The organism is Methylophilus flavus, from assembly GCF_042678905.1.
Classification (GTDB): Bacteria; Pseudomonadota; Gammaproteobacteria; order Burkholderiales; family Methylophilaceae; genus Methylophilus; species Methylophilus flavus.
In genome coordinates this window covers 1203742-1433170 of sequence record NZ_JBHTLN010000001.1, presented here as the reverse complement: position 1 = coordinate 1433170, position 229429 = coordinate 1203742, and the positions used below count along the sequence as shown (strand labels likewise).

The window sequence follows — 229429 nt, the reverse complement described above, 5'->3', positions numbered from 1 at the left end:
TTGTAGAAACCAGTCAGGCGCGATTTGTGCTGACAGTGTTTGAAAAAAATGATTTTGATGAGCTGCCTTATTTTGTGCATTTGCTGGCACATCTCTCGCGGCATGGGGTGTTGTGTCCGAGACCGATTGCCGATAGCAATGGCGTGGCCCTGCACCGCATACATGGCAAACCGGCATTAATGGTCAGCTGCCTGAAAGGGAGTGATGTCGATCAGCCAAATCTGGTGCAGATTGAAGCAGTGGCGCTGACACTGGCACGCATGCATTTTGCCGGGCTGGACTTTAATGATCAGTCGCACAACCAGCGCGGGCAAGGCTGGCGGGCGATGACGGCCCAGCAAGTCATGCCCAAGCTGACAGCTGTGCAGCAGCATTTGTTGAAGGAAGAACTGGAGTTCCAGCATAGCCTGGATTTATACGATGTGCCGCATGGTGTCATTCATGGCGATTTGTTCCGCGACAATGTGCTGTTTGATGGCGATGCCCTGGGCGGCTTTATTGATTTTTACTATGCCTGCCACGATGTGCTGGCCTATGATGTCGCGATTGCGGTCAATGAGTGGTGCGTAGACACCAATGGCGCCTTTGTCGATGAAAAACTGGCGGTGTTTATGAACGCCTATCAGTCGGTACGCGCGTTTACGCCCGCCGAGAAAACGCATTGGCCGGCTTTGTTACGCCGCGCCGCCTTGCGTTTCTGGTTATCGCGCCTGTATGATTTTCACTATCCGGTCGCTGGTGAACTCACTCATGCCAAGGATCCGGCGCATTTTGAGCGGGTGCTGCTGAACCGTAAAGCGTTAACTTAAAAAAGATTAAAAAGGGAAAATCATGACAGAAACCGGAACCCAACAGGGCCTGCGCTGGGTGCGTGAAAGTCTGGCCTTGTTTAAAACGCAGCCGCATGTCTGGATGCTATGGTCACTGGCTTATATTGTCATCTTCATGGTACTGCCCTCATTGCCATTGCTAGGTTTTCTCGGTCTGCTGTCAGTCGTGATATGGCCAGTCTGCATGGCCTTTGTCGTCATGCTGTATCGCCAGGTGGACCTGCAAGGGGAAATGGCACCACGGATTGTCTGGCAACAATTGCAAACGCATTTTAAAACACTGGTGCTGCTTGGTTTGAGTTGTCTAATATATGCCGTGCTGGCGACCTACCTGCTGAGTAGTGAACTGGCTACATTGGTGGCGCATGCGCCAACCAAAGCCGGGATGAGTGAATCCCAAATGACACTGTTTCTGGAAAATACCCTGTCATTTATTGTCAAAGTGCTGCTGCTGCTGTTACCGCTGTTTATTGCGACCTGGTTTTCACCGATGTTAATCGCCTTAAACGGCTATGATTTACCGAAAGCCATTAAATCCAGCATTGCAGGTATGCTGAAATACATACTGCCTATGGTTGTCTCCTGGCTGGTGATGACACTGGGCATGCTGGTGGTGATGCTGGGATTGGGCCTGGTAATTGGTATTTTAGGCGCCTTGATTCCAATGTTGGCGCAATTGCTGATGCCATTGCTGGTGTTCGCCGCTTTGCTGGTGATCAATGCCTTGATGTTTGCATTCCAATATATCAGCTACAAGGATGTGTTCAGGGCTGCGCCAGTCGTGCATGCATAATGCTAACGTTTCGAATGACTTAATAAAAAACGCCTGTTTAGCAGGCGTTTTTTATTTGCTGAAGACTTATTGTCGTATGGCTTGCATGTCTTTAGTAAGGAGCATGAATACCTACATTAAAGAGTAGACCTAGCAAAAACATTAAATCTTTTCCAACTTGGCATATTCAAGCATCAGGGTTTTTAATCCTGCACTGCCAAAGTTGACTTTCACTGCCAGGTCGCTGGCATTGCCTTCATAACTGACGATGACACCTTCGCCAAATTTGCCATGACGCACGCCCTGGCCGATTTTGAATGGGTAGCTGGATTGTGTGCTTTTTGCAGGCGTATATTGGCCGCCGGTGGCGTAGGTCTTGGCAGCAGGTTTGCTGTTAAGCCGTTTGGTTAAGTCTTCGGGGATCTCATCAATAAACCGCGAGGCGATGCCGTAACGCACCTGCCCGTGCAGCATGCGGCTTTGCGCGTAGCTTAAGTACAAGCGCTGGCGGGCACGCGTCACCGCGACATACATCAGGCGGCGTTCTTCTTCCAGTCCGCCATTTTCATAGGCTGCTTGCTCGTGGGGAAACAAACCTTCTTCTACCCCGCCGATGAACACGCTATGAAACTCTAGGCCTTTAGCGGCATGTACCGTCATCAATTGCAGGGCTTCGTGGCCTACATCTGCCTGGTGGTCACCGGCCTCCAGGCTCGCATGGTTGAGAAACTGGGTCATCAGGTCAGCATCTTCTTCCATGTTATGGTGATTGCCTAAATCCTGTTTGCTGAAGGCAACGGCTGCCGTCACTAGTTCCTGCAAGTTTTCTACACGGTCTTCGCCTTCTTTATCATTCTGGTAATGGGCCATTAATCCGCTCAGGTTGATGACCATTTCTGCCACCTCACCCAAAGTGATGCCGTAGGTCTGGTCTATCATATGGCGGATCAGCCCGACAAAACCTTCCAGGCCTTTGCTGCCCAGCATGCCTTCGCCAACTTTGTTGGTGGCTGCCTGCCATAAACTGCAGTCATTCTGGCGTGCGCCTTCCTGTAGCTGCTCCAGGCCGCGTGCACCTATGCCTCGCGGCGGGAAGTTGATAATACGTAATAAAGCCGTATCGTCGTTGGCATTGGCGATCAAGCGGATATAAGCAAGTGCATGTTTAACTTCGGCACGTTCAAAAAAACGCAAGCCGCCATAGACGCGGTAGGGAATGTTGGCCGAGAACAGTGAGTGTTCCAGAATACGGGACTGCGCATTACTGCGATATAGCAGGGCGATATCGCTGAGTGGCACGCCTTCGTTTTGCAGCATATTCACTTCATCAACAATGAATTGGGATTCGTCGGTGTCGTTATAGGCCTCATAAATACGGATAGGCTCGCCTTTGCCTGCCGATGTCCATAAGTTTTTGCCCAGACGATTGGTGTTGTTGGTAATAATGGCGTTGGCCGCATCCAGGATATTGCTGTGCGAACGGTAGTTTTCTTCCAGTTTGACAATATTCTCTACTTTGAAGTCGCGCTGAAAATCCGACATATTGCCGACCCGCGCGCCACGGAAAGCATAAATACTCTGGTCATCGTCACCCACTGCAAAAATACTGTTGTGTGCACCGCCCAGCAGTTTTAGCCATAAATATTGCAGGCGGTTGGTATCCTGGAACTCGTCCACCAGGATATATTGAAAGCGCTGCTGGTAATGTGCGCGTATATGCGGTTCTCTTTGCAATAACTCATAGCAGCGCAGTAGCAGTTCGGCAAAATCGGCGACGCCATCGCGGTTGCATTGCTGGTCATAGGCGGCGTAAATCTCGCGCAGTTTCTGGCTGTGGCCATCGTAGGCATCTACGGCATCTGCGCGTAAACCTTCTTCCTTACAGCCGTTGATATAACCCATGGCCTGTTTTGGCGGATATTTCTCGTCATCGACATTCATGACTTTCATCACGCGTTTGATGGCCGAAAGCTGATCCGCTGTATCCAGTATCTGAAAGGTGCTCGGCAAACCGGCTTCACGATAATGCGCACGCAACATGCGGTTACACAAGCCATGGAATGTGCCAGCCCACATGCCGCGCGTGTTAATCGGTAGCATGCTGGTCAAGCGCGTCAACATTTCCTTGGCGGCCTTATTGGTAAACGTTACCGCCATGAGGCCCATGGGCGAAGTCTGCGAGGTCTGGATCAGCCAGGCGATACGGGTAGTCAGCACCCTGGTTTTGCCACTGCCTGCACCGGCCAGGATCAGGGCCGAGATATGCGGCAGGGTGACCGCTTGCAGTTGTTTGTCGTTCAGGCCCTGTAATAAATCGATTTCAGATTGCATGGCATTATTATCGCATGATGTGGCATTTGAGCAGTCACTCAGGCGATATCAAATCAGTATTCATGAGTATAAATAAATCGGCTGGAACTTTTTGAATTTGCCCCCACTCATACAAATACGATGATGATGAATCATCTTTCCGCTTCTTTCCTCCCTGAGCGGAAGCCTTTACGATGAGGCCTGTTGCCCCGATTTACCCCTTAATCGGGGCTTTTTTTGTCCGCTTCAAACGCCACCGCTAAAGTCAATCTGTCGCCATGCCTCATATAAAAGGATAGCAGCAGAGTTGGATAAGTTTAAGCTTCTGCTATGCGGCAGCATGGGTAGCCTTACCCTATGCGCTGGTGTGAATTGTGCACGAATGTCTTCAGGCAGCCCGCGCGACTCTGGCCCAAACACAAACACATCCTCGTCTTGAAAAGTTAAGTCTGTATGCCTGGTGCTACCTTTGGTGGTGATGGCAAACATGCGTTTTTCCTGCAAGGCTTGCTGGCACGCGGCCCAGTTTTCATACACTTTTAATTCGGCATATTCATGGTAATCAAGTCCCGCACGTTTCAGATGTTTGTCAGATAGTTCAAACCCCAAAGGTTTGACGAGATGCAGGCTGGCACCCGCATTGGCACATAAACGTATGATATTTCCCGTATTAGGCGGAATTTCTGGTTCAAAAAGCACGATATGAAACATTTTTAGGGGTTTGTTTACAAATGTAAGATTAGAATGTTGGTGATATGATAGACGAGAAAGTCTATTACGATAAATAATTACAAAGCCATGGCAAGACCCGAAAAAATTAGACTAGGTGAAATTCTAGTCAGACAAAATTACATGACCCAAGCTGAGCTTGATCAAGCGCTGGAAGAACAGCGTAAGACTGGCCGCCGTCTGGGTCGCGTCATTGCCGATAAAGGTTTTGCCAGTGAACGGCAAATTGCCGAGGCAGTGGCGCATCAGCTGAATATCCCATTCCTTGATCTGGGTCAGTACGAACTCGACGTCAAGCAAGTGCAAAAACTGCCGGAAGTACAATCCAGACGATTCCGTGCCATTTTGCTGGAAGAGCGCGTCGATAGCTTCCTCATCGCCATGGTCGATCCTTCAGATGTATACGCCTACGATGAACTGGTGCGATTACTGAAGCGCGATATTGAAATTGTCGTCGTGCAGGAAAGTCTGCTGATGCAGACGATTGATCGTTCTTATAGACAAACTGAACAGATCTCGTCACTGGCACTGGAACTGCAAGAGGATTTGGCAGCCAGCAATGTCGACCTCGCCAGCCTGATGGGCGTGGACTTGGGTATTGACGATGCGCCGGTAGTCAAACTGCTACAGACCATTTTTGAAGATGCGGTGCAGGTACGTGCCTCTGACGTACATATCGAGCCACAAGAAAATAAACTGCTGATCCGTTTCCGCATTGATGGCGTGATGCACTTCCAGACACAGGCGGATATGAAAATCGTTTCCGCGCTGATCATGCGTTTAAAAATCATGGCCGGCCTGGATATTTCCGAGAAACGCCTGCCACAGGATGGTCGTTTTGGCTTTACCGTCAAAGGCCGCGCGGTAGATATGCGTATTTCTACCATGCCTACTCAATATGGTGAAACCGTGGTGATGCGCTTGCTGATCCAGAATACGGCGCATTTCCAGCTGGATAAATTAGGCATGCCACCGGACTTGCTGGTACGTTTCCGCAAAATGATCAACCGGCCTAGCGGCATGGTGCTCGTCACCGGGCCAACCGGTAGCGGTAAAACAACCACACTTTACTCTGCATTGAGCGAACTCAACACGCCTGAGACCAAAGTGATTACCGTTGAAGACCCGGTGGAATATCGCTTGCCTGGCATTATCCAGACCCAGGTCAGTGAAAAAATCGAACTCGACTTTCCCAAATTATTACGGGCTATTTTGCGTCAGGACCCGGATATCGTCCTGGTCGGCGAAATGCGGGATGAGGAAACTGCACAAACCGGTTTGCGCGCCTCCATGACTGGCCACCTGGTGTTATCCACGCTACATACCAATGATGCCTCCACTGCCCCGGTTCGCTTGATCGATATGGGTGTGCCGCGCTTTATGGTAGCAATGTCCTTGATTGGGGTGATGGCGCAACGTTTGGTACGCCTGGTTTGTCCACACTGTGCGGTAGATCATGCCCCGACTGAGAATGAAACTGTCTGGTTACGTCAGGTGCTACCTTCAGAACAAATTCCCGCTTTTTTCAAACTTGGGAAAGGCTGTCAGCATTGTAACCGCACAGGTTATCTGGGCCGGGTTGGCTTATATGAGTTGCTTGAGATGACCAATGACCTTGCTTTGGCAGCCAACATGCCAGATACCAATATCTTTATTACCAAAGCGCGCGAAAATCTTAAAGGAAAAACCTTACGCGACCAGTCATTGCAGCTGGCTTTACAGGGTAAAACGACACTCGATGAAATCATGCGTGTAGATAACCAGTTTGAAGGGTAAAGCGGATGCCAGTATTTGATTACAAAGGACGTAGTGAAGATGGTTTGATGGTCTCCGGTACGCAGGAAGCCTCAGATCTTGACGCATTAGGCTCAGCACTCATGTTGTCAAAAATCACGCCTATTGAAATCAAGCAAAGAGCGGCGGTTGCCGTTGCTTTCAACCTGTTCGAAGAAAAGGTTACCAGCCTGGATGTGATGTTATTCAGTCGCCAGATGTTTACTTTGCTCAAAGCCGGTATCCCGATTATGCGTGCACTCACGGGTATCCAAAGCTCGGTGGGCAATCAAAAACTGGCCCGTGTGGTGGGTCAGTTGCGCGCAAGTCTGGATGCTGGACGAGAACTGTCAATGGCGATGACTGAGCACCCTAAAGTGTTTGATAACTTTTATATCAGCATGATTCGTGTAGGTGAAACCACCGGTAATCTTGATAACATTTTCGCCAGGTTAGCGGAGCACATTGAATTCGAGCGTTTTATGCGCGGGCAAATCAAGTCAGCCTTACGCTACCCGATGTTTGTGATGACTGCGATGGCTATCGCGATTGTCGTGATTAATATCATGGTGATTCCGCAATTTGAAAAAGTCTTCGCCAGCATGCATGCCGATCTGCCTTTTATTACTAAAATACTGATTGCATTCTCCAGCTTTATGCGCAATTACTGGTTTGTATTGATTGCGATGCTAGTAGGGGCTGGCTGGACGTTTAAATCTTATATCAGTACGGCTGCCGGACGCTCGAATTGGGATCGCATTAAAATGCGCATCCCAATTGCAGGAAAGATTATTTTTAAAGGCACCATGGCCAGGTTTGCGCGAAGTTTTGCGCTATCGACGCGTAGTGGATTGCCTATTCTCTCTGCATTAAGACTGGTATCTCAAACCGTAGAAAATGATTACATTTCTGTCAAAATTCTCAGTATGTCTTCCGGAATAGAGCGAGGTGAAACAATTCTCAGGACTGCAACGCAAACTGGCGTCTTTAATCCCCTGGTGCTGCAAATGATTGCGGTAGGTGAGGAATCTGGTTCTTTAGATAATTTGATGCAAGAAATTGCAGATATGTATCAAGCAGACGTGGAATATGACGTTAAAACGCTAGGTGCTCAGATTGAACCGATTATGATTATGTTTTTAGGCGCGCTAGTGTTGGTTTTGGCATTAGGCGTTTTCTTGCCAATATGGGATATGAGTTCTGTAATGCTTAAAGGTGGCTAATTGATAAGAATGACCAATTTTTTTGATTCTTATTGGTAAAAGTAATTAGCCGATGAAAGGCTATTATTAAATTTGGATTTAGTAGTGTTATGGATTTGATGTTTAAAGCTGATTGTAGGTATGGACCAAAATTGTCTGGCATACTTTTTGCTGACATAAAATTAACGCAGTTTGAACCTGTCACTGTGATAATAAAGGCAGGGAATTTTGATTAGGAGTCTTGGTAATGAAAAAACAGGCTGGCTTTACATTGGTTGAATTGGTAGTGGTAATTGCTGTATTGGGTATTCTGGCAGCAACTGCATTACCACGATTTGTTAACGTACAGGCAAATGCACGTGCGGCAAGTATGAATGGGTTGGCAGCTTCAGTTCGCTCTGCCGGTAATATGGCACGTGCTGCGTGGATAGCAGCGGGTCAGCAAGGTGCTCAAGTGCCTATGGACGGTGTAAACGTTGATATTGTTGCTGGCGTTGGTTACCCTACGTCGGCAGCGGGCGGCATTCAAGCGGCGCTGCAAAACTTTGATGGAAATAGTTATGCGGTGGCATATGCTGCGCCTGTAGCTACATTCAATGCGGTAGGTTTCGCTAACTGCTCCTTTACTTATAACGCGAATACAGGAGTGGTCAACACGGCTAACTTACAACCTGCTGTGGTTGCGGCAAATTGTAACTAATTACCATGTATGAGGCATTCATCAGGGTTTACTCTAGTTGAACTGGTGGTCGTGATTGCCTTAATGGCAATCATGGTAGGAGTAGCCTCACCTCGATTTGCAAGCGGTGATATTTTTGAAACCCGCGGAGACGCGGGTTTGCTTTCATCTACTCTGCGCTATGCACAAAAAACTGCGGTTGCTCAACGACGGCAAGTATTTGCAATCACTGATACCGTTGCGCAGCCGAGTACCGTTAGATTATGTTTTACGAATGATCCTAATTGTCCCCTTGCAGTTCTCAATCCTGAAACAGGAGTGGCATATGTGATGACATTTTCCAGAAATGTCAGAGTCACGCCACCCAATAATTTTTTAGGGTTTGAAGCTTCAGGGCAGGCTTTACCAAATGACGCAGCAACCTACACTGTAACCAACAGAAAAAATGCAGTACAAGCGGTTGCGATAAATATTGAGGCTAACACTGGTTATATTCGCTGACCATTAGCTTATCAGTTGCGGTTTCATATGATCAAAAAAAACAATCAAACACACAAAACAACTATTCACAGCCGAAAGTCCAATCGCGGATTTTCGTTGGTGGAGTTGGTTGTTTTTATAGTGATTGTAACGACAGCAATAGCTGGTGTGATTGGAGCATTAGCCTGGATGAGTGGTCACTCTGCAGACCCTCTTGCGCGTAAGCAAGCCATTGCGATTGCTGAGTCCCTGATGCAGGAAATCCAGCAGATGCCTTTCACATTTTGTGACCCTGATGACCCAAATGCTGCTTCTGCTGTAGGTTATGCTGACTGTGCTACTTCACAAAACGGCATTGGTCCGCGACCAGCGGGTGAAAGCCGTTACAATCCAATAAATCCTTTCGATAATGTAGCAGACTATGGCGGTTTTACCATGCCTGGCGGTGGCTGTGCGAGCATTTGCCGTATTGGTAGTAATGTCTCGATTCCTGGTTTGGCTGCTTATAACGCTGCGGTGGCAATCGCTCAAGTCGGTGGCACGGCGCCTTTTGCCGGATTGCCTGCAGATGCTGTGTTGAGCATTGTGGTGACTGTTAATGGCCCTGCTAATACCCGTATCAGTCTGACTGGTTTCAAGGTTCGTTATGCGCCGAGGGTTTAAAAAATCCGAGGTATCAATGAATGGCTTTACGCTGGTAGAGCTGGTCGTTGTCATTACAGTTACAGCCATTATCGGTGGCATTTCCTCGACCTTTATCAGACATTCGGTAATGGCTTATGTCAACTCTGAGGCCTATTACGAATTAGCCGACCGCGCAGATTTTTCATTGCGCCGGATGTCGCGCGATATCAGAAATGCCTTACCAAATAGTGTTTGGGTTTCAGCCGCTGGCGATTATGTGGAGTTCGTACCCATCAAGGCCGGTGGCCGCTACCAACAAGATGATTTCGGGTCTAACAGTTTGAGAGTGCTGGGAGACACAGTGACCGTGGCTGCTACTGACCAGCTGGTCATTTATAACCTCGGTATACAAGGTGCTGACGTTTACAATGGAGATACTATTCGTAATTTTGCAGCTCCAGGTAACAATCTGAATCAACTGCAGTTTGTCGGCCCTACCTTCCCATTACCTTCTCCCGCCAGCCGTTTTTACATTGTTAACGGTGCAGTTGCCTATGTCTGTGATCTTGCAAATCAGCGTTTGCTGATGGTGACCAATATTGCGATTCCTTCGGCACATCCGGCTAACTTTAACGGAGCGAATGCCAATGTTGTCGTAGGCAATGTTACTTCATGCAGCTTTACCTACACCGAAGGCGTGATGCAGCACACCGGCGTGATAACGGCACAATTGGAACTCACAAAAAATGGCGGAGTGGCAAGGCTATTGAATCTGATTAATGTGGTGAATTCGCCATGAAATGCATCGTTTATCGCACAAAAGGTTTTATGTTGCCTATGGCAATATTTCTACTGGTCATACTGGCAGCATTGGTAGGCTATGCTATGCGCTTGGCGTTGCTTGCCAATATGGGGACGATTCAGGATGTACAAGGTTCGCAGGCTTATTTGGCAGCAAGGGCAGGGACGGAATGGGCAGCATATCATGTATTAACACCCGCCAACATGGCGAATTGTCCGCCGGCACCAGCACCATTTACTGTCAATGGCTTTAATATCGTGCTCAATTGTACCCATACTGATTGGACGGACAAAGGCACAACGCAGGATATTCGTATATACAATATTGTATCGACAGCTTCTGTAGGAGTGGCAGGGTCCCAGGATTACATTGAACGAAGAATTACCGTCACACTCAGCAGGTGCAGATACAACAATCCTGCTGGTGAAGAATGTAACTAAAAGGAATACGTAGTGTACGGATTCATTAAAAAAATATTTTTTTATAGTGCTATAGGGCTGGTTTGCTCGAGTAATCTTTATGCGGCCACAGTACGTTTGAATTCTGGTGGTGGACTTAATGCAGGCGATGGTTTGCATACTTATATCGAAGATACCACCCAAATTCAAGTTCGTAGGCTGAACAACACCGGGCAGTTGTATAACCCTAACGCTATACCGAGCAATACACAGCTGGATAATGGTATTTACCTGAGAGCTAATGGTGGATTGATCGGACCTGATCACTTCGGTTTTCCAAGTACCTTAACTCCTACAGCATATATTAACCGCACGGTTTCTACACCTGCTCCAGCTACAATCTCGCAAGGTGTAACACAAAGCACTACCTCACAATTTAGTGCGCCACGATTCAGTACCCTCGTTGCAGGCCCCAGTGTCACTGTAAACTGGAAGTACACTTATCCTCTTGATTACATCACGGCAGAAGTGACTTTGGTCATTCCATTAGGGTACCCCATCAGCAGTTCAAATCCCGTGCGCTATTATCATGCAGTAGATACCTACCTCGGTGGAGACGATAGGGGTTGTGGCGTACGTTATACAGATACTAACGGCAGGCAGATTGTGGGTACTTACCCCTTGTCAGGCGGTACAAATGCGCCATGCCCATCGAGCAGCAGTTTGCCTGCAAATCTGGATGTGGTTGAATCTTTTCGTGAACGAAACCAAAGCTTTGATCATTATTGTGTAGGCGCATGGGATTCGTTTTGGAGCAGCAGCAATAATGCTTGTGCTATCGCAAAAACAAATTCATTAAGCGACACAATATCAACAACAAAGATCGATACAGGGATAGCGATTGAATATGATTTTATCTTGCCGGGTACCTACACCTTTAGTTATGACTTCGTAGTTGGGTCAACTTTCGTACCAAATTACGACCATTTGGAAATTCGCCATTCAGGCACTGGTACATTATGTCCTGTAGATATCCAAGTGCTAGCATGTCTTTCCTCGACAGTGCCATGTCCAAGCAATCAGCTAGTGTCTACAGGTCTTTTGACTGGGGATTTAACAGTTTCCCCAACCACACCTGCGGTAACAGCTAACCCAGATTCAACGTTCAACCTTGGTAGTAATGCTTCCATCGATACCGTAACAATAACAGGTAGTGCGGCTGCAACTTACACACTCGGTGCCAGTGGTTTAACCAAGGCGCCCTTGAGTGGCGTCAAATGTTGGAACACAGCTACCAACTCACAGAGTTGTAGTTTTACATTTACTAATACGCCTTGTGTGGACAAATTTGAATGCATGGAAAATAGTCTTACCTACAATAACTTGACTACAACTCCAGCAGCTCGTAACCCTCTTTATACGAAACTGCTTGGGAATGACTTTGATATTGATATCGTAGCCGTATTGGCTAATGGGACGCAATCTACAGGCTATAACGCCGCGTTAGGACTCATTGTGGATTTGGTGGTGGAAGATATCAACACTAAAACTTGTGGAGTGAATCAGACTGATATCGTAGCAACCAAAATAGTGCCTTTTGTTGCATCAGATAATGGTCGGAAAAAAGTAACCTTTGCAGCTACAGATGCCTTGCTTGGGGCCTATCCAAAAGTATCTAATCCAATATTAAGATGTAGAGTTCGGGATATAACTTTAAACAAAACAGGTTGTTCGAGTGATAATTTTGCAGTCCGTCCGCCTGCATTAAGTATTACTTCTAACAATGCGAGTCAAACTCAGCAAAGTTTGACACCCTCTCCAACATCTGTGCCTGTTTTTAGGGCCTCCAGAGACCCATTTAACCTAACTGCGACAAGTGGGGAGTCTGGATATAATGGAACTCCAAAAATCAAGTTAAGGGATCCACTTATCACTCCTCCTTACTTAACCCCCTATACGCCATTGTTGGCACATCCTGGTGCGCCTTCAGTCGGAGTGGTCTCAGGATTATTCACTCCTGCAGTCTCAGGCTCTAGCTCTGGGAGTGCATTCACGTATAGCGAGGTTGGTCATTTCAAATTTAGGCCATACGATGTTTATGACGATACTTTTACATCAGTAGATAATGCAAAAGGGGATTGTGAAAATTCAGCGCTTGCTTTCGACAATAATGGTTCAGGCACGCCAAAAAAATACGGGTGCAGATTTGGCAATACAGGTGAAAGTTATTATTTTGGGCGTTTTACCCCAGATCACTTTACCTTAATCCCCGGCACTCCTACAACTTTGGGTTGCAATGGTTTTGTATATTATGGACAAGATCCTGGGGTCGTTACAACTTTTCGCATGAATGCAGAGAATGCAGCTACAACTCCAACAATAACGCAGAACTATACGGGTGATTATGCCCGTTTCAATTTGGCTGTTTGGAACAACTATCAATTCACTGCGACGCCTCTTAACGGGGCAACATTGGGCCCCAGTCAGATAACAAACCCGCCTCCAGCGAGCGGCACTTGGGCAAATGGAGTTGCAAATGTTACGGCTCGTCATAGGTTGAGTCGCCCTGCAGCTGCTATTGGTCCGCAATCAGTGACAATTTCAGCTAGACCTCAAGAAGTTGATGGCATTGTAACAATCACATCAGATCAAACTGCGTTGACTGGGGGAGTCCAATATCGCTTTGGCCGAATCGCGATTACTCCAGCACATGGATCTGAACTGCTGCCACTGCAAGTACAGATTGAGTCGCAATTCTGGAATGGGACAACGTTTATCAGAAGCACTGGTGATAGTTGTACTAGCATAGACCCTCGAACGGTGGTAATGAGAAACTATCAAGGTAACCTAAATGCTTGTGAAACAAGGTTAACCGGCGGTCCACTCATGAACAATGGGGTGCTCAATATGTCTCTATCTGCGCCAGGTATTGGTGGAGATGGCAGACCAAATACTGGAAGTGTTGATCTTGAAGTGAATCTTGCAGCAGCTACCGCAGGTGAGAGGACCTGTAACAACGCAGTTGAAGCTAATGCTATCAACGGAGCTATTCCCTGGTTCGGAGTGCCAGACCCGACAGGCCGAGCCTCCTTCGGCATCTACAAAGCCCCCATCATCTACATGCGTGAAAACTACTAGCCCACTCAAAACCACCTGAACAGGTGGTTTTATTATTTTAATCAGTGGATTGAAGTGTCAAAGCAGGCACTAAAGTTGCTACCTGTTATAGAAAGCTCGTCAACTGACAGTTTTTGTAATGAATACCACATGTCGAGGCCTTTCATTACCAAGCATGTAATGTCAGCGTCAAAATTGTGGTCAATCAATAAGCAATGCTTTATGATTAACTTTAAAATGTTTGTCTTATGCTTTGATTTTAAATAATAATTTTCTTATTCATATTAATGGATGTATATGAGTTGGTTTAAACGACAAAAGAACAAGCAACAAGTGGGGGTGAGCTTCACTGATATGCATGTTAGCACCGTGGCATTAGTGCCAGGGCTGGATGGCGCTAAACCAACCGTTTCGCTCGCTGCGATTCAACAGATTCCATTGCAGGCGACTTCCACTTTGCGGCATTTTGTGACAAAAAATGACCTGAAGGCTATGCCGTGTAATGTCATGCTGAATGTGGACCAATACAATGTATTGCAAATTGAAAAGCCCACCATGCCTGAATCCGAGATCAAGCAGGCATTGCGCTGGAAAGTAAAAGATCTGCTGGACTATTCAGTGGAACAGGCCGTGGTAGACGGTGTGGATGTGCCTGTCGACCCTGCTTATGCCAACCGCCAGCCAGCCATGCTGGCGATCTGTGCCAGAAAAGCGACTGTGACCCAGATTGGTAACCAGATTGTGGAAGCCGGTTTCAATCTGAAATCTATTGATGTGCATGCGTTAGTGCAGCGTAATATCGCCAAATTGCTGGAAACCGAAGACCGTGCCCTGGTCATGCTGACTATGCTTACCAGAGGTTGCCTGCTGACATTTACCGCCAGAGGTGAGTTGTACCATGCGCGCCTGATCGAGTTGGACAAAGACTTTCTGAATGACAGAAGCGAGTTATACCAAAGCAACTTTGATAAACTTGTGCTGGAGCTGCAACGCTCACTGGATAGCTTTGACCGCCAGTTTCCTTATCTAAGCCTTAACCGCCTGGTGGTTTCACCGGTCGCTAACCGTGATTACCTGGTCAGCGGGCTGAGCACCAGCCTGTATGTGCCGGTCAATGTATTCAATCTGGAAGATATCGTCAATTTGCCGCCTAACCAGGATTTTGCCAGCCTGGAGAAGCAGGCCATGTTACTACCTGCATTGGGCGCGGCTTTGCGTCAGGAGGCTGCAGCATGAGTCAGCAGGTCAACCTGTTTGAAAGCGGGCTGGTAAAGTCCAAAGACTGGTTTACGTTATCTTTCGTAGTCGGGATATACGTCCTGGCTGCCATTGTAATGGTTTATCTCTACACCGGGATTGAATCTGAAAATGCACAGTTGCTGGCACAGCGTAACCAAACTGTGTCTCAGTACGAAGGTATGCAAAAAAAGGTAGATGAGTTTGCCAAAAAAGCTGTGCCTGTGGATAACAGCAAGCTGGAAGCTGAGCTCAAAAACCTGAATAGCCGGTTTGACATGCAATCTCAGATGCTGGCCATTTTCCAGCAATCCATCTCCGAAAATGCTTATCACCTGATCGATTACATGCGTGGGTTAGCCTCGCAGCAGCTATCGGGCGTGTGGTTGACTGGTTTTAAAATTGAGCCAGCTGCACAGCATGTATCACTGTCTGGCCAGGCATTGCAAACTGAAGATATCCCGCTATATCTGGATTTGTTGTCAGCGCAGCGTGTGTTTGAAGGCACCCAGTTTTCCGGGTTGCAGTTCAAACAGGTCGAATTGCAAAAGCAGCTTGCGCCACAAGCGCCTACAGTTGCCACTACAGCTCCCGTGTCGGCCGCTGTTGTAGAACCTGCACCAACGGCTTCAGGAAAAGGTACTGGTGCCGCTACTGCTACAAATGCTGTTGTACCCCCATCTTCAACGCCGGCACCAGCAAGTACAACCGTGCCTGAAGAAGCCACCAAACTGAAAGTCTATGCATTTGATGTCAAGGGCCAGGACCTTCGCGATAAAAGCAAACCCGTCAGTGCCGTGAGCTGGGATGACTTTGTCAGTCAGACCGGGCAGCAGCCAGCCGCGAAACCACAAGCTAAGCAGCCATAGGAAAGTGCAATTCTGATGCGATTTGAACAGTTAAACACACTGAATAGTAAATGGCTGGCGCTCTCTAAACGCGAGCGCTGGATGATTTTTGGCGCAGGCCTGTTTGCTGTGGTCGGTTTACTGGATACGTTTCTGCTGGAGCCAAAACGTGCGCAGTTAGCCAGCACGCAACAAGAGATTCTTAAGATACAGAATGACACGGCAACATTGACCGAGCAGATGACGACCATTGCCAGCCAGGCTGCACCACAGCCTGAAAGCAATGCGTTCAAGCGCGATATTGATGATGTCAATGCAAAAATTGCCAGCCAGTCCTCAGACCTGGTGAAAATTTCTGCCTACATGGTACCGCCACAGGAAATGGTGCTGTTACTGAAGAAACTATTGCACAAGCATACCGATGTGCAGGTGATTGAAATGCAATCACTGCCTGTGGTCGACTTTATTGAAAAGCAAAGAAAACTGATACAGGAACAAAAAACACCTGCCGGCAATAATCCGCAGGATACGACGGCTGAAGATAACTGGAAGAACGTCCCGCACGTTTACCAGCATGCGGTGAAAGTCAGGCTGAAAGGCAAATACTTTTCCCTGATGGATTATGCGCAATCGCTGAAAGCCATTGGCCAGAGAGTGGCATGGGAAAACGCGGAGCTGAAAGCCGAATATCCTGAAAGTGAACTGACCGTTCAGGTATATACCCTGAGTGGCGAGAATGCATGGTTGGGGATCTAGCATGCGCATATTAGTAAAAGCAGTGTGGATGTTAATGCTCGTGCAGGGCGCAGCGTATGCGGAGGTGGTTGATCCTACCAAACCACCGCCTTCAGTGATGGAATATTTGCCGAATGCAGAAAAACAGGTAGAAAAGCCATGGGAGCTGACCGCTTTGCAACACAACGGCAAAAGCGGATTTGCAGTGGTCAATGGCCAAATGGTGCAAGTGGGTGAGACTTACAGCGGTTTTAAACTGGCTTCGGTAAAAAACCAGCAGGCAGTATTTATCAGTAAAACAGGTGAGAAAAAAGTAATTGGACTGGGGCTGAGCAGCTATATCGTACCAACCCAGCCGCCGGCAAAAATAAAAGCTAAAACAGCTAAAAAGACTAAAAAAGCAAAGAAATAAGTAATAAGTATCTGCTTGTTGAAATGTTCAACATCCAGGTTAAAAACACATTGAGAGACTGCTATGAAAACTTTTGTGAATACGTTGGGTGTGGTGATCATTGGTGCCGGACTGGCAGGGTGCAACAGCAATCCATTTGCGCCAAGCAATGCATCAATCAACCCTAAAATCCAGAGTGAGCTGAGCAAATCAGCAGCCTTGGCAAAGGCACAAGTCGCGCCGCTATCTAAAGAGGTGAGCGATGAACTGTTTGAGCCGTTGCGTATTGAGCCGCCAAAATCATTGGCCAAGCGTGCTGAGCCAAGATTTGACCTGGTCGTGAATAAAGCGCCCGCTACCCAAGTATTGATGGGTATTGTTTCCGGCAGTCCTTACAGCATTGCTCTGAGCCCAGATCTCAAAGGTGATATCTCAATTAACTTGAGAGACGTAACGCTATTTGAAGCGTTGAATGCCTTGCGTGATTTGTACGGCTACGAATATAAAATGACCGGCAAACAGATTTTTGTTGAACCGCAAAATATCCAGACACGGGTGTTCCAGGTGAACTACATCAGTGGCGCACGTAAAGGTACTTCAGCTACTAAAGTAACTTCAGGCACTGTGAGCAATTCAAGTGGTGGCGGAGGCCAGGCTGCTGCAGCTTCCGGTGGTACTGCTGTTGGTGCACCAGCGGCCTCCGGTGGTGGCGCTGCCAATCTCCAGGTGTATGCATCTGATGTCAGCATGGGTACCAATAATGATTTCTGGGGCGAAATGGCAAACTCGCTGAACAGCATGATTGGTGAAGAAGGTGGCCGTAAGGTGGTGATCAACTCACAGTCAGGCTTGATCATGATTAAAGCCATGCCCAAGGAAATTCGCCAGGTCGAGAAATTCCTGAGCCTGATGCAGGTTACGGTAGATCGCCAGGTTATTCTGGAAGCAAAAATCCTCAAGGTGCAATTGAATAAAGATTCACAACAAGGGATCAACTGGTCGGCAGCGAGATTTATGCGTGGTCGAGATGTGACCGTCGGTAATGTCAGCGGTAACAGCACCGTCAACGGTAACACAGGCAATATCACGGATGGCAATGTCACCACTTCACCAGCAGCGAATCCGGGTTTCCTGGATAATAATTCTGCTATCGGACTGGGTGGTTCGGTATTTGCACTTGCCGTGCAGGGTAAAGGCTTCTCTGCTTTGCTTACTTTCCTGGAAACACAGGGTAATGTAGAGGTGCTTTCGAGCCCACGTATTGCCACCATTAATAATCAGAAAGCGGTATTAAAGGTCGGTAATGATGCGTTCTTTGTAACTAACGTCAGAACCAATGTGACCACCACTACTGGCGGTGCGATCGTGACCCCGGATATCCAGTTGCAACCGTATTTCTCCGGTATTTCGCTGGATGTGACACCGCAAATCGATAAGAACGACAATATCATCCTGCACGTACACCCGTTCGTCAGCGATGTGACGCAGGTTAACAGGACCGTGACATTGTCCAGTGCAAACGGCGGTGTTTATACTATCCCGACCGCTTCTTCCAACATTAACGAAACTGACAGTATCGTACGCACCAGGGATGGTAATGTGATCGCAATTGGCGGCTTGATGTCCGAGTCTATCGATAACACTCGTACCAAAGTGCCGGGTCTGGGCGATATCAAGTATCTGGGCAACCTGTTCCGCCAGAAGAGTGAAATCACCCGTAAAACGGAATTGGTTATCCTGTTGAAATCCACGGTAGTACGTGGTGGAGATAACTGGGCTGAAGATATGCTTGAAACTCAGGGCCGAATTGATAAACTGAAGGGTGAGAGCTTCTAGGAGCGGGTTATGTACCTGCAACACTTTGGTTTAAAAGAGTATCCATTCACTATCACCCCGGATACCAGCTTTTATTACGCGACACGTAGTCTGCAAGAGGCGCTGAACACGCTGCTGATTGCCATTCAGTCCGGGGAAGGGTTTGTTAAAATCACAGGCGAAGTCGGCACGGGCAAGACGCTGTTGTGCCGCCGCCTGCTTAAAGCGCTGGAATCCACCTGCAAAGTCGCCTTTATCCCTAACCCTTATCTTGACCCGCATGCTTTGCTAATGACCCTGGCGACCGAGTTTGGTGTCGCTTTCAAGCCGGATTTTACCCACCATGACATGATAGATGCCTTGCATCGCAAGCTGCTCACCTATGCCGAAGAAGGCAAACATGTGATTGTCTGCCTGGATGAAGTGCAAGCCATGCCTTTGGAAACCCTGGAAGCGTTGCGCCTGCTCAGTAACCTGGAAACCGAAAAACGCAAATTGATCCAGGTGGTCATTTTCGGACAGCCTGAGCTGGAAGAACGTATCAATCATCCCTCCATCCGACAGTTGCGCCAGCGCATCAGTTTCGAATACCAGTTAAAGGGCCTGCAATGGTCAGAGTTGAGTTTTTACCTCAATCATCGCATGCATGTGGCCGGATACCAGGGTGGCATGATTTTTACATCTGCCAGCATGCATCTGCTTTATCGCTATGCCAATGGCATCCCCAGGTTGCTGAATATTCTGGCGCATAAATCCCTGCTCTCTGCCTATGGCCGTGGTCAGCAAGGCGTGTCTGCCGAAGACGTGAAAGCGGCGATCCTAGATACACAGGCTAGTGTAAAGGCACAGCACCGCTGGTGGAGCCATGGTTTCAAATGGTGGTTGACCCTACATACAGCGCTGGCTGGTTTTGGCCGCTAGCGGGCAGTGAGGAAAAGTTTTGAGTTTAATTAATCAGGTATTGAAGGATGTTGAAGCACGCCAGGGCGGGACAACCACCGATGGCTGGGGCGGGCAACAGATCAAGCCAGTTTTGGCACATTCAAGCACCAGTTCGGGTCGCTGGATCAAACGACTTATTCTGGTGTTGGTAGTTGTGGGCCTGGGCATATGGGGTTTTCTGCACCGGGCTGAGTTGATATCGGTTTACCGGTCTACGCTAGGTGACCTCACAGAAAATAAAGCTACCAAGCATCAATCTGCATCACCGGCCAAGCCAACGCCTGTACCAGTGGTCAGTACACCAGCCGCTACCATCGCTGCCGAGAATCAAACCGTTGATGCCCAGCCACAGTTAACCAAATCCTTGTTCAGTGAGTGGCGGGCAGAGCTCTCTGACTCTGTGACCAAACCGGCGATCCGTCAAAAAATCACACCTACGCCTGGCAACACTAACCGTGCCCCTGCAAAGAGTGAATCAGCGCCACAGGTGGAAGGCGAGTTTTCTATCAAGCCAGCCGACAGTGGTGCTGTGGTATCCGTGATTGAACCGCCTTTGGAATCCAGCGCCACTGGTAAAAAGGCTAGTCAAGAAACAGCATCCTCCGAATCTAATGGCACCGTGAATAAACATGTACGCCCCGAACAGGAAGCGAATGTGCTGATTCAAAAAGCGGTAGACCATGAGCAGAAGGGGCGCCTCAGTGAAGCGCTGGCAACCCTGCGCCAGGCCCTGGCTACTTATCCGCAATCAGAAGATGCGCGCCAGCTGCTGGCCGCTTACCTGTTTGAAACCAAGCAGGATGCAGAAGCCGTGACTGTGTTGCAGGCGGGCATTAAACGTTTTCCTGAGCAAGCCGGATTATCCAGATCGCTGGGGAAATGGCAGCTGGCACATAACCAGCCAGAAGCAGTGTTGCTCACGCTAAAACCTAATGCGAATGCGTTTGCACGCGATGCAGAAGTACAATGGATGCAGGCAATCGCCTATCAGCAATTGAATCAGCACCAGGCTGCTTTGCCATACTTTGAGCGGGCACTTACCTTACGTCCCGGGCAGGTGCAATGGATTGTGGCTTATGCCATTTCATTGCAGGCCAGCGGCCAAAACGCACAGGCCTTGCAACAATTACAGACGGCACAAGGTTTGCCTTTAAGTGATCGTTTGGCGGATTTTGTCGGCCAGCGTATCCGTCAGCTTGGCGGCGCTCCACAATCGCGGGATGAGTAGTCATTAGTCTACTTTCATCGCCAATTACCTAAATTACCTTTAATCCTCAGTACTTTTCAAAGTACGCGCAACCACCAGCGCCGTGATCTGGCCGGCACCGGCATGCTTGAGCACTTTTGCCAGTGCATGCATGCTGGCACCGGTTGTCATCACATCATCCACAACCAGCACATGTTTTCCCTGCCACTGTGTTTGTGACGCGAAGGCGCCGCGCAGGTTACGTGTCCTGGTTTTCATATCCATCCCTGCTTGTGATGGCGTGTCCAGAGTACGTGAGCACCCTGTCATTTCTAATGGAATCTGCAAGGCTGTCTGCAAGTGCCTGGCCAGCTCCAGTGCGTGATTGAATCCGCGTTGCCGAACGCGATAAGGATGCATGGGCATAGCCACCATCACCTCCGGTTTGTCTGCCTGCAATAAGGGATTTATGGTAGGCAGCATGGATTGCGCCAGTAATTTGCCTAGTGGCAATTGTTGATGATATTTAAATTGCTGTAACAGGCGGTCCAGCGGATAGGCGTAGCGAAACGGGGCGAGTGTGTGGTCGAAGGCAGGCGGATGTTGCAGGCAGATACCACAGTAGGCACCGGTAGAGGTTGGCAGTGCGCATTGTGGACAGCGCGCGGACACATACCAGGGCAGCGAAGGCACACAGGCATCGCACAGTGGCGCGTGAGTCAATTGCAGCTGTTTTTGAGCCGGTGCAGCACATAGCGGACACGGCAAGCTGGCACTTAACCAATGCTGTAACCAGGGCAGTGGATTAAAGTGATTAAAATTTAATCTGTTGTAAAATTTTTTCACGCGAGTAGGTAAACAACCTATAATTCAGCCCATTGAACACTCATCTTTTATACTTCTGCGATCATTATGGAACAACAAACTTCTTCTAGCGCTTGCAATAGCGAACTGCAAACTTCCATCATTAATATCGATGGCCTGAGAGCCTCCAGTGCCTGCGAGCATCCTACCGTTGAACGCTGGTCGGTGGACGATATCGTGGCATTGTTTGAATTACCTTTTAATGACTTGTTGCATCGGGCACAACTCGTGCATAGAGAGCATCATGAGCCGAATGCCGTGCAAGTGAGTACCTTGCTGTCGATTAAAACCGGCGGTTGTTCCGAAGATTGCGGCTATTGCCCGCAAGCTGCGCGTTACCACACCGAAGTGGAAAACGAACCTTTAATGAAGCTTGATGACGTGCTGGCCGCGGCCAAAGCAGCCAAAGACAGCGGCGCCAGCCGTTTCTGTATGGGGGCTGCCTGGCGCGGGCCTAAGCAGCGTGACCTCGACCCCGTGTTGAAAATGATTGCTGAAGTGAAAGCGATGGGCCTGGAAACTTGCGCTACTTTGGGCATGCTGAAAGACGGCCAGGCTGAGCAATTAAAAGAAGCCGGGCTGGATTATTACAACCATAACCTGGACACAGCGCCTGAATATTACGGTGATGTGATCAGCACCCGCACTTACCAGGACCGTCTGGATACGCTGGACCGCGTGCGCAGCGTAGATATCAATGTCTGCTGCGGTGGGATTATCGGCATGGGCGAGAGCCGTGCCCAACGCGCTGGCCTGCTGGCGCAACTCGCGAATATGGAGCAACCACCTGAAAGTGTGCCGATTAACTTGCTGACCCAGGTGGAAGGCACGCCTATGCATGGGACCGAAGCGCTGGATCCGCTGGAGTTCGTGCGAACGATTGCGGCGGCACGCGTCACCATGCCTGACAGTTTTGTGCGTTTGTCTGCCGGTCGTCAAAGCATGGGCGATGCGGTGCAGGCGCTATGCTTCCTCGCCGGTGCCAACAGTATTTTCTATGGTGAAAAGTTGCTGACTACCGGTAACCCTGAAGCAGATGCTGATAACGCACTATTCGCCAAGCTTGGCCTGAAAAAAATCTAATTGGCCGCGTATGCTGGATTTTCTACACGCTGACCTGGAAAAGCGTAAAACACTAGGCCTGACGCGGCAACGCCGCTTACTGGATTCGCCACAAGCGGAGCATATCACTGCCAACGGCCAGCGGTTTCTGTCCTTTTGCAGTAATGATTACCTGGGGCTTGCTAACGACCCTGCGCTGGTGGCCGCACTGCAACAGGCGGCAGCTGAAGCGGGCGTCGGAAGCGGTGCTTCCAACCTGATCACCGGCCATCACCGTTACCATGATCAACTGGAACATGCGCTGGCAGCATTGGTGCGTCAACCTGCGGCGTTGCTGTTTTCAACCGGCTACATGGCCAATATTGGTGTCATCAGCGCCCTGATGGGGCGCGACGATGCGGTATTTTCCGACAAGCTTAACCATGCCTGCCTGAACGATGGCGCTTTTTTGTCGCGCGCCAGTCACCACCGCTTTCCCCATAACGACGTAGCCGCACTGGAAAAATTGCTGCAAGCTTCAACTGCCCGGCATAAACTGGTGACTGCCGATGCCGTGTTCAGCATGGACGGCGATATCGCCCCCCTGGCTGCCTACCTCGAGCTTTGCGAACGCTATGATGCTTACCTGTACGTCGATGATGCGCATGGCTTCGGCGTGCTGGGCCCGCAAGGTCGTGGCACTTTGCAGCATCTTGGTTTAAAGTCGCCGCGCCTGATCATGATGGGTACCCTGGGTAAGGCCGCTGGTGTTGCCGGGGCATTTGTCGCCGGTGAACAGGTGGTGATCGATTACCTGATCCAGCATGCCAACAGCTATATTTACACCACACCGGCACCGCCACCGCTATCGGCAGCGTTACTGGCATCGGTACATGAAATTGAGCATGGTGACGCCCGCAGGCAGCAGTTGTTTGCCATGATAGATTTACTTAAAAGTGAGCTGTCACTTACACGCTGGCATTTGCTGCCGTCAGAAACTGCGATACAGCCACTGATTGTGGGTGACAACTTTGAAGCTCTGGAACTGAGCCAAAACCTGCAGGCAAGCGGCATTCTGGTACCTGCCATACGCCCGCCGACTGTACCAGTGAATACATCGCGATTACGTATTTCCTTGTCTGCTACGCATCGCGAACAAGATGTACGCGCTTTGATTGCAGCAATACAGGCCGCCGAGCGCGAGATTCCAGCCAGGAAGCAGGCATGAGTTGCTTTATCGAGATCATGGGTCAAGGCAAGCCGCTGGTGCTGCTGCACGGCTGGGGCATGAACAGCGCCGTCTGGGAACGCATCACCAAACGCCTGTCTGCTAACTACCGCTTATTCCTGGTGGATTTGCCCGGCATGGGGCAAAGCCGCCCAGTCACTCCATACCATTTATATAGCCTGGCTGAAACAGTCGCTGAAGAGATTCCTGGTGTTTCTACCATTTTGGGCTGGTCATTGGGTGGTTTGATCGCGCAGCAAATTGCATTGAACCAGCCGGACCGCGTAGAAAAATTAATCCTGGTGGGCAACAACCCTTGTTTTGTCAGCAAGCCGGATTGGCCGCACGGCATAGAAGCCAGGCATTTCCAGCAATTCAATGAGCGATTTGAAAAGGATTTTCAAACCACGTTACTGAATTTCCTGACGCTGCAATGCATGCATGCCAAAGATGCACGCAGTACCGTACGCCAGTTACGGATTGCATTTGCTGCCAAGCCGACGCCTACGCAGGAAAGTCTGAATCTGGCGTTGGATATCTTGTTACAAACCGACTTGCGTGAAGAAATCAGCCGCCTGTATCAACCCACCCTCATCATACACGGTGACCGTGACACGCTGGCGCCGGTCAGTGCTGCCCATTGGCTGGCCATGCACTTGCAACGGGCAAAATTGCGTGTGATCGCAGGTGCGGCGCATGCCCCGTTTCTTTCCCATGCGGATGCTTTCTGCGAAGCGGTAGAGACCTTTATGGCGGATGAGTTTGCCGTGCGCGCTACCACGGAGAGCTAAATGCAGGATGAATATTCAATAGACAAGTCGCGCATGCGGCAGTCGTTTCATCGTGCCGCAAAACGGTATGATGCCGCCGCCATTTTGCAGCGACAGGTGCGTGAAGAGATGCTCAGTCGTCTGGATGTGGTTAAGCTGAAACCTGGTGTGATTCTGGATGCAGGTTGCGGTACCGGACATGGCTTGAATGCCTTACTCCAACATTATAAATCCGCACAAGGCATCGCACTGGATATAGCCGAGGGCATGCTGTCTCGCAGCCGCACATTATTTCCCTGGTTCCGGTTCTGGCAGTCCAAACCGCGTTTTGTTTGTGCTGATATTGAGTCTATCCCGTTGGCAACCGGCAGTGTGGATATGGTGTGGTCCAATCTGGCTATGCAATGGTGTAATGATCTGGATGCCGCATTGCAGGAGTTTCGCCGTGTGCTGCGCCCTGATGGCTTGCTGATGTTTGCCACCCTGGGGCCGGATACCTTGAAAGAATTGCGCTCCGCTTCGGGTGCCGACCATACGCATGTCAGCCGCTTTATCGATATGCATGATATTGGCGATGCCATGACCCGCGCCGGGTTCAATGCCCCGGTGCTGGACGTGATGCATTACACCCTGACTTACGACACTGTGGAGTCGGTGATGCGCGACCTGAAAGCCATAGGAGCGCACAATGCCACCGCTGGACGTCCCAAAGGCCTGACTGGCAAAGGTTTTTTGCAAAAATTACGCCAGGGTTATGAGGTCTTTCGCCAGCAGGGAAAACTGCCTGCGACTTATGAAGTCGTATTCGTGCACGCCTGGACCAGTAGCCAGCCTTATACAGCGCCCGGCAGCAGCCCTATCCAGTTAATGCCGCGCAAGGCAGGCGTAGCAGTGTAGATATGGTCACAGTAGATATTGTCACGACCAGCTTGCCTCGTCATTTCTTTGTCACCGGAACGGATACCGGCGTCGGCAAGACCACGGTGACTGTGCGCCTGATGCAGCAATTCGCCGCGCAGGGACTGAAAGTAGCTGGCATGAAGCCGGTCGCTTCCGGCTGCGAGTGGATAGATGGCCGCTGGCAGAACGAAGATGTCATGCAGCTGACGGCTGCATCCAATGTACTGGCACCGGCTGAGCTGATAAACCCTTATTGTTTTCAACCGGCCATCGCACCGCACCTGGCGGCAGCTGAGGCTGGCGTTGAAATCCGGCTGGAAGTGATCAAATCGGCTTTTGACGTGTTGACCGGGCTAGTCGATGTGGTGATTGTCGAGGGCGCTGGTGGTTTACTTGTGCCGCTGAATGCAAGCCACACTATCGCAGACCTTGCGCAGACATTGCAATTGCCGACACTACTTGTGGTAGGCATGCGGTTGGGCTGTATCAATCATGCCTTGCTCACTGCCCAGGTATTAGAGCAAAGACAAATTCCTTTTTGTGGCTGGGTGGCAAACCAGGTTGATCCGCAAATGGCGATGCAGGACCAGAACCTGCAAACATTGAGTGATTGGTTAAAGCAGCCACCCCTGTTGGAACTGCCTTACCATGGATAAATAACGCGAAGGATATTAGCGCGAATGCATAAATCACCCCTGAGTCAGATTGGATTGCATGCCCCCGTGCCACCGGTCACCCGGGCGCTGATTATCCTGAATCTGCTGGTGTTCGCCATCATGTTAGGCAGCGGTGCCGGCTTCTGGCATTCCCCCAACAACGTGCAATTGACCTGGGGTGCCAACTTTGCACCAGCGACTGCCGATGGGCAGTGGTGGCGGCTGGGCTCTGCCATGTTCCTGCATTTCGGTGCATTGCATCTGGGAATGAATATGCTGGCACTATGGGATGGCGGCAAGCTGGTGGAACGCATGTTTGGACCTCTGCGTTTTTTGGGAATTTACCTGGTCAGTGGTATTGCCGGTAACCTGTTGTCACTGGTGATCCAGGGCAATCAAGCGGTTTCCGGCGGAGCGTCAGGTGCGATTTTTGGTATCTATGGTGCGTTGCTGGTGTATGTCTGGTATGACAGGCACAGGATGCAACAAGTCGAATTCCGCTGGCTGTTCTGGGGAGCAGTAGCCTTTTCTGCGCTGACTATCATCATGGGCTTTATTATTCCTGGCATCGATAATTCAGCGCATATCGGCGGCTTTCTGACCGGTATCGTCAGCGCTTTGCTATGCCTGCCTGCAAGTGCAACATATCATCCCCATCTGCAAAAATGGCGCTGGTTCAGTGGCATCTGCTGGATGGTCGCGATCGCGTTATTGCTGACGCATTTGCCCGAACCCAAATACCGCTGGCATGAGGAGCTGGCGATCCGCAAGCAGGTGCAAAAGTTTACGCTGATAGACCAGAAGGCCAATCGCAAATGGAATGCGATTATGCTCGAAGGGCGCGAGGGCGCCGTCAGTTTTGATGAGATGGCAACCCAGATCGATGAAGAGGTAGCCAACACCTACGAAGAAAGTTTTGAAAAGTTGTCCTCGTTGCCGGATGATCCTAACCTGCCATCCGCAGCCTTGCTGGAACAAGCCAAGGCTTATGCCTTGAAACGCAGTGAGGACAGCAAAGCGGCTGCAGATAAATTACGTAATATCCCCTTTACGCCTGGTCGCGCAGCGCAATGACCCAGCGCAAATGACCGGTAACTTGGGTTAATCAATGCTTCAGGTATTACAAGTCGGTGGCATCGCGCTGCTGCTGATATTTGCTCTGCTGTTTCGGGCTATGAAATTTGGCATGCAGGCGGTCAGCACGCTGGAATGCCTGGTTCCAGAATTCGTCACTTTGTGGCAGGTAATTCACCTTGAATGACTGCCAGTCCTCACGCGTAAAGCCAAAGTCCATGCAAGAGAAAATCAGTCCGGCAATGTCTTTGCGCACTTCTATGCCGTTTGGTGAAACGCCTTGTAATACGCGGTGCAAGTCCAGCAAGTAAAATTCGGTGTCAGCTGTTAGAGATGTAGATTTCTGCAAGGCGATATGGCAAAGATAAAAGTCACGGTGACACAAGCCTGCCGCATGAAACTTCTTCGCCAGTTTCGCTACCGCAATCAACATTGCCTGGCGCGTTGCAGCAGAGGCCGGTTGTGATCGCCAGCTTTTGCAAATATCTTCCAGAGAATGAATATCGCCTAAATCTTCAGTCAGCAGAAATGAACGCTGGCTGGCCGCACAATGACCTTGTACACCGTAAGCCGCGATAGGCGTCGTCGCGATTCCTATTTTTTCCAGCGCCTGGATGGCGCGCACTTCCGTCATTGCACCTATGATGGGGCGCTTAAAGCTTAGCCAGTTTTTAACAATTTCGCGCCAGCCGGTGGCTTCGTGCTGCTTGATAAAATAAGACTGACCGGCAATGGTGATACGCATGGTTTTACGGTTGGCCGCCGCACGTACGGTGTAGCCCTGTAGTGCCATAAAACCATCAAAAGTATATTCCTGTAATGCCTGTGCGTGTTGAGGCGACAGCCAAAGATGGGTATCTGGGGATACGGGCACAGGACTAATTTGCTGCGTTGGTTGAGCCAATGTTCTTTTCCGAAGCTAACTTTGTGAGTATCTTTGCTTCAGCCTTTCCTGGGTTGTTTTGCATTAATTGCTTGGCACAAGCCAGCCCGGCCTCACTGAATGTTGTACGTTCAGAGGACAGTGCTGTGGAAAGCGCCTGATCAAGTGCGGATTGTGTAAATGGACTGCCAAGTACGATGCCTGCACCTGCATTTTTTATATATGGGGCATAACCGCACACATTTGTAGTGACCACCGGCAATCTGCAAGCCATAGCTTCCAGCAAAACATGGCCAGCCAGTTCCCGTCTGGCCGGATGCACCATCCAGTCACACGCTTGCATCAGCTGTGGAATATTATCGCGCCCGCCCAGCACTTGTATCTGGCTGCTTAAATCATGTGCCTCGATATGTTTCTGCAACCAGCGTGGATTGTCCTGGCCTATGATCAGCATACGGACATTTTTTCTCACACTTTCCGGCAAACTGGCAATGGCCGTGACTGCGCGGTCAGCCCCCTTGGTTTTAAAGCCGGAACCTACCAGTAGCAATGCAGTATGTTCAGGCAGAATGCCAAATGTTTCTGCCAGCCATTGCTTTCTTTGTGCGCGGTCAAACGCCGGGAAACGTTGCGGATCCAGGATAGGCGGAATCAGGTGGAAGCGCTGGCCAGGTGTATGGTACCAATGCTGGAACGTGGCCTGTTCCTGCTGTGTCAGTGTGAAAATATGCGTGCTGCTGGCAGGTGAGAAAATCGATGCTTCAGCTTGCTGGAACCAGCGGTAGCGGCTGGTCAGTCTATACCACCACGGCCGCTCTTCATGCGCTTTGGCAATAAAGCACGAGTCGGCAGCGAAATAGACATCGACAGGTTGCATGCGGTTAAAGCCTACCACCAGGTCAAAGTGCTCGGCGTGTACAGCTTGCTGCATGGCCGTGATCAGGCGGGCATGCCGGGTATGGTTAAGCCAACCGCTGCTTGGACATATTTTCACCTGCATATCAGCGGGTTGGGGGCCTTGCCATTCACCCGTGAATATAGTCACCTGATGACCCAACGCAACGCAGTCTCTGGCGATACGCAACATATCGCGCTGTACACCGCCATAAGGGAAATATTTGAATATCAGAAAAGCAAACTTCATGGCCGAGATTGTATGCGAAAATAGCGGCCATGAAACGGATTCTGATGGTCAAAACCACTTCTATGGGCGATGTGATTCACGCCCTGCCAGCAGTGCAGGATATTTTGCAGCATTATCCTGATGCTCAAATCGATTGGCTGGTCGAAGAAAGTTTTGCGGATATTCCTCGCCTACACCCGCATGTGCATCAGGTATTCACTGTCGCAGTTCGCCGCTGGCGCAAACAAGTATTGCAATGTAGTACATGGCATGAAATCAGGGCGATTAAGCGGGCATTGGCAGCACAAGCTTACGACGCGGTGATCGATGTGCAAGGACTGGTGAAAAGTGCCTGGATCGCCAATTGGGCGCGTGGCCCGCATCATGGCTATGATGCTCAATCGATACGTGAGCCGCTGGCCAGTCGCTTTTATCAGCATCGCTATGCGATCTCGTACCAGCAACATGCGGTGACGCGTATCCGCACGCTAGTGGCGCTCAGTTTGGGCTATACGGCACCACAGGATTTGCCGGATTATGGTTTAGGCACGACACACTCTGCAGCTGGTTCAACAACGCTCACATTACCGCCGAAATCGTGGATCGCTTTGCATGCCACCAGCCGCGATAGTAAATTGTGGCCGGAGAGTCACTGGATTGCCCTGGGCCAGCATTACGCTGAGTTGGGTTTAACGATGTGCCTGCCATGGGCTTCGGCGGCTGAAAAAGATCGCGCGGGCCAGATCGCCTTAATGGTGCCACAAGCATTGGTGCTGCCGAAACTGAGCTTGCAGCAATTGGCAACGGTGCTGCCGGGAGCGCAATTTGCTGTCGGGGTGGATACCGGTCTTTCGCATCTGGCAGCAGCGCTGGATGTACCGGTAGTCGCTTTGTATACAGATACTGATCCAGGTTTGACGGGTGTGGCTGGTGGACGCAAAGCGGCAGCTATCAATCTGGGCGGTAAACAGCAAGTGCCCGATATTGCAGCCGTCATCGCGGCAGTGACTACTGTGACCACTGCCAATCCGGTATAACTCAGGCAGATCTCATCTGCCATCCTCCCATTTTTGCTAAATCGCACATTTGCCCTTGAAATCAGTAGGGTCATCCCCATGTGTGTGAAATCGTCAAATGAAAAGTCTTGAATTCATAGGGGAGTAACATGCAAGAACCGCAAACATCCGTAGACACGGCGGCTAATGAGCAAGCTGTCAACGAAGTTAATCCAGAGCAATCTGTTGAGAATCACGACGCACGCATTGCTGCGCTAGAAGTTGCGCTCGAAGAGGCCAAAGCGCAAGTGTTGTATGTGAAAGCAGAAGGCGAAAATGTGCGTCGCCGCGCGCTGGATGATATTGATAAAGCGCGCAAATTCGCGCTGGAGAAATTCAGTGGCGAGCTTCTGGCAGTTAAAGATAGCCTGGATGCCGCGCTGGCAGTCGAAAATGCAGATGTCACCAGTTACAAAAACGGCGTCGAACTCACTGCCAAGCAACTGCTGGGCGTGTTTGAGAAGTTCAATATTGCCGAAATCAATCCATTGGGTGAAAAATTTGATCCTAACAAGCATCAGGCGATCAGTATGGTGCCGGCTGAAGGCGAACCTAATACGGTATTAAGTGTGCTGCAAAAAGGCTATGCGTTGAATGAGCGTGTATTGCGCCCAGCGCTGGTTACTGTGATCCAGCCAAAATAATCTATACAACCACATTGCAAACAGGGACTTGAAATCTGTTCAGGCATCCCAATTATCAAAACATGGTTTTGAATAAACAATGAATGTGATTAACAAAATTTAAGGAAGCGAATATGGGAAAAATTATTGGTATTGATTTGGGGACCACCAACTCGTGTGTTGCCGTGATGGAAGGTGGCAAGCCACGTGTGATTGAAAACGCTGAAGGTGCGCGTACTACGCCATCCATTATTGCGTATCAGGAAGATGGCGAAATTCTGGTCGGTGCACCAGCCAAACGCCAGGCGGTGACTAACCCGAAAAATACTTTATTTGCAGTAAAGCGCCTGATTGGCCGTCGCTTTGACGAAAAAGAAGTGCAAAAAGATATCGATCTGATGCCTTACACCATTAGTAAAGCGGATAACGGCGATGCATGGGTAGAAGTGCGCGACAAGAAACAGGCGCCTCCTCAGATTTCTGCTGAAGTGTTGCGCAAAATGAAGAAAACCGCCGAAGATTACCTGGGCGAAGAAGTGACTGAAGCAGTGATTACTGTGCCGGCTTACTTTAACGATAGCCAGCGTCAGGCAACCAAGGATGCGGGCCGTATCGCCGGTCTGGATGTTAAACGTATCATTAATGAACCAACCGCTGCTGCATTGGCATTTGGCCTGGACAAGCAGGAAGGTGACCGCAAGATCGCAGTATACGACCTGGGTGGTGGTACGTTCGACGTGTCTATCATTGAAATTACTGAAATCGATGGCGAACACCAGTTTGAAGTGTTGTCTACCAACGGTGACACGTTTCTAGGTGGTGAAGACTTCGATAACCGCATCATTGACTTTTTGGCAGATGAGTTCAAAAAGGAAAACGGCCTGGATTTGCGCAATGACTTGCTGGCCAAACAACGCCTGAAAGAAGCTGCTGAAAAAGCCAAAATTGAGTTATCCGGGGCACAGCAAACGGAAGTGAACCTGCCTTACATTACGGCAGATGCAACTGGTCCTAAGCACTTGGTTGTGAAAATTACCCGTGCCAAGCTGGAATCACTGGTGGAAGAGTTGATCGAGCGCACGATTGCGCCTTGTAAAACTGCATTGAAGGATGCGGGTGTGTCTCCTTCTGATATTTCTGATGTGATCCTTGTCGGTGGTCAGAGCCGCATGCCAAAAGTGCAAGAACAAGTGAAAGAGATTTTTGGCAAAGAACCACGTAAAGACGTAAACCCGGATGAAGCGGTAGCGGTTGGTGCGGCTATCCAGGGTGGCGTGTTGAAAGGCGACGTTAAAGACGTATTGCTGTTAGATGTATCTCCATTGTCTCTGGGTATCGAGACTTTGGGTAGCGTGATGACCAAGCTGATCAAGAAAAACACCACGATTCCTACCAAGGCTTCACAAGTGTTCTCGACAGCGGAAGACAACCAGAATGCAGTGACGATCCATGTGTTGCAAGGTGAGCGTGAAATGGCTGCTGGCAACAAGAGCCTGGGTCAGTTCAACTTGAGCGATATTCCACCGTCACCACGTGGCATGCCGCAAATTGAAGTGACGTTTGATATCGATGCTAACGGTATTCTGCACGTGTCTGCTAAAGACAAAGCCACCGGCAAAGAGAACAAAATCACCATCAAGGCCAACTCTGGTTTGTCTGAAGAAGAAATTCAGCGCATGGAAGAAGATGCTGCTAAATATGCTGACGAAGACAAAAAACTGCGTGAACTGGTCGACGCCCGTAACCAGGCAGACAGCGTCTTGCACAGCGTGAAGAAATCTTTGGCTGAACATGGCGACAAGATTGATGCCGATGAAAAAGCCAAGATCGAAGAGGGCATTAAAGACCTGGAAGCAGTAGCCAAGGATAGTGATGACAAAGATGTTATTGAGGCGAAAACCAATGCCTTGATGGAAGTTTCACAAAAGCTGGGCGAGAAAGTTTACGCTGAGCAACAAGCGCAGGCCAATACCGAAGGCGCACAACCACAGGATGAAAAAACGGTGGAAGGCGATGTGGTAGATGCCGAGTTTGAAGAAGTGAAAAAAGACTAACGCTAAAGGGCGAGTGGCAACACTCGCCCTTCTTTATGAAGTCGGCAAACACACTTCGCTAACGCGAGTGTGTTTGTTTATATGGCGCAAGCGCATTAAAACGGAATAACTATGGCAGCCGCAAAAAAAGATTACTACGAAGTATTGGGTGTAAACCGCGATGCTGGTGACGAGGAGATTAAAAAATCCTTTAAGAAACTGGCAATGAAGTTTCACCCTGATCGCAACCCGGATAACCCGAAAGCTGAAGAAAGCTTTAAGGAAGCCAAAGAAGCTTATGAAATCCTGAGCGACGAGCAAAAACGTGCCGCTTATGATCAGTATGGTCATGCCGGTGTAGACCAGAGCATGGGTGGTGGCGGATTCAGCGGCTTTAACTCCGGTAATTTCAGCGATGCGTTCGGCGATATTTTCGGAGATATCTTTGGTGGTGGAGGCGGTGGCCGTAACCAGCGTTCCAATGTCTATCGTGGTGCAGATCTACGCTATAACCTCGAGATTTCACTGGAAGAAGCAGCGAAGGGGACTGAAACAAAAATCCGTATTCCTGTGCAGACCAATTGTGAAACCTGTCATGGTTCGGGTGCGCGTCCGGGTACTTCACCGGTGACTTGTACCACCTGTAATGGTCATGGCCAGGTGCGTATGCAGCAGGGGTTCTTCTCTGTGCAGCAAACCTGCCCGAAATGTCACGGTAGCGGCAAAATGGTAAAAGAACCATGCCCTACCTGTCACGGTGGTGGACGCGTCAAGCAGAACAAAACGCTGAACGTCAAAATTCCGGCCGGTGTTGACGAGGGTGATCGCATCCGTTTGAGCGGCGAAGGTGAAGCCGGCGTTAATGGTGGGCCAACCGGTGATTTATACGTGGTTGTCCATTTGAAAGAGCACGCGATCTTCCAGCGCGAAGGTGCGAACCTGCACTGCGAAATGCCTATCAGTTTTAGCACCGCAGCATTGGGGGGCGAAATTGAAGTGCCTACGCTGGATGGCGCTGCCAAGATGAAGATTCCTTCAGAAACACAAACAGGCAGCGTGTTCCGTTTGCGTGGCAAAGGCATCAAGCCGTTGCGTTCCAGTGAGCATGGTGATTTGATGGTACATGTAGTGGTAGAAACCCCGGTACGGCTGACCGAAAAACAGAAAGAGCTGTTGCGTGAGTTTGAAAGCAGCACCCAGGCAGATGCCGGTAAGCACAGCCCGAAAAACAAAAGCTGGGTAGATAAAGCGCGCGATTTCTTCAGCTGATGTTTAGTACTAATAATATCTAAATAGACAGGCATGTCGGAAAGTTACTTGCTGCCATGCCTGTCTTCAAGCCATTCGTATTCGTGGACAGGAAAAGCTGCTGGAATGTATTGGTTACAATTTAATAACAATTAAATTTCGACTTTTACAATTCAGTTACAGCTCGGTCAAATAATTGCAATAACTCTCTCCTAAACTAGAGCCATCTTTAAGCGAAACACAAAACGTTTTGTTTAATGGCTAGCTTGGTTGATTTGTCCTTAGTTTGATTTATCAGCGACTAGCATTGATTTCCTCCTGATCCAAACCCCCTTTTAACCCGCCTTAGCGGGTTTCTTTTTGTCCACTACTTTCATATGCAGTCAAGTCAACTGGCATCGGGGTAGTCTATGGCAACAACATCGTTTATGATGACTAGCAATTCATTTACAGCATCTGGTTTATTAAACCGATTCTGCACTTACTCATCATGTTGAAAATAGCCATCTTTAATCATAAAGCCGACGTAGGTTCAACCACCACAACGCTCAATCTTGCCGCCGCCTGGCAACGCCAACGTCGCCAGGTATTGTTGCTTGATATGGACCCGCAGGCACGACTGACCGAGACTTACAAGCATATAGGCCTCGATATGCAAAAACACCTGTTCAGGTTTTATCAGTCCGCCACGCCTTTGGCAGATTTAATCCAGCCTTTACGCAATGGCTTGCAGCTGATCCCGGCGAATAAAGAATTGATGAACCTCGATTCGCAGTTTGGTCGCGGACCTGCCACATTAAAGCGATTGAGCGAAGGCTTGGCGCAATTGAATAAAACACATGCTGAATACACAGCATTCATGGATTGTTTCTCAGGCATTGGTGTGATTTCACTGAGTGCCGTGTTTGCCAGCGATCTGGTGCTGGTACCTGTGTCGACGGATTATTTATCCATTCATTCTGCCGTAAAGGTAGAAAAGGCGCTGAATGCGCTGGAGCCCGTATTGAAGCGTCGGGTGCAGCGACGGTATGTGCTCACGCGCGCCGATAAACGCAAGGAAATGACCGCAGAAGTAGAACAGGAGATGCGCAGGCTGTTTGGTCAGGAAGTACTGGTGACCAGAATATCGGAACATGCGGCCCTCGCCGAATGCGGGCGCATGGGGCAACATGTTTTTGAGTATGATGCTAACAGTCCGGGTGCGCGTGATTATTTGGCGCTTTATTTCGAGTTGCAGGATGTGATCAAACAATTACCGCGAGCAACGCCTTTAGCGGCCTGATGATTGTTCGCGGTGGCGACTGCCTAACCATTGGCGCCGCCAGAACATCAGCAGCATCACTGATGCAATGCCCAGCATAATCAGTATTGCCCACCAGAAACCATACGGGTCATGCGTCCATGGCATCTCTTCGAAATTCATGCCAAAGATCCCGGCAATCAGCGTTGCTGGCATAAACAGCATGGCGACCACCGTCAATGCCCGTACTTCCAGATTCACTCGCTGGCTGATGGTAGTCATATAAATATCCATCAGGCCGCTCAGCATGTCGCGGATCGCTTCCAGTGATTCGGTGAAGTGCGCGGTATGGTCATATAAGTCACGCAGGTAGGGTAAAGTCTGCGGGCTGAAAAAGCCATGTTCATTGCGGATCAGACTGTTCAGGACCTCACGCAACGGCCATACCGCACGCCGCAACTGGATGGTGACATGCTTGAGTCGGTGAATATTCTGTAAATCATCCGGGCTGGGTTGATCGAGCAGGTGTGTTTCCAGACGTTCGGCATCTTCATTGATGGCTTCCAGTACCTGGAAATAACGTTCCATCAAACTGTCCAGCAAGGCATAGCATAAGTAATCCGGTCCACTCTGGCGCAGCAATGCCTGGCCTTGCCGCAAACGTTCACGCACAGGTTCAAAACTGCCGGAAGGGCGCTCCTGAAAGCTAAGTAACCACTCCCGCCCCAAAGCAATGCTGATTTGCTCAGAACTCACACTCATGGTGTCAGTATCGTAGTAAAACAGGCGCGTTTCCAGAAACAGGTAATCCGGGTAGGTATCCAGCTTGGGCCGTTGTTCGGTATTGAGAATATCATCCAGCACCAGCGGATGCAGTTTGAAACGGCGGGCGACTGCCTGTAATAAAGCAATATCCAGCACACCATGGACGTTGATCCAGGAAGTATGGTCTGCCGGCGCCTGCCATTCCACGATGTCGTGCATGGTCAGCTGCCTGGATTCTATGTCGTTGACGTTGTAGCTGATGCTATGGATACAGGCTGGCGCCGTTTCACTGGCCGTATCAGTTTCAGATGCAGAGACCGGGCTGGAAGTCCCCAGTAAACTGTGCTTGCGGTGAGTGTGTTTGCGTTTCGCCATGGTTGTCCGAATAAACAGTGCGGGTCCAGCATAAGCGTTCGTTGTGCGGAAATCAAGTCAAGGGCAGGGCACTTAGGCGGAGGCAGGCGGTAAGCCAGTCTATGATAAAATAGACAAAATTATTCAATGAGAGAATCGCATGTCTGGCAACACCATTGGAACGCTGTTCACCTTAACCTCATTTGGCGAGTCGCATGGGCCAGCCATTGGCGGAGTGGTTGATGGGTGCCCGCCAGGACTGGAATTGTCAGCTGCCGATTTGCAGGTTGACCTTGATAGACGTAAGCCAGGTACCTCACGCCATGTGACCCAGCGCGCCGAAGCGGATGAAGTTGAAATACTTTCCGGCGTGTTTGAAGGCAAAACCACTGGTGCGCCGATTGGTTTGCTGATCCGCAATACCGACCAGCGCTCTCAAGACTACAGCAAGATCATGAATACGTTTCGCCCTGGGCATGCGGATTACACCTACACACAAAAATACGGCATTCGCGATTACCGTGGCGGTGGCCGCTCCAGTGCGCGTGAAACGGCGGTGCGTGTAGCCGCTGGCGCTATTGCCAAAAAATGGCTGCAACAAAAATTCGGTGTACAGATTCGTGGTTATTTGAGCCAGCTGGGTGAAATTGAAGTACCGTTTGTCAGCTGGGATGCCCTTTCTCAAGAGGGTAACCCATTCTTTTCACCTAACATACAAATCCTGCCGCAACTGGAAGCCTATATGGACCAGATCCGCAGTGAGCGCGATTCGGTGGGCGCAAGAATCACAGTCGTTGCGCAACAGATCCCGATAGGCTTGGGCGAGCCGATTTTTGACCGGCTGGATGCAGATATTGCGCATGCGATGATGAGCATCAATGCGGTCAAAGGCATAGAAATAGGCGCAGGGTTCAAGTCTATTGCCCAGCGTGGCAGTGAACATTCTGATGAACTGACGCCAGATGGTTTCGCCTCCAATCATGCCGGAGGCGTATTGGGTGGTATTTCCAGCGGCCAGGATATCGTGGTGAATGTGGCCTTTAAACCAACTTCCAGCATCCCGCAGGAGCGCCGTTCGATCAGTCACGCGGGTGAACCGGTGATGATGCAAACAACTGGCAGACATGACCCCTGTGTGGGCATCCGGGCGACGCCGATTGTAGAAGCCATGTTGGCGCTGGTGCTGATGGATCATGCTCTGCGGCATCGTGGGCAGAATGCTGATGTGCACTCAACAGTCCCCACAGTATAAATCAACAAAGATGAGCAAACCTTCAACTTTCTAACCGGCTGACGGCTGCCAAGCTGATCGGGGTTATTCTTTAAACGCGAGTATTTAATGAGTCACGCTTTACACTTTAATCTCTCGCGTTTTTATTTCATCTATTACTTTTTCGTCGGCGCTTTTGTGCCCTATTGGGGCTTATACCTCAGTTCAGAATCTTTTTCACCGGCCGATATTGGCATACTCATGTCTTTGTTCCAGGTCAGCCGCATCATCGCGCCTAATTTGTGGGGCTGGCTGGCTGACCACACCAGGCAAAGAGTGCGTTGGATCAGGACCACTGCATTTTTAGGGTTGTTTGGTTTCGCAGCAATTTTCTGGGCGCATGATTTCATGACCATGTTTGTGGTCATGGCAGCCTTAAGTATGTTTACCAGCTCTACTTTGCCACTATCCGAGTCTCTGTTACTAGCGCATCTGGCAAGCACCAACGGCCATTACAGTAAAATCCGCCTATGGGGGTCCTGGGGCTTCATCGTGGCGTCTATTCTACTGGGTTATTTAACCGACTGGTTTGGCATTAAAAGCCTGCTCTGGTTTATCCTGCTTGTGCAGTGCGTGTTGTTCGGATTAACCTGGAAACTCCCTGAAGCACATGTACCGCCTCATGCTAATGACAGTTTTTCTGTATGGAAAATTCTTAAGCAACCTGCGGTTATTTCCCTTCTGGTTGGCTGTGCCATGATGGTGACCGCGCATGGCTTGATGTATAACTTCTACTCCATTTACCTGGCAGAACACGGTTACAGTAAAGGCATGATAGGCTGGTTGTGGGCGTTAGGCGTGATTTGCGAAATTGGCATATTTATCAAAATGCCGTGGATTATGTCCCGCTTTAAACTGAAAACAATTCTAGTCGCCAGCCTGTTGATAGGCGTTGTACGTTTTTCCATGATGGGTTTGGTGCCGGATCATTTGGGATTATTGTTGCTGGCGCAAACCATGCACGCATTCACCTTTGGCAGCTTTCATGCGGCTGCGGTGGAGATTGTCACGCAATATTTCAATGGACGCCATCAGGCCAAAGGCCAGGCCATCTATAACAGTGTCGCGTATGGCATAGGCGGTGCGCTGGGTGGCTTACTAGGCGGGTTTTCACTGCAGTACTTAGGCGGGCAGCTCACTTTTACGCTAGCTGCCTTGTTTCCTTTACTAGGTGCAGCGATTGTCATGTTTGGACTGCATTTATCGCAACCCTATGCCCGCAGCGGCATGTTCAGCCATTAACAAAATGCAGATGCGAAAACAGCCCGCATGCGGGCTGTTTTTGTTTCGCTAAAAAAATTAATTGATACGTTTGTCACGCTCAATCAATGCATAAGCACTATGGTTGTGGATGCTCTCAAAATTCTCTGATTCCACCACGTATTTCACAATGCGTTTTTCTTCATTCAATTGTGCTGCGACATCACGCACCATATCTTCGACAAATTTGGGATTGTCGTAAGCACGCTCGGTCACAAACTTCTCATCCGGGCGCTTGAGCAAGCCATATAACTGGCAAGAAGCCTGGTCTTCAATCAGGGTAATCAGGTCTTCCAGCCACATAAATTCATTCAGCAGGGCAGTGACGGTGACATGCGAACGCTGGTTATGCGCACCGTAGTTTGAGATCTGCTTGCTGCAAGGACACAAGCTGGTGACTGGCACCATGACCTGCACCGTGATTTCAAACTGGCCATTCTTGATTTCGCCGATAAAGGTCACTTCGTAATCCAGCAGGCTTTTCACACCGGAAACAGGCGCGGCCTTGTTAATGAAGTACGGGAAACGCATTTCCACATAACCTGATTCAGCTTCCAGGCGCTCAACCATTTGACGCAATATCGTTTCAAACGAATCGATGGAGATGGCGCTTTCATTGGTGTTGAGTATCTCCACAAAGCGCGACATATGCGTGCCTTTGAAGTTGTGCGGCAAATGCACATACATATCAAACACAGCCACGGTATGCTGTTCGCCGCCGGTTTTATCTTTGACAATGACCGGGTGACGGATAGACTTGATACCGACTTTGTTAATATCCAGCCGGCGCACGTCTGGAGTGTTTTGTACGTCTTCAATCACTGCGGGGATTACGGGTTGATTCATCAGGGTTCCAAAGCGGGAGTGCCCGCAATTTGATAAATGGTTGAATATACTACTCAGCTATTAATTTCTCAATAGCCGCACAAATACCGGATTTGTCTAGACCACATTCGGCCAGCATAGTTTCATGGGAGCCATGTTCGATAAAATGGTCAGGTAGCCCTAAACACAATACAGGTTTCACAATCTGGTGTGCCTGCATGCATTCAAGCACTGCAGCACCAGCGCCACCCATGATCGCGTTTTCCTCTATAGTCACTATATAGTCATGACTGCGGGATATTTCAAGTACCATGGCTACGTCTAGTGGTTTGATAAAGCGCATGTTTACAACCGTGGCATCGAGTGACTCTGCCGCTTGTAATGCTGGCTGCACCATACTACCGAAAGCGAGAATGGCAATTTTCTTGCCCTGGCGAACCAGTTGCGATTTACCAATTTCCAGAGATTCCAGTGCTGGCGATACTGTTGCGCCAGTGCCACTGCCGCGCGGGTAACGCACAGCCGCCAAGCCTTTGTGCTGGTGGCCGGTGGTAAGCATCTGGCGGCATTCGTTTTCATCGCTAGGCGCCATAATCACAATGTTGGGGATACAGCGCAAAAAGCTCAGATCGAAACTTCCCGCATGCGTAGGGCCATCTGCACCCACTAATCCTGCGCGGTCAATCGCCAGCAGCACATCCAGGTCTTGCAGGGCGATATCGTGTATCAATTGGTCGTAGGCGCGCTGCAGGAAGGTCGAGTAAATGGCAACCACCGGTTTCAAACCATCACAAGCCATCCCGGCGGCAAAAGTCAGCGCGTGCTGCTCGGCAATGCCCACGTCAAAGTAGCGTTGTGGATAGGCTTCAGCAAAGCGATTAAGCCCGGAGCCATCACACATGGCCGGTGTAATCCCAACCAGCAGAGGATCTTCTGCCGCCATGTCCACCAGCCAGTCGCCAAATATCTGGGTATAGGTAGGGCGCTCGCTGAGCGTCAGGCAATGGCCATTTTGCGGGTCAAATTTGCTGACCCCGTGGTATTTGTTCGGGTTATCTTCTGCCGGGCTATACCCTTTGCCTTTTTGTGTCACCACATGCAGGAACTGCGGGCCCTGCAACTGGCGGATATTACTCAGTGTATCTACCAGCGTATCAATGTCATGGCCATCAATCGGACCAATGTAGTTAAACCCGAATTCTTCAAACAGGGTGCCGGGGGTGACCATGCCTTTGGCATGCTCTTCGGCGCGGCGGGCGAATTCCTTGACCGGCGGGATGATATCCAGCACTTTTTTGCCGCTGCGGCGCACGCTGTCATATAGCTTGCCAGACATCAGGCGCGCCAGGTAGTTGTTGAGCGCACCGACATTGTTGGAGATGCTCATGTCGTTATCATTGAGGATCACCAGCAAGTTGGTATCCATATCACCGGCATTGTTCAAGGCTTCAAACGCCATGCCGGCGGTCATTGCGCCATCACCAATGATCGCCACACTGCGGCGACTGCTGCCTGTCGCTTTGGCGGCCACTGCCATACCTAATGCGGCAGAAATAGATGTACTGGAATGGCCTGTACCAAAAGTGTCGTATGCGCTTTCATCCCTTTTGGGAAATCCGGCGATGCCTCCTGCCTTGCGCAAAGAAGCCATAGCTTCGCGGCGCCCGGTCAGGATCTTGTGCGGGTAGGTTTGATGGCCCACATCCCACACCAGGCGGTCATCAGGTGTTTGATACACATAATGCAATGCAATGGTCAGCTCTACCACGCCGAGGTTAGAGGCTAAATGCCCCCCAGTTTGCGAAACGCTTTGAATCAGGAATGCACGCAACTCGGCAGCAAGCGCTTTTAATTGCGCCCGGTCCAGCGTGCGCAAATCAGTGGGTGATGCAATGCGGGACAGCAGGGAAGTCATGGTCAGAATGGGCGCTCACAAATAAATCTGGCAATGCCTCGCAGCGAGTCAGCCTGTGTGTCAAACCCGGCAAGTGACTGCAAAGTTTGTTCATAAAGTGTTGTCACCAGGGCTTTTGCCTCATCAATCCCTAACAGGCTCACATAGGTGGATTTTTCCTGCAAGGCATCTTTTCCGGCCGTTTTCCCCAGAGTTTGTGTATCTGCGGTGGCATCCAGAATATCGTCTACCACCTGAAATGCCAGACCCATGTTCTGGCTATATTGATTGAGCAGGTTTATGTGTATCTCTTCAGTACTGTCAGCAGCATACGCCCCAAGCAATGTCGCTGCGCGAATCAGTGCCCCGGTTTTGTACTGGTGCATGTTTTCCAATGCCTCACGCGAGAGCAATTTACCTGTACTTTGCAAGTCAATATCCTGCCCCCCACACATACCACGTGAACCGGTAGCTTGCGCTAGCACTTGCACTTGCTTTAACGCTTGCGGGGCATTCGTATCAGCGATGCATTGAAACGCCAGCGATTGCAGCGCATCGCCTACTAATAGGGCTGTGGCATCACCATATTGCTTATGGCAACTGGGTTTTCCACGACGTAAATTATCGTCATCCATACACGGCATATCGTCGTGTACCAGCGAAAAAGCATGTATGAGCTCCACCGAAACGGCGGCTGCATCCGCCGAACTGGCTGGCGCACCCAATAGCTCAGCAGAGGCGTAGCTCAATAATGCACGTACGCGCTTGCCGCCACCTAGCACAGCATAGCGCATAGCAGCATGCAATCTTTCCGGCTGGATATCCACTACAGGCAATGTATCGTCCAGCGCCGCTTCCACGCGCTGCTGGTGAATGGCTGCCCAAGGCTCAAATGTAAATGAAGAAATACTCATGACGGTAAGTGAGGGTTGTGGCGAATCACTCAATGTCGAAAGGCGTTAATTGCTGTTGCTGATTTAGGATCAATACAGTTTGCTCAGCTTCTTGCAGCGATGCCTGACAGGCGTGCAACAATTGCATGCCATCGGCATATGCGGTAAGCGCCGCTTCCAGAGGCAACTCTCCAGACTCCATGTTTCTGACAATCGTCTCCAACGCGGCTATGCGCTGTGCAAAAGTTTGCGTATCACTTGCCGCATCGGGAGATTTTTTTGGAACACTCATGAAGGTCAACCTGTTAAAACGCCTGACATTTTAACAAAAGTCTTCCGGTTGCGGGATTATTCTCGGAAGGTTGGAAGCAGATCAGGCAGGTAACACGCGTAACAGGAAGTTGCGGATATCATCTATCTCCTGTTCGCATACGCTATGCGGCATGTCGTATTCGTGCCATTCCACCGGATATCCAGCGTCTTCCAGCACTTCTCGCGAGGATTGCGCGGTGGATAATGCGATGACATTATCAAACCGGCCATGCGCCATCCAGATAGGCATGTGTTGATTTACAGGGTGCTGCTCACTGGAAAGTTTACTTTTCAAAGGCAGGTAAGTGGAGAGTGCGAGGATGCCAGCTAAAGGCTGGCTGAACCGTGTAGCAGTATGCAGCGCAATCGCGCCACCTTGCGAAAACCCGGCCAGTAGAATTCGATCAGATGAAATCCCTGTAGAGATTTCGCTCTCAATCAGCGTGTTAATCAGGCCCTGCATTTTTTTGATGCCAGCCTCGTCCTGGGGGCTATCCGTTTCAAGGCCAAAGATGTCATACCAAGCACGCATCTCGTAACCATTGTTCAGGCTTACTGGTCGGTAGGGTGCATGCGGCAGGATAAATTTAATGTGCGGCAGGTTGAGCATCTGTACCACAGGCTTAAAGTCATGACCGTCAGCGCCCAGTCCATGCATCCAGATCACGGTGGCTGTCGAGTCTTTAGTGTTGAGCGTGATGTTTTCCAGCATGTTGGGCAGTATAAATGAAACTTTCATTATATCAGCTGGTAGTCTGGACCTCTCTACTAAGGAGGTTAGAGATTAAAGTGTAGCGACAGTCCTGGTGCACAATACCTCTGCACTTAGGTCGCAATTAATATTGGCGGTGCCGGGTGCTTTCGCTAAAGCGGAAAAAGTAGTTGCGGTCGTGACTGCGGCGCCATTGTTTATTTCACTGCAGGCGCGTGCTATGGGTGCCGGAATATCGGCGGATGGTTTATTAAGCTGAATGTCTGTGCTCACTCTTCTTGCGTAAGCGTCTGCCTCAGCCAGACATGCATTGTCTGCCGCGGCTTGCGTGTAATTTTGATAGGCGGGAATTGCGATAGCGGCAAGGATACCTATGATGGCAACAACGATAGTTAATTCAATTAGCGTGAAGCCATGATGTATACGCATTCTTGCACCCTTATAATGTAAAAGAGTTGATTTTAGCCTTGGGTTTTTAGCTGGCAATTAAATAAAAGCCCTGCAAGTGCAGGGCTTTTATTGATTTATTACGTATTAAGGTGCGGCAGCCAGAGTACAAGTGCCACCAGTAGCCAGGTTGCATGTAACTAGACGATCGCCTGGGTTTCTTGGTGTAGCAGTAATAGGACCCAATGTAGCCAAGGTCATGCCAGCAGCACTTTGTATAGTACCGTTACATGCTCCAACTCCAGCAGCTGGAGGTGCGGCAATAGGAGTTCTGCCTGTTGTGATATCTGTTAACGCTCTCTTGGCATAAGCGCTTGATTCAGATAAGCAAGCGTTATTTGCGGCATCACGTGTGTAATCCTGATATGCTGGAATCGCTACAGAAGCCAAAATACCGATAATGGCTACAACGATCATCAATTCAATCAGGGTGAAACCTTGTTGTACGTGTTTTTTCATCATGTTTCCTTCAGTCAAAGTTTAAAGTGAACAACTTACAGTTCAGCCACTGCTTTTCTAACAGTGTTCGGTAAGCTATAAGCAATAGGTGTGCCACAGGAAAAAAATAGACCATAACTTATTGAAAAAAAAGAATTAAACACGTTTTACCCTTTATTTCTATAAATTGATACTGAATTGTTAAAGGTAGGCAAGTTGAATAATAGGTGACGAAAAATGACAGGATTTGTCAGTTATGCAGAATATGAGTGATTTTTTTTGTCAGAATATTCATTCTGTGTAGCGCAAACCGCATAAGCAAAAAAGGGATTGTGTGGTACACAATCCCTTTATTTGTGACAGTGTCAGACTTTTGGCCTGGACTGCATTTGCAAAAACTTCAATACTACGACGTAAGACTTACCAGAATTTCCACCAGGGTTTACTGTTGCCTTGCGAACTTTTTCCAGAACCCTGGCTAATTACTTTCCCGATTCGGCTACCTTTTTCAGGCTTTCCAGACCTGGATCAAAATACTCGTTGATGGCTTTAGTTGCTGCATCATCGTTTTGCTCTGGTTTAGGGATGTTTGAAGAGTCAGCACGTGTGTAGCTGCCTTTGACGGTCACTACAGTTTCGCTGCCTTTGGCAGTGACAGAAACAGTTGGATAAAAGTTTGACAGTTGCAGTGTGCTTTTATCCAGGACGTACTCATATTTCAGACGCATGCCAGCATCGTCGATGGAGCGCAGTTTTTCGTACATGGTGCCGCCATTTTTCAGTTTGACGGTACGGTAAGTGGTGTCATCACCGTTTTCGTCTTTCTTCTGTTCTACTTTTGTAGACTCAACGCCGGAGTGCCAGGCTTGTACGTTGCCGAAGTCTTTCAGCAAGGCCCACACTTTTGCCGGTGGCGCCTTGATGGTGACAGTTTTTTCAAAACGTAATGCCGCGGCACCGTGCGCAGCTGCCGTCAATGGAATCAATGGCAATAAAGAAACGGCAATGATGCCAAATATTTTTTTCATTTCAATCTCCTGATATTTACAGATGTTTTAAAGCTTAAAAGTAATCAGTCTTCTGAGTTTTAAAATAACCCGTGACTTTACCTAAAAAAATGACTCTTTGCGACTAGTTCATGGGCAATCCTGTGAAAAAACTAAAAAAGTGGGAGGCGGAACATATTCAGTTATCTTGCTTCCAGAATAAATTGCCCAAACGACCTGCATAGTTTTGGACTTGCAATGGTATTTGTCACTGTATTGGTCTTGGCATCAATCACCGACACAGTGTCAGAGCCCCAGTTGGCAACGATGACTTGTTGGTTTGTTTTGTCATACGCAATGCCTTCGGGAAACTCGCCAACGGCTATGGTGTTGATAGTGTTGCCATTGGCAATATCAATCACAGACACGCTTTCTGCATGGTTGTTGCTGACATACGCCCATCGCCCATCGGGGCTGATAGCTACTCCATAAGGATGCTGCCCCGTTTTCATAGCGCTGGTTTGTAGCGAATCTACATTGAGCAGCGTCAGTGTATTGCTGACCACATTCACCACAAATACTGTCTTGCCATCAGGACTTAAAGTGAGGGCAAACGGATGGATGCCTACCTTTACCTGCGCAATCGTTTGTAGTGTACGCGTGTCAACCACTGTCACATCATCGCTATCCCGATTGGCGATAAACAGCTTCTTGTTATCTGCACTCACCGCCATGCCGGAAGGGGTTTTGCCTGCTTTGAAGGCTTTGTGTTTTTCCGGATGGGCTGTGTCAATGGCAATCACTTGCGCGCCACCCCAGTCCGCGACATATAGCGTTTTCTCGTCACGGCTCAAGGTAATGCCGACTGCCTGGATATTCACCGGTATTTCTTTTATCACTTGCTGGGTGCGGCTGTTGATGATGGAAACGGTTTGGCTGTTGGCGTTGCTGATATAGACACGCTGTTGTTTGCTGGCAATTGCCACGCCTACAGGCGCTTTGCCGACTTCAATAGTGTGGGTAACTTTTCTGTTCTCAATATCGAGTACGGAGACTGAATCGCTGCCTTGATTGGTAATGTATGCAATATTGCCTGCAGCTGTATCGAAACTGAACAGCAATGTAAGTAATATGCCCAGGCTGATATGCCGTGAATTCGGTTTGCGTCTATGCATTGGTTTTTGGTCGATAGATATATTTGAAGCAAGATACATGGCTGGAAAACGCATTGATTCGAATCGGGTTGACAGCGGAGTTTGCAGAAAATTTTAGTTATAAGCAACAAATATGACCTAAATTTGTAAATGTTTGAAAATTAAGGCTTTTTAATCCCTTTTTGCAGGGTGGGAAAAACTCCCGACGCATGAATTACCCTACAATGAGTATGGAAATTACTTGTTATTTAAATAGAGGAGCTTTGACATGAAAAAAACATTTTCTTTAGGTAGTAAATTGATATTGGCCATATCATTCCTGATGGCAGCAAATTCTGCTAGTGCATTAACTACAGGTACAGTGTTAGGTAGTGATTTTGTAAATGGGCAATCGAATTACAGCACATCTTTCTCAGATGGTACTTCTGCCACTTTTGTGGGTAGCAGAACTTTCCAGAAAAAGACACAGGATGGTATGACCGGTGTAGGCATTTCTGGTGGCAGAACAGCTGGCGAGATTGATATCGATGAAAAACTGACCGGCACTTTTTCTAAAGAAGTCATCTTTTCAACCCTGACAATCGGCTTGCTGTTTGATGGTCCTGAGTACAATGATGTGAAAGAGGTCGCAAAATTCCTGGTGAATTTTGCCGACGGTGGCAGTGATACGTTTTATTTGACGGCAACTGGCAAACATACAGCGAGCTGGACAGGTGAGGGTTCTGTACTATCTCTTGGTAGTGGCGCAGTGGATGGCGGCACCGGCGCATGGCAATTGAGTAATCCTTTTGGCTTCCGCTCCGTCGATAGCATAGTATTCAGTGCGTCACCTGGTGTTGCCAAACATTCTTGCCATAACTGCACCAACCAGTCAGACTTCACTTTTGTAAGTGCGACCGTAATCCCGGTGCCTGAAGCGCAGACTTCAGCCATGCTATTTACAGGTTTGCTTTTGATGGGTGCTTTGTCATTGCGCCGTAGATTCTAATTAGCAATCCAGGCATTAAAAAGCTCACCGTTGGTGGGCTTTTTTATTACCTGCCAGCCATTTCATCCACGCCACCATGGATGTCCTTTCATTAAACTGTAAAGTGTGAAAAAATTGCAGTAAATATTCAAGGCAGTTTTTATGTTAGATCGTGATGGATACCGTCCTAATGTGGGGATTATTTTATGTAATACCCACAATCAGGTGTTTTGGGGCAAACGTATCAAAGAGCATGCATGGCAGTTTCCTCAAGGAGGCATCAAATATGGTGAAACTCCCGAGCAGGCCATGTATCGCGAGTTGATGGAAGAAGTCGGCCTTAAACCTGACCATGTCAAAATCCTGGGGCGCACCCGTGACTGGTTACGCTATGAAGTGCCGACCAGCTGGATCAAGCGTGAGTGGCGTGGCAGCTACAAAGGCCAGAAGCAAATCTGGTTCCTGTTGCGATTGATAGGGCGGGATTCGGATGTGTCATTGCGCGCGACCGAGCATCCTGAATTTGATGCCTGGCGCTGGAGTGAGTATTGGGTACCACTTTCTGATGTGATCGAGTTCAAGCGCGAGGTTTACCAGCAGGCGTTGAATGAGCTATCCACTTTTTTGCGCCATCCCGCCAAGCGTTATGGCGGCAAGCCCCGCAAACCCTTGAGCACGCCATTGCCCACCGTAGGCAATGACTAATTCCCCCAAAGGTACTTTAAACCGCTTCTGTCAAATCGCGGGGCAATATCCATTCTGGCCGGATCCGGTGACAGGTATACCCTTGCGGATAACGTAACAAATAGTCCTGGTGCTCTGGTTCGGCTACCCAAAAGTCACTGGCAGGTGTCACTTCGGTGACCACTTTGCCTGGCCAGATGCCTGAGCTATTCATCTCATTTATTAATTGTTCAGCCACTTCCTTCTGGCTGGCATCCAGGTAAAAAATGGCAGAGCGATATGAAGGGCCGAGGTCATTCCCCTGACGGTTTGGAGTGGTCGGGTCATGAATTTTGAAAAAGAAAACCAGTAACTGCCTTAAGCTTATACGTTCGGCATCAAATACGATTTCCATCGCCTCGGCATGATCACCATGATTGCGGTAAGTCGCATTCGGTACATCTCCGCCGGAATAGCCAACCCGCGTACTTTCAATGCCGGGGAGCTGGTGAATAAGATCCTGCATTCCCCAGAAACAACCACCCGCAAGAATTATTTTGTCTGACATGCTAAAACTCTCTATCTGAATTGGTCTGAAAAACTCGAAAAGTTTTACCGGGCATATTTTATTAAGTTGTCGCTTATCAAATCAACCACTTACAATCTGTCCAGTATATGTGGTTTAGGTTAAAATGCTGAGTTTTAGTTCTAATGTATTCTCTGGGAGGAGTATGGCTGTCAAGTTGGGGATTAACGGGTTTGGACGTATTGGCCGTATGGTGCTGCGTGCAGCCGTTCAAGAAGCCGAGTTCAGTGATATTGAAGTGGTCGCCATCAATAGTTCATATGACATCGAATACATGATGTATATGCTGAAGTACGATTCTGTACATGGCCGCTTTCAGGGGACAGTAGAAGCCGATAACGGTGATTTGCTTGTGAATGGCAAACGCATCCACCTGACTGCCGAGCGTGATCCCAGCAATATTGACTGGACTAAAGGTGGCGCTGAAGTCATCGTTGAATCCACGGGTGCTTTTTTAACACAGGACTCCTGCCAGCCTCACCTTGGTCGTGGTGCTAAAAAAGTCGTGCAGTCTGCGCCGGGTAAAGATGACACACCCATGTTTGTTTATGGTGTGAACCATCAGGAATATGCTGGTGAAGCCATTATCTCGGCTGCTTCCTGTACCACCAATGGTTTGGCACCATTAGCCAAAGTCCTGCATGACAATTTTGGTGTGAAACGCGGCCTGATGACTACAATTCACGCAGCGACGGCTTCACAATTGACGGTCGATGGCACTTCCAAAAAAGACTGGCGCGGTGGTCGCAGCGTGTTTGAAAACATTATTCCTTCAAGCACAGGCGCTGCCAAAGCGGTGGGTAAAGTGATTCCTTCCCTGAATAAGAAGTTGACGGGGATGTCGATGCGTGTGCCTTCTGCGGATGTGTCTGTGGTTGATCTCACCGTGGAGCTGAGTAAGGAAACGACTTATGAGGCGATCTGTGAGGCCATGAAGCAGGCATCCACCGGTGCATTAAAAGGTGTGCTGGATTACACTTCTGATAAAGTGGTGTCTACAGATTTCCGTAGCAGCCCTGCCGCGAGTGTGTTTGATGCCGATGCCGGGCTGATGCTGGATCCGACCTTTGTCAAAGTGATTGGCTGGTACGATAACGAATACGGTTATACCTGCAATCTGTTGCGTCTGGTGCAGCATATTGCTTAATGACAGACGGGGCTTGATTGCCCCGTTTTTTACATTCCATTCTGATTTCTTTTTAAGCGGTATATCGCTCGGAGTACGTGTATGAAATTCATCAAAATGACCGATCTGGACTTGCGTGGCAAGCGTGTATTTATCCGTGCCGATTTGAATGTGCCGGTGAAAGATGGTGTCGTCACCAGTGATGCCCGTATCGTCGCCAGCATGCCTACCATTGAGTTTGCCTTGAAAGCCGGTGCAAAAGTCATGGTGACTTCACACCTTGGCCGTCCAGAAGAGGGTGTCTATTCAGAAGAAAATTCGTTAAAACCGGTGGCGGATGTGATGAGCAAGCTATTGGGGCAACCGGTGCGCCTGGTGAAAAACTGGCTGGCACCGAATGCGCCTGCCGATAGCCTGGGCACGGATGAAGGCCAGTTGATCTTACTGGAAAACTGTCGCTTCAATGTCGGCGAAAAAAAGAACAAAGACGAACTTGCCAAGAAATATGCTGCGTTATGCGATGTATTTGTCATGGATGCGTTTGGTACTGCTCACCGCGCTGAAGCCTCGACTCACGGCATTGCCAAATTTGCACCGGTCGCCTGTGCCGGTATTTTGCTGACAGAGGAGCTGGATGCATTGAGCAAGGCATTGCTGGCACCAGCAAGACCATTCGTGGCGATCGTCGGTGGCTCCAAGGTGTCTACCAAGTTGACCGTGTTGGAAAGCCTGTCGGATAAAGTAGACCAGCTGGTGGTTGGTGGCGGTATCGCCAATACCTTCCTGAAAGCCGATGGTCATGAAGTAGGTAAATCCTTGTATGAAAATGACCTGGTGGATACCGCGCGCAGCCTGATGGAAAAGATGGCTGAACGTGGTGCCTGTGTGCCGATTGCCAAAGATGTGGTGGTAGGCAAACAGTTCGATGCTAACGAGCCTGCGATCAAGAAATTAGCTGAAGACGTCGATGCAGATGACATGATTTTTGATATCGGGGAAAAATCAGCTGCCGAGCTGGTGGATATCATTATGAAAGCAGGCACCGTGGTATGGAATGGCCCGGTCGGCGTATTTGAGTTCGACCAGTTTGGCGATGGCACCAAGACCATTGCCAAAGCGATTGCCGAAACCAAGGCATTCACGCTGGCCGGTGGCGGCGACACGATTGCTGCCATCCAGAAATATGATATCTACGACAAGGTATCTTATATCTCTACCGCTGGCGGTGCTTTCCTGGAGTTTCTGGAAGGCAAGACCTTGCCGGCAGTGGCTATCCTCGAAGAGCGCGCTACGAATTAGCCGCACTTAGTTTTTAGGCGAACTTGATTGCCATGTTGTTAAAGCCCGTTTGGGTTTTAACAACGCAACTATCTAGAAAGTAAGCGGCACAGTTAAGCGGTGGTGCTTGTCGTAAACTTCCACCCGGTTCCTGCCCTGTTTTTTGGCTACGTAAAGGGCCTTGTCCGCCTGTTCAATAAGCAGGTCACCATCCTCACTGAAATTCAATGACTGGTTGCGCGCATGCTGTTCTTTGAGCGTATGTGAATGCTGCGCACCCAGCGAAGCGATACCAATACTGATAGTCATCAGCCTATGCCCGGCAAAGCGGATATCAAGCTCCATGACTTTCTGCCGTATACGTTCGGCGATCTTAGTTGCTTCCTGCTGCGTGGTCTGTCCCAGGATCAGCACGAACTCCTCGCCGCCATAGCGTGCAGCCATGTCACCAGGGCGGTTGCTGTAACGTTTTAATATCCCGGCTAGTTTGCGCAAACATTCATCCCCGGCAGCATGCCCCATGCTATCGTTCAGCTGTTTAAAATGGTCAGCATCTATCATCATTGCGCTCAGGCTGGATTGGTGACGGATAGCACGTGACCATTCATCGCGCATGAATTGCTCCAGCCGGCGGCGGTTGGCCAGGCCGGTCAGCGGATCGGTATGGGTAAGGGCAGAAATACGGTCTTCTACCTGTTTGTGGTGCGTGATATTGGTCAGCGAAAGCAGGAACAGCTTGCCATCAGCCAGGGAACTTTGCATGGGTTGCAGGCTCAATGTAAGCCAGGTGGGCTGTTTTGTCGGTGTGTGACACAGATAGTCCATACTAAAGTGACCTAATGTGCCACTTAATACTTTTTCTATGCCGGACAACAATGGCGGCAGGTTGGTATCTTCATTCGCCCGGCAAATATCCAGGTAGGCAATCCCGAACCAGTCGGTGTTGATATCCAGACCGTAGAACAAGCCGAATGCACGCCAGGCCTGATTGACGTAAATGATACTGCTGGTCTCATCAATCACTGCGATTTGCAGTGGCATTGTGTCCAGGATGCCGTTCAGTAATTGTTCTGCAATATCCACAAAATATCCAACAAGGTTGCTGAAATTTACAACGGGAAGTGCTTGTCACTCCCTATTCTATTGAAGCGCATACCGCCTGTCTAACGTTCGGTATGTAAATTAGCATTAAAATTGCTTGTATGATAACTATCCAACAGTGAAAGAGAGCGACATGGCTATTCGATTAGGCATTAACGGATTTGGCAGGATAGGCCGCATGGTGCTGCGCGCCGCATTAAATCAGGCTGAGTTCGAAGAACTGGAGATCGTTGCCATCAATGGTATCGAAGAACCTGAGCATATGTTGTATATGCTTAAGTATGATTCTGTGCACGGTCGGTTGGCCTATGATGCACACTTAGAGGGCGATTTCCTGGTGGTGGATGGTAAAAGGATACGTTTGAGCGCCCATACCAATCCGGCAGATATCGACTGGAAATCCAACCATGTGGATGTGGTGATCGAGTGTACCGGCGTATTCCTGACGCAGGAATCCTGCGCTGCGCATATCGCAGGCGGTGCGCGTATTGTGGTGCAGTCTGCACCGGGTAAAGATGACACACCTATGTATGTCTATGGTGTCAATCACCATGATTACCATGGTGAAAGCATTGTCTCTGCTGCTTCCTGCACTACTAACGGCCTGGCGCCTATCGTCAAAGTATTGAATGATCATTTTGGCGTCAAGCGCGGCCTGATGACTACCATTCATGCCGCGACTGCTACCCAGAAAACTGTGGATGGTACTTCCAAAAAAGACTGGCGTGGTGGACGCGGCGTGTTTGAAAACATTATTCCTTCCAGCACCGGAGCGGCTAAGGCAGTCGGCAAAGTCATTCCTGAGTTGAATAAAAAACTGACCGGCATGGCAATGCGTATCCCATCGGCAGATGTTTCGGTAGTGGACCTGACGGTAGAGTTAGTGCAAGAAACCTCATATGAAGAGATTTGCGCTGTGATGAAGTATGCCTCCGAACACCATTTAAAAGGTGTGCTGGGGTATACCGAAGAGCAGGTGGTTTCCAGTGATTTCCGTGGTTTTCCAGCAGCGAGTGTGTTTGATGCCAGCGCCGGTATCATGCTGGATTCTACCTTTGTCAAACTGATAGGCTGGTATGACAATGAGTATGGCTATACCTGCAACCTGTTGCGCCTGTCGCAATATGTTGCACATGCCAAATCGGCCATCACCCAGCAGACTGAACAGGAAGCAGTGGCTGCTTAAATAGACTTTAAGTCCATTGGTGACTGCTAAATTGTTCGCCCGCAACAGGGTAGCGCATTTATAATATTGCTTTTGACTTTGCGGTAGATACTATGCGTGCACCTTTGCTGGAAACCTCGATTAAAAGCCTGAAAAGATTGCATCAGGGCAAGGTGCGCGATATTTATGATATCAACGCTGATACCATGTTGCTGGTGAGTACGGATCGCTTGAGCGCATTTGATGTGATTCTTCCCACAGGCATCCCGCACAAAGGCGCCATGCTGACGCAAATGGCCAATTTCTGGTTTGAGCAACTGGCCGATGTAGTGCCTAACCACCTTACCGGCATTGCGCCGGAATCTGTGGTTGCCTCAGATGAGGTTGAGCAAGTCAAATGCCGTGCAGTGGTCGTTAAAAAACTGAAGGCATTGCCACTGGAAGCGATTGTGCGTGGTTACCTGGTTGGCAGTGGCTGGAAAGAATACCAGGCCAAAGGTACGGTTTGTGATATCCCCTTACCTTCCGGACTGCAACTGGCACAACAATTACCTGCTCCTTTATTTACTCCTTCCAGCAAAGCCGCAGTCGGTGAGCACGATGAAAATATCAGCATTGCCCAGGTTGAAGCGCTGATCGGTAAAGACCTGACGGCCCGCGTTGAAAAAGCAGCGATTGCGCTTTATACCCAGGCGGCCGAGTACGCATTAAGTAAAGGCATTATTATTGCCGATACCAAATTCGAATTTGGCGTCGATGCAGAAGGCGTTTTGCATGTGATGGATGAAGTGCTGACTCCCGACTCCTCCCGCTTCTGGCCGGCAGACCAGTACAAAGTAGGTGCTAACCCGCCGAGTTATGACAAACAATATGTACGTGACTGGCTGGAAACCTGCGACTGGAATAAAACCGCACCTGGCCCGGCATTGCCTGCGGATGTCGCACAACGTACTTCTGATAAATACATGGAAGCTTTTGCAAAATTAACCGGGCGTACTTTGCAGGTTGATTAGCGCAAATAGGGTGCAGGTTAATCGTTAAAAAATAATATGGGTTTTCGCGCACAATTAGCCGCATTGGCCGGCAGGTTCAAGCAGGAAGTCGCGTTTTACCGTGCGCTGCAAAAGCATCCGCAAACACCAAGATTGGCAAAAATATTATTGTGGCTTGCACTAGGTTATCTGGTACTGCCATTTGACCTGATCCCGGATTTTATTCCTGTGATTGGCCAACTGGATGAACTGGTGATTATTCCTTTATTGCTCTACTTGGCGCTTAAAGTCATCCCGGTTAACTTGCGGCAGGCATGCCGTGATGAGGTTGAATCTGCCGATAATCAAAAATAATGCGGTTTGTAAACAATGCTTTATATTAATCGCCTATAATGGCGGCTTTTCGTGAAATAGGTTTGAAAAGATGTCTTTGAATTTGGTAGCAAGCGGCAAAGACTTGCCGAACGATTTTAACGTCATTATTGAAATTCCAGCCAATGGCGATCCAGTCAAATATGAAGTAGACAAAGAAAGTGGTGCCCTGTTCGTGGACCGCTTTATGGGTACTTCCATGCAATATCCATGTAATTATGGCTATATTCCGCACACCTTGGGTGATGACGGAGACCCGGTTGATGTGCTGGTGATTACGCCAGTACCATTGTTGCCAGGCGTAGTGGTACGTTGCCGTCCTTTGGGTATGCTGAAAATGACTGATGAAGCCGGTGGTGATGCCAAAGTGCTGGCAGTGCCTATTGAAAAAGTATGCGGTTTGTACGCTTACCAAAGAACATTAAGTGATGTTTCGCCTTGGCGCCTGGACATGATTGCACATTTCTTTGAGCACTACAAAGATCTGGACAAGGGCAAATGGGTGAAGATCGAAGGCTGGGCTGGTATCGAAGAGGCGCATGCAGAGATCATTGGCGGTGTAGAGCGTTACAACGCACTGGAAGTGAAACCAGCGTTTTAATTGCTATCCGCAGTACTCATTAAAAAAAGTCGGCCTAAAGCCGACTTTTTTGTTTTGTAGATTTAAAAGCGTTAATGCAGTAACGGCACAATCAATAATGCCACGATATTAATAATTTTAATCAAAGGGTTCACGGCTGGGCCGGCGGTGTCTTTATAAGGGTCACCCACAGTGTCTCCAGTTACAGCCGCTTTATGCGCATCCGACCCTTTACCGCCATGATGTCCGTCTTCAATATACTTTTTGGCATTATCCCAGGCGCCACCGCCGGTACACATGGAAATAGCCACAAACAATCCTGTGACTATTGTACCCATCAGCAAGCCACCTAAAGCCACCGGGCCGAGGAACAAACCGACCAGTATTGGCGCTGCGACCGGCAATAATGAAGGAATCATCATTTCCTTGATTGCCGCAGTGGTCAACAGATCAACCGCTTTGCCGTATTCCGGTTTGGCAGTGCCTTCCATGATGCCTTTGATTTCACGGAACTGGCGGCGCACTTCTTCCACCACGCTGCCCGCGGCACGACCGACCGCTTCCATCGCCATCGCCGCAAACAGGAAAGGGATCAGGCCGCCAATAAACAAACCAATAATGACCTTGGGATCGCTTAAATCAAAACTGGCTGTAATTCCGGCGGCTTCAAGTTTATGTGTGTAATCGGCAAACAGGACCAGCGAAGCCAGCCCTGCAGAGCCAATCGCGTAGCCTTTGGTCACCGCTTTGGTGGTGTTGCCAACCGCATCCAATGGGTCAGTCACATCGCGCACGCTGCTGGGTAATTCCGCCATTTCGGCAATGCCGCCTGCGTTATCTGTAATCGGGCCATAGGCATCCAGCGCAACGACGATACCAGCCATGCTCAGCATAGACATGGCGGCAATGGCGATGCCATACAGGCCTGCCAGCTCAAATGAAACATAAATGGCCGCACACACAGAAAGTACCGGCAGCGCGGTTGATTTCATCGCCACGCCTATGCCAGCAATGATATTGGTGGCATGGCCGGTGGTAGAGGCTTGTGCCACGTGCTTGACCGGGGCGTAATCGGTACCAGTATAGTATTCAGTGATCCATACCAGCGCGGCGGTGAGTACCAGTCCGACGGCACACGCACCAAACAAAGCTTCGCTGGAAACCGTCACTTCACCGTGTGTATAGCCTTGCGGAAATGCATATTGGGTAACGAAATAAAACGCAATCAGCGAGAGTACACCGGCAACAGCCAACCCTTTGTAAAGCGCGGGCATCACGTTTTTCATGCCAGGAGAGGCTTTGACAAAGAAACAGCCAATAATCGAGGCAACGATAGACACGGCCCCCAGCAGCAGCGGGTAAAGCACGCCATTGGCACCGGCTTCAGCCGCCATCAGGCCACCTAACACCATGGTGGCAATCAGGGTCACCGCATAAGTCTCGAATAAATCGGCGGCCATCCCTGCACAGTCACCCACGTTGTCGCCCACATTGTCGGCAATCACCGCCGGGTTGCGCGGGTCATCTTCAGGAATGCCTGCCTCAACCTTGCCTACCAGGTCAGCACCTACGTCGGCACCTTTGGTGAAAATGCCACCACCTAAACGCGCGAAAATTGAAATCAGCGATGAGCCAAATGCCAGGCCGATCAAGGGATTTAAGTCGGTAGCCTGTTCAGCACCAAGAAAAATATAGAAGCCGGTAACACCTAGTAACCCCAGCCCAACTACCAGCATGCCAGTAATGGCGCCGCCCTTGAAGGCGACATCCAGTGCGGCACCAATGCCATTGGTAGCAGCTTGCGCGGTACGTACATTGGCTTTCACAGATACATTCATGCCTATGAATCCGCAGGCTCCAGATAGCACTGCGCCCACGACAAAGCCAATGGCGGTGTAAAGACCGAGAAAAATTCCGATAAGAATAGCTAGGATGATGCCAACCAGGGCAATGGTTTTGTATTGCCTGGCCAGATAGGCGGCCGCGCCTTGTTGAATTGCACCCGCAATTTCTTGCATGCGGGCGTTGCCTGCAGGTAATCCCGAAATCCACTTACTCATTACTACGCCATAAAGTACCGCCAAAACTGCTGCGCCTATGGCCAACATTAATGCGACTGACATGTGTTCTCCTGTTCCTGGTGAAACTGCGTTGAACGTAATGACTACTTAAGACCTGTTACTTAAGTTATAAAATAAAGTGTGAATGCTTGTGATCGATTCCTCGGTATAGATGTTTAGTTGTAAATAAAGTGTAACAGGGTGGTGCATTATTGCACTATTTAAAGAATGCGCACAAGTGAAGTGCATGGAGTACGGCACTCACTGTTGGATGTGCCTGCATGGCCTGCATTTAGAAAGCCTTTTTTAATGAGGAAGCGGGTAGTTATGAATCGCGCTGGCGGTAAATGAAGTGGCGTAAAGCCGCTTCAAGTGCCGGATTTTCAATCTGGTCGGCACATGCTTCAAGTGTATTCAAGGCTTGATCAGAAGGGGATTTGATGCGTTTTTGCTTGGCTGGTGCCCGAGATTTTACTTGCACTTTGACTCTTATTGCGCTAAGGTTTAACCCTTTGATTTTTTGGGAATTTTGGCAAAAATCCCTAATTCTTTGTATTAATCCGGTTTCTAATAACCGGATTTTGCTGGCGACGGCGCCTGATTGCGCACCAATAGTGAGTATGCCGTCTTCTACTGCCAGCACCTGGGAAAGTTTGGAAAGTTCCGGGGCAACCGCACACCATAACTGCTGTAATTGCTGACGATCAAAAGCCTCGTCCAATAAAGGCTTGAGTTCGTGATGGTGATTGAAAATCCGATTGATTTTTAACATGCCTGAGTTTTTCTGAAGTGCGTGTTTAAAATTCGTGGTTGTTCGCAGAGTGCTTGAATATTGTACTACACCGGCTATTCTCACAGGCTATTCCTGTGGGCAATCGGTTAAAAGCGAGAGTTCGTGGCATGATTAATATCATTATTGTTTCAGAAAAAATGGCCAAGCCTAAAACGCTGGGTATCTTCGAGAGCCTGGGCATGGTCTTGGCGCTGATACTGGTGCCTGTGGTGCTGACCTTATTGTTTATCACCCCGCAACAGGTCATCAAGACCCAGGGTGTGAAAGCGATCTTGCCTCCGCATTTAAGAGGCGCCATGCTTTCCACACAAAGTCACCTGGATGCATACGCCAAGCAAATCGGCGAGTTACAGGCACGTATCCTGCGCCTGGATGCACAGAATCAACGTTTATCCAAACTGGCAGGCATCAAGTCCAGTGCTGAACCTATCAATGAGCGCACGTCTGTCAATGAAGTCATCGGCCAGGGCGGGCCATTGGTGAAGGATGCACCCCTCACCGAAGAAGACCTCAGAACCACCATAGAGCAAATGTCGGCCGATCTGGATTTCCGCGATGAATATCAGGGCAAGATTGAGGCTAAGTTATTGTTAAAAAGCGTGCTCAGCGAAATGTTGCCAAATAGTAGCCCGGTTGATGCCGCTTATAGCTCATCCAGTTATGGCTGGCGGATTGATCCTATGAGCGGGCATCGCGCTTTTCATGAAGGGTTGGATTTCCCGGCTGCATCCGGTACGCCAGTCTACGCGGCCGCTGACGGCATTGTCAGTACCGCGGCGCAAACCTCTGATTACGGCAATTTATTGAAGATTGATCATGGTTCTGGCCTGGAAACACGCTATGCGCATAACTCCAGATTGCTGGTCAAAGCCGGTGAGCGTGTCATCAAGGGCCAGAAGGTAGCGCTGATCGGTAGCACCGGCCGTTCTACCGGGCCACATCTGCATTACGAGATTCGCCTGAATGGCAATCCGCTAGACCCTCGCGAATATCTCAGGAACCATTCCTGACCGAATTCCATGGCTGACATGCAATAATCAAGACAATTCGCCTCTATATCTTATACAATCCTAGTTTATTTCTTATAACCCCGCTCCGGCGGATATCGGTGTGACTCATGTTAGCCTCGTTGTTTAAAAAATTCTTTGGTAGCCGTAATGACCGCCTGGTCAAGCAATACCAGCAAACCGTAAAACAAATCAATGACCTGGAACCAGATTTCCAGGCACTAAGCGATGATCAGTTACGGGCAAAGACCGAAGAGTTTAAACAACGCTACGCGCAGGGCGAGACACTGGAAAAGTTATTGCCGGAAGCGTTTGCCGTGGTGCGCGAGGGCAGCAAGCGTGCCTTAGGAATGCGCCACTTCGATGTGCAGCTGATTGGCGGCATGGTGCTCAACGCCGGCAAAATCGCCGAGATGCGTACCGGTGAAGGTAAAACGCTGGTAGCCACATTGCCAACTTACCTCAACGCGCTGACCGGCAAAGGTGTGCATGTGGTGACGGTCAATGATTACCTGGCCAAGCGTGATGCCGAGTGGATGGGCAAGCTATATAACTTCCTCGGCTTAACTGTAGGTATCAATTTGTCGCAAATGCAGCATGATGCCAAGCAACAGGCTTACGCTTCGGACATTACTTACGGTACCAATAACGAGTTCGGTTTTGATTACCTGCGCGACAACATGGTGTTCAGCAAGGAAGAGCGCGTACAGCGCCCTTTGCATTATGCGCTGGTGGATGAAGTAGACTCCATCTTGATCGATGAAGCACGTACGCCGCTGATTATTTCTGGCCAGGCTGAACATAGTGTTGATCTCTATGGTGCAATCAATGAAGTCGCCAAGCAGCTTGTACGTCAAAAAGAAGAAGAGGGCGAAGGCGATTTCTGGGTAGATGAAAAAGCTCAAAGCGTCACCATGAGTGAAGCCGGCCATGAGCATGCCGAGCAATTGCTGGAACAAGCCAGCATGTTGCCCGCTGGTTCCAGTCTGTATGAACCTGCCAATATTACGCTGGTGCATCATCTGTATGCTTCATTGCGTGCGCAAAACCTCTATCACCGCGACCAGCACTATGTTGTGCGCAATGATGAAATCGTGATCGTTGATGAGTTCTCTGGCCGTATGATGCCAGGCCGTCGTTGGTCAGATGGCTTGCATCAGGCAGTGGAAGCCAAAGAAGGCGTGTCTATCCAGAAAGAAAACCAGACCCTGGCATCGATCACTTTCCAGAATTACTTCCGAATGTACCAGAAGCTGAGTGGCATGACCGGTACCGCTGATACTGAAGCCTACGAGTTTAACCAGATCTATGCGCTGGAAACCGTGGTGATTCCTACCCACAGACCGGTGCAACGCTCGGATGCAATGGACAAAGTCTACCGCACGGGCATGGAAAAATATAAAGCGGTCATTGAAGATATCAAGCAATGCCAGGCGAAAGGCCAGCCGGTTCTGGTCGGTACCACTTCGATTGAAAACTCCGAGCTGATCTCGCAATTACTGACTCAAGCCAAACTTGAGCATCAAGTGCTAAACGCTAAACAACATGAGCGCGAAGCGACCATTGTGGCTGAAGCAGGTCGCCCTGGCATGATTACCATTGCCACCAATATGGCGGGTCGTGGTACCGATATTGTACTGGGCGGTAATTCTGAAGGCGAAATTCACGCCATCCATAACGATGCCAGTTTAACTGATGCTGACAAAGAAGCTAAAGTCGCACAGCTGAAATCTGAATGGCAGCAACGTCATGACGCAGTGCTGGCGGCTGGAGGTTTGCACATTATTGGTACCGAACGGCATGAATCACGCCGAGTTGATAACCAGTTGCGCGGCCGTTCGGGCCGTCAGGGCGATCCAGGCTCAAGCCGTTTCTACTTGTCTCTTGAAGATCAGCTACTGCGTATTTTCTCCGGCGAGCGTGTAGCGGCGATTATGACACGTCTTAATATGCCCGAAGGCGAAGCAATTGAGCATGCCATGGTGACGCGTGCGATTGAAAATGCGCAGCGCAAAGTGGAAGGCCGTAACTTTGATATCCGCAAGCAATTGCTGGAATACGATGATGTGTCTAATGACCAGCGTAAAGTGATTTACGAGCAGCGTAACGAATTGCTGGAATCTGTCGATGTTGGTCAAACGATTCGTGCCATGCGTGAAGATGTGGTCAACAGCCTGTTCAATACGCATATTCCCCCTGGCAGTGTAGAAGAGCAGTGGGACGTGCCTGCGCTGGAAGTAGCCTTGCGTGAAGATGCCAACCTGATCCTGCCCGTGGGCGAGTGGCTGGAGGGTAATCCTGATCTGCATGCCGAAACCCTGCGTGAGCGCATTGTTGAAGCGGCGAATGAAAGTTATGCAGGTAAAGAAGCCCTGGCTGGCAACGATAACATGCGCAATTTTGAGCGTGCGGTCATGCTGCAAAGCCTGGACAACCATTGGCGTGAACACTTGGCAGCACTCGACCATTTGCGTCAGGGGATCCATCTACGCTCTTATGCGCAGAAAAACCCCAAGCAGGAATATAAGCGTGAAGCTTTCGAGCTGTTTGAGTCGTTGCTGAATACTGTCAAGACTGAAGTGACCAAAATTACCATGCAGGTGCAAATCCGCTCACGCGAAGAGCTTGAAGCCGAAGAGCGTCGCGCTGAAGAGGCATTGCGTGCGACTGATGTAGGCAATGTGCAATATCAGCATACCGACTATGACAATGCCTTGAGCAATACCGGCAAGGCAGAAGCAGACAAGCAGCCATTAAACTTGCCGGAAGGCGTTCGCGTTGGACGTAATGACCCTTGCCCATGTGGTTCCGGCAAGCGTTTCAAGAATTGCCACGGTGCATTAAGCTAAATGCACCGAATAAAGAGTGCATTGAGTTAATGCGCTGAGTGAAGTGCTGTGGGCTAATGTACTAATGTTAAGGATATATTGAGTTAATCGTGCGAAAGGGTTGCCATGTCTGATCAGACCATCATTCCATCGCCTTGTATAGGCGTTTGCAGTATGGATGAAAGTAGCGGTTTCTGTGAGGGTTGCTATCGTACCCTGGAGGAAATTCAGCAGTGGTGGGATATGGACAACGCGGCCAAATCTGAGGTGATCAGAAAAGCGTCAGCACGCGAGGCAGCAGTATTCGGCGATTAATGCCGGTACATTCATATCAGTCCACAAACTAAAAGCCGGCAATGCCGGCTTTTAGTTTAATACGCATGGTAATTACAAGTCTGCCATGGGATGACCACCCATAGATGATGTTTTACTATCCAGCTTGGACACCACCAGCTCTAGTGAGGCCTTAAGATTCTTGAGAGCATCTATTTCCATGGTTGCCAAAACCTGAGGCAAAATCCCGTCTACCGGTTGCGGGGCTCTGGCCAGGGTAGCGTGTCCTGCAGGGGTTACCAGCAAACCAACCTTACGCTGATCTTCGGTCAACCGTTGTTTCTTGACCAATTGTTTCTTGACCAGTTTTTCAACTAGCAAGCTACACGTAGATTGGTGAATGGACAGGTTTTCTGCCAATCTAGAAACGCCAAGTTCGGGATGGGTGGCGATTTCGTTTAACAGCCAAAGCTGAGAACCGGAAATTCCGCAAGTCGATTCAATCTCTCTGAAATGTTGTCTGACTGCTCCAAAAATAATACGGAACTGTTTAAGTGCTTCTTTAGCAAGTGAATTCTGCATAATCAATAATTTTTAGATACTTTGATTGCATTCTATCATTTTTCTGAAACAAGGCTTTAGAGGTCAGCGCATTGTTGTGAAAAAAAGTTTTGAAAAAAAGTTGTTGGGTAATTATTCATACGGTAAGTAAATTCATAAGAATTGACTCATGAAATTCATTAAAGTTCTATTAAGTCCATAGCCAACGCCGCAATCTGAGGGGGTGGTTGTAATCAACCAGCTGGTTTTTTGATGAAATAACACATCGTAAAGTGTTGTAAAAAAGCGAATACATTGATGATTAACTATCGTTTTGAACGAAAGCAAGCTGCAAATATAGGGTATATAGCGTTTGTAAACCAAAATCAAAGACAGTTTGCAATGGTGAATCCGGCAATATTTCCTGGGCCAGCCGTGTTAAATGATAGTTTACGGGGCGTTGTTCTGAGTTTATGCGTTGCAGCAAATCATAAGTGACTGCATTAAGTTCGATAAACGTAATGTCAAAATCGGCTTTTCTGAATACCAGTAAATAAGCAGGAGATGCAGCCAGTTTGACATGCTTTTTTGATAGCTGATGCACTGGATAGTCGTACTGCAACAACATGTGCGCCGGGGCTAACTGTAAAAAAGATTCAGCCAAATCGCTTGCCTGATGGACTGCTGCGCCTGGCGACGTTAATCTTTCTTTATCCGGCAGCTTTGCCACATAGAGTTCTACCCATTCATAATGAGCCAGCTGAGCGGTAAAAGACGGCAAGTCTTGCTTAGCTAGATCCAGTGTTTGCACATAGTCGACGAAAGCGCTTGGAATATCCGCGAACAACGGGCTGGCAAAGTGATGACTGTTAAAGCAACACCTGGTTAGTTGACTTAAACGTCGTTTACCCAGTATTGAAAGTAATACCGGGAAGCAGGCACTGACACTGGTGAAGAAGTTGTTAAAAACGATTTCCCGGTAGATACCCAGGCGCTCGGTGTTTATTCCTGACTGCTGCACCTGTTGTTCAGGATCACGTAGATAGGCATTAAACGCCGCCTGATATTGCTGAAAAAGTAGTGGTGGTTTCATCAGGCTACCCGACTTACGCTCGACGAGTGCGCTTGAGTGACTTCTTGCTGAATGAGGTGGATATGGTCAACTTCCTGCATCACTTCCGTTAAGGGCGGAATGTTCGTGTCGCGTTCCAGTAATGTAGGGAATACGCCGAATCTTCGATAGGCATAAGCCAGTAATTGCCACACCGGGTCGATGACGGACGCTCCGTGTGTGTCTACCAACAGGTCAGCCTTTACCTGCAAATGCCCGGCGATATGGCTGTAGACAATGCGTCCGGCAGGCATCTGATCTATAAAAGAATAGGCATCAAACCCGAAATTGACACTGTTTACATAGACATTATTAATATCCAGGTGCAGATTGCAGTCTGCTTCAGCAAGCACGGCATTGATAAAGCTGCTTTCATCCATCTCCGAGATCGGCGCTGCCACATAGAAAGAAGCATTCTCGACGGCAATTCTTTGACCCAGGATATCCTGGGTTTGCCGGATCCGTTGCGCCACGTACTGCACCGCTTCTTCAGTAAAAGGAATAGGCAGCAGATCGTAAATATAGCCATTAGCTGTGTCGCTGCAATAGCTTAAATGTTCGGTATACAGGGGGATTTCAAAGTCAGACAGAAACTGCTTAACCTGGCGTAAAAAACTGACATTGAGAGGGTCAGGCCCACCCAGTGACAAGCACAAGCCATGGCAGGCGATCGGATAACGCTCGGCAAACCAGCGCAGGTCGGCGGCATATTTGCCACCCATGCCTATCCAGTTCTCAGGCGCAATCTCTACAAACTGCAAGTTTGCAAGTAGTGATTTGCCCTCATGCTGTTTGAAAGGCGGAATCAGTTCTCTTTTGAGCCCTAACCCAACCCCGCGAATATCAGACAAATGTGCCATGCGTGATCGGCGCTAGCTTTATTTGCTGGCGTGACAGGCGCCTTCTTTCATTTTCTCGGCTGAGCAGCTGCCTTCTTTAGACTTGTCAGCGCTGGCGTCTTCCTTAGCCTTGTCATGATGATGGTTGCCCTCCTTCATTTTTTCCGCAGAACAATGACCTTCTTTGGCTTTTTTCTTGTCTGCGCTGCACTTGCCATTCGCACATTTTCCTTCTTTGGCTTTGTCGGCATCGGCCACCTGGTAGCCCTGGCCCAGAGTTTTTAGTTCAAATGGATTATCCACCGCATGCGCGGCAGCGGCGGCTACTGATAAAGCGACAGCACTGGAAATGGCAGCAATTTTATTGGTCGTCATCTTGGTTTCCTTTATACAGAGATCTAAAAAAATGGACCTGGCAATGATAGTCCAATGCTAACAGGTGTTGAGGGATTTATAAAACTGATGCGGGGTATAAATCACAACTCAAGTTGAGGGAGCAATGCCAGCGCGCTGCTCTATCAACTGCAGGTAATGCGCGGCATCCAGCCCGGTCTGGTTGCGTTGCGCCAGCCAGATAGTTTCTGCCAGGCACTCCAGCAAGGCATGTTGCGCTTCATGCTCACCTTGATAATGTGTACAAAGTTTGCCATAGGCTTGCGTGATGCCGGTTGGCTGGTTAATGCTGATCTGTTCCTGGATAGACAGGTGCAAACTCATATGTAGAAACGGATTGGTTTCGCCCATCTCGGGGTAATAGGCCTGTTGCAGGTGCTGATCAGGCGCATCGAGGATGGCCTGGTATTCCGGGTGCAAATGCATAATGCCGACTGCCATTTTCTCAAGATCGGTCAACACTTTCTGTTGCTGGAACTTGGCCCAGGCGTCAAAGAAAAACTGACGTACTTCATCACGACTCGGGTTGAATAAGGCCATGGTTAACTTTCTGCCGATGGTAATACCGGATGTATCTGTTTATCACGATATTCGCACAAGTCTACAATGCAGCAGCTACCGCATTTGGGACTGCGTGCAGTGCAGGTGTATCGGCCATGCAGAATAAGCAAGTGATGGGCGTCCTGTAAAAATTGTCTGGGTGTCGTGCTTAAAAATCGCTGTTCAACTTCAAGTACCGTTTTGCCAGTCGCCAGTCTGGTGCGATTGCCGACGCGAAACAAATGCGTATCAACCGCTATCGTCGGCTGACCAAAGGCCGTATTCAGAATCACATTGGCGGTTTTTCGCCCTACACCGGCCAGGGCCTCAAGTGCTTCACGCTTGTCCGGTACTTGACCCTCGTGCAGGGTGATTAGTTGCATGCAGCATTTCAGTACATTCTGCGCTTTGGCGTGATAAAGCCCTATGGTTTTGATATAGCTTTCCAGGCCCTCAATGCCCAAATCCACCATTGCCTGCGGTGTGTTGGCAGCTTTAAACAGCTTGCGGGTGGCGATATTGACGCCTTTGTCTGTCGCCTGGGCTGACAGAATGACGGCAATCAGTAATTCAAACGTGGTGGTGTATTCGAGTTCTGTGGCCGGGTCGGGAATGGCGATGGCCAGTCTTTCAAAAATGGCGAGTCTTTTCTGGGCATTCATAATGGCAATATGTGCAGGCGCATGCAATCTAACAAACTATTAATCCGGTTTTGGAGACACAGCGCCTGTTTTTTGGGCTTTCACGCGCGCCATGGCCGCCGCAATCGCCGCTTTTTTTATGGCATCGGTGCCGGAATCAATGGACGACTTAACGCCCTGTTTGCGTTGGCTGCCGGTTTCTATGCGTGCCTGTTTTTCGCGCTCCATCCGCCTCTGTCTGTGTTGATGACGCTGACGCGCAAGATTGGCAGCTGACTTCGCATGGTCAATCTGCATCAGCGCATCATCAGGCAGCAGGGGTTGCATGATGATGCAATCCACCGGGCAGGGTGCCAGGCATAATTCACACCCGGTACATTCCTGGCTGATCACCGTATGCATCTGCTTGGATGCGCCCAGAATCGCATCCACCGGGCAGGCCTTGATGCATAGTGTGCAACCTATACAGCGTTGCTCATCTATCATGGCAATCGCTTTGGGCTTGCTGATGCCATGGTCGGTATTCAGTGGCAGGTATGGCAGATTCAACAGCTTTGCCAGTGTGCGTATGCCGGTTTCACCCCCGGGCGGGCACTGGTTTATTTTTGCATTACCCTGAGCGATGGCAACTGCATAAGGTTTACAGCCATGGTAGCCACATTGCTGGCATTGTGTTTGCGGCAGTACTTCGTCAATACGTTCAACCAAGTCAGTATGCGCAACCAGGCGATCATCGGCAATGCCAGGTTGATTTTGGCCGGTAGCGTCTGTCATCGTAGCAATCACATCATGGCTAAAAGGTTGCATGAAGTCACACGCAGGCTGCGTTTCTCACCGTCAATTTGTCAATATGGCTATTATAGCCGAATCTATATCCCATCATTGTGGATAGAACTTTTGATGTAGTGCTAAACGAGTCCAATATTGCCTGCATTTCTGGCTGGGTGGCCGTCAGGCAAATTTATCCCCCGCGGTTGTTATGCGTGCGTAAGGAAGCGCGCTTCTTTGGCGTTCAGCCGCATAATCAGTTAAAATAATCGCTTTATTATCGAATGGCAGAAGTATGTTAACGGGTAGTTTGGTGGCAATCGTTACTCCCATGTTTGAAGATGGTCGTTTGGATCTGGACGCGCTCAAGAAATTGATCGATTTTCATATCGACGCCGGGACAGACGGCATCGTGATTGTCGGTACCACCGGCGAATCACCTACTGTTGATGTGGATGAGCATTGTACGCTGATCAAGACCACGGTTGAGCATGTCGCTAAACGTGTGCCGGTGATTGCCGGTACCGGGGCAAACTCCACTTCTGAAGCCATAGAGCTGACTGCAAAAGCCAAGGCCGTGGGTGCCGATGCCTGTTTGCTGGTTGTACCCTATTACAACAAGCCATCACAAGAGGGTTTGTACCAGCATTTTAAAGCCGTGGCTGAGGCCGTCGATATTCCACAAATTCTTTATAATGTGCCTGGTCGTACCGGATGTGACCTCAGTAATGACACAGTCCTGAGACTGGCTGCAGTCCCTAATATTGTAGGGATTAAAGATGCGACCGGCGGTATTGAGCGCGGCACAGATTTGCTACTGCGAGTACCCGCTGATTTTGCGGTTTACAGCGGGGATGATGGCAGTGCATTGGCGCTGATGCTGCTCGGCGGTAAAGGCGTGATTTCGGTGACTGCCAATGTCGCGCCGCGCCTGATGCATGAAATGTGTGTCTCTGCACTCAATGGCGATGTGGCCAGTGCACGTGCGGCGAATGCCAAATTGTTTGCGTTGCATCAGAAGTTATTTGTAGAGGCTAATCCTATCCCGGTGAAATGGGTATTACAACAAATGGGATTGATTGCTACTGGCATCCGTTTGCCACTGGTCAATCTGTCGACCCAATATCATGAAGTGCTGCGTCACGCCATGAAACAGGCGGAAATCACATCTTAATTGAGGGAAATGAATTAAATGAGTCATATGTTTTTACAGCGTACGTTGCTGATAGGTCTGGTTGTCGTGTTGGCTGGCTGCGATTCGATACCCTTTTTGAACAATAGCTCTGACTACAAGGGTGCTGGCCGTTCCAAGTCTTTGGAGGTACCACCTGACCTGAGTTCTGTACGTTCCAGCAGTACCTATAATGTGCCGGGCGCAACCAACTACTCTACCTATAGCCAGAATCAGGAAGCGCAGGAACAGAATGGTCCGGCGCCGGTGCTGACGGATATGAAGAACGTGCGGATGGTCAAAGCGGGCTCGCAGCGCTGGCTGGTGGTGAATGCCCCGCCGGAAAAAATCTGGCCTATCGTGCGCGATTTCTGGCTGGATCAAGGCTTTGCGGTCAAAGTCGAGAATCCTGAAGTTGGCGTGATTGAAACCGAATGGTTGCAGTCGGATGCCATCAAGCCTAAAGAAGATAATCGTGGCTATGGTGACAAGTTTGATGCCTGGCTGGATAAATTGTCCGGCTTTGCCGATAGACGTAAATTCCGCACCCGGCTTGAGCGTGGTGAAAAAGATGGCACCACTGAGATTTACATGACGCATCGTACTGTCGCGGGCGCGCCGGATGATGGTAAAAATTATGTGAACACGCAGCTTGGTAAAATTGATACCGGTTACCGTGCAGATGCAGCTGAAAAGAAAAATACGGCTGGCCAGGAGTTTGATGCCGATCTGGATGCAGAGTTGCTGCGCCGCATGATGGTGAAGCTGGGCCTGGATGAGCAGAAAGCCGATCAGGTCATGACGCAGGTAGCGTCTGATAAACGTGCGGATGTGGTTAAAGAAGCTGATCAAAGTGTGACGCTCAAACTGAATGAGCCATTTGATCGCGCCTGGCGCCGCGTCGGGCTAGCCTTGGATCGTATTGGTTTCGTGACCGAAGATAAAAACCGTTCTGAAGGTATTTATTATGTACGGTATGCCGATACTGATGCTGAAGATCCTATCAAGCAGAAAAAAGGCTTACTGGAACGCCTGAAGTTCTGGGGCAGTGATGAGGATGAGAAATCCGCAGCGCCTTCAGAGGTAAAACAAGGCGATAAAACCAAATTCTGGAAAGGCACTTCAGAAGGCGACAAAGCCAGCAAGCAGTACCATATCCAGGTGCTGGAAAATGCGGATGATACGACAGATGTGTATGTCTTGACTGCTGAAAACAAACGTAATACGTCCACGACGGCGAATCGTATTGTTTCCCTGCTGTATGAACAACTCAAGTAATTGAGGCCCGAATGCGCTTTGCATCGTTAGGCAGTGGCAGCGCAGGCAATGCGACTGTGGTGGAAGCCGGGGAAACCCGGCTTTTGCTTGACTGCGGTTTTAGTGTGAAAGAGACAGTGCTGCGCTTAAACAGGCTGGGCCTGCAACCGGAGCAGCTGTCAGGTATTTTGATCACGCATGAGCATGATGACCATGCGCGTGGCGCCTTCAAGCTTGCGGCACGCTACCAGGTGCCGGTGTGGCTAACGCACGGCACTTACACCATGTGCCAGCGTTATCTGCCGACGCAGCCTGTGAGCGTGCATATTATCGACGCCCATACCACGTTTGCTTTGCAGGATATTGAAGTGATTCCCTATCCTGTGCCGCACGACGCGAGAGAGCCTGCTCAGTTTGTGTTCAGTGATGGCATGCGGAAGTTTGGCGTATTGACGGATGTCGGCAGCGTGACGCCGCATATCGTGGCCATGCTGCAAGGTTGCGATGGGTTGTTACTCGAATGCAATCATGATCTGGATATGTTGCGCACCGGGCCTTATGCCTATTCGCTCAAAAAGCGTGTCGGTGGCTGGCTGGGGCATCTGGATAACCAGAGCAGTGCCAAGCTGCTAGCGCAACTTGATAACAGCAAGTTGAAACATCTGGTGGCTGCACATCTGAGTGAGAAAAATAATACGCCTGCGTTGGCACAGCAGGCGTTGAGTGAAGTGTTGCAGTGTGCAACTGACTGGGTGCAAATCGCCAGTCAGCACGAGGGGCTGGACTGGCGAGTTTTATAATTACCTGGTACTAGGCAGTAGTTCTCAACTGGTTTAATCCAGCACATGGATCTGTTCAGATAACCTTATCATACGTTCCACCGGCGTCACCCAGACAATACCGTCGCCGATATTGCCGGTGTGTCCTACCTCGACGATGGTTTGCAAAATGCCTTCTACCAACTCATCCGGGACCACCATATACAAATACACTTTTGGACTATAATCCGTCAGTTCTTCCCGCACGCCTACGCTCGGTTTTTGCAAGTGATGGCCGCAGCCTTCGACCTTGTTCACCGACATGCCCGGGAAGCCTTTGATATTACGCAGTGCCGAGCGGATTTTTGCCAGTCTGGCCGGTTGTATAACTGCTTTAATTTCTTTCATGACAATATCCTTTCGAGTGCTGAACCACGGGGCGGCATTATGCCTCGATTTTGCTTTCTTCAAACTTACGATACAGCGTAGGTACCACAATCAGGGTGAGCAGGGTAGATGTAATCAGCCCCCCAATCACCACAATCGCCAGCGGGCGTTGTACCTCGGCACCCGGGCCGGTTGCAAACAGGAAAGGCACCAGGCCCAGCATGGCAACCGTGGCTGTCATCATCACCGGCCGGAAGCGCTGGGCGCAGCCTTGCAGAATCGCGTCCAGCTGGCTTTTGCCTTCATCACGCAGGGTGCGGATATAGGATACCAATACCACGGCATTCAGCACGGCAATCCCCCAGAGGGCAATAAAGCCAACCGAAGCAGGCACTGACAGATATTCACCCGTAATGAACAGCGCAATCACGCCACCGATCGAGGCGAACGGTAACACCAGGATAATCATGGTGGCAAAGCGCATCGACTGGAACAGCAAAAACAGCAGGAAGAAAATGGCCGCAATCGTCACCGGAATAATAATCATCAGGTGGCCCATCGCACGTTCCATGTTCTGGAACTGGCCGCCGTATTCCAAATAATAGCCATCCGGTAATTGCAGTTTCTGGTCCAGCACCTGTTGCATCTCGGCGACAAAACCACCCAGGTCACGGTCTTTGACGTTCACGCCAATCACGATCCGGCGTTTGGCCAATTCACGGCTGATCTGTGCCGGGCCATCCTTGATTTCAATATCTGCCAGATCATCTAACGCAACACGTGAGCCATTAGGCGAGGTCAGCATGATATTGCGTATGGCCTCTTCATCATTACGGAAAGATTCCGGGTAACGTACTGCGGCAGAGAAGCGACGTTGCCCTTCAAAAATCTCGGTCGCGATTTTACCGCCAATGGCGGTTTCAATCACATCATGCACATCAGCAGCATTAATGCCGTGGCGGGCAATCGCCTGACGATCAATGGTGATGTTCAGGTATTGCTGCCCGGATACTTTTTCCACCTTGATTTCAGTCGCGCCTTTCACAGTGCCGGCAATCCTGGCGATCTCATCTGCTTTTTGTTTCAGCATATCCAGATCTTCACCGAAGATTTTTACCGCCACATCCGCGCGCACGCCGGTCAACAATTCATCGACACGATCGGAAATAGGCTGTGCCATGATGATTTGCACACCAGGAATATACTTCTCCAGTACCTCGCGCATTTTTTCCGCAATGTCATCCTGCGTCCAGCCTGCTGGCCATTCGTCACGCGGTTTCAGGCTGATGATAGGTGTGGACTCATTCTGTGCCTGCGCATCCGCCGGGCTTTCGCCGCGACCCAGGCCAGAGATGGCGGATTTAACGCCTGGCACCTGTTCCATGATCAGCTTCATGCCCTTGTTTTCCATCTTGATCGATTCTTCAAGTGAGATATTAGGCACGCGGTTGATACCCGGAACAATGGATCCTTCCTTCATTTCCGGGATAAACGATGTACCCAGCAATGGAAACAGCGCAATCGTTCCGACAAACAGCAGGCAGGAAGCGATGATGGTTTTTTTCTCATTGTTGAGCACCCAGTTCAGGGATTTCAGGTAGGGGCGTTTGATCACCTGGATAAACTTGGTATCTTCTCCACTACCGCCTTTCAGCAGGTAAGAACACAAGGCGGGTGTCATGGTCAGCGATAACACCAGCGACACAAACAGGGCGATGGCAATGGTATACGCCAGTGGCGCAAACATTTTGCCTTCCATGCCTTCCAGGGTCATCAATGGTAAAAATACCAGGATGATAATACCTACCCCGAATAGTACCGGGGTGGCGACTTCAGTTGCAGCCTCCAGCACGACGCGGATTTTGCTCTCGTCTTTGCGATGACCCAGGTGGTGAAAGGCATTTTCTACCACCACCACAGAGCCATCTACCATCAGGCCAATCGCGATAGCCAGCCCGCCCAGCGACATCAGGTTGGCAGAAATGCCGTAGTGATTCATGACCATAAAGGTGATTAAAGGTGTCAGTACTAAAGTCCCCACCACAATCACGCTGGAGCGTATATCGCCAAGGAACAGGAACAACACCACTACCACCAGGATAATGCCTTCGATCAGCACTTTGGTAACAGTGTGCAGCGCGGCATCGACCAGCTCGCTACGGTCATAGTAAGGTACGATTTGCAGGCCATGTGGCAGCATCCCTTTGCTGTTGATTTCTTCCACACGTGCCTTGATACGGCTGACCACTTCTTTGGCGTTACCGCCACGCATCATGATCACGATGCCACCAACGGATTCCGTATCGCCGTTTTTAAGCACGACCCCGACCCGTACTTCATGGCCTATGGTGACCTCGGCGACATCGCGGATATAGACCGGAATGCCGTTATCTTCCTTGAGCACCATATTGCGGATATCGTCCAGGTTTTGCACCAGGCCCACGCCGCGAATCAGATACTGCTCAGCATGGTGTTGCAGAATACCGCCGCCGCTATTGGCGTTGTTGCGCGCCAGCGCGTCATACACATCTTTAAGCTTGATAGAGAAGTGCGTCATGCGGTCAGGATTGACCAGCACCTGGTATTGCTTGACGTATCCACCTTGCGAGTTGATTTCTGCAACGCCAGGAATGCCGCGAAGCAATGGGCGTACTACCCAGTCCTGAATCGCGCGACGCTCGGTCAGATCTGCCTGCGTTAATGGTTTTTTGCCGTCATCCGGTTTATCCAGCGTGAACTGGTACACCTCCCCTAGACCGGTGGATACCGGCCCCAGGATAGGCATCACGCCATCAGGCATACGTTCCATGACTTCCATCAGCCGTTCCATCACCAACTGGCGTGCAAAATACACATCGGTGCTATCGGTAAATACCAGCGTGATCAGTGACAAGGCATTTTTATTGACCGAGCGCATTTCCACCAGACCAGGCAAGCCGGTCATGGCAATTTCCAGCGGGACGGTGATAAAACGTTCTACTTCTTCAGGGGATTTTCCGGTGGCCTGGGTCGCAATCAGTACCTGGACATTGGTCACGTCAGGGAAGGCGTCCACTGACAGATTTTTTACTGCAAACAGGCCAGCAAATACCAGTGCAACGGCAAGTACCAATACAATCAGGCGCTGCTTGAGCGCCCCTCGAATCATTGATTCAATCATGCTTTTACTCCATTTCCTTGCGCTTGCGTTCGTTGTTTACATGAAAAGCGCCGTCCAGCACGATTTGATCACCAGGTTGCAAGCCTTGTAATACCTCTTTTTTGCCGTCATAAGTACGGCCCAGGGTCACAGGTAATAACTTGTATTGTTTGGATTTCAGCGTTTGCGCGAACACATGGTCGGCATTGTTCTCACGCACCACCGCTGTAGAGGGGATCGCAATGACAGTCTCGGGTCTGGCTTCCAGCAAAATGGTAATCAGCATGTCAGGTTTCAGCAGCATTTTATCGTTGCTGATATTGGCACGCGCCATCACTGTACGCGTAGCCGGATTGACGATATCACCGACAAATGCCAGTGTGCCGGTCAGCTCTGCATCATCCAGTGCCGGCACTTCAATATTCAGCGATTGACCTTCCCGGATATGCGCAATTTGCTGCTCAGGAATTTCCGCCACTGCCCATACATGCGACAGGTCAGCAATCACAAACAGTTCTTCTGCCGGGGCAACGACTTGTCCTAACCTGGCCTTGCGCGCAATGACAGTACCGGTGATTTTCGAGTTCACCTGGCTGGTAGACATGCCACTGTTTTGTAAACCCAGCCTCGAGATATTGTCAGGCGCCATACCCAGTACCAGTAATTGGTCGCGGGCAGCATTCACCTCGGCATTTGCCGCATGCAGTTCGCCTTCGCGGCGTTGCAGTTCCGCCTGGCTGATCACATCCGCTTCTAGTAATTGCTTGGCGCGGTCAACCGCTTTGGTCTGTAACTGTACTTGCTGGCTGGCTTTAATGTAACTCAGTTGATATTGCGCGAGCTCTGTACTCTTGATGGTAGCCAGGCGCTGTCCGGCTTTGACTTCATCCCCCAGGTTGACATCCAGTGTGCTGATGCGACCAGTGATAGATGCGCCGGCTCGGGACTCATATTGCTCATCCACCTGGATACGTCCGGGTATGCGCAGGGTATCGACAAACTGTATCTCGGTGACAGCACCGGTTTTGATATTGGCTTCCAGTTCTGGAGTGAGTGACACCAGGTTAGGATCTACCACTGCTTTGGTTTCTGCGGCTGGTGCCGGTTTTTCTGAGCACGCGGTGGACATCACCGCCAGTGCCGCAGTGAACAAAGTTGAAATTAAAATACGAGACATGACCATTCCCTTATGGTTGGACCAAATCAGAACCGATGAAACGTTCGATTTGCAATACACTGAAAAAATAATCGAATTTGGCAACCAGATAGTCACGTCTGACATCACGATTGACGCGTTGCGCATCCAGATATTCCAGGATGCCGCGTTCTCCGAATTTATAGGCGGCTTCTGCACGGCTGAGCGTGGCTTCCGATTGCTGCAATAAACCATTTTCAAACACTTTTAGCTGGTTGCTGGCAATGACATTGCGTTGGTAGGCACTGTCAATTTCCTTGCGTAGCACTTGCTTTTGCAATTTGATGTTGGCGTCTGCTTCATCGATGCCGGCAGCAGCCTGCGCGATCTGGCCTTCACGCCGGTTCCACACCGGCAATGGCACCACGACACCTACCCTGAACGTATTCAGGTCAGGATCCTGGGTGAAGTCAGACTTCAATGTCAGGCCAGGGAAGCGCAAGTCCTTCTCCAGTTTTAACCTTGCTTCTGCACTATCCTTGGCGGTGAGCAATTGCTGTAAATAAGGGTTGTTTTCTGCAGACTGGCGTAAGGTTGCGATGTCTGGCAAGGTGGAAATGACGGGCGGTTGGGGTTTGATATCAAAGTCATCCGGCATATTCCCTATCATGCCGCGTAAAATGGCTTTGGCTTCATCAATGCGTGTTTGTGCGCTGGCATAATCGCGTTCAGCTACCAGTAATTCGGTATCTGCTTTGATTAGTTCGTATCTGGCCGCTTCGCCGACATCTACTTTGCGTTTAATCTTGGTTTGAATCTCCCGCAGTACGTTCAGGTTGGCACCAAACATTTCCAGGACTTGCTGGCGAAGCTGCACTGTTAGATATGCCTGCTTGATCAGATTGCGCAGATCAAAGCTGGTGGTTTGTATGCCTTTTTCGGCATAGGTCAGTTGCTGTTCAGCCAGTTCCCGCCGCGAAGCACGCGTGCCAGGGAATTCCAGCGGTTGCGAAAGGGTGACACCATAGTTTCTTTCGCTGGCGCCAGGTGTTGGTACACCACGGTATCTGGCCGGGCCTGCCATGACTTCCAGATCAGGGTTGGAAAAAGATCTGGCAACGGTGATGCCTGCAGCAGCAGCTTCAATCTGCGCTTTGCTGACCGACATCGTCGGGTTTTCGGCAATGGCTTTATCCAGCAATGTTTTCAGGTCAAACGTAGGTTCGGCAAACGCTATCGGCGATATCAGGCAAGACAACCACAAGAGTCTGTGCGCTTTTCGCCAGCGGATATGACTTAACATAACAATCCTTCTCAGATGACCTTGTCTATCATGACATAGTCACCTTAATTAATAATTAAAATTACACTCTGACGACAGGCCGAAAGAGGGAGGGTATTGCTAAGCGAGTTGCGGCGGCCGGTCTAGCCAGAAGGGGAAAATAATGTGATATGCAGGTAAATGGTGCTCGGGCGTGTGATAGCTGGCCCGTTTTAAGGGATAGCTGAAAGCTGGCAAAGTGATTTTATCGACATCGACTTCAGGGACTTCAAGCATGTCGACAAATCCGATCACTTCTACAAAATCTGCAGACATGGAGTCATCAATCGCATTGGAGAGAATCACCCCTAAGTTACCGGTTTGTAGCAGCGTCGTTGTGGCTGCCGGTTCAGCAGCAGTTGTCTGCAGTGCAAACACTAAACACAACAAATGTAGTAAATAAAAAATTTTTTGCATGGACAAAATCAAAACCGGGTGTAATTGCATGTGACAACTGGATATGAGCAATTACCGTACCAGCGATGAATGTGTGTGTAACCTATTGATTTAAATACTTTAATGGAGTTAATTGTAAATTTGGATTTCGTATGGCCCGCGTAATGCACCTTTAAAGTGCAAAACCACAGCAACATTATAGTTCATGTCGCTGTGGTCGCATAGTTTGAATCAGCCTAATCCGGTTTAAGCCGAAATGGTCTCTTCTTTGAAGTTCAGCTTGATCTGGTCATTCTCATCAATATCGATGTGAACCTGACCACCCTCATTCAGGCGACCGAACAATAACTCGTCGGCCAGTGCCTTGCGGATAGTATCCTGAATCAGGCGTGCCATTGGTCGCGCACCCATCAATGGGTCAAAGCCTTTTCTACCCAGGTAAGCCTTGAGCTCATCACTGAATGTCACATCGACTTTTTTCTCGTGCAACTGATCTTCAAGCTGCATGAGGAATTTGTCGACTACGCGCAGGATAATCTCCTGGTTCAGTGCACCGAAGGACACTGTCGCATCCAGACGGTTACGGAACTCAGGGCTGAACAGGCGCTTCAGGTCTGCAGCCTCGTCAGTCACGTCTTTACTGTTGGTAAAGCCGATGCTGGCTTTGGACAGGTTTTCAGCACCTGCGTTGGTGGTCATAATGATGGTCACATTGCGGAAATCTGCTTTGCGGCCATTATTATCAGTCAACGTACCATGATCCATCACTTGCAGCAGGATATTGAAAATATCCGGATGCGCTTTTTCAATTTCGTCTAGCAGCAATACGCAATATGGCTGTTTGGTCACGGCTTCAGTCAACAAACCACCCTGGTCAAAGCCCACATAGCCTGGAGGCGCACCAATCAGGCGTGACACTGCATGACGTTCCATATACTCGGACATATCGAAGCGCAGCAATTCTATGCCTAAGACATAAGCCAGTTGTTTCGCAACTTCTGTTTTACCTACACCTGTAGGGCCGGCAAACAAAAAGCTACCAATTGGTTTATTACCATTACCCAGGCCGCTACGCGCCATTTTCACGGCGGAAGCCAATACATCAATCGCTTTATCCTGGCCAAATACCACTGCTTTCAAATCGCGTTCTAGCGTTTTCAATGCATTGCGGTCGTCGGTAGAAATATTTTTAGGCGGAATACGCGCAATCTTGGCAATGATCTCTTCAATCTCTTTGTTGCCAATGATTTTCTTCTGTTTGCTTTTCGGCAGAATTCGTTGCGCAGCACCAGCCTCATCAATCACGTCAATCGCTTTGTCCGGCAAATGACGGTCATTAATATATTTCGCAGATAACTCAGCAGCCACAGTCAATGCGCTGGCACTGTATTTCACGCTGTGATGCTCCTCAAACCTGGTTTTCAGGCCTTTAAGAATCTCAATGGTTTCAGCTACGCTAGGCTCAGCCACATCAATTTTCTGGAAACGGCGTGACAGGGCGTGATCTTTCTCAAAAATACCACGGTATTCCTGGTAAGTGGTTGCGCCTATGCATTTGAGTGAGCCATTGGATAACGCCGGTTTCAGCAGGTTGCTGGCATCCAACGTGCCGCCACTGGCTGAGCCTGCGCCGATCAGGGTATGGATCTCATCAATAAACAGGATCGCTTCAGGCTTCTCTGCCAGCTGTTTCATGACAGCCTTGAGGCGTTGCTCAAAGTCGCCACGATATTTGGTACCGGCCAGCAATGCACCCATGTCTAAAGAATAAACTGTGGCATCTTTCAGGACTTCAGGTATCTCGTGATTCACAATGCGTGAGGCCAGGCCTTCAGCGATTGCAGTTTTACCCACGCCCGCTTCGCCCACTAACAGCGGGTTATTTTTGCGGCGGCGGCATAATGTTTGGATGACGCGTTCCAGTTCCAGGCTACGGCCGATCAACGGATCAATTTTTCCGGCCACGACTTGCGCATTCAGGTTAAGGGTAAAGCTTTCCAGCGCACCTGTAGAAACACTTTCACCTTCGGTTTCCTGTTCGGTATTGCTGGCTTTAGGCTCGCTTTCCTGGATCTTGGCTACGCCATGCGAAATGAAATTCACGACATCCAGGCGGGTCACGCCTTGCTGATGCAGGAAAAACACCGCATGTGAATCTTTTTCACCGTAAATGGCGACCAGCACGTTAGCACCAGTCACTTCTTTTTTACCGGAGGATTGTACGTGCAGCATGGCACGCTGGATCACGCGCTGGAAACCTAGCGTCGGTTGTGTGTCAACCTCGTCAGTACCAGCAACGGTGGGAGTGTGTTCTTCAATATATTGGGTAAGCTCGCCGCGCAGCGTATCGAATTTGGCTCCGCAAGCGCGTAACACTTCTGCGGCAGTCGGGTTATCCAACATAGCCAGTAACAGATGCTCAACTGTAATCAATTCGTGACGCTTTTGTCTCGCGTCCATAAAAGCCATGTGCAGGCTAACTTCAAGTTCTTGAGCAATCATGATGACTTTCCTTAATCCACTACACTACAAAAATACACTAGGAAAAACGCTATGTTCACAGATGCTATTAATGTACACCCGCGCGTCTGTGTCTGGTTATTAATATCGTGCCTAAATGCAAAAATTTCAATGGTACGTTCGAGCTATTCAGTCATATTTGCGACATATTTATCTGCAATGCTGATTGATTGTGCAATCAGTGACTTTTTTAAGCAGACTCGACTACTGATGCTAACACTGTTCGGGCTAATCTGAAGCTTGGGAATGTCATGCTATTCCCTCGATATTCTCCTGATGCAGGTTTGCTGCTTAAGCAGCTTCAATCACACATTGCAACGGGTGCTGTGCTTCCTGCGCGGACTCAAGCACCTGATGCATTTTTGTTTCAGCGATGTCTTGCGGGTAGACGCCACACACGCCGGCGCCCTCAGTATGTACTTTGAGCATGATTTGTGTGGCTTGTTCACGAGACTTATAAAAAAAGCGTTCAATCACGGCGACAACGAACTCCATAGGGGTGTAGTCGTCGTTCAATAACAACACTTTATATAGCTCTGGAGGTTTTGGTTTGGCAATCTGTGGATCCAGTGCCAAATCGCCATCACGCTTGGGTCGTACCATAATTTTGCATACCTGATCTTAAGTTTATTTTGCGCTTTGTATGAAAAAATTCAAGTGCCAGATGGGGTGGAAATTAAAGATAAATTTTGACCAGCTTGACGATGCGATCCTGTGCATCCACGATTTCCAGTCTGTGCTCACCCAGCTTGAAGCTGGTGTCAGGATCCGGAATATCTTCAAAATGCTCAAGAATCAACCCATTCAAGGTACGTGGACCGTCAATCGGCAGGGAGAGTTTCAATTTTCGGTTAATGTCGCGTAACTGGCTGCTGCCGTCTACCAGCCAGCTGCCATCTTCATTTTGCTGGAAATCCTTGGTGCGCTCAGGCGATTGGGTGGTGAATTCGCCCACTACTTCTTCCAGAATATCTTCCAGCGTTAACAGGCCGCGGAACTCGCCATACTCGTCCACCACCAAGGCAATGCGCTCATGATGTTTCTGGAATTGTTGCAGCTGGGTATACAGAGGCGTCCCTGAAGGAATGTAATAGGGCGGGCTCATCGCCGCCTGCAATAAGCCTTTGGTCGGGATTTTACCAATATGGAAATCACGTAATAAAGGCAATACTTTACGGACGTGGACAATGCCGACTATATCTTCATGGTCACCTTGCCTGACTGGCAATCTTGAATGGCGGCTATTGGCCAGCTGCTCCATGATCTGGTCTATCGGATGATCAAGGTCGACAAACTCTACCTGGGTATGCGCAGTCATGACGTGGTCGACGATGATGTCTTCCAGGTCAAGCAGGTTGAGCAGGATGGTGCGGTTTTGCGAGGGGATATATTGACCGGCATCGCTGACGATACTGCGTAATTCCTCTGTGGTCACCGATTGTGCCTGGTCAAAATTCACGCGCACACCTAAGAGCTTAACAAAGGCTTTGACGAACAGATTGACGAACCAGACGACCGGATTAAATAACCAGATCAGAGGGTAAAGTAAGTAACTGGTCGCATAGGCAAGTTTTTCCGCATGTGCGGCAGCAATGACTTTAGGTGAAATCTCGCTGAATACCAGGATGGCAAAGGTAATCGCCAGTGAACCCCACATCAGTACATAGTCGCCTTCGCCAAACAGCCGCTCAGAGATGATCACTTCCAGTGTGGAGGAGCCTACGATACAAAAGGTGTTGCCCAGCAAGATTGCGCCCAGGGTTTTGTCTGTTTGAGCAATCAGGCGGCTGGCGAGTTTGGCACCGCGATGGCCTTCTTTCGCCATGTGTCGCATGCGGTAACGGTTGAGCGACATCAGGCTGGTCTCGGCGACGGAGAAAAACGCCGTGAGTGACAGTAGCAGAAGTAATAAGCCTATCTGCCAGCTTAAGGGAATATTGTCCAAGGGAGTGGGGCTAAAAACAAGAAGCCACTAGTGTACCCACCAGTGGCTAAAAATCCAAGGGAAACGCGTACTAAGTGGCTACACGGCCGAATTGCTGTGTTGCGCGGTTTTTTAGTCACGGCATAACCTAAAGGTTAGCCTGCGCTGAAACTTCGCTCTCGAAATCCTCATGTACTACATGTACATTCCGGTTTCTGCGTTCCGGGTGCCTTGCACTTCAACCGCTCGCTCACTTATTAAGTGTTTCCGTGAGTTATGTGCGCTTAAGGTGCCAGTGCCGCTTCGTCTTCTCTCGGTTTCTTCTCTGAGTCGCCAATCAGGTTGGCACGGCTCACACCCAGCCACATGGCGATCGGGCAGGCGACCAGCACGGAAGAGTAAATACCAAACAAAATACCAATGGTCAGCGCCAGTGAAAAGTTATGCAGGGTTTCACCACCGAAAAACAGCATGGAGCAGACCATGGTTTGCGTCATCAAGTGGGTGATGATAGTGCGTGACATGGTGCGGGTAATCGCGTTATCAATCACTTGCACGGCAGATGCTTTACGCATTTTCTTGAAGTTTTCGCGTACGCGGTCAAATACCACGACTGATTCGTTTACTGAATAACCAAGCACCGCCAGGATCGCCGCCAGTACTGTGAGGTTGAACTCCCACTGGAAGAACGCAAAGAAGCCAAGGATAATGATGACGTCATGCATGTTGGCGATGATGGCGGCCACCGCAAAACGCCATTCGAAACGCAGTGCCAGGTAACCCATAATGCCCGCGCATACCAGCAGCAAGGCCAAGGCGCCATTTTCGTAAAGCTCTTCACCGACTTGTGAACCTACAGATTCCACGCGGCGGATTTCCGCGCCACTGTCCGCATTTTTCAATGAGCTGGAAATCTTTTCTGACAATTGCGCAATCGATAGTTCTTTTTTCACCGGCAGGCGGATCAGCACATCCTGGCTGGAGCCAAAGTTCTGCACTGTGACATCTTTCAGACCGGTTTGATCAATCACTTCCCGGATTTTAGCGATATTAGCCGTGGTCGGATAATGCACTTCCATCACCGTGCCGCCAGTAAAATCGACACCGTAATGCAGGCCTCTATGCATCAGGAAGAAGATCGCCAATATAAAGGTGATCAGCGAGATCGAAGTGGTCAGACGCCCGTAACTCATGAACGGGATATCTTTTTTAATTCTGAATAATTCCATAATCTGTTCTCAAATAGGTTGTGACAGCAATCGTTCGGGCCGGCTCGGTTAACCGATCGGCAGACGCTCAATCTTGCGGCGATAACCGTACAAGAGGTTGACGATCGCACGTGATACCAGCACAGCGCTAAACATCGAAGTCATAATGCCCAGTACGTGTACCACTGCAAAGCCTTTGATCGGGCCGGTACCAAACATAAACAGCGCCAGGCCTGCAATCAGCGTGGTCACGTTAGAGTCAAGAATGGTGTCGAACGCGCGGTCGTAACCAGCGTGAATGCTGGCTTGCGGCGTATTGCCATTGCGCAACTCTTCACGGATACGTTCGTTGATCAGCACATTGGCATCAATCGCCATCCCTAATGCCAGCGCAATCGCGGCCAGGCCAGGCAAGGTCAGCGTCGCTTGCAGCATGGAGAGGATCGCCACCAGCAACAGCAGGTTAACACCAAGTGCCATGACGGAAACGCCACCAAACACCATGTAGTAGATGATCATCATCACGGCAATCGCGGCAAAACCCCACAAGGTAGAGTGCACGCCACGCTTGATATTTTCTTCACCCATGCTAGGGCCAACGGTACGTTCTTCAATGATTTCCATAGGCGCGGCCAAAGCACCGGCACGCAGCAGCAATGAAATGTCAGTCGCTTCCTGTGCATTCGCCATGCCGGAAATCTGCACGCGGCCGCCGCCGATTTCTTCATTGATCACCGGCGCGGTCACCACTTCGGTGCTGCCTTTTTCAATCAGCAAAATCGCCATGCGCTTGCCGACATTTTCGCGGGTCACATTTTTGAAGATGCCTGCGCCACGGCCATCAAGTGTCACGTTGACGACAGAAGAACCATTCTGGCCATTCACGCCAGGGCCTGCATCAGTGATACGGTCACCAGTTAGTACTACGCTTTTCTTGACCAGTACCGGACGGCCGTCACGGTCAAAATACAGTTCGTCACCAAACGGCACCTGGCCGCTTTGCGCTTTCTGCAAAGTCGTCATATCGGCTTTTTCTTCATCCACCATGCGAATTTCCAGTGTCGCCGTGCGACCCAGGATTTCCTTGGCTTTAGCAGTATCCTGCACACCAGGCAGTTGCACCACAATACGGTCTACGCCTTGCTGTTGCACGATAGGCTCGGCCACGCCCAGCTCATTGATCCGGTTATGCAGTGTTTGCAGGTTTTGCTTGAGTGCAAACTCCTGGATACGTTTTTGCGCCATGGCACTCATGCTGGCCGTCAGGCTAAATTCTTTATCACCGCCAGAAACCTTGTAGGTCAGGTCAGAGAAGTCTTTCGCCAGTACGTTGCGCGCTTTGGTCGCTTCCGCTTCAGACTCAAACTTCACAACCACTACCTGGCTTTGACGCTCGATCCCGTAATAATTGATCTTTTCCTTGCGCAAAGACATGCGGAAATCGCCGACAGTACTTTCAGCCGCTTTATCCAGCGCTGCCTTCATATCCACTTGCAGCAGGAAGTGCACACCGCCGCGCAGATCCAGGCCCAGGTACATAGGCTTGGCACCTATACTTTGCAGCCAGTTCGGCGTTTGCGGCACCAGGTTAAGTGCAACGGTGTAATCCTTGCCCAGCGTTGACACCAGCTTGTCTTTTGCCAGCAGCTGAGTATCGGTATTGGCCAGACGTACCTTCACACCGCTGACGTCTAGAAACATGCCATCAAAAGGGATTTTTGCCTGCGTTAAAGTGTTTTCCACTTTCTGCAACAGGCTCTCGTCTACTTTGAGCGAGCTTTTAGCCGGGCTGATCTGTACTGCTGGCGATTCCCCAAAAAAGTTGGGGATCGTGTACAGCAGGCCGATGACGATGACTGTGCCAATCAGCACGTATTTCCATAATGGATAACGGTTCATAAAAAACTCTTATACGGAATAAAGGACTGGAAAAAGGTCACTTGTAATTAAATTGACTTGATTGTGCCAGGCGGCAGCAACGTTTGTACGGTATGTTTTTGTACATTGACCACAGTATTGGCGGCGATTTCAATGCTGATAAAGCTTTCACCGACTTTGGTTACCTTGCCGACGATACCGCCGGTGGTTGCCACTTCATCACCTGCTTTAAGCGTTTCCAGCATGGATTTATGTTGTTTTGCCTGTTTGACTTGCGGACGGATCAGCATGAAATAGAACAACACGAAAATCACAATCATGGGCACAAAGCTCATGATGTCGCTGGTTGTTGCAGTGGCTGCATAGGCATTACTAATCAACATATTTTTTTCTTCCTGAATCAATCTACGAAATAACTCGCGATTTTAGCACAGGCGGGAGAAGAATATGCGTGAGGCTGAGCCAGGGGAGGGTATGCTGATAAAAAGGATTCTTTAGGCAGGGTTTCTCAGATTATGCTCTGCGCACTGCGTAACAGTGCTGTTATGTGCAATGATGCGCGCTACAGAAATCCGTCATTTCTGCGTTGGCCGGAATCCAGGCAAGGTTGATGCTTAGCTTGGTAACTTCCGAAGAGCAAGTCTTGCACTGGCTCTAATCCTTACAGGTTTATAAATATTTCTTCAGATATTAACCATTCCTTTTCGCTTTCTCAGCGAGTTCCTTTTCTTTGCTTGCCCAAAGAATAAGTAACCAAAAGAAAAGGCACCCTAGCTTCCGCTTATTTCCTGCGTTGCTCATCAAAATAAGCGGTCGCGAAACTCATCCTAGCGGCCTGCACACTACGCAGGCCACCGCGGGATTCAGACAGTCGCTCCTTTGTTTCTTATTTTGCCTGCGCTACTCGGTGCGTCAGATAGGGGCCCGTGAAAACAACACGCTTTCAGTTACGTGAGACTCGCCACATTCATTCCCGCTCAACAATTGAAATTAAACAAAGCTAAAAGCATTTAAAGACAAAACAATGTACTTAGTTGTTGGGTTTATTCTAGAGAGTTGAAAAGGTCACTTAGCGCCCTCTGCCAATTGCGCCCGACAACTGTTACATCGTGGTGGTTTTAAACGGGCCCCTATCTGACGCGCCGAGTAGCGCAGTCAGCGTGGGAGGAGTCGGCCAGCGTCTGTTTGAGTTCCGCAACAAGCCACGTTATGTGTGGCTTGTCAGGGCGAGTTTCGTTGGACGCCCACGCTGACGAGCAACGGAGGAAGAAAGCGGAAGCTAGGGGTCTTGTTCTTTGCCTTCTTTCTTATGGACAAGCAAAAGAAGGTCGCCTAGAGGCGAAACAGAAGCTATTTAAATTAATCAACTATTGAAGAGTCATTACAGTTAACGCTTTTCTGCTCGTTTCCTCGCAAATTCAGTTTTAAACGTTTCAAACCTGTTTTCTTCAATCGCCGCCCGCATCCCCTGCATCAAAAATTGATAATAATGCAGGTTATGAATCGTGTTTAACCGCGCACCCAGAATCTCGCCAATCCGGTACAAATGATGCAAATAGCTGCGGCTAAAGTGACGGCAGGTATAGCATTCACACTCATCATCCAGCGGACGTGTATCTGTTTTATGGGTAGCATTCTTGATTTTGACATCGCCATATTGCGTGAACAGCCAACCGTTACGCGCATTCCTAGTAGGCATGACGCAATCAAACATATCGATGCCATAGCTGACGGCATCCACCAGGTCTTCCGGCGTACCGACACCCATCAGGTAGCGTGGTTTGTCTTTTGGCATTTGCGGCGCGGTATGCGCCAGAATGCGCAGCATGTCTTCTTTGGGTTCGCCGACTGACAGGCCACCAATTGCATAGCCATCAAAGCCAATCTTTTCCAGTCCCTGGCGCGAAACATCGCGCAGGTCTTCAAACATGCCGCCCTGGATAATGCCGAACAAGGCATTTTTCTGAGTGCTGCTAGCCGCATCATCTCTGGCTTCAATTCTTTGAACGCCTTGTTGGACCAGCTGCCGGACTTCCTCCTCGCCGCCCTGTAACGCCATCGCTTGCGGGATGGTCTGATTTTGGTAAACATTAAACGCATCGCGGCTGCGTTGCGCCCAGCGCAGGCTGAGTTCCATGGACTGTCTGGCCTCATGGTGGGTGGCCGGGTAGGGCGTACATTCGTCGAAAATCATAACGATGTCGCTATTGAGTACGCGCTGGATGCGCATGGATTCTTCTGGAGTCAGAAAGCAGCTGTCGCCATTAATGGGTGATTTGAATTTGACACCTGCTTCACTGATTTTGCGTAAATCTCCGAGGCTCCACACCTGGAAGCCGCCGGAGTCGGTGAGTATCGGTTTGTCCCAGCCCATGAATTTATGCAGGCCATCGTGTGCCGCAACCACCTCTAGACCGGGACGCAGCCACAGGTGAAAGGTATTGCCGAGCACGATGTGGGCCTGGATATCGTTCAGTTCCAAAGGCGACATGGCTTTAACTGTGCCGTAGGTGCCCACTGGCATAAACGCAGGGGTTTGTACTTCGCCATGGGGTAAGTGGACGGTGGCGCGTCTGGCGAGGCCATCGGTATTGTGTAGGGAAAACTGCATGAAATGGCGATAAGTAGCTGAAATAAACGCGCATTTTATCACAGCAACATAATGCGTCCGGTGCGTATGTCCGGGCTTTTGCATTGCCCGGCTTTGCTTGCATTTTTTGTGATTGCCCGCAACAATGCACATATTCCTTTATAAAGCTCTTGTATGGCTGAACCACAGACCCGCCTGTCACGACGTGAAGAACATACCAGTTTGCGTCAGCGTGGCATTTATTTGCTACCTAACCTGTTCACTTCTGCTTCCCTGTTTGGTGGCTTCTACGCCATTGTGCAGGCCATGAACCAGCATTTTGAGCAATCAGCGATTGCAATTTTTATCGCCATGGTGCTGGATGGGCTGGACGGCCGCGTGGCGCGTATGACCAATACCCAGAGTGCATTCGGCGCTGAATATGATAGCCTGGCGGATATGGTGTCGTTCGGCGTGGCGCCTGCGCTGATCGTGTATGTTTGGGCCTTGCAGCCGATGAATAAACTGGGCTGGATTGCGGCCTTTATCTATTGTGCCTGTGCGGCCTTGCGCCTGGCGCGCTTCAATACCAAGATCGATGACCCGTTCCAGGACAAGCGCTATTTCCAGGGCTTACCCAGCCCGGCGGCAGCGGCCTTGCTGGCAGGTTTTGTCTGGGTGTCTTACGAATACAATATAGATGGCCGCGAAATCTTCTTCGGTGCGGTGCAGGTAAAATGGATCGCCTGGTGCCTGACAGTATTTGCCGCCGGTTCTATGGTGTCTGACCTTAAATTCTACAGCGGCAAGGATATCAACCTGCGTCATTCGGTGCCTTTCGTGGCGATTTTGGCAGTGGTGCTGGCGTTCGTGCTGATTTCTTACAGTCCTCCGGAAGTACTGTTCAGCGTGGTATTTGTGTATACCTTGTCTGGATATTACTTGTGGACGCGTGACAGAATGGCTGCAAAAAACAAAACTTAAGCCATACAAAACACTGAAACGCGCCAACCTGGCGCGTTTTTTATTGGGGCGGGAATCCTGCGCCACTGTTATAGTCAATTATGGGCCAAGCAGGTAAAATTCCGGCTACCAGGTTAGGATAAATTCATGGAACAAATTATTATTTTCGATACCACGCTGCGTGACGGGGAACAAAGCCCGGGTGCAGCAATGACCAAAGAAGAAAAAATCCGCATTGCGCGCCAGCTGGAAAAGCTGGGTGTAGATGTGATTGAGGCAGGGTTTGCTGCGGCCAGCCCAGGTGATTTTGATGCGATATCCGAAATCGCCAAAGTGATTAAAACTTCCACCGTGTGTTCATTGGCACGCGCCAGTGAAAATGATGTGCGCAGGGCCGGTGAAGCCATTAAACACGCGGCCAAGGGTCGTATCCATACTTTTATTGCCACCAGCAAAATCCATATGGTCAATAAACTGCGCATGACCGAAGACCAGGTGGTCGAGCGGGCCGTGCAGGCAGTGAAATGGGCGTTGGAATATACCGAAGACGTTGAGTTTTCTGCCGAAGATGCCGTGCGGTCCGAAATTGATTTCCTGGTGCGCGTGTTTGAAGCAGTGATTGATGCCGGTGCCAGAACCATCAACGTGCCGGACACCGTTGGCTACAGTATTCCTTCGGTGTGGGGTGAACGCATGGCCGAGTTGATCAAGCGTGTCAAAGGCGCTGACAAGGTTGTCTGGTCTACCCATTGTCACAATGATTTAGGCATGGCAGTGGCGAACTCGCTATCTGCGGTGATGAACGGTGCACGCCAGGTGGAATGTACGATTAATGGTCTGGGTGAGCGTGCCGGTAACGCCAGCCTGGAAGAGATCGTGATGGCGATTAAAACCCGCAGCGATATTTTTAATCTGACCACACGTATCGATACCACGCAAATCGTGCCTGCTTCCAAGCTGGTCTCCACCATTACCGGTTATCCGGTACAGCCTAACAAGGCCATTGTCGGTGCCAATGCGTTTGCGCATGAATCCGGCATCCACCAGGATGGTGTGCTCAAGCACCGCGAAACCTATGAAATCATGCGTGCCGAAGATGTGGGCTGGGGTGCGAATAAACTGACTTTGGGCAAATTGTCTGGCCGTAATGCCTTCCGTACCCGTTTGAAAGAGCTGGGCATTGAGCTGGAAAGTGACGATGCGCTGAATGCCGCCTTCGCACGTTTTAAGGAACTGGCAGATAAAAAATCGGAAATCTTTGATGAAGATTTGCATGCGCTGGTCAATGATGAAGTGGTACAAGACACCGCTGAGTTGTTCAAGCTGACTTACCTGCAAGTGGCATCACAAACCGGAGAAATTCCGCATGCGGTTCTGACGCTGAATCGTGACGGCACAGAGCAACGCACGGAAGCAACTGGTGGCGGCCCGGTGGATGCGACGTTTAAAGCCATTGAAAATGTAGTTAACAGTGAGACTGAGCTATTGCTTTACTCGGTCAACAATATCACCAGCGGTACAGATGCCCAGGGTGAAGTCACTGTGCGCCTGGCAAAAGGCGGCCGGGTGGTCAACGGGCAGGGCGCAGATACGGATATCGTGGTGGCTTCTGCAAAGGCATACCTGAACGCGCTGAACAAGCTTTATGCCAAAGTGGAAAAGCTGAATCCACAAGTAGAGTAATGCTGATTCGTTAAGCGTGCTTGAATATGGTGCGTTTAACGATGAAACCTTAACTGCGAGCAGTGATGATTGCTATAACCAACCCCCTCATTTTTCAGAGTGACCTGACACAGTTTGTGGCGTCATCAATTTAGTCAGTAAAGTTTGCGTACGATTCGCTGGAAATGAATATAAGGATGTTGAATGCCGGCTAAGCATCAGTGGCTGTTAATCGTGAGTGCGCTGACTTGTACTTACCTTATCTGGGGTTCTACCTACCTGGCAATCAAATACGCCATTGAGAGTTTCCCGCCATTTGTCATGGTGGGCATACGCTTTACTGCGGCCGGGGCATTGCTGTATGTGATATTGCGCGGCCTGGGTCACGCCGCTCCAACGCCGATTCAATGGCGGGGTGCCGCGCTGGTCGGGTTATTGTTGCCGGTGCTGGGCAATGGCACCGTTTCTCACGTTCAACTGCATGTTTCATCCAGCGTGGCGGCCTTGGCGATTGCCACAGCACCGATCTGGATGGCGATTTTTTCCAGCCTGTGGGGACACAAGATCAGCCGTCGTGAATGGCTGGGGATTGCCATTGGCCTGGTCGGCATTCTGTTGCTGAATACCCGCGGCAGTTTACAGGGCGATTGGCTGAGTGCGTTTTTGCTGATGTTTGCTGCCGCGTCGTGGTCGCTGGGCTCGGTATGGAGCAAGCATATGGCGATGCCGACAGGCCTGATGGGTGCCGCCAGCCAGATGCTGTGTGGTGGCCTGATCGCATTTATCTTCAGTGCGGCCTTTGGCGAGCAATGGCCGACAGCCATCACAGCACGCTCCTGGGTGGCGATTGTCTTCATGATTGTGCTCGGTTCCATGGTGGCGTTTTCTGCCTACCACTGGTTGTTGCACAATGTGCGGCCCCTGGTGGCAAGCAGTAATACCTTTGTGAATCCGGTGGTGGCATTTGTGGTGGGCGTACTATTCGCCGATGAGCATATCCACACCATGGAATATATCGCGCTGGCTGTGATTCTGGTGGGCGTGTTCCTGGTGCTGACTTCGACCAGCGAGGCAGTGCCAGATGAAACGATTGTTTAATAATGTGATTTAAGAAAAGATATGAAACAAAACCTGGCGTTATTTGATTTGGACAACACCCTGCTGGCCGGGGATAGTGACTATAACTGGAGCCTTTTCCTGATTGGCGAAGGGCTGCTCGATGAAAAAACGCACAAAGCGCGCAACGAGCAGTTTTACCTGGATTATAAAAATGGCAACCTGGATATTTATGCCTTTCTGGAGTTCCAGTTACAGCCATTGGCGCAACATCCGAAATCTTTCCTGGATGAACTGCACAAAAAATACATGGCTAACGTGATCCGCCCGATGATGACGCAAAAAGCGCAGGCATTGGTGGACCAGCATAAAGCCAATGGCGACCTGTGCATGGTGATTACTGCTACGAACAGTTTTGTCACCAAGCCTATCGGCACCGCCTATGGTATTGAGCACCTGATTGGTACGGACCCTGAGTTTGTGGATGGAAAGTTCACAGGAGGCGTGAGCGGCACCCCCAGCTTCCAGCAAGGCAAGGTGACGCGCCTGAATGAATGGCTGGCGGAAAAAGGGCAAACCCTGGCTGATTTTGAAACCAGTTACTTTTACAGTGATTCACACAACGATTTACCGCTGATGAAGCTGGTGACAAATCCTGTTGCGGTTGATGCAGACCCGACTTTGACTAGCTATGCCACTGAACAAGGCTGGCCTATTATCAGCCTGCGGGATTAAAACTCTCCTGGAAGTGCATTAATGGCTGGCGGGCTTCTTTCGCGAATGCAATGGTAAAAAAGCAGCGACATCGCTGCTTTTTTATTTAACGCCGTTACCCGTTAACGGTTTAACACCACATGCAGTACAAAGCGGCTGCCTATATAAGCCAGCAGTAATAGCACAAAACCAAACAGCGTCCACCGCGTAGCCGTTTTGCCGCGCCAGCCATACTTAAAGCGGCCAAACAGCAGCCAGGCATAAATAAGCCAGGAAGCAATCGAGAAAATGGTTTTATGGTTGAATTGCAGTGGCTGGTCGAAAATCTCTTCACTGAACAGCATCCCACTGACCAGCGTAATCGTCAGCAATACAAAGCCGATATGTAGTACGCGGAACAGCAGGGCGTCCATCACCATCAATGGCGGAAAGCCTGGCAACGCCAGCCAGCTGTTTTTCTGGTGCAAGGCGCGCTCAGCCATGCGCATCAGGCATGCATGCAGCGCCGCGAACGTAAACAGGCTGTAAGCGAGTATGGCAAGCACAATATGCAGGCTGAACAGCGTCAGGCCAGCGGTATTTACATAATAGTCTTTAATGGCAAACCCAGGCATCAGTACAAACAAGGCGGCTGGTGGCAATACAAAGGCTTGCAGGCTGTGTAAAGCATGTTTGAGGTCAGCAATCCAGTAGATCAGCACGGTGAGCCAGAGGATAGCCGAAAGCGCGTAATAGACGCCCAGGTTAAATCCACCCACGGCAAACATATCACGGTACAGCAACCAGCCATGCAAAATAACACTCAATGCCACCATGGCACTATGTAGCTGGAAAGATGCCTGTGTTTCGCTGGCAGGCTTGTTTTGCCTGGCGATCCGCCAGTAATCCATCGCCACTGCCATATAGATAAACGCGACTACCAGATAGGGAATAAGATGTTGAATCATGCGCCACATTATGGCAAAACTCGGCGTATTCGCCTAGCATGATGTAAAATCCCTAGCTTATTCAAAGACCTGTTTTAAAGAGAGTTCACCCATGCTGGAAAACCTGACCGGCCGTTTGCAGGGCGTCATCAAAAACCTGCGCGGCCAAGCACGTTTAACCGAAGACAATATTGCCGATGCCATGCGTGAAGTGCGGATGGCCTTGCTGGAAGCCGACGTCGCCTTGCCGGTGGTGAAAGACTTTATTGCCCGCGTCAAAGAGCGCGCCAATGGCCGTGAAGTGCTGCAAAGCCTGACCCCAGGGCAAGCCGTGATTGAAGTGGTCAATGACGAGCTGACCGAGTTGATGGGTAAAGCCAATGTCGGCCTTAACCTGGCGGCAGTGCCACCTGTGGTGATTTTAATGGCAGGTCTGCAGGGTGCCGGTAAAACCACCACTTCCGGCAAATTGGCCAAGTTACTCAAAGAACAAAAGAAAAAAGTATTGCTTGCCAGTGCCGACGTTTACCGTCCGGCCGCGATCACCCAGTTGCAGACCCTGGCAAAACAGCTGGATATCGATTGCTTTGATAGCAATCCTCAGCAAAAGCCACTGGAAATCGCCGCCCAGGTGATGGAGCAGGCGAAAAAGAATTACTACGACGTGGTGATTTTCGATACTGCCGGTCGCCTGGCGATTGATGAAGCCATGATGGCAGAAATCAAAGACCTGCATGCTTTATTGAAACCGACTGAAACACTGTTTGTGGTCGACGCCATGCAGGGCCAGGATGCCGTCAATACCGCCAAAGCCTTTGGTGAAGCCTTGCCACTGACCGGTGTCATCGTGACCAAGCTTGACGGTGATTCACGTGGTGGTGCTGCATTATCTGTACGCCACGTCACCGGCCAGCCGATCAAGTTTATCGGTGTCAGTGAAAAAGTCGATGGCCTGGAGCCTTTCCACCCTGACCGGATGGCAGGACGTATTCTGGGCATGGGTGATGTACTGAGCCTGATTGAAGAAGCGCATAAAAAAGTCGATCTTGATGAAGCGAAGAAAGTCGCCGATAAACTCAAATCCGGCGCCAAGTTCGACCTCAACGATTTCAAATCACAAATGCTGCAAATGCGCAAAATGGGCGGCATGGCCTCGCTGATGGATAAGATGCCTTCGCAAATCGCCGGCATGGCTCAGAAGATTAATACTGATGACGTCGATAAATCCCTGCGCCGCATCGAAGGCATTATCAACAGCATGACCCCGGATGAACGCAGCAAACCCGAACTCATCAAAGCCACCCGCAAAAAACGTATCGCAGCCGGTAGCGGCGTGCAGGTACAAGATGTGAACCGCCTGCTAAATCAGTTTGAAGAAACTCAAAAAATGATGAAGATGTTCAGCAAAGGCGGCATGGCGAAGATGATGCGCGGCATGGGTGGCATGATGGGCGGTAAATTCCCGGGAATGTAAAGACCAAAATTACGGGATATATGAAAAATAAACTTTTTATACAAAAAAGCGAAAACAGCATTGACCAATCCCCGTAAATCCCCCATAATCGCGTTCTTTCAAATTTGACGCAAACAAAGCGCCAGACACGAAATGAGGGGTGTTAGCTCAGCTGGTAGAGCAGCGGACTTTTAATCCGTTTGTCGTGGGTTCGATCCCCGCACACCCTACCAAAATACAAAAGACGGCTTGCAGAAATGTGAGCCGTTTTTTCTTTTCTCAATGCCAAGTAATGAATTAGAGCGCCGGACTCATAATCCGTTGGTGCTGTGTTCGACTCACAGAGGGGCCACCAATAAAATCAAAGGGTTACGATTTATCGTAACCCTTTTTTATTTTTTAGTAGCCGTATAGTAGCCTCAAAGTTGGATGCTCATAAAAATTCTTTCTCACCAATATGGGTTCTTGATAAGACTTCTTATTGGGCTTTAAAGCTAAATACCAATTAGCTGAAATCTAAAAATTAAAGATTATTAAAACACCCCTTGATATAAAAAGACTAAAGAATTTAAAGGCTGTGATTGAGTGGATGCAGTGGCTGAATTTTTTTCAGCAGCTTAAAAAAGGAAAGAATCCGCAATCATGTGTATCATTCCAGAGTTAAAGCACGCGCTGATATTTTTGATTATATTGAAGTGTTTTATAACAGGGCCAGACGCACTCACACCTAAATGGCATGAGTCGTGAAACATATGAATAGGTCTGCGTAAGCAAGGCTAGGTATCAAAATCGTGGATAGTCCATAGAGGCCCATGGGTACCTATAATTACAGTTGGAGTGCAAAGGGAATTTGTGAGTGAATTAGATAACAGATTGCATGAGCTTTTACGTCGTACAAAAATAACAACAAAATCTCGCTATCGAGCAAGCGAACGGCTTGAATTGCATCATAAACTTTCTCAATGGACAGTCTCATTGATCTCGGTAGCGCTTGTCTTCATTCCACTGGTTCAAACATTTAGAATTTCCGCGGGCATTGAAGTAATTTACTTAAACGCCACTCAAGCAACTTTGGCTATTTTAGTTTTAGTCTACTCACTTTTACTTGGCCAAGAAAATTTCATTTCCCGCGCACAAGCCATGCATCGCAATGGTGTTGAATTAGGTCGCTTCGCTCGTAAACTAGCGGGCATGGGTCAGAGTGTCTCAGACGAAGAGTATTTTTCTCTTGCTGAAGAGTATTACGATATTCTAGAAAAATATGAGAACCACAAACCAATTGATTATTTATATACACGCCTATCAGAAAACCCCAGCAATTTTAATGAGTGGGCAATATTTATTGGTTTATGGCTTAAAGCACGCGTCATGTCTCTAATTGTCTTTTCGCATTACTTTGTAGCGATTGGGTTTGTAGGTTTTATTTTCTATACGCTTTTTTCAGGCATTGTTGCACATGCAAAATAGCTTTTCGCTACTCTCTAACTCATCCATCGCGCAGGACTGGTGAAAGCATTCTTCGATGATACAATTTTCAATAATGAAGGTTGAGCCACCGAAGTCGCCAGCCCCTTATGTCAAACGTTAGATTATTTAAATAAATCGGAGATACTGATAGATGGAAGAGAGATCGCTGAGATCTCATGTATTGGATTTGATAGGAAGCTTTCTATATCAAGAAAACTTTCCACATTATCCGTATTTGAGAGAAGGTATTCTTGATCTGGTAGATTCTACTTCTTCATACAGAGAGGAAGGTGAGGAGTTATATCCGGAGATATTCATTACAAATAATATTGAATCAGTGCTTGAAACCCTACCTTTCTGCAAAAATGTAGAGATAGATAGGAAATTAGGAACCGTAAAAGAATTTTCAAATGCTTTAAAACTATGTGCCCCATTGTCACGAAATGGATGGGTTATCTACATCAACGTAGAAGAAGAATACATAAGTTACGGCGTGGTCTCATCTGAAATATCGGAATTAAGCCCTACATTTAGGACTCAGGCTGTTGGTGAGCTGAGCCAAAATGGCGAAGACTATAGTATTGCCTACCTTCAAAATGTGGGGAATAAAACAGTACTTCTAAAGGGTTCTGAAGCAAGTGCTCTTATTTGTCTTACATTAAACAGTAAAGGGACTTCTCATGGTCATGAATTACAAAAGCTTTGCTCGGTCATAACTCAAGATATAAATGAGCAATACAAAGATATTTCAGTTTCTTACTTTCAAAAGCTAATTGGGAATGCATTAATTATTGGGCATGGAAATCTAATTGGTGTTGTTCAAGATGACGAAGAGAAGCTAACCGCTTTAAAAGCAAGGCATAACGACGGTGTTTACCTGCGAAAACCAATTGATATGTATGAGTTACTAGCTGCTTCAGAAGTCGAAAAAACAAGAGAAGCATGTACGTCCAACCGGCTTTATAGCTCTTTACTTGAGTCAATGTTAAACCACGATGGCATGACTGTAATAACAACGTCTGGAAAAGTTCTTGGTTATCACATATTTGTAAAGCCACAAGGCAATGAAGAGGAGGGGCTCGTAGGTGGGGCTAGAACTAGAGCTTTTGAAATAATGAAGCGCAGTGAATGTTTTGAGTGTTGTTTTTATAAATCTCAAGATGGAAGCGAAAAAATTTGGAGCGTGACCGATGCCCGGTAAAGAATTAGTGTGGGCTGGCCCCACTGGTAGATTGATACCTGCAACTTGCTCAGAGCCGCAAGAAATTGTGCTTTACGCAAACGGATTAAACGATAAGCAAAAAACAGATATAGCACGTGCCTTTGAGCATGGAGCGTACGACATGGGCGCTGAGTATACATGGCGTAGAGCCATGGTCAGGCTTAAGTCAACCTTAAAAACATTAGGCATGAGCTTTATCGGAGAAATGCTTAATGATGATGATATCGATGAATATAGTAATATCGATATTGTTTTGAATGACTATAGTGCGATTAGTTTGGCGGAACAGCTCGGCGCAATCAATAGCACTGGAGCCTTAAAGCTTAGGCATGCATTGGAAGTAATAAGCCATTACTTGTCTGATGAAGCTGAAAAGAACAATGAAGAATTATCAAAAATCGATGCAGCCTCTTTAGTAAATTCTTGTGTTAAATATGTTCTAGGTGAAACAGACATATCTATAGCAATCGAGTTTTCTGAGTTAAGAAATCGGCTTTACACTGAGTCACTAACATTATCTGACCCTCAAATTGAACAACTTTTAGATTCGCCGCCGTTTTATATAAAAACCGTCGTTTCGGTTTTGTTGTCAGGAATTAAAAATGAACAGGGCGCGGCTCAGGAACATGCCGTTGGAAATTTAGGTGTATTGATTCAACCGATTTGGAGTCATATTCCAGAAAAAGATAAATGGCAAATTGGTAACGCCTACCGAGATGCAACGGCTGCAGGTGATATTTCTGCGACTAAAGGTCTTAAAAATGCCTTGCTAAAGGTAAAAGGTTTCGATTATGTACCTGAAAATCTGCGCTCTTCTACTTTTAAAAAGGCTGCTAAGTCTTTAATCGATGCACATTTCGCAATAAATAATTTCTATACTGAAGCCCCATTAGTGGCCAGCTTGTCGAAGCTCGGAAGTTCAATACCGGCTCCAGCTTTTATAGATTGCGTTCAAGCGTATCTATGTGTTTATCTTGGTAATTCATATGGTGTCTCCAACGCGGCCTTCCCGACAGCCAAAGCAGAATTACTAAAGATTCCGGAAGATCGGTGGAGGTATTATTTTGATAAAGTGTTGAGCACTGACGAAATCATACTTACCAAACTGTTTAACGATAAACCAAGAGAAAGATTCAAAACGTTAATAAGCGATCATTTAACATTTCTTGTTGAAAGTGAAAGTCTAAATACGGATGTTCTCAAACTCGTTCAAGCTCTAAATAACGGTGACAATGGTCGAATTAATTCAATTGCACGAAAACTTTACGATAAATTGCGAGAAAAATAATCTAACAATTGGCTGTTGTCGGACGTGTATACGCTGAGTTCCGACAAGCCGTAAAGCCAAGCGATAAAGTGTCATTCCGTACAGTTATTGACAGTACTCCAAGGAAACCTAAAAGCCTAACCCTTATTTTTTAAGATATTCGCTGATGAAGATCGGGGGATCTAGAGCTTTCTTGATTGGGATTGGTTTCCATTGATCTTTTTGCTCTGAATTTGGTTTGTAATCAGTTTTAAGAGTCCATGTGTGCAATCTTGTGAGTACAGTTACGTTCCCTGCCTCTACACCAGTGATTTTGTAGCCTTTAGGTTCTCGATAGCGATTAAGCTCATCACTCCATAGACGATACACTTTGATAGTTTGCTCTTTGCGCTTGGCAAATGGCCCGCCCATTATTTCTATTAGCTCATCCCATTTCTTATTATCAGCAGCTAAATGCGCTTGTTTAAGGATGCCTGATAGGTCATCCCCTTTAATTCGCCTTAACTCACGGTATACGCTCACGGGAGGGCCGCCAATTTGCTGAAATTGGCGAATACCCCAAACCGAAGCCCACGTACACACTCTGTCAGCTGCCGATTTGGAATCATTGCCATATAAATCATCATCTATACCAAAGCCATCAATAGATTTACTGATGTATTTAGAGATGTATCCTGTTGCTCCTTGCTTGGGATCGATTTTAATGAGTTCAAAGCGGTGCTTATCCGCGCCTTTCTCGTCGCCATCTTCACGCATAGCATAATCTCGGATTACTGCCGTTAATTGATCTGCTTTCTCGCTTTCAACGAACAACAATAAGTGCCAATGCGGTGTGCCATCATGGTGTGGCTCAGCGACTCTGAAGCCATAAATCTGTATTCCTAGTCGTTGTAACTTAGCTCTGATTTGAGACCACATAGTTACGAGGTATTTTTGAGATTCTTTTGGGGTCGTGCCGTCATAATTTAGAATTGCATCACCTGATTTCGAATGTCGGGCATGCATACGTGACGGACAGGTGACCGTATAGAACATCGCTTGATGTTTATATTTCTTTGAGATCTCCTCGAATCCTCTAATGCGTGTCATTAACTCGTTACGGCGATTCTCTGGATTCGCTAGGGATGTTTTAGCAAGATCAAACAAACTAAATACATCACCATCCTCATTTTCCAAGTGAGTAGCTTCAAGAGCGCGCTTGTTACGGAGTTTTTGCTGTTTTCTTCGCTCAAATGATTCATCGCTAACATACGTTCCAGCGTTTTGGGGTGATAAAGCGAGCTTGTATAAATTTACCCGCACAAACAGGCAAAGATACAAAAAACAGCATGTTAAGAATGTATTGTGGAGTACGATAAAGGCCATCGAATAATTGAGCGTAATGGCCATAGAGAATGTAAATATAGAAATACATAAAAACGGATAGAGAAGTCACCGCTCCAAGCCGTAAAAATGTATGCTGTAATATCACGAAATTAAGCACAAACAATATAAATAGGCCAATCATTGTAGCCAGTAAAATATTGGAAAAGTCTAATAGCCATGAGCCTTTTGCTATTAAATTTAAATGAAGTAGCTGCTCTACAAGTAAAACGTAACCAATGGCAAAAATGCTTTGAATAAGCTTCGCGAAAAGTGATTCTGGTGGAATGTTGAACATAAAACTATTCATCTTTGACATCATACTTTTTCTTGAAGTCTTGTTCTTCTCTGATCATTGGATCAAACCAATAAAATAATGGCGCAATTAAAAGTACTAAGGCCATGAGAGTAATAACGCCTAATGCTCCGATATAGTTGAACTCAAATCCTTCAAAAGTTTTGAATTGTTCAAAGCCATGACCACTTATGACCTTATCTATAATCGTGAAAAAGACTTTAATTCCAGCAATAGCAATCATGATGGATGCTATGACACTTAGTACACAGAGCGTACACTTGGGTTTTATTGATGCAGTCATTTGAGGCGCTCTATAAATTATTTAGTCGCGGGGACTTTTAATCATCATGCTTGGGATTGAATACAACCACGTGTGGAGAGTCAATGAAAGAGCTATCTTTATCGGATAAATGTTCGTGCTCCCATGATTTACCTTTAGTTTCCATCCCAATCGCGCATGCCTCTAAGAAACTAGCAATTCGACGTAATTTTTCTGGTGTAGCAAGAATAGTAATTTCAGCCAATTCTGCTGGAATGATCTCTTCAATATTTAAGCCTTCGTCGGCGTAACCATGTATTCTCATAGGGCTAAGGTTCTTTATTTGTGCTTGCGGCAGAGCTACCACGGGTTTTTCCGGTATCTAGTAAGTTTTTTTAGGATAGCGGGATCAATGTTGCTGCTCCATACGCCATTTAGTAAGAAGCGAAATTCAGAGTTTTTTCTAGCTTGCTGATCTATACGATCAACAAAGCTTCGGCCATGTCTAGCCATTAAGTTTTCCAATGGACCGGCTGCAACATTAGTCATGACGACAGCAGACTGATCTTCAGCCAAGATACCTAATATGACTTCCCACGCTAGTTCTGGTTGCTCAGATACAAATTTATCAAGCATTTCCCATGCCCAGAACTGATCATTTGTTTGTGAAGTGCTGGTACCATTTTTGTGATACGAGATCCATGCATTAATCAGTTTTGTCTTTTCTTCTTGATTCATTTTTAATTGAGAGCGCCCGTTGTTCAGACTTCATTTTTCTTTTAAGACTTAGTGCTAGAAACCCTATCCAGGCTGCTACCGAAAAATATAGAGAAGCTAAAACAACCCTTGCCCCAAACTCACCTAGAGTGGAAAATAAAACACCATTGAGCCAACAACCTCTTGAACATTGAATGCGCACGGGAATGTTTGAAATTAAAGTGTTCAATCCAGTCAGAATAGCTAATGCTGAGAACACCCAAAAGCTGGGATAAATTATGCGCTCCATTGTGAGAGATGTTTCCTGAAAAGAGTGAGTAATCGGTAGTAACCAACATATTTTCAAAGATTTCTGGAATATTTGATTGGATGTTTAGATGAGTTTCGTTCGACTAAAATAATATGTTCTCTATAGTCATCCGGATAATATATTAAACCTCCAAAATCGGTAAGAACCATAATTCCTTTGTCTAAAACTGAAAAGTCGTGATTTACATATTCTTTTAAAAATTCACCTTTACCAATGCAAGCGATAACTAGGCCACGATATTTAATATCAATTGCGATTAAATCCCTTAGTTCAGCAATATTGCCATCAGAGTATTTCATAAAAAAATATAAAGTTTATTTAACTAAATCTTCCAATTAAATATGGTTTTAAAATCAGAGAAGCAAGCCTCACATATCCAATGATAACTATTTAAAGTTGAGTACCCTTCATGCACTGTATCTGGAAGGCTCTCAGAGAATTTCTTATTACAAAATTCACAATGATCATGCTCCCATGTTTCGGTGTACTTTATGTAAGTTGATTTTTTGAGTCCAACCCCAAGTAAGTATTTTTCCTGTCCTTGCAGTCTCCAATCTGCCATATCTCTCTCACTGCAATACCAACTTGAAGAGTTAAAAGTATACGAAACCAGTAACGATATCAAGTCAGCACTTCGAAAACCCTGCCCATAGTCGCATGTCTTGAGCCATAGCCGAACAAACAGGAGCTGGCTGATAAGACGGCAATCCCGACGGAGATTGTTGGCCGTTATGTTGGCTTGGTGTGACATTAGAGATTTACTGATTAATTTTTGTCCTTGCATAATTGCATGCCTGTTCTTGATTCTGAAAAGGATAATTAATTTCATCAAGATAGCCATCGTGAAATACTCTACGCTTGATTCCCAGGCCCAAGTCTTTATAAATACTCACATCAAGTCCTCCTTGGTCACCAGCAAAGCCGAATTGGAAAACCTCACAATGCAAATTAGAAGCTAATCTAATTTGATTAGACTTATCATCAACCGCAAAAGACAAAGCGGTACCAAAAGTAATGATTAACGTAATAACAACTATTGCACTTGCAAGTGGAATACCGAGAAGACGAGGCTTAATCTTATAAAATATTGAAATTAAACTTAAGTAACAAACAAGAGAACTCAGTAATAAGACAATGTTTGCAGCATGGGATTCGAAGCGAAGGCCCCAGAAATATGCTGTGACGATGGAAAGTACAGAAATAGAAATAACCGCATATCTAGCAATAATTTCTTGAGCAACATCAAGGTATTTGGATTTCTTGATCGTCGCAGCAACAGGCACTCCAAGGGGAATGCTTAGAAGGATTGAAATAGTTATTAAAATAAAAGTGTTTGTTTGCATAAATACTGATTCTAATTGCAAACCTTAATTGCCCCAAACACTGCCCATAGTCACACGTCTTGAGCCATAGCCAAGCAATAAGGGGCTGATACGACGGAATCCCGGTGGGGAAAGTTGGCCATTATGTTGGCTTGGCGTGGGAATTTCGGTTTGTTAAGGCGGGAGTAGCTTAGCGTTGATATTCAAATTCGATTGTTAGGCGGGCAGTACATCACGAGAGGCTCAAGGTTAACGCCTTGGGTCTTTTTTGTTTTGCATAATCATTAAGAACTCATTAAAGTTCCGGTTCATTATTCATAAAGAAAAATAACAATGGTGGAACAGAAAGTAATATTAAAGCACCCATCTGGCCCAGTAGTTGAGGTCAAACTTGGATTTTCTTGGGTGGCTTTCTTTCTTGGGCCATTATGGGCATTAATAAAAGCAATGTGGATTCACTTTTTTATTTTATTAATATTGCTGCTACTTTTAAATGTATTCGCAGATTATTCAGAACACCTCAAAAGTACTCCACTCAGTTTCATTTCATTTTTCCTGTTTGTAGCGTACATGTATGTTTGTGGTCGTTATGGAAACTTTTGGTTTCATGCTTCACTACTAAACGATGGGTATTTGCCAATAGCTGAAGAGCATAACAATGCCTAGAAAAGCAGCATTATCGCTAATTAATTAGCTAAGCAGATTATGGAAAAACTTTCAGAAGAGGATGACCGTGAAATTTACGAAAACTCGTACTATTCCTTCATAAGAAAGCTTGAGGAATTGGCTGCATCTCCGCAAGAGGCATGCAACTTACTAACGCATTTTAATGTTTCGGCTGAAATAAAATTCGGTCTTGAAGGTTCTGACTATCTGTTCAATTATGCTAGTTGTAATTTTTCTCAGGATCAGCGAGAGGCTCTGTTAGATTTGATTGAGAGTTTTAAATGCATCCCTTTATCTGTGGTTGAATATACAGAAGTAGCTTCCGTTAGCCTAAGAAATATGGATCATCCGTGCTGGATACCGTTAAGGAAAAAAGCACAAAATCTACTCAGTCTTCTCAAGTCAAACACCGAACAAAATCAGATGTATTTCTTATAAGCCGCTGGTTATCGTTAAGAGGTAGTTTTATGAGTAATCCATATCAGCATATTACTGGGAGTGATCAACTGATTGCCGCCTTAGGTGAGTGGCCAACATTTCATGATGCTGAGATCGTTAAATTCTCTATGGAAAGATCGCTTCCAGTTGAGGTGGGTCACAACAGGGCGAAGTTGACAATTCATGTTAGCCAATATGCATCAATAAATGAAGGTACGGCAAACTATCAGATGATTGTGACTAAAGGCATGCTTGCCAATTTTGTATTTGCATCAATAAGTGATCTGGAGCTATTCGATTTTAATCACCAAAATGTCATTAACTCCTTTACTGTTTCGCCTGTACAAACAAATGACAAAGCTACTTTATTAGTCGAGATTGAATCTATCTGGGGTTTGAGTGGCTCGTTCAAGTGTTCTGCTGTAGAGCTTGAGTCAGTGGAAGTTGTGAAAATTGAGCACCAATGATATTCACTAATCGTACAGTTAGCATCTGCATGTTTATATTAGGTTGTTTTGCCTATCCATACTCGCGAAATGCTTACAAGGATTTTAAATGACCACAAAACGAAAATTCATGCTCGGGCTAATTTTATTAATAAGCCATCTAATTTTCTTTATTGCAGGTGCAAATCTAACGAGATATTCAATGAATCAATCATTTAGAGATTCTTTATGGAAAGCCAATGCTGAAGTTAATTTTGGTCGATATGTTGAGTATAGAGGTATTTCTTCAAACATTAATGTTGGTAAGTATGCGGATGCAAAGTGCTTTGCGGATCTAGGGGCAAGTGGGTTATATGAGAAGTCATTAACTTGCTTAAAAAATAGAGAGTGTGCTCTGTTTCTTCAAAAGCTTGATGTGCGAAGAACTGCGCCAGAATTACTAGATAAAAAAATAATAGGTTTCAAATATTATGCAACTGAAAACGGTATTCGTTCTTGTAAGTAACGTGAATCTTATTTGTTAGGGTTTAATTTACTGAAAAACTGATGCAAACCAATATGCCTTACTGTCTTTAAACCATGCTTCATTTTCAGAGGTGGCAAACCTTGAAAGATCTTTCAGATTGCCTTTATAGCGATAATACAAAGGAATTAACTCACGTAATGTTTCATCCGGTAATTGCTCTGTTTGCAATTCAATCTAGTCATCTTTGATTTCATATTTTTTCTTAAAATCTTTTTCTTCTTTGTTGATGGGATCAAACCAATAAATGATTGGCGCGATCAAAAGTGGAGTTATCGTAGGTAAAGGTTATATTCATGGTCATTGGAGAGGTTTTGTCATGACTCCAAAGGTATCGACTATTCAATAATAGTATTCAAACTTTCCTACCCGCAGCCCCAAACCCTACTCATAGTCGCACGCCTTGAGCCATAGCCCAGCAATCAGGGGCTGACTAATATGACGGTAATCCCGCTGGCAATCGTTGGCCGTTATGTTGGTTTGGTGAGGGAGTTGATATTTATTCGTGAGGGAGCCGCTTGGGCAAAGGAAAAAGCCCAACATTCAGGGGGAGAATGCCGGGCTTTAGTCATCAGATTTCCTCGGGAAAGGAATAAAGCAATTCCAAATATATTCCGCTAGAAATTTACAGTCAAAGAAAACACACTAATCCCGAACGCATCGGGAAAAAATCCCGCAATCAAATAGCTACCGCAGTAGCCAGAACTCTTTCACGATATTCATCATGCAGTCGGTTGGGAGTTATCACATCTACCGTTACACCAAGCAGGCTTTCCAACTGAGTTTGGATTCTGCCAATGTCTTCCGGTGAGAATTGTGACGTGCGATCCACCAGTACATCCACATGCATTTCGCCTAAGTCGATCTTGAGCTATTTGATTTTAACCATCAAAATGTCATTAATTCTTTCACTGTTTCGCCATTTCAAACAACTGAGCCAGCCAATTTATCCGTTAAGATTGAATCTATCTGGGGGTTTGGCGGTTCCTTCCATTGTTCTAACGTGGAGCTTGAGTCTGTTGAGATTTTGCCGATTGTTTAACCCTAACGCCTCATTCAAATGGGGCTGGATAAAGTCACTCCCTTAATTCAATCGTGAGGTGCAATGAAAGATAAACATGGAAACTTAGTCGAGCTAGGTGATATCGTGCGTGTGCTTGAAATAGCTCAAGAATTTCTCGCCATACCCCCTGAGGATGAAAAGCCTCATATTCTTGGGATGCTTAACAATGAGTATGAAGTCGACGATTTTCCTGAAGAAGGGAAAGCTAGTGTTTCAATAGGGTGGGAAATTGAAGATGGAATTAGCGGCTATGGTGGTTTATATATGCTTCCACACGAATTTGAGTTGGTGCAAAAGGCATCCAAATAAAACATACCCTAACCCATCCTTTAAACGTTAGGCATACAAATATGAGCCACGAAAAAATTGAGTTGCATGATGCAAACTTAAAATCCACATCAGTTAACTATGAGGGCAACTCAGTCGCTTTTGAGATTGATTACTACCCCACCGAGCAATCAAAACAACGTATTAGTGCAACATTCAAGTTTAGTGACGTATCTGAGTACAATGAAAATTCGAACTTCAAAGAACTATTTAACCATTCAAAAGTAGGCGGTAATATTTCTCATTGGGTGCCCGCTCTAAAAGCTGGCACTACTTATTTTTATTTAGCACGTGGTTTTATTTCTATCACAGCAAAAAGTATTGCTGTTGTAAATCATGCCTAAACCAACCTTCAAAAGGTAAGCAATTTTTTAATCTGGTTGTTATACTGGGTCATTGAGTATGCATCCGTGAGGCACTTATAAAGCTGTCTTCAAGTCATTTAGAAATTGCTATGAAGCTCTCAAATATTGGCTACGATTTGTTCGGCTTACTCATTTCTCTGGCAGCTGTGCTTGTTCCTTTTATAACTTTTTATCGTAAGAAGCTATTTCATCTTATTGAGCGTAATCGTGGCTAACCCTCTCATCAAGCAGGATGCGCTGAAGCGTGCCCCTTAATTCAAACGTTGAGTTTGTTAGCTCTATCGTATCTATTAATTTTTTATCAATAATAGGGTTCTCGTATGAAAGCAATCGCAGCATTTTTTCTCCTAATAGTTTTTTCGTTCAGTGCAATAGGCAGTGAACAGGCCGATAAAACGCTCGCTATCGAATACCTCAAAATCTCACGCTTTGAGCAAATCATCGATGCGACCTTGGAGACCTACAACCAGCAGTTACTCAAAAACCTTCCTGCGGCCGATAGAGAGAAGGCGGTAGCATTCATACGCGAAACCGCAGGCTGGGAAGCAATCAAAGATCAGTTAGCTGAACTTGTAATTAGCACGTATACAAGAGCGGAATTAAAAGCTGCCATAACATTTATGAAAACTCCCCTTGGTGCTTCATTCACCGTCAAGAGTGATGCGTTCTCCGCCCAGTTCGCAACTTTGTTATCCAATAATTTTCAAAAATTTCTTCGTGATCACCCATTTCAGGCCAACGATTCAGTCAACCAGGACGTTGCTCAATGACGCCGCGCATTACTGGTTAGTGCAGATGGATTTCCTCTATGGGCCTAACCCATCACTGGCGACTGATGCAGGCTTTTTTAAGCTGAGGTAAACTGATATATCAATTAAAGTATCCATAATACTTATTATTCAAAATCAGGGAGATCAATAAATGAAGAAAGTTTCATTTGCAATATTTATGCTGGCTTCGGTTTCTTGTAACAATGTGATTGCATCACCAGCAGGTCCATTTAGAGTGATGGCATTCAATTCAAATGGAGAAAAGTTGCCTGAAAACGTTGATCTTTTCGGAACAGTTTTTAAAGAGTCACCTCTTGTTGCTCAGGACAAAACAGCAATCCCTAAATTAGTTAAATATCTATGTACTCAATATCCAGATGCAACAATCAAGATTGTCGATTTTAATACGCAAAATGAACTGGATGGCATTGGCCCCAGCAGCTGTAAATGATCCTATCACTTTGAGGCAGATCCAAATGACGGCTTGCAGAAATATGAGCCGTTTTTCTTTTCTCAATGCCAGATGGCTATTCAGATTTCACTAGCCTCATAAAGTTTGTAGTTTATTTAAACTGCTGGCCTGTAAATTCCAAATCTCAGCGAACAGGCCACCATTTGCCCGCAACACTTCTGGTGGACCGTCTTCAACAATCTTCCCGTTTTTCAAAACGATGATCCTGTCGAATGAGGAAAGGGTGGAAAGTCGATGCGCGATGGCGACAACGGTTCGCCCTTGCATCAGGGAAGCTAGCGCTGACTGGATTTCTTTTTCAGATTTGGAGTCCAGCGCAGAAGTCGCTTCATCAAGTATCAAAATGGGGGCATCTTTCACAAAGGCCCTCGCGATGCCCAGGCGCTGCCTTTGCCCTCCTGACAAGCGAATGCCTTTTTCACCCACGATTGTACTGTAGCCTTTGGGCAGGCCGCGGATGAATTCATCACAATAGGCATTACGCGCTGCGGTATACACTTCTTCTTTGGAGGCGTCCGGGCGGCCATAGCGAATGTTTTCGTATACCGAGCGATGGAACAGGGCAATGTCTTGCGGGACGACCGCTATTTTTGAGCGCAAACTGTCTTGAGAAACTAGATTTATCGGCTGGTAGTCAATCAGTATCTGGCCTTCTTGGATATCATCCAGGCGTTGCATCAGGCTGATGAGGGTCGATTTTCCTGCGCCGGAAGCGCCTACCAGCCCGACGCGCTCACCAGGCCTGATTTCAAAGGTGAGGTTGTCAAACACTTTATGACCATCCGGATAGGTATAAGACACATTGTGAAACTGGATGCCGCCACTATCGACATTGAGTTGGGCGTATTCGTCCGGATCTTTTACTGAATGTGGCTGGGCAATCACTTTTAGCGTTTCATTGATAATGCCGAATTGCTGGGCGGTTCCGACCAGGGCAAGAGCCAGGTCTCTTGAGCCATGCAATATCCTGAATGTAAGCGTGCTGACGATGACTACATCACCGGTACTGATGCTGCTCGCGCGCCAGAGCAGGATAGACCAGACCAGCATGCCAGCGCCCGTGACTACCAGGCACATATCATGAATCACGCGCGCGAGTTCTACATACATCCAGCTTCGCCGGTGGGCTTTGGCTTCCCGGTTCAGCTCCCGTGCCAGCCTGTTTTTTTCGCGATGACGGGCGGAAAATGCTTTCACTGTCCATACATTACTCACGACATCGATCATTTTGCCGCTGGCATCGGAAGATCGTCTGGCGTAATTGTTATGTAACCTGCGGCCGCGGATGCCGAACAGGATGAGCAAGCTGGCGACAAATAAGACAGAAAACATCAGGCCCACACTCATTTGCCAGCGGATGGTGGTCAACACGATGATGGCACCGAGGAAATCAGTGATGGGAGGCAGGATGCGCCAGAACAGGGTGGCGAATATTTCACCGGTGGCAGAGGCGGTAGTCGTGATGCGATTGCCCAGCGCGCCAGAAAAATGCTGGTTGAAATAACGCATCGAATGGCCGGTCAGATGCTCGAATAAGTCCAGCCTGATATCCACCCCGCTGGCGACGATGGCCCGTGAGCCTTGCCAGCCGCCCAGGCGCCATAACAGGTTTTCGAGTGTGATCAGTACCAGGAAAAGAATTAACGGCGCCCAGACCTGGGCGCTTGCCCTGGCTGCGCTATCCATCGCATCCACCAGCAGCTTCATCGCATATTGCACGCCCACTGCCGAACTGGCGGCGCCCATGATAATGACGAACACTGAGCCAAACATCCAGGGGCGGTGCTTGATATATAAAAACAGAAACGGAACCGCAGTTTGGGGGAGTTGAATTTTTTTCACGTTTACCAATCAACCAAAGTGGCTTTTTAATCAAAGTGGCTTTTTGCGCAGTGTAAATACAACGGCTCTGATAGTGAAGAGCCTTTATTTCTGATGACAATTGGTATCGCAGGTTCCTTGAAGGATTAAACCTTGCAGTTGAAGTATTGATTTTTACTCAAATAGCTACGCCTTCTTGCCGAGAACATCGTCTACCCGCACCTATTTCGCAGGCCTTCGGGAATCATCCTGGATTTTGGGAATCAAGTGATGTAAGTATCTGATATATAAATAAGGACATTCACTATGAGCTTTGATGATAAAACTATCGAAGAATTACTCAATGCGGCGAATGCTGGTCTTGGGTTCACCTTAAACGTCAATGGCATTCCGGCCAAACACCTTTTAGAGATCACTAATGCTGCCGCCCAGAGTGGCGCGCAAATCACGCTGATTGATGAAGCCCAGAAGCTCGCTAAAGAATCCAGCTAGACCTCAGCCTAAAATTCCGCTGTTTCAGGATTTCTAGCTAGCTTTTTCGCAAGCTAATCGCAAAGCTTATTCACTTGCAGTTCCAAACTGCACTCATATCTAACGACTAATTTCCAACATCGGACTTGTAAGGTTTCTCCTACATATAACAAAGCAATTGTCCGATGATTAAAAAAACCATCATCCATTATCCTTTTTTGACCAGTCCATAAAACACTTCCTTGAATATACATGGGTGAAAATATGGCTAGCAAATGTTTAATAACTGGATTTGGAGGTTGCTTTGACGATTAAGGAAAACGCCGGGAATGATAGCCCTATCGAAAGTAGTCTGAATCCGGACATTTCGGTTTCTATTGATACTGAAGACGATAATGTTGATAAAGACTCTGCAGATTACGAAGCAGACCCTAGCGAGCCGGACACCATTGACCCGGATATTATTAATTCCTCGACCAAGGGTAGGAATATAGAGCCGATTGTGCCTGATCCTTCGCTATCTGAAAGTCTCGAGCCGGATGAAGAACCTGATGCAGAAGAAATTGATCCCGACAGAATCAATATTGGTACCAGCAACCCTAATGTTGGCTTCTGATTCGCCCTGTTGTTAGCAATTCAACTTTACAACATGAATCCACCAGGACTCATAAATACATTTAGCCACTGTGATTACTAATCACGATGCAGCGCTCAAATAAATTTAAGAGTTATCCGGCAATCTGCTTATTTGAGGACTGAGAATGGCTGAATTCGACCCACACAGACGTAATTTCATCAGGAATACTGCAGCTTCAAGCGGCGCGATAGCGATAGCAAAAATTGCGACAGAGGCTGAAGCGAAAACAGTGATCCCGCCCTCACAGACGCCAGAGCCTTCCAAAGTAAATGTGTTGTTGCGTGTCAATGGGAATGAGCACCAGTTGATGGTTGATTCTCGCACGACGTTACTTGACGCATTACGGGAGCGCTTGCATCTTACCGGGACCAAAAAAGGATGTGATCAAGGCCAGTGTGGTGCTTGTACGGTGATTGTAGATGGGCGACGCATCACTTCCTGTCTTACGCTGGCAGTCATGCAAGAAGGGCACGACATCACCACTATTGAAGGTATAGGTACCCCCAATAATCTCCATCCCATGCAGACTGCTTTCATCAAGCATGATGGCTATCAATGCGGGTTTTGTACGCCTGGTCAGATCTGCTCGGCTGTCGCCATGCTGGATGAAGCGAAAGCGGGTATCCCAAGTCATGTGACTGCCGACCTGACACGCCCGATCAAGATGAGTACCGATGAGTTCAGAGAGCGTATGAGTGGCAATTTGTGCCGCTGCGGCGCCTACTCGAATATCCAGGAAGCTATTACAGAAGTGGCCGGGAAAATCCTATGAAAGCATTCACTTACGAGCGGGCAAATTTACCTGTGCAGGCGGCATCAATAGCGGCACGTATCAAGAATTCAAAATTTATTGCAGGTGGCAGCAATCTGCTGGATTTGATGAAACTCCAGGTAGAAACCCCCGGCCATTTAATCGATATCAATGACCTTGGTTTAGACAAGGTTGAACCCACTAAAGAAGGCGGATTAAGGATAGGTGCTTTAGTGCGCAATACAGATCTTGCCGCTAATCAATTGGTCAGGCGCGATTACGCAGTCCTTTCCAGAGCCTTGCTTGCCGGTGCTTCTGGTCAGATCAGAAATCAAGCGACAACAGCAGGCAATTTATTGCAACGTACACGATGTCCATATTTTTACGATACCAATATGTCGTGTAACAAGAGGGAACCCGGAGCTGGTTGTGCGGCACTTGGGGGTTACAGCCGCCATCATGCAATTGTAGGTGTGAGTGATCAGTGCATTGCCACTCATCCCAGCGACATGGCGGTTGCAATGAGGGTGCTGGATGCAACGATAGAAACAGTTTGTGCAAACGGAACACCCAGAACGATACCGATCGCTGAATTACACAGGCTTCCTGGTAATACACCGCATATTGAACATTCACTTGAATATGGGGAGTTAATCACAGCAGTGACACTTCCTCCACCTATCGGGGGCACCCATATTTATAGAAAAGTAAGAGACCGCTCCTCCTATGCCTTCGCACTGGTATCAGTTGCAGCCATTATCCAAAGAGATGGATCCGGCAGAATTGCATTAGGAGGGGTGGCACATAAACCTTGGCGATTTGAGGAGGCTGAACGTGGATTACGTAACGGTTCCAAGGCAATTACGAGTAAGTTGTTGGCAGATGCACGTACCACTCATGACAATGCGTTTAAAGTGAGCCTGGTTGAACGTACGATTGCCTCAGTGGTAAATGAAGCGAAGGGAAGCGCATGAAGTTCGATACCCCCGCTACAAACAATCCTATAGACCAACTAAAAGTTATAGGTCAGCCGATTTCCCGGATTGATGGTCCGCTTAAAACTACAGGAACGGCACCTTATGCATACGACCGGAATGACGTAGTCGCTAATCAAGCCTATGGATATATTCTAGGGGCAGGTATTGCAAAAGGCAGAATTACTTCTTTTAATCTGTCTGCGGCCAAAGCTTATCCCGGCGTGATTACAATCGTCACCCACCAAAATGCAGGCAAGTTAAGTAAGGGTAAATACAATACCGCCTTCTTGCTAGGTGGGCCGGAAATACAGCATTATCATCAGGCGATTGCTATTGTAGTAGCTGAAACCTTTGAGCAGGCACGCGCTGCAGCTCATCTCATCCAAGTCAAATATGAGCGTACTAAAGGCTATTATGACCTGGACTCACAAAGATCCAAGAGCATTCCCAAAGATGATATGGGCATGCCTGGAGATAGCGCCGTCGGTAATTTTGATGCCGCTTTTTTAGCATCGTCCATAAAAATGGATGCTACTTATTCCACGTCACATGAGTCTCATTCGATGATGGAACCTCATGCAACAATTGCCGCCTGGGATGGTGGCCAGTTGACGCTATGGACTTCTAATCAGATGATTGATTGGGCTGTTGGTGATATGGCAAAGACCCTTGGAATCCCAAAGGAAAAAGTACGGGTTATATCTCCTTATATAGGTGGCGGATTTGGTGGCAAGCTATTTTTGCGTTCCGATGCATTAATGGCTGCCCTCGCCTCTAAAGCAGCGCAACGTCCTGTTAAAGTAACTTTACAGCGCGCTTTAATCCCTAATAATACAACCCACCGTTCTGCCACCATTCAGCGAATACGAATAGGCGCTGAGAAAGATGGATTGATCACTGCTATCGGCCATGAAAGCTGGTCTGGCAATTTGCCGGATGGCGGTCCTGAAGCCGGCGCATTCCAGACTCGCTCACTTTATGCGGGGGCCAACCGGATGACGTCTAACCGGTTGTCTAATCTGGACTTACCGGAAGCCAATGCCATGCGTGCGCCGAATGAGGCTTCAGGATTAGCTGCCCTTGAAGTTGCAATGGATGAAATGGCAGAGAAACTAGGCATGGATCCTATAGAGTTCCGTATCAAGAATGACACTCAGGTTGTTCCAGACTCACCCTCGAAATCAGAACCTGCAAAATTAAAATCAAAAAAATCGGAAGACAAGGAGCAACATCCTCCTTTCTCCCTACGTCAACTTGTGAAGTGTTTTCAAGTAGGGTCCGAGCACTTCGGCTGGAACAAGCGAAAAGCCAAGCCTGGCGAACGGCGCGAGGGTCGCTGGCTAATCGGTTTGGGAGTGGCCTCCGCCTATCGGGATAACGTAGTCACGAAATCAGCTGCACGGGTACGTCTGGATAAGCGTGGCTATCTGACGGTTGAAACAGATATGACAGATATAGGTACCGGCAGCTACACAATTATTGCCCAAACAGCGGCGGAAATGATGGGTGTTCCATTAGCAAAGGTCAACGTCAGGCTGGGGGACTCCAACTTCCCGGTTTCTTCCGGTTCAGGTGGTCAGTGGGGCGGTAACAGCTCTACGTCAGGTGTTTACGCCGCTTGTGTCAAATTAAGGGAGGCCATTGCGCAAAAAGCAAACTTCCCCATCGGCGATGCGGTGTTTGCTGACGAGAAAATCAGTAATAAATCACAGAGCCTCACACTAGCGGAATTGGCTGGAAACCAGGGTATCGCCGCAGAAGATATGATTGAATTTTCCGGTCTTGATAAAAAGTACAAACAGTCAACGTTTGGCGCACATTTTGTAGAGGTGGCGGTGGATGCTTACACTGGCGAAACCCGCATACGGCGTATGCTTGCCGTGTGCGCAGCCGGGCGCATTCTTAATCCAAAAACTGCACATAGCCAGGTCATAGGCGCGATGACCATGGGAGTGGGGGCAGCATTAATGGAGTCTCTCGAAGTGGATAAGCGCTATGGTTATTTCGTTAATCATGACCTTGCCGGTTATGAGATCCCCGTACATGCAGACATTCCTCATCAGGAAGTGATTTTCCTTGAAGAGACTGATCCTGTCTCATCCCCTATGAAAGCCAAAGGTGTTGGAGAGCTTGGTATCTGTGGGGTGGCTGCTGCAGTGTCGAATGCTGTTTACAATGCGACTGGCGTCAGAGTCCGTGACTATCCTGTGACGCTGGATAAGCTCATAGGAAAAATGCCGATCAGGGTTTGATAGCAACTGCCTGGGATAAGATTGGTGATCATGGTAAATCTCCGACCAGGTACGCCAATCTAAGATTTCCAGTTTCATTTCGCGCAGCTGATTTCACTATCCGCCACACTCGCTAACTCACAGTTCCAAATCCTAGTCATGGTCGCACCTCTCAAGACATAGCCTCCTGATACTAAGGTGATGTGAATGCGAGCGTTGGACGATATATAAAACCCTACATAAAACTTCTAATCGAAGTTAGTATGCTGATAATAGATTGCCTGGAGTATTGTTTTTTGTCTGCTTGTTTTAGCCGTTATCAGTTGATCACGTTATCAAGGAGTGGAAGATGAATGATGTTGCAGATGTAATTGAAACCTTTCATGGTGGCTGTCCTCATGATTGTCCCGATACCTGTTCCATGCAGTTTCATGTCAAAAACGGGGAGTTGATGTCAGTTTCAGGCAACCCCGATCATCCGATGACGCGTGGCGGGTTATGCGTAAAATTGAAGGATTACGAAAAGCGGCATTATCATCCCAACCGTCTTCTGTACCCGATGAAACGGGTAGGGCCAAAAGGAAGTAAACAATTTCAGCAGATCACCTGGGATGAAGCGCTGGATACCATAGTTGACCGATGGCAAGCGCTGATTAAAGAAGATGGTCCCCGCTCAATACTACCTGTGAGTTATTTAGGCAATCAGGGGCTGGTACATGGGCTCAACGGCGGGGATGCATTTTTCAACCGACTGGGTGCCACTGTATGCGAAAGGACTTTTTGTGGTGAAGGCTCCTGTACAGCCTGGTTACTCACCGTAGGGCCCACAGCTGGCGTAGACCCCGAAAGTTTTATACATGCAAATTTCATTGTGATTTGGGCATGTAACTCTGTTTCAACCAATCTACATCACTGGCACATCATTAAAGAGGCGCAAAAAAGAGGCGCGAAGATCGTGGTGGTGGATTCTTTCGCTTCCAAAACGGCGAAAGAAGCGGATTGGCATATTGCACCCAAGCCGGGTACCGATGGCGCTCTGGCAATGGCCATGATGAACGTGATCATTGAAGAAGATCTGGTCGATCATGATTACGTCGAAAGATATACGGTCGGGTATGCAGAGCTGGCGGAAAGGGCTAAAACCTGTACCCCGGAATGGGCTGCTGAAATAACCGGTATCCCCGCCGACGAGATCAGGTTGTTCGCGCGTGAATATGCTTCAACGCCACCGGCAGCTATCCGCATAGGCGTGGCTTTGGAGCGAAGTTATGGTGGCAGTCAGGCGATACGCGCAGTCACTTCTTTGCCTGCACTGATCGGTGCCTGGCGACATGTGGGGGGAGGGGCGCTGCAATTCCCGGTCTGGGAGCATCCTTACCGGTTTGACGTGATTTGCAGGCCCGACCTGATTCCCGAAGGTACGCCGGTGGTGAACATCTTGCAATTAGGCAGAGCCCTGCTGGGCGAAACGCCTCTGGAAACCCCCATTAAATCCATCATGGTGTGGAACACGAATCCTGTCACACAATCCCCTGAAACTGACAAAGTGATCGAAGGCTTGCAGCGGGAAGACCTGTTTACCATCGTCGCCGATCATTTCATCTCGGATACTGCTTCTTATGCAGATATTATTTTGCCGGCAGCCATGGGCGCGGAGCAGGAAGATATGATCTTATCCTGGGGCCATTTGTATCTCACGTATAACACCAAATGCATAGAGCCTCCCGGAGAGGCTTTACCAAACAATGAGATATTCCGCCGCTTGGCAAAACGTCTGGGATTTGAAGAAGACAATTTCAAATGGAGTGACGGCGAGTGCCTGGAGAACTATGTCGACTGGAGTTCACCTGCCTGCAAGGGGATAGATCTCAACTATATGCGTGAGCATGGATTTGCAAGGTTGAATGTAGGGACTAAAGATGACCGTGCGCCTCATAGGCAAGGTAATTTCCCTACCCCTACCGGTAAATGCATGTTCATGGTCGAAGGTGCGAAGAACTTTGTCGCAGGTCCTTTCAGGCAGATGTACGAGGGTTTTCAACCTGGAGAAGATCTGGATCCATTACCGGCATATGTCGCCAGCCGTGAATCAGCAGATACCAATGCTATGCTGGCAGCCAGATTCCCTTTGAACATCATTTCCCCGAAAAGTCATGGCTTCATCAATTCTTCATATGCGAATATGGAGTCTAAAATCCGTGTGCAGGGAGAGCAATACCTGATGATCAACCCGGTCGATGCATTAGCTAGAGACGTTCAGGATGGCATGGTAGTAAAGGTGTTCAACGACAGGGGAGCTTTTGAAGGCCTGGCACGTGTCACTACGGACGTAAATCCTGGCATAGTGGTGGCGACTTTGGGCTATTGGCGGCAACTCAACAATGGTACTGTTAACTGTATCAGTTCCGCTGAGTATGGCGACATGGGGCATTCAAATACGTTTAGCGATAACCTGGTTGAAGTCGCACTGGTTTGAGCAATAGCAGCTTAACGTTCAAGTGGCTAGTCCTCTGCTCCACTCACAAAAGCACCAACATCTGTAGAAGACTCAAGGTTAACGACCTTGAGTCTTTTGTCTACCAAGGCGGCAGTCATTAGAAAGTAAAAATTTTGTGTATCCGAGTATTAAAACTAAAACCACCCGAAGGTGGTTTTGGTAGCAGTTCGTGAGTAATAACTTACGTTAAACGCGATCCAGTTATGGAGTGGCCCAGTCAGCCTGGAATCGACGGGTGTCATCATCATTCCTTGATTTGAGACCGATTAAAATCCCGCCATCGTTGACATCAGCTTCGTATTTTTTCAACGTATCTTCCGGGATGCCCCAGCCGATCAAAGCACCAACTAGACCGGCAGTCACGCCACCTGCGCCAGCACCTGCAATACCAGCTGCCAGAGGGCCAGCAATGACCAAGCCTAAGCCTGGTAAAACAATGGCAGTCCCAACAGCTGCAACTGCCGCCGCAATGGCACCTGCTGTAGCACCAAGCGCACCACCGATTGCCGCGCCTTCGGCCGCTTTACTTCCGACCTCAGTTTCCAGTGTGGCATTCTTGCCATAATAGCGCTCACGCGTTTCTTCGGACATGATGACATTGATTTCATTCGCACTGTAACCCGCTTCAGTCGCTGAACGATAAGCCTGTTCTGCGCTGTCTTGATCCTTAAATAAACCCGTCACTGTAGTCATATTCATCTCCAAATAGATTTTTATTAGAGCAGCCAGTGTATGGAGTGGAGTTGGTAGTGACGAGTGTGATTACGCTGATATGGATGTAGGAGAGTCGCATGTTTCGCGACTGACGCTATGTTGGCCTGTTTTAGATAGACAGATTTACAGATGGAAGTGTTTGAGTGTTGATACCGGATTCGCTATTGACTTAAAAAGAGCTGAGGCAAGAGAATTCCTACAAGGTTTATAGAAATCTTCCGATAATTGTTTATGCCAATTTTCGTTAGTCTGTAAGCGTTGGTAGCAAGTAAGCGCTTTCCTAGTGAGTACTACGCTGGTTATTGACATTCATGTCTGTCAAATACGCAGATGGTTTGATATTTGGAAGAAAAATAAGGAGAAGTTATGAATAAGCACACACTCACAATCGCAGCCCTTGCTTTGTTTTTAGCGGCTTGTAAAAGCACACCAACGAATCTATCTCATACAGCTAATCCGACCTCAAAACAGGAAGTCGCTGCAGAACATGCCGTTGGTGAGAAAGATGATGGCAGAGGATACAAAGTCTATGGCGCTTATCTTTCAAACCGCCAGATTTATTTTGACTATGATAAAGATACCCTTGATCCGAAATATAAAAACCTCATCGCAGTGCATGCGAAGTATTTATTGAATCATCCGCAAAGTAAGATCTCATTGCAAGGTCATTCAGATGAAAGAGGTAAAGCTGGTTATAACAAAGATCTGGGTTTACGTCGCGCAGTGGCAGTGAAAAATGCATTCAATGCCGAAGGTGTGAAAAATGCGCAACTTGAGACCATTAGTTATGGCAATGAATTTGCCAGCCAGGATTGCCCTGACGAGCATTGCCACAAAATTGATCGTCGTGTGGATATCAATTATGGCGTTAAATAGGGCTGATATTTGATGTGTATTTAGCACCAGATAGTCTTAGCACACGAATGACGGCTTGCAGAAATGCGAGCCGTTTTTCTTTTATTAATATTGACATTTAATATACTCGTCAGCCGCTTCCTACCAGAGAATGAGCATAATGCCGATGTATGATTTTTAAAAAGAAAGCTTTAATTGTTATCACTAAAGAATACTAATTTGACGATTAAACTACTATTTAAGGAAACATCATGAGCAGACTTTTAGTAACCCTTCTGATTTGCATATTTTCTGTCACGACTTTTTCAGCCAATGCTGCCAACAAAAGCAGATCAAATCTGAAAAAATCCCATATCACACCAATACAGAAGCAACAAAAGCCATCAGCTGATCATTCCAGCGACAAGCCTCTATCGAGCGAAAGCTACCAGATCCAGGCAAAAGACACATTACAGGCTAGTCCAGCTGACATGAGTCCGCCGAAACCAACTGATGTAAATTACACACCGATGCCTAGCCTGAATGACCGTAACCCCATCAGTAATTAACTGAACAGCGAAATTAGGTTTTGAATGTAGTGCGTCGGACTTAATAATCCGCTATTTTGGTGTTCGGCTGACAGGCCCACAATATGTATAAAGACTCAAGGTTGGCGCCTTGGGTCTTTTTTGTTTTGTAGGTTATATTAATGATCGCTATAACTTAACAATTTAATATTTATAAGAGCTCATCATTGAGCAATAAATCGTTATATAAATTAATAAGGGGTGTTTTTATGTCTGCAACTTCAACACGTTCTGCGCTGGTGATGGCTGTCGTGGCAATGATATTAATTCCATTAGTAGCGTCTTGGTTTGCTTATCCGTCCACGCATTTGCCGCCCGGCTTTGGGGTTTTCCCACCACAGTTTGTTGAAGACCCACCTGGATTTAATCTACTTGTCTTTATTGGGGTTGCCCTGCTCGAAGCAGCATTTGCTGTTTTTTTAATATTTCCGCAATGGTTTGGCTTTAAGCCGGTCGCCCCATCACCTAAGCCTGTACTGCGTGCCTTGCCGTGGTGGTTTTGGGCGGGGACGGTTGTCACACTGTTTTTCTGGTGGTTGATGTGGACACGCACGACACCGTTTGGTGATCTGGTGTATTACGCCTTTACTCCCATGTGGTGGGGGTTTATCTTTGTGCTTGATGGGCTGACATTCCGTTACTCCGGTGGCTACTCACTGTTTGCAAGTCGCCCCAAAACATTTTTGATCAGTGCAGTTGTATCGATTGGTGGCTGGTATTTCTTTGAATATTTCGATTATTTCGCCTTAGGTAACTGGTATTACCCGAATACAGATATCCCTGGTTTAAGTCATACCACGATTGTGTGGATATTTATTTTTGCCTACTCAACCGTATGGCCTGCCGTGTTTGAGTGGTATACCTTGCTGAATGCTTTTCCTAAAATCGCCGCGCGCTATTCTCAAGGTCCCAAGCTGGCTCTTCCGGCAAAGCCGATGTTATATCTGAGTTTTGTGCTGTTTGCCGCTGTGCCTTTCTGGCCATATCCTTTGTTCTGGGCAATGTGGATCGCACCCCTGATAGGCATTGCTGGCATATTGATGATGCGCGGCATCTGGACCCCGTTTACCGATGTTGCTAACGGAAACTGGAGCCCGGTCCTGCTGATGGCGCTCAGTTCATTGTTTAACGGATTTTTCTGGGAGGTTTGGAACTATGGCAGTGCGCATCCGACATTGCCTGTCACCAACCCGAATTACTGGCTTTACGATATTCCCTACGTGAATGTGATTCATCTTCATGCTGAAATGCCACTATTGGGGTTTGCAGGCTATTTGCCGTTTGGCGTGCTGGTATGGGTGGTGTTTATATGGGCGGGCAAGGTGTTTGGTTTTAATACCAATATTCTTAAAGAATAACTTGGACCCCGAGCGCTGTTAAAAAAAAAGAGACTGTTAAACAGTCTCTTTTTTTGTATTAGTGGGTTGATGGATGCAGCGTTTCATCAGACCCTGCATTGGCTGTTGGCTGATTATTTTTAACCGCAGCAACGACTTTACGAGCGATAGCAGAAAGAGCTAACAGGAGTAGAAATTTTCTCATTTTAAATCCTTTCAATCATTGAAATTTAAGGGTCTGCTTTTTGAACTCTCAGACAGTGGATATATTTAATACCACAGCCACTTTGAAACGTATCGGCCCTTATCTTATTTATGTGTAGGAGGGACCTTACCCCTTGTTCACTTTCAGCTTGCAGGTGGCAAGCAATGAGGCCATACGATTTTTCCTACAGGAATTTCAGCGTTACAGGTATACAACAGAAATCAGCATCAGGCCAATATTCGAACTATGGGTGTGACCAACCCACACTTAATTTTTGCAGTCAGGAGAAGAATATGGCCTTGAACAAATATACTAATGTGCACAGTGTGCATCATATCGATGAAAGTCGTCTTGACCCATTGAATCCCAACTCTATTGATCCTGCCAATACGGATCCATCTGACGATTCACGCGGATATGAAAAGGAGCCTTTGAGTACGGGTAATCTGGATAAAGCGCTGAATAAGCAAAATATCCAAAATATCGATGATAGAAACAAGAAGTTTCCAAACAATATCAGTAATCCCGATGCCGGAATCTAGGTTCTTTATAGGGGCGTAAATTTATATGACGAACACAAGATTTAAGCGTATTGCCACTGTCGTTTTTTATTTACTCGGGATGTTGGTTGCCGGTTTGATGCTGATCAGCTGGAATGAATCGGAAATTCCTCCTGCTGGTGAGCCATTGAGTGCAGCGGTCGAATCCATATCAGGATCAGAACAGGCAATGCCACTCCCTATCAATGACAGGGAGCCACAAAACTTTGCACAACCAACTGCCGAATCTAAATCTAGCCAATGACCTTCTAACCCAGACATGGTTACCCTATCTTGGCTCGCTATGGAAATAAAAGACTACCCGAAAGTCAGCTCCGTCCTACGCTTTTATGAGATTGTCACTGATAACTCAATGATGCCATTTACCATCTAATGTTCAGGCAGTTCAGAAAAGCTATCCACGACCAAACTTAAATCTTTTAGGGACACTATTATGAGCAAACTATTCATCGCATTATTATTCTCTGCCTTTGCAATAACAACTTACGCTGCAGACACAGATAAACAAACTGATGGCGCAGAACTTGGTACCAATGAAACGCCACAAGCCCAGGATCAAACTAAAAATAGCCGTAATACATCAACCAAGCCTGCAAAAAAACATAGTCATGTGAACAAAAAAGCTAAGCATAATCATCAAAAAGCCGACAGCGCTGAAGAAAATCCATTACAACCTACCGACTCTGAACCGGCACCTGGCGCTTCAACACGCTAGTAAAAAGGATTGCGTTTAGCAATCCTTTTTACTAATTAGTCATTCATAACGACTGTTCTTTGGTGATCCATCATATAATAAGCTATATGCAGTTAAAGTCAGCAGTAGTCATCCATGTCTCCCGGTAGTTTGCAAAGCACTTCCATAGATCCAAACCGTCGTTCCTGGCAAAAAAAATCTCGATTGGTAGATAGTACGGGCGGTGAATATATTGTTTTCACACACGATATTTCTCACACCGGGATGAGTCTTTTTGCCGACAAGCAATATAAATCCGGCCAAGTGTGCAATGTGAATGTCCCGGTATATGTGGGGTCGGCGCTTAAAAATTATCGTTTTAATTGCCGGGTTGTTTTCTCGTCACTATGTGGCCTGAGAGGGTTCAGAACAAATCTGGAGTTTCTGGAAGTGCCGCCGGAAAATAAAACGTTGATCCAGTCGGTGATGGCCCGATAGCACTCGGATTCAGCAAGAATTAAAGCCACAGGATTAAACAGAATTGTAGTCATATTCATAAAAAGACCCAAGGTGTACGCCTTGGGTTTTTTTCTTGGTGGTTAAAGTGCTGCTGGTGTCCATCGTATGCGTGATGATGAATGTTATCGACGGCTGTTTGGATTTCAGCTTTATTCCCATAGAATAGATAACTTGAGTGAAGCAGCTTGTGTTATAAAAACGCATAAAATAAATCTTAAAGAAGTCACTAGGGTTGGATTAATTGGGCTTGCTCCATAAGCGCCTACACAGGAGGTAATCATATGACATCGTTATACTCACCAGAGCACCGGGCATTGCAAGAAGAATTTGAAACCACCAAGCTTGCTGAATTGCTGGACAACGGCTGGATTCATGAAACCATTTCTGATGAAGAAAAAGCGTTTATCAGCACGCGTGATATGTTTTTCCTTTCCACTGTGGATAGAGACGGCATGCCGACTGTGTCGTACAAAGGCGGTGGTGTTGGGTTTGTTAAAGTGCTGGATGAAAGCACCCTGGTTTTCCCTGGCTTTGATGGTAATGGCATGTTTTATTCTGTCGGTAATATTGATGCGCAAGGTAAGGTCGGCCTGCTGTTTATCGATTTTGAAACGCCGCACAGGATTCGGGTGCAGGGCACGGCGAAGCTGGTGCGAGAGCACGCATTAATGGCGGAATATACCGAGGCTAAATACCTGATCATCGTGACGGTAAGCAAGATCTGGATTAACTGTCCGCGCTACATACACAAGTACAAAAAGATTGATCAGTCCAAATATGTGCCCGAGCCATGCAAGGTGACGCCGATTCCGACATGGAAACGACTGGATATTGTGCAGGACGCCATCACGCCTGAAGAAAAGGCGATCGCTGAAGCGCAGGGCCTGGTGGATCTGGAGGAGTATGAAGCCAAGGTGAAGCGTGGCGAAGGTTAAGTGCTCAATCTTTTGAGAACATCGCGAGCCCCAAGGTTAATGCCTTGGGGCTTTTTACTTAAGCGAACCGCTGTGTATCAGGCTGGCAAGACTGCATGGTAAGCACTGGCAGTGATTTCATAAGATCTGAGACGTGACTCATGATTGAAAATCTGTGAAGTGATCATGAGTTCATCAGCGCCGGTTTTGGCGATAAAAGCCTGGATCTCACTCAGCACCTTTTCGCCAGTGCCTATCGCTGAACAAGACAATACCTGATTCAAGATCGCCCGCTCGGCTCCGCCTATTTGATTCCATAGATCAAATACGGGTGGCGGCAATTTTGTCGGGCTGCCACTGCGCAAATTGATAAATGCCTGTTGCATGGAAGAGGCTAGAAAAACCGCTTCTTCCTCGGTGTCTGCCGCAAATACATTGAAGCCAAGCATGACATACGGTTGATCCAGGTACGACGAGGGCCTGAAGCTGTCTCTGTAAATTTCAATCGCCTGCATCAAATAAGCCGGTGCAAAATGTGAGGCAAACGCAAACGGCAAGCCCAGGGCGGCAGCCAGTTGTGCACCAAACAGGCTGGAACCCAGTATCCATATGGGCACATTCAATCCGTTGCCTGGCACCGCTTTGACCGGCCGTTTCGGTTCGGCGGAAAAGTAATCCAGTAACTCCACCACATCCTGTGGAAACGCATCCGGATCCGAGTCCAGGTGACGGCGCAATGCACGCGCTGTGAGCTGGTCTGAGCCTGGCGCACGTCCGACGCCGAGGTCTATGCGCTTGGGAAACAGGGACTCAAGCGTGCCGAATTGTTCTGCGATAACCAATGGTGAGTGATTTGGCAGCATAATGCCGCCAGCGCCTACCCGTATTGTTGTCGTGCCTGCAGCGACATGGCCTATCAGGATAGCGGTAGCCGCACTTGCGATGCCCGGCATGCCATGATGCTCTGCGAGCCAATAGCGATGGTAACCCAAATTTTCCGCATGCTGCGCCAGCGCGAGCGTGTGTTTAAATGATTGCGCCGCATCACTGCCTTCAGCAATGGGGGAAAGATCAAGGACGGATAATCGGGTGCTCATTTTCTTCTTAGTCATTTAACAGTTGATAGCTTTGATTGTGCTGTGGCGATTGGTTCATGCCTTAGGTTAATTTTAAGGAATATCTGCTACTCTAGCCGACACTCTTGCTATTCAGTTTTCGATGAAACCCGATCAATCCTCTTCCAGCTTGCATTCCCGTAACTTACATCGCGCCGGTTACGATTTTGCTGCGCTGGTGCAAACTCATCCGCCATTGTCTCAATATGTGCGAGCAAATGTTTATGGCGATGCTTCAATAGACTTTGCCAATCCGCAGGCGGTGAAAGCACTGAATCAGGCTTTGCTCAAACACGATTACGCTGTAGCCGTATGGGATATCCCCAAGCAGTATTTGTGTCCGCCGATTCCGGGGCGGGCGGATTATGTACATTATCTGGCGGATCTATTGGCAGAAAGCAAAAAGTTAAAACTTGAGCAAGTGCGGATGCTGGATATTGGGACCGGGGCTAACCTGGTATATCCCTTAATCGCTAGCCATGCATATGGCTGGCAATGTGTGGGTGTCGATATTGACCAGCAGGCATTACGTAACGCGCAACACATCATTGGTGCTAATAGTTTGCAACAGCACATTTCGTTGCGTCACCAGCCAAACTCCGCAAATATTTTTAGAGGTGTGATATTGCCTGGCGAACAGTTTACGCTCACCTTATGCAACCCGCCTTTTCATGCCTCGGCTGAGGCCGCGCAGACGGGCACGCAACGTAAATGGCGCGGTTTGGGCAAAAGCCCGGTGCAGGCCCTCAATTTTGGCGGCCAGTCCAATGAGTTGGTGTTTGCGGGTGGTGAAGCAGCTTTTTTGGTGACTATGATCAACGAGAGCAAGTCATTCGCCAGGCAGTGCGTCTGGTTTACCACGCTGGTATCAAAGGCCAATAATTTACCTTTAGTTTATCGAACCTTAGATAAGGTGCAGGCTGCGACGGTTAAAACCATCCCCATGGCGCAGGGGCAAAAGCAAAGCCGGTTTGTGGCGTGGTCGTTCCAACCCGGGTAGTGTTTGAAATCGAAACTTTAATGAGCCGCTCACGTTTTTTATCGAAAACTGAAAGTGAGTATCTGGAAATGTAGCCCGAGAAATTCCGGCGCGATTGTAATGAATTGAAAACCCCTGATGAGAAACTGGTTATTTCGGCAAGCTTGTATTAGCATGAATCAGTGTATTTCTGCTATTGATATAGCGCAAGCAGGCATTTAGGGTAAAGAATTACAATGAGTTTAGAGGGGCGTATTGACGAGGCGTTGTTTCATCGGCTGATGGCGAGTGCCCATATTCCATTGATAGGCAGCGCGCTTGGCGGATTGCTGATTACCATTTCACAGCTGGATTCCGACAAAAGCCACCAGTTTTTAACCTGGATGCTGCTGGTATATTTGGTCATTTTATTGCGCTGGTGGCTGACGCATCGCTGCAAACGCAAACTGAAGAAGCATGGATTTAACCCGCTCCTGATGAATAAATATTGCCTGACACTGGCATTGTCTGGCGTAGCATGGGGCGCTTTGGGATTTCTGATCACGGATGCCTCGCCGATGACGGTGGTTATTGTGGTAACTGCCATTCAGGCGATGGTGATGGGCGGGGTGGTGACCATGGCTGCCTGTATTCCCGCTTTCCTGGCTTTTAGCTTGCCTGCTATGTTGCCTAGTGTGCTGGTATTCGCGTTAGGCAACAGCGTACCTAACTTCATCATGGCTGTATTTAGCGTCATTTTCTATTTGCTGATGATAGGCGTCGCTTTTCATTTCAATAAGTCTTTACGCCACGCCCAGCGGGTCAGCTTTGAAAATGAGGATCTGATAGGGTCACTGAAAGAGGCTTACCATAAAATCTCCGCGCAAAACCTTGAATTAAACCATGTCGCACATCATGACATTTTAACCGGACTGCCTAATCGCAAGTTGCTGGCCGTGCGTATGCAACAGGCCATGGAGATTGCCGAAGTGAAGAACACCAGCACGGCCATTTTGTATCTGGACCTGAACGGGTTTAAGGCGATTAATGACCAGCTGGGACATGAGGCTGGCGATATGGCATTGATTGAAGTCTCCCGCCGCCTGGGCAAGGTGATCCGTGGTAGCGACACCCTGGCCAGGGTTGGCGGTGACGAATTCGTGATTGTGCTTTCTGATCTGCAAGGCAACGCTGCGGCTTCGGTGGAAATGGTCGCCAATAAATGCCTGATGGTGTTTGAACAGGTATTTAAGATCCAGTCCGCAGAGCGCCAATTGGGCGCGTCGATTGGGTTGGCTATCTGCAAGGAGGGCAACACTATTGAGCAGTTACTTTCACTTGCTGATAAGGCGATGTACCAAGCTAAGTTATTGGGCCGCGGCAAAATATACTGGGCCGCATAAAAGCCGGTAACTAATCTTCTTCAGACTAGTCTGACAGTCATTGTTTTTTCAATTGATTTGCAACCCTCATTTTGTGGTGAGGGGGGTAAATTGCCGTGCATTCTTCCACATATTCAATGATTTGATTTTTGCCGTTTAACATATATTAACGGTATTTGTGCGGGAATTATTTACACCTGTTAGCTGTATATCTTAATATTGAAGCAGTACGCCAGCATCTTGTATGCAGTCTGTGCAAGCGCTGAAAAATGCAGGTACAGGGTGAATTTTACAATGTCTTTCTATAGCGGAGTGGGTAATGGGCACGTCGCAATCTGTAAAGCATCATCAGCAATTGACGCAGTTGTACCTGGCACTCAGCCAGTGTAACCAGGCAATTGTTCAAAGCCATGACAGGCAGGCGCTGTTTGAAAAGATCTGTCGCATCATTGTAGATTTTGGTCACGCCAAACTGGCCTGGGTTGGCCAGGTCACGCCTGAGACAAGGCAAGTCACCGTCGCTGCCGCTGTTGGCACTGGCCTGGAATACCTGAGCCAGGTGTCTATCTCGGCAGACCCTAGCAAGCCTAATGGGAGAGGGCCTTGTGGTACAGCCATCGCTACTGATCAACCTTTCTGGTTGCAAGATTTTCAAACCAATCCGGTCGCGACCTTGTGGCATGCTTCCGCTTCAGAATTCTCGTGGAAAGCCGCCGCTTTTTTACCTTTGCATAGTGAAGGTAAAGTAGTTGCTTGCCTGTCATTATATGCCTCAGAAGAACATGCTTTTGATCCCGACACACAGCGTTTGCTGATAGACATGGTGACGAATATTGATTTTGCACTCGACCGTTTTGTTGTACAGCAAGAACGCACGCAGTACCAGCAGAGCCTGCTGGCCAGTGAGCAAAGAGCGCGGCTGGTCATGGAAAACGCCCTCGATGCGATTATCAATATGGACACGGCCGGGAATATTATCGAGTGGAATCGGGCGGCAGAACGTATTTTCGGGCATCCTCGTAGTGAGGTAGTGGGCAGGTGCCTCGGGGAGGTGATTGTGCCCCCGGCTTACCGCGAGGCACACGATCAGGGCCTGAAAAGATTGCAGCAGTCTGGTGAATCCAGACTGCTGGGACGGGCTATTGAAATTTCGGCCATACGCCGCGACGGCAGGGAGTTCCCGGTTGAATTAACCATTATTGAAATTGAACGTAGTGGCGAACGGTATTACAGCGCTTTTTTACGCGACATTACGCGGCGTAAGGAGTTTGAGGCGCGCATACGCTTTTTGGCCGATTATGATGCGCTGACCGGCCTGCCTAACCGCAACCTGCTCAATGAACGTGTGACGTTAGAGATAGAGCAGGCTTGGGCCAATGACAGCCAGTTTGCCTTGATGTTTCTTGACCTTGACCATTTCAAGGATGTGAATGACAGCTTGGGGCACAGGTATGGCGATAGCCTGCTGATCGAATTGACCAAGCGCTTTCAAAACCTGGTCCGCCCTGAAGATACGATTTGCCGGTTGGGTGGCGATGAGTTTGTGTTTTTACTGGCCGGTGCCGGGCATGATGTCGCTAAAGAGGTGGTTGAGCGACTCCTCAAGGCGATAGAAGAACCGCTCATGATAGACCAGTACCAACTCAGCATCACTGCATCTGTCGGTATCGCCATTTATCCGGATGATGGCCTGGATATTGAGAGCCTGCAACGCAATGCCGATGTTGCCATGTACCGTACCAAGAAGGAAAGCCGCAATGGCTACCGCTTTTTCAGTAACCAGATGCAGATCCAGACTACCCGTCATTTGCAACTGGTGAATGCATTGCGGCAAGCCATTGCCTTGAAACAATTAACGGTGCATTACCAGCCGCAGCTGGATCTGCATACCAAAAAACTGGTGGGGGTAGAAGCGTTGTTGCGCTGGAGTCATCCGCAGTTAGGCGAGGTGCAGCCGACAGAGTTTATTCCGCTGGCTGAATCCAGTGGCCTGATTATCTCTATCGGCAGCTGGGTGCTGGAGCAGGCAGTACAGCAAATCGAGCGCTGGCAGGAGGCGGGCATTACCAATATCTGTGTCTCGGTCAATTTATCCAGCATCCAGTTCCGCGACCCTGAGTTACCTTCGCTGGTGCAGGCCATCCTGCAACGTTACCATGTGCTGCCACAATCTCTGGAACTGGAGCTGACAGAAGGTGTCGCGCTGGAAAACCCGGAAGGTGCCGTGAGCATGATGGATGCGCTGGACCAGCTCGGAGTGCGCTTATCGATTGATGATTTCGGTACCGGCTACTCATCCCTGAGTTACCTTAAAAAATTCAAGGTATATAAACTGAAGGTGGACCAGTCGTTTGTACGTGATATTTCAACCGATGATGAAGACAAGGCCATTGTGATCGCTATTATTAACCTGGCTCGCAGCCTGGGGCTGAAAACGATTGCTGAAGGCGTGGAAACTCCCGAACAAAAAGCGTTTTTACTGACACATGGTTGCGATGAGATCCAGGGCTATCTGTTGAGTCAGCCTATGGCTAGTGAAGAGGCGACGGCTTATCTGCTGGCCAATCAATAACTCTTCTTTTTGAGCAATTGTGGTTTCTTGACTGTCTTCAGGCAGAGATAGCATCGGCTGCCTGAAGTTTTAATCTCTAAAAATACATTCCGAATAAAATGATTGACTTCCTAAATGATAATAATTATCATTTACCTGTCTTTTAACGAAAAGGAGATCCATGATGAAGCGTCAAACTGTAGTAGGCAAGACCATGCTGGCAGGAAAAACGGCTTGTAAAGTGCTTTATCATAAATCTTCTGATACGGTAGAAGTCGAAGTGGGCGGCACCACACTTAAATTCGAGGCTGACAGCTTTATTGTCATCAACGAAATGTTGCGTAAAGCCGCCGCCAGAATCGTGATGCAAACTGAAATAGAAATGAGTGTTTGAAAGGGTAACCATGCAGGCAGCGAGTATCAACACCATGCGCTATGACCCGGCATTGCCTGATGCCGAGTCTGTCATGGCATCTTTGCTTTACATAGCTACTTTATACATTAAAAAGCCGACCTATGAGCTGGCCAAACAGGCGCTGCGCCTGGCCGAGACTTTAACCGCACCCGAATATGCCGATTCAGACCTGATTTGCCGAGTTTCACGCCGTATGTGTGTGCAATGGACGCTGCTGGTCAACGAGCACGAGCAATCTGCATCTGCGAAAACCGGCCACTTACTAACTCAATTGAATGAAAAACTATCATGAGCGAACATTCCATGTGTAAGAAAATTTTGTTATCAGGCCAGGCGGGATTCCGTGTGCATTACTGCGAAAGCCACGGCACCGTTGAACTTGAAATCGGCGCCATGAGTTTACGCCTGGATGAAGATGCGCTGGAAATGATGAGCGATTCTCTGGCAGAGTCTGTGAGCAAGCTCCAGGCGTTGCAAGCGACCAAAGGCTCATTCGAAGCGTTTATGCGCCAATTGAAAAACGCCTGATTCAGCTGCTGATCGTAGCGCGTATTAAAACTCGCGATGATTAAAAAAGGCAATGACGGTTAAGTCATTGCCTTTTATGCTTTCTTGCGGCGGAAATGTTTATCCGCGTCTAATGATTAGTCAGCCAGTTTTTCACTCACATTTTTAGTGAGTTCACCCAACGTTTTGTTCAGGTTTTGAAAAGCAACGTCTGAGAGGCCGGTGTCGCAGGCAACCCTTTTTTGAATCTCGGACAATTTGCTGCGCAGATTCTGGCCTTCTTCCGTCAGAGTCACAATCACCACGCGTTCGTCATCTTTCTGGCGGGTACGGGTAGTCAGTTTTTTCACTTCCAGTCGTTTGACAACTGGTGTGATAGTGGCCGGTTCCAGCAATAATTTCTCGGCGATCTCTTTAATCGAAAGCTGCTTGAATTGCCACAAAGCTACCAGGACCAGATACTGCGGATAAGTTAAATTGAGTTTATCAAGATCCGGCTTATATGACCGAAGCAGGGCGTGTGTAGCTGAGTAGAGTGAGAAACAAAGCTGATTTTCTAGGTATAAATTCGGCATGTTGTTGAATATTAATTGTCATCAATAGAATTAAAGGATTACAGCATCAATTCAAACCACTGTCTATAGTAGTTTGACGTAGTTATGTATGCAAATGGATACAACGGTCTTTACTTTGATTAAATAGATGTTAATCTGCGCTAAGGCGGGGTAAGCGGTTTCCAAACACGCTGTGCAACATCTCTAAAAATGGTTTAAGTTAAGATAGAATAGGGCACGCACAACACATGATGTGCACTCTAGTATTAAACTTATGCTGCCGTCCATCACCTTTCTTGATCTCGAAACTACCGGCGCCACGCCGTTAAAAGACCGCATCACCGAAATCGCGCTGGTGCGATTTGATGAGGGTGTAGAAACTGCCCGCTGGCAAACCCTGGTTAATCCGCAAATGGCGATTCCGCCGTTTATCCAATCGTTAACCGGTATCAGCAATGCCATGGTTGAACACGCGCCGCTTTTTTCTGAAGTAGCCAGCCAGTTGCTGGCTTTTCTCGAAGGCACAGTGCTGGCTGCGCATAATGTACGCTTTGATCATGGCTTCCTTAAAACAGAGTTCAAGCGCCTGGGCATCACCCTGCAGCAAAAGGTGTTATGCACTGTCAAGCTTTCGCGCCTGTTATACCCGCAACATTTCAGCCATGGGATTGATGCGATCGTAGCACGGCACAAAATCGAAGGCATCGCGCGACACCGCGCCATGGGCGATGTTGAAGCCATATTGCACATGCTGGCTGATGCAAGGCAGGAGTTCGGCGAAGCCGTGATTCAATCCGCAGCACAAAAGCTGATGGCAGCGCCGGTATTGCCAGCCCATATTGATGCCAGTTTGATTGGTGAGTTGCCGGAATCACCAGGCGTGTATAAGTTTTATGGTGAAGATGATGTGTCACTCTACATCGGCAAGGGCGTCAATGTCCGCGCCCGTGTGCTTGCGCATTTCAGTAGTAATAAAGCCTCCGGCAGGGAAGTGCGACTGATACAGGAAATCAAACGTTTTGAATGGATTCCTACTGCAGGCGAATTGAGTGCCTTGCTATTGGAAACGCGGTTACTCAAAGTGCAAAAGCCGTTGTACAACCGCCAGTTAACGCATGAACACTCATTGTGCAGCTGGCAACTCGACCCGCTGTCACAACCGGTGGTCAGGCTGGTTGATGGAAATGATCTAGACCCCAGCCAAATGGCAGGCTTGTTCGGCACTTTTAAGAGTAAAAAACAGGCTACAGAAGCGCTGCGCAAAATAGCTGAGCGCAATGGTTTATGCCTCAAGTTATTGGGGCTGGAAGGCGACAGCAGTGGTCCCTGTATGGCTTTCAGGCTTAAACGTTGCAAAGGTGCCTGCTGTGGCCTGGAACCCTCCGAGATACACAGCTTGCGTCTGCAGCAGGCGCTTGTAGCGCATAAACTCAGCACCTGGCCTTATCCAGGAAAAATCGGCATTGAGGAATACAACATGGAAAACGATATACGCCAGATTCATGTGTTTGAGCACTGGGTATATTTAGGCGCGGCTGATAATGATGAAGATTTGCAAATGTTGCGCGCGCAAAATACGCCGCTTCATTTTGAGCTGGAAACCTATAAATTACTGCTTAAAGTATTGCCGCAAAAAAAGACCCGTGTGCTGAATCTGGCAGCTTGATGCGCGCCAGCCCAGCTTGCACGGGTGCAGGGGTAGTCGAATGACCTGCTGATTAACTTCAGTCAGGGATCAGTTTATTTTGGCAGATAAAAGGTGCTGTCAGTAGATACCGTCTCACCGGAAGGCTGGGCGGTCACTTCAATAGTGATGCGCTGGCTGCCGGTTTTTTCAGTATGCGGCACGGCAAGGTTTAGCGGTACTAAAGCTTCTTCAGTCGCACTTACAGTGAGTGACTGTTCACTTTCCACCCTGATATCTGCCATGCCGGTGGCCCGGATGCGGTAATGCTGAGGTTGTTCAGTGGCATTCAACAGATGTAGCTGGTAAAGGTTTTCTACGCCTTGGGGCGTCTCGCGATACATGATGTTGCGGTCACGCATGATATCGACTTTAAAGGCCGGTTTATGCAGCATGCTGTATGCCATCCAGCCGAATATCAACGTAAACAGCGCGCTATAAATCAGCACACGCGGACGCAGCATATGATTGAGTAATCCGTGTTCACTGGTATTACCGCCTGCTGAAAAACGGATCAGCCCGCGCGGATATTGCATCTTGTCCATCACCTCATCACAGGCATCGATACACAATCCGCAACTGATGCATTCATATTGCAAACCCTGGCGGATGTCTATGCCGACCGGGCATACCTGCACACAGATGTTGCAGTCTATGCAAGACCCTAAGCCCTGGGCCTTGAAGTCCTGACCTTTGCTACGCCCGCCGCGTGGTTCGCCGCGTGCGCTGTCATACGCTACTATCAGTGTGTGATTATCAAACATGGCACTCTGGAAACGGGCATAGGGGCACATATGCTTGCAGACCTGCTCGCGCAGAAAGCCGGCATTGCCATAGGTGGCTATGCTGTAAAAACCGAACCAGAACCATTCCCAACCACTCAGCTGAAAATTCAGCAATGCCGGGGTCAGTTCGCGAATAGGTGTGAAGTAGCCGACAAACGACAGGCCGGTCAGCATTGCGAAACCGAGCCAGACACCATGCTTGCTAAGTTTAATACCTGTTTTTCTTAATCCCCAGGATTGGGCATCCAGCTTTTGCCTTGCCATGCGGTCGCCTTCAATGCGGCGTTCCATCCATAAGAAAATTTCTGTGTATACCGATTGCGGGCAGGAAAAGCCACACCACAAACGACCGGCGACAGCGGTGAACAAAAACAATCCCAGTGCGCATACGATCAGCAGCAGCGCCAGGTAAAACAGATCCTGCGGGAAAATCACCATGTCAAACAGGTAAAAACGCTGCGCGTTGATATCCATTAAAAACGCCTGGCGTTCGCCATATTGCAGCCAGGGCAAACCGTAAAAAACGATTTGCGTGAGCCAGATCATCAGCCAGCGCCAGTTTTTGAAATAACCGTTGACTGTGCGCGGATAAACCTTCGCCGTCTTTTGATATAAAGAGATGGTTTTTTCCGTGACCGGGGCGGCCACAATGGGGATGACGGTTTTGCTGCGAGAGGCTTGCATGATGACACTCGAAAACGACTGGAGACGAGCGCACTATAGACCGTTTACGCCAGATAAAACAGATTCAGATTTTAATTAAAAAACCATATCAGTTTTGCTGGATATTTGTGTAATCTGCTTGCCCAATGTCTGGATAGCTTGCAGGCTATGCGCATTCAGTGGATGTCCGTAGTTGAATCTGAAGAAGTTGGCATATTGTTGTTGCGATGAAAACATACACCCGGGTGCCAGGCTGATGTTATGCGCAATCGCCTGCTGGAACAGGGGTAAACAGTCGCATTGCTGCGGCAGTTGCATCCAGAAAAAATAGCCGCCTTGCGGCAGGTTGAATCGTACCTGCTCTGGAAAGTATTGGTGAATGGCCTGTGAAAACTGTAATTGTTGCAACATCAGCTGGTGCCTGAGCTGGCGTAGGTATTTGTCGTAACCGCCTTTGGCCAGGTAATTGGCCAGCGCCTGTTGGGCCGGGATAGACGTAGCTAAAGTCGTTGAAATCTTCAGGCGGGTAATTTGTTCAGTAAACCTCCCTGCAGACACCCAGCCTACCCGGTAACCCGGCGCCAGAGATTTTGAAAAAGAACTGCAATGCATCACCCAGCCTTCGGTATCCCAGGCTTTGGCGGGTAAAGGCCGTTGCTTGCCGAAATACAATTCGCGGTAGACGTCATCCTCAATCAGTGGCAATTGATGGCGCGTAATCAACGCCACTAACGCTTGTTTGCTGGCTTCCGGCATCAGGCTGCCAGTCGGATTCTGGAAGTTGGTCATCACCCAGCAGGCTTTGGGTTTGTGTTGAATGATGGCCTGTTCCAGTGCCTGTAAATCAATACCATGTTCAGGGTGGCTGGGCACTTCAATAGCGCGTAGTCCCATTCTTTCAATCGCCTGCAATGCCGCATAAAAGCTGGGCGATTCGATAATCACACAATCACCGGGCTGCGTCACCGCTGCCAGGCTCAGGTTGAGTGCTTCAAGTGCGCCGTTAGTCACGACTATATCTGCGGCATCCGTTTGCGTGCCATCCAATTGATAGCGTAGCGCAATCTGTCGCCGCAGTTCAACATCGCCCTGACCGATATCGCTGACTGTATCTGAGGGTTGCATGCGGCGTACCGCAGCGACCATATGGTCGGCCAGTTTTGAAAGCGGAAAATGTAATGGGCTGGGGAAGGCTGAACCGAATGGTACGTGTTGCGGATCCTTGATGCGGTCCAGCATGGTAAATACCAGGTCGCTGACTTGTAAGGTGGTCGGCAGGCCACTGTGTGTGGGACTCGCTGGCGCAAGTAGCCGCTCTGTGCGTAAAGGCCCGGCCACGTAATAGCCCGAGCGTGGCCGGGTGACCAGCAGCCCGCGCGCTTCCAGTAAATAATAAGCCTGGAAAACGGTGGAAGCATTTACCTGCTTCAGGGCCTGAATCTGGCGAATAGAAGGTAGTTTATCGCCGCGTTTAAGCAAGCCTTGCTGTATGGTGCTGGCGATTTCTTCAGCGATGATTTCGTATTTTTTCACAGGCGGGCCTTGCGTCTTCGTTGCGGGCAACTGATATGGTAAATTAAATCCAAACTGAAGCTGTTTGGCAAGCGCCATTCTGTTTAGGATATTGCTTTTTGCAGATTGAGATATTTCTTCATGTCCCAGTTAATCATCAGCCATACCGAACGCCTGAACAAAAGGCATTACCTGCTCTGGCTAAGCAACGGGCAATCCATGCAGCTTTCAATCACCGATATGTTTAATGTCAAAGTCATGCTGGCCGATCAGGAAGTTGCCGCTGTGCATTTTCAACCATTAAGCTCACTGAATAATATTGAAATGCCGCCTTTGTATCGCATTAATGACTATCGTGCGCCAAGCGGTGTTTTTTCTTTATTGGCTGATGGTTTGCTGAATGCCATATTAAGTGTGTATGCCTTCTACACACACGGTATAATCAAGCCTTGGCGGCCAGCACCGGCAAGTAAATCGCTGCTGGCCTGAAACGCATCAATTCACCACCCGCATTCGCTGGAGAATATACGCAAATGTATTTGCATTCTTGAATTAATTGCGTATAATTGCGGGTTCTTTAAAAGGCGACGTTTAAGGCATTTTTATGTACGCAGTGATCAAAACAGGTGGCAAACAGTATAAAGTTACCGCTGGTGAAAAATTAAAAGTTGAAAAATTGGTTGGTGACGTGGGCTCTACTGTTGTGATCGACAAAGTATTGTTGATTGCAAACGGCGAAACAACTACGGTTGGCGCACCTTTGATAGCCGGCGCTACAGTGAATGCCACAGTGGTATCACATGGCCGTGGCGACAAAGTAATGATCTTTAAAATGCGTCGTCGTAAGCACTATCGCAAGACTCAAGGTCATCGTCAGAGCTATACTGAAATTCAAATCGATACTATTTCTGCTTAATCGGCAGATTGCTAGAGTAAGGAATAAAACATGGCACACAAAAAAGCAGGCGGTAGTTCACGTAACGGCCGCGACTCACAAGCCAAACGCCTGGGCGTAAAAGCTTTTGGTGAAACAGTAGTTAACGCCGGCAGCATCATCGTGCGTCAACGTGGTACAAAAATGCATGCTGGCGAAAACGTTGGTATGGGTAAAGACCATACACTGTATGCACTGGTTGAAGGCAAGGTTAAATTTGCTATCAAAGGTGCGTTGAAGCGTCACACAGTGAGCATCGAAGCGGTTTAATCGCAGATTCATGTAAAAAGCCCTGTCGCTTGACGGGGCTTTTTACTTTATAGTTATCAGATTGTAGCCTTGTATGATTGCCTGTTACTAAGCACAGGCAATTTGAAATTTTAAGATGCAGTGCAAGGCACACGGCGCGCAAAAAACCGGAATGTACAAAAGTACATGAGGATTTAGAGCACCGTGTAACGCAACAATGCGCTTAAAAGGCAAATTGACATGAAGTTTATTGACGAAGCTACTATCAAGGTTTACGCCGGTGACGGCGGCAATGGCGTAGCCACATTCCGCCGTGAAAAATACGAACCTATGGGCGGCCCCAACGGTGGCGATGGCGGCAAAGGCGGCTCGGTTATTGTGCTCGCAGACCGCAATATCAATACCCTGGTGGATTACCGATATACGCGTACTTTCAAGGCGCAACGCGGTGAAAACGGCAGCGGATCAGATTGCTATGGCAAAGGTGGCGATGACATGGTGCTGCGTGTACCTGTAGGGACCACGATCAGCGATAAAGCCACCGGCCATGCCATGGTCGACCTCAATGTAGACGGCCAGCAGGTGATGATCGCCAGTGGCGGTAAAGGTGGCCTGGGCAATATTCACTTTAAAACCAGTACCAACCGCGCGCCGCGCCAATGTACCAAAGGCGATCCTGGTGAAGCTTTCGAGCTCTATCTGGAGCTTAAGGTGCTGGCAGATGTTGGTTTGCTGGGCATGCCTAATGCAGGTAAATCTACCTTTATCCGCTCTGTTTCTGCAGCCAAGCCAAAAGTAGCTGATTATCCATTTACAACGCTGCACCCCAATCTTGGCGTAGTACGCGTCGATAGTAACCGCAGTTTTGTGATCGCCGATGTGCCTGGGCTGATTGAAGGCGCCGCTGAAGGTGCCGGCTTAGGCCATCAATTCCTGCGCCATCTGCAACGTACTTCTTTATTGCTGCATTTAGTCGATATCGCGCCATTTGATGAAATGGTCGATCCGGTGAAAGAGGCCAAGGCCATCGTTAACGAGTTGAAGAAATACGATCAGGAACTCTATGACAAGCCGCGCTGGCTGGTGTTGAATAAGATCGACATGCTCCCTGACAGCGCTGAGAAAGTCGCAGCTTTTGTCCAAGCCTATGGCTGGGATGGTCCCGTGTTCGCAATCTCTGCGATCAGCGGTATTGGCTGTAAAGAACTTACTTATGCCATCATGGACCATATCGACCAGGCGCGTGTAAAACGCCATGCTGAAGCTGACCAGCTGCAAGCAGCGCCGGCTCAAACGCCACAAGTGATTGAATAAATAACAGATAATAAAATCGGTATGGGTGTCTCCCTTATTCAAGATAGTAAAACCCTGATTGTGAAGGTCGGGTCCAGCCTGGTCACCAATAATGGACAGGGTCTGGACAGGGCCGCGATTGCTGCCTGGGCCGAGCAAATCAGTGCCCTGGTTAAGCAGGGCAAGCATGTGGTGCTGGTCTCCAGTGGCGCGGTTGCAGAAGGCATGCAGCGCCTGGGGTGGAAAAAACGCCCGGTGGAGATCAACGAGTTGCAAGCTGCTGCAGCAGTAGGGCAGATGGGGCTGGTACAAATGTATGAGCAATGTTTCGCACAACATGGCTTGCACACCGCTCAATTACTGCTGACCCATGACGACCTGGCTGACCGCAAGCGCTATCTCAATGCGCGCACAACCTTACGCACCTTGCTAGATTTGAACGTGATTCCCATCATCAATGAAAATGATACGGTGGTCACTGAAGAAATCCGTTTTGGTGATAATGACACGCTGGGTGCGCTGGTCGCTAACCTGATTGAAGCCGATGCGCTGATTATCCTCACTGACCAGCAAGGCCTTTACTCTGCTGATCCGCGCAAAGATCCCAAGGCCGAGTTTATTCATTCCGAAATGGCAGGTAATCCTGCTTTGGAAGCGATGGCAGGTGGCGCTGGCAGCGCAGTCGGCACCGGCGGCATGCTCACCAAAATACTGGCTGCCAAACGCGCCGCCAACAGTGGTGCGCATACCGTGATTGCTTCAGGCCGCGAGCCTGAAGTCCTGATCAGGTTAAGCCAGGGCGAAGCGATCGGTACCCACCTGCAAGCCGGTAAAATGAAAATCATCGCCAAGAAACAATGGCTGGCAGATCATTTGCGCCTGGGTGGAAAACTGGTGCTTGATGACGGCGCGGTAAATGTATTATGCAAAGATGGCAAAAGCCTGCTGCCTATCGGTGTGGTGGAAGTGATAGGCCAGTTTGAGCGTGGCGATGTGGTCGCCTGTGTCGATGCTGCAGGTAAGGAATGGGCACGAGGTATTGTGAATTACCATGCCAGCGAAGTACGCCGCATCATGCGCAAACCAAGTAGCGAGATTAAAAACATACTTGGCTACGTAGAAGAAAAAGAACTAATCCACAGGGACAACCTCGTGGTGTTATAACTCGCTATGCATGCTATTGCATGGCGATTTAAGCCTTAACCAAACACGTTTTTGCACTGAAAAAGTTAACTAAAAAGGTTGTGTGATATGAGTAAACCTCTGGTAGCCATCATTATGGGTTCTGACAGCGATTGGCCGGTCATGAGAAATGCCGCGCAAATGCTGGCGGATTTTGGTGTCGCTTATGAAGCGCGCGTGGTATCCGCACACCGGACGCCGGACCTGATGTTCCAGTTTGCTGAATCTGCGGCTGCTAACGGTTTCCAGGTGATCATCGCTGGTGCTGGCGGTGCTGCGCATCTGCCAGGCATGGTGGCAGCGAAAACGACATTGCCGGTACTGGGTGTGCCGGTGCCATCCAAGCATTTGCAAGGCCAAGATTCATTGTTATCTATCGTACAGATGCCTAAAGGTATCCCGGTGGCTACATTTGCGATTGGTGATGCAGGCGCTGCCAATGCCGGTCTGTTTGCAGTTTCAGTACTGGCCAACCAGGATGCAGCTTTGGCACAAAAACTGGCAGAGTTTCGCCAGAAGCAGGCTGAAAAAGTGCATGCCATGACCTTGCCTGAGCAGCCTTAATTTTTATTCAAGAAACATATCCTGGCTTAGCGTTACAAATAATTAGAATAACCGCACAAGGTAATTCTGTCAGGGCATGATGGGGATTGTTGATGAGTTCGCAAGCAGATATTCAAAATCAAAGTTTAAATAATTCAAATGAATCCAGCGTGATTCAGCCAACCGCCATGTTGGGCATGTTAGGCGGCGGCCAGCTTGGTCGTTTTTTTGTGATTGCAGCCCACGAAATGGGCTACAAAGTCACTGTGCTCGATCCGGATAAAAATAGTCCGGCAGGCATGATTGCGGATGTGCATTTATGTGCAGCTTATGATGATGCGTCTGCCCTGAAAACCATGGCTGAAACCTGCGTGGCAATTTCAACCGAGTTTGAGAATGTGCCTGCCGAAACACTGGCAACGCTGGCAAAATCGACCATTGTCCATCCAAGCGCCCATGCCGTAGCCATTGCCCAGCATAGAATTAAGGAAAAAACTTTTTTCAAAGAAGCTGGTTTGCCTATAGGCCCTTTTGTCGCAGTCACCAATGCAAGCGATTTGCCGGAAGATGGCGACATGTATCCTGCGGTACTTAAAGTGGCGCGTTTTGGCTACGATGGCAAAGGCCAGGCGCGGGTGGCCAACCAGGCTGAAGCCAAAGTCGCTTTCCAGAATTTCAAGCAGGAAGTCTGTGTGCTGGAAAAAATGCTGACGCTGGACCTGGAAGTCTCCGTGGTGCTGGCGCGTGATGTGCATGGCAACATTGCTGCATTCCCAACCGCTGAAAATAGCCACCTGAATGGCATCCTGGATGTCAGCATCGCGCCGGCGCGTTGTTCTGAAGTGATCAAGGCTAATGCACAGGAACTGGCGAAGAAACTGGCAGCCAGACTCAATTATGTCGGTGTGTTAGGCGTGGAGTTTTTCGTCGTCGGTAACCAGTTACTGATTAACGAAATTGCGCCGCGGCCACATAATTCCGGTCATTACACGCTGGATGCCTGCATCACCAACCAGTTTGAACAGCAGGTGCGCGTCATCACTGGACAGGCGCTGGGTAACCCCAACCTGCACAGCAATGCCGTGATGGTCAATATTCTCGGCGATAGCTGGTTGTACAGCGGTAAACAAAAAGAGCCAGCGTGGGATAAAGCTTACGCTCACGGTAATCTGAAGATGCATTTATATGGCAAACATGAGCCGCGCAAAAGTCGCAAGATGGGTCATTTCACTGTGATAGGGGAGGATGCGCAGGCAGTATTAAACACAGCCAAGGTTGCCCGCAGCGAATTGCATATCGGCGAATAAAAGTCAGTATAAAAAAGCCCGTTAACCCGGGCTTTTTTATTGGTATTAATCACGATCTCAGTAGCAAAGAATACAGTAATAGCACTAAGCATTCCCGGAGCGGGGATCAGCAGCATAGAACTTTTGAAATCCAGGCAAGAGGCACTTAGTGTATTCGCTACAAATGACGGGCAATAAAAAAGCCGGACATCTGTCCGGCTCTTTTAGTAAGCACCCCTACTGAAATTATTCAGCAGCTTTTTTCGCGCGAGGCTTGGCAGCAGCTTTTTTGGCTGGCGCGGCTTCGGCTTTAGCAGCAGCTTTTTTCGGAGCTGCTTTAGGAGCAACTGCTTTTTTCACAGAAGTCAAAGTCGCAGGTACGTCACCTGACAATGCTTTGATCGCAGCTGTCAAACGGCTTTTGTGACGGGCAGCTTTGTTTTTGTGAATGATTTTTTTGTCAGCGATACGGTCGATCACGCTTACGTTTTCCTGGTAAGACGCAACTGCTGCAGCTTTGTCACCAGTTTGAATTGCTTTAATTACTTTTTTGATCGCAGTGCGTAAAGTTGAACGTAACGCAGCGTTGTGCGCGTTCACTTTTACGGATTGGCGCGCGCGTTTGCGTGCTTGTGCGGTATTTGCCATATCTGTTTATCCTGTAACTTTTCAAAAGGGGTGTAATACGAAACCGTGCATAATACTGTTTTTGCTCTGTTTTTGCAAGGCGAAAATCATATTTCTGCTGATTCGAAATAGTCGCGTGGTAAAATCGCCCGACTCAAGAACAATTGTTCTAAAAGATTGAAAATTGCAGGCGGAATAATAAAGCAAATGTTGTCCGCACCAAGCATTTTTTACCAGACTGCCGGAAACCTGAACACCCCATATGAACTTGCTTAAAGCTTTGGCCACCGTCGGTGGCATGACGTTTATCTCGCGCCTGCTGGGGTTTGTCCGCGATACGCTGATTGCCCGTATTTTTGGTGCTGGAATGGCGACCGATGCATTTTTTGTCGCGTTTAAAATCCCCAACCTGTTGCGCCGCATTTCCGGCGAGGGCGCGTTCAGCCAGGCATTTGTACCTATTCTTTCCGAATACCGCAAACAGCGCACGCCGGAAGCGACCAAAGCCTTGATCAACCATGTCTCCAGCTTGCTGGGGCTGTTTCTGGTGGGTATCACCATCGTTGGCATGCTGGCGGCACCATTGATCGTGCGGCTGACATCGCCGGGATTTGTCGATGATCCGGCCAAGTTCGCGCTGACCACCGACTTATTGCGCATTACCTTTCCTTATATTCTGTTTATTTCGCTGGTGTCTATGGCCGGTGGTGTGCTCAACGCACACAGCAAATTCCAGGTGCCTGCTTTTACGCCGGTGTGGCTGAACTTGAGTTTTATTACAGCTGCTTTGTTTATGGCGCCATACTTCAATAATTCAGTCTATGTGCTGGCATGGGCGGTATTTGTCGGCGGCATCATCCAGTTGCTTTACCAGTTGCCGTACTTGCAAAAGATAGGCATGTTGCCGCGTTACGCGCTGAATACGCAGGATGAAGGGGTACGCCGCATACTCAAGTTGATGGGCCCAGCGATTTTTGGCGTGTCTGTCGCCCAGATTTCGATTGTGCTGAATAATATCTTCGCTTCCTTTATGCCAACGGGTAGCGTGTCGTGGCTCTATTATGCAGACCGCTTGATGGAGTTCCCTACCGGTGTGCTTGGTGTTGCCCTGGGTACTATTTTATTACCCAGCTTATCCAAGGCGCATGTGGATAAGTCTTCAGCCGAATTTTCACAATTGCTGGATTGGGGCCTGCGCCTGACCTTTATGCTGGCGATCCCTGCCGCCGTCGCCATGGCGGTGCTTTCCAAGCCGCTGGTCGCCAGCCTGTTTTATTACGGTAAATTTACCGCGATTGACGTGGTGCAAACCGAACGCGCACTGATTGCCTATAGTCTGAGCTTGCTAGGCCTGATCATGGTGAAGGTATTGGCCCCCGGTTTTTACGCAAGGCAAAATGTGAAAACGCCGGTCAAAATCGCCATTTTCACCTTGGTCATGACGCAAATACTCAATGTGTTATTTCTCTATTTCACACCATTGCGCCATGCCGGGTTAGCCTTGGCGGTCGGGCTGGGCGCCTGTTTAAATGCCACTTTATTATGGGTGACACTACAACGCAGCGGCGCATTCGTGCCGAATAAAGGATGGTTTTTGTTTCTCGCCAAACTGATACTGGCGGTGACTGTCATGGCCGTGGCCCTGCACCTGGTGGCTACATGGGCTGGCGACTGGCTGGCAATGCCCCCGTTGGTGCGCTTATTACACCTGGCTGGCGTTGTGGTCATGGGCATGCTGGTCTATTTTTCCATGCTCGGATTACTGGGCTTCCGCCCCGCGGACTTTATGAAACGAGTGGCTAAATAATGCAGATTTTCCGCCATATTCCGCAGTCTTCTGCTCCCGCAGCGATTGCAATTGGTAACTTTGATGGTATGCACCTTGGCCATCAGGCTTTATTGCGCCAGTTAATTGCCTATGCACAAACCTACCGCATCGTGCCTGCGGTGATGACGTTTGAGCCGCACCCGCGCGAATTTTTTGTGCCGCAAAATGCACCTGCGCGGTTGGCTTCCATGCGTGAGAAACTGGAATATTTTGCCGAGTTTGGCGTGCAGTGCGTTTACGTGCAACGCTTTAGCCACGCCTTTGCAGCGCAAAGCCCGGCCACCTTCATGCAGGTATTGCGCCAGCAATTGAATGCCAATGTTGTCATGGTGGGTGAGGATTTCTGTTTTGGTGCCAAACGTGCGGGCACGGTGCAAACCCTGATTGAACATGGTTTTAATGTCATTCCGTTGCCTGAAGTACAACTCAACGGTGAACGCGTGTCCAGCACGCTGGTGCGTGATGCGCTGGCAGCAGGCGATTTTGCAAAAGCGCATACTTTGCTAGGGCGCACTTACAGTATCAGCGGCAAGGTGGTGCATGGGGCAAAGTTAGGCAGGCAGCTTGGCTTCCCCACTGCCAACGTGCATATGCGCCACGAACGGCCTGCACTCACCGGGGTTTATGCGGTAAAATTGAACAATTTACCGGCAGTTGCCAATCTGGGCGTACGACCCACCATTGAAGGTATCCCCAAACTCAAATTGGAAGTGCATGTGTTTGATTTTAATGGTGATTTATATGACCAGCATGTGCATGTGGAGTTTTTGCACAAATTGCGTGATGAGATGAAATTTGCCGGCTTGGACGCACTGACAGCGCAAATTGCAGCTGATGTAGTGCACGCTAAACAATACTTCCAGTCCGCTGCGGTGAAATAGTTAAAAGAAATAGTGTGCCCCGCCTTATGAAAATGCAGGGCATGCAATGTTGAGATTTTTAAATGACTGACCAAAACAAAGATTCTAAATACCCGTTGAATTTACCTGAGACCAGCTTTCCCATGCGTGGGGATCTGGCCAAGCGTGAACCTGCCTGGCTGAATAGCTGGCAACAACGCAAGGTATATGAGCGTATCCGCAGCAAGCGCCAGGGCGCCAAAAAATTCATCCTGCATGACGGCCCGCCCTATGCCAACGGTGATATTCACATCGGTCACGCGGTCAATAAAATCCTCAAAGACATCATCATCAAAGCCAAAACCATGAGTGGTTTTGACGCCCCTTATGTGCCGGGCTGGGATTGTCACGGCCTGCCGATTGAGCTGGTGGTGGAAAAAGCCCACGGCAAAAATATAGATCCGGCCAAGTTCCGTGAGCTATGTCGTGCCTACGCGGCCGAGCAGGTTGAGAAACAGAAAAAAGACTTTATCCGCCTGGGCGTGTTTGGCGACTGGGATCACCCCTACCTGACCATGGCCTTTGATACCGAAGCTGACATCATGCGTGCTTTGGGCGATATCTACAAAAACGGTTATCTTTACCAGGGCTCCAAGCCTGTGCACTGGTGTGTGGACTGTGGTTCCGCGCTGGCTGAAGCCGAAGTTGAATACGAAGATGTGAACTCACCGGCGATTGATGTCGGTTTCAAGGTGGTGGATAACTCCGCGCTTGGTAAAGCATTTGATGTCAATGTGACGGGCGATGCCTACGCGGTGATCTGGACCACGACACCATGGACACTGCCAGCGAACCAGGCGGTGAGCGTGAATGCCGAGCTGGATTATGACCTGATTCAAACCAGCAAAGGTTTGTTGATCCTGGCACGCGAGCTTGCTGAAAAAACACTAGCGCGCTATGCCGAAGAAAATACTTCTGTGATTGCCAGCGCGAAAGGTGATGCTTTACGTGGACTGTTATTGCAACATCCATTCGACAACCGCCAGGTGCCAGTGATTACCGGCGATCACGTCACGACTGAAGCCGGTACCGGCCTGGTGCATACCGCTGCTGCCCACGGTAATGATGACTGGCTGGTGATGCGTGCCAATTTCCCTAATGAAAAACCGCGTGTGCTCATCGGTGGCGATGGCAAGTTTTTTAACAGTGAACTGGTCGAGTTTACTGAAATCCGTGGCCTGAGCCGCCAGGATGCCAACAAGATCATTCTGGCAAAGTTGCAGGAAAATGCTGTGCTGTTTGCCTCTGCACGCTTGAATCATAGCTTCCCGCATTGCTGGCGTCATAAAACGCCATTGATGCAATTGGCAACACATCAATGGTTTATCGGCATGAACTCTGTTGGTACAGATGGCAAACCTTTGCGTGAGCAGGCCAATACAGCGGTGGATGCGACCGAGTTTTTCCCTAGCTGGGGCCGCGCACGTCTGGAAGCCATGATCAAGAATCGCCCGGACTGGTGCGTGTCACGCCAGCGTAACTGGGGTGTACCTATGCCATTCTTTGTGCATAAAGAAACCGGCGCACCGCACCCTGACACCTTGAATTTGCTGGAGACTGTCTGCAAACAGGTCGAGCAACAAGGTGTGGAGGCCTGGTTTAGCCTGGATGGCGATGCTTTCCTCAATCAGCATGCGCCGCAAAATGCCGAGCAATACAAAAAAGTCACCGATACCCTGGATGTCTGGTTTGACTCCGGCGCCACGCACTATGCGGTGATCCGTTCTTCGCAACATCCCTCGCTGGCGGCAGAAGCCAAAGTGCGCGCCGCTGCGGGTAAACCGGTGGCAGATTTATACCTTGAAGGCTCTGACCAGCATAGAGGCTGGTTCCAGTCCAGTTTGTTGACCGGTTGCGCGATTGACGGCCATGCACCTTATAACGCCTTGCTGACGCACGGTTTTGTGGTGGATGGTGCCGGCCATAAAATGAGTAAATCCAAAGGCAATGTGGTCGCACCGCAAAAGGTGATGGACACTTACGGTGCCGATATCCTGCGGTTATGGGTAGCCTCTACCGATTACTCCGGTGAGCTGACCATCAGTGATGAAATTCTCAAACGTGTCGCTGACGGTTATCGCCGTATCCGCAATACCTTGCGCTTCCTGCTTTCTAACCTCGCGGACTTTGATGCCAGCAAGGACTTATTGCCGGTGGAGCAGTGGCTGGAAATCGACCGTTACGCCTTGCACCTGACGCATGAATTGCAGGCAGGTATTCTGGCTGATTACGATAAATATGAATTCCATCTGGCGGTGCAAAAATTCGTTGGTTTCTGCTCTGAGGATTTGGGTGGTTTCTATCTGGATATCCTGAAAGATCGTTTGTACACCAGTGGTGAAACTTCGCATGCACGCCGTGCCGCGCAGAGTGCGCTGTATCACATTACCCATGCGCTGATGCGTTTGATGGCTCCTATCCTGAGTTTTACTGCGGATGAAATCTGGCAGACACTGGGACTGGATGCAGTAGCGACCGTGTTTGAGGAAGAGTGGTATGGCTTGCCTGCGCATGGCTTGAGCGATACGCAATTGCAACACTGGCAGATCATGATTGATTTGCGTAGCCAGGCTGCCAAGGAAATCGAGCTCTTGCGTGGTGAAGGCAAGGTTGGTTCGTCGCTGCAAGCAGAGCTTGAATTTCACGTGGCGGGTGAAGCATTTGAAGCGCTGAGCAGCCTGCAAGATGATTTACGCTTTGTCACCATCACTTCTGCGGCGACTACTTATCAAGTGGCAGATGCGGCGGCGCAGAAAATCCTGGTGAAACCAAGCGTGTACCAGAAATGCGACCGCTGCTGGCATTACCGTGCCGATGTAGGTAGTGATGCGGCGCACCCAAGCATTTGTGGCCGTTGCGTCAGCAACCTGTTTGGTAGTGGTGAAGTGCGTAAATATGCCTGAATTCAATACGCGTAATATGCGTTCGGCGCTGCCCTGGCTGTTTCTCAGTGCAATTGTGATTGTGCTAGATCTGTACACCAAACATCTGGTCCAGCAGGCATTTGTCTATGGCGAGCATGTGCCGGTGACCGGTTTTTTTGACCTGGTACGCTACCACAACACCGGTGCGGCATTCAGTTTCCTCGCCAATGCAGGTGGCTGGCAGCACGGTTTTTTCACCGCGGTATCTACCCTGGCATCTGTAGTCATGGTCTATTTGCTGGTCAAGTATCCACAGAAAACACTGTTCTGTTTCGGTATTGCCCTGGTGTTAGGCGGCGCATTGGGCAATCTCTATGACCGGCTGACACTGGGCTACGTAGTCGATTTTCTGCTGTTTTACTATGAGCAATGGGCGTGGCCTGCGTTTAATGTCGCCGATAGTGCGATTTGCGTGGGCGTAGGTGTACTTGTGCTGGATAGTTTTAAGAATCCGACCTGATCACTGCCAGGTGAAAAGGAGTGCGTATGGAAGGGTTGGAATACACGTTTTCGGATACGATCAAAATCTGGCAGGGTAGCAAGAGCACCTGGCACTATGTGAGTTTGCCCGTCTCCATCTGTGAAGAAATTCATACGCTCAACCAATACCATCAAACCAAACGACGTGGATGGGGCGCGGTGAAAGTCGATGCCATGCTAAATGGCCAGCATTGGCATACTTCGATTTTCCCGGCGTTTGGTGATGGCCGTTACGCCTTGTTCCTGAAAGCGGAAGTGCGCAAAGGTGCCAAGGTGGTTGTGGGCGACCAGGTCACCGTAGCAATCAAAATTCTTTTTTAAACAATCCTTTTTAAGCTGTCGATGAGTCTTGTGTTTGCTTGAGCAGCGCCTGAATATTCTCTATGGGCATAGGCCTGCCCAGCAAAAATCCCTGTATACAATCACATTCCGTGGTGCGCAAGAAGTCCAGCTGCGCTTGCGTTTCTATCCCTTCCACAACCACGGAAATGCCCAGAATCCTGGCTGTTTTTACAATGGTGCTGACTATCTCAGTATCCGCACTGCTCTCCGGCACATCTACCATAAATGCACGGTCTATCTTCAGTTCATCCAGCGGCAAATGCTTCAACTTGAATAGCGAAGAGTTACCGACACCGAAATCATCCAGTGAGATGCGCACGCCGGTGGCTTTTAATTGTTGCAGGATTTCCAACGCTTGCTCTTCATGTTCAAACACGGCACTTTCTGTGATTTCCAGTGTTACCAATGCCGGAGGCAGTGCATTTCTTTTCAGTTGTTCTGCAATGCGCAAGGGCAGGTGATGGTCACGGAACTGGCGCGGTGAGATATTGATAGATAAACCAATGGGTTGTCCGTGTGACTGTATCAACAGGGATAAATGCCGGAAAGCTTCTGCAATCACCCACTCACCAATCGGCACTATCAGCCCCGACTGTTCAGCATGTGGGATAAAGTCCGCCGGGCAAATGGTTTCGCCCTTGGGGGTTTTCCAGCGGATCAACGCTTCTACTGAGGCGATGCGTGGCGGATACTCTTTGCCCAGACTGAATATGGGCTGGAAATGCAAAAAGAATTCCTGTTTTTTGATGGCCTTGCGTAGCTGAATATCCAGGGTGAAACGGTTCTGGGCCTGTCGCGTATGCTCTTTGCTATAAAATAAAAATGGCTGGCTGGAGCGTTTGGCATGAGTCAGTGCCGTATTGGCGTTGCGCGTCAGTTGTTCGGCATTATCGGCATCACGCGGATACATGCTGATGCCTATACAGGCATCCAGGATCAGTTCGTGATCGTTGATCAATACGGGTTTATGCACAATGCTGCACAGATTACGTGCCAGCTGCATTAACTGGGTATCGGTTTTGTGCTGGCTGATAATCAGCGCAAATTTATCACCATGCACGCGCCCCAGCTCACCGCACTCATGGTTAATGTATTGCAGCCGCTGCGAAATTTCGCGCAAGAAAGCATCGCCTGTTTTGTGGTCAAAACTGTCGTTAATACTTTGGAAATGCCTGAGATCCAGGATAAGCAAGGTCACCATGCCACTGTCACTGGCGCCATTGATCACGGCATGCTCAAGCATATTGAGCATGGCAATGCGGTTATGCAGGCCTGTGAGCGGGTCAGTGCGGGAGAGCTGCAAGTATTCTTTGTCTTTTTCTGCCAGCCGTTTTTCTGCGCGTAATAACTTCTCGCTTTCTCCCAGCAAAATACTTTGCCTGATGGCCGAAAAAACCAGGGTAGACACGACTGAGACGATTACCACATGGTAAGCATAAGGATGCGGGCCGCTTTGCCACCAGACCACTAACAGCGAACTGAGACCGAATACAAAGGCAATCAGGGGTATCCAGTTGCGCAGTCTGCGGCACTGCTGGTGATAGGCACCTTGTAAGGCAGTACGAATCTGCCAGCCATAGAGTCCTCCGCCTATCAGCAGGTCAGCCACAGAAAAACCGGCATTGGTCCACAGGCTGGTTTGCGGCAAGTGGTTGAGGGCATTCAGGTTCCACTGCATCCAGCATAAGCCTTCCAGCGTCAGTCCGGCACTTAGCAAAAGCCAGGGCATCATCCAGGTGGGTCTTAAATAGGGAATCAATAATAATGAAACCAGTGCGGCACTCAGCATGCTGACCGGGTAAGCGGTCAGCACAGCCAGTTGTAAAGGCGTGACATCGGCTGATTTAGGTAAATAGGAAATCAGGATATACCCGAGGATAGCCATGCTGAATGACAGCGCATCTATGATGAAGGCCCAGCTTTTGGAATGCGACAGCTGGCTGCGCAGGGCAATGATGAAGCCAATGATCAGGCATGGCCCCATCAGTGGATAAAAGATGTCAGATTGCTCAGGGAAATCGGCGTGGCGGGTAAATACCTCGAATACCCATAACAGACCACCTGTGAAATAGGCTAGGGCGCCAATGACAAACCAGCGCTTGAAAGGCCTATGTGCAGGACTGGCACGGAGATAACCCAGCACGGCCAGCGTCAGGCAAGCCGTGTTGGTAGAAAGCCAGTGTATGTTGTTCAACCAAAGGGTTGTCAGCGGTGCCGTATAGAAGGTAGCGGCGGTGCAAATGACTAAAACCGATAACGCAACAAAAATGACTTTACCTGAAAGTGTCATGAAGCCCCCTGTTTTTTCTAATTCTAACAAGGGGTTAGAAAAAAACTAGTCTTTCCTGATAAATAACTTCACGCTATTTACCAGCACAACACACAGTGCGCCAGTCAGTATGCCAACCGCAGCATTGACGAGTAAAGACCATGGTAACGCCAGTTCAGCCAGTGGGTGCAACGCCGGGATCCCATGCGCAATAATGCCGCCGCCGACCAGGAACATGGCTGCAGTGCCAAGCACGCTGAGCAAGCGCATCAGGTAGGGCACGACCGACACCATGCCCCAGCCAAATTTGCGGTTGAGTTGCGGTAACAAGCCCTGGCCCTGACGCTGCATCAGCCATAAACCGATGTCATCCATTTTGACTATAAATGCAACCAGGCCATACACTCCAACGGTCATCAGCACGGCAATCACTGATAGTACCAGGATGCGCTGGGTCAGCGCCGCTTCGGCCACCACACCCAGCGAAATGACGATGATTTCAGCCGACAGGATAAAGTCAGTGCGTACGGCCCCTTTCACTTTTTCTTTTTCGAGCGCGACCAGGTCAACCTGCGGGTCTTGAGTTGATTCTTGCACAGCTTTTTTATCTGCCGCGTCATGTTTTGCATGCAATGAGTGCCAGACTTTCTCAAAGCCTTCGTAGCATAAAAATGCGCCGCCCAACATGAGCAAGGGCACAATCAACCAAGGAATAAAAGCGCTGATCAGCAAGGCAGCCGGTACCAGGATCAACTTGTTCAGGAATGAGCCCCGTGCGACCGCCCACACCACCGGTAGCTCCCGTTTTGCTGCAATGCCTGTCACTTGTTGCGCGTTGAGTGCCAGGTCGTCTCCCAATACCCCGGCAGTTTTCTTGGCTGCCACCTGGCTCATGACGGAAACGTCATCAAGCATGGTGGTGATATCGTCTAATAAAGCAAGCAGGCTGGAAGCGGCCATGAAACATTCCTGGATAATGTACAAAGATTGCTTATTCTACGTGATTCCCGTTAGAATGGCCGGATGCAGAACATAGGTACTCAGCGCTGGATAGCACGGCTGGCCATCATGGCCATGCTGCTGGTCAGCCTTGTGCCTACCCTGAGCCTGGCTTTCCCCATGCAGCAAGGCAACAGTTTCATCGGGCAGATCTGTTCTACGCAAGGCAGCAAGTTACTGGTGCAGGTGATGACTACACAAGGCAAGCAGTTGTCCACGCTGATTGATTACAAGCCTTCGCAAAAACCGGTTTCAATTAGCCACCATCTTGATCATTGCCCGTTCTGTCACATGGCACTGGATCACGTGACATTGCCTGCGCACAGTCCTGCCTATATCCTGTTCCAGCAAGCCCAGGCCGGGATCGCTCTCAGCGTTTACCAGCCACCAGTTGTTTCCAGTTTTTACCCCACTGCGCATCCCTCACGCGCACCGCCACTGACTCCACACTCAATCTAGTCCCGGCCCGATACAGGTCGGCTTCTGAGTAATGCCTGCGCCGCAGGTATGGATGGAGTCATCTCGTGATTGTTATCAACCTTCAGGCAATGATATTTGCCAAACAGGTGGAGTGGAAACGCCACATCACCCTCAAAGAAATCGCTGAAGCTACCGGCATCAGCCGCATGACCTTGCACCGCATCGTCAAAAAACCTGCTTACAACGCCTGCACCGAGCACCTGGACAAACTGTGTGCTTATTTCCATTGCGATATCGGCTCGCTGATCCGGTGGCAACCGGATGAAGCGACCCGGCAGGTGTTTGCTGCCTGATGCAGGATCATTCACTTTGATGGTCACAGCGTGGCCGCAGAGTGAATGGCATGTCGATAAGAGAATAAGGATAAATTCGCAATGAATGACACAAAAATCAGATTGGCGATATTGCCAGTCCTGACCTGTTTTGCCCAAATAATTACCACCGCATTGTTGGTGTTCCCGGCGTCAGCCTATGCTGACCATAATGAAGTCATTGAGCTGGATGACATTAGTGTGACCGGGACAGTAGATAGCAGGATTACTAAACATCCTGCCACGGTAGAAACTTACTCGCGGAAGCAGATCCAGGAATCGGTGAATGCAACCACGTCACAACAAACGCTGAAATACTTGCCCAGCTTTCAGGTGCGTGAGCGATACATTGGTGACCGCAACGGTCCACTTGCCACCCGTACGACAGGGACGCTATCCAGCGCCCAAACCATGGTATATGCCGATGGTATTTTGCTATCCAATTTACTGGGCAATTCGTTTAGTTTTCCGCCACGTTGGGGCATGGTCAGCCCGGAAGAAGTTGAGAGCGTCAGCATTTTATATGGTCCATTTTCAGCGTTGTATGCGGGTAATTCATTTGGTGGAGTGGTGAGCATGAACACGCGCATGCCGACCAAATTTGAAGCGCATGCAACAGCCCAGGCGTTTGCGCAGCATTTTGAGTTATACGGCACTGATAAAACCTTTAGAGGGAATCACGAGACGGCTTCGGTCGGTGACAAAGTCAATGATTTAAGTTTCTGGCTGGGCGTGGATCGTCTCGAAAACGAAAGCCAGCCTATGCAGTTTGCCAATGCCTTGCGATCGACCACAGCGCCTGGAGCGGCGCCGGTAGTAACTGGTGCTTATCTGGACAGGAATGAAAGAAATCTGAACAGGGTGACCTTTGGCGCTACTGGTAAAGACAGTACAGAACAGTTGAACGTCAAACTGAAAGCCGCTTACGATATCAGCCAGACAGTGCGCGCGACTTACACTTTAGGGCTTTGGGATCTGGATAGCCGTACTGATGTAGACAGTTACATTAAAGATGCTGCAGGCAACCCGGTGTATAACGGCCGCGTCAATTTTAATGGTCAACGTTACGATATTTCAGGATTTAGCCCGGCAGAAGTAGCGTCTTTTCATGTGATGCAGGCGATAGACCTGAAAAGTAATACCAAAGGTTTTTTTGACTGGAACCTGACGCTGTCTGACTATGATTACCAAAAAGATAGAAATAGTAGCGCGAATGCACCAGCAAACGGAACAATCGCGGCTGGCAATCCTTATCTGAATCGTATAGGACGTATTGTCGATATGAGCGGTACCGGCTGGACCGTATTTGATGCACGCGGTACATTGCGCCCAACAGATGGCCATGGTGACAAGCACGAAATCGATGTTGGCTATCATGTAGACCAATACACCTTGAAAAGTGATACCAATAACACGGCTGATTGGTCTGGCAGCAATAAAGGGTCATTGTTTGCCAGTTCACGCGGCCAGACGCAGACACAAGCGGTGTATGCACAAGATAAATGGCAGTTGAATCCGGCCTGGGCGGTCACGTTTGGCGGGCGGTTTGAACATTGGGAAGCCAGTGACGGCTTGAATCAAACCACAACGGGAGCGGGTCTGCAGGCGAGCCGCTATGCCGATAAAACGGATAACAAATTCTCTCCCAAGCTTTCCATCAGCTTTGAGCCTGTGCCTGAGTGGGGCTTCAGGGCGGCGTTTGGCCAGGCATTCCGCTTTCCAACGGTGAGTGAGTTATATCAGCAGATTACAACTGGCACCGCCCTGGTGCAGAATAACCCGGACCTGAAGCCGGAAGAAGTGATATCGAGTGAGCTGACTGCGGAACGCCGGTTTGCCATCGGTTTGCTACGCGCGAGTTTGTTTCATGAAAATAAATACGATGCCCTGGTCTCGCAAACCACCACTAATGGTAATGCGGTTCCATTTGGTTCCGGCACCTGTACCGCAGGCGCGGCTGGTTGTACCTTTATCCAGAACATCGATCATGTCCGCACCTATGGCATAGAACTGGCCAGTGAATGGCAGGATGTGGTGGTGCATGGCCTGGATTTGATGGGGAGTGCCACGTTCACCCATGCCGAGATTGTGAGAAATGATGCCAACCCTGAGTTTGAAGGCAATAAGCCATTACGCATCCCGAGGGCGATGATCAAAGGCGTGGCCACTTATCATCAAGGGCACAATATCACTTACAGTTTGGCGGCGCGTTACAGCGGCAGGCAGTATTTCTACCTGGATAACAGTGATAGCAACCCGGATGTATTTGGCGGCGCAAGCAAATTTTTCATCATGGATGTAAAAGCCAATTACAAGTTTGCTGATCGCTGGACAGCCTCAGTAGGCGTGGACAATCTGAATAATTACAAAGCCTATATTTTCCATCCTTATCCGCAACGTACTGCTTATGTGCAGATCAGGTTTAATTACTGATGCCCGGCGACCAGATTGGATGACATCATGAAATTACGCCGCTGGCCCGCCCATCAAATCGTCTGGCGCTGGCATTTTTATGCCGGGCTATTCTGTATTCCTTTTATTTTATTGCTGTCTGTCACAGGCGGCATTTACCTGTTTAAACCGCAGGTAGAAGCGGTACTGGATACCCCGTATGAACATCTGGTGCTGACAGGGATCGCCGCACCAGCTCATCAACAGGTACAGCAGGCACTGAAGGCTGTGCCGGGTTCTGTATTGCATGCCTATGAATTACCCGTCAGCGCTCACTCAGCAGTGCGCATATTAGTCAAACAGGGGGCGGTGACCTCACGCGTGTATGTGCATCCACAGACGTTGGAGGTTCTTCACATCGCTCGCGAAGATGCCAGATTCATGCGCGTGATGCACGAGCTGCATGGAAATTTATTACTGGGTGCACGCGGATCCTACCTGGTAGAGCTCGCTGCTTCCTGGGCGATTGTGATGGTGATCACCGGCTTGTATTTATGGTGGCCAAAAGCAGGGCACGGTCTGGCTGGCGTGGTTTACCCGCGCTTCAACAAGAGCAACAGGGTGTTCTGGCGCGATTTGCATGCGGTCACTGGTTTCTGGATATCGCTTTTTACATTGTTCCTGTTGATATCCGGGCTGCCATGGACCAAATCATGGGGCGGCATGTTAAAGGAAATCCGGCAAGTCCAAACAGGGAGCATTGCAGCAACCCCAAAATCACCGCCACAAGACTGGACTACCGGTGGCTTGGCTGTGAGTGAACATGCAGCCCATGAAGGTCACAGCATGGCAGTGCATGCACATGATCAGGCACAGGACTACCGGTTGTTGGATCATCTGGTAGCGACAGTGTCACCATTGCAGCTGGCACCACCGGTGCTGATCGCACCTCCCTCTGAAAAAACCGCAAACTGGACGGCACGCTCCGATGCGCAGAACAGGCCTTTGCGGGTGAATATCAGTTTTGATGCTGATGGAAATATAGCCAGCAGGAAAAACTTTGCCGACCGGCCTTGGCTGGATCGTGTGATTGGTTTAGGCGTTGCGATTCATGAAGGTCAGTTGTTTGGATGGCTGAACCAGGCATTAGGGGCGCTGACCGCTTTAGGCCTGGTATTGCTTTCTGTGAGTGGCGTTGTGCTTTGGTGGAAACGTCTCCGCAATACTTCTTTATTGCGCACCTTGGGCGCACCACCTGCTAGCCGGAAGCCTGCACCTTATGCCTGGGCCATGATAGGCGTAGTGCTTGCCTTAGGGTTGTTATTGCCGTTTTTCGGACTGTCGCTATTGCTGGTGTTATTGATGGAGCGCTGCCTATTACCTTATTTTCCCGTTTTGGCGGGCTACCTTGGTTTACGCAGTACTACGTGATAGCGCATCTTCAACATTTGTCGTTTGTTAATAGAAAGGTTGAACCATGAAGTCTTACTTAACTCATGGATTGGTCATGATCGGTATGGCCGGTTTTGCAGTCTTCGCTCATGCAGATTTAAAAGTATCCAACGCGTGGGTGAAACCCACTGTGCCCGGGCAACCTGTGGCAGGTGCTTACATGGCACTTGCTTCTGATAAAGACATGGACGTGATAGAGGTGCTTACACCAGTTGCCGGTAAAGCCGAGATCCATTCCATGTCCATGGACGGCAATATCATGAGGATGAAAAAACTGGACCGTTTACAGCTGAAACCAGGCAAGGTCGTTGAACTGAAACCGGGTGGGTTCCATATCATGCTGATGGAGTTGAATCACCAGATTAAAGCGGGTGAAGTGGTGCCTATCAGGTTGGTCACCCAGGATAAAAGCGGAAAGAAGGCAACGATATCTGTCAACGCTATTGCAGCTGAACCTAAAACTAGTGAGTCCACCTCAGGCATGCATATGCATCATTGATGATTCAAGGGAGGGCAGCCATTGATACGCAAGTTGATGGCAGACATATACTCAAACACCCGTACGTCTAACGTACGGGGAATATACAAGCAAAGTTGGATGATCAGACGCTGGTGACTTTATCGATGAAGTAGCTGGTGCGTTGTTTCTGGCGCAGCATTCTCTGCAGGATATTAGGCAACTGATCCGGTTTCAGGCATTGGATAATGTTGAGGTCCAGGGTTTCGCGCAAGTCAATGATTTCGCCATCTTCCTCATTACTATCGTTGAGCAACTGGATAAACGGGCGCAGCGGTTGTTGCGGGTTGGTCGACAGCACAGTTGCCAGTTTCTGGTCGGATAGGCGGATCACACTGCCTGGCGGGTAAATGCCCAAGCACTTGATGAAGCGGCGCAAAATCGTTTGGTCAAACTGGTGGCGCTGTTGGGCAAACATGACACTCAGTGCTTCATAAGGCGTTTTTGCTAGTGCAGGATTAGAAGGATTGCACAAGTTATCGTACATATTCGCAATGATCAGGATATGCGATAAGGGATCGATTTCATCGCAATGCAGGCCTTTTGGGTAACCGCTGCCATCGGCAAATTCATGATGCTGGCCTATGATGGACAGTATTTTTTTCGGCACTGACACTTCTTTCAGCATATTCAGGCCCAGCACGACATGAGTCTGGTAAATCGCTGTTTCACGCACACTGAGCGGGTCTTTTTTCAATAATATCTTGTCGCTGATCTGCCGTTTGCCGATGTCGTGCAGAATCGCGGCCATGCCAAGAATGATGGCATCTTCATCGCTGACATTCAGATTTTTCGCCAGCAACATGGAAAGCACCAGGATATTCAGTTCATGCTGGTAATGCTGGTCGCCAATGCGGTGGCCGTTCATGGCGTGAATCGCAATATCACCTTCTGTCAGCGTGCTGGCCACCAGGTCCAGGACCACGCTGGACGCCATGCCATAGGCCTGGTCAGGATGCTCTACCGACATTTTCTGGATGTTCCACACATCTGAACTGGCTTTCAGGAATTTTTGCTCGCTTTCGCTGATAGCATGCTTGAGCGCCAGTTGCTGTCTTTGCGCCGCGCTTAACTCCGGACTATCGTCTATCACTTCCAGTTTGGCTGAAAAAGCCTTTCTCAAAGGGAATTCAAACACATTGTCATTTTTGCTGCTGGTTCTCAGTGGTGTGCTGGAACTGCGGCGCGGGTCATAGCGTAATTGTGTGAGCCCAAGGGATCTAATGGTTTCAATCTGCGATTCGTCAGTGACTTTAAAGTTGCTGATGGAGAAAGGATGGTCCATCCATCCCAAATCCAGATGGATGTACAGTCCGATCTGGAGTTGTTCTATGTCGATATAAAAAGTATCGGAGGCGTGATTAGGCATGGCGTTTTATTTTTCTTTGATTGTTTAACACTAATAACTGCAAAAAGTCGTCCGAGTTGACCGGGTAGGCGTACAAATAGCCTTGCGCCGTCTGGCAACCCAAACGCTGTAAAAATTTTTCCTGTTCTTCTGTTTCTACTCCTTCAGCAACAACGGTAAAGCCTAACTGGGTGGCCATCGCATAAATGGCACTGGTAATGGCCGCATCATCTTTGTCATCCGGCAAATCTTTGACAAAGCTGCGGTCAATCTTGATCTGGTCCAATGGCAGGCGTTTCAGGTGTGACAGCGATGAGTAACCGGTGCCAAAGTCATCAATCGCAATGCTGATGCCCAGTTTCTTCAACTGGTTAAAGGTATCCACCACATGCTGTGTATGCTGCATCAGCGTGCTCTCTGTGATTTCCAGCTCGATAATCGAGGGGTCGCAATCACTTTCCATCAATATGCCATAGACGGTATCGGCAAACTTGCTCTTCATGATCTGCACGGCGGACACATTGATGGCAATCTTCTTGAATTCAGGATGCCGTTTGTGCCATGCATGCGCCTGACGCACTGACTCGCGCAACGCCCATTCACCGATGCTTAGAATCAGGCCGGTTTCTTCCGCCAGCGGAATAAACTTCATTGGCGGGATCAGGCCCTGTGTCGGATGCTGCCAGCGTATCAGCGCTTCAGCGCCGATAATGATGCCGGTATTCAGGTCTATCTGCGCCTGGTAGAACATTTTAAGCTGTTTTCTCGACAGCGCCTGGCGCAACTCGGTTTCCAGCTGGAAGTGCTCCACCGCATTGCGGCTTAGTGCAGCATCGTAGAATGACACATGGTTTTTGCCATTGTTCTTCACTTGGTACATGGCGAGGTCAGCGGCTTTGATCAAGCCTTCCACATCGCTTGCATCATGCGGATACATGGAAATGCCTATACTGGCGCCTATGAAGATTTCATGATGGTCAATCATGAACTGGCGCTTGAGTGTCTCCAGGATGTCTTGTGCTTTGTGAGCAGCATCTGCCTTGCTGTGCAGGTTTTCCAGCAAGACAATGAATTCATCCCCACCCAGGCGGCCGACAATATCAGATTCACGCAACGAGGCCTGGATGCGCTCGGTCACGCCCAGTAATAACTGGTCGCCGGTGTAATGGCCCAGGCTGTCGTTAATATTCTTGAACCTGTCCAGATCAATAAATAATACCGCCGCTTGTTGCTCATTACGGTTTGCGCGTTGGATCGCATGCGTGAACAAGTGGTTAATCAACCTGCGGTTAGGCAGGCCGGTCAACGGATCATGGTTGACCAGGGAGTTGAGTTGCACTTGTGAGCGCTTCATCTCGGTGATATCAGCAAACACACCCACGTAATTGGTAATTGCGTTGGCATGGTTGCGTACGGCGGTAATCGTCATCCACTCGGTATAGCTTTCGCCATTTTTGCGTACATTCTCAATTTCGCCAGACCATTTGCCATGACGTTTGAGGGCACCGAACAGGCCGCGTGGGCGCTGGCGGAAAATTTGCGGTTTGAATCCCAGTACTTCTGATTCATCAAAGCCGGTGATCAGGGTAAAGCCCTGGTTGATGCCCACCAGTTCACCGGAAGGATTCACAATCATGATGCCTTCGGTGGTGCTGTCGAAAGCAATTTTAGCCAGTTTCAGGCTTTTACCGGTTTGTTCACGGTCAATGGCTATGCTCAAAGTACGGCCAATGGCCATCAATGAACCTAATTCCTGTGAGCTGGTGCTTTCTGCATCGAAACAGCGTTCAATCACCATGGATCCCCACCACTCGTGATCTATCATCAGCGGCACGATCACCAGGTTGACGGTGTCATGTGACTTGAGCAGGAAACGTTCGTCTTCCGGCAAGGTATGCGCATCGCACATCACCGGTTGCCCTTTGGAGAGCAGGTCATGCCAGCGTTTCAGCTCGGGGGTGAGGAATGAAATTTTTTCCCAGTGCTCGTAAGTGGAGTGGAAGCCATTGGTGGCCCAGTGAAACAGCGCCTGAGAGCGTGTCTCGGATTTTTTGCGTGCCGTGGTCGTATGATGTTGCAGCAAAGTCGCGCGGCTAAAGCGGAATGACAGGCAGCATTGCTGCAATACGTTTTCTGCTACAGTTTGCCAGCGCTCAGCAGAGTGCAGCATCCAGTCGCATGAGATCAGGGTGTCCAGCACCGCGCTGCGGTTCAACAACTGGTTCTCAATAAATTTCTGCTCGCTGACATCACGGGCGACTGTAATCAGGTGGCTGGGCTGCTCGCCCTGGTCGAAATAAGCGGTTTTATTTACTTCCAGCGTTTTATAGCCACCCTGTGGCAAGTGCACCAACTCTTCATTATGGTAAGACTGGCGGGTCTGCCACACGGTCTGGTCGGATTTCTCGTGATGTTCAAAACTGTTGCGGAATACCGGATGCAAGGTATCGGCAATTTGCAGATTGTTCAGGAACTCATAATCAAAGTTATCAATCTGGAAAGTGTTCAGCATGCGCTGGTTTGCCATCATCCAGCGATTATCATGGTCTTTGATCGAGATCAGGTCCGGGCTCATCTCAATCAGCGAATGTACGATGGATTGCATATGCACCAACTGCTCGGCCAGGGCATTTTCCTGCTGTTCCAGCAGCAAGCCAACTGCACTTCTGCCATGTTGGGAATAAAAAAGGCGGCATTTAAATGCAAGATTCAGGTCGTTGATACGGGTGTGCAGGGTCACTTCGGTCTGGTTGTCACGCATGGCTTGTACCAATGCCTGGCGCATGTCTTTAGGTAAAGCGTCTACGCTCTCGCCCAGCAGTTTTTTTGCCATCTCGTTGGCAGCCACGCACTGTGCCCGGCGGTTGATTGCCAGCATGGGCAAATCAGGCATGCTGGCCGCCAAAGGCTGTAGCCACGCTGTGCTATGATGATCAAAGGTTGCTTGCATATCCATAAGTTTTATTGCTATCCGACAGGTAGTCGTTATTCGTCCAGTTATTTGGGTTAACGGCGTCTGACACCCTAACTTTAGCAGCTTTGTCATTTGTAAAGAATTATATTTTTTAATCTAGTTAAGTAAGGATTTTGATCGGTGAAATGGCTGATTAGCGGGTTGCTGGTGGTGTGTAGTTTTTGTGTGTTGAATCAGGCCGGTGCGCACGACGCGCATACAGAACATGCCGGGCCTGGCCTGGCTGTCAGCCTCGCAACTGACGCCGATGGCCGGCTCTGGCAGGCGCGTACCAGCAAAGGGCATGTGTGGGTGTCATCCAGCGAAGATGCGGGGCTACACTTCAGTACGGAAGTGGCAGTGAACCCTACGCCTATGAAAGTGGCCGCTGATGCCGAAGCCAGGCCCAAAATCGCGGTTGCCAACAACGGCAACCTGTATCTGAGCTGGACTGAATCGCTTAAAAAGCCTTTTGCCGGTTATATCTGGTTTTCACGTTCTGTGGATGGCGGAAAAAGTTTTGAAACACCTTATTACATCGTGCATCACGACCGGGCAGAAATCACGCATCGCTTTGATGCGCTACAGCTTTCCGCCGATGGCTCAATTACCGTTGCCTGGGTAGATAAACGCGATTTACTGGCGGCCAAAGCGGCCGGTAAGCCCTATGATGGTGCTGCGATTTATTACGCTGTTTCCACTGACCAAGGTAAAAGTTTTGCTACCGAGAAAAAGCTGGCCGACAGCAGTTGTGAATGTTGCCGGATTGCCACAACAAGTAAGGCTGATGGCACGGTAGCTGTTTTGTGGCGACATGTGTTTGCCGGGAGTGAGCGCGACCATGCCATGGCCGAAATCAACAGGCCGGGCGCTGGCAAATCGGGCAAGCCCGCTATCGTGCGTGCCAGCTACGGGCGCTGGAAAATTGATGGTTGTCCGCATCACGGCGCGGCGCTGGCTGTGGGTGAAGGGTTTGGCTACCATCTTTCCTATTTTGACGGTGCCGGTGACAAGCCCGGGTTGCGGCTGGTGCGCATGGATGGGCAAGCCTGGGTAACAACACCGCCAAGACGCATCGGCGACCCTAAAAAGAACGCCGGACATCCTGCTTTACTCAGTATCGGGGATAAGGTCTGGCTGGCATGGCAGGAGCGCAGTAATGAGGGTATGGATATTGTGACCATGGCTTCACTGGATGGCGGCAAAACCTGGGGTTTGCCCGCAATAGCCGTGCATAGCAATGGTAAGCTGGATTATCCGCAATGGCTAAACGCGCGGGGACAAGCTTTGCTGGCGGTGAACAGTGCCGAAAAAGGGTTGTTGGTCGTACCATTTCCCCCACAATGATCAAGCGGAAACTCGCGCAAATTTGATCCCCCTCTATTGAAAACGTAAAAACCCGCCGCATTATAGGGTTATCCCGCCGCAGTATGTGGCATGACTTTAGTGTGAAAGGGTTTACCGTGCGTTTTGATAAGCTCACTACCAAATTCCAGCAGGCACTCGCCGATGCGCAAAGCATGGCGGTGGGTGCCGACCAGCCAACAATAGAAGCACCGCATTTACTCCTGGCCATGTTGAACCAGGATGATAGTGGGGTAGCTACCTTGCTGTCGCGAGCCGGTGCGCAGGTCAGCGCCTTGAAAACAAGCCTGGAACAGGCGGTGGATGCGCTGCCCAAGATCAGCGAAAACAGTGGCGAAGTCACCATTTCGCGTGATCTTAATAACCTGTTGAATGTCACCGATAAATTCGCCCAGAAGAATGGTGATACCTATATTGCCAGCGAAATGTTTCTGCTGGCACTTGCTGAAGACAAAGGCGAAACCGGCAGATTGCTGAAACAGCATGGCGTCAATAAAACTGTGCTGGAACAGGCCATCAAAGCGGTGCGCGGCAATGATTCTGTTAATAGCCAGGAGGCAGAGGGCCAGCGCGAAGCCCTGAAAAAATTTACCCTGGACCTGACCGAACGTGCGCGCGCCGGCAAGCTGGATCCGGTGATTGGTCGTGATGACGAGATCCGCCGCGCCATCCAGGTATTGCAACGCCGTACCAAGAACAACCCGGTGCTGATCGGTGAGCCTGGCGTTGGTAAAACCGCCATCGTCGAAGGGCTGGCTCAGCGCATCGTCAATGGCGAAGTGCCGGACTCACTCAAAAACAAAAAAGTGCTGAGCCTGGATATGGCTGCATTGCTGGCGGGTGCTAAATACCGTGGTGAATTTGAAGAGCGCCTGAAATCGGTGTTGAAAGAGCTGGCACAGGATGAAGGCCAGACCATAGTTTTTATCGATGAGATCCATACCATGGTCGGTGCCGGTAAGTCTGAAGGCGCCATGGACGCCGGCAATATGCTGAAACCGGCACTGGCACGCGGCGAGTTGCACTGTGTCGGCGCCACCACGCTGGATGAGTACCGCAAATATATCGAGAAAGATGCCGCACTGGAGCGCCGTTTCCAGAAGGTGCTGGTGGATGAGCCATCCGTAGAAGCAACCATCGCCATTTTGCGTGGCTTGCAGGAGAAATATGAACTACACCATGGTGTGGAGATCACTGACCCGGCCATTGTCGCGGCGGCAGAATTATCCAATCGCTATATCACAGACCGTTTTTTGCCTGATAAAGCCATCGACCTGATTGACGAGGCGGCATCCCGTATCAAGATGGAGATCGACTCAAAACCGGAAGTCATGGATAAGCTCGACCGGCGCTTGATCCAGCTCAAGATTGAGCGCGAAGCCGTGCGCAGGGAAAAAGATGAAGCCAGCCAGAAACGCTTTACCCTGATTGAAGATGAAATCGACAGGCTGGAAAAAGAATATGCCGACCTGGAGGAAATCTGGAAGGCTGAAAAAGCGGCGGTCCAGGGGTCTGCTGGCGTTAAGGAAGCGATAGAGAAAGTCAAACTGGATATGGAAGCCGCTACCCGAAAGGGCGACTGGCAACGCGTGTCGGAGTTGCAATATGGGAAATTGCCGCAACTGGAGGCGCAGTTGAAGCATGATTCCAGCACTGAAGCACCTTTAGCAGTGAAACATAAAATGTTACGCACTGAAGTCGGCGCTGACGAAATCGCAGAAGTGGTCAGTCGTGCCACCGGTATCCCGGTGAGTAAAATGATGACTGGCGAGCGCGAAAAACTGCTGCGCATGGAAGATAAATTGCATGAACGTGTGGTCGGCCAGGATGAGGCTGTGCGCCTGGTGTCAGATGCCATCCGCCGTTCGCGCAGTGGCTTGAGTGACCCTAACCGGCCATATGGCAGCTTCCTGTTTTTGGGCCCGACCGGTGTCGGTAAAACCGAGTTGTGCAAGGCACTGGCCGGCTTTTTGTTCGATAGCGAAGAACACCTGATCCGCATCGATATGAGCGAGTTTATGGAGAAGCATTCCGTCTCCCGCCTGATTGGTGCGCCTCCCGGCTATGTTGGTTATGAAGAGGGTGGCACGCTGACTGAAGCCGTGCGCCGTAAACCGTATTCAGTGATCTTGCTGGATGAGGTAGAGAAAGCGCACCCGGATGTGTTCAATGTGTTGCTGCAGGTATTGGATGATGGCCGCCTGACCGATGGCCAGGGCCGTACGGTAGACTTCAAGAATACCGTGATCATCATGACCTCTAACCTTGGAAGCCAGATGATACAAAGCATGGCTGACCAGGATTACCAGGTGGTGAAACTGGCGGTGATGGGTGAGGTGAAAGCACATTTCCGTCCAGAGTTCATCAACCGTATCGACGAGGTGATTGTGTTCCACTCACTGGGTGAAGCGCATGTCAGGTCAATTGCGAATATTCAGTTGCAGTTGCTGGCTAAACGTGTGGCCGCCATGGATATGCACCTGGATATCAGTGATGCGGCGCTGGCTGAAATCGCCAATGCCGGATTTGACCCGGTATACGGGGCGCGCCCATTGAAGCGGGCGATACAAAGCGAGATTGAAAATCCGTTGGCAAAAGAGATCCTGGCCGGGCATTTTGCAGCCAAGGATACGATACACGTGGCTTTTGAAGCCGGGAGAATGCAGTTTAATAAAGCCTGATGGTGTTGTAGTGGCGAACCAACCTCATTGAATAGGGTCATAATGATTATGGCCCTATTCTTTTTGCGGGTTAGAATGGAAAGATCATGAATCAGTTTAAATGCTTGCGTTTAATTCTTGTAACTACTTTGCTGGCAGGGTTGGCAGGCTGTGCTACACAGCCACCGCAGCCTGTACAGATTGAAAGAATTTCGCCAGAGCAACTGGCGGCTTTGTTGCCACCCGCACAATCTACTTTGACTTTGGAAGAGATTGTCAGCATGAGCAAAAAAGGCAAATCAGATGCCGAGATCATTGAGGCAATCAAGCAGTCGCAATCCCGCTACTCACTGACACCTTCAGAGGTGTTGAGCTGGCATCAAAAAGGGATTTCAAAAGGCGTTCTGGATTATATGCAGCAGGCTAACGCACTGGCTCAGCAGAATGCCATTGCTGATGAAATTAACAAGCGTGAGAAAGCGCGTGTAGAAGCGGAAACCAGGCTAAAACGTGAACGTGATTCCGCCCGTTTGCGTAGTATGGACCCATGGTTTTATGGCGGCCCTGGTTATTACGGTGGTCCGTGGGGCTATCGCCCGTATTGGGGTGGTGGATGGCGTTATTGGTAAGTTGGTCATGTGAATCTCAAGCCCGGGACTTGGACAGCTATTTATGATTGCGTTTTGTAGTGGAAAACAGGCATGAGACAGAGTCATGAAACACTGAGTATTAATGCGCAAGGGCGACGCCTTTATGACATTACACCGCAAGTGGCGCAGTGGATTGAGCACTCTTCTGTCCAGAGTGGTTTGCTGACTTTATACATACAGCATACGTCTGCAAGCCTGTTGATTAATGAAAATTATGACCGTGATGTATTAGTGGATCTGGAAGCGTTTTTTAATCGCTTAGCTCCAGATGGCGACGAACTTTTTATACATACGGTGGAAGGGCCGGATGATATGCCTGCCCATGTACGAACAGCGTTAACGCAAACCAGTTTGTCTATCCCTGTGATCAACGGCAAGGTTGCGTTAGGGCAGTGGCAGGGTATTTTCCTGTTTGAACATAGGCATCAACCAGCCCGTCGGCAGGTGTTGATGCATGTGATTGGCGAGTAAGCCAGTGGTTTTACGATAGCAATGTTTTTTTAACTATAATCAGAAGTAATACAAGGAGAAACTTTATGAGATTGAACACTTACTTGCTAACTGTTATTTTAGCACTGGGTTTAGTTGCTTGCGGCAAGGAAGAAGCCCCTGCACCTGAGACAGCAGCTCCCGCGGCAGAGTCCTCTGCTGCCACGCCTGCCCCGGCTGAAGCCAAGTCTTCAGCGGGTGGCGGTTATGAGCCTGCGTCCGACGAGCGTGTGCCTGGCATTACTGTATCCAAAGAAGAGCTGGAAAAACAGTTGGAAGCAGCACGCGCCAATACACCACAGCCTGAAATTCCTGCTGAAGAGGGTGCAAAAGCAGAGTAGGTTTACAATTTTAATCACAAGTCTGTAAAGCAGGCTTGTGATAGCAAAGCAGCATAAAAAAAGCGCAGTTCACTGCGCTTTTTTGCATCAGGCATCCAATCCATGATGCCTATTTCACCGAACTCCATTGCAGCGGATCAAACGGAATGCTGTTACGGCGTAATTCATAATACACACCATTCTCGGCATTGCCGCCACTATTGCCCACCGCCGCGATGGTATCGCCGCTTTTCACCGGCTGGCCAGAAGATTTATAGAGGGCTTCGTTGTTGCCATACAGGCTCATGTAGCCATTTCCATGATCAACCACAATCAGGTTACCAAAGCCACGCATCCAGTCAGCGAACACTACCTGGCCACCGGCCACTGACTTGACTTCACTGCCTTCCTTGGCGCGGATAAACAGGCCTTTCCAGCTGACGCCGGTTTCTGCACGGGCGCTGCCGAAACGATTGATCACTTCGCCACGCACCGGCAGGCGCAATCTTCCCCGCAACTGGGCGAAATTCTCTTTTAAGGCGTTATATTCCGGCAGGGTGTCATTCTTGGCGACCACTGTACTGCTTTGAGATTCAGTTTCAGCATCATCTTTATTTTGTCCGTCTACCCTGGACTGTGGTGAATGTTCGGATGTGCGGCCACTGGATTTTTTCTTGCGTGCCTGTTCTGCCAGGCGTTTGGCCGCCGCTTCTTTTTCACGTTTGGCTTTAGCGATGGCTTCCTGTTCACGTTTCCTGGCTTCGGCGGCCAGTCGCTGGAACAGTTTGGATAAGGCTTCCTCATCCTTTTTCAGTCTAACCAGTTGCTGTTCCTGCGTCTCGATTTGTTTGGAAAGCTGGGTCAACACTTCAGCACGCTTTGATTTTTCGTTCACCAGTTTATGCGTGGTGTCGCTGTATTGCGTCGCCAGCCGGTCTGTTTCATGCAGTTGTTCCGTAGTCGCGGTGCGCACGCGCTCTATGGCATCGCGGTTATCCTGCAATGACTGTATTTGTTCCTGATGGGCTGCCGTCAGGTAACCGAGGTATTTCAGATTGCGGGTCGTGTTGGCTGGGTCCTGCTGCTGAAGCAGCATCTGTAACGGACTATTATTGCCATGCCGGTATTGCTGGTTGAGTTGCTGGCTGAGCGATTGATTCTGCTGGTTGACCTGACGTTGCAGCAGCGACATTTGCTTCTGCAAATCTTGCAGTTTGCTGCGGTTTTCCTGCTGTGCATCCTGGATATCACGTAACTTTTTACGTGAGGCACTGATGGCGGTTTCGGAAGCTTTCAGTGCCTCATTGGCGTCTTGCCGGGCCAGCTGTGAGGCTTTAATCGCATTGGCCAGCTGCTGTATCTTTTCCTTGACCTGTTCCAGGTCGCCTTTGGCGGCATCTGCTTTGTCGCTACTTGCTGCCCTGGCAGGCAGTGCTTCTACTGTAAGAAGAACACATAGTCCTGTGGCTAGCAGGGCATAAAACCCGGCCGCTGACAAACAGTTGCGTAGAGTAAGATTTAGCAATGAGGTATCAGGCATTCACCAATGTCTGCTTAAGCCGCTTCACTCAGTACAATCAGGCTTTCACCTGTCATTTCAACCGGTTTTGGCAAGCCCATCAATGTCAGCAAGGTCGGCGCGATATCAGACAGTGCACCGTCAACGTTCACTGTGCCAGAGCGGCCAACATAAATAAATGGCACCAGGTTGGTGGTATGTTGCGTATGTGCCTGGGCACTGTCATGGTCAAACATGCTTTCGGCATTGCCATGGTCCGCGGTAATAATCACTTCAGCGCCGCTTTTTTGTGCGGCAGCGACGACCTTGCCTACGCAGGCATCCAGCGTCTCCACTGCTTTAATGGCGGCTTGCAGGTTGCCGGTATGGCCAACCATATCCCCGTTGGCATAATTGCAAATGATTGCCTGGTATTGCCTGGACTCAATCGCCGTCACCAGCTTGTCGGTGAGTTCATAAGCGCTCATTTCCGGTTGCAGGTCATACGTTGCGACTTTAGGCGAGGGCACCAGAATGCGGTCTTCGCCGGTAAATACGGTTTCTTCACCGCCGTTAAAGAAAAACGTCACGTGCGGATATTTCTCAGTTTCGGCAATCCGTAATTGCTTGAGGCCTAGGTTGGCAACATATTCGCCAAAGGTATTAGGCACGGTGAAAGGAGCAAAAACAGGGTGTGCCAGACGCTGGTTTTTATCGTATTGCGTCAGTGTTAAATAGTGACTGAATGCTGGTACACGGCTACGTGTAAAACCATCAAATGCCGGATTCAGCAAGGCGTCCGTGAGCTGGCGGGCGCGGTCACTTCTGAAGTTCATGAACACCAGCGCGTCGCCATCTTCCATACGCACAGGAACTTCATTGGCTGCACGAATCGCCGTACATTTCACAAACTCATCGCTTTCATCACGGGCATATGCTTGCTCTAAAGCTGCAAGACTATCGGGCGCTACATATTCGGCGTTGCCATTGACCAGTAACTCATAGGCGACTGAAACACGTTCCCAGCGTTTGTCTCTATCCATGCCGTAAAAACGGCCACTCACCGTGGCGACCTTGCCTACACCCAGTGCTTGCAGGTGATTCTCCAGTGCCTCGAGATAAGGTTGCGCACTTTTAGGTGGCGTGTCACGCCCATCAAGGAAGGCGTGGATATAGACTTTGCTCAGGCCTTGCTGTTTGGCCATCTCGACCAGCGCATGGATATGAGGCTGGTAACTGTGTACGCCACCGTCGGAAAGCAGGCCCAGAATATGTAAAGCCTTGTTTTGCGCTTTCAGCGTTTGCATGGCATTAACCAGCGCAGGCAGTTTAAAAAACTCGCCACTGCTGATGCTATTGTTAATGCGCTCAAAGTCTTGAAAAACGATACGTCCCGCCCCAATATTCAGGTGGCCCACTTCAGAATTACCCATTTGCCCATCAGGCAGGCCAACGTAGTGCTCGGAGGCGTTAATCAGGCCATGCGGGTAATGTGTTTTCAGGTTGTCCAGGTTGGGCGTGCTGGCTTGTAATACAGCGTTGTGTTCAGTGGTTTCGCTATGACCAAAACCATCCAGAATGAGCAAAATAACAGGTTTGATTGACATGGCTAACAATTTTAAAAGTGGTGACGGGACGTCGGATTCATGAATTAGGCTATTATAATCGCAACCGCAGGCCGCGCATACCTAAGGCTGATGCTGACTGCGGATCCGACAACATAGAAGGTAACAGATCACGTGGAATTTTTTAAAGAAAATGTATTATTAATCGGCCTGGCACTCGGTTCTGGCCTGGCATTACTGGTGCCCATGCTCAGCCGCTCTGCGGCAGGCACCACATTGGTGACGGCGACAGAAGCGGTGATGCTGATGAGCCGCAAACAGCTGCTGGTGCTGGATGTGCGTGAGCCGGATGAGTTCAAACAAGGGCACTTGCATGGCGCGCGTAATGTGCCCTTATCTGAATTGGCGACGCGAATAAAAGAGCTGGAAAAGTTTAAGGATAAGCCTGTATTGCTGGTATGCGAGCGAGGTAACCGTACCCGTTCCGCCGCAAAGATACTGAAAGCGCAGCAATTTACTGCATTGCATCAGTTAAAAGGTGGCATGCAAGCCTGGCTCGAGGCCAAGATGCCTCTTGGCAAATAATATTAGCAGGCTTGAGCAAACGATTAGCTTGGGCAAAAAGTGAAGTCAGAAAGGTAGTCATGGCAAAAGTAATGATGTATACCTCGGCAGTTTGCCCTTATTGCATCAATGCCGAGCGCTTGTTGCGCAACAAAGGCGTGGCCGAAATTGAAAAAATCCGCATAGATTTGCAACCTGAATTGCGCGCGGAAATGATGGAGAAAACCGGACGCCGTACCGTGCCGCAAATCTACATAGGCGAGCGCCATGTCGGCGGCTTTGATGATTTGCATGCACTGGATGTACGTGGCGAGTTGGACCCGTTGCTCGCAGCATAATGGCGGGATAGAAATCCAGATAAAAACCATCACAAAAAACACATAGTCAGGCCGTGTATGACCAGTTAGAATAGCGGCTTTGCGTATTGAAATTACAAGGATAGATTCATGGCTCAGGAACCACAAAACCAAGCAGAACAGAACGCAGGCCCAGTTTTCAGCATTGAGAAACTGTATGTGCACGATGCGTCCATCGAAGTGCCGAATGCACCGGCTATTTTCACCGAGCGTACTACCCCGCAAATCAACGTAGAGTTGGGCAATGCGGTTGAGCAAGTTCAGGATGGCATTTTCAATGTGTCTATCAAAGTGACGGTGACTGCTAAAATTGAAGACAAAACGGCATTTCTGGTCGAAGTAAACCAATCCGGCATTTTCGCGATCCGTAATGTACCGCAGGAAAACCTGGAGCCGATTCTGTCAGTGGCTTGCCCTAACATCCTGTTCCCATATGCGCGTGAAGCGATTTCCGATATGGTGACACGTGCTGGTTTCATGCCAGTATTGTTGAACCCGATCAACTTTGAAGCGTTATACCTGCAACAGCAACAGCAGGCTGCACAAGCCGCTGGCGCACCTAACTAATTTTTATTTAAGTAAAAAGTAAGTCATCGCTGGCTTACTTTTTTTCTGGATAAATAGCAATGAGTAAAGTCGCCGTTTTGGGTGCAGGTGCCTGGGGCACCGCACTCGCCATGCATATTGCCTTGCAACACGACGTGGTGTTGTGGGCGCGTAACAGTGGCCATGTCTCCGGCATGCGTAAGGCGCGTGCCAATCCGCTTTATCTGGGTGAATTCCCTTTCCCTGAAAAACTCACGGTTGAAGATGACCTGGCGACAGCGGTTGCCGGTGCAGACCTGATTCTTTCCGTGGTGCCAACTGCGGGCTTTCGCCCGATTTTGCAACAGCTGAAAGCGTTGGGCATCAGCCAGCCTTTTATCTGGGCCAATAAAGGCCTGGAGCCACAAACGGCAAAACTGCCATTTGAAGTAGCCCAGGAAGAACTGGGTAGTGATTATCCATGGGGCGTATTGAGCGGCCCCAGTTTCGCTGCCGAGCTGGTGCGCGGCTTGCCTACGGCGATCACGCTGGCAGCCAATCATAAAGAGCTGGCCCAACAGGCGGCCCAATTAATTCATGGCAGCTGTTTGCGTGTGTATAACAGCACCGATGTGATTGGCGCTTCAGTCGGTGGCGCAGTAAAAAATGTCATGGCGATTGCCGCCGGTATCTCTGACGGCATGGGCTTTGGCAATAATGCGAGGGCAGCCATGATCACCCGTGGCCTGGCTGAGATCACCCGCTTTGGCATGGCATTAGGTGCTAAAGCCGATACATTTATGGGGCTGGCCGGGGCAGGCGACTTGATCTTGACCTGTACTGGTCAATATTCCCGTAACCGTGAAGTAGGTTTGCAACTGGCTTCTGGTAAATCACTGGATAGCATTCTGGCTGGTCTCGGACACGTCGCTGAGGGCGTGAACACGGCGCGTGAGGTCATGCGGCGTGCTGAGGTTATCCACGTCGAAATGCCGATTACTTATGAAGTGAATCAATTGCTGACTAATCAAAAAACGGCACAAGATGCCGTCAGTGCTCTATTAGGCCGTGGCCAACGCCAGGAATCTGCCTGATCCCATGCCTTGAATTCCAGCCAGGTTGTCTGGAGTTTATGTTTATTTGTGCTTAATCCCACTCAATACGATGAGTGGCTGCACAATTACTTTCTAACCCTGGTTCAACTTTTCCAGCTAAATCCTGTCGCAGAGCTATTGCTGCGTGTCGCACCCCTGTCATGTATTTGTCCTATAACAGTAGGAACTATACTTTGCCAGAGCAGTGAGGTTATTAGCTCAAATGAATGAGAAGATTATTTTGCAGTTTAATAAAAAGAAGTTGTTAAAAGTAGTCTTTGGCTTTGCCGTCATGGCAACCATCGCCTCCACCTTGTATGCGATGAAAGCAGAAGCGTTGGCCTGGCATGTCTGGCATCAATTCACACATCATGATCATCATGGCCTCGATCTTTCGGATTATGAGGTTGCCATCGAAGGCAAGCCGCTGGCCAATTACAAAAATGCCTCAGGCCTGGCGTTCAATCATGAAACCGGTACCTTATTTACTGTGCTCAATGACAAAGGTCTTATCGTCGAGTTCAGCCTTGATGGTGAACCGATTCGTGAAATTCAGTTACATGGCACCGATGACCTCGAAGGTATCTCGCACCTGGAAAAGGATTATTATGTGGTGGCCGATGAGCGTGAAAGCAAATTGTGGCTGCTGCAAATCAAACCTGAGACGCGCGATATCTCCATCAAGGATGCCAGGTTATTAGGGTTTGGCATGAATGAGCGCGGCAACAAGAATTTTGAAGGTGTGACTTATGACAGTGTGCATCACCGCCTGATCGTGGTTAAAGAACGTGATCCCAAATACGTGATGTCAGTCACAGGCCTTTATGAGCCGGATGAAAGCAAGCAAAGCCAGATACAAGTGCAGCACATGCGGCAATTTGATTCAGCCTTAAAGTGGGCATTGCGGGATTTATCTTCTGTGACCTATCACGAAAAATCAGGCCACTTTTTCTTGCTCAGTGATGAATCCAAGTTGCTCAAACAATTTAATGAAGAAGGGCAGACCCTTGGATCATTAGCCTTGTGGAAAGGCTTTCACGGCCTGCACAACAGTGTGCCACAGGCTGAGGGCGTCTCCATTGATGATGAAGGCAATATCTACATTGTCAGCGAACCTAACCTGTTTTATGTGTTCAAGCCAAAATCTCACGCCAGCCATAGCTAAATATATAGACGAGTATTCAGAATTTAAAAAACCCGCAACAGCGGGTTTTTTAATAAGCCACTTTTATTGAAGACTACTCAATACCCAATAACTCAACTTCAAATACCAAGGTCGCATCCGGACCAATCACCGGGCCGCTACCATTCGCGCCGTAAGCCAGTTCAGAAGGGATAGTCAGCTCGAATTTACTGCCAACCTGCATCAACTGCAAACCTTCCACCCAGCCAGAAATCACGCCAGTCACCGGAAAAACGATAGGCTCGCCACGGTCGTAAGAACTATCAAATACAGTGCCGTCAATCAGCGTGCCTTTGTAATGCACTTTCACACGGTCACTAGGCGCAGGTTTTGCACCGTTGCCTGTCACCAGCGCTTTATATTGCAAACCGCTATCGGTAGTGACCACGCCTTCTTTTTTAGCGTTCTCAGCCAGGTAAGCAACGCCAGCGGCTTTATTTTTTTCTTGCGCTGCTGCTTGCTTAGCCTGTGCTTCTTTCTGCACCTGCTCAACCGCACTTTGCTTTTCTTCATTCGATAAACGCGATGGCTGGTCTGTCATCACATCGCGCACAGCAAGCGCAACTACGTCTGCATCCAGTTCAAGATTATCATTCTTGAGCTGGTGGGCCAGGTTTTCACCTACGATGTAGCTCAGGCGCTGGGTCAGGGTTTTTAATTCAATTGTCATTAAGCGTTCTTTCGTGATTTGAGGATGTTGCTTTGTATCGACAACACAATGCGTGATTATGTCCGAGAAAGCCTATAAAACAAAACCCGCCAAAGCGGGTTTTGTCTGAAATGCTAGTTAGTGCATTTTGCGTTAAGCAGGAAAGTGAGATAAGGCGCGCAAGTCGAAGACAATACATTTTAGTATGGCAAGACTTGCGCAACGCAGTATCACTGAGCTGCTTAAATGCAAAATTACATCATACCGCCCATGCCGCCCATACCACCCATATCCGGCATCGCTGGCGCATCTTCTTTAGGCAACTCAGCAACCATGCAATCAGTCGTCAGCATCAAGCCAGCCACTGAAGCTGCATTTTGCAATGCAGAACGGGTTACTTTAGTTGGGTCCAGAATACCCATTTCAATCATGTCGCCGTAAGTTTCGTTAGCAGCGTTGTAACCGTAGTTACCTTTACCGGCCGCTACATTGTTCACGACTACAGATGGCTCAACACCAGCGTTTTGCGTGATCTGGCGCAATGGCTCTTCAACCGCACGCAGAACGATTTTTACGCCAGCTTCCTGGTCCAGGTTCTCACCTTTGACTTTAGCAATCGCATCACGGGCACGGATCAGTGCCACGCCACCACCAGCCACGATACCTTCTTCAACCGCAGCACGTGTTGCATGCAATGCATCTTCCACGCGGGCTTTTTTCTCTTTCATTTCGATTTCAGTCGTCGCGCCAACCTTGATCACAGCAACACCACCAGCCAGTTTGGCTACGCGCTCTTGCAGTTTTTCACGGTCGTAGTCGCTGGTCGCTTCTTCGATTTGAGTTTTGATCTGGCCGATACGGGCTTTGATAGTTTCTTCGTTGCCAGCGCCGTCGATGATGATGGTGTTTTCTTTACCCACTTCGATGCGTTTCGCTTGACCAAGGTCAGTCAGTTGAACACTTTCCAGTTTCAGGCCAACTTCTTCAGAAATCACGGTACCACCGGTCAACACAGCAATGTCTTCCAACATGGCTTTACGACGATCACCAAAACCAGGGGCTTTCACAGCAGTGGTTTTCAGGATGCCGCGGATGTTGTTCACCACCAGGGTTGCCAATGCTTCGCCATCTACGTCTTCTGAAATAATCAGCAGTGGACGGCCAGCTTTAGCGACTTGCTCCAGTGTAGGTAACAGGTCACGGATGTTAGAGATTTTTTTATCGTGCAATAACACGAAAGGATTGTCCAGCAACGAAATTTGACGCTCTGGATTGTTGATGAAGTAAGGAGACAGGTAACCACGGTCAAACTGCATACCTTCAACTACATCTAATTCATTGGTCAGGCCTGAACCATCTTCAACAGTGATCACGCCTTCTTTGCCCACTTTGTCCATTGCATCAGCAATGATCTGGCCAACTGAGCTATCGGAGTTTGCAGAAATAGCACCTACTTGTGCGATTTCCTTGCTGGTTGTACATGGCTTGGATTGTGCAGCCAGGTCAGCCACAGCAGCTTCAACTGCTTTGTCGATACCGCGCTTCAGGTCCATCGGGTTCATACCAGCCGCTACAGATTTCATGCCTTCGCGGATGATCGCTTGTGCCAGCACTGTTGCCGTTGTTGTACCGTCACCAGCGATGTCATTGGTTTTAGAAGCAACTTCTTTCACCATCTGTGCGCCCATGTTTTCGAACTTGTCTTTCAATTCGATTTCTTTAGCGACAGAAACACCATCTTTAGTGATGGTAGGCGCGCCGAAAGAACGCTCCAACACCACGTTACGGCCTTTAGGGCCCAAAGTCACGCGTACTGCATTAGCCAATACGTTGACACCATTTACCATTTTTTGGCGAACGTCATCACCAAATCTTACGTCTTTAGCTGCCATTTAAATTCTCCTGAATTTTGAATGTTCAATAAGGATTACTGGAAATTGTTTTAATCATGAGGTCTGAAACAGGATAGATGCAACGCAGCAATACCCGTTTGCAACTCCTCAGAATTACTCAACAACTGCCAAAATGTCTTCTTCGCGCATCACCAACAGCTCTTCGCCGTCGACTTTAACTGCTTGACCGGAGTATTTACCGAACAATACTTTGTCACCGACTTTAACGTCCAGTGGAATGGATTTACCATTTTCATCTTTTTTACCGTTACCAACGGCTTGCACAATGCCTTGATCAGGTTTTTCAGTAGCGCTATCTGGAATCACGATACCAGAAGCGGTAGTGCGCTCTTCAGCGGCGCGTTTAACAATCACTCGATCGTGCAATGGACGAATACTCATAAAAGTCTCCTTGTATTCCTAAAGTATTATTTGGGAAGCGTTTTTAATAAAAAATAACAGAAATAGAGTTACAGCGCGCATTTTAGCACTCGCGCACCCTGATTGCTAATTTGGGGTGTAAAGCCACATTTCAAGAGGGGAAATTAAAATTTTTGCTTAATGTCGTTTGCAATTTAACTTGAGATTTTTGCAATTCAATTTGAGAGTGCCATTTCAATAAAATCATATATTTAACAGTGCCTTAATCTGAAAATAACAATCTAAGTAGTTTTTGGAGTTTTTGAGATATAAATAAATAAATGGAATGGCTTGATGAAATGGGCGATTAGTGGCCACCTTAACTCTTGTGCATATGAAGCATAACTTGGTAGGGGGGCGTCAGGAGGCGATACACACGAAGACGTTCCGGCTTGGCATATGGTTTATGCCGCATTTGCCGCACAGTGATTTTCAAGCTCCTTCAGAAAAAGCTCCAGTCCTTGGCGACGTTCTGAAAAAACCTTGTCACACGAATCTGGAAATTAAGTTCAGAAAATCTCCGCCACATCCTTTCATGAAGGGCTTCCCATTTGCCATCGAGTAGACTAAAAGCAAATTTATGCCGATTCGAGTATTCATGTCATAGTAGTGGATATTTTAGTCACTTCCTCAACATTGATGGCTGATTAGTAATCATGTATCTCTTGGACGATTCAAATAAAATTGTTGACGCTGAGTTTGGCTTGGGAGTAATTGATTCTGAGCATTGCATTATCGTCGAGAGCAGTGGTGGTTCGAATCCAACTCGTGGAATCACGCATCAAGGAAAACGTGTGTTGTTATCGGGTGAGATTCAAGGTTTTAATACCTGATCAGCGTGGATGTAGAGTTGGCTAACTTTGCGGAATCACAAAAGATAGCCAGTTGAAGTCATCTTTAATCAATGTGAACCAGGGCAGATACCAGATGCATCACGATAGGCCTGACGATCAGCACGCAAAAAAATGCCACCGGCATTGCCAGTGTATAGGCATGAACCACGCGAAATAAGTAGCCGCTGTGGATCCCGCTATTCGCAGCGACGATGACCATGGACATTAAAAAGGCCATGATGCCCGCCATGAAAAACGCAAATACGTAAGGGGTAAACCTTTTTGGAATTCTGCGTGTGCGATGTGTTGATGTAATCATTTTATCCTCCTTATTGATACCGTACTTAAGCTGAAGCGACACTTTATTCCTATCTTTATTGGTCCGGTAGCAGGTTGATTATTGAATCATCTTAAATATAAACTATCGAATAACCTATTTAATCGATAGTGATATGGATACATTGAGAAGCATAGAGAGTTTCGTCAAGGCAGTGCAGGCCGGGAGTATTGCGGCCGGTGCGCGGTTGCAGGGCATCACTGCTGCCGCAGCCAGCCAGAATATACAGCGCCTTGAAAAATCACTTGGCACCCGTCTTTTGATTCGTACTACACGCAATCTGGCGATGACCGAAAGTGGCGAGCTGTATTACGCTGAAGTGGAGCATCTCATCGCTGGCTTGGCGCGCGCCCAGTCTGCGGTAACTGAATTTCATGGGCAGCCGCAAGGGCGGTTAAGGGTCGGTGCATCAGTCGCTTTTGGCAGGCATATCCTGATGCCGCTCATTCCGCAATTTGCGCGCAACTTTCCAAAACTCTCGATTGAGGTAGTTCTATCAGACCGGAGCCTGGACCATATCACCGAGGATATTGATGTCAGTATCCGCTTCAAGGAGCAACTGGAACCTGGCCTTGTTGCCAGGAAGATTGCCATCGCACCAGTTGTCTATTGTGCCTCTCCCGGGTATCTGCAACGAAAAGGTGTGCCGGAAACCCCGGAAGATTTAACCACCCACGACTGCCTGATGTTCCGCATGCCGGTAGATGGCCGCCTGTTTAGCTGGACATTTGTGCGTAACGGCATCCGTTATGAGCCCGAAATCAAGCCCGGCATTATTTGTAATGACATTGATTCGCTGCATAGACTGGTGGTGGAAGGAGCAGGCATTACGCGGCTGGCAACTTTTATTGCCAATCAGGATATTCAGCGTGGTGCGTTGATTGCGTTATTTCAACCTGATCCTGCAAGTATGAATGCGATTCAATCCGATACAGTGCCGCTGGAGTTTTATGCCTGCTTTCGTGACAAGCATGCGATCACTAATAAAGTCCGCGCATTTGTGGATTACCTGGTCAGTGAGATACCGCAGGCATTGTGAGCATACAGGTTTAAAAACTCTCGCGCATGTAGATGATTGGTGTTTTATAGATGCCAAATGTGGCGCGCGCGTTGGCGACCGTGAGGCCAAACCAGGGAGATAATATCCCCGCTGTCGCCGATATGGGTGAGCTACTCTGGCAGGTTTGATCACCCGGAGTGATTGTGCCCAGGTTCACCGCAATATCCACGCTGCCGGTATTGGGTCGACCATCGCTGCCTATCCCCGGTGCGGCTAACTTGAGACTTAATTTGCCGTTACTCATAGTGGGGCTGCCAGACAGGTAAGTTTCGCATGCAGACAGATTGCCTTTAAAGTTTTTCAGGACAATGCTGGACAATGGCACTGAGGTGCAACTGTCGCCAGCACTTCTGACATAAGCGCTGCCATTCCAGTATTGCGCTTCGATCTGGATGGGCAGAGCCAGTAACTCTGACCCATGCGCACTTTGCACATTCAAGCGGCCATACAAATAAGTCACATTGGATGACAGGATGGTTTTGGTCGAAGAAATCGTGACGCCTGCATCCACATATTGCGGTTGCGCAGATAGGGTGATGGTTTGCGGACTCACCGGTAATGCCGGGCGGGAAAGCGTATGTGTCGCCACTATGCTCGCCACCCCTTTCGCCCAGTTGCCTGTCACTGCCGGAACCGCGGATCCGCTAGTCAACGTGGCACCATTCAAGGGTGTGGCGGCAAACTGGTATTTACTCCAGTCGGTGAGTAGAAATGCGGGTGAGCCTATGTAGTTTTGCGTGGTAGCCCCGGCTGCATTTTTGGCGGTAAGGATAAACGGGGTGGTTAATGCTGGCGTGCTTGGCGTAGCAGTTTGCCCATAGTAAGAGAATGCTCCGCAGGCTTGCGTCACGCTAGAGTCAGGGGTGACAAAAAAGTGGTCCGGGACAAACCTGCCGTAGTAAGGGCTGATGGATACATAGCCAAATGAGCATGCATTCATCGTCCCCAGCGGTAAAAAACCTGCCGCACAATCCCTTGCGCTGGCATCCACCTGGGTGAAGCTATCGTCATAGACGCCATAAGGCATAAACCGGAAATACCCGACTTCGCTATAAGTGAAATTGCTGCCGCTGGCGTTGCCATTCGCAGTCGTTGAAAATACACCTGTCAGTAGGCCGGTGTTGACCGCACCCGTATGCGCTGAAACTTTGTCGGTATCGATCTTGGGCGTGCCGGTGTAGTTTGAAAGACCGGTGCTGGCCGTTAAGGTGAATGGGCTGCCGGCTTTAATGGCCGGGCTGGCGGTGACATTCAGGCCGAGCAGGGTGTCCGCATTGGCGTTGGAAGTCACACTGGTAAAAGCCTCCGGCCGGACTGCAAAATTATCGGTTGATCGCGAAGTCGGGTTATTGGCGTTGCTATCCGTCACCTGGCAGCGAATATTCTTGTAGGCATTGGCAATCGTGGTTGAAATGGTTTTCCTGCCGTTATCGGTGCCGGTAAACGTCACGCTTTGCGAGGTGATTTCCGTAGTCGTGCCGCTACAGGTCTGGTTGGCTAATATGCTGGGGTCGCCGCAATCCAGGAACTTCAGGGTGACAGTTTTGCTATTATCGCCTTTGGACACAAAGCTGGTATTCACGGTGCTGTCGGCAGACAGCGCCACTACATCGGCATTAAATGCCACGTTGGCAACCTGGGTGAATAAATGCCCGCTGGCCGCGTTAGCATTGGAAATTGAAGGGTCTACACAGGTGAATTTATTGGCGGGTGTCGAGCAGCCATTGACTTTATAGCTCCAGGGGTTTGACACGCACGAGGTGGTTGAGCACTTGCTGCCATTGAAACAGCACACGCCGGTAGTGGTCGAGTTATATTCCATCACAATCGCCCAGATATAACTGGAAGTGGTTCTGGCGCAACCGGCAATTTTCCCCCAGTTATCGATCACACCTGTGACGGTGACCGAGTTGTTGATCTCGGATGAGCTGTCCACGAATACATTGGTAGTCACAGCCGCCAGTAAAGCACCGTTGTTGGACATCTGTACTGCGCCTTGCACGACTGAGCCGGAATACAAAAACAATTGCGCAGACACTTGCGAGGTGGCCGTCACTGTTCCATTAATCACGCTTTGAAACGCTGAAATATACGAAACGCCTAATCCTGAAGAGGTGGCCGTGATATTGCCTGCCACGCTAGAGCCACTGCCCAGTATGATAGATGACAGATTGGCGGTGATCGCGCCGTTGTAACTGGTGTTGCTCGAAAGTGCCCCGACCACATTGCCTACGCTAATATCCGCCCCAAGCACATTGTTGGCACCATTCACAATCAGTGAGCAACCACTGCAATTCACGGTGGATGAAATGTGATTGCCGCCGGAAAGGATGACTGAGCCTGCCGTAGTGGAAATATTGCCATTGACCACCGCATTGCTGTTTAGGGTCACCAGGCCAGTGGCGCCGATAATATTGCCGTTCACAACTGCATTCGATAACAGCAGAACTGACCCTAAACCAGTTGCCGACACATTCCCGGTGACTGTACCCGACACCGTCATGCTGCCGTTAGTTGTGGTCAGGTTGCCTTTCACAAAGGCGGCCGCAGTAGTAATGATGGAATTATTGCCCGCGCTGATGCTGGCATACATCGAAGGGAAAGACATCGTCACAAGGCCCTTTGCCACAAAAGTGACATTCGCCAGCTGCGTGGCGCTGCCTATGGTAAAACCGCCTATCGTCAGCAAGTTGTTAAAGGTGACAGTGACATTGCCTGTATCCAGAAACTGCACATGATCCTGGATATTCAAGCTATTAGAACAGGTGTATATCCCTGCGCTACCGGTACAGCCTGGTGGCATGGGTGCGCCAGGCGCGGCCGGGAAAGAATATAACGCCTGGGCAGCCATACTGGTGAACGCCAATAAAAAAAGTAGGCTTAAGGGAATGACCCAGCTAAAAGCTGCGCATTTAGAAGCTTTTTTTAGATTCAATGAAGCGACGATATATTGCATATACAGTCTCCAATTGTTTTTTGTTTTATTTGTCAATGAATCTAATTGGCTGGCAATGCTTAATTGTGATGCAATTATATTTGTATAAATATGCTTACATGTATTTTCAAAATAGGCAATAAATTAATACATGTTAATTCATGGTTTACATTCTAGCTGAAAAAATAGCTTTTCTAAAAGAGAGTCTCGGGGTGTGCAGTTGCCATTCGGTAGCGCTTTGAATTTCTTTGTAGAAACAATTAACTACGTTTGAAAGCAGCTGAAGGCATAGCCTCTGGACAGGGTTCAATTCAGCTTTATATGGGTATGCGGATGAGCGAGCGACGTGTGTTCTTGCTTCTGCCGAGATTCAAAAGCAAGAGTCAGAGTGTTTAGCATTTGATTCTCATGTATCTTCGGTTTACTTAAAGTAAAGAGTCGATGATGAAACAAACGCAAAGTGAAATCGCGGAAAAGGTGATGTCTGATCCTCGCTGGAAACAGGTGCTGGCCCATGATGCCCAGGCTGACGGACGGTTTTTCTATGCAGTGAAAACAACAGGTATTTACTGCCGCCCCTCATGCGGGGCTCGCGCACCGCGCCCGGAAAACGTCGCCTTCTATTTAACCGCTGCTGGCGCAGAAAGCGCCGGATTCCGCCCTTGTAAACGCTGCAAACCTGATCAGCTGCCATTGCCTGAAGTACATGCAGGCAAAGTCGCACAGTCCTGCCGCCTGATAGAAACTGCAGAAGTGATGCCTACGCTCACGCAATTGGCAGCAGATGCCGGACTCAGCACTTACCATTTCCATCGCGTGTTTAAATCCATCACCGGGCTAACGCCCAAAGCCTATGCTTCAGCTCACAGGGCGCAAACCATGCGTGAAAAACTGGCTGCTCAATCAAAAGTGACAGATGTCATTTATGACGCTGGCTATGCATCGAATAGCCGCTTTTATGAGACGGCGAACCATACCTTGGGCATGAAACCCAGGCAATATCTTAAAGGCGGCCTAAACACTACCATTCGTTTCGCGCTGGCAGAATGCAGCCTGGGCAATATTCTCGTCGCCAGCAGTGAGAAAGGCATATGCGCTATTTCAATAGGCGATGATGCAGAAGTATTGCTGCGTGAGCTGCAGGACAGGTTTCCAAAAGCCAATCTCATTGGTGGCGACGAGGCGTTCGAATCTATGGTAGCCACCGTGATTGGTTTTATTGAATCACCCAGGCTGGGGCTGAATCTGCCTTTGGATATCCAGGGCACTGCATTTCAGCAACGCGTATGGCAGGCATTACAGAAAATTCCTGTCGGCAGTACCGTCACTTACACGCAACTTGCCCAACTGATAGGCATGCCTAAAGCCATACGTGCAGTGGCAAGTGCCTGTGCCGCCAATACACTGGCAGTGGCTATTCCCTGCCATCGGGTAGTCCGGTTGGATGGATCACTGTCGGGATATCGCTGGGGCGTTGAGCTTAAAAAGACTTTGCTGAGTTTGGAAGGAAAAGCATAACGTTTCATCTGTAAATCATCTTAATATGTAAAATATTGTTAACGACGTCAGGTTTTTTGCTCTCTCAGCGATTAAACAAGTATAGGGATGTGAATACGTAATGTTCCTGATTAATTCAGGATATCTTCCCGACTACGTTTTTACGTATTGCGCATAAGAATAATTTGCTAAACCGCCAAAGTCTGGCGCAAGCAATTAGATATTAAGGGTGATTTATGGATTTGGTACCTGACATCGTAGATTTAGTGTTGTATCTGCTGGGCGTGCTCTCGGTGGTGGTGTGGGCCATCATCATTATCAAAAGCTGGGCCTGGTATAAATCGCAAAGCGAATCCACAGACTTCCTGTCCGAGTGGCAACAGACGCGCAGTATCTATGAGTTACCTTTACTGATCTCCAAAAGCGAAAGCAGTTTTGCGCGCTTATGTAACGCCGGTATGAACGCCATGAACGAAGTGATGGCCAATTCAGTACTGCGCCGCAACGAACGCCAGGAAGTCATCCTGCTCTCGCTCAAGCAGCAAGCCTACCTCGAACACAAACGCATGGATGGCGGTGTCGCTGTCCTGGCCAGCATAGGCTCCACTGCGCCGTTTATAGGTTTGTTTGGCACCGTCTGGGGCATCATGAATGCGCTCAAGACTATCACCGCCACCGGCTCAGCCGGACTGGATGTGGTGGCTGGCCCGATAGGCGAAGCCCTGATTGCCACCGCCATCGGTATCGCCACTGCGGTACCTGCCGTACTCGCCTATAACTACTTTATGCGCAGGCAGAAAGTACACCGTGCAGATATGGAACAAGTTGCCAGCCGCTTCCAGTCTTTACTCACCCAATCCGGTGTAGAAGGCTAGTGAGGGAAATGCCATGGCTATATTAGGCGATGCAGAACAGGAAGACCTGGTGAGCGAGATCAACGTTACGCCGCTGGTGGATGTGATGCTGGTATTGCTGACCGTATTTATCGTCACCGCACCCTTACTGATGAACGCAGTGAAAGTAAAGCTGCCGAAAGCCAGTGCTGAAGTCGCCATTACTGTGCCCAAGACCGCGCATATCAGCATCACCGATGCCGGTGATGTCTTCCTCGACCAGCAGAAGCTGGCACTGGACACCCTGACCAGCAATCTGGGTACGCTAAAAGCACAACAGGACCCGGCTGTTGAGATCTATGCGGATGAACATGCGGAGTATGGCATTGTGGCCAAGGTACTGGCAGCCATCCAGCGGGCTGGCATCAGCAAGTTCAGTTTTGTGATGTCACCGGAATCGGGCAAGTAGTAAACATGACCAGCCTGGTGTTTATGGATGATGATAGCCATGCCAAAGTGTGGCGTGCCGTTATTGTTTCGCTGGCAATCCATGCGCTGGTCGTCGCAATTTACCCACATTTGAACAAAATACAATTGCCGGAAATCCCTGAACGGCTGGAAATCGAGTTTTTCTCGATTAAAGCCAGGGCACCTTCCCCTAGTCAGCCGGTGACACCACAGGTAGAAACGATCACACCTCCTGAGCCGCAAGTGACTCCCAAGCCACCGACACCGGTGCCTGCACAAACACCTAAACAGGTACTGGCTGCGCCTGCGAATAGCGATTCTGAATACAAAGTACCGGAGCAGGTTACACAAACTAAAACAGAACCCACGCCGCCAGCTCCTGCACCTGCAGCGGCCGCCACTTCAGCAACATCGCATGCCGAAAGCCGCCCGACTGAAGAGGCCGCGACTAAAGAAGCGCGCCCAGCACCGCCAAGTACACCGGTCACGACAGAGTCAGACGAGCTCACTGCCGGCGACACTGATGCATGGGGTGACTACGGTGAGCAGTTACGCTCGCTGGTGAATAAAAGCAAACAGTATCCGACGATTGCGATTCGCAGGCATTTGGAAGGTGATGTCACTATCGTTGCCCAGTTCACCAAGGGTGAGCTGACACAAGTGTCATTGGCTGAAACCAGCAAGCATGTGCCGTTGGATGAAGAAGCCATGCGCATGGTTAAGAAAGCGATTCAGCAACTGGGCGTGAAAGAAAGTTTAAGGAAGAAGACATTCAGGATCACGATCCCGGTGTCTTTCAAGTTGGAATAAAAATAACAACAGGTAGTACCAGGCATTGTCAGTCCCTTTCCCGAGTTGATCTTGATAAGCCTGCCTTAAAGCCCTGCACCAGTCATTTCATACCGGCTGGTGCAGGGTAAATTTTTTTTACGCATATACAGGCGGGTACGGGATAAATTCCGTATTGGCTATTTCACAAAATAGATACGATGAATCAAATAATAAAGGGAGAGTAACGCTAATGCTTTTAAAGAAAATAAAAACACTTATTGTCGGCCTGGCTGTATTGATCAGCATGAATGCCGAAGCGAAAGTTGAGCAGTTTCAGGACAGTTTTACCGGTTATTTAGACCGCAGCACCAGGAATGATGCTATCTGGTACAGCGGGCAATCTACTTTCATCAATAACAATGTGTCATTGACAACCACTTACGATCTTTTTGATGATGATTTCAGTTTCTTTATTGTTGCCGGCACTTTTGAAAGGGATGATGGTAACAGGAAGTTTTCCGGCAACTTTGATATCAATCTCTATTCTGCTGACCCGTCTATCTGGCCTGACCCCTGGCAATTTCCGGGCATACCTTATGAAATCATTGGTAACTTTCAATATGATCACTCCATCTATTCGCCTATCACTGGCGAAAGGGTAATCAATGATTATGGATTTGGGCTCTTGAAAGGCTTTATGACCAACCAGCAATATCTCACATTTACCATAGATTGGGTGACAGTAAACGGTGCAGTGGTCAGTAGCGTACCTACGCCTCCGACAGTATGGATGTTCAGCAGCGGTTTGCTACTGCTGGGTGTAATGCTTAGTAAACGCGCTTCTCCCAAACTTCACCACTCATTATTACTAATCACCAAAGGCTAGAGACAGCACCATGATTAAAATCAATAAACTAATGCTGTGTCTGGCCATATTGGTCAGCACACATGCTCAGGCAAAAGTACAAACTTTTGAAGAAGTATTTACCGGAACGATAGCTAAAACTGGCGTGATTGACCCGGATAACTTTGATCCAGACAACCTCATTGGTCAAAGTACATTGTCGAATGGCGATGTGACGCTAACGTTGTTTTATCCGATGTTTGACTTTTCACCTAGTCATTATCCTGGTGCAGGTACTTTTACAAGGACCGATAGCTTGGGTGCGTTGTCAGGAGATTTCAGCGCTTATTATTCGCTGCCGGATATTGGGAGCCCTTCAGTCCCTTTTTTGATTGGTGGTCTTTTTAATCAGGATAATAGAAGTTTAACTTTACCTAACACCGGTGCATATCAATACAGCTGGTCATTTGGACGGGCTGAAGGAAAGATCACTGATCAGGGCTATGTGACTTTAAAAATTAACTGGCAGATTGGCATCCCTGATGTGCTTGTCCCCGTACCAGAACCCCAAACAGGATTCATGTTTGGAAGTGGATTGTTGATATTGGGATTTTTTCATCGTCTAGGCAGGTTTAGAAGGCGATTCAAATACTGTGCGCCCAAATAATTCTGGTTATATGTAGCCATATTGGTTGTTGCAACTCGTGATTTTATAACCTATTACAACCATTACAGGCTTGAACTTAAGTTAACGGGCATGGCACAAATTTTGCGGCAAACATGCCATGGAAAAGACAATGATGTGGTCCGGGATTAATCTGCAATGGGCATATACCGATTTGCTCGGCTATATACGCTTTAAGGTTGCATGCCCGCATGTGGCTAAAGATATTTTGCACGATGCTTTTATCCGTTACACAGTTTCGACCAGTACGAATAAAGGGCAAGAGCCGCATGCCTATATGCGCAGCATCGCCAAAAACCTGATTGTGGATGCTTACAACACCAGTCAGCGTTTCGTTTCCCTTGAGGCTGAAGTCGGGCTGAATCGTGAATGGCTGGAAACACCGACACTCTCGGTTGAGCACCTCAACGACATTAAACAACGGTTGGAGATGATCCAGCAGATACTTGAACAACTGCCACCACGTTGCCGCCAGGTGTTCTGGATGTACCGGGTTGAAGGTTACACCCAGACTGAAATTGCAGCAGCGCTAGGTATCAGCAAAAATATGGTGGAGCGGCATGTGATGCGTGCCATTATCGATTTAAGCAGTGCCCGCGAACTGATTGCGGATGACTAGTAATCCTAACCAGTGACAAACAAACACGACGATTCGATCAAACAGGCTGCTGCGCGCTGGTATTTGCGTATGCGTGAAGCGGCACCGGATGCGCCTGAACGCACCACCTTTGAAATGTGGTTGCTGTCTGACCGCAGGCACCAGGCTGCCTATCAGCTGGTTGAATCAACAATGGATGATTTTAGCTCTACTGACCGGCTCAAAGATCTGTCCAACGCGCTGACGCAAAAACTGTATTTTGAGCAATCCACCCGCCGCAAAAAGCTTTCCAAGCTGGGCTCCGGCCTGGCCGTCATGTTGCTATGTGTTGGCCTGGGCTTTCTCGGCCGCACGCAATATCAGACCTGGCAAGCCGCGCCACTATCTACGCAAGTGCAAACCACCGCCGTGGCGCAAATCGTCAAACGCACGCTGGATGACGGCTCGGTGATCACCGCCAATGCCAACAGCGCACTGGAAATCGTGTTCTACCGTCATCAGCGCCTGGTTAAACTCACGCGCGGCGAAGCCATTTTTGAAGTGACTAAAGACCCTGAACGCCCCTTTGTGGTGGAAACACAGCAGGCCAAAGTCACCGTGCTTGGCACTCGCTTTGCAGTGAACCAGTTGAGTAAAAAAGTGCGTATCAGTGTTGATCATGGCCGCGTGCAAGTGGCGCGAGCCGATGGTGCAAAAACAGGATTGATATTGCACGATGGTGAAGTGGCTGAAATTATGCAGGGCAATGCGCCGTTAAAAGTAAACCGCTACGCGAGTGATAGCTTCAGTTTTGCCAGTGGCCGCATCGTATTTGATCAGGCAGATATGTTTGAAGTGGCGGATACATTATCCCGTTACCGCCCGCAGTCAGTCACTGCCAGCTTTGCAGGTGAGCACACACCTAAAGTGAATGCAGTACTCAAAACGGTAGAGATAGAAGACTTTATCCGCACATTGCCACGCTCAGTGCCTGTCGCTTTAAAAACCAGGGATAACAAACTGGTGATCGAACCTACCAGGTAATTCTTTACATTTCTTTTTAACCCACCATATCAGGCGTTTTGCCCTGCCGTCGGTTACACCTCTAACACGACCAGTAATCGACGGATGTTCCATGCAAAATAACACCATTAGAAATGCCACTCTGGCAGTATTGATAAGCCTGCTGACGCCAACTGTCATCTATGCAGAACTCAATACCCAAGTGCCTAAAGAGCAAGAGGATAGTTTTTCTATTCCCATGAATGTGGATATGCCAGCGCAGCCGTTGGCTGCCGCATTACGGCAGTTTTCCATCCAGTCTAATTTATCCCTCACAGTCGATAGCGCACTTATTGTCGATAAAAAATCTCCAGCTATCAAAGGCCGCATGACTCGAAAAGAAGCCATCAAGCGCATGCTGGATGGGACGGGTCTGCAAGGGAGGGTTGAAGATGACAAAATTTTTATTCAGCGTGCTGCAAAGGAAGACAAAAGCGTTCAGCTAGATAAGGTTGAAGTTCGTGCCAAACGTTTTTACGAAGTAGGTCCACTACCGGGCTTAGGTTTAACCAAAGAAGAAATCCCAGGTAACGTCCAAAGTATCTCTGCACAAGAAATTAAAGAATCACATTCTTTGAGTATCACTGATTTAATGAATCGAAAGCTCCAGTCAGTGACGGTGAATGATTATCAAGGCAACCCATTCCAGATGGATTTGCAGTACAGAGGGTTCACTGCAGGTCCGCAAATCGGTACTCCTCAAGGCCTCAGTGTGTTTTTGGATGGAGTCCGTGTTAATGAGCCTTTCGGGGATGTAGTCAACTGGGACATGATTCCCATGAATGCTTTGGCAGGTATAGATGTGTTTCCCGGATCAAACCCTATATTTGGCTTGAACACTTTGGGCGGTGCCGTCTCCATGAAAACCAAAGACGGCTTTAATAATTCCGGTATTGATGCGGATATCCTGACGGGCTCATTTGGTAGAAAGCAATTGCAAGCTGAAGCAGGTTGGAACAATGGCACCATCGGCCTGTTCGCTGCAGGAAATTTTTTCTTGGAAGATGGTTGGCGGCAAAACTCGCCTAGCAAAGTGAACCAACTATTCTCAAAAGCAAGTTATCGTGGTGACAAACTTGACCTTAACTTGAGCACATTGCTTGTACAAACTGATTTGACCGGTAATGGCTTGATACCTTCGGAAATGTATAACAAAGATCGCGATAGTGTTTTTACCAGCCCGGACACGACCAAAAATCGATTAGCGCAGTTTCAACTCAGTGGCAGCTATTTTGTAAGTGACACATTCACTTTTACTGGCCAGCTTTACAGTCGCAGCAGTAAACGCCGACAAAAAGGCGGGGATGCGATGACTGATTACAGTGAAGAGTTATTGGCGCGCAGGCGGCCTAATAGCACTGATCAATACACCTGTTTGTTTCCCAGCACGAATGGCAAAGGGGTGCCGGATTACATTGTGGTTCCAGTCATCTACACACAGATGGACCCAGACAACCCAAGTGCCGAATTTCAGACTACGCAGTTTTATCAAGACTTCAGTAATGGCGTACTCGATGTTACTAACTACTCAAATTTAAAAAATACCGAACTACCAGAGGAGGTGCTTGCAGCTTATCGGTATGCTTTTGAGGAAAATCGAAATTTCAGCGAAAAAAATGCATATAACCGAGGTACACCAGCGCCAGATTTTGAAGGGGAAATCAATCCGGATTATTTCAATCAGCCAAATTTTAGAACATCATTTGCTACACCCTTTAATCCTGGTTTGTTTAGTAATGTCGGAGGAGTGATTTATGCTGAGGATGATTTCTTTTTCACAAAGGATGCATTAACCGGCGATGTTATCAAAAATTATGTAATGGCATTAAGTACCTTGAACACTTCAAATTGTGCCCAAACCCAAACAGATCAATACGATCTTGGTACTGATCCTATATATGGAAATCCAATTGCTGTAGATGGGATTGGGTATGGCCAACCCGGATATGTCGACGGAACCCCCACCGCTTTGCTCACTGACAATCAAATTAATCAGTTAACTAATGGCATGTCAATGCAGGCAAACTGGCAGCTGGAAAAGCATAAGTTCATGATTGGCGCTTCACTTGATTCTGCCAATGCGGATTACCTGAATGAGCAGCGTCTGGGTTTCTTGGATAGTAACCGGAATGCATATCTTGATCCTGCCCAAGCCCATCCTCAATTCGCGGGCGCGTTTGTGCCATTGGCCAATAATAATTTTGAAGGTACCAGTGTTACAAAAAGTATATATTTCAGCGAGACCTGGAGCCCGGTAGAAACGCTGCATTTGAGTATGTCTGGTCGTTATAACCAGACAAATGTCACGAATAAAATTGCCGCTAGAAGTGGCTTTCTTAATTACAGTATTGGGGACTTAATTGCCGAGCCAGACAAATATAATATTTGTGGAGACACAGATGGCAATGGCACTGTTACCCAGTCTGACTGCGCCGGTATTCCGCTCAACTACAGACCTTTGCGGCTTAATCGTGTGCTTGATCCGGCAGAAACTGAAAAATTTAGTTACTACTCTTTTAACCCTTCAATGGGGGTTTCCTGGCAAGTAAAAGACAGCCTGAATCTTTTTGCTAACTGGGCCAAAGGTACGCGTACACCGAGTGTGATTGAACTGGGTTGTGCATTTGATAAAACGCCCACACTTTCTGGCGGTGTAATGGTGCCAAGATCAATTGCTGAAAACCGGTCATGCACACTCCCTACAACTCTATCGGGCGATCCTTACCTAGCTCAGGTAAAAGCAACTACATACGATATCGGCCTTCGCGGTACGCTGAGCGAGAATTTGCAATGGAACCTCGGCGCTTATCAAACAGACCTTAAGGATGACATCTACTTTATTACAGTTGGAAATCAGCAAGGTTTTTTTGATACGGTAGGCAAGACTCGACGTCGTGGGATTGAAGCAGGGCTTTCTGGCAGAAAAGACAAATGGAGGTTTGGTGTTAATTATGCATTGACAGATGCAACCTTTGAAGACGACTTTTTAATGCTAAGCCGGGACAACAGCAGCTCTTTCAATATCAATGGCTATGGCCAAGTTATTCGAGTTAAACCGGGAAGTCGAATGCCGGGGGTTTCGTTGCATAACATCAATGCAAATATCAGTTATGACGTCACACCTTCCTGGTCTGTCGGCTTGAACACTGTTTTGCACTCAGATAGTTTCATTCGCGGGAATGAAAATAACGAACATCGGGAAGGCGTTATCAGACGGTCTATAACTGTAACTGATCCGGTAACAGGCGCTGTAACAGTCATTCAAACCCCACCGACTACAAACCCGGGGAAAGTCCCCGCCTACGCAGTCTTTAATTTTCAAACCAGCTATAAATTTAATAAAGAGTGGTCAGCAACCATGCTGATCAACAACCTCTTTGATCGTGAGTATTTCACAGCAGGTAGGTTAGGGAGAAATCCGTTCTCACCAAGTATTAACGGTGCAATTGGCCCAGATGGTTATAACCATAACTCTGGTGACTGGCTGAGTACGAATTTCATTGCCCCAGGGGCCCCGAGAGGAGTCTGGTTTAGCTTGAATTGGCATTTTGTGCCTGATTGATTTTAAAGTTGTTGTGTGATTATTTCACTTAACCAGTCCATAAAAATCCGCACCCGCTTTGATAAATTCCTTCGATGCGGAAACAGGATCGAAACCGGCATGGACGGTGCTGTATACGCTGGCAAAATCTCTACCAAGCCGCCACTTTGAAGTAACTCATGCGCGCCGAATCTAGGTGCTTGCATGATGCCTAGGCCAGCGGCACAAGCTGCACGATAGGCGTCGGTGTTATTCACGCAGATGCGGCTTTTCATTTTGTGGCTTTGGGATTGGCCATTTGTACTGTATTCAAACGCATCAAATCGTTTGTTGCTGCTGGTCTGGTAGTGAATCAGGTAGTGGTTCTGCAAGTCTTCAATGTTGAGCGGCTCGCCATGTTCAGCGATATAAGCCGGGCTGGCAAAGTTGGTTTGTTGCATTTCACCAATTTTGCGCATGATCATGCCAGATTCTTCTACTTCGCCAGTTCTCACCACGCAATCATAGCCCTCGCTAATCAGGTCCACTTTACGATCTTCGCTGCTGATGTCTATCGACAGGTTAGGGTAGCGTTGCAGGAATTCCGGTAAGGCGGGAATCACCAGATGACGTGCCATCGGGTGTGACATATTGACGCGGATAACGCCGGAAACCTCACGGTCATCGCTGATAAACAGGGTTTCCAGTTCTTCAATCTCGCTAAGCACATCTTTGCTTTTCTCATAAAACAGCTGACCATCTGGTGTCAGTTGCACTTTGCGTGTGGTGCGGTGAAACAGCTGGGTTTGCAGTTTGGTTTCCAGTTGCTGTATGGCTTGCGAGACGCTGGCTTTGGGCAAGCTTAGACTTTCAGCTGCCTTGGTAAAACTGCCCAGTTCTGCCACACGGACGAAACGCTTTAAACTTTCATTAGTATCCATCTTCTAAACGACCATTCTTTGAAATTCTACTGTTCATTAATAACGAACAGTATAGTCAAATTTTGCATATTTATCCGTTATGCGAATACCAATAAACTGAACTTACTTTGAATGCTTTCTTTGAATTACCTTTAATCATTTTAGGAGATAGTAAATGACTACAAAAATTGGATTAATCACTGGTGGCAGCCGTGGATTGGGTAAAAACACCGCATTGGCAATGGCACGTCAAGGCATCGATGTGGTGTTGACTTACCAAAGCAAACAAGACCTTGCTCAGGAAACAGTCAATGAAATTGTGGCGCTAGGCCGCAAAGCGGTGGCGCTACAACTGGATGTAGCAAAGGTCAGCAGTTTTGATGCTTTTACCAACACTTTGAAACAGGCGTTACAAACAGAATGGCAAGCCGGTAAATTTGATTTCCTGATTAACAATGCCGGCACTGGTATCACTGCGCCATTTGCGGAAACGACTGAGCAGATTTTTGATGACATGGTGAATATCCACCTCAAATCTACTTTCTTTGTGACGCAGAAATTGTTGCCATTGATCAACGATGGTGGTCGCATCATCAATATTTCAAGTGGTCTTGCACGATTTACTTTACCTGGCTACAGCGCTTATGCGGCCATGAAAGGCGGCATCGAGGTGCTGACGCGCTATATGGCTAAAGAGTTGGGCGCAAGGGGGATTGCGGTAAATACTGTAGCCCCAGGTGCGATTGAAACCGATTTTGGCCAGGGCCTGGTACGGGACAACAAGGATGTGAATGCATTTATTGCCTCACAAACAGCGCTTGGCCGCGTTGGGGTGCCGGATGATATCGGCCCTATGATTACCAGTTTGCTGTCTGACGATAACCGCTGGGTGAATGCGCAACGGATAGAGGCATCAGGTGGGATGTTGATTTAATCTGCGCCTGAATAAAAAACAGGCATTCTTTTGCCTGTTTTTTTATTGCTGAGTCTTACTTTTTGAAGCTAAATTTAATAGCTAAACCTGACACAAGCCCAGCAAGATTATTTTATCGATACGCGCTGAGTTACGGGTATCGTTTAATGAAAAAAGTAATATCTATATCTTTGAGGCTTAAATAAAAACTCATCAACGTTAATAAAAATAGCAATTTTTACATTTTATTTTGTCTGTAGTTTTACACTAATTTTCTGTATTACAATCGCTTTGTAATCTGGAATATCTGGTCAAAGATATTTTTAGCGTAATTTTGAAAGCCTAGTTCAAGTTACTTCCCATAGCAAAATATAAACAGATTTTTTAATCTGCAGGAGAAGTGCATGTCGAATATCAAGGGAACTCTTAGTGCTGATACGTTAAATGGCACATTAGATGACGATGTCATCAATGGCTTATCGGGCAACGATACAATTAATGGTAGCGATGGCAATGATATCTTGGACGGTGGCAAAGGTGCTGATAGCCTTAGCGGTGGCGATGGTAACGATACTTACATCATTGATAGCTTAGCTGACATCATTAACGAGATTAGCTTGACGGATATCGATACTGTCAAAACATCATTGAATAACTACACGCTTGGGGTGAACCTGGAAAACTTGATTCTGACTGGGAGTGCTGTAATTGGAAATGGTAATGCCTTAAATAACCATCTTATTGGTACCACAGGTACGAATATATTAGACGGTGGGTTAGGAACAGACATCTTGGAAGGCGGTAAAGGTAATGACACTTACATATTGGATGATGATATCAGTGACGTCATTATTGAGGCCTTTAACTCTGGCATTGATACAGTAAAAACAACGTTTAGTTACAGCCTAAATCTGGTGGAAAACGTAGAGAACATTATTTTACAAGGTACTGGTAACATTAATGCTAGAGGTAATGCCTTAAATAATGTGATTACAGGAAATAGTGGCGATAATGAATTGAGCGGCGGGGTAGGTAATGACACGCTGTCTGGCGGTGACGGTGCGGATATTCTTGATGGTGGTTTGGGCGCTGATACGATGACCGGTGGCAATGGTAATGACACTTACACTATTGATGATGTAAAAGACCGAGTGACGGAAGCAAGTAGTACAGGCGGAATAGATACTGTAAAAGTGGCAATAATAGATAGTAGTGCAACCACATATTATCTAGGTAAAAATGTTGAGAACGCCATTTTAATTGACAACAACGACATATATAACCTGATTGGTAATAGCGGAAATAATGTGTTGACAGGTAATAGCCGCAGTTTAGGTAACTTTATAGACGGTGGCGCAGGCAATGACACGATTATTGGAGGCAATGGCAACAATAGCTATCTGTATGGAGGTTCCGGCGATGATACTATTGTTGGGGGTACTAATAATGACACTATTGAGGGCGCGGCTGGTAATGATACGTTAGATGGCGGTGCTGGCAAAAATATGGTGAGTTATGCGTATTCAACATCCGCTGTCACAGTCAATTTATCTGTTGTTGGAGAACAAAATACGATTGGTGCCGGCAAGGATGTTTTGACTAACTTTGATAATATTCTTGGCTCACAATTCAGTGACAAACTTACAGGGGATGCTGACGATAATTCAATACGAGGTTATTTTGGTAATGATTCTATATTCGGCGGTGATGGTAAAGATACTTTAAGAGGCGAGGCAGGCAATGACCAGCTTTTTGGAGAGCTTGGAGATGACACTCTGAATGGTGGTTTAGGTAATGACATCATTAACGGAGGTGATGGTAACGATACCGCTAGCTACAGCGAGTCTACAAAAGCCGTTAAGGTTGATTTGGCATTAACTACTTCTCAGAATACCGTGGGCGCTGGTATAGACACATTTGTTAGTATTGAAAATCTTATCGGCTCAAGTTTTGCAGATACCTTGCTTGGAAATAATGCTGACAATAGCTTGGATGGCCTGGGTGGTAATGACACGTTAAATGGATTGGGTGGCAACGATATATTGTTTGGTGGCGCAGGTATCGATGTGCTAAATGGTGGCGCAGGAGCAGATTCGTTAAATGGCGGTGCAGGAAAAGATGTGCTTACCGGTGGATTAGATAGCGACAATTTCATATTTTCTAGCGTTGCTGATGTGGGTAACGCTGCAACTGCAGACGAAATTACAGATTTTACTCAAACCCAATCAGACCTCATTGATTTATCTCTAATAGACGCAAACTCTCTAACGACGGGAGTCAATGACGCATTCACTTTTGTTGGAACGGCGGCATTTTCAGGTGGCGGTGCTGGAGGAGCCGGGCAGCTTAGATTCGATCTCGATACACATTCTATTTATGGTGATGTAAATGGCGATGGTATTTCTGATTTTCAAATCTCACTCATCGGAGTGAATAGCTTAACCGCGAGTGATTTTATACTCTAAGCTAATTATGCTGTGAGCACTATTGCTCTTGTTAATGCACTGCCAAAAAATAGCGGGTCCTTAGGGTTCGCTATTTTTATTTGTGCTTATCCAATCCGCTGATTGCGGCTTGCTGAAATTAAGCCACGCATCATTAGGCTAATAGTAGTTTCAGATAAACCCATGTTAACAAATGGAGTCTTACACAATAGAGAGCCAATAGGCTACGAACCAATAGAGTCGCTTGGCATAGTCGGGGTACAGGATGATATCGGCCCCATGATTACCAGTTTGCTGTCTGAAGATAACCGCTGGGTGAATGCGCAACGGATAGAGGCATCAGGCGGGATGTTGATTTAATAAGCGCATGAGTAAACAACAGGCATTCTTTTGCCTGTTGTTTACTCACCTTAATCCATTAGATTATTTGCTTTGCAGCTGGGTGAATTGCGTCTTGTAATCTTGCACCCACTGTTGAGCATGCAACCGTTGTTTGTCAGTTGTACTTGCATGCAGGCTGGCTGTTGTTTCACAGGTTTGTTGCGTGATTTTATCTATGTGAGCCTGGTAAGCCAGATTCGGGCTGTTTTGCATACGCTCAAAACCTGCGCGGACCAGTTGCGTTTTTTCTTCGTTTGACGCGGCAGGGTTTCGTAGTGCTTTTAAAATATTCAAAGCATCTTCGTCACGCCGTAGAATTTCAGAATAGATGGTAGCCGGATCCACATTATTCCTGGCAATGCTTTGTTTTAAGATGTTTATTTGTTTTTCGTTTAAATCCCCATATATTTTTTCAGCATACTCTTTGGATTTCTCCAGTCTCACCTCGCGCTGTTCTTCTGCTGTTTCCTGCCACCATTCCTCTTTCCATTCTGCATTGCGTTTTTCCAGCTTTTGCTGGAAATGCTGCAATTGTTTATCGCTCAGGGTAGCGCCTATGTCCACAATGATAGGGATGAATTTCGTTTGCAGTGCCTGCGCATTTGATTTGATGGATTCGATGCGCTGGCAGGCGGTTTCTGCACTCAACTCATGACCTAGATCGTTGTTTATATCATCCAGCAAGGCAACGTAACGCGGCAGCTCATTTTTACGGTGCCATGCATGCAACTCCTGTAGTGCGGGTTTGAGTTTGGCTTTTTGCGCGTCACTGAAATTGAAGTAATCATCCAGCCGCCATGCGATCAGCGCAGGCGCGTTGTTGTAAGCGGTTTTCACCACGCTACAACTGAGGATTGAAAAAGCGAGCGCCAGGATAAACAGGTTTTTGATTATTCGCATGACTGTACGACCACGGCTGCAATGCTAAGTTTGCGGAACAGTCACTTATCACTCATCTTTTCATTGTCTCTTACGGTAGAACTTCTCCCGGGACTGTATATTCCTGCAGGGTAAACAGGCCGGGATTCATCAGGCAGCGCGTGATGACTATCCGCCAGGTTCGTTTTAACGCTGATAGCCGGGAGGTGGCGGTGGAGGCGGGTAATAGGTTGACCTTACTGGAGGCGTGCCTATCGTACTTTGCGTTCTGGTGATTTGTGTTGAGCTGGTGCCCTGGGTATAGGTTTTTGCCATGCTGGCCGGTACCGGGATTTTATGCCCTGCCGCATACATGCATTGCAGGTAGGCGTTGTCATATTTTTGCTGGGCATTGTCGCCGCTGGTGGCGGCTGTGTCTGCTCCGATCGCTCCACCGGATAAGGCGCCGACGCCTGCACCTATGGCTGCCCCTTGACCCCCGCCAGCTGCGGCACCCAGTGCGGCGCCAATCACAGTGCCGACAGCGGTCGTTGCTGCCAGGCTTTGATTGTATTGCTGGTTAACGCTTTTAGAGCCGATCTGGCCCAGTGCAAAGTCGCGGCAGGATAAATCATCAGCCCTGAACAGGTTAAAGTCTTTGCCGGTGCCAGGCAGGGCCATATTGCTGGGCCCGCCAGGGGTGGTTGCACAGCCGGTTAAAGCCACTGCCAAACCAATGCACACGATACGGGTAGATGATTTCATCTTGTGATCCTATCTGCCAGAAGTGGCTGGCGGCGGGGTAGGGGTGACTTGTTTCCAGCCCGCAGCGCACTCTTTCACATAAGGGTAGTAGCTATCGGATTGCTCACAGTAATACCAGTAGCCTTGAGCGGCATTATTGCCGGCACTGGCTGTCGGTGATGTTGCCTGCGCTGGTGGCTGCGCTGAGACATCAGGCGTTGAGGTCACTCCACCTTGTTCAATATATACCTGTGGTTGTGGCGGTTGCGTCACGATGACTTGCGGCGGACTGTAAGCGTACGGGTAAGGATAGTAGGGGTACCCATATGAATAAGCAAACGGTGCCGGAGGTCCATAAAACGGAAACGGGCTGCCCACGTAAACGCCTACACTACCACGCCAGCCGCCGCGGTGACCGGGCGGGTGCGCTTGCGCCAGGTTGCTGATCAACATCAGGCTGATCAGCAAACCGCTTAATACACTATATTTCGTTTTCATCAGGTCTCTCCCAAAAGCACAGCTACCAAAGACTGCTGTTAGTGATTCAGACCTCAGAATAGTGAAATTTATTCGCGGAAAGGTGCAACGTTTTGTATCGGATTGTATCTATGTCAACACTTGAGACTAAGCAGCCTTTAGCTTCAGTTGTTGCCACTTGTTCCTGATTCATAAGATTTACATAAAAAACCCGTGTGGAAGCCTATCTTTTTTAGACTGCTTTTAGTAACTTGTCAGAGTGTGCAAGCGAAACGCTAGCTTCCGGAAAGTCCAATATGCAATCTCAAACACAATCAGTACAGCAAATTAATTTGGCCTATGACAGCCAGCAGGACCGGCTGTTATTAAAGGCAGCCGTCAACAATGAGCAGGAAGTCCGCGTATGGATCACTTACCGCGTCGCCCGGCAAATATTTTCTGTATTCAACCGTGAGGCACATCTGCCAGTGTCGTCTGCGCATTCAGCAAGCCTGTTGGACAACCTGCAATCTCCGGCAGCGGCTACCCGACAGTTTGAACAGGAAGCGGAAGCCGTACAGAATCTGGAAACACTGGATTTTGATACGGCTTACCAGCAACGTGCGGCTAGTAATCAACAGGAATTGCTGGCGATTGAAACACGTTTTGTGTCGATTAATGACCAGCTCAACAGCATGCAGATCGTGTGTGCTGGTGGCGCCAACGTGAATATGAGCCTGAGCAAAGAGCTGGTGTTGGCCATCAGCCGCATGCTGATGGTGGCCAGCAAAGATGCCGGCTGGGTTTTGCCGGCAGAAAAGGAACCAGAGGCGGTTTCCAGCATCGTAATGCAGGTGCCGACAGAAAAGCAGGTGTTACATTAATGGATGAAACGTATTTGGGAGACAGCGGCATTCGCGTCTCCAAAATTGCCCTGGGCACCATGACCTACGGCGACCAGAACACACAAGAGGATGCTGACAACCAGCTGGATTTCGCCCTGGCGCAAGGCATCAATTTTATCGATACCGCAGAAATGTACCCGGTGCCGCCCAAGGCAGAGACCGTCACCCGCACTGAAACCATCCTCGGCCACTGGATTAAAAAGCAGCCACGCGACAAGTTCGTACTGGCAAGCAAGATCGCCGGACCGCGGCGCGGTATGCAGTGGATACGTGGCGGGCCAAGCGGCCTGGATAAAGCCAATATCCGCCAGGCAGTGCATGACAGCCTGCAGCGCTTGCAAACCGATTACCTGGATGTGCTTTATCTGCACTGGCCGGAACGTAACGTGCCCATGTTCGGCCAATACCAGTTTGATCCTAAAGCCGAGCTGGATAGTGACGGCCAGCCGATTTCATGGGTGACCATACAGGCACAACTGCAAGCGCTGGATGAATTGATCAAAGAAGGCAAAGTCCGCACTATCGGACTGAGCAATGAGCAACCGTGGGGCTTGATGGAGTTCTTGCGCGTTGCGCGTGAGCAAGGCTTGCCACGCATTTCAGTCTTGCAAAACTGTTATAACCTGATGAATCGCGGCCTGGAGTTTGGCATGGCTGAAGTGCTGTACCGCGAACGCATCAGCCTGGCTGCGTATTCTCCACTCGCTTTTGGCCATCTCACCGGCAAGTACATTAAAAACCCGGATGCGCCAGGTCGGGTGACTTTGTTTACCGGCTATGCGCAGCGCTATAAAAAACCAGGCGTGCCCGCGGCCTCCGCTGCGTATGCTGAACTGGCGCAGGCGCATGGGCTTACGCCTGTGCAACTGGCACTGAGCTTTGTCTACCACCGCTGGTTTATGGGCAGCACCATTATCGGAGCGACCACCATGGCGCAGTTACAGGAAAATATCGCGGCGTACACAGTGCACTTAAGCGAAGAGGTGTTGAATGCGATTGAACAACTGCACCTGACCATGATGAACCCTGCGCCATAATGACAATCCTACTAAAGCGCTTAGTGGTAAAAAAGGGTAGTGCAAGATCAATAGTCGTACAAAGCAAACAGTGGTAATCGTACGAATTTAATAAACAGGCTTAAAGTAAACGAATATAAAGAATAAGGGATATACGTATGATGAAGATTTACGGACGCAGCCAGATCATGGTTGCTTTCATACTGGCGGGGGGCGCGCAGGCCGCGACAGGCAATGAAATGCAGGCGGCATTGCACACATGCCAGACAGAGTTTATCGATGATGCCAGTCGCCGCCTGGTGTGCTTTGATCAAGTAGCGGAGCAGTATGCCTCCAGCAAAACTGCTGCCACCCCTGTGCAGTCTGCCAAGCAGGAGAGCCTGGTAAAAAAGGTGGATGAAAAAACCACCTATCTGGCACGTAAATGGCACTTGAATCCACAGGATGAACTGCATTTCACTGACCTGGAAACACATCAATTGAATTACGTCGTAGGGACATATTCCACCAATCCAAATGATGTACCTACCTCACCTTCCAGGCCTAACACCCAGGACAGGGATTTGAGCAACAATGACCTGCATTTCCAGATCAGCCTGAAAACCCAGCTAGTGAATATGTCTGACTGGTTGCCTGAGAATAACTGGGTACATAGCGCCAGGCTTTGGGGGGCTTATACGCAGCAATCTTTCTGGCAAGTGACCGAAAAAGACCAGTCGCGCCCCATGCGAGACCACAACTACTCTCCTGAACTGATTTTGTCGTTAGGCCTCAATAAACCTGGTGAAACCAAACAGTGGGCAGTCATGCCCGACATGTTGAATCTGGGCGTAGTGCATGAGTCCAATGGGCGTTCACAGCCACTGTCACGCGGTTGGAACAGGATCTACCTGCAAGGCGGCTGGCAACTGAATGAGCGCTACAGCCTGTTGTTCAAGCCATGGTGGCGCATTCCGGAAAGTAAATCAGAAGACGACAACCCGGACATCAGCAAGTACATGGGCTACGGCGACGTGAGTTTGCGCTGGGATAATGAGGCGCAGAATACGGCGGCCAGCGTGACGCTGAGAAACAACTTGCGTAGTGATAACAAAGGCTACGTGAAGTTTGATGTGCACTACAAACCACTCAAGAGTGAAAGCGTGAAGTTTTACGCCATGCTCGCCAGTGGCTATGGTGTATCCCTGCTCGATTACAACCAGGCACAAACCATGTTCGGCATTGGCTTTGCGATTGGAGAGTAATCTCAAATCTCTGTAAAAAGTGTATTGGCAAAGTATGTGTCAGGGTAACATGTCGGCGTATGTTGCTATTTCATCCAATACTTCGCAGGTTTTTTGCGTCCGATCAATCCAGTAGTGTGTTGCTACTGCTATTCACCCTATTGGCGCTTGTCATTGCCAATAGCGGTTTTGCAGGGCAATACCATGCGTTTTGGCATAGTCACTGGATGGGCCTGAGCCTGGAAGAATGGGTGAATGATGGCCTAATGGCCATTTTCTTTTTGTTGATCGGCCTGGAGTTAAAGCGTGAGCTATATGCAGGCGAGCTATCAAGTCTCAATGATGCTTTACTGCCGACTGTTGCCGCCATCGGCGGCATGTTAACTCCGGCCCTGATCTTCTGGGCATTCAATCATGGCACTGCGTACCAACCAGGCATTGGTATCCCGATGGCGACGGACATCGCATTTGCCATTGGCGTACTTTCGGTATTGAGGTCTCGTGTACCCGTTGCTTTGAAAGTGTTCCTGGTGGCATTTGCAGTGATTGATGACCTTGGTGCGGCTATCGTGATCGCCGTGTTCTATACCTCCTCCATTTCACTCGTTTACCTGCTCGCTGCACTGGCAGTCATCGCCTGCTTACTGTTGTTGAACCGGTGGCAGGTGCGCTATATGCTGCCTTACATACTGGGTGGCGTGATGGTGTGGTGGTTAACACTGCAATCCGGCGTACATCCCACTGTCGCCGGCGTTGCGCTGGCGTTTACCATTCCTTTTGCAAGGGATGACCAGGATTCACTGTCGCATAAACTGGAACACGCCCTTTACTTGCCTGTGGCTTTCCTGATTTTGCCGATTTTTGCATTTGCCAATACCGGGTTGGCGATTGATATGCGCAGTTTGCAAGACATGTTCTCTCACAGCAATAGCCTAGGTATTATCGCTGGGTTACTCATAGGCAAACCTGTTGGTATTGCATTGGCAGCCTGGCTTGCAGTGAAAACTGGTGTATGCAAGTTGCCTTCTTCATTACGCTGGAGGCATGTGATCGGTGCAGGGATTCTCGGCGGCATAGGTTTTACCATGTCCATTTTTATCACCAATCTGGCCTTTGCCGGCCAACCAGCATTGATCCAGTTATCCAAAATGGCGATCCTGACCGGGTCACTATTTTCAGGTGTGTTCGGCTGGTGGTGGTTGCGGGCGACGCTACCAAATAAAGTGACTACGTGAAATCATGAGTCATTTTTAGGGATGCTGCGCAAGCTTTGTACAAGCCATCTACGTATAGTGATACCTAACGAGATGCATCAGGTGATGCGCTCTTAACCTTCCAGGAGAATGACTATGTGGACTAAACCAGCTGCTACTGAAATGCGTTTTGGCTTTGAAGTGACTATGTACGTCATGAATAAGTAATTCCAGCGTTAACTTGCATGAACAAACCCGACCTGGTGTCGGGTTTGTTGTTTCCAGAATCTCATTTCTTATAGATGGTTGAGATGTCCATGATCGCCCAATCCGATGGGTCTTGCGGCGACAATGGAAGCTGCCATCGCAAATAACCTGACCACTGAACTGTGCGGCGCATCCCAATACTCAGCGATATGCGGTACAAACTTCAACAATGCCAGGTTTGGTGAATCAGGGCCATCAGGAAACCACGGCTTCACAAATGGAGACCAAAGTTCCTCTTTACGAGCCTGATCTGTCACCAGCTCGCCATAACCAGACAGGGAAACATAAGTGCCATCAGGCTCGCCGCTAAATGCCACGTTCAATTCATCCAGATGCTGCGCTTTTTCGGAATGGCTGTCGGTAAAAAACCAGATATTGCCATCAGCATCCAGCTCTATCGGACCCATAGGCTGGCTGATTAAAGCACCTTTGTCATCGATAAATGTCAGCATGGCAATCCTGAAGTCTTCAATCAGCTCGCCAAGTTTGGTCAATTCTTCTGTGTTTTGTGTGTGAATTTTCATTCTTTTTCCTTTAAATAGATCAATACAAATGAGTTCGATAGTAACTCAGCAAAAATAGTGACTCAGCAAAGTTGATGGTTAGGTGGTAATCGATTTTTCAGCAGATTCGCCGGTGGCAACCAAGGTGAAATCCTCAATATTCAAATCAGGGTTTTCGGATTCGAATCGCTCTTTGCCGATCCGGTAGCTCTCTTCCATATCCTGGGCAATCACGCTGGATGTCCAAAATGGAACGTCTTGTTTAGGTTTGCTAGCGCTTACATAAAATAAAGCCATCAATATTCTCCTGTGATTGAAAAGCCTAGTCTCAAGAAATAGCTCTATTTCTGTACGACTACACCTTATCTATCAATAATCATAAATTTTCATTCTTAAACTTGCCGTAGGACATTCGTGGATAAAGCTGTCAGATAACATTTATTTTTGTGTCAGTGACAAGGAAATTTTGATTGTCACTTTATCCAGTTGAATATTCCTACAAAACATTCAGTCATAGCGCCCTAGAGGCCAGTGACGGCTTGCATGCAAAATGGAGGCTCCAATTCAGTATGCATCTGGATTAAATAATGCCAACGAAGGGAAATTTAAAATGATTGAAGCTCATGAAATTAAAGAAGATATGCCAGTAGTGACTGCACAAGCTGAAGAGTTCGCGGTGGTAGATCACACCACTGGCCCGGATACCATCAAGCTTAAGAAAGACGACTCTGGCATCCACCATTACATACCGGTTACCTGGGTGATTTCTACTGAAGGTGGTGTGGTAAAAATCAACCGCACGCTTGAACAGGTGAAAAAGGAATGGACTACGCAAGCTATGGAAAATGTTTAAGCTTTTTCCAGCAGCTTAAGTAACAAAAAAGCCCTGCAAGACAACAGGGCTTTTTTCTGCTTCATGATTTAGTGTACTTCTGCCGCAGCACGCGCTGCATCACGCAGATGTTTTACTTCATCATGGTTGCGTTTAGCGCCTTCCAGCTGGCGGGTCACTACCATACGCACATTGATAGGCAAGTCTTTTTCGGCCGCCTTGCGGTAGGCGTTCAGTGCCACATCTTCACCACGTTCGGTTTCATTCAGCACGGCAACTCTGTCATTGCTGGTGAGGGCAGTTTTTAAATCAATCCAGCGTCTGTGCAATGCACCACCGATGGTGCTGGACTCAGCCGGCTCACCACCTAATGAGCGCACCAGTCCTTGCAGTTCCTGTGCACTCGAAGCCACCTCCAGTGAGCGACGTAAGAAGAACGCCTTCAATTGCGGGTCATCCACATTTTCTGCCGAGTTGCGGAAGCCTGCTTCGCCATCTTTAGATGTCTCAATCAAATCATTCAATGTATCAATCACATCATCATTATCTGCCATGATCGTTTCTCCAAATCTAAGTCGTTATGTATAGAAACTTCAGTATGCCAATGGCAGTAAAGTCGCTGCATCGGAGAGAGTCGTAAATGATTGTAGGAATCGCTTTACCGGTGAATGCATGGTTAACAACCAACTTGTAACCTTCTGTTTTGTTTTCCTGTGAACCAGTTTTCAGATCCGATAGTAAAGAATGACCTTAGAGAAATATATGGATTGAAAGGGTTAGAAAAAACCGCATTGTGGGAATAAACCTTCAATCAAAACGTGTGTTTTCCTACAGGCAAATCAGACGCAGACTTGTAGTGACTTTTTGGCAAGTCTCCATAATAGCGATTAACAGCATTCCAGTTTGATCTTCTTTGTTGTCTTCTCTAGCTTAATCAGATCTTTATTCCTGATTTGAAATTGACTGGAAGACTTGCTGGCAAGCAAAAATCTTTCAATAGTAGTTAGGAGTACATCATGAACCTTATCCGATTATTTGATTACGTGACGCCGAAAGCCACGGAGAAAAAAGCCAAAGCTGAAAAGCCGGGCGTAACGCAGTTACTCTTATTCTATGTGCTGCCTTTATCGCTTATCCCGTGCGTCATGATGTATCTCAGATTGCATCATAATTATCCAAGACAGTTTATGGATACCTTGCCGGGTAACCGTTTACTGATGATTTGTGCGGAATTATTTGTACTGCAGGTTGCAGTTATTCTGGCGATGGCCTGGATCACCCAGAACCTGGCTGAAATGGTAGACAAAAAACCCAGCTTCCGTGACTCATTATTGATCATTGCCATTGCCACTACGCCGCTTTGGTTAACTTCGGTGTTTTATGTGGTGCCCAGCCTGAGCTTTAACGTCGTTGTGCACGGCATCGCTATCCTGGCATCGATTGGACTCGTTTACCGTGGCGTGAAATATATATTCTCCATCCGTGAACGTGGCGCAATTTCTACCTTGACGCTGGCGATTGTATGTACCGCAGGCTTAGGCTTTGCCGTGGTGATGATTGGTTCGCTGATCTCATGGGAAGCGATCGAGCAAATGCAGTTTGCGATCAAAAAGTCCTGATCACTCGTTTTATTAAGCTAGTTTTTATTTAAATAGTTACACAGCATCTGCCACCCGACCAATGTGGGGTGGCAGATTTTTTTGTCATTAACACAGAAATAATAGAAATAATAAAGCCAGGTCTCAAATTCATGAGCCTAGCTTTTAATAATGCCGTTGAATAGTGACTAGGCTTAGCAATTAACTGATCAAATGATGATCCAGCGCATAGTGAATCAATGAAGCATTGTTATTCATATTCATTTTCTTGAGTATCTTGGAACGGAACACGCTGACCGAGCCAGGTGCTATCGATAGCTCTTCCGCCACCGAGTTGACTGGCTGGCCTTTGATCAGTTTGAAAAACACCTGCAGCTCGCGCAATGACAAACGCTCATGCAGCATAGGATGGTCTCTTTCATCCAGTTTCTCGTGGGTAGATACCAGGTAGGATTGGCCGCGCGCAACCGATTTAATCGCCGGGATGACTTGCGCGCTGTCGGCGGTATAGGACAAATAGCCCCTACAACCAAGCCGGGTGAAGTTCGCCATGCGGTCCACCTGGTCACTGCCATTGATGATCAGGATAGGCAGTGACGGGTAGGCCTGTTTCAAATCGCAGAACGTCTCCAGGCCATTTTTCTCCGGTGATGACACGTCCAGGATCACCACGTCGAATTTCTGCGCACGGATTTTCGCAATCGCCTCGCCTGCATCACTGACCTCTTCTACCAGGTGCATGGCACTATCGGCATTGATCAAATCCTTCAAGGCATTGTGACTTAATTCATTTCCGTACAGCAATAATATATTTTTCATCTCTTGTTCATCTCCAATAATGTGAAGGAGAGTCAGCAAAACTTCTCAAACTAGAATTCTGTATGAATGGCTGGACTGCCTTTAAAACTTTTAAATGGCTCAGGTGCGAGCCTTCAATCGCTGCTGTAACAGGCACAGCATGCTCTGTTCAGCCGCACTTAATTCGGTTTCGTTATAGTCTGCTTCCTGTACCGGTTGCCGGAACTCGGTGCCAGCCAGGTAGCATTCGAGTATCCACGGATGCACATAACTGTTGCGGCAGATGGCAGGCGTGTTACCCAACTTAGAGGCGGCCACACATATGGCCGCCACGATATTCTTCTTTGCTTCTGTGACGCTGGTATATGGCTCCAGTTCACTGAGCGCCATCAGGGTATGCAAACTGCCAAACCAGGTACGAAAATCCTTGGCAGTGAAATCACCATTGGTGATCTGCTGCAAATATTCATTTACCTCTGCCGAGCCGATGGCATGCCGCTCACCTTCTGCATCCACATACTGGAACAGCGTCTGTCCGGGCAACTCCCGCATATTGCGTATCAGGCGCGCCAGGCGCCGGTCACGCAGGCTCAGGCTGTGCTCCACACCACTTTTACCGCGGAAATGGAACTGTATCTCACTGCCTTGTATCTCTACATGACGGTTACGCAAAGTGGTTAACCCAAACGATTTATTGCTTTTGGCATATTCGTCATTGCCTATGCGTATCAAGGTGTTCTCCAGCAGGTAGATCAGCATGGCCAACACTTTTTCCTTGCCCAGGCCCGGAGATGCCAGATCGCGTGCAATATGGGCACGTATGCCTGGCAATTGCAGGCCGAATTCAATCATATGCTCGTACTTCTTAGCTTCGCGCTGCTTGCGCCATTCTGCATGGTAAAGGTATTGCTTACGGCCTTTGGCATCACGGCCGGTGGCTTGCAGATGCCCGTTGGCCCGTGTGCAGATCCATACCGTTTGCCAAGCGGGAGGTATGCGCAGGGCCACAATACGGTTGATGTCTTTTTCCTCTTTCAATACCTCGCCACGCTGGTCCAGATACCTGAATTTTCCCCGGTAAGCCTGGCGGCTGTAGCCGGGCGTGTCATCCTGGATGTAACGTAACTTCTCTAAAGCATGTCCATTTTCTGCAGCCACTTGCACACCCGTTTAATTTAACAATTCAGACATCATCACCATGCGCTATATAAATCGATCGCCACCTGATGTCATTCAGCGTGGCGACAGTCCTCAAGCATTATTTCGTGGCCGTTTTTTTGCTGCTTTTCACATTCCAGATCACATTGCCGACATCATCTGCCACCAGCAGGTGACCACGTTTATCCACCAGTACACCAACCGGGCGGCCTTGCGCTTCGCCATCCACATTGAGGAATTCTGTCAGCACGTCTATCGGTTTGCCTGCCGGTTTACCACTTTCAAACGGCACAAAGATCACTTTATAGCCGCTGTAAGGGATACGGTTCCAGGAGCCATGCTGTCCGATAAACATGCCATTCTTGAACTGATCCGGCAGGTTGTTACCTTTGGCCGGTGTTAATCCCAGAGAAGCGGTGTGCGAGCCCAGCGCATAATCCGGTTTGATTGCCTTGGCGACCAGGTCAGGATTTTGTGGCTTGATACGGGTATCTACGTGCTGGCCGTAATAGCTGTAAGGCCAGCCATAAAAGCCCCCTTGTGACACCGAGGTCATATAATCAGGTACCAGGTCACTGCCTATCTCGTCGCGCTCATTCACCACTACCCACAGTGCGCCACTGTCGGGTTCCCATGCCATGCCGTTAGGGTTACGCAAACCTGATGCAAAGATATTATGTTGGCCGGAAGCCGCGTCCACTTCCCAGATCGCTGCGCGCTCTTTTTCAGTCTCCATGCCGTTTTCACCGACGTTGCTGTTGGAGCCAACAGTGACATAAATCTTGCTGCCATCTTTGTTAGGCAGGATGTTTTTGGTCCAGTGATGGTTACGTTCTGCAGGCAGGTCGGTCACTTTCACGCCTGGCGCGGTGATTTTTGTCTGGCCTTCCTGATACGGGAATTTAACCAGGGCATCGGCATTGGCCACATAGAAAGTGTCACCTACCAGTGCCATGCCAAAAGGGGAGTTCAGGTTTTCAAGAAACACTTGCTTGATGTCAGCCACACCGTCGCCATCGGTATCACGCAACAAGGTGATGCGGTTAAAACTCTCTGCGCCTGCTCCGCCATTTTTCATGAAGATACCGGCAATTAAGCCTTTCAGGTCGAAACCCTCTTTTTTCTCATGATGGTTGGTTTCTGCCACCAGGATATCGCCATTCGGCAGTTCATACAGCCAGCGCGGGTGTTGCAGGTCGCTGGCAAACGCTACTACATTGGTGCCGGGTGCCGAGGTCGGTTTTTTGCCTTCAGGCCAGCCGACCGCTTTCGCCACATGCACGGTTGGAATCAAGCCAGTCTGGTACGAAGATAGATCAGGCTCGGGGCCAAAGCCAGCCGCTTCCGGCAATTTAGCAGGTTGCGAGCAACCGCTCAGTGCCAGCATTAATAGTGAACTGCTGATCAATAATTGTGGTGGTGTGGTTTGCATGATGTTGACTCCTAGCGGTAATGGGTGCATTCGCCTTAACGGCGCACGGCAAGAATTTGATGAATACCGGTCACGCCTTGTTCAAACTGGATGGCGCAAGCGGTCATATAAAGACGCCAGATGCGAAAAGTACGCTCGCCGACCAGCTGGGTGACTTGCTGATGCTGTTGTTCCAGTTTCGCTATCCAGCGGCGCAATGTCAACGCATGGTGCCTTCGCAAACCTTCAACATTGAATATTTCCAGTCTGCCCGACTGCATTTCCTGCCTGATGTGCGACAGCGTGGTTAAATCACCATCAGGGAAAACTTGCCGGTTGATAAATGCAGTAGATATTTCATGCTGGCGGCCAGGGCTTTCTAATGTGACTTCATGGTCAAGAAACAGGCCGCCCGGTTTGAGCACCGAATAAACCTTGGCAAGATAAGACGCCAAATGCTGTTCACCAACCTGACTCCTTATACCTATGCTGAATACTTTGTCGTAACGTGCGTCATCGGGTAAGTCATTGTAGTGACATAGCGCAACGGTCACCATTTTCTCCAGTCCCTGCCTTTTCACTTCAGCGAGGGCATAGGCATATTGTTCCGGGCTCTGGGTAATGCTATGGACGAACACACCATAATGCCTGGCTGCCCAGCAAGCCAGTCCGCCCCAGTTACCCCCAATATCCAGCACCGAATCACCATGCTGCAAATGCAGTTTCAGGCAAATAAGGTCTAGCTGATTGTGTTGTGCCTGTGCCAGATCCTGTGCGGCATCGCCAAAGTAAGCGCAGGAATGCATCATTTTGTCATCCAGCCACATGCGGTAAAAGTCGCCGGGTAAATTGTAATCAAGGATAACGGATGGTGCGGTTGAGGAGTGAACAGGTTGTGCGGGCTGGGCAGATTCTGCGGCTGGCTCGGTCTGGCTATCAGCCAGCGTCAGCGCGCGAAATACCAGGCCCAACTTCTCATGCAGGGGTAGGGAAACAGATTCAAAGTAATAGTGCAGCTGCATGGCGGCACTGAAATCCCCCAAAATTTCTACCTCACCCGCAAAATAAGCTTCTGCCAGACGGGTAGGGTCACTGAACAACACCATGTCTCTTAATACAGATGCATTCTCCAGGCAAAAAGTAAAGGCAGGGGTGTCTTTGCCAATGTAGAGCATGCTGCCATTCCACAAACGTACGGCGAAAGAACCTGAGTAGTTCTGAAATAAACGGTTAAGGATAAAACGTGATTTGGTGTTATCGCCATTGTCATTGAGTACCTGTGTTGAATCCGCAAGCGCGGTGTGTGTATCAAACACTTCCGGCTGCCATGCTTGCTCAAATCGCAAGGCGTGATTCAGATTGCTGCTCATGTGACGATCTCCAGCTGACTTGATTTGCGAATAATGCTGATCACTATGTATCGGGTCTGGCAGTTGGCTTTTTTATCAGCGTATGTGCAGAATAAAAATTTCAGGATCAGGAGCTGAAAGCCGACTCATCACGCCAAATAAATAAATAGTGATGTATGGGTTGTGAGTGTAGAAATATGACGACTTGACCAACATAGGTCCGCCACTGATTGTGATGTCAGACAGGTCTGACAATGGTTTATTGATTGCCTGGCGCGCGAGATATGGATGAGAAAAAATCCTGGAATTCATCATTGATGAAATAGATTTTTGTGCTGTCCGTGCATTGAAATGGGCCCATTCCTACACACAAATCAGTTTTTGCCTATGCCTGTTTTTTCAGCCTGCCCATAGTATTCAGGCTAGATACCAGGTTCTCAACAACAAAGGAGCAGTTGTCATGCGTAAATTAATTCTGATGATACTTGTAGTGATGCCAATGCTTGGCACAGCCTGGGCGGCAGATAAGCCCGTTAAAAAGCCTGCTGCAAAACCCCCCGTTAATAATGCAGTACCACCCTGTGATAACTCCCCAAACTCCAAAAAACCTTCATGTGACATGGATTCAGATAGCGTGAATGTGCCACCAAAAATGCCGCATGAGCGCGGTGTGATTGTGCCACCTGAAGTACCAGCTGAAGGTTTGCCAAATCGCGAGAAAGATATTCCTCAGCCTAAAGAGCCTATGCAGCCTACCTCGTTTGAAAATAATCTGCAGAACTAAGACGTCATCATTTAAAAGAGATGGCTTGAAAAGCCAGGGGTCACAGCCTGGCTTTTCATTTAGATAGATGCATTAAGTAAAAGAGTTTGCTGGTGAGCAATTCTGCTCACCAGTTGTAAGGAGAACTTGTATGGAAGCAGCAAAAGAAAAACTTAATCCACCCCAGCATCAGGAAGAGCAGCCGGGTTCGGAAGAAGAGATGACGCCAACGCCCATTTATATCGATGCTGAATATAATGCCGGCGGTAAATTAAAGGATAAGGTGGCCATTATCACCGGTGGCGATAGCGGCATTGGCCGTGCAGTGGCTGTGCACTTTGCCGCAGAGGGCGCTCACGTAGCGATCGTGTATCTTGAAGAACATGAGGATGCGCACAAGACCAAAGCGCTGGTGGAGTCTTACGGCAGCAAATGTTTATTACTGCCAGGCGATATCTCGGATGAGTCGTTTTGCCAACAATCCGTGCTGAATACCTTAAAGCAGTTCGGAAAACTGGACATTGTCATTAACAATGCCGCCCAGCAGTTTCCGCAAAAAAGCATCCTGGATATTACGCAAAGACAGTTGGAACATACGTTCAGGAATAATATTTTCTCCATGTTTTACCTGGTCAAGGCTGCCTTACCGCATTTGCCAAAAAAAAGTCACATTATTAACACCACCTCAGTCACCGCCTATCGCGGCAGTCCCGAGTTGCTGGATTATTCATCTACCAAAGGCGCGGTGGTTTCATTCACCCGCTCGTTAGCCAAACAATTGGTTGAGGATGAGATTTATGTGAACGCAGTGGCGCCAGGCCCGGTATGGACGCCTTTGATCCCTTCCACTTTCGATGAGAAAAAGGTCAGCGAATTTGGTAACCAGGTGCCGATGAAGCGCCCCGGACAACCAAGTGAAATTGCGCCCGCCTATGTGTTTCTGGCCTGCCAGGATTCTTCTTATATGACAGGCCAGGTGCTGCATGCGAATGGTGGTGAAGTGGTGAATGGCTAGAAAATCCAGAGCCAGATTCTTTGAGTTAAATTTGGAACACTTAGCATTAGTTTGTCTGACAACAGAATACGTCATTGGATGATAACCGCGGGTGTTTTGGTCACCTAAGATGGCTCAGGGTTATATTTAAAACAAAGGATTCAGGCCTTTTTTAACCCTCTGGCCGAATCTTATTACATATAGGAGATATATCATGGCAAATCCACAAGACAACCAAGTTGGTCAGGACCAAAAGAATCAAGGTCAGCAAAACCAGACCCAGCAGGGTCAGGCGCAACAAGGCCAGGATCAGAAGCATCAAGGCCAGCAAGACCAACGTGGTCAAAATCAGGGCCAACCAGGCCAAGACCAGAAAAACCAGGGTCAACAAAATCAGGGCCAGCCTGGCCAGGATCAAAAAAACCAGGGTCAGCATAATCAGAGTCAGCAAGGCCAAAACCAACAAGGCCAGGGCCAGTCCAAGCAGGGTCAGCAGGAGCAGGGTATTGATGCAGGCACTGAGCAGATTGATCCTGCACAAAAGCAGCAGTCCAATGTGGATAAAGATCAGGCGCCTGGCAGCCAGCCTTTATCTGGTGGTAAACAGCAAGGCGAAGGCAATAACAGGAACTGATGCTTGTATTTGCTAGTTATAAAAAAACTTGGATTGCTCCAGGTTTTTTTGTATCCGGGCCTTGAATGAGCAGCAGGCGTGTTTGTTGCACGTAATCTGCCCAGAATTTTGATTACTTGCATCCTATAAAGATGATTGGTGTTAAAGATGAAAGTAATCCGCGAAAGGTTGGAAATTCTGACAGCATATTAGGCGCTTTCACGATAAAGCCAAGTCCTAAACACTTTTATCATGGACTCACGTTACTTCATTTTCTAAACGAAACATTTCAGGTCATTCAGGTAACGGTTTGGCCTAATAATATTCCGAAGGAGATTTAACAATGGCAAATTTACAAAACAACAAAAATCAGCAACAGGACAAATCTGGCGCTAAAGTCAGCAAAGACCAGCAGCAGCAACATGCGCAGGGCAGCAAGCAACAAGCGCCCGGCAGCCAGCAAGGCAAATCTCAGCAACCTGGTAGCAAACAACACGGTTAACTAGCTGAGGATGAAAAACCTGGAGAAATCCGGGTTTTTTTGCGTCTTAAATCCTATCTGTCCGGTGGGATTCAATGCCTTTTTCATTGTGCCTTGTACGAATCGTCCTACAGGAGATTCCGCCTTTGTTACATGGGCGAGCCTTTTTCTTTTATTCATAATCAATTTGCAAACAATGCTTTGATTGGCATTAAGCATGAAGCAATAAAAGAACACTTCATTTACCAAGGAGAACAACGATGAATACAAAACTAGGTCTAGGCATGTTGGTGCTGATCACAGGGTTAACCGCCTGTAATAAAAATGAATCCGGTTCAGGCGAAGCTGCATCAGCAGGTGCCAGTGGCCCAGCGATTAAATTCGTTAAGACACAGGATGGCTCAGCACTGGATATCAAGCCTGAGTTGTTTGATACACCAGCCGCCAAGGAGTTTTTAGCCACCGGCAAAAACCCTTATGTTGGTAAAGACGATGCGATCAAAGCCGGTAAAAAAATCTTCCAGTTATATTCCTGCACCCAGTGCCATGGTCCTGAAGCCGGCGGCCAGGTCGGTCCTGCATTGACTGGCCCTAACTATAACTATGCCAAGGACGCGACTAACAAAGGCATGTTCGAGACCGTGTGGAACGGTACAAACGGCGGTATGGGCGCCAAGGGTAAAGGCCTGATGGATCCTTCTGACCCTAACAATGGTATTTCACCGGATGAGTTACTGAAAGTGATTGCTTGGGTACGTAGCCATGGCAGTCTGACCGGTAATGAAGACAGCTAAATTAAGCGTCTCACTAAAATGAAAAGACCACCTTTCGCGGTGGTCTTTTTTATCCTACAGCACATTCGTGGGCCTGCTTACATACAACAAAAGCTTGCATAAGTAGTATGAGTATCACTGCCCCTGCAAGGGCAATTCAAATAATTATGAGGAGAATACGATGAATAAATTACTCACAGTTTTACTTGCCAGTGTGTTTATGAGTGCTACCACTGCTGTTATTGCGGCAGATGCTACGGGCGGTGATGTGCCACCGGCGCACCAGCAGAAAAAAGAAGTGCCTAATAGCACTAAAAACGGCGATTACCTGCAAGATCAGCCGGACAACAACGGTAGCAATGCCAACCAGGGATCTGGTAACAAACAGTCCAAGCCAGGCAACCTTGAAAAAAGCAAACGTTTCCAGGAAAAGCCTGCTGAAGGCGGTACTGGCGTGAACCAGCAGAACAAGTAAGCTGCTGTAGATATACTGCCTTGCGATGTTCATACCGGATTTCAATCAGGTAAGGATATATGCAAGGCTTTTCTATTTCTGATGACTGATTTTTAGCGGGAGCAAAATCATGACCGAGCAAAACCTTAAATTGTTGATGCAACTGTGCAAGCAATGCGCGGATGCCTGTGAAAATTGCGCCATTGCTTGTGAGAGCGAGGCCGACCCCATGATGAGAACCTGCATTGAGCATGATATGGACTGTGCAGATTTTTGCCGCTTGACCGCTTCATTTGTTGCGCGTGGCAGTGATTTTGTAGAACTGGTGTGCCAGGATTGTGCCGAAATCTGTACTGCGTGTGCAGAGGAGTGTGAAAAACATGCTTCTATCCACTGCCGTCAATGTGCCGAGGCCTGTAGACTGTGTGCAGTAGAGTGCCTGAAGGTGGGCGTTGCGGCGTACGCTTAAATTCCCTTATCCTGAATAAGAATAGACAGGCTTTAAACAAGCCTGTCTATTTTATTGCGCATAAGAGTCTTATGATTGCGCCATTTTTTGGCTGAATTTAAGGATGGTAAACTCCGCCGGTCTGATGCATGCCATGCCAATTTCTATCAGCATCCGCCCCTCTAAGATATCTAGCGCTGTCATGGTTTTTCCTAACCCGATCGCCACATAAAACGCGTGTTCAGGTTTAGCGCCTTGCAGTGCGCCTGCACGCCATTGCAATATTAGAAAGTTCTCAATCATTGCCTGAAGTTTAGTCCAGGTATTGGCGTCATTGGCTTCAAATACAAACGCCTGAATACCTTGCCTGATTGAGGCTTCTATAAATTTAAAAAATCTGTGCACGCTGATGTAACGCCATTCATTGTCATTGCCTGCCAGTGTTCTCGCGCCCCATACCAATGTGCCTTTACCAGTGAATGTACGAATAGCATTAACAGATTTGCCTGCGATTGCATCGATATTCAAACCATCCTGCACTGCATCAGGGATATCAACGATGGGTTTAGCCTGATAGAGTGAGATATTAGCCGGGGCTTTCCACACGCCACGATTATTGTCTACCTGCGCATACACTCCAGCTATTGCGCCACTGGGCGGGATTGTATTCAATGCCAGGGTGGCTTGGTCTACCCAATCTTTAAACAGATCAAATTGTGCATAAAGTGCCTGATACAGTGCTTGCAATGACAGCGTTGCATGGCGCCTGGACGTTTCCTTGTATGTAACCTTACTCTTTTTAAGCCCTACGGCAGGTTGTTCTGCCAATCGTATCTGAGCGATAAGGGCGAGCGTATTTGCATCGCTGGTTAAGCTTTCCGGTGTGATGACGGTCGCATCTGCCTGGCGCTGCAGGGTGATATTGCCAAACCGGATTTCCCTGGTAAAAGCAGTGACTAACCAGGGACCATAGACCGCACCATGTTTAAGATTTTCATTGCCGATGCCATTTCTGAAATCATCCACTGCAAGATCAAAGTCTGTTTCAGTGACATGATGGTGTAAATCACAGATGGTCATTCGATTGTGCACATGTGCACATTGCGCTAATGCGGCGTCGTAGAGTGCTACGCCATGATTGTTTGTAGCAACCGCTTCCGGCATCACAATGATGGTTGGCTCGGTCAGCTTTTCGATAGCGTTCAGCCCTTGTGCCAAACTGTCTGAAGAAATCTCGCTGCTATAGTCACCGACTGCCACAATCATGCAACGTCCACCGCCGTTAGCGAAGAATAAACGCAGGCTGTCATACAGGTAAAACGTATGATCGATTTTGGCCTCAACCACCTTGTTTTGATTGTTTAAGCAAAGGGTGACTTTTTCGGCCGGCGCACCACCAAACAAACGCTCATATTCAAGCAATGAGGAAACGCCAGTCGCCACTTGCAACAACGAGGCGCCATCGCGCTCGGCTTTTTCGGTATAGCCAATGAAGGCGGTGATCGCTGTTTCAACGGCCGCAATTGAAGGTGGAAATTTGGCAGTTTCTTCTACATATACACCGGGCGTTTTATGGGTAGCCATACATTAGCTTTTAATGACGTTGTTGGTGATCATGCGCCGCTCAAGTATAGGCAGCTCTTTGGTTTTTTGTGCATTGGGGGGCAGGTCTAGCAGCCCTAACTTGTACCAGGCGGACGGCACCTGAGCGGATTGCAGGGTTGCCCAAAGCTGCTGGTTCTCTTCTACTGTGGGCGAGTGCAGGACAAAGCTGAATCTAAACTCGTTGAGTTTATCCAGCCCATTTTCAGGTGCATATTGCGTCAATGAGGCATGTGACACATTGCTCTCGGTAAATAGCGGCTTCACATGGAAAAATCGCATGGCTCTTCCCAGCATTAATAATGCCTGGCTGTAAGAAGTGTGCGTAGCAGTCAGCAATATCAGTAAATTTAAAGAAAGGGGAGGTGTTTGATAAATTGTGCCTGATGTATCCCTCGAAGGCAGGTTTGTATTCCTGTCACTCGAGTCTTGTTGGATATTCACCAGCGTCAGGTTAAGGCATTCCTCTGTCGCTGACTCTGCACCGGGTTGCGGCAGGAATTGCTCTGAGGAAATATTGCGTAGCCCCGCGGGCGCATGATTCGCATTGATACCGTACGTTTCTGTCAGGTGATGATTCAGCTCATTCACAATGATGGTCATGGCATGCGCAATCATGGCGGTCTCACTTTGACTATTTCAAGCCATTATAGGACGGTTAGCCGATGCGCGCGATAGTTAAGCTTTCACGTTATGAAACCTGGGTCTTACCCGCCCAGGCCTGATGCCTGACTGAAGCCTGGTGATGTGCGTGAGCCTGATGATGCGCTGCCCATGCAGTGTTGAATTCAAAAATCCATTGAATGCAGGTGGTGGTGTATTGACCATCATGAGTCACCCGGATCGAATGGTAAACAATCCTGGCACATGGCTGAGAAAGAATTGGATTGCGAAACAAATCTTGCCCAGCATTTTTGAAGCTCGACGTTTTGAAGCGCTACAAATTAAATGCCCATAGGAATGTCAAAATTCCTATGGGCAAGTGTTGCTCTTAGATAGAGAGTTGTAAGTCTTTTCGATCTAAGTATTCATTGCTGCTTAGTTAGCAACAACGATTTCATTTTTAACAGCTGTTACGCCTTTTACGCTCTTAGCAATTTTTTCTGCTTTTTGTGCTTCAGCTTTTGATTTAGCATTGCCTGTCAGTTGTACCAGGCCATTGCTGTCAGTTTCAACACTGATGTCAGTTGCGCTTACTACTTTGTCTTTAGCAAAAGCAGCTTTTACTTTAGTTGTGATTACTGAATCTTCTACTTTAGTACCCAGTGAATCACCGTCAGCAGCAAAACCAGCCAAAGGCAAAGCCAAAGCACTTACCAGCAATAATGATTTGATTGTATTTTTCATGATGTTTCCTTCTTGAGTGGATTTAGGAGGTTCCATTATTAAAAAATCATGTCATGGCGTGAATACACCTTATTCTGATAGTGACGTAGGAATGGGCTGACTTTACGCAGGTTTGATTGCAAGTGAAACTGCCTGTATTCTTGCCGGGTATGGTTCGCAGGCTCACCTGCATTTCCTTTGGTTAAAAACTCACACTATGCAACTGCATTTTTTTTCGGCGCTAGCCATGTTTATCAGCGGTTACGCGCCACTCGGCCTGATCCTGGTGATTAAGGACTTGAATGAAGATTCATTCTATTTTGAGCACCCGATGCGTGCGCTCGCGATTTTTGTCATCTTTGCCTTAAGCGCCGTATTTGCCCTGAGTGCCGCACGCAATATCAGGCAGGGCGTGCCGGTGAAGATTACCAAAGTATCCAATAAATCGGCGGATATGTTCACTTACACCATCCCCTATATGATGTCGTTTTACAAGTTTGACTTAGGCGACTGGAAACTGTTGCTCTGCCTGGCAATCTTCTTGAGCCTGATGTTTGTGCTGTCATACCGCACACAAAATGTGTTCGTTAACCCGGTGCTGGCGCTGGCTGGGTACGGCCTGTATGACTGCCAGTTCAAGGATGGCGCGCAGGAGCGACAGGGCCTGCTGCTGTCAAAAACGCATTTCCAGGTCGGCGATTACTGCGCGATCAAACGGCTTTCCAATTTAATGTACTTTGTCACTCATGTTGAAGTCACGAAGGATGCAGGCGAAGGAGAATCCCAGTGACGACTAACGTGAAACAAACGCTGCAAACCCTGCGCACCAGTGATTTCAAACATTGGGTGACCACCTTCTGGCTGGTAAAAAGAAAGCTCAGCCAGCAACAGGCAAAGTATTCGGTTTTAAAGGTGGATACCGATAGCAAACTGGAGCTAAAGCTCAAAAACGCAGTCACCGAAAAGATCCTCGACCAGGACTACCAACTGGACGATTACGACTTCCTGACTGCTGACCAGGACAAGGGCTTGCTGACCATTGCCTCATCCGATACCGATGTCATGCTGATCCAGGCTGAGATTGAAAAAGGCACTGCCAACGCCAAGGTCGAGCAATATGAGCAATTGCTGGATGCATGGGCAATGGTGATCAAACTCGAGCACCAGGATAAAGCCATCTATGCATACCGGAAAATCAATAAATTCAATAATGCGACCAGGCTGTCGCATGTGTCGTTTATCCAGTTTAAAGACCAGGAACTGAAAGACCTGGATGAAAAGGAAATCTTCACCATAGATACCCAGGTGGATTTTTTTACCTATGATGGCACCACTTTCATCGCCAATAAAAAAGAGTTTGAAAGCACGCTGAATTTCCGCGCCGGTATGGAGAAAAACCGCGATGTGGTATTGCAGGAATTTGTCGATTTAAAAATATTCAGCGATGCTGCCTTGCTAAAAGAACATATAGGCGCCAACCTGAATTACCTGCGCAAAGTGTCTTCGATACAGAAAAGCGGTTACTACAAAGATGCCAAATTCATGGAAGAACTGGTCAAGGTCAACCAGCTGAAAAACTGGGGGCTGCAAGTCGAGAACGGCGCGATTGTGATCAATGAAACATCGATAGATCTGGTGCTGACCTTGCTGAATAACGGCCGCCTTGAGTCGCCGATTAATCACGAAATCTTTGACGCAGCCGTCAAGAAAAAAGTCTCTTAACTTTCATTACCGCCGGTTTCTTCCGGCTATCTAAGCATGCAATTACACTACCAAACCACAGGCGAAGGCCAGCCACTTGTCCTCATACACGGCCTGTTCGGCTCAGCCGATAACTGGGGCATCATCGCTAAACATTTCGCGCAGCACTTTCAGGTGATCAGTATCGATCTACGCAACCATGGCCGCTCCCCGCATAGTGAGTCGCAAACCTATGCTGACATGGCAGATGACCTGCTGGAGTTATGCAATGCCTTAGGTCTGGAACAGGTCTGTTTACTCGGTCATTCTTTAGGTGGCAAGGTCGCCATGCAATTTGCCACACAGTACCCGGATCGGGTGAGTAAGTTGATTGTTGTGGATATGGCGATGCGCGCTTATGCCGATGAACACACGCATTTGATCAACGCCATGATGACCGTAGACTTAAGCCATGCGGAGTCACGTAATGATATTGATCGCGAATTAAAGGCACCGATCAGCAACCTGATGGTACGCCAGTTTTTACTGACTAACCTGGTAAAAGTAGAGGGGCAGTTACAGTGGCGGATCAACTTGCCAGCCATTAAAAATAACTACCCGAAATTTCAGGCTGCACTCTTAGCGCACTTTGCAAAGCCCAGCCTGTTTATTCGCGGTGAGCGTAGCCATTACGTAAATGAGAGTGATGTGGCCGAGATTCACAGCCAGTTTCCAAACGTTGAGATTATCAGCTTGCCGACGGACCATTGGGTGCATGCTGAACAACCACAGTTATTTATACAAACAGTAGGGCGTTTTTTAAGTTAGTGATTCTTTAATAGCGATGAAATCAGGCTACTACAAAGGTATGTTTGGTTAAAGGTGCGTTTTATCTAGCTTTGGGTTGCTTGTTGTGAGTGCTGCTTGATTTGGCTGGCCAAATGATCGATAAATGCACGTACTACGGGTGGCAATCCGCGTCGTGTAGTAAAAACAATGTGCAGAATACCCAAGGTCGTTTTCCATTCCGGGAAAACCCTCACCAGTTTGCCGCTTTTCAGTGCTTGGCTACAGGTATGGTCGGGGAGTAGTGCAATCCCTATGCCTGCAATGGCTGCCTCCCTCACGGTTGAAAAATCCACACAGCTCAATACCGGTTCATGCAAGATTGATTTTGTACCCAATGCCACATGATGGAATTGCCATTCGATGGCATGATTTTGATCTGATGTAGCAATGGTCGGCAAGGTAGATAAACTGTCCAGGCTGGATTGATCTATCTTGCTGGCCAAAGCCGGCGAAGTCACTAGAATGCGCTCGGAATGACCAAGTGTCCTCATCACTAAAGAGCCATCGCTATCCAGTACCGTCCGCACCCTGATGGCGATATCGATTCTGTCCTCTATCAGGTTCACCGGATTGTCACCCGCCACCAGCTGTAATCTGGCCTGAGGGTAGGCCAGGAGAAATGAGGAGAAAACGGGCGCTAGTGTTTCATACAAGCCTAGCGGGCAACTACAACGTACCAATCCTTTCGGTTCACTGAGGGACTCAGAGACAATCGAATCCGCCTGTTCAACGTCGAGCATGATCACTTTGCAACGCTCATAAAACGATTGCCCGATTTCGGTCACGCGGAATCGCCTGGTAGACCGTTCGATCAGTCGAACGCCTAATCTTTCTTCCAGCAAGCCGATTCTTCTGCTGATGGTCGATTTAGGGATACGCACGCGTCTGCTGGCGGCGGCGAAACTCCCTCCACTCACCACCTCGGCAAATAGAATGTAATCATTGATATCACGCATATTGGCTCATTTTTGGAACAATTAATCTCATAAAAGCAGTCTAGTGCATTTATTGGCTCACTGGCAATATTCAACCCATGCAGTCACGTGAATTAATTACTTAAGGAGAAACAGTATGTCAGGTAAATTTGAAAACAAAGTCGTTGTCGTTACCGGTGGCACTAGCGGTATCGGTCTTGCCACAGCGAAACACTTTTCCAACGAAGGCGCGAGTGTATACATCACTGGCCGCAGGCCAGCAGAACTGGAAGCCGCAATCAAAACGATAGGCGGCAAGATAAAAGGCATTCAGGCCGATATGTCTAAACTGGCGGATATTGACCGGCTCTATGATGAAGTCCAGCAAGATCACTCCCAGATTGATGTGATATTTGCAAACGCTGGTGGAGGCAATATGTTGCCATTGGGCGCGATTACCGAAGAACACTATGAAGATATTTTTGGCCGGAATGTAAAAGGCGTGATTTTCACCGTACAGAAAGCATTGCCTTTGCTAAAAGATGGCGCGTCCATCGTATTGACTGGCTCAACTACCAGCGTAAAAGGCACCGCGGCGTTTAGTATTTACAGCGCATCAAAAGCTGCCATTCGCAATCTTGCCCGCAGCTGGATATTGGACCTGAAAGACCGTGGTATTCGTGTCAATGTGGTCAGCCCTGGCCCGATCAAAACCCCTGGCCTGGTAGAACTGGCGGGTGATGACCCTGCACAGCAGCAAGGGCTGCTGGATTATCTGGGTTCCCAGGTTCCTATGGGCAGAGTAGGTAACCCTGAGGAAGTGGCTAAAGCTGTCGCGTTTCTTTCATCACCTGATGCCAGCTTTATCAACGGTATCGAGCTCTTTGTCGATGGTGGTCAGGCGCAGATTTAATTTAAAGGTTGACCAGAAGTTGACCAATGAAAACGGCTTCCCATGGAAGCCGTTTTTGTCATGAGTGAGGGTAATGTCTGTTTTACTTCGCCCTGAATTTCCTGATCTTATGCCGGTTGCCGCAGGTCGCCATGCTGCACCATCTGCGTTTATGTCCTTTTGTGGTGTCGTAGAACCACAGCACGCAGTCGTCGCTTTCGCACTTTCTGATCAATGCCAGATCACCCAGCGCAATCAGGTCGCACACTGCATCGGCAATCAATCCTATTAATGCCTCGGTTGAATCAAGGACTATCCGTTGCTGGCTAGCAAACCCGCCGACTTTCTCAACCAGTTGCTGGTAAGACTTAAACTGTGAGAGGGCTTTGTTTAAGTGATCGAACTCTTTTTTGGCTAACTGATGATTGCTTAAATAGCGCTGCAAAATAGCTCGCAATTCCAGCACGCCAGCCAGCAAATCGCCATTCAATGCTTTGGCAGCTATCGCAGGTTTCAGCATAAACGTCTGCTCCACCCAGGTGATCACCGCTGCATCATCCTGCAACCGGTCCGTGAGCACGCCATTGACCATCTCTTGCGTGTTGATCAGCTCAAGCGCGCAATGCCCGCCCACAGAGGTATTCAAATATTTCAAATCAGCCATAGTGTTGTGTCAGCAAGCCAGCACGAGGCTGGCTTGTAATCTAAAAGTTATTTAATGTGCTTAACTATTTAATGTGTTTATCTAGAAACCTTACCGTTTGCGCCGCGATCTCACGCCAATGTGTTTCCAGCGCAAAGTGACCAGTATCGTATAAGTATACTTCAGCCTGCTTGTTATCCCGTTTATAAGCTTCCGCCCCGGCAGGGATAAAGAACGGGTCATTCTTGCCCCACACGGCTAACAACGGTGGCTGGTAATCCCTGAAGTATTGCTGGAATTTCGGGTACAGCGCCACATTGCTGGCATAGTCCAAAAACAGGTCTAGCTGGATTTCTTCATTCTCTCCGCGCGCCATCCAGGCAGAATCAAGCGTATAGGTTTCCGGGGCGACCAGGCTGGTGTCTTTTACGCCATGTGTATATTGCCAGGCTAATCCCAGCGGTTTTAAAAACTGTCTCAACGCCTCGCGGTTTTCCAAAGTCGGGTCTTTCCAGTACTTTTTGATCGGGTCCCACGCATTGCCCAACCCGGCTTCATACGCATTGCCGTTCTGGGTCACAATCGCCGTCACCCGTTCAGGATGCGCCAACGCTAAACGCAAACCCACCGGTGCGCCATAATCAAATACCTGTAACGCATATTTACTAAGGCCAAGCTTTTGCGTAAAGCCATCCATCACCTCGGACAGATGTTTAAAACTGTATTCAAACTTGCTCCTGTCAGGCGCTTCGGTAAAACCAAAGCCAGGCAAATCAGGCGCAACCACATGATATTTTTCAGCCAATACCGGGATGATATTGCGGTACATAAATGAAGAAGTAGGGAAGCCATGCAGCAAGATGATCGTAGGCTTTTTAGGGTCGCCCGCTTCACGGTAAAAGATCTTCGTGTCTTGCACATCGGTTTTCAGATATTTGATTTCAACAGCTTGATGCAGCTGCTCAGCCGCTTGAGCAGCTTCTGTTAAGCCAAATGTAAAAGTGGATAGGGTTAAAAATAAACCTGATAACAAATGACTCTTCATGTTCATTCCTTTCGTGAGTTTTGAATTTAGTAACCTTTAATATTTAATTTAAAGAGTTACATTGGTGCGAATGATTGCATGAAAAATGTAACCTGTCAATTTAATTTTAAGAGGTTACTTAAATTGGTAGTCATGACCTGTAGTGACTAAAACCTAAGCTACTAGGTTAACTAGAACGAATGAGGGGAAAAGAGGTTAAGCAAAAGCAGATTGTGATAATTGATTAGCTGAGAAACTAGTTGTATTCTTCGATGATAAAAATCGTTGGATCACGTAGTGATTTGATAATAATTTAATAATAAGGATAAAAATAAATGTCTCGTCTCAGCTCTAAGTTTAACTACCTCATCGTTGTTGTCACTGCTTTATTACTCGCCAGTTGTGCTTCTGTAGATCTAATGAATCAGAAGTTAGCGCAATCCACAGCGCCGCAAGCATCAAGCATTTCTGATATGACATATACGCCTTTAAAAACAGGTGTAGAGCAATCCATTTTGTTTGGCGAACAAACACCGACATTCCAGTTTCCACATGGCAAAGGCTATTATGCAGCATACGAGCTAACTGAAACCGGTCAGCCACGGTTGGTTAAAGTTAAAACATACTTGAGTGCCAGTTATTTACCTTCAGCCTCAATCCTGGTGCCGAATTTATTGGTGCTGGATAAAGATAAACAACAGATTGGCAAGATCGAAAACTACCGTATTGAAACCGATTCGAATTTCTTTACCGGTATGACTTATTACGCCGACTTGCCTTTGCAAGCTAACGCAGCTTATTTGGTTGTTTATGCAGCCCCTACACATTCTGAAAATATTTATGTGTATTCAGAAAATGGTACTCAATATGCATTGCCACTAGCGCCTGCAGGCAAGCTAAACATTACTGCTGGTCAATTGCAGCCATTGGATACCGACTTCTCAAAAGTAACCATAACAGATTCATACCAAGCGCATGATGCAGAAAAGTCTGACTTCTTTTATGTTGAAAGCATCGATGGTAAGTCCATCAAGAACAGCCTTCAGCGGTCAGTTGAGTTAAATCGCGGAAAAGGTTTTCGACTGGACCCATACATCATCGACAGACAAGTGCCAGCAAATAAACAAGTGAAATTAACTCTTGCGGCAAAAACGCAATACGGTGCGCCTATCCAGGAGCTATTTGGCAAGGTTTATCAGGTTAAAGGGGAAATCACATTCACCCCTGAAAAAGATAAAAAATACAGAGTTGTGGGTGAACTAGGAGAAGGTTCTTCATCGGTATGGCTTGAAGACGAAGCAACTCATCAAGTGATTGATAAAAAGATTCAAGGTATTGGTAAGTAAGTTTTGAGATTGTCATCGTAAAGAGGGCAGGCTATGAAGTTACAACTACTGGCATTTTTTAATGGCATACCTCAGTTTGTTCTAGTGTCAGTTTTAATTGTTCTAATCCTGCTGTTCTTTAGAAAGCAACTTTTTACGGCACGGACTCCAACTGGGAGCAAGCGGAAAGATGAAGCGTGGCCGTTTTATGCTAAGCAATTGTTATCACAACCAGAGCAAATACTTTTCCATCGCCTGGTAAAAGCGTTACCAGAGCACATCATCTTGGCACAAGTGCAAGTTTCTCAAGTGCTAGGTGTGCATAAAGGATTTAATTTTTATGAGTGGAACAATCGTATTAATCGACTAAGTTACGATTTTGTAGTTTGTAAAAAAGACGGCACTGTCCTGGCGGTTATTGAACTAGACGATAAATCTCACGATAGTGCAGAGCGTATCGAGGCTGACAAAAGAAAAGATAGAGCAACTGTCGCAGCTGGAATTGAAATGATTAGATGGCACGTGAAATCGATGCCTGATGGCGATGTTATTAAAGATGCATTTGCTTTGTTGCCAGTTTCACAAAGTTTTAAACAAAGCAGTAATCCATAGAAATCATATCTAACATCAAGGTTTGAGAGTATATGGGGCAACTGCATTGGGATTGTGAAATGCAATATCGAAAGTGCGTTTGAGTTATGAGGTCAGATAACTTTCGCAATAGCTAATAGTTTTTCACGACGTGAGTCTGGTAACTGGTTGGGTGTACAAGCGTAAATAGCTACGTCTAGCAGCTGTTCCAGTTGATGTTGAATTTTGCCAATGTCTTCCGGCATGAATTCATAGGTGCGGTCGACGACAATTTCCAGGAATGTTTCATCTAGATCATAACCGTGTAAATCGTTGAGAAGTATGCGAGGGAATAAAGCGTGATTTTTCTCAACGATCTGGATGATTTCCAGGCGCTTTGATTTTATTTTTGCCGAAAGCTTCATTCTCAGTGGTTACTTGATCAAATCAATTTGTAACCTTATATGATGTAGCGAGCTCCAAAATGTTCATTTTTTGGAAGCTTATTGCTGGATGAAGACCCTAACGATCTGGCGATGGCCACCACTTGGGCAGTAGTTTTTTAATTTTGGATTGGTTATATCGGTCATCCATTAAGTGAATCACGCCAATATCATTGGTGGTGCGGATCACCCTGCCGGCTGCCTGGACAACTTTCTGCAACCCGGGATAGAGGTAGGTGTATTCATAACCCAGGCCAAATATCTTTTCCATTCTCAAGCGCATTTGCTCGTTCACATCATTGAGTTGTGGCAGTCCTAAGGTGGCAATAAAAGCGCCGATTAATCTGTCACCCGTTAAATCAATCGCCTCACCAAACGAACCACCTAACACGGCAAAGGCAATGCCTTCAGAAGTGAGCGTGAAGTCATTCACAAATTGCTGTTTATCCATTTCCGACATCACCCTCAATTGGGAGCGCGTGGGAATGTGGGGATATATACTATTGAACAGGGATTGCACATCGTTCAGGTAATCAAAACTGCTTAAAAACAGTATGTAGTTGCCAGGCCGCTCCATGAATTGCTTTGCCACCAGATGCACAATTGGCTCATGTGAGGAATGGCGCTCTTTGAACCTGGTTGAAATATGCCTGGCTACTTTCACTTTCAATTGCCTGGCATCAAAAGGGGATTCCACATCCACAAAGCTGGTATTTTCAGGCATGCCCAGCATGTCATTAAAAAATGAGGAGGGGCTTAATGTGGCTGAAAACAGTGTATTTGAATTGGCAGCCTGGAAACGGGGGGTTAAATGCTTTGCAGGGATCACATTGCGGATGCATAGCGTGGCGTCTTGCTGAAACAGGCCAACGCTTGTTTCGGTTTTAGTGATATCGAATAGGGAGTGATCCCCAAATGATTCAGCCAGGGTGGAAAACTGCAAAGCATCAAAATAGAAGTTGAGTACGTTGGCATCATTGAAGGTGGGATATTCCGCAAGGTAATCGGTGATTTTCGAGATCACGCGTTGTAATGCATCTTCAAACTCTTCCGGGATATATGCATACACTTCATAACGCACCGTCTGGCTACGGTTTAATACAATCCAGCTGATATTCAGTTTTTCCAGCACACCTTTTAACGACTTGGGCGCTTGGGCCAACATTTCGTTGAAAGCGCCATAATTCAATTCTGCACTATACATTTTGCGTGACCGCTCGATCATGTTGTGCGCTTCGTCAACCAGCACACTAACTTTCCATTCATTGAGCACAGTGCCCGCATACAGCAAGGCGTGCAGATCAAAATAGTAGTTGTAATCACCAACCACCACATCACTCCAGTTCGCCAGATCCTGCGATAGGTAATACGGGCATACCTGGTGTTTAAGCGCGATCTTTCTGATGGTGCTTTTATCCATCATATTCAGTTTAAGCGCCTCATTCCTGGCTTTGGGCAAGCGGTCGTAAAAACCATTGGCCAATGGGCATGACTCGCCATGACAGGATTTGTCCGGATGCTCGCAGGACTTCTCGCGGGAGGTTAATTCCAGTGTCCTGATGGGTAAGCCAGGATTGGTTTTTTGAATCGTTCGAACAGCATTCAAACCCAGCTCACGGCCGGATGATTTGGCAGTCAGGAAAAAGACCTTGTCCAGTTTGGCTTCTGGCATGGCTTTTAATAAGGGAAAGATGGTGCCCAGTGTTTTTCCTATGCCTGTGGTTGCCTGAATCAACTGGTGCCGTTGCTTCATGGCTGATTTATACACGGACTCTGCCAGCACTCTCTGCCCGGTCCTGAATTCAGGATACGGGAAGTTGAGGCTTGATAACTCGCTATTCCTGCTGGCTCTATGTGCCAGTTCCTGCTCCGCCCACACCAGTAATTTGCCGCACAATGACTCAAAGAATGCTTGCAGGGTATCTGCCGAATATTCTTCAACCAGCAGCGTTTCCTCTTTGGAAGTCACGTTGTAATACACCAGGGCCACGTTGATGGAGGGAAGCTCTTTCTCCATACACATCAAATGCGCATACACCTTGGCCTGCGCCCAGTGCAGCAACCTGTGGTTCTCAGGCATGCGGTCCAGGTGCCCTTTATAGGTTTTCACCTCTTCCAGCTGGTTGAGCTCGGGGTCATAGCCATCCGCCCGGCCACGCACAAAAATATTCTGGTATTCACCGGTGAGGGTGATCTCAGTCTGGTAGTAATGCTCTCGACGGTAAGCCACCGCCAAATGACCAAGCATGCCTTCTATGGCAGTGGGGGAGGGCGTGAAGCGTTGATCCAGGCTGCCGGTTTTGGCAGTCAGCTCACACAGTGTGCGCACAGAGATCACATACTTAAAGATGGCTTTAAGATCTTCTGAGATTGCTAAGTTTTCGACTAACTTAATGGCTGGCCTACTTTGGGGGATTAAGTGCTTTAATGATCAGCGTGTGTATCAAGGACCAGAGGCAGATCCATTTCAATTCTTGCCAGTCTTTGCGCCATTTTGATCGTGGACTCGTCGAACAGGCTGATGTCAGTATCTGCGAGCGATATTTGCCTGTATTTTTCCAAAGCACGCTCAAAAGGTGACTCTTTGATGAAGGCAATCAATTCAGAGTACCTATCTCTTTGTCTGGTGTCTTTGGGATGGTTGTGTTCGCTGTAGATATTTTCCAGATGCATGGAAAAACAGGCAATAAACTCTAATTCAAAACTGTTGGTGATTTCCATGCGGGTACTGACTTTGAAATATATTTAGATTAATTCAATCTCACTATTCTAAAGCTTTTGGGTCTAGTGTAGGGTTTAAGATCGTCGTCAGAAGTCATTGAATATTTAGCAGCAAATGCATATCTGGTTAAGCAAATTGCACAAATAAAAACGGCTCCCATTTCTGGAAGCCGTTTTTGTATCTGGTGGGAAAGAGGGACTTGAACCCTCGACCCCAGGATTATACTAAGCTATTGATTTATATAGGCCGGAACTGAGCTTGGTGGTGTGAATTTAAAAATGTATATCACCTTAAAGCATAACTTAATTTTCGTATGTGGTGTTATAAGTCCATCACTGATTTGAATGGATTGAACTTATTCTCAAGTGTTATGCTTACTCAATAATTTTAAGAATAACAAAAAGGAAATGTATGAAGTATTGGTGGGTAAGCCAGGGGCAAACTTATAAGCAAGAGGTCTATGAAGGGTTCATGTGGTCTCCTAAATATAGTAAAAATGGTAGACATAATCAATTCTTTGACAACATGACCAAAGTTGAACCTGGCGACGTTATTTTTTCATATTTTAATCAGGCCATTAATGCAATTGGTATAGCGCAGTCGCGAGCTAAATCAGAACCAAAACCTCAATTCGGTAAAGTCGGAGCGAATTGGAGTAATGAAGGATGGCTTGTTGATGTTGAATTTAGTTTGGTTGATGCCCCATTAAGTCTGAGTAAACACATGGATACTTTAGCATCAACTCTACCATCCAAATACTCGCCAATTAAAGTGAATGGAGATGGTAATCAAGTTTACTTATGCTCTTTGCCGGTTCCTATGGCTAACGAACTGAAACGGTTATTAAATGGTCAGGTTGA

At 48.4% G+C, this 229429-nt stretch carries 226 protein-coding genes, 1 tRNA gene and 2 pseudogenes (2 of these 229 running past the window's edge); 144 read left to right on the top strand and 85 right to left on the bottom strand.

Features of this window, described 5'->3' with window-relative positions; all coding sequences use genetic code 11:
- Both ACFQ2T_RS07000 and ACFQ2T_RS06995 read left to right on the top strand, forming a co-directional pair.
- Nucleotides 1-809 carry the 3' portion of a homoserine kinase gene (locus ACFQ2T_RS07000; protein ID WP_379032362.1) on the top strand. Its footprint begins 118 nt before the window's first position, so the window shows 809 of its 927 coding nt (coding positions 119-927); its start codon lies beyond the left edge, outside the window; the stop codon is at nucleotides 807-809.
- A 22-nt stretch (nucleotides 810-831) separates the two neighbouring features.
- On the top strand, nucleotides 832-1623 hold the full coding sequence (locus tag ACFQ2T_RS06995; protein WP_379032359.1) for a BPSS1780 family membrane protein: 792 nt from the start codon (nucleotides 832-834) through the stop codon (nucleotides 1621-1623).
- Nucleotides 1624-1764: 141 nt separating this feature from the next.
- Here the strand turns inward: ACFQ2T_RS06995 and ACFQ2T_RS06990 are convergent, their stop codons facing one another.
- On the bottom strand, nucleotides 1765-3933 hold the full coding sequence (locus tag ACFQ2T_RS06990) for a UvrD-helicase domain-containing protein (protein WP_379032356.1): 2169 nt from the start codon (nucleotides 3931-3933) through the stop codon (nucleotides 1765-1767).
- Between the two features lie 225 nt (nucleotides 3934-4158).
- Nucleotides 4159-4623 (bottom strand): tRNA (uridine(34)/cytosine(34)/5-carboxymethylaminomethyluridine(34)-2'-O)-methyltransferase TrmL, encoded by a 465-nt coding sequence (trmL, locus tag ACFQ2T_RS06985; protein WP_379032353.1) that lies wholly within the window; start codon nucleotides 4621-4623, stop codon nucleotides 4159-4161.
- Nucleotides 4624-4764: 141 nt separating this feature from the next.
- Between trmL and ACFQ2T_RS06980 the strand changes: the two genes are divergently transcribed.
- The 15 genes from ACFQ2T_RS06980 (at nucleotide 4765) to ACFQ2T_RS06910 (ending at nucleotide 20911) form a co-directional block, all read left to right on the top strand.
- On the top strand, nucleotides 4765-6417 hold the full coding sequence (locus tag ACFQ2T_RS06980) for a GspE/PulE family protein (RefSeq protein WP_379032350.1): 1653 nt from the start codon (nucleotides 4765-4767) through the stop codon (nucleotides 6415-6417).
- 5 nt (nucleotides 6418-6422) lie between these two features.
- Complete coding sequence (locus ACFQ2T_RS06975) at nucleotides 6423-7637, top strand: type II secretion system F family protein (RefSeq protein ID WP_379032347.1); 1215 nt, start codon at nucleotides 6423-6425, stop codon at nucleotides 7635-7637.
- Nucleotides 7638-7863: 226 nt separating this feature from the next.
- A complete protein-coding gene (locus ACFQ2T_RS06970; protein WP_379032345.1) occupies nucleotides 7864-8316 on the top strand; it encodes a type II secretion system protein in 453 nt (150 codons plus the stop codon).
- A 9-nt stretch (nucleotides 8317-8325) separates the two neighbouring features.
- Entirely contained in the window at nucleotides 8326-8796 is a 471-nt protein-coding gene (locus tag ACFQ2T_RS06965; RefSeq protein ID WP_379032342.1) for a pilus assembly FimT family protein, read from the top strand.
- A 27-nt stretch (nucleotides 8797-8823) separates the two neighbouring features.
- Nucleotides 8824-9438, top strand: a complete 615-nt coding sequence (locus ACFQ2T_RS06960) for a type IV pilus modification PilV family protein (protein WP_379032339.1) — start codon at nucleotides 8824-8826, stop codon at nucleotides 9436-9438.
- Between the two features lie 16 nt (nucleotides 9439-9454).
- A complete protein-coding gene (locus ACFQ2T_RS06955; protein WP_379032336.1) occupies nucleotides 9455-10198 on the top strand; it encodes a type II secretion system protein J in 744 nt (247 codons plus the stop codon).
- On the top strand, nucleotides 10195-10641 hold the full coding sequence (locus tag ACFQ2T_RS06950; RefSeq protein WP_379032333.1) for a hypothetical protein: 447 nt from the start codon (nucleotides 10195-10197) through the stop codon (nucleotides 10639-10641). Before ACFQ2T_RS06955 ends, ACFQ2T_RS06950 begins: the two co-directional genes overlap by 4 nt.
- A gap of 12 nt (nucleotides 10642-10653) precedes the next feature.
- Nucleotides 10654-13737 (top strand): DUF6701 domain-containing protein, encoded by a 3084-nt coding sequence (locus ACFQ2T_RS06945; RefSeq protein WP_379032330.1) that lies wholly within the window; start codon nucleotides 10654-10656, stop codon nucleotides 13735-13737.
- A 276-nt stretch (nucleotides 13738-14013) separates the two neighbouring features.
- Nucleotides 14014-14952 carry a hypothetical protein gene (locus ACFQ2T_RS06940; RefSeq protein ID WP_379032327.1) on the top strand — a complete coding sequence of 313 codons (939 nt, stop codon included), beginning with the start codon at nucleotides 14014-14016 and terminating at the stop codon, nucleotides 14950-14952.
- On the top strand, nucleotides 14949-15821 hold the full coding sequence (locus ACFQ2T_RS06935) for a PilN domain-containing protein (RefSeq protein WP_379032325.1): 873 nt from the start codon (nucleotides 14949-14951) through the stop codon (nucleotides 15819-15821). The genes ACFQ2T_RS06940 and ACFQ2T_RS06935 overlap by 4 nt, the downstream gene beginning before the upstream one ends.
- A 15-nt stretch (nucleotides 15822-15836) precedes the next feature.
- Nucleotides 15837-16556, top strand: coding sequence for a type II secretion system protein GspM (gspM, locus tag ACFQ2T_RS06930; RefSeq protein ID WP_379032322.1), 720 nt, complete (start codon nucleotides 15837-15839; stop codon nucleotides 16554-16556).
- Nucleotides 16557-16584: 28 nt separating this feature from the next.
- Nucleotides 16585-16947, top strand: coding sequence for a hypothetical protein (locus tag ACFQ2T_RS06925; RefSeq protein WP_379032319.1), 363 nt, complete (start codon nucleotides 16585-16587; stop codon nucleotides 16945-16947).
- A 63-nt stretch (nucleotides 16948-17010) separates the two neighbouring features.
- Complete coding sequence (gene mshL / locus ACFQ2T_RS06920) at nucleotides 17011-18762, top strand: pilus (MSHA type) biogenesis protein MshL (RefSeq protein ID WP_379032316.1); 1752 nt, start codon at nucleotides 17011-17013, stop codon at nucleotides 18760-18762.
- Between the two features lie 9 nt (nucleotides 18763-18771).
- A complete protein-coding gene (locus ACFQ2T_RS06915; protein ID WP_379032313.1) occupies nucleotides 18772-19662 on the top strand; it encodes an ExeA family protein in 891 nt (296 codons plus the stop codon).
- Nucleotides 19663-19681: 19 nt separating this feature from the next.
- Nucleotides 19682-20911 carry a tetratricopeptide repeat protein gene (locus ACFQ2T_RS06910; protein ID WP_379032310.1) on the top strand — a complete coding sequence of 410 codons (1230 nt, stop codon included), beginning with the start codon at nucleotides 19682-19684 and terminating at the stop codon, nucleotides 20909-20911.
- Between the two features lie 39 nt (nucleotides 20912-20950).
- On the opposite strand, the gene ACFQ2T_RS06905 is transcribed toward ACFQ2T_RS06910, so the two are convergent.
- The gene (locus ACFQ2T_RS06905; protein WP_379032307.1) at nucleotides 20951-21715 is read right to left on the bottom strand and encodes a ComF family protein; all 765 of its coding nucleotides are present in this window, start codon (nucleotides 21713-21715) and stop codon (nucleotides 20951-20953) included.
- A 66-nt stretch (nucleotides 21716-21781) separates the two neighbouring features.
- Here ACFQ2T_RS06905 and bioB point away from each other — a divergent pair, with 66 nt between their 5' ends.
- From bioB to ACFQ2T_RS06875, 6 genes are read left to right on the top strand one after another with little or no spacing between them, the layout of a single operon-like run.
- Nucleotides 21782-22816 (top strand): biotin synthase BioB, encoded by a 1035-nt coding sequence (gene bioB / locus ACFQ2T_RS06900; protein WP_379032304.1) that lies wholly within the window; start codon nucleotides 21782-21784, stop codon nucleotides 22814-22816.
- 10 nt (nucleotides 22817-22826) lie between these two features.
- The gene (gene bioF / locus ACFQ2T_RS06895; protein ID WP_379032302.1) at nucleotides 22827-24002 is read left to right on the top strand and encodes an 8-amino-7-oxononanoate synthase; all 1176 of its coding nucleotides are present in this window, start codon (nucleotides 22827-22829) and stop codon (nucleotides 24000-24002) included.
- The gene (bioH, locus tag ACFQ2T_RS06890) at nucleotides 23999-24793 is read left to right on the top strand and encodes a pimeloyl-ACP methyl ester esterase BioH (protein WP_379032299.1); all 795 of its coding nucleotides are present in this window, start codon (nucleotides 23999-24001) and stop codon (nucleotides 24791-24793) included. The genes bioF and bioH overlap by 4 nt, the downstream gene beginning before the upstream one ends.
- Nucleotides 24794-25669 carry a malonyl-ACP O-methyltransferase BioC gene (gene bioC, locus ACFQ2T_RS06885; RefSeq protein WP_379032296.1) on the top strand — a complete coding sequence of 292 codons (876 nt, stop codon included), beginning with the start codon at nucleotides 24794-24796 and terminating at the stop codon, nucleotides 25667-25669.
- A gap of 2 nt (nucleotides 25670-25671) precedes the next feature.
- Nucleotides 25672-26328, top strand: a complete 657-nt coding sequence (bioD, locus tag ACFQ2T_RS06880) for a dethiobiotin synthase (protein WP_379032293.1) — start codon at nucleotides 25672-25674, stop codon at nucleotides 26326-26328.
- A gap of 24 nt (nucleotides 26329-26352) precedes the next feature.
- Entirely contained in the window at nucleotides 26353-27402 is a 1050-nt protein-coding gene (locus ACFQ2T_RS06875) for a rhomboid family intramembrane serine protease (RefSeq protein ID WP_379032290.1), read from the top strand.
- Nucleotides 27403-27448: 46 nt separating this feature from the next.
- On the opposite strand, the gene rfaP is transcribed toward ACFQ2T_RS06875, so the two are convergent.
- Nucleotides 27449-28276: a lipopolysaccharide core heptose(I) kinase RfaP gene (gene rfaP, locus ACFQ2T_RS06870; RefSeq protein WP_379032287.1), complete on the bottom strand. Its 828-nt coding sequence runs from the start codon at nucleotides 28274-28276 to the stop codon at nucleotides 27449-27451.
- A 4-nt stretch (nucleotides 28277-28280) separates the two neighbouring features.
- Nucleotides 28281-29429, bottom strand: coding sequence for a glycosyltransferase family 4 protein (locus ACFQ2T_RS06865; protein ID WP_379032284.1), 1149 nt, complete (start codon nucleotides 29427-29429; stop codon nucleotides 28281-28283).
- Nucleotides 29430-29458: 29 nt separating this feature from the next.
- On the opposite strand from ACFQ2T_RS06865, the gene waaC reads away from it, so the two are divergent.
- The 5 genes from waaC (at nucleotide 29459) to ACFQ2T_RS06840 (ending at nucleotide 35649) form a co-directional block, all read left to right on the top strand.
- The gene (waaC, locus tag ACFQ2T_RS06860) at nucleotides 29459-30445 is read left to right on the top strand and encodes a lipopolysaccharide heptosyltransferase I (protein ID WP_379032281.1); all 987 of its coding nucleotides are present in this window, start codon (nucleotides 29459-29461) and stop codon (nucleotides 30443-30445) included.
- Between the two features lie 128 nt (nucleotides 30446-30573).
- Entirely contained in the window at nucleotides 30574-31107 is a 534-nt protein-coding gene (gene grpE, locus ACFQ2T_RS06855; protein WP_379032278.1) for a nucleotide exchange factor GrpE, read from the top strand.
- A gap of 113 nt (nucleotides 31108-31220) precedes the next feature.
- On the top strand, nucleotides 31221-33140 hold the full coding sequence (gene dnaK, locus ACFQ2T_RS06850; RefSeq protein ID WP_379032275.1) for a molecular chaperone DnaK: 1920 nt from the start codon (nucleotides 31221-31223) through the stop codon (nucleotides 33138-33140).
- Nucleotides 33141-33251: 111 nt separating this feature from the next.
- Entirely contained in the window at nucleotides 33252-34388 is a 1137-nt protein-coding gene (gene dnaJ / locus ACFQ2T_RS06845; protein ID WP_379032272.1) for a molecular chaperone DnaJ, read from the top strand.
- Nucleotides 34389-34857: 469 nt separating this feature from the next.
- Nucleotides 34858-35649 carry a ParA family protein gene (locus tag ACFQ2T_RS06840; RefSeq protein WP_379032269.1) on the top strand — a complete coding sequence of 264 codons (792 nt, stop codon included), beginning with the start codon at nucleotides 34858-34860 and terminating at the stop codon, nucleotides 35647-35649.
- Here the strand turns inward: ACFQ2T_RS06840 and corA are convergent.
- On the bottom strand, nucleotides 35638-36747 hold the full coding sequence (gene corA, locus ACFQ2T_RS06835; protein WP_379032267.1) for a magnesium/cobalt transporter CorA: 1110 nt from the start codon (nucleotides 36745-36747) through the stop codon (nucleotides 35638-35640). The genes ACFQ2T_RS06840 and corA overlap by 12 nt on opposite strands.
- A 139-nt stretch (nucleotides 36748-36886) precedes the next feature.
- Here corA and aroC point away from each other — a divergent pair, with 139 nt between their 5' ends.
- The gene (gene aroC / locus ACFQ2T_RS06830) at nucleotides 36887-37978 is read left to right on the top strand and encodes a chorismate synthase (protein WP_379032264.1); all 1092 of its coding nucleotides are present in this window, start codon (nucleotides 36887-36889) and stop codon (nucleotides 37976-37978) included.
- A gap of 87 nt (nucleotides 37979-38065) precedes the next feature.
- A complete protein-coding gene (locus ACFQ2T_RS06825; RefSeq protein ID WP_379032262.1) occupies nucleotides 38066-39238 on the top strand; it encodes an MFS transporter in 1173 nt (390 codons plus the stop codon).
- A 57-nt stretch (nucleotides 39239-39295) separates the two neighbouring features.
- Here ACFQ2T_RS06825 and folE2 read toward each other — a convergent pair whose 3' ends face one another.
- The 9 genes from folE2 to ACFQ2T_RS06780 all read right to left on the bottom strand — a co-directional run bounded on the left by folE2 (nucleotide 39296) and on the right by ACFQ2T_RS06780 (nucleotide 46938).
- The gene (gene folE2, locus ACFQ2T_RS06820) at nucleotides 39296-40102 is read right to left on the bottom strand and encodes a GTP cyclohydrolase FolE2 (protein ID WP_379032259.1); all 807 of its coding nucleotides are present in this window, start codon (nucleotides 40100-40102) and stop codon (nucleotides 39296-39298) included.
- Between the two features lie 49 nt (nucleotides 40103-40151).
- Entirely contained in the window at nucleotides 40152-41996 is a 1845-nt protein-coding gene (gene dxs / locus ACFQ2T_RS06815) for a 1-deoxy-D-xylulose-5-phosphate synthase (protein ID WP_379032256.1), read from the bottom strand.
- 2 nt (nucleotides 41997-41998) lie between these two features.
- Nucleotides 41999-42889 (bottom strand): polyprenyl synthetase family protein, encoded by an 891-nt coding sequence (locus ACFQ2T_RS06810; protein WP_379032254.1) that lies wholly within the window; start codon nucleotides 42887-42889, stop codon nucleotides 41999-42001.
- A gap of 25 nt (nucleotides 42890-42914) precedes the next feature.
- Nucleotides 42915-43160, bottom strand: coding sequence for an exodeoxyribonuclease VII small subunit (xseB, locus tag ACFQ2T_RS06805; protein WP_379032251.1), 246 nt, complete (start codon nucleotides 43158-43160; stop codon nucleotides 42915-42917).
- A gap of 81 nt (nucleotides 43161-43241) precedes the next feature.
- The gene (locus tag ACFQ2T_RS06800; protein WP_379033912.1) at nucleotides 43242-43892 is read right to left on the bottom strand and encodes an alpha/beta hydrolase; all 651 of its coding nucleotides are present in this window, start codon (nucleotides 43890-43892) and stop codon (nucleotides 43242-43244) included.
- Nucleotides 43893-43964: 72 nt separating this feature from the next.
- Nucleotides 43965-44321 (bottom strand): prepilin-type N-terminal cleavage/methylation domain-containing protein, encoded by a 357-nt coding sequence (locus tag ACFQ2T_RS06795; protein ID WP_379032248.1) that lies wholly within the window; start codon nucleotides 44319-44321, stop codon nucleotides 43965-43967.
- A 105-nt stretch (nucleotides 44322-44426) separates the two neighbouring features.
- On the bottom strand, nucleotides 44427-44798 hold the full coding sequence (locus ACFQ2T_RS06790) for a pilin (RefSeq protein ID WP_379033910.1): 372 nt from the start codon (nucleotides 44796-44798) through the stop codon (nucleotides 44427-44429).
- 461 nt (nucleotides 44799-45259) lie between these two features.
- Nucleotides 45260-45805 carry an SRPBCC family protein gene (locus ACFQ2T_RS06785; protein WP_379032245.1) on the bottom strand — a complete coding sequence of 182 codons (546 nt, stop codon included), beginning with the start codon at nucleotides 45803-45805 and terminating at the stop codon, nucleotides 45260-45262.
- Between the two features lie 161 nt (nucleotides 45806-45966).
- The gene (locus tag ACFQ2T_RS06780) at nucleotides 45967-46938 is read right to left on the bottom strand and encodes a beta-propeller fold lactonase family protein (RefSeq protein ID WP_379032242.1); all 972 of its coding nucleotides are present in this window, start codon (nucleotides 46936-46938) and stop codon (nucleotides 45967-45969) included.
- A gap of 247 nt (nucleotides 46939-47185) precedes the next feature.
- Between ACFQ2T_RS06780 and ACFQ2T_RS06775 the strand changes: the two genes are divergently transcribed.
- A complete protein-coding gene (locus tag ACFQ2T_RS06775) occupies nucleotides 47186-47905 on the top strand; it encodes a hypothetical protein (RefSeq protein ID WP_379032239.1) in 720 nt (239 codons plus the stop codon).
- Nucleotides 47906-48046: 141 nt separating this feature from the next.
- On the top strand, nucleotides 48047-48589 hold the full coding sequence (locus tag ACFQ2T_RS06770) for an RNA pyrophosphohydrolase (protein ID WP_379032237.1): 543 nt from the start codon (nucleotides 48047-48049) through the stop codon (nucleotides 48587-48589).
- Nucleotides 48590-48605: 16 nt separating this feature from the next.
- Here ACFQ2T_RS06770 and msrA read toward each other — a convergent pair whose 3' ends face one another.
- The gene (gene msrA / locus ACFQ2T_RS06765) at nucleotides 48606-49115 is read right to left on the bottom strand and encodes a peptide-methionine (S)-S-oxide reductase MsrA (RefSeq protein ID WP_379032234.1); all 510 of its coding nucleotides are present in this window, start codon (nucleotides 49113-49115) and stop codon (nucleotides 48606-48608) included.
- Between the two features lie 163 nt (nucleotides 49116-49278).
- On the opposite strand from msrA, the gene gap (ACFQ2T_RS06760) reads away from it, so the two are divergent.
- Both gap (ACFQ2T_RS06760) and ACFQ2T_RS06755 read left to right on the top strand, forming a co-directional pair.
- Nucleotides 49279-50280 (top strand): type I glyceraldehyde-3-phosphate dehydrogenase, encoded by a 1002-nt coding sequence (gap, locus tag ACFQ2T_RS06760; protein ID WP_379032232.1) that lies wholly within the window; start codon nucleotides 49279-49281, stop codon nucleotides 50278-50280.
- 81 nt (nucleotides 50281-50361) lie between these two features.
- Nucleotides 50362-51558, top strand: a complete 1197-nt coding sequence (locus tag ACFQ2T_RS06755; protein ID WP_379032230.1) for a phosphoglycerate kinase — start codon at nucleotides 50362-50364, stop codon at nucleotides 51556-51558.
- 72 nt (nucleotides 51559-51630) lie between these two features.
- Here ACFQ2T_RS06755 and ACFQ2T_RS06750 read toward each other — a convergent pair whose 3' ends face one another.
- On the bottom strand, nucleotides 51631-52620 hold the full coding sequence (locus tag ACFQ2T_RS06750) for a GGDEF domain-containing protein (RefSeq protein ID WP_379032227.1): 990 nt from the start codon (nucleotides 52618-52620) through the stop codon (nucleotides 51631-51633).
- 151 nt (nucleotides 52621-52771) lie between these two features.
- Between ACFQ2T_RS06750 and gap (ACFQ2T_RS06745) the strand changes: the two genes are divergently transcribed.
- The 4 genes from gap (ACFQ2T_RS06745) (at nucleotide 52772) to ppa (ending at nucleotide 55768) form a co-directional block, all read left to right on the top strand.
- The gene (gene gap / locus ACFQ2T_RS06745; protein WP_379032225.1) at nucleotides 52772-53824 is read left to right on the top strand and encodes a type I glyceraldehyde-3-phosphate dehydrogenase; all 1053 of its coding nucleotides are present in this window, start codon (nucleotides 52772-52774) and stop codon (nucleotides 53822-53824) included.
- A gap of 92 nt (nucleotides 53825-53916) precedes the next feature.
- Complete coding sequence (locus ACFQ2T_RS06740; protein ID WP_379032222.1) at nucleotides 53917-54816, top strand: phosphoribosylaminoimidazolesuccinocarboxamide synthase; 900 nt, start codon at nucleotides 53917-53919, stop codon at nucleotides 54814-54816.
- A gap of 36 nt (nucleotides 54817-54852) precedes the next feature.
- Entirely contained in the window at nucleotides 54853-55149 is a 297-nt protein-coding gene (locus ACFQ2T_RS06735; protein ID WP_379032219.1) for a YkvA family protein, read from the top strand.
- Nucleotides 55150-55219: 70 nt separating this feature from the next.
- The gene (gene ppa / locus ACFQ2T_RS06730) at nucleotides 55220-55768 is read left to right on the top strand and encodes an inorganic diphosphatase (RefSeq protein ID WP_379032217.1); all 549 of its coding nucleotides are present in this window, start codon (nucleotides 55220-55222) and stop codon (nucleotides 55766-55768) included.
- A gap of 71 nt (nucleotides 55769-55839) precedes the next feature.
- On the opposite strand, the gene ACFQ2T_RS06725 is transcribed toward ppa, so the two are convergent.
- Nucleotides 55840-57870: a sodium-translocating pyrophosphatase gene (locus ACFQ2T_RS06725; RefSeq protein ID WP_379032214.1), complete on the bottom strand. Its 2031-nt coding sequence runs from the start codon at nucleotides 57868-57870 to the stop codon at nucleotides 55840-55842.
- 262 nt (nucleotides 57871-58132) lie between these two features.
- Nucleotides 58133-58663: a DciA family protein gene (locus ACFQ2T_RS06720; RefSeq protein WP_379032211.1), complete on the bottom strand. Its 531-nt coding sequence runs from the start codon at nucleotides 58661-58663 to the stop codon at nucleotides 58133-58135.
- Nucleotides 58664-58707: 44 nt separating this feature from the next.
- Between ACFQ2T_RS06720 and ACFQ2T_RS06715 the strand changes: the two genes are divergently transcribed.
- From ACFQ2T_RS06715 to ACFQ2T_RS06705, 3 genes are all read left to right on the top strand, one after another.
- Nucleotides 58708-59610 (top strand): M23 family metallopeptidase, encoded by a 903-nt coding sequence (locus ACFQ2T_RS06715; RefSeq protein WP_379032208.1) that lies wholly within the window; start codon nucleotides 58708-58710, stop codon nucleotides 59608-59610.
- A 107-nt stretch (nucleotides 59611-59717) separates the two neighbouring features.
- Nucleotides 59718-62456, top strand: coding sequence for a preprotein translocase subunit SecA (gene secA / locus ACFQ2T_RS06710; RefSeq protein ID WP_379032205.1), 2739 nt, complete (start codon nucleotides 59718-59720; stop codon nucleotides 62454-62456).
- Nucleotides 62457-62561: 105 nt separating this feature from the next.
- Nucleotides 62562-62750: a DUF1289 domain-containing protein gene (locus ACFQ2T_RS06705; RefSeq protein WP_379032202.1), complete on the top strand. Its 189-nt coding sequence runs from the start codon at nucleotides 62562-62564 to the stop codon at nucleotides 62748-62750.
- 72 nt (nucleotides 62751-62822) lie between these two features.
- On the opposite strand, the gene ACFQ2T_RS06700 is transcribed toward ACFQ2T_RS06705, so the two are convergent.
- The 7 genes from ACFQ2T_RS06700 to rsxB form a co-directional block, all read right to left on the bottom strand.
- The gene (locus tag ACFQ2T_RS06700; RefSeq protein WP_379032199.1) at nucleotides 62823-63290 is read right to left on the bottom strand and encodes a MarR family winged helix-turn-helix transcriptional regulator; all 468 of its coding nucleotides are present in this window, start codon (nucleotides 63288-63290) and stop codon (nucleotides 62823-62825) included.
- A 280-nt stretch (nucleotides 63291-63570) separates the two neighbouring features.
- Complete coding sequence (locus ACFQ2T_RS06695; RefSeq protein WP_379032196.1) at nucleotides 63571-64341, bottom strand: HvfC family RiPP maturation protein; 771 nt, start codon at nucleotides 64339-64341, stop codon at nucleotides 63571-63573.
- Nucleotides 64341-65219, bottom strand: a complete 879-nt coding sequence (locus ACFQ2T_RS06690; RefSeq protein ID WP_379032193.1) for an HvfB family MNIO-type RiPP peptide maturase — start codon at nucleotides 65217-65219, stop codon at nucleotides 64341-64343. The genes ACFQ2T_RS06695 and ACFQ2T_RS06690 overlap by 1 nt, the downstream gene beginning before the upstream one ends.
- A gap of 18 nt (nucleotides 65220-65237) precedes the next feature.
- Complete coding sequence (locus tag ACFQ2T_RS06685; protein ID WP_379032190.1) at nucleotides 65238-65573, bottom strand: hypothetical protein; 336 nt, start codon at nucleotides 65571-65573, stop codon at nucleotides 65238-65240.
- Nucleotides 65574-65681: 108 nt separating this feature from the next.
- Nucleotides 65682-66131 carry a DUF1841 family protein gene (locus tag ACFQ2T_RS06680; protein WP_379032187.1) on the bottom strand — a complete coding sequence of 150 codons (450 nt, stop codon included), beginning with the start codon at nucleotides 66129-66131 and terminating at the stop codon, nucleotides 65682-65684.
- Between the two features lie 2 nt (nucleotides 66132-66133).
- Entirely contained in the window at nucleotides 66134-66793 is a 660-nt protein-coding gene (nth, locus tag ACFQ2T_RS06675) for an endonuclease III (RefSeq protein WP_379032185.1), read from the bottom strand.
- A gap of 39 nt (nucleotides 66794-66832) precedes the next feature.
- A complete protein-coding gene (rsxB, locus tag ACFQ2T_RS06670) occupies nucleotides 66833-67579 on the bottom strand; it encodes an electron transport complex subunit RsxB (RefSeq protein WP_379032182.1) in 747 nt (248 codons plus the stop codon).
- A gap of 256 nt (nucleotides 67580-67835) precedes the next feature.
- Here rsxB and dapA point away from each other — a divergent pair, with 256 nt between their 5' ends.
- From dapA to ACFQ2T_RS06655, 3 genes are read left to right on the top strand one after another with little or no spacing between them, the layout of a single operon-like run.
- Nucleotides 67836-68714, top strand: a complete 879-nt coding sequence (gene dapA / locus ACFQ2T_RS06665) for a 4-hydroxy-tetrahydrodipicolinate synthase (RefSeq protein ID WP_379032179.1) — start codon at nucleotides 67836-67838, stop codon at nucleotides 68712-68714.
- Nucleotides 68715-68732: 18 nt separating this feature from the next.
- Nucleotides 68733-69989, top strand: a complete 1257-nt coding sequence (gene bamC, locus ACFQ2T_RS06660) for an outer membrane protein assembly factor BamC (protein ID WP_379032177.1) — start codon at nucleotides 68733-68735, stop codon at nucleotides 69987-69989.
- Nucleotides 69990-70000: 11 nt separating this feature from the next.
- The gene (locus ACFQ2T_RS06655) at nucleotides 70001-70768 is read left to right on the top strand and encodes an MBL fold metallo-hydrolase (RefSeq protein WP_379032174.1); all 768 of its coding nucleotides are present in this window, start codon (nucleotides 70001-70003) and stop codon (nucleotides 70766-70768) included.
- Nucleotides 70769-70801: 33 nt separating this feature from the next.
- Here the strand turns inward: ACFQ2T_RS06655 and ACFQ2T_RS06650 are convergent, their stop codons facing one another.
- The 12 genes from ACFQ2T_RS06650 to ACFQ2T_RS06595 all read right to left on the bottom strand — a co-directional run bounded on the left by ACFQ2T_RS06650 (nucleotide 70802) and on the right by ACFQ2T_RS06595 (nucleotide 87245).
- The gene (locus ACFQ2T_RS06650; protein ID WP_379032171.1) at nucleotides 70802-71134 is read right to left on the bottom strand and encodes a P-II family nitrogen regulator; all 333 of its coding nucleotides are present in this window, start codon (nucleotides 71132-71134) and stop codon (nucleotides 70802-70804) included.
- Nucleotides 71135-71171: 37 nt separating this feature from the next.
- A complete protein-coding gene (locus ACFQ2T_RS06645) occupies nucleotides 71172-74273 on the bottom strand; it encodes an efflux RND transporter permease subunit (protein WP_379032168.1) in 3102 nt (1033 codons plus the stop codon).
- A 4-nt stretch (nucleotides 74274-74277) separates the two neighbouring features.
- Nucleotides 74278-75429, bottom strand: coding sequence for an efflux RND transporter periplasmic adaptor subunit (locus tag ACFQ2T_RS06640; protein ID WP_379032165.1), 1152 nt, complete (start codon nucleotides 75427-75429; stop codon nucleotides 74278-74280).
- Between the two features lie 10 nt (nucleotides 75430-75439).
- Nucleotides 75440-76690, bottom strand: a complete 1251-nt coding sequence (locus ACFQ2T_RS06635; protein ID WP_379032162.1) for a TolC family protein — start codon at nucleotides 76688-76690, stop codon at nucleotides 75440-75442.
- 99 nt (nucleotides 76691-76789) lie between these two features.
- A complete protein-coding gene (locus ACFQ2T_RS06630; protein ID WP_379032159.1) occupies nucleotides 76790-77125 on the bottom strand; it encodes a hypothetical protein in 336 nt (111 codons plus the stop codon).
- 225 nt (nucleotides 77126-77350) lie between these two features.
- Nucleotides 77351-79606 (bottom strand): ATP-dependent Clp protease ATP-binding subunit ClpA, encoded by a 2256-nt coding sequence (gene clpA, locus ACFQ2T_RS06625; RefSeq protein ID WP_379032156.1) that lies wholly within the window; start codon nucleotides 79604-79606, stop codon nucleotides 77351-77353.
- A gap of 309 nt (nucleotides 79607-79915) precedes the next feature.
- The gene (gene clpS / locus ACFQ2T_RS06620) at nucleotides 79916-80227 is read right to left on the bottom strand and encodes an ATP-dependent Clp protease adapter ClpS (RefSeq protein WP_379032153.1); all 312 of its coding nucleotides are present in this window, start codon (nucleotides 80225-80227) and stop codon (nucleotides 79916-79918) included.
- Nucleotides 80228-80300: 73 nt separating this feature from the next.
- Nucleotides 80301-81569: an HlyC/CorC family transporter gene (locus ACFQ2T_RS06615; RefSeq protein WP_379032150.1), complete on the bottom strand. Its 1269-nt coding sequence runs from the start codon at nucleotides 81567-81569 to the stop codon at nucleotides 80301-80303.
- A 263-nt stretch (nucleotides 81570-81832) separates the two neighbouring features.
- A complete protein-coding gene (secF, locus tag ACFQ2T_RS06610) occupies nucleotides 81833-82777 on the bottom strand; it encodes a protein translocase subunit SecF (protein ID WP_379032147.1) in 945 nt (314 codons plus the stop codon).
- A gap of 48 nt (nucleotides 82778-82825) precedes the next feature.
- Nucleotides 82826-84655 carry a protein translocase subunit SecD gene (gene secD / locus ACFQ2T_RS06605; RefSeq protein WP_379032144.1) on the bottom strand — a complete coding sequence of 610 codons (1830 nt, stop codon included), beginning with the start codon at nucleotides 84653-84655 and terminating at the stop codon, nucleotides 82826-82828.
- Nucleotides 84656-84702: 47 nt separating this feature from the next.
- Nucleotides 84703-85017 (bottom strand): preprotein translocase subunit YajC, encoded by a 315-nt coding sequence (gene yajC / locus ACFQ2T_RS06600; RefSeq protein WP_379032141.1) that lies wholly within the window; start codon nucleotides 85015-85017, stop codon nucleotides 84703-84705.
- A gap of 1004 nt (nucleotides 85018-86021) precedes the next feature.
- Nucleotides 86022-87245, bottom strand: coding sequence for a tRNA guanosine(34) transglycosylase Tgt (locus ACFQ2T_RS06595; protein WP_379032138.1), 1224 nt, complete (start codon nucleotides 87243-87245; stop codon nucleotides 86022-86024).
- A gap of 153 nt (nucleotides 87246-87398) precedes the next feature.
- On the opposite strand from ACFQ2T_RS06595, the gene pssA reads away from it, so the two are divergent.
- From pssA to ACFQ2T_RS06575, 4 genes are all read left to right on the top strand, one after another.
- Complete coding sequence (pssA, locus tag ACFQ2T_RS06590) at nucleotides 87399-88187, top strand: CDP-diacylglycerol--serine O-phosphatidyltransferase (protein ID WP_379032135.1); 789 nt, start codon at nucleotides 87399-87401, stop codon at nucleotides 88185-88187.
- Nucleotides 88188-88313: 126 nt separating this feature from the next.
- Complete coding sequence (locus tag ACFQ2T_RS06585; RefSeq protein WP_379032132.1) at nucleotides 88314-89849, top strand: 2-isopropylmalate synthase; 1536 nt, start codon at nucleotides 88314-88316, stop codon at nucleotides 89847-89849.
- A 183-nt stretch (nucleotides 89850-90032) separates the two neighbouring features.
- Nucleotides 90033-90926 (top strand): drug/metabolite exporter YedA, encoded by an 894-nt coding sequence (yedA, locus tag ACFQ2T_RS06580; protein ID WP_379032129.1) that lies wholly within the window; start codon nucleotides 90033-90035, stop codon nucleotides 90924-90926.
- A gap of 21 nt (nucleotides 90927-90947) precedes the next feature.
- Nucleotides 90948-91619, top strand: a complete 672-nt coding sequence (locus tag ACFQ2T_RS06575; protein ID WP_379032126.1) for a histidinol-phosphatase — start codon at nucleotides 90948-90950, stop codon at nucleotides 91617-91619.
- Nucleotides 91620-91720: 101 nt separating this feature from the next.
- Here ACFQ2T_RS06575 and ACFQ2T_RS06570 read toward each other — a convergent pair whose 3' ends face one another.
- Nucleotides 91721-92545 (bottom strand): cytochrome C assembly family protein, encoded by an 825-nt coding sequence (locus tag ACFQ2T_RS06570; protein WP_379032123.1) that lies wholly within the window; start codon nucleotides 92543-92545, stop codon nucleotides 91721-91723.
- 91 nt (nucleotides 92546-92636) lie between these two features.
- Here ACFQ2T_RS06570 and ffh point away from each other — a divergent pair, with 91 nt between their 5' ends.
- The 6 genes and pseudogenes from ffh to ACFQ2T_RS06540 all read left to right on the top strand — a co-directional run bounded on the left by ffh (nucleotide 92637) and on the right by ACFQ2T_RS06540 (nucleotide 97954).
- Nucleotides 92637-93998, top strand: coding sequence for a signal recognition particle protein (ffh, locus tag ACFQ2T_RS06565; RefSeq protein ID WP_379032120.1), 1362 nt, complete (start codon nucleotides 92637-92639; stop codon nucleotides 93996-93998).
- A gap of 136 nt (nucleotides 93999-94134) precedes the next feature.
- Nucleotides 94135-94210: transfer RNA gene (locus tag ACFQ2T_RS06560), tRNA-Lys, on the top strand.
- 372 nt (nucleotides 94211-94582) lie between these two features.
- Nucleotides 94583-94737, top strand: a pseudogene (locus tag ACFQ2T_RS06555) (IS3 family transposase); the annotation flags it as partial.
- 92 nt (nucleotides 94738-94829) lie between these two features.
- Nucleotides 94830-95444 (top strand): SLATT domain-containing protein, encoded by a 615-nt coding sequence (locus tag ACFQ2T_RS06550; protein WP_379032117.1) that lies wholly within the window; start codon nucleotides 94830-94832, stop codon nucleotides 95442-95444.
- Between the two features lie 151 nt (nucleotides 95445-95595).
- Complete coding sequence (locus ACFQ2T_RS06545; RefSeq protein ID WP_379032114.1) at nucleotides 95596-96645, top strand: hypothetical protein; 1050 nt, start codon at nucleotides 95596-95598, stop codon at nucleotides 96643-96645.
- Nucleotides 96635-97954 carry a hypothetical protein gene (locus ACFQ2T_RS06540; protein WP_379032112.1) on the top strand — a complete coding sequence of 440 codons (1320 nt, stop codon included), beginning with the start codon at nucleotides 96635-96637 and terminating at the stop codon, nucleotides 97952-97954. Before ACFQ2T_RS06545 ends, ACFQ2T_RS06540 begins: the two co-directional genes overlap by 11 nt.
- A 123-nt stretch (nucleotides 97955-98077) precedes the next feature.
- Here the strand turns inward: ACFQ2T_RS06540 and ACFQ2T_RS06535 are convergent, their stop codons facing one another.
- The 6 genes from ACFQ2T_RS06535 to ACFQ2T_RS06510 all read right to left on the bottom strand — a co-directional run bounded on the left by ACFQ2T_RS06535 (nucleotide 98078) and on the right by ACFQ2T_RS06510 (nucleotide 102222).
- Complete coding sequence (locus ACFQ2T_RS06535) at nucleotides 98078-99322, bottom strand: replication endonuclease (protein WP_379032110.1); 1245 nt, start codon at nucleotides 99320-99322, stop codon at nucleotides 98078-98080.
- A gap of 275 nt (nucleotides 99323-99597) precedes the next feature.
- The gene (locus ACFQ2T_RS06530; protein ID WP_379032107.1) at nucleotides 99598-99834 is read right to left on the bottom strand and encodes a hypothetical protein; all 237 of its coding nucleotides are present in this window, start codon (nucleotides 99832-99834) and stop codon (nucleotides 99598-99600) included.
- A 97-nt stretch (nucleotides 99835-99931) separates the two neighbouring features.
- Entirely contained in the window at nucleotides 99932-100219 is a 288-nt protein-coding gene (locus ACFQ2T_RS06525; RefSeq protein WP_379032104.1) for an Imm32 family immunity protein, read from the bottom strand.
- Nucleotides 100213-100590: a DUF6869 domain-containing protein gene (locus ACFQ2T_RS06520; RefSeq protein ID WP_379032102.1), complete on the bottom strand. Its 378-nt coding sequence runs from the start codon at nucleotides 100588-100590 to the stop codon at nucleotides 100213-100215. Before ACFQ2T_RS06520 ends, ACFQ2T_RS06525 begins: the two co-directional genes overlap by 7 nt.
- Nucleotides 100591-100911: 321 nt before the next feature.
- Nucleotides 100912-101178 carry a hypothetical protein gene (locus tag ACFQ2T_RS06515; protein ID WP_379032099.1) on the bottom strand — a complete coding sequence of 89 codons (267 nt, stop codon included), beginning with the start codon at nucleotides 101176-101178 and terminating at the stop codon, nucleotides 100912-100914.
- A 459-nt stretch (nucleotides 101179-101637) separates the two neighbouring features.
- Nucleotides 101638-102222, bottom strand: a complete 585-nt coding sequence (locus ACFQ2T_RS06510) for a hypothetical protein (protein ID WP_379032096.1) — start codon at nucleotides 102220-102222, stop codon at nucleotides 101638-101640.
- Nucleotides 102223-102534: 312 nt separating this feature from the next.
- Between ACFQ2T_RS06510 and ACFQ2T_RS06505 the strand changes: the two genes are divergently transcribed.
- The 9 genes and pseudogenes from ACFQ2T_RS06505 (at nucleotide 102535) to ACFQ2T_RS06465 (ending at nucleotide 107250) form a co-directional block, all read left to right on the top strand.
- A complete protein-coding gene (locus ACFQ2T_RS06505; protein ID WP_379032094.1) occupies nucleotides 102535-102867 on the top strand; it encodes a DUF2628 domain-containing protein in 333 nt (110 codons plus the stop codon).
- Between the two features lie 39 nt (nucleotides 102868-102906).
- Nucleotides 102907-103305 carry a hypothetical protein gene (locus ACFQ2T_RS06500; RefSeq protein WP_379032092.1) on the top strand — a complete coding sequence of 133 codons (399 nt, stop codon included), beginning with the start codon at nucleotides 102907-102909 and terminating at the stop codon, nucleotides 103303-103305.
- 29 nt (nucleotides 103306-103334) lie between these two features.
- Nucleotides 103335-103772, top strand: coding sequence for an Imm50 family immunity protein (locus ACFQ2T_RS06495; RefSeq protein WP_379032089.1), 438 nt, complete (start codon nucleotides 103335-103337; stop codon nucleotides 103770-103772).
- Between the two features lie 88 nt (nucleotides 103773-103860).
- Nucleotides 103861-104256, top strand: a complete 396-nt coding sequence (locus ACFQ2T_RS06490) for a hypothetical protein (RefSeq protein WP_379032087.1) — start codon at nucleotides 103861-103863, stop codon at nucleotides 104254-104256.
- 892 nt (nucleotides 104257-105148) lie between these two features.
- A pseudogene (locus ACFQ2T_RS06485) lies at nucleotides 105149-105316 on the top strand (Imm50 family immunity protein); the annotation flags it as partial.
- A 63-nt stretch (nucleotides 105317-105379) separates the two neighbouring features.
- Complete coding sequence (locus tag ACFQ2T_RS06480) at nucleotides 105380-105646, top strand: hypothetical protein (RefSeq protein WP_379032085.1); 267 nt, start codon at nucleotides 105380-105382, stop codon at nucleotides 105644-105646.
- Between the two features lie 41 nt (nucleotides 105647-105687).
- Nucleotides 105688-106008 (top strand): hypothetical protein, encoded by a 321-nt coding sequence (locus tag ACFQ2T_RS06475; RefSeq protein WP_379032082.1) that lies wholly within the window; start codon nucleotides 105688-105690, stop codon nucleotides 106006-106008.
- A gap of 341 nt (nucleotides 106009-106349) precedes the next feature.
- Nucleotides 106350-106799 (top strand): DUF2059 domain-containing protein, encoded by a 450-nt coding sequence (locus tag ACFQ2T_RS06470; protein ID WP_379032079.1) that lies wholly within the window; start codon nucleotides 106350-106352, stop codon nucleotides 106797-106799.
- 151 nt (nucleotides 106800-106950) lie between these two features.
- A complete protein-coding gene (locus ACFQ2T_RS06465; RefSeq protein ID WP_379032077.1) occupies nucleotides 106951-107250 on the top strand; it encodes a hypothetical protein in 300 nt (99 codons plus the stop codon).
- Between the two features lie 96 nt (nucleotides 107251-107346).
- Here ACFQ2T_RS06465 and ACFQ2T_RS06460 read toward each other — a convergent pair whose 3' ends face one another.
- Nucleotides 107347-109113: an ABC transporter ATP-binding protein gene (locus ACFQ2T_RS06460; protein ID WP_379032074.1), complete on the bottom strand. Its 1767-nt coding sequence runs from the start codon at nucleotides 109111-109113 to the stop codon at nucleotides 107347-107349.
- A 285-nt stretch (nucleotides 109114-109398) separates the two neighbouring features.
- On the opposite strand from ACFQ2T_RS06460, the gene ACFQ2T_RS06455 reads away from it, so the two are divergent.
- The 6 genes from ACFQ2T_RS06455 (at nucleotide 109399) to ACFQ2T_RS06430 (ending at nucleotide 116635) form a co-directional block, all read left to right on the top strand.
- Nucleotides 109399-109584 carry a hypothetical protein gene (locus ACFQ2T_RS06455; RefSeq protein WP_379032072.1) on the top strand — a complete coding sequence of 62 codons (186 nt, stop codon included), beginning with the start codon at nucleotides 109399-109401 and terminating at the stop codon, nucleotides 109582-109584.
- A gap of 283 nt (nucleotides 109585-109867) precedes the next feature.
- Nucleotides 109868-110179, top strand: coding sequence for a hypothetical protein (locus ACFQ2T_RS06450; protein WP_379032069.1), 312 nt, complete (start codon nucleotides 109868-109870; stop codon nucleotides 110177-110179).
- Nucleotides 110180-110324: 145 nt separating this feature from the next.
- Nucleotides 110325-110972 (top strand): aldehyde dehydrogenase iron-sulfur subunit PaoA, encoded by a 648-nt coding sequence (gene paoA, locus ACFQ2T_RS06445; protein WP_379032066.1) that lies wholly within the window; start codon nucleotides 110325-110327, stop codon nucleotides 110970-110972.
- Nucleotides 110969-111925, top strand: coding sequence for an FAD binding domain-containing protein (locus ACFQ2T_RS06440; protein WP_379032064.1), 957 nt, complete (start codon nucleotides 110969-110971; stop codon nucleotides 111923-111925). Before paoA ends, ACFQ2T_RS06440 begins: the two co-directional genes overlap by 4 nt.
- Nucleotides 111922-114180, top strand: a complete 2259-nt coding sequence (gene paoC / locus ACFQ2T_RS06435; RefSeq protein ID WP_379032061.1) for an aldehyde oxidoreductase molybdenum-binding subunit PaoC — start codon at nucleotides 111922-111924, stop codon at nucleotides 114178-114180. The genes ACFQ2T_RS06440 and paoC overlap by 4 nt, the downstream gene beginning before the upstream one ends.
- A gap of 328 nt (nucleotides 114181-114508) precedes the next feature.
- Nucleotides 114509-116635, top strand: a complete 2127-nt coding sequence (locus ACFQ2T_RS06430) for a molybdopterin-containing oxidoreductase family protein (protein ID WP_379032058.1) — start codon at nucleotides 114509-114511, stop codon at nucleotides 116633-116635.
- A gap of 222 nt (nucleotides 116636-116857) precedes the next feature.
- Here the strand turns inward: ACFQ2T_RS06430 and ACFQ2T_RS06425 are convergent, their stop codons facing one another.
- Entirely contained in the window at nucleotides 116858-117349 is a 492-nt protein-coding gene (locus ACFQ2T_RS06425) for a hypothetical protein (protein WP_379032055.1), read from the bottom strand.
- A 387-nt stretch (nucleotides 117350-117736) separates the two neighbouring features.
- Here ACFQ2T_RS06425 and ACFQ2T_RS06420 point away from each other — a divergent pair, with 387 nt between their 5' ends.
- From ACFQ2T_RS06420 to ACFQ2T_RS06410, 3 genes are all read left to right on the top strand, one after another.
- Nucleotides 117737-118246, top strand: coding sequence for an OmpA family protein (locus ACFQ2T_RS06420; protein ID WP_379032052.1), 510 nt, complete (start codon nucleotides 117737-117739; stop codon nucleotides 118244-118246).
- A gap of 230 nt (nucleotides 118247-118476) precedes the next feature.
- The gene (locus ACFQ2T_RS06415) at nucleotides 118477-118773 is read left to right on the top strand and encodes a hypothetical protein (protein WP_379032049.1); all 297 of its coding nucleotides are present in this window, start codon (nucleotides 118477-118479) and stop codon (nucleotides 118771-118773) included.
- 227 nt (nucleotides 118774-119000) lie between these two features.
- On the top strand, nucleotides 119001-120149 hold the full coding sequence (locus ACFQ2T_RS06410; RefSeq protein WP_379032046.1) for a mechanosensitive ion channel protein MscS: 1149 nt from the start codon (nucleotides 119001-119003) through the stop codon (nucleotides 120147-120149).
- Between the two features lie 58 nt (nucleotides 120150-120207).
- Here ACFQ2T_RS06410 and ACFQ2T_RS06405 read toward each other — a convergent pair whose 3' ends face one another.
- Nucleotides 120208-120333: a hypothetical protein gene (locus ACFQ2T_RS06405; protein ID WP_379032043.1), complete on the bottom strand. Its 126-nt coding sequence runs from the start codon at nucleotides 120331-120333 to the stop codon at nucleotides 120208-120210.
- Between the two features lie 293 nt (nucleotides 120334-120626).
- Here ACFQ2T_RS06405 and ACFQ2T_RS06400 point away from each other — a divergent pair, with 293 nt between their 5' ends.
- Nucleotides 120627-120875, top strand: coding sequence for a hypothetical protein (locus tag ACFQ2T_RS06400; RefSeq protein WP_379032041.1), 249 nt, complete (start codon nucleotides 120627-120629; stop codon nucleotides 120873-120875).
- A 66-nt stretch (nucleotides 120876-120941) separates the two neighbouring features.
- Here ACFQ2T_RS06400 and ACFQ2T_RS06395 read toward each other — a convergent pair whose 3' ends face one another.
- On the bottom strand, nucleotides 120942-121154 hold the full coding sequence (locus tag ACFQ2T_RS06395) for a hypothetical protein (RefSeq protein ID WP_379032039.1): 213 nt from the start codon (nucleotides 121152-121154) through the stop codon (nucleotides 120942-120944).
- A 172-nt stretch (nucleotides 121155-121326) separates the two neighbouring features.
- Here ACFQ2T_RS06395 and ACFQ2T_RS06390 point away from each other — a divergent pair, with 172 nt between their 5' ends.
- The 3 genes from ACFQ2T_RS06390 (at nucleotide 121327) to ACFQ2T_RS06380 (ending at nucleotide 123020) form a co-directional block, all read left to right on the top strand.
- On the top strand, nucleotides 121327-121608 hold the full coding sequence (locus ACFQ2T_RS06390) for a hypothetical protein (RefSeq protein WP_379032036.1): 282 nt from the start codon (nucleotides 121327-121329) through the stop codon (nucleotides 121606-121608).
- Nucleotides 121609-121722: 114 nt separating this feature from the next.
- Nucleotides 121723-122064: a PilZ domain-containing protein gene (locus ACFQ2T_RS06385; protein ID WP_379032033.1), complete on the top strand. Its 342-nt coding sequence runs from the start codon at nucleotides 121723-121725 to the stop codon at nucleotides 122062-122064.
- 302 nt (nucleotides 122065-122366) lie between these two features.
- Nucleotides 122367-123020, top strand: a complete 654-nt coding sequence (locus ACFQ2T_RS06380; RefSeq protein WP_379032030.1) for a pyridoxamine 5'-phosphate oxidase family protein — start codon at nucleotides 122367-122369, stop codon at nucleotides 123018-123020.
- Nucleotides 123021-123097: 77 nt separating this feature from the next.
- Here the strand turns inward: ACFQ2T_RS06380 and ACFQ2T_RS06375 are convergent, their stop codons facing one another.
- Nucleotides 123098-124096 carry an LLM class flavin-dependent oxidoreductase gene (locus ACFQ2T_RS06375; RefSeq protein WP_379032027.1) on the bottom strand — a complete coding sequence of 333 codons (999 nt, stop codon included), beginning with the start codon at nucleotides 124094-124096 and terminating at the stop codon, nucleotides 123098-123100.
- A 121-nt stretch (nucleotides 124097-124217) separates the two neighbouring features.
- On the opposite strand from ACFQ2T_RS06375, the gene rlmF reads away from it, so the two are divergent.
- From rlmF to ACFQ2T_RS06345, 6 genes are all read left to right on the top strand, one after another.
- Entirely contained in the window at nucleotides 124218-125114 is an 897-nt protein-coding gene (gene rlmF / locus ACFQ2T_RS06370; RefSeq protein WP_379032024.1) for a 23S rRNA (adenine(1618)-N(6))-methyltransferase RlmF, read from the top strand.
- Nucleotides 125115-125329: 215 nt separating this feature from the next.
- Nucleotides 125330-126475 carry a diguanylate cyclase domain-containing protein gene (locus ACFQ2T_RS06365; protein WP_379032021.1) on the top strand — a complete coding sequence of 382 codons (1146 nt, stop codon included), beginning with the start codon at nucleotides 125330-125332 and terminating at the stop codon, nucleotides 126473-126475.
- A 298-nt stretch (nucleotides 126476-126773) separates the two neighbouring features.
- Nucleotides 126774-129026, top strand: a complete 2253-nt coding sequence (locus tag ACFQ2T_RS06360; protein ID WP_379032019.1) for a putative bifunctional diguanylate cyclase/phosphodiesterase — start codon at nucleotides 126774-126776, stop codon at nucleotides 129024-129026.
- Between the two features lie 160 nt (nucleotides 129027-129186).
- Entirely contained in the window at nucleotides 129187-129399 is a 213-nt protein-coding gene (locus ACFQ2T_RS06355) for a hypothetical protein (RefSeq protein WP_379032017.1), read from the top strand.
- Nucleotides 129400-129409: 10 nt separating this feature from the next.
- Nucleotides 129410-129712, top strand: coding sequence for a hypothetical protein (locus ACFQ2T_RS06350; RefSeq protein WP_379032014.1), 303 nt, complete (start codon nucleotides 129410-129412; stop codon nucleotides 129710-129712).
- An 11-nt stretch (nucleotides 129713-129723) separates the two neighbouring features.
- Nucleotides 129724-129948, top strand: a complete 225-nt coding sequence (locus tag ACFQ2T_RS06345) for a hypothetical protein (RefSeq protein ID WP_379032011.1) — start codon at nucleotides 129724-129726, stop codon at nucleotides 129946-129948.
- A 116-nt stretch (nucleotides 129949-130064) separates the two neighbouring features.
- On the opposite strand, the gene ACFQ2T_RS06340 is transcribed toward ACFQ2T_RS06345, so the two are convergent.
- Nucleotides 130065-130502: a MarR family winged helix-turn-helix transcriptional regulator gene (locus tag ACFQ2T_RS06340; RefSeq protein WP_379032008.1), complete on the bottom strand. Its 438-nt coding sequence runs from the start codon at nucleotides 130500-130502 to the stop codon at nucleotides 130065-130067.
- Nucleotides 130503-130755: 253 nt separating this feature from the next.
- On the opposite strand from ACFQ2T_RS06340, the gene ACFQ2T_RS06335 reads away from it, so the two are divergent.
- Nucleotides 130756-132147 carry a 3'-5' exonuclease family protein gene (locus ACFQ2T_RS06335; protein ID WP_379032005.1) on the top strand — a complete coding sequence of 464 codons (1392 nt, stop codon included), beginning with the start codon at nucleotides 130756-130758 and terminating at the stop codon, nucleotides 132145-132147.
- 74 nt (nucleotides 132148-132221) lie between these two features.
- Here ACFQ2T_RS06335 and ccoG read toward each other — a convergent pair whose 3' ends face one another.
- Both ccoG and ACFQ2T_RS06325 read right to left on the bottom strand, forming a co-directional pair.
- Complete coding sequence (gene ccoG / locus ACFQ2T_RS06330) at nucleotides 132222-133634, bottom strand: cytochrome c oxidase accessory protein CcoG (protein WP_379032000.1); 1413 nt, start codon at nucleotides 133632-133634, stop codon at nucleotides 132222-132224.
- Between the two features lie 75 nt (nucleotides 133635-133709).
- Nucleotides 133710-135146 carry an aminotransferase-like domain-containing protein gene (locus ACFQ2T_RS06325; protein WP_379031998.1) on the bottom strand — a complete coding sequence of 479 codons (1437 nt, stop codon included), beginning with the start codon at nucleotides 135144-135146 and terminating at the stop codon, nucleotides 133710-133712.
- A gap of 120 nt (nucleotides 135147-135266) precedes the next feature.
- On the opposite strand from ACFQ2T_RS06325, the gene ACFQ2T_RS06320 reads away from it, so the two are divergent.
- From ACFQ2T_RS06320 to ACFQ2T_RS06290, 7 genes are all read left to right on the top strand, one after another.
- Entirely contained in the window at nucleotides 135267-135614 is a 348-nt protein-coding gene (locus ACFQ2T_RS06320) for a hypothetical protein (RefSeq protein ID WP_379031995.1), read from the top strand.
- 115 nt (nucleotides 135615-135729) lie between these two features.
- A complete protein-coding gene (rplU, locus tag ACFQ2T_RS06315; RefSeq protein WP_055826691.1) occupies nucleotides 135730-136041 on the top strand; it encodes a 50S ribosomal protein L21 in 312 nt (103 codons plus the stop codon).
- Between the two features lie 30 nt (nucleotides 136042-136071).
- The gene (rpmA, locus tag ACFQ2T_RS06310) at nucleotides 136072-136329 is read left to right on the top strand and encodes a 50S ribosomal protein L27 (RefSeq protein WP_055826688.1); all 258 of its coding nucleotides are present in this window, start codon (nucleotides 136072-136074) and stop codon (nucleotides 136327-136329) included.
- A gap of 219 nt (nucleotides 136330-136548) precedes the next feature.
- On the top strand, nucleotides 136549-137622 hold the full coding sequence (gene cgtA, locus ACFQ2T_RS06305; RefSeq protein ID WP_379031992.1) for an Obg family GTPase CgtA: 1074 nt from the start codon (nucleotides 136549-136551) through the stop codon (nucleotides 137620-137622).
- Between the two features lie 21 nt (nucleotides 137623-137643).
- On the top strand, nucleotides 137644-138765 hold the full coding sequence (gene proB / locus ACFQ2T_RS06300) for a glutamate 5-kinase (protein WP_379031990.1): 1122 nt from the start codon (nucleotides 137644-137646) through the stop codon (nucleotides 138763-138765).
- 87 nt (nucleotides 138766-138852) lie between these two features.
- Complete coding sequence (gene purE / locus ACFQ2T_RS06295; protein WP_379031987.1) at nucleotides 138853-139347, top strand: 5-(carboxyamino)imidazole ribonucleotide mutase; 495 nt, start codon at nucleotides 138853-138855, stop codon at nucleotides 139345-139347.
- A gap of 92 nt (nucleotides 139348-139439) precedes the next feature.
- Nucleotides 139440-140633 (top strand): 5-(carboxyamino)imidazole ribonucleotide synthase, encoded by a 1194-nt coding sequence (locus ACFQ2T_RS06290; RefSeq protein ID WP_379031985.1) that lies wholly within the window; start codon nucleotides 139440-139442, stop codon nucleotides 140631-140633.
- Nucleotides 140634-140858: 225 nt separating this feature from the next.
- Here the strand turns inward: ACFQ2T_RS06290 and rpsT are convergent, their stop codons facing one another.
- A complete protein-coding gene (gene rpsT / locus ACFQ2T_RS06285; protein WP_379031983.1) occupies nucleotides 140859-141260 on the bottom strand; it encodes a 30S ribosomal protein S20 in 402 nt (133 codons plus the stop codon).
- Nucleotides 141261-141501: 241 nt separating this feature from the next.
- On the opposite strand from rpsT, the gene murJ reads away from it, so the two are divergent.
- From murJ to ACFQ2T_RS06260, 5 genes are all read left to right on the top strand, one after another.
- Complete coding sequence (gene murJ / locus ACFQ2T_RS06280) at nucleotides 141502-143046, top strand: murein biosynthesis integral membrane protein MurJ (protein WP_379031980.1); 1545 nt, start codon at nucleotides 141502-141504, stop codon at nucleotides 143044-143046.
- Entirely contained in the window at nucleotides 143046-143948 is a 903-nt protein-coding gene (locus ACFQ2T_RS06275) for a bifunctional riboflavin kinase/FAD synthetase (protein ID WP_379031977.1), read from the top strand. The genes murJ and ACFQ2T_RS06275 overlap by 1 nt, the downstream gene beginning before the upstream one ends.
- 62 nt (nucleotides 143949-144010) lie before the next feature.
- Nucleotides 144011-146869, top strand: coding sequence for an isoleucine--tRNA ligase (gene ileS / locus ACFQ2T_RS06270; RefSeq protein WP_379031974.1), 2859 nt, complete (start codon nucleotides 144011-144013; stop codon nucleotides 146867-146869).
- Nucleotides 146862-147350: a signal peptidase II gene (gene lspA / locus ACFQ2T_RS06265; RefSeq protein ID WP_379031971.1), complete on the top strand. Its 489-nt coding sequence runs from the start codon at nucleotides 146862-146864 to the stop codon at nucleotides 147348-147350. The genes ileS and lspA overlap by 8 nt, the downstream gene beginning before the upstream one ends.
- A gap of 26 nt (nucleotides 147351-147376) precedes the next feature.
- Nucleotides 147377-147691 carry a DUF1905 domain-containing protein gene (locus tag ACFQ2T_RS06260; RefSeq protein ID WP_379031968.1) on the top strand — a complete coding sequence of 105 codons (315 nt, stop codon included), beginning with the start codon at nucleotides 147377-147379 and terminating at the stop codon, nucleotides 147689-147691.
- A 10-nt stretch (nucleotides 147692-147701) separates the two neighbouring features.
- Here ACFQ2T_RS06260 and ACFQ2T_RS06255 read toward each other — a convergent pair whose 3' ends face one another.
- Nucleotides 147702-150002, bottom strand: coding sequence for a putative bifunctional diguanylate cyclase/phosphodiesterase (locus tag ACFQ2T_RS06255; RefSeq protein ID WP_379031965.1), 2301 nt, complete (start codon nucleotides 150000-150002; stop codon nucleotides 147702-147704).
- A gap of 45 nt (nucleotides 150003-150047) precedes the next feature.
- On the bottom strand, nucleotides 150048-150941 hold the full coding sequence (locus ACFQ2T_RS06250) for a DUF808 domain-containing protein (RefSeq protein WP_379031962.1): 894 nt from the start codon (nucleotides 150939-150941) through the stop codon (nucleotides 150048-150050).
- A 63-nt stretch (nucleotides 150942-151004) separates the two neighbouring features.
- Between ACFQ2T_RS06250 and ACFQ2T_RS06245 the strand changes: the two genes are divergently transcribed.
- The 5 genes from ACFQ2T_RS06245 (at nucleotide 151005) to ACFQ2T_RS06225 (ending at nucleotide 156113) form a co-directional block, all read left to right on the top strand.
- Entirely contained in the window at nucleotides 151005-151439 is a 435-nt protein-coding gene (locus tag ACFQ2T_RS06245; protein ID WP_379031959.1) for a DUF2946 domain-containing protein, read from the top strand.
- 65 nt (nucleotides 151440-151504) lie between these two features.
- A complete protein-coding gene (locus ACFQ2T_RS06240; RefSeq protein ID WP_379031956.1) occupies nucleotides 151505-151753 on the top strand; it encodes a helix-turn-helix domain-containing protein in 249 nt (82 codons plus the stop codon).
- Between the two features lie 81 nt (nucleotides 151754-151834).
- Nucleotides 151835-154204, top strand: coding sequence for a TonB-dependent receptor (locus tag ACFQ2T_RS06235; RefSeq protein ID WP_379031953.1), 2370 nt, complete (start codon nucleotides 151835-151837; stop codon nucleotides 154202-154204).
- 27 nt (nucleotides 154205-154231) lie between these two features.
- Nucleotides 154232-155593, top strand: a complete 1362-nt coding sequence (locus ACFQ2T_RS06230; protein ID WP_379031950.1) for a PepSY-associated TM helix domain-containing protein — start codon at nucleotides 154232-154234, stop codon at nucleotides 155591-155593.
- Between the two features lie 46 nt (nucleotides 155594-155639).
- The gene (locus ACFQ2T_RS06225; protein ID WP_379031947.1) at nucleotides 155640-156113 is read left to right on the top strand and encodes a copper chaperone PCu(A)C; all 474 of its coding nucleotides are present in this window, start codon (nucleotides 155640-155642) and stop codon (nucleotides 156111-156113) included.
- Between the two features lie 103 nt (nucleotides 156114-156216).
- On the opposite strand, the gene ACFQ2T_RS06220 is transcribed toward ACFQ2T_RS06225, so the two are convergent.
- Nucleotides 156217-157500 (bottom strand): HD-GYP domain-containing protein, encoded by a 1284-nt coding sequence (locus tag ACFQ2T_RS06220; protein WP_379031944.1) that lies wholly within the window; start codon nucleotides 157498-157500, stop codon nucleotides 156217-156219.
- A complete protein-coding gene (locus tag ACFQ2T_RS06215; protein ID WP_379031941.1) occupies nucleotides 157493-160435 on the bottom strand; it encodes an EAL domain-containing protein in 2943 nt (980 codons plus the stop codon). Before ACFQ2T_RS06215 ends, ACFQ2T_RS06220 begins: the two co-directional genes overlap by 8 nt.
- Nucleotides 160436-160582: 147 nt before the next feature.
- Here ACFQ2T_RS06215 and ACFQ2T_RS06210 point away from each other — a divergent pair, with 147 nt between their 5' ends.
- From ACFQ2T_RS06210 to ACFQ2T_RS06190, 5 genes are all read left to right on the top strand, one after another.
- A complete protein-coding gene (locus ACFQ2T_RS06210) occupies nucleotides 160583-161779 on the top strand; it encodes a sialidase family protein (protein ID WP_379033908.1) in 1197 nt (398 codons plus the stop codon).
- 116 nt (nucleotides 161780-161895) lie between these two features.
- Entirely contained in the window at nucleotides 161896-164478 is a 2583-nt protein-coding gene (clpB, locus tag ACFQ2T_RS06205) for an ATP-dependent chaperone ClpB (protein ID WP_379033906.1), read from the top strand.
- Nucleotides 164479-164564: 86 nt separating this feature from the next.
- Nucleotides 164565-165086 (top strand): hypothetical protein, encoded by a 522-nt coding sequence (locus tag ACFQ2T_RS06200; protein ID WP_379031939.1) that lies wholly within the window; start codon nucleotides 164565-164567, stop codon nucleotides 165084-165086.
- A gap of 72 nt (nucleotides 165087-165158) precedes the next feature.
- Nucleotides 165159-165578, top strand: coding sequence for a secondary thiamine-phosphate synthase enzyme YjbQ (locus ACFQ2T_RS06195; protein ID WP_379031936.1), 420 nt, complete (start codon nucleotides 165159-165161; stop codon nucleotides 165576-165578).
- Nucleotides 165579-165643: 65 nt separating this feature from the next.
- Nucleotides 165644-165937: a hypothetical protein gene (locus tag ACFQ2T_RS06190; protein ID WP_379031933.1), complete on the top strand. Its 294-nt coding sequence runs from the start codon at nucleotides 165644-165646 to the stop codon at nucleotides 165935-165937.
- Between the two features lie 109 nt (nucleotides 165938-166046).
- On the opposite strand, the gene ACFQ2T_RS06185 is transcribed toward ACFQ2T_RS06190, so the two are convergent.
- Nucleotides 166047-167456: a murein hydrolase activator EnvC family protein gene (locus ACFQ2T_RS06185; RefSeq protein WP_379031930.1), complete on the bottom strand. Its 1410-nt coding sequence runs from the start codon at nucleotides 167454-167456 to the stop codon at nucleotides 166047-166049.
- A gap of 14 nt (nucleotides 167457-167470) precedes the next feature.
- Complete coding sequence (gene gpmI, locus ACFQ2T_RS06180) at nucleotides 167471-169021, bottom strand: 2,3-bisphosphoglycerate-independent phosphoglycerate mutase (RefSeq protein WP_379031928.1); 1551 nt, start codon at nucleotides 169019-169021, stop codon at nucleotides 167471-167473.
- Nucleotides 169022-169153: 132 nt separating this feature from the next.
- On the opposite strand from gpmI, the gene ACFQ2T_RS06175 reads away from it, so the two are divergent.
- The 5 genes from ACFQ2T_RS06175 (at nucleotide 169154) to ACFQ2T_RS06155 (ending at nucleotide 172683) form a co-directional block, all read left to right on the top strand.
- Nucleotides 169154-169564 (top strand): rhodanese-like domain-containing protein, encoded by a 411-nt coding sequence (locus tag ACFQ2T_RS06175; protein ID WP_379031925.1) that lies wholly within the window; start codon nucleotides 169154-169156, stop codon nucleotides 169562-169564.
- A 59-nt stretch (nucleotides 169565-169623) separates the two neighbouring features.
- Nucleotides 169624-169881, top strand: coding sequence for a glutaredoxin 3 (gene grxC / locus ACFQ2T_RS06170; RefSeq protein WP_379031922.1), 258 nt, complete (start codon nucleotides 169624-169626; stop codon nucleotides 169879-169881).
- A 108-nt stretch (nucleotides 169882-169989) separates the two neighbouring features.
- Nucleotides 169990-170466: a protein-export chaperone SecB gene (gene secB, locus ACFQ2T_RS06165; protein ID WP_055826615.1), complete on the top strand. Its 477-nt coding sequence runs from the start codon at nucleotides 169990-169992 to the stop codon at nucleotides 170464-170466.
- 59 nt (nucleotides 170467-170525) lie between these two features.
- Nucleotides 170526-171518 (top strand): NAD(P)H-dependent glycerol-3-phosphate dehydrogenase, encoded by a 993-nt coding sequence (locus ACFQ2T_RS06160; RefSeq protein WP_379031919.1) that lies wholly within the window; start codon nucleotides 170526-170528, stop codon nucleotides 171516-171518.
- Between the two features lie 262 nt (nucleotides 171519-171780).
- Entirely contained in the window at nucleotides 171781-172683 is a 903-nt protein-coding gene (locus ACFQ2T_RS06155; protein WP_379031917.1) for an SdiA-regulated domain-containing protein, read from the top strand.
- Nucleotides 172684-172756: 73 nt separating this feature from the next.
- On the opposite strand, the gene ACFQ2T_RS06150 is transcribed toward ACFQ2T_RS06155, so the two are convergent.
- The 4 genes from ACFQ2T_RS06150 to ACFQ2T_RS06135 all read right to left on the bottom strand — a co-directional run bounded on the left by ACFQ2T_RS06150 (nucleotide 172757) and on the right by ACFQ2T_RS06135 (nucleotide 176814).
- The gene (locus ACFQ2T_RS06150; RefSeq protein WP_379031915.1) at nucleotides 172757-173371 is read right to left on the bottom strand and encodes an FKBP-type peptidyl-prolyl cis-trans isomerase; all 615 of its coding nucleotides are present in this window, start codon (nucleotides 173369-173371) and stop codon (nucleotides 172757-172759) included.
- A gap of 233 nt (nucleotides 173372-173604) precedes the next feature.
- Nucleotides 173605-175242, bottom strand: coding sequence for a chaperonin GroEL (gene groL / locus ACFQ2T_RS06145; RefSeq protein ID WP_055826605.1), 1638 nt, complete (start codon nucleotides 175240-175242; stop codon nucleotides 173605-173607).
- A 114-nt stretch (nucleotides 175243-175356) separates the two neighbouring features.
- A complete protein-coding gene (locus tag ACFQ2T_RS06140; protein WP_379031912.1) occupies nucleotides 175357-175644 on the bottom strand; it encodes a co-chaperone GroES in 288 nt (95 codons plus the stop codon).
- Between the two features lie 915 nt (nucleotides 175645-176559).
- Nucleotides 176560-176814 (bottom strand): DUF2798 domain-containing protein, encoded by a 255-nt coding sequence (locus ACFQ2T_RS06135; RefSeq protein ID WP_379031910.1) that lies wholly within the window; start codon nucleotides 176812-176814, stop codon nucleotides 176560-176562.
- A 133-nt stretch (nucleotides 176815-176947) separates the two neighbouring features.
- Here ACFQ2T_RS06135 and ACFQ2T_RS06130 point away from each other — a divergent pair, with 133 nt between their 5' ends.
- Nucleotides 176948-177871, top strand: a complete 924-nt coding sequence (locus ACFQ2T_RS06130; RefSeq protein ID WP_379031908.1) for a LysR family transcriptional regulator — start codon at nucleotides 176948-176950, stop codon at nucleotides 177869-177871.
- Nucleotides 177872-177881: 10 nt separating this feature from the next.
- On the opposite strand, the gene ACFQ2T_RS06125 is transcribed toward ACFQ2T_RS06130, so the two are convergent.
- Entirely contained in the window at nucleotides 177882-180743 is a 2862-nt protein-coding gene (locus tag ACFQ2T_RS06125) for a DUF6701 domain-containing protein (RefSeq protein ID WP_379031906.1), read from the bottom strand.
- Between the two features lie 528 nt (nucleotides 180744-181271).
- Here ACFQ2T_RS06125 and ada point away from each other — a divergent pair.
- The 9 genes from ada to ACFQ2T_RS06080 all read left to right on the top strand — a co-directional run bounded on the left by ada (nucleotide 181272) and on the right by ACFQ2T_RS06080 (nucleotide 191126).
- Nucleotides 181272-182345 carry a bifunctional DNA-binding transcriptional regulator/O6-methylguanine-DNA methyltransferase Ada gene (gene ada / locus ACFQ2T_RS06120; RefSeq protein WP_379031904.1) on the top strand — a complete coding sequence of 358 codons (1074 nt, stop codon included), beginning with the start codon at nucleotides 181272-181274 and terminating at the stop codon, nucleotides 182343-182345.
- 215 nt (nucleotides 182346-182560) lie between these two features.
- Nucleotides 182561-183199 (top strand): MotA/TolQ/ExbB proton channel family protein, encoded by a 639-nt coding sequence (locus tag ACFQ2T_RS06115; protein WP_379031902.1) that lies wholly within the window; start codon nucleotides 182561-182563, stop codon nucleotides 183197-183199.
- 13 nt (nucleotides 183200-183212) lie between these two features.
- Nucleotides 183213-183626: an ExbD/TolR family protein gene (locus ACFQ2T_RS06110; RefSeq protein WP_379031899.1), complete on the top strand. Its 414-nt coding sequence runs from the start codon at nucleotides 183213-183215 to the stop codon at nucleotides 183624-183626.
- A gap of 5 nt (nucleotides 183627-183631) precedes the next feature.
- Nucleotides 183632-184435 carry a TonB family protein gene (locus ACFQ2T_RS06105; protein ID WP_379031896.1) on the top strand — a complete coding sequence of 268 codons (804 nt, stop codon included), beginning with the start codon at nucleotides 183632-183634 and terminating at the stop codon, nucleotides 184433-184435.
- A gap of 154 nt (nucleotides 184436-184589) precedes the next feature.
- The gene (locus ACFQ2T_RS06100) at nucleotides 184590-185282 is read left to right on the top strand and encodes a hypothetical protein (protein ID WP_379031893.1); all 693 of its coding nucleotides are present in this window, start codon (nucleotides 184590-184592) and stop codon (nucleotides 185280-185282) included.
- A gap of 10 nt (nucleotides 185283-185292) precedes the next feature.
- Complete coding sequence (locus tag ACFQ2T_RS06095) at nucleotides 185293-185907, top strand: hypothetical protein (protein WP_379031891.1); 615 nt, start codon at nucleotides 185293-185295, stop codon at nucleotides 185905-185907.
- A 130-nt stretch (nucleotides 185908-186037) separates the two neighbouring features.
- Nucleotides 186038-186544: an RNA polymerase sigma factor gene (locus ACFQ2T_RS06090; protein ID WP_379031889.1), complete on the top strand. Its 507-nt coding sequence runs from the start codon at nucleotides 186038-186040 to the stop codon at nucleotides 186542-186544.
- A gap of 12 nt (nucleotides 186545-186556) precedes the next feature.
- On the top strand, nucleotides 186557-187546 hold the full coding sequence (locus ACFQ2T_RS06085) for a FecR family protein (protein ID WP_379031888.1): 990 nt from the start codon (nucleotides 186557-186559) through the stop codon (nucleotides 187544-187546).
- Nucleotides 187547-187637: 91 nt separating this feature from the next.
- The gene (locus ACFQ2T_RS06080) at nucleotides 187638-191126 is read left to right on the top strand and encodes a TonB-dependent receptor domain-containing protein (protein ID WP_379031886.1); all 3489 of its coding nucleotides are present in this window, start codon (nucleotides 187638-187640) and stop codon (nucleotides 191124-191126) included.
- A 2-nt stretch (nucleotides 191127-191128) separates the two neighbouring features.
- On the opposite strand, the gene ACFQ2T_RS06075 is transcribed toward ACFQ2T_RS06080, so the two are convergent.
- Nucleotides 191129-192025, bottom strand: coding sequence for a LysR family transcriptional regulator (locus ACFQ2T_RS06075; protein ID WP_379031884.1), 897 nt, complete (start codon nucleotides 192023-192025; stop codon nucleotides 191129-191131).
- Nucleotides 192026-192179: 154 nt separating this feature from the next.
- On the opposite strand from ACFQ2T_RS06075, the gene ACFQ2T_RS06070 reads away from it, so the two are divergent.
- From ACFQ2T_RS06070 to ACFQ2T_RS06060, 3 genes are all read left to right on the top strand, one after another.
- The gene (locus tag ACFQ2T_RS06070; RefSeq protein ID WP_379031883.1) at nucleotides 192180-192938 is read left to right on the top strand and encodes an SDR family NAD(P)-dependent oxidoreductase; all 759 of its coding nucleotides are present in this window, start codon (nucleotides 192180-192182) and stop codon (nucleotides 192936-192938) included.
- A gap of 383 nt (nucleotides 192939-193321) precedes the next feature.
- Nucleotides 193322-195382, top strand: coding sequence for a hypothetical protein (locus tag ACFQ2T_RS06065; RefSeq protein WP_379031881.1), 2061 nt, complete (start codon nucleotides 193322-193324; stop codon nucleotides 195380-195382).
- 162 nt (nucleotides 195383-195544) lie between these two features.
- A complete protein-coding gene (locus ACFQ2T_RS06060; protein WP_379031879.1) occupies nucleotides 195545-195721 on the top strand; it encodes a hypothetical protein in 177 nt (58 codons plus the stop codon).
- Between the two features lie 63 nt (nucleotides 195722-195784).
- On the opposite strand, the gene ACFQ2T_RS06055 is transcribed toward ACFQ2T_RS06060, so the two are convergent.
- The 3 genes from ACFQ2T_RS06055 to ACFQ2T_RS06045 all read right to left on the bottom strand — a co-directional run bounded on the left by ACFQ2T_RS06055 (nucleotide 195785) and on the right by ACFQ2T_RS06045 (nucleotide 197842).
- The gene (locus ACFQ2T_RS06055; RefSeq protein WP_379031877.1) at nucleotides 195785-196642 is read right to left on the bottom strand and encodes a DUF6279 family lipoprotein; all 858 of its coding nucleotides are present in this window, start codon (nucleotides 196640-196642) and stop codon (nucleotides 195785-195787) included.
- Nucleotides 196643-196807: 165 nt separating this feature from the next.
- Nucleotides 196808-197365, bottom strand: coding sequence for a YMGG-like glycine zipper-containing protein (locus tag ACFQ2T_RS06050; protein WP_379031875.1), 558 nt, complete (start codon nucleotides 197363-197365; stop codon nucleotides 196808-196810).
- Between the two features lie 9 nt (nucleotides 197366-197374).
- Nucleotides 197375-197842 (bottom strand): hypothetical protein, encoded by a 468-nt coding sequence (locus ACFQ2T_RS06045; RefSeq protein WP_379031873.1) that lies wholly within the window; start codon nucleotides 197840-197842, stop codon nucleotides 197375-197377.
- A 275-nt stretch (nucleotides 197843-198117) separates the two neighbouring features.
- Between ACFQ2T_RS06045 and ACFQ2T_RS06040 the strand changes: the two genes are divergently transcribed.
- The 5 genes from ACFQ2T_RS06040 (at nucleotide 198118) to pqqA (ending at nucleotide 202365) form a co-directional block, all read left to right on the top strand.
- Entirely contained in the window at nucleotides 198118-198684 is a 567-nt protein-coding gene (locus ACFQ2T_RS06040; protein WP_379031871.1) for a hypothetical protein, read from the top strand.
- Complete coding sequence (locus ACFQ2T_RS06035) at nucleotides 198684-199742, top strand: aldo/keto reductase (RefSeq protein ID WP_379031869.1); 1059 nt, start codon at nucleotides 198684-198686, stop codon at nucleotides 199740-199742. Before ACFQ2T_RS06040 ends, ACFQ2T_RS06035 begins: the two co-directional genes overlap by 1 nt.
- Before the next feature lie 137 nt (nucleotides 199743-199879).
- Nucleotides 199880-200965 carry a phospholipase A gene (locus ACFQ2T_RS06030; protein WP_379031867.1) on the top strand — a complete coding sequence of 362 codons (1086 nt, stop codon included), beginning with the start codon at nucleotides 199880-199882 and terminating at the stop codon, nucleotides 200963-200965.
- A 59-nt stretch (nucleotides 200966-201024) separates the two neighbouring features.
- The gene (gene nhaA / locus ACFQ2T_RS06025; RefSeq protein ID WP_379031864.1) at nucleotides 201025-202179 is read left to right on the top strand and encodes a Na+/H+ antiporter NhaA; all 1155 of its coding nucleotides are present in this window, start codon (nucleotides 201025-201027) and stop codon (nucleotides 202177-202179) included.
- Nucleotides 202180-202293: 114 nt separating this feature from the next.
- The gene (pqqA, locus tag ACFQ2T_RS06020) at nucleotides 202294-202365 is read left to right on the top strand and encodes a pyrroloquinoline quinone precursor peptide PqqA (RefSeq protein ID WP_081624291.1); all 72 of its coding nucleotides are present in this window, start codon (nucleotides 202294-202296) and stop codon (nucleotides 202363-202365) included.
- Between the two features lie 68 nt (nucleotides 202366-202433).
- On the opposite strand, the gene ACFQ2T_RS06015 is transcribed toward pqqA, so the two are convergent.
- Nucleotides 202434-202928 carry a pyridoxamine 5'-phosphate oxidase family protein gene (locus tag ACFQ2T_RS06015; protein ID WP_379031862.1) on the bottom strand — a complete coding sequence of 165 codons (495 nt, stop codon included), beginning with the start codon at nucleotides 202926-202928 and terminating at the stop codon, nucleotides 202434-202436.
- A gap of 78 nt (nucleotides 202929-203006) precedes the next feature.
- Nucleotides 203007-203204, bottom strand: a complete 198-nt coding sequence (locus ACFQ2T_RS06010; protein WP_055826504.1) for a hypothetical protein — start codon at nucleotides 203202-203204, stop codon at nucleotides 203007-203009.
- Nucleotides 203205-203517: 313 nt separating this feature from the next.
- Here ACFQ2T_RS06010 and ACFQ2T_RS06005 point away from each other — a divergent pair, with 313 nt between their 5' ends.
- On the top strand, nucleotides 203518-203760 hold the full coding sequence (locus ACFQ2T_RS06005; RefSeq protein ID WP_379031859.1) for a DUF2171 domain-containing protein: 243 nt from the start codon (nucleotides 203518-203520) through the stop codon (nucleotides 203758-203760).
- Nucleotides 203761-203828: 68 nt separating this feature from the next.
- On the opposite strand, the gene ACFQ2T_RS06000 is transcribed toward ACFQ2T_RS06005, so the two are convergent.
- Nucleotides 203829-204293, bottom strand: coding sequence for a PA2169 family four-helix-bundle protein (locus ACFQ2T_RS06000; protein WP_379031856.1), 465 nt, complete (start codon nucleotides 204291-204293; stop codon nucleotides 203829-203831).
- A 462-nt stretch (nucleotides 204294-204755) separates the two neighbouring features.
- Here ACFQ2T_RS06000 and ACFQ2T_RS05995 point away from each other — a divergent pair, with 462 nt between their 5' ends.
- Nucleotides 204756-205358: a Yip1 family protein gene (locus ACFQ2T_RS05995; RefSeq protein WP_379031853.1), complete on the top strand. Its 603-nt coding sequence runs from the start codon at nucleotides 204756-204758 to the stop codon at nucleotides 205356-205358.
- A gap of 180 nt (nucleotides 205359-205538) precedes the next feature.
- Here the strand turns inward: ACFQ2T_RS05995 and ACFQ2T_RS05990 are convergent, their stop codons facing one another.
- The 4 genes from ACFQ2T_RS05990 to ACFQ2T_RS05975 all read right to left on the bottom strand — a co-directional run bounded on the left by ACFQ2T_RS05990 (nucleotide 205539) and on the right by ACFQ2T_RS05975 (nucleotide 210074).
- Nucleotides 205539-206156 carry a response regulator gene (locus ACFQ2T_RS05990; RefSeq protein WP_379031850.1) on the bottom strand — a complete coding sequence of 206 codons (618 nt, stop codon included), beginning with the start codon at nucleotides 206154-206156 and terminating at the stop codon, nucleotides 205539-205541.
- A 99-nt stretch (nucleotides 206157-206255) separates the two neighbouring features.
- Nucleotides 206256-207293 carry a DNA topoisomerase IB gene (locus ACFQ2T_RS05985; protein WP_379031847.1) on the bottom strand — a complete coding sequence of 346 codons (1038 nt, stop codon included), beginning with the start codon at nucleotides 207291-207293 and terminating at the stop codon, nucleotides 206256-206258.
- Between the two features lie 100 nt (nucleotides 207294-207393).
- Nucleotides 207394-208725 carry a PQQ-dependent sugar dehydrogenase gene (locus tag ACFQ2T_RS05980; protein ID WP_379031844.1) on the bottom strand — a complete coding sequence of 444 codons (1332 nt, stop codon included), beginning with the start codon at nucleotides 208723-208725 and terminating at the stop codon, nucleotides 207394-207396.
- Nucleotides 208726-208760: 35 nt separating this feature from the next.
- Nucleotides 208761-210074, bottom strand: a complete 1314-nt coding sequence (locus ACFQ2T_RS05975) for a class I SAM-dependent methyltransferase (RefSeq protein WP_379031841.1) — start codon at nucleotides 210072-210074, stop codon at nucleotides 208761-208763.
- A 439-nt stretch (nucleotides 210075-210513) separates the two neighbouring features.
- Here ACFQ2T_RS05975 and ACFQ2T_RS05970 point away from each other — a divergent pair, with 439 nt between their 5' ends.
- The 7 genes from ACFQ2T_RS05970 (at nucleotide 210514) to ACFQ2T_RS05940 (ending at nucleotide 214600) form a co-directional block, all read left to right on the top strand.
- Entirely contained in the window at nucleotides 210514-210837 is a 324-nt protein-coding gene (locus ACFQ2T_RS05970; RefSeq protein WP_379031838.1) for a hypothetical protein, read from the top strand.
- 130 nt (nucleotides 210838-210967) lie between these two features.
- Nucleotides 210968-211831, top strand: a complete 864-nt coding sequence (locus ACFQ2T_RS05965; RefSeq protein ID WP_379031835.1) for an SDR family oxidoreductase — start codon at nucleotides 210968-210970, stop codon at nucleotides 211829-211831.
- 193 nt (nucleotides 211832-212024) lie between these two features.
- Nucleotides 212025-212444, top strand: coding sequence for a hypothetical protein (locus ACFQ2T_RS05960; RefSeq protein ID WP_379031832.1), 420 nt, complete (start codon nucleotides 212025-212027; stop codon nucleotides 212442-212444).
- Nucleotides 212445-212766: 322 nt separating this feature from the next.
- The gene (locus ACFQ2T_RS05955) at nucleotides 212767-212925 is read left to right on the top strand and encodes a hypothetical protein (RefSeq protein ID WP_379031829.1); all 159 of its coding nucleotides are present in this window, start codon (nucleotides 212767-212769) and stop codon (nucleotides 212923-212925) included.
- A 239-nt stretch (nucleotides 212926-213164) separates the two neighbouring features.
- Nucleotides 213165-213698, top strand: coding sequence for a c-type cytochrome (locus ACFQ2T_RS05950; RefSeq protein WP_379031826.1), 534 nt, complete (start codon nucleotides 213165-213167; stop codon nucleotides 213696-213698).
- Nucleotides 213699-213858: 160 nt separating this feature from the next.
- Nucleotides 213859-214152, top strand: a complete 294-nt coding sequence (locus tag ACFQ2T_RS05945; protein ID WP_379031824.1) for a hypothetical protein — start codon at nucleotides 213859-213861, stop codon at nucleotides 214150-214152.
- Between the two features lie 109 nt (nucleotides 214153-214261).
- Nucleotides 214262-214600, top strand: coding sequence for a four-helix bundle copper-binding protein (locus ACFQ2T_RS05940; RefSeq protein ID WP_379031821.1), 339 nt, complete (start codon nucleotides 214262-214264; stop codon nucleotides 214598-214600).
- Between the two features lie 69 nt (nucleotides 214601-214669).
- Here ACFQ2T_RS05940 and ACFQ2T_RS05935 read toward each other — a convergent pair whose 3' ends face one another.
- The 3 genes from ACFQ2T_RS05935 to ACFQ2T_RS05925 form a co-directional block, all read right to left on the bottom strand.
- Complete coding sequence (locus ACFQ2T_RS05935) at nucleotides 214670-216163, bottom strand: phage tail sheath family protein (protein ID WP_379031818.1); 1494 nt, start codon at nucleotides 216161-216163, stop codon at nucleotides 214670-214672.
- A gap of 3 nt (nucleotides 216164-216166) precedes the next feature.
- Nucleotides 216167-216799: a DUF4255 domain-containing protein gene (locus ACFQ2T_RS05930; protein ID WP_379031815.1), complete on the bottom strand. Its 633-nt coding sequence runs from the start codon at nucleotides 216797-216799 to the stop codon at nucleotides 216167-216169.
- Nucleotides 216800-217219: 420 nt separating this feature from the next.
- A complete protein-coding gene (locus ACFQ2T_RS05925) occupies nucleotides 217220-217528 on the bottom strand; it encodes a BON domain-containing protein (protein ID WP_379031812.1) in 309 nt (102 codons plus the stop codon).
- Between the two features lie 226 nt (nucleotides 217529-217754).
- Here ACFQ2T_RS05925 and ACFQ2T_RS05920 point away from each other — a divergent pair, with 226 nt between their 5' ends.
- Genes ACFQ2T_RS05920 through ACFQ2T_RS05910 form a run of 3 tightly spaced genes read left to right on the top strand, consistent with a single transcriptional unit; the run spans nucleotide 217755 to nucleotide 220015 of the window.
- On the top strand, nucleotides 217755-218297 hold the full coding sequence (locus ACFQ2T_RS05920) for a hypothetical protein (protein ID WP_379031809.1): 543 nt from the start codon (nucleotides 217755-217757) through the stop codon (nucleotides 218295-218297).
- Nucleotides 218294-219229, top strand: a complete 936-nt coding sequence (locus ACFQ2T_RS05915; protein ID WP_379031805.1) for a Kiwa anti-phage protein KwaB-like domain-containing protein — start codon at nucleotides 218294-218296, stop codon at nucleotides 219227-219229. The genes ACFQ2T_RS05920 and ACFQ2T_RS05915 overlap by 4 nt, the downstream gene beginning before the upstream one ends.
- 36 nt (nucleotides 219230-219265) lie before the next feature.
- Entirely contained in the window at nucleotides 219266-220015 is a 750-nt protein-coding gene (locus tag ACFQ2T_RS05910) for an alpha/beta fold hydrolase (RefSeq protein WP_379031802.1), read from the top strand.
- A gap of 65 nt (nucleotides 220016-220080) precedes the next feature.
- Here ACFQ2T_RS05910 and ACFQ2T_RS05905 read toward each other — a convergent pair whose 3' ends face one another.
- Nucleotides 220081-220992, bottom strand: a complete 912-nt coding sequence (locus ACFQ2T_RS05905; protein WP_379031799.1) for a LysR family transcriptional regulator — start codon at nucleotides 220990-220992, stop codon at nucleotides 220081-220083.
- A 115-nt stretch (nucleotides 220993-221107) separates the two neighbouring features.
- Between ACFQ2T_RS05905 and ACFQ2T_RS05900 the strand changes: the two genes are divergently transcribed.
- On the top strand, nucleotides 221108-221863 hold the full coding sequence (locus tag ACFQ2T_RS05900) for an SDR family NAD(P)-dependent oxidoreductase (RefSeq protein ID WP_379031796.1): 756 nt from the start codon (nucleotides 221108-221110) through the stop codon (nucleotides 221861-221863).
- An 82-nt stretch (nucleotides 221864-221945) separates the two neighbouring features.
- On the opposite strand, the gene ACFQ2T_RS05895 is transcribed toward ACFQ2T_RS05900, so the two are convergent.
- Together ACFQ2T_RS05895 and ACFQ2T_RS05890 are read right to left on the bottom strand one after the other, a co-directional pair.
- A complete protein-coding gene (locus tag ACFQ2T_RS05895; RefSeq protein ID WP_379031793.1) occupies nucleotides 221946-222506 on the bottom strand; it encodes a CGNR zinc finger domain-containing protein in 561 nt (186 codons plus the stop codon).
- Between the two features lie 64 nt (nucleotides 222507-222570).
- The gene (locus ACFQ2T_RS05890; protein ID WP_379031790.1) at nucleotides 222571-223530 is read right to left on the bottom strand and encodes an alpha/beta fold hydrolase; all 960 of its coding nucleotides are present in this window, start codon (nucleotides 223528-223530) and stop codon (nucleotides 222571-222573) included.
- A 314-nt stretch (nucleotides 223531-223844) separates the two neighbouring features.
- Here ACFQ2T_RS05890 and ACFQ2T_RS05885 point away from each other — a divergent pair, with 314 nt between their 5' ends.
- Complete coding sequence (locus tag ACFQ2T_RS05885) at nucleotides 223845-224855, top strand: hypothetical protein (RefSeq protein ID WP_379031787.1); 1011 nt, start codon at nucleotides 223845-223847, stop codon at nucleotides 224853-224855.
- A 33-nt stretch (nucleotides 224856-224888) separates the two neighbouring features.
- Nucleotides 224889-225446 (top strand): DUF2726 domain-containing protein, encoded by a 558-nt coding sequence (locus tag ACFQ2T_RS05880; protein ID WP_379031784.1) that lies wholly within the window; start codon nucleotides 224889-224891, stop codon nucleotides 225444-225446.
- Between the two features lie 92 nt (nucleotides 225447-225538).
- Here ACFQ2T_RS05880 and ACFQ2T_RS05875 read toward each other — a convergent pair whose 3' ends face one another.
- From ACFQ2T_RS05875 to ACFQ2T_RS05865, 3 genes are all read right to left on the bottom strand, one after another.
- Nucleotides 225539-225829 carry a nucleotidyltransferase gene (locus ACFQ2T_RS05875; RefSeq protein WP_379031782.1) on the bottom strand — a complete coding sequence of 97 codons (291 nt, stop codon included), beginning with the start codon at nucleotides 225827-225829 and terminating at the stop codon, nucleotides 225539-225541.
- A gap of 97 nt (nucleotides 225830-225926) precedes the next feature.
- Entirely contained in the window at nucleotides 225927-228176 is a 2250-nt protein-coding gene (locus ACFQ2T_RS05870) for an ATP-dependent DNA helicase (protein WP_379031779.1), read from the bottom strand.
- Nucleotides 228177-228271: 95 nt separating this feature from the next.
- Nucleotides 228272-228568, bottom strand: a complete 297-nt coding sequence (locus ACFQ2T_RS05865; RefSeq protein WP_379031776.1) for a hypothetical protein — start codon at nucleotides 228566-228568, stop codon at nucleotides 228272-228274.
- 412 nt (nucleotides 228569-228980) lie between these two features.
- Between ACFQ2T_RS05865 and ACFQ2T_RS05860 the strand changes: the two genes are divergently transcribed.
- A protein-coding gene (locus ACFQ2T_RS05860) for an HNH endonuclease (protein ID WP_379031773.1) crosses the window boundary here: on the top strand, nucleotides 228981-229429 show its 5' portion. It continues 487 nt past the right edge of the window; only the first 449 of its 936 coding nucleotides appear in the window; its start codon is at nucleotides 228981-228983; its stop codon lies beyond the right edge, outside the window.

Coding starts and splice junctions, on each gene's coding strand:
- murJ (WP_379031980.1), top strand. CDS start 141,502: ATGAACTTGCTTAAAGCTTTGGCCACCGTCGGTGGCATGACGTTTATC.
- ACFQ2T_RS06970 (WP_379032345.1), top strand. CDS start 7,864: ATGAAAAAACAGGCTGGCTTTACATTGGTTGAATTGGTAGTGGTAATT.
- ACFQ2T_RS06275 (WP_379031977.1), top strand. CDS start 143,046: ATGCAGATTTTCCGCCATATTCCGCAGTCTTCTGCTCCCGCAGCGATT.
- secF (WP_379032147.1), bottom strand. CDS start 82,777: ATGGAATTATTCAGAATTAAAAAAGATATCCCGTTCATGAGTTACGGG.
- bioH (WP_379032299.1), top strand. CDS start 23,999: ATGAGTTGCTTTATCGAGATCATGGGTCAAGGCAAGCCGCTGGTGCTG.
- ACFQ2T_RS05965 (WP_379031835.1), top strand. CDS start 210,968: ATGGAAGCAGCAAAAGAAAAACTTAATCCACCCCAGCATCAGGAAGAG.
- corA (WP_379032267.1), bottom strand. CDS start 36,747: ATGGCGAAACGCAAACACACTCACCGCAAGCACAGTTTACTGGGGACT.
- ACFQ2T_RS06130 (WP_379031908.1), top strand. CDS start 176,948: ATGGATACATTGAGAAGCATAGAGAGTTTCGTCAAGGCAGTGCAGGCC.
- ACFQ2T_RS06735 (WP_379032219.1), top strand. CDS start 54,853: ATGGGTTTTCGCGCACAATTAGCCGCATTGGCCGGCAGGTTCAAGCAG.
- ACFQ2T_RS06505 (WP_379032094.1), top strand. CDS start 102,535: ATGGTGGAACAGAAAGTAATATTAAAGCACCCATCTGGCCCAGTAGTT.
- ACFQ2T_RS06005 (WP_379031859.1), top strand. CDS start 203,518: ATGATTGAAGCTCATGAAATTAAAGAAGATATGCCAGTAGTGACTGCA.
- gap (WP_379032225.1), top strand. CDS start 52,772: ATGGCTATTCGATTAGGCATTAACGGATTTGGCAGGATAGGCCGCATG.
- ACFQ2T_RS06865 (WP_379032284.1), bottom strand. CDS start 29,429: ATGAAGTTTGCTTTTCTGATATTCAAATATTTCCCTTATGGCGGTGTA.
- ACFQ2T_RS06995 (WP_379032359.1), top strand. CDS start 832: ATGACAGAAACCGGAACCCAACAGGGCCTGCGCTGGGTGCGTGAAAGT.
- ACFQ2T_RS06545 (WP_379032114.1), top strand. CDS start 95,596: ATGGAAGAGAGATCGCTGAGATCTCATGTATTGGATTTGATAGGAAGC.
- clpS (WP_379032153.1), bottom strand. CDS start 80,227: ATGGTACGACCCAAGCGTGATGGCGATTTGGCACTGGATCCACAGATT.
- ACFQ2T_RS06250 (WP_379031962.1), bottom strand. CDS start 150,941: ATGGCCGCTTCCAGCCTGCTTGCTTTATTAGACGATATCACCACCATG.
- ACFQ2T_RS06630 (WP_379032159.1), bottom strand. CDS start 77,125: ATGCAAAAAATTTTTTATTTACTACATTTGTTGTGTTTAGTGTTTGCA.
- ACFQ2T_RS06960 (WP_379032339.1), top strand. CDS start 8,824: ATGATCAAAAAAAACAATCAAACACACAAAACAACTATTCACAGCCGA.
- ACFQ2T_RS06770 (WP_379032237.1), top strand. CDS start 48,047: ATGTTAGATCGTGATGGATACCGTCCTAATGTGGGGATTATTTTATGT.
- ACFQ2T_RS06115 (WP_379031902.1), top strand. CDS start 182,561: ATGGATTTGGTACCTGACATCGTAGATTTAGTGTTGTATCTGCTGGGC.
- ACFQ2T_RS06090 (WP_379031889.1), top strand. CDS start 186,038: ATGATGTGGTCCGGGATTAATCTGCAATGGGCATATACCGATTTGCTC.
- ACFQ2T_RS06575 (WP_379032126.1), top strand. CDS start 90,948: ATGAAACAAAACCTGGCGTTATTTGATTTGGACAACACCCTGCTGGCC.
- ACFQ2T_RS06065 (WP_379031881.1), top strand. CDS start 193,322: ATGTCGAATATCAAGGGAACTCTTAGTGCTGATACGTTAAATGGCACA.
- ACFQ2T_RS06360 (WP_379032019.1), top strand. CDS start 126,774: ATGGGCACGTCGCAATCTGTAAAGCATCATCAGCAATTGACGCAGTTG.
- ACFQ2T_RS05895 (WP_379031793.1), bottom strand. CDS start 222,506: ATGGCTGATTTGAAATATTTGAATACCTCTGTGGGCGGGCATTGCGCG.
- ACFQ2T_RS05920 (WP_379031809.1), top strand. CDS start 217,755: ATGTTTATCAGCGGTTACGCGCCACTCGGCCTGATCCTGGTGATTAAG.
- ACFQ2T_RS05865 (WP_379031776.1), bottom strand. CDS start 228,568: ATGGAAATCACCAACAGTTTTGAATTAGAGTTTATTGCCTGTTTTTCC.
- ACFQ2T_RS06465 (WP_379032077.1), top strand. CDS start 106,951: ATGAAGAAAGTTTCATTTGCAATATTTATGCTGGCTTCGGTTTCTTGT.
- bioF (WP_379032302.1), top strand. CDS start 22,827: ATGCTGGATTTTCTACACGCTGACCTGGAAAAGCGTAAAACACTAGGC.
- ACFQ2T_RS06200 (WP_379031939.1), top strand. CDS start 164,565: ATGAATCAGTTTAAATGCTTGCGTTTAATTCTTGTAACTACTTTGCTG.
- ACFQ2T_RS06725 (WP_379032214.1), bottom strand. CDS start 57,870: ATGTCAGTCGCATTAATGTTGGCCATAGGCGCAGCAGTTTTGGCGGTA.
- ACFQ2T_RS06430 (WP_379032058.1), top strand. CDS start 114,509: ATGAATGATGTTGCAGATGTAATTGAAACCTTTCATGGTGGCTGTCCT.
- ACFQ2T_RS06075 (WP_379031884.1), bottom strand. CDS start 192,025: ATGGATACTAATGAAAGTTTAAAGCGTTTCGTCCGTGTGGCAGAACTG.
- ACFQ2T_RS06755 (WP_379032230.1), top strand. CDS start 50,362: ATGAAATTCATCAAAATGACCGATCTGGACTTGCGTGGCAAGCGTGTA.
- msrA (WP_379032234.1), bottom strand. CDS start 49,115: ATGTCAGACAAAATAATTCTTGCGGGTGGTTGTTTCTGGGGAATGCAG.
- dapA (WP_379032179.1), top strand. CDS start 67,836: ATGTTAACGGGTAGTTTGGTGGCAATCGTTACTCCCATGTTTGAAGAT.
- ACFQ2T_RS06220 (WP_379031944.1), bottom strand. CDS start 157,500: ATGCCTAATCACGCCTCCGATACTTTTTATATCGACATAGAACAACTC.
- ACFQ2T_RS06335 (WP_379032005.1), top strand. CDS start 130,756: ATGCTGCCGTCCATCACCTTTCTTGATCTCGAAACTACCGGCGCCACG.
- ACFQ2T_RS06585 (WP_379032132.1), top strand. CDS start 88,314: ATGGAACAAATTATTATTTTCGATACCACGCTGCGTGACGGGGAACAA.
- ACFQ2T_RS06925 (WP_379032319.1), top strand. CDS start 16,585: ATGTTAATGCTCGTGCAGGGCGCAGCGTATGCGGAGGTGGTTGATCCT.
- ACFQ2T_RS06650 (WP_379032171.1), bottom strand. CDS start 71,134: ATGAAAGAAATTAAAGCAGTTATACAACCGGCCAGACTGGCAAAAATC.
- rsxB (WP_379032182.1), bottom strand. CDS start 67,579: ATGCAACCTTTTAGCCATGATGTGATTGCTACGATGACAGACGCTACC.
- ACFQ2T_RS06795 (WP_379032248.1), bottom strand. CDS start 44,321: ATGCGTATACATCATGGCTTCACGCTAATTGAATTAACTATCGTTGTT.
- ACFQ2T_RS06520 (WP_379032102.1), bottom strand. CDS start 100,590: ATGAATCAAGAAGAAAAGACAAAACTGATTAATGCATGGATCTCGTAT.
- ACFQ2T_RS06235 (WP_379031953.1), top strand. CDS start 151,835: ATGAATGACACAAAAATCAGATTGGCGATATTGCCAGTCCTGACCTGT.
- ACFQ2T_RS05880 (WP_379031784.1), top strand. CDS start 224,889: ATGAAGTTACAACTACTGGCATTTTTTAATGGCATACCTCAGTTTGTT.
- ACFQ2T_RS06715 (WP_379032208.1), top strand. CDS start 58,708: ATGATTAATATCATTATTGTTTCAGAAAAAATGGCCAAGCCTAAAACG.
- lspA (WP_379031971.1), top strand. CDS start 146,862: ATGCCTGAATTCAATACGCGTAATATGCGTTCGGCGCTGCCCTGGCTG.
- paoA (WP_379032066.1), top strand. CDS start 110,325: ATGGCTGAATTCGACCCACACAGACGTAATTTCATCAGGAATACTGCA.
- ACFQ2T_RS06290 (WP_379031985.1), top strand. CDS start 139,440: ATGAGTTCGCAAGCAGATATTCAAAATCAAAGTTTAAATAATTCAAAT.
- ACFQ2T_RS05940 (WP_379031821.1), top strand. CDS start 214,262: ATGACCGAGCAAAACCTTAAATTGTTGATGCAACTGTGCAAGCAATGC.
- ACFQ2T_RS06140 (WP_379031912.1), bottom strand. CDS start 175,644: ATGAGTATTCGTCCATTGCACGATCGAGTGATTGTTAAACGCGCCGCT.
- ACFQ2T_RS05975 (WP_379031841.1), bottom strand. CDS start 210,074: ATGAGCAGCAATCTGAATCACGCCTTGCGATTTGAGCAAGCATGGCAG.
- ACFQ2T_RS06070 (WP_379031883.1), top strand. CDS start 192,180: ATGACTACAAAAATTGGATTAATCACTGGTGGCAGCCGTGGATTGGGT.
- secA (WP_379032205.1), top strand. CDS start 59,718: ATGTTAGCCTCGTTGTTTAAAAAATTCTTTGGTAGCCGTAATGACCGC.
- ACFQ2T_RS06980 (WP_379032350.1), top strand. CDS start 4,765: ATGACCCAAGCTGAGCTTGATCAAGCGCTGGAAGAACAGCGTAAGACT.
- ACFQ2T_RS06055 (WP_379031877.1), bottom strand. CDS start 196,642: ATGCGAATAATCAAAAACCTGTTTATCCTGGCGCTCGCTTTTTCAATC.
- ACFQ2T_RS06030 (WP_379031867.1), top strand. CDS start 199,880: ATGATGAAGATTTACGGACGCAGCCAGATCATGGTTGCTTTCATACTG.
- ACFQ2T_RS05970 (WP_379031838.1), top strand. CDS start 210,514: ATGCGTAAATTAATTCTGATGATACTTGTAGTGATGCCAATGCTTGGC.
- ACFQ2T_RS06570 (WP_379032123.1), bottom strand. CDS start 92,545: ATGATTCAACATCTTATTCCCTATCTGGTAGTCGCGTTTATCTATATG.
- gap (WP_379032232.1), top strand. CDS start 49,279: ATGGCTGTCAAGTTGGGGATTAACGGGTTTGGACGTATTGGCCGTATG.
- ACFQ2T_RS06975 (WP_379032347.1), top strand. CDS start 6,423: ATGCCAGTATTTGATTACAAAGGACGTAGTGAAGATGGTTTGATGGTC.
- ACFQ2T_RS06470 (WP_379032079.1), top strand. CDS start 106,350: ATGAAAGCAATCGCAGCATTTTTTCTCCTAATAGTTTTTTCGTTCAGT.
- ada (WP_379031904.1), top strand. CDS start 181,272: ATGAAACAAACGCAAAGTGAAATCGCGGAAAAGGTGATGTCTGATCCT.
- ACFQ2T_RS05910 (WP_379031802.1), top strand. CDS start 219,266: ATGCAATTACACTACCAAACCACAGGCGAAGGCCAGCCACTTGTCCTC.
- ACFQ2T_RS06740 (WP_379032222.1), top strand. CDS start 53,917: ATGCGTGCACCTTTGCTGGAAACCTCGATTAAAAGCCTGAAAAGATTG.
- waaC (WP_379032281.1), top strand. CDS start 29,459: ATGAAACGGATTCTGATGGTCAAAACCACTTCTATGGGCGATGTGATT.
- ACFQ2T_RS05955 (WP_379031829.1), top strand. CDS start 212,767: ATGGCAAATTTACAAAACAACAAAAATCAGCAACAGGACAAATCTGGC.
- ACFQ2T_RS06500 (WP_379032092.1), top strand. CDS start 102,907: ATGGAAAAACTTTCAGAAGAGGATGACCGTGAAATTTACGAAAACTCG.
- proB (WP_379031990.1), top strand. CDS start 137,644: ATGGGTGTCTCCCTTATTCAAGATAGTAAAACCCTGATTGTGAAGGTC.
- ACFQ2T_RS06135 (WP_379031910.1), bottom strand. CDS start 176,814: ATGATTACATCAACACATCGCACACGCAGAATTCCAAAAAGGTTTACC.
- cgtA (WP_379031992.1), top strand. CDS start 136,549: ATGAAGTTTATTGACGAAGCTACTATCAAGGTTTACGCCGGTGACGGC.
- ACFQ2T_RS06050 (WP_379031875.1), bottom strand. CDS start 197,365: ATGAAATCATCTACCCGTATCGTGTGCATTGGTTTGGCAGTGGCTTTA.
- trmL (WP_379032353.1), bottom strand. CDS start 4,623: ATGTTTCATATCGTGCTTTTTGAACCAGAAATTCCGCCTAATACGGGA.
- ACFQ2T_RS06405 (WP_379032043.1), bottom strand. CDS start 120,333: ATGAGAAAATTTCTACTCCTGTTAGCTCTTTCTGCTATCGCTCGTAAA.
- ACFQ2T_RS05960 (WP_379031832.1), top strand. CDS start 212,025: ATGGCAAATCCACAAGACAACCAAGTTGGTCAGGACCAAAAGAATCAA.
- ACFQ2T_RS06595 (WP_379032138.1), bottom strand. CDS start 87,245: ATGCAGTTTTCCCTACACAATACCGATGGCCTCGCCAGACGCGCCACC.
- ACFQ2T_RS06245 (WP_379031959.1), top strand. CDS start 151,005: ATGCAGAACATAGGTACTCAGCGCTGGATAGCACGGCTGGCCATCATG.
- ACFQ2T_RS06350 (WP_379032014.1), top strand. CDS start 129,410: ATGCAGGCAGCGAGTATCAACACCATGCGCTATGACCCGGCATTGCCT.
- ACFQ2T_RS05990 (WP_379031850.1), bottom strand. CDS start 206,156: ATGAAAAATATATTATTGCTGTACGGAAATGAATTAAGTCACAATGCC.
- ACFQ2T_RS06395 (WP_379032039.1), bottom strand. CDS start 121,154: ATGTCTGGGTTAGAAGGTCATTGGCTAGATTTAGATTCGGCAGTTGGT.
- dxs (WP_379032256.1), bottom strand. CDS start 41,996: ATGACTTCCCTGCTGTCCCGCATTGCATCACCCACTGATTTGCGCACG.
- ACFQ2T_RS06790 (WP_379033910.1), bottom strand. CDS start 44,798: ATGAAAAAACACGTACAACAAGGTTTCACCCTGATTGAATTGATGATC.
- ACFQ2T_RS06780 (WP_379032242.1), bottom strand. CDS start 46,938: ATGCATAGACGCAAACCGAATTCACGGCATATCAGCCTGGGCATATTA.
- ffh (WP_379032120.1), top strand. CDS start 92,637: ATGCTGGAAAACCTGACCGGCCGTTTGCAGGGCGTCATCAAAAACCTG.
- ACFQ2T_RS06840 (WP_379032269.1), top strand. CDS start 34,858: ATGTTGAAAATAGCCATCTTTAATCATAAAGCCGACGTAGGTTCAACC.
- ACFQ2T_RS06080 (WP_379031886.1), top strand. CDS start 187,638: ATGCAAAATAACACCATTAGAAATGCCACTCTGGCAGTATTGATAAGC.
- groL (WP_055826605.1), bottom strand. CDS start 175,242: ATGGCAGCTAAAGACGTAAGATTTGGTGATGACGTTCGCCAAAAAATG.
- ACFQ2T_RS06160 (WP_379031919.1), top strand. CDS start 170,526: ATGAGTAAAGTCGCCGTTTTGGGTGCAGGTGCCTGGGGCACCGCACTC.
- ACFQ2T_RS06320 (WP_379031995.1), top strand. CDS start 135,267: ATGTCCCAGTTAATCATCAGCCATACCGAACGCCTGAACAAAAGGCAT.
- ACFQ2T_RS06680 (WP_379032187.1), bottom strand. CDS start 66,131: ATGGCCTTATTCAACCCGAGTCGTGATGAAGTACGTCAGTTTTTCTTT.
- gspM (WP_379032322.1), top strand. CDS start 15,837: ATGCGATTTGAACAGTTAAACACACTGAATAGTAAATGGCTGGCGCTC.
- ACFQ2T_RS06800 (WP_379033912.1), bottom strand. CDS start 43,892: ATGCTGGAAAACATCACGCTCAACACTAAAGACTCGACAGCCACCGTG.
- ACFQ2T_RS06990 (WP_379032356.1), bottom strand. CDS start 3,933: ATGCAATCTGAAATCGATTTATTACAGGGCCTGAACGACAAACAACTG.
- ACFQ2T_RS06475 (WP_379032082.1), top strand. CDS start 105,688: ATGAGCCACGAAAAAATTGAGTTGCATGATGCAAACTTAAAATCCACA.
- ACFQ2T_RS05980 (WP_379031844.1), bottom strand. CDS start 208,725: ATGCAAACCACACCACCACAATTATTGATCAGCAGTTCACTATTAATG.
- bioC (WP_379032296.1), top strand. CDS start 24,794: ATGCAGGATGAATATTCAATAGACAAGTCGCGCATGCGGCAGTCGTTT.
- ACFQ2T_RS06955 (WP_379032336.1), top strand. CDS start 9,455: ATGAATGGCTTTACGCTGGTAGAGCTGGTCGTTGTCATTACAGTTACA.
- ACFQ2T_RS06345 (WP_379032011.1), top strand. CDS start 129,724: ATGTGTAAGAAAATTTTGTTATCAGGCCAGGCGGGATTCCGTGTGCAT.
- rpsT (WP_379031983.1), bottom strand. CDS start 141,260: ATGGCAAATACCGCACAAGCACGCAAACGCGCGCGCCAATCCGTAAAA.
- ACFQ2T_RS06410 (WP_379032046.1), top strand. CDS start 119,001: ATGTCTGCAACTTCAACACGTTCTGCGCTGGTGATGGCTGTCGTGGCA.
- ACFQ2T_RS06105 (WP_379031896.1), top strand. CDS start 183,632: ATGACCAGCCTGGTGTTTATGGATGATGATAGCCATGCCAAAGTGTGG.
- ACFQ2T_RS06875 (WP_379032290.1), top strand. CDS start 26,353: ATGCATAAATCACCCCTGAGTCAGATTGGATTGCATGCCCCCGTGCCA.
- ACFQ2T_RS06655 (WP_379032174.1), top strand. CDS start 70,001: ATGCGCTTTGCATCGTTAGGCAGTGGCAGCGCAGGCAATGCGACTGTG.
- ACFQ2T_RS06190 (WP_379031933.1), top strand. CDS start 165,644: ATGAGATTGAACACTTACTTGCTAACTGTTATTTTAGCACTGGGTTTA.
- ACFQ2T_RS06950 (WP_379032333.1), top strand. CDS start 10,195: ATGAAATGCATCGTTTATCGCACAAAAGGTTTTATGTTGCCTATGGCA.
- ACFQ2T_RS06540 (WP_379032112.1), top strand. CDS start 96,635: ATGCCCGGTAAAGAATTAGTGTGGGCTGGCCCCACTGGTAGATTGATA.
- ACFQ2T_RS06375 (WP_379032027.1), bottom strand. CDS start 124,096: ATGAGCACCCGATTATCCGTCCTTGATCTTTCCCCCATTGCTGAAGGC.
- ACFQ2T_RS06385 (WP_379032033.1), top strand. CDS start 121,723: ATGTCTCCCGGTAGTTTGCAAAGCACTTCCATAGATCCAAACCGTCGT.
- yedA (WP_379032129.1), top strand. CDS start 90,033: ATGCCGGCTAAGCATCAGTGGCTGTTAATCGTGAGTGCGCTGACTTGT.
- ACFQ2T_RS06810 (WP_379032254.1), bottom strand. CDS start 42,889: ATGAGTATTTCTTCATTTACATTTGAGCCTTGGGCAGCCATTCACCAG.
- ACFQ2T_RS05885 (WP_379031787.1), top strand. CDS start 223,845: ATGTCTCGTCTCAGCTCTAAGTTTAACTACCTCATCGTTGTTGTCACT.
- ACFQ2T_RS06495 (WP_379032089.1), top strand. CDS start 103,335: ATGAGTAATCCATATCAGCATATTACTGGGAGTGATCAACTGATTGCC.
- ACFQ2T_RS06425 (WP_379032055.1), bottom strand. CDS start 117,349: ATGACTACAGTGACGGGTTTATTTAAGGATCAAGACAGCGCAGAACAG.
- ACFQ2T_RS06490 (WP_379032087.1), top strand. CDS start 103,861: ATGACCACAAAACGAAAATTCATGCTCGGGCTAATTTTATTAATAAGC.
- ACFQ2T_RS06455 (WP_379032072.1), top strand. CDS start 109,399: ATGAGCTTTGATGATAAAACTATCGAAGAATTACTCAATGCGGCGAAT.
- ACFQ2T_RS06695 (WP_379032196.1), bottom strand. CDS start 64,341: ATGAAACCACCACTACTTTTTCAGCAATATCAGGCGGCGTTTAATGCC.
- ACFQ2T_RS06480 (WP_379032085.1), top strand. CDS start 105,380: ATGAAAGATAAACATGGAAACTTAGTCGAGCTAGGTGATATCGTGCGT.
- ACFQ2T_RS06700 (WP_379032199.1), bottom strand. CDS start 63,290: ATGCAGAATTCACTTGCTAAAGAAGCACTTAAACAGTTCCGTATTATT.
- ACFQ2T_RS05875 (WP_379031782.1), bottom strand. CDS start 225,829: ATGAAGCTTTCGGCAAAAATAAAATCAAAGCGCCTGGAAATCATCCAG.
- bamC (WP_379032177.1), top strand. CDS start 68,733: ATGAGTCATATGTTTTTACAGCGTACGTTGCTGATAGGTCTGGTTGTC.
- clpA (WP_379032156.1), bottom strand. CDS start 79,606: ATGATTGCTCAAGAACTTGAAGTTAGCCTGCACATGGCTTTTATGGAC.
- rpmA (WP_055826688.1), top strand. CDS start 136,072: ATGGCACACAAAAAAGCAGGCGGTAGTTCACGTAACGGCCGCGACTCA.
- ACFQ2T_RS06640 (WP_379032165.1), bottom strand. CDS start 75,429: ATGTCTCGTATTTTAATTTCAACTTTGTTCACTGCGGCACTGGCGGTG.
- ACFQ2T_RS06035 (WP_379031869.1), top strand. CDS start 198,684: ATGGATGAAACGTATTTGGGAGACAGCGGCATTCGCGTCTCCAAAATT.
- mshL (WP_379032316.1), top strand. CDS start 17,011: ATGAAAACTTTTGTGAATACGTTGGGTGTGGTGATCATTGGTGCCGGA.
- nth (WP_379032185.1), bottom strand. CDS start 66,793: ATGAATGCCCAGAAAAGACTCGCCATTTTTGAAAGACTGGCCATCGCC.
- ACFQ2T_RS06000 (WP_379031856.1), bottom strand. CDS start 204,293: ATGGCAGATAATGATGATGTGATTGATACATTGAATGATTTGATTGAG.
- ACFQ2T_RS06915 (WP_379032313.1), top strand. CDS start 18,772: ATGTACCTGCAACACTTTGGTTTAAAAGAGTATCCATTCACTATCACC.
- ACFQ2T_RS06825 (WP_379032262.1), top strand. CDS start 38,066: ATGAGTCACGCTTTACACTTTAATCTCTCGCGTTTTTATTTCATCTAT.
- ACFQ2T_RS05950 (WP_379031826.1), top strand. CDS start 213,165: ATGAATACAAAACTAGGTCTAGGCATGTTGGTGCTGATCACAGGGTTA.
- folE2 (WP_379032259.1), bottom strand. CDS start 40,102: ATGAATCAACCCGTAATCCCCGCAGTGATTGAAGACGTACAAAACACT.
- ACFQ2T_RS06225 (WP_379031947.1), top strand. CDS start 155,640: ATGAAGTCTTACTTAACTCATGGATTGGTCATGATCGGTATGGCCGGT.
- ACFQ2T_RS06400 (WP_379032041.1), top strand. CDS start 120,627: ATGGCCTTGAACAAATATACTAATGTGCACAGTGTGCATCATATCGAT.
- ACFQ2T_RS06705 (WP_379032202.1), top strand. CDS start 62,562: ATGTCTGATCAGACCATCATTCCATCGCCTTGTATAGGCGTTTGCAGT.
- ACFQ2T_RS06060 (WP_379031879.1), top strand. CDS start 195,545: ATGTTAACAAATGGAGTCTTACACAATAGAGAGCCAATAGGCTACGAA.
- pssA (WP_379032135.1), top strand. CDS start 87,399: ATGGCTGAACCACAGACCCGCCTGTCACGACGTGAAGAACATACCAGT.
- ACFQ2T_RS06415 (WP_379032049.1), top strand. CDS start 118,477: ATGAGCAGACTTTTAGTAACCCTTCTGATTTGCATATTTTCTGTCACG.
- ACFQ2T_RS05935 (WP_379031818.1), bottom strand. CDS start 216,163: ATGGCTACCCATAAAACGCCCGGTGTATATGTAGAAGAAACTGCCAAA.
- ACFQ2T_RS06685 (WP_379032190.1), bottom strand. CDS start 65,573: ATGACGACCAATAAAATTGCTGCCATTTCCAGTGCTGTCGCTTTATCA.
- dnaJ (WP_379032272.1), top strand. CDS start 33,252: ATGGCAGCCGCAAAAAAAGATTACTACGAAGTATTGGGTGTAAACCGC.
- ACFQ2T_RS05995 (WP_379031853.1), top strand. CDS start 204,756: ATGAACCTTATCCGATTATTTGATTACGTGACGCCGAAAGCCACGGAG.
- ACFQ2T_RS06185 (WP_379031930.1), bottom strand. CDS start 167,456: ATGCCTGATACCTCATTGCTAAATCTTACTCTACGCAACTGTTTGTCA.
- purE (WP_379031987.1), top strand. CDS start 138,853: ATGAGTAAACCTCTGGTAGCCATCATTATGGGTTCTGACAGCGATTGG.
- bioD (WP_379032293.1), top strand. CDS start 25,672: ATGGTCACAGTAGATATTGTCACGACCAGCTTGCCTCGTCATTTCTTT.
- ACFQ2T_RS06420 (WP_379032052.1), top strand. CDS start 117,737: ATGAATAAGCACACACTCACAATCGCAGCCCTTGCTTTGTTTTTAGCG.
- xseB (WP_379032251.1), bottom strand. CDS start 43,160: ATGAGTGTTCCAAAAAAATCTCCCGATGCGGCAAGTGATACGCAAACT.
- ACFQ2T_RS06045 (WP_379031873.1), bottom strand. CDS start 197,842: ATGAAAACGAAATATAGTGTATTAAGCGGTTTGCTGATCAGCCTGATG.
- ACFQ2T_RS06195 (WP_379031936.1), top strand. CDS start 165,159: ATGAGACAGAGTCATGAAACACTGAGTATTAATGCGCAAGGGCGACGC.
- ACFQ2T_RS06040 (WP_379031871.1), top strand. CDS start 198,118: ATGCAATCTCAAACACAATCAGTACAGCAAATTAATTTGGCCTATGAC.
- ppa (WP_379032217.1), top strand. CDS start 55,220: ATGTCTTTGAATTTGGTAGCAAGCGGCAAAGACTTGCCGAACGATTTT.
- ACFQ2T_RS06775 (WP_379032239.1), top strand. CDS start 47,186: ATGAAAAAAACATTTTCTTTAGGTAGTAAATTGATATTGGCCATATCA.
- grpE (WP_379032278.1), top strand. CDS start 30,574: ATGCAAGAACCGCAAACATCCGTAGACACGGCGGCTAATGAGCAAGCT.
- ACFQ2T_RS05945 (WP_379031824.1), top strand. CDS start 213,859: ATGAATAAATTACTCACAGTTTTACTTGCCAGTGTGTTTATGAGTGCT.
- ACFQ2T_RS06645 (WP_379032168.1), bottom strand. CDS start 74,273: ATGATTGAATCAATGATTCGAGGGGCGCTCAAGCAGCGCCTGATTGTA.
- secD (WP_379032144.1), bottom strand. CDS start 84,655: ATGAACCGTTATCCATTATGGAAATACGTGCTGATTGGCACAGTCATC.
- rplU (WP_055826691.1), top strand. CDS start 135,730: ATGTACGCAGTGATCAAAACAGGTGGCAAACAGTATAAAGTTACCGCT.
- ACFQ2T_RS06515 (WP_379032099.1), bottom strand. CDS start 101,178: ATGAAATACTCTGATGGCAATATTGCTGAACTAAGGGATTTAATCGCA.
- ACFQ2T_RS06935 (WP_379032325.1), top strand. CDS start 14,949: ATGAGTCAGCAGGTCAACCTGTTTGAAAGCGGGCTGGTAAAGTCCAAA.
- ACFQ2T_RS06340 (WP_379032008.1), bottom strand. CDS start 130,502: ATGCCGAATTTATACCTAGAAAATCAGCTTTGTTTCTCACTCTACTCA.
- ACFQ2T_RS06635 (WP_379032162.1), bottom strand. CDS start 76,690: ATGTTAAGTCATATCCGCTGGCGAAAAGCGCACAGACTCTTGTGGTTG.
- ACFQ2T_RS06125 (WP_379031906.1), bottom strand. CDS start 180,743: ATGGCTGCCCAGGCGTTATATTCTTTCCCGGCCGCGCCTGGCGCACCC.
- ACFQ2T_RS05890 (WP_379031790.1), bottom strand. CDS start 223,530: ATGAAGAGTCATTTGTTATCAGGTTTATTTTTAACCCTATCCACTTTT.
- paoC (WP_379032061.1), top strand. CDS start 111,922: ATGAAGTTCGATACCCCCGCTACAAACAATCCTATAGACCAACTAAAA.
- ACFQ2T_RS06150 (WP_379031915.1), bottom strand. CDS start 173,371: ATGACAATTGAATTAAAAACCCTGACCCAGCGCCTGAGCTACATCGTA.
- ileS (WP_379031974.1), top strand. CDS start 144,011: ATGACTGACCAAAACAAAGATTCTAAATACCCGTTGAATTTACCTGAG.
- ACFQ2T_RS06255 (WP_379031965.1), bottom strand. CDS start 150,002: ATGACACTTTCAGGTAAAGTCATTTTTGTTGCGTTATCGGTTTTAGTC.
- ACFQ2T_RS06015 (WP_379031862.1), bottom strand. CDS start 202,928: ATGAAAATTCACACACAAAACACAGAAGAATTGACCAAACTTGGCGAG.
- grxC (WP_379031922.1), top strand. CDS start 169,624: ATGGCAAAAGTAATGATGTATACCTCGGCAGTTTGCCCTTATTGCATC.
- ACFQ2T_RS05925 (WP_379031812.1), bottom strand. CDS start 217,528: ATGAAAAATACAATCAAATCATTATTGCTGGTAAGTGCTTTGGCTTTG.
- ACFQ2T_RS06095 (WP_379031891.1), top strand. CDS start 185,293: ATGATTAAAATCAATAAACTAATGCTGTGTCTGGCCATATTGGTCAGC.
- ACFQ2T_RS06355 (WP_379032017.1), top strand. CDS start 129,187: ATGATGAAGCGTCAAACTGTAGTAGGCAAGACCATGCTGGCAGGAAAA.
- ACFQ2T_RS06010 (WP_055826504.1), bottom strand. CDS start 203,204: ATGGCTTTATTTTATGTAAGCGCTAGCAAACCTAAACAAGACGTTCCA.
- ACFQ2T_RS06390 (WP_379032036.1), top strand. CDS start 121,327: ATGAGCAAACTATTCATCGCATTATTATTCTCTGCCTTTGCAATAACA.
- yajC (WP_379032141.1), bottom strand. CDS start 85,017: ATGTTGATTAGTAATGCCTATGCAGCCACTGCAACAACCAGCGACATC.
- ACFQ2T_RS06940 (WP_379032327.1), top strand. CDS start 14,014: ATGAGTTGGTTTAAACGACAAAAGAACAAGCAACAAGTGGGGGTGAGC.
- ACFQ2T_RS06690 (WP_379032193.1), bottom strand. CDS start 65,219: ATGGCACATTTGTCTGATATTCGCGGGGTTGGGTTAGGGCTCAAAAGA.
- ACFQ2T_RS06365 (WP_379032021.1), top strand. CDS start 125,330: ATGAGTTTAGAGGGGCGTATTGACGAGGCGTTGTTTCATCGGCTGATG.
- ACFQ2T_RS06535 (WP_379032110.1), bottom strand. CDS start 99,322: ATGGCCATTACGCTCAATTATTCGATGGCCTTTATCGTACTCCACAAT.
- secB (WP_055826615.1), top strand. CDS start 169,990: ATGGCTCAGGAACCACAAAACCAAGCAGAACAGAACGCAGGCCCAGTT.
- aroC (WP_379032264.1), top strand. CDS start 36,887: ATGTCTGGCAACACCATTGGAACGCTGTTCACCTTAACCTCATTTGGC.
- ACFQ2T_RS06380 (WP_379032030.1), top strand. CDS start 122,367: ATGACATCGTTATACTCACCAGAGCACCGGGCATTGCAAGAAGAATTT.
- ACFQ2T_RS05905 (WP_379031799.1), bottom strand. CDS start 220,992: ATGCGTGATATCAATGATTACATTCTATTTGCCGAGGTGGTGAGTGGA.
- ACFQ2T_RS05930 (WP_379031815.1), bottom strand. CDS start 216,799: ATGATTGCGCATGCCATGACCATCATTGTGAATGAGCTGAATCATCAC.
- gpmI (WP_379031928.1), bottom strand. CDS start 169,021: ATGTCAATCAAACCTGTTATTTTGCTCATTCTGGATGGTTTTGGTCAT.
- ACFQ2T_RS06530 (WP_379032107.1), bottom strand. CDS start 99,834: ATGATTGCTATTGCTGGAATTAAAGTCTTTTTCACGATTATAGATAAG.
- ccoG (WP_379032000.1), bottom strand. CDS start 133,634: ATGCAAGCCTCTCGCAGCAAAACCGTCATCCCCATTGTGGCCGCCCCG.
- ACFQ2T_RS06785 (WP_379032245.1), bottom strand. CDS start 45,805: ATGAAAAAAATATTTGGCATCATTGCCGTTTCTTTATTGCCATTGATT.
- dnaK (WP_379032275.1), top strand. CDS start 31,221: ATGGGAAAAATTATTGGTATTGATTTGGGGACCACCAACTCGTGTGTT.
- nhaA (WP_379031864.1), top strand. CDS start 201,025: ATGTTGCTATTTCATCCAATACTTCGCAGGTTTTTTGCGTCCGATCAA.
- ACFQ2T_RS06440 (WP_379032064.1), top strand. CDS start 110,969: ATGAAAGCATTCACTTACGAGCGGGCAAATTTACCTGTGCAGGCGGCA.
- ACFQ2T_RS06965 (WP_379032342.1), top strand. CDS start 8,326: ATGAGGCATTCATCAGGGTTTACTCTAGTTGAACTGGTGGTCGTGATT.
- ACFQ2T_RS06260 (WP_379031968.1), top strand. CDS start 147,377: ATGGAAGGGTTGGAATACACGTTTTCGGATACGATCAAAATCTGGCAG.
- ACFQ2T_RS06110 (WP_379031899.1), top strand. CDS start 183,213: ATGGCTATATTAGGCGATGCAGAACAGGAAGACCTGGTGAGCGAGATC.
- ACFQ2T_RS06230 (WP_379031950.1), top strand. CDS start 154,232: ATGAAATTACGCCGCTGGCCCGCCCATCAAATCGTCTGGCGCTGGCAT.
- ACFQ2T_RS06510 (WP_379032096.1), bottom strand. CDS start 102,222: ATGCAAACAAACACTTTTATTTTAATAACTATTTCAATCCTTCTAAGC.
- ACFQ2T_RS05900 (WP_379031796.1), top strand. CDS start 221,108: ATGTCAGGTAAATTTGAAAACAAAGTCGTTGTCGTTACCGGTGGCACT.
- rlmF (WP_379032024.1), top strand. CDS start 124,218: ATGAAACCCGATCAATCCTCTTCCAGCTTGCATTCCCGTAACTTACAT.
- bioB (WP_379032304.1), top strand. CDS start 21,782: ATGGAACAACAAACTTCTTCTAGCGCTTGCAATAGCGAACTGCAAACT.
- ACFQ2T_RS06215 (WP_379031941.1), bottom strand. CDS start 160,435: ATGGATATGCAAGCAACCTTTGATCATCATAGCACAGCGTGGCTACAG.